This is a genomic window from Desulfitobacterium dichloroeliminans LMG P-21439 (assembly GCF_000243135.2).
GTDB classification, from domain to species: domain Bacteria; phylum Bacillota; class Desulfitobacteriia; order Desulfitobacteriales; family Desulfitobacteriaceae; genus Desulfitobacterium; species Desulfitobacterium dichloroeliminans.
This window is the reverse complement of the sequence record NC_019903.1, coordinates 1481716-1712401: the sequence shown is the minus strand read 5'-3', so window position 1 is coordinate 1712401 and position 230686 is coordinate 1481716. Positions and strand designations below refer to the sequence as shown.

The 230686-nt window shown below is 43.1% G+C and carries 206 protein-coding genes, 1 tRNA gene, 4 pseudogenes, 2 riboswitches and 1 other annotated feature (2 of these 214 running past the window's edge); of the genes and pseudogenes, 53 read left to right on the top strand and 158 right to left on the bottom strand.

The genetic code is table 11. The features are described 5' to 3' along the window. The 7 genes from DESDI_RS08040 to DESDI_RS08015 all read right to left on the bottom strand — a co-directional run. A protein-coding gene (locus DESDI_RS08040; RefSeq protein ID WP_242825472.1) for a molybdopterin-dependent oxidoreductase crosses the window boundary here: on the bottom strand, positions 1-1218 show its 5' portion. The gene continues 570 nt to the left of window position 1, outside the view; 1218 of the gene's 1788 nt are visible here — the first part of the coding sequence; the start codon lies at positions 1216-1218; the stop codon falls past the left edge of the window. Between the two features lie 22 nt (positions 1219-1240). Then, positions 1241-1492, bottom strand: coding sequence for a hypothetical protein (locus DESDI_RS18275; protein WP_242825454.1), 252 nt, complete (start codon positions 1490-1492; stop codon positions 1241-1243). A gap of 243 nt (positions 1493-1735) precedes the next feature. Further along, positions 1736-1945: a twin-arginine translocase TatA/TatE family subunit gene (gene tatA, locus DESDI_RS08035; protein ID WP_015262139.1), complete on the bottom strand. Its 210-nt coding sequence runs from the start codon at positions 1943-1945 to the stop codon at positions 1736-1738. 239 nt (positions 1946-2184) lie between these two features. Further along, a complete protein-coding gene (locus DESDI_RS08030; protein ID WP_015262138.1) occupies positions 2185-2520 on the bottom strand; it encodes a rubredoxin-like domain-containing protein in 336 nt (111 codons plus the stop codon). Positions 2521-2672: 152 nt separating this feature from the next. Continuing rightward, positions 2673-2999: a thioredoxin family protein gene (locus tag DESDI_RS08025; RefSeq protein ID WP_015262137.1), complete on the bottom strand. Its 327-nt coding sequence runs from the start codon at positions 2997-2999 to the stop codon at positions 2673-2675. 51 nt (positions 3000-3050) lie between these two features. Beyond that, the gene (locus tag DESDI_RS08020) at positions 3051-4925 is read right to left on the bottom strand and encodes a putative ABC transporter permease subunit (protein WP_015262136.1); all 1875 of its coding nucleotides are present in this window, start codon (positions 4923-4925) and stop codon (positions 3051-3053) included. Next, positions 4922-5701, bottom strand: coding sequence for an ABC transporter ATP-binding protein (locus tag DESDI_RS08015; RefSeq protein ID WP_015262135.1), 780 nt, complete (start codon positions 5699-5701; stop codon positions 4922-4924). The genes DESDI_RS08020 and DESDI_RS08015 overlap by 4 nt, the downstream gene beginning before the upstream one ends. 204 nt (positions 5702-5905) lie before the next feature. On the opposite strand from DESDI_RS08015, the gene DESDI_RS08010 reads away from it, so the two are divergent. Then, the gene (locus tag DESDI_RS08010; protein WP_015262134.1) at positions 5906-6520 is read left to right on the top strand and encodes a DUF2238 domain-containing protein; all 615 of its coding nucleotides are present in this window, start codon (positions 5906-5908) and stop codon (positions 6518-6520) included. Here DESDI_RS08010 and DESDI_RS08005 read toward each other — a convergent pair. The 7 genes from DESDI_RS08005 to DESDI_RS07975 form a co-directional block, all read right to left on the bottom strand. Then, entirely contained in the window at positions 6469-7272 is an 804-nt protein-coding gene (locus DESDI_RS08005) for a hypothetical protein (protein ID WP_015262133.1), read from the bottom strand. The genes DESDI_RS08010 and DESDI_RS08005 overlap by 52 nt on opposite strands. After that, a complete protein-coding gene (locus tag DESDI_RS08000; protein WP_015262132.1) occupies positions 7266-7964 on the bottom strand; it encodes an ABC transporter ATP-binding protein in 699 nt (232 codons plus the stop codon). Before DESDI_RS08000 ends, DESDI_RS08005 begins: the two co-directional genes overlap by 7 nt. Further along, entirely contained in the window at positions 7964-8332 is a 369-nt protein-coding gene (locus DESDI_RS07995) for a GntR family transcriptional regulator (protein ID WP_015262131.1), read from the bottom strand. Before DESDI_RS07995 ends, DESDI_RS08000 begins: the two co-directional genes overlap by 1 nt. A gap of 201 nt (positions 8333-8533) precedes the next feature. Further along, the gene (locus tag DESDI_RS07990) at positions 8534-9046 is read right to left on the bottom strand and encodes a flavin reductase family protein (RefSeq protein ID WP_015262130.1); all 513 of its coding nucleotides are present in this window, start codon (positions 9044-9046) and stop codon (positions 8534-8536) included. A 23-nt stretch (positions 9047-9069) separates the two neighbouring features. Continuing rightward, positions 9070-9708 carry an HDIG domain-containing metalloprotein gene (locus tag DESDI_RS07985; RefSeq protein WP_041219850.1) on the bottom strand — a complete coding sequence of 213 codons (639 nt, stop codon included), beginning with the start codon at positions 9706-9708 and terminating at the stop codon, positions 9070-9072. Between the two features lie 215 nt (positions 9709-9923). After that, complete coding sequence (locus tag DESDI_RS07980; protein WP_015262128.1) at positions 9924-11066, bottom strand: TolB family protein; 1143 nt, start codon at positions 11064-11066, stop codon at positions 9924-9926. 124 nt (positions 11067-11190) lie between these two features. Next, positions 11191-11832, bottom strand: coding sequence for a CYTH domain-containing protein (locus tag DESDI_RS07975; RefSeq protein WP_015262127.1), 642 nt, complete (start codon positions 11830-11832; stop codon positions 11191-11193). A 314-nt stretch (positions 11833-12146) separates the two neighbouring features. Between DESDI_RS07975 and DESDI_RS17885 the strand changes: the two genes are divergently transcribed. Continuing rightward, positions 12147-12347: a hypothetical protein gene (locus tag DESDI_RS17885; protein WP_156801128.1), complete on the top strand. Its 201-nt coding sequence runs from the start codon at positions 12147-12149 to the stop codon at positions 12345-12347. 11 nt (positions 12348-12358) lie between these two features. Here the strand turns inward: DESDI_RS17885 and DESDI_RS07970 are convergent, their stop codons facing one another. Next, the gene (locus DESDI_RS07970) at positions 12359-13660 is read right to left on the bottom strand and encodes an IS110 family RNA-guided transposase (RefSeq protein ID WP_015262126.1); all 1302 of its coding nucleotides are present in this window, start codon (positions 13658-13660) and stop codon (positions 12359-12361) included. Between the two features lie 345 nt (positions 13661-14005). Here DESDI_RS07970 and DESDI_RS07965 point away from each other — a divergent pair, with 345 nt between their 5' ends. Further along, positions 14006-14416 carry a rhodanese-like domain-containing protein gene (locus DESDI_RS07965; RefSeq protein ID WP_015262125.1) on the top strand — a complete coding sequence of 137 codons (411 nt, stop codon included), beginning with the start codon at positions 14006-14008 and terminating at the stop codon, positions 14414-14416. Positions 14417-14652: 236 nt separating this feature from the next. On the opposite strand, the gene DESDI_RS07960 is transcribed toward DESDI_RS07965, so the two are convergent. The 3 genes from DESDI_RS07960 to DESDI_RS07950 all read right to left on the bottom strand — a co-directional run bounded on the left by DESDI_RS07960 (position 14653) and on the right by DESDI_RS07950 (position 18105). Next, positions 14653-15216, bottom strand: coding sequence for a cytochrome c3 family protein (locus DESDI_RS07960; RefSeq protein WP_015262124.1), 564 nt, complete (start codon positions 15214-15216; stop codon positions 14653-14655). 100 nt (positions 15217-15316) lie between these two features. Beyond that, a complete protein-coding gene (locus DESDI_RS07955; protein WP_015262123.1) occupies positions 15317-16243 on the bottom strand; it encodes a hypothetical protein in 927 nt (308 codons plus the stop codon). A 71-nt stretch (positions 16244-16314) separates the two neighbouring features. Further along, a complete protein-coding gene (locus DESDI_RS07950; RefSeq protein WP_015262122.1) occupies positions 16315-18105 on the bottom strand; it encodes an FAD-dependent oxidoreductase in 1791 nt (596 codons plus the stop codon). Between the two features lie 446 nt (positions 18106-18551). On the opposite strand from DESDI_RS07950, the gene DESDI_RS07945 reads away from it, so the two are divergent. Next, positions 18552-19136: a TetR/AcrR family transcriptional regulator C-terminal domain-containing protein gene (locus DESDI_RS07945; RefSeq protein ID WP_015262121.1), complete on the top strand. Its 585-nt coding sequence runs from the start codon at positions 18552-18554 to the stop codon at positions 19134-19136. Between the two features lie 55 nt (positions 19137-19191). Here DESDI_RS07945 and DESDI_RS07940 read toward each other — a convergent pair whose 3' ends face one another. Beyond that, positions 19192-19527, bottom strand: a complete 336-nt coding sequence (locus DESDI_RS07940) for a GtrA family protein (RefSeq protein ID WP_242825453.1) — start codon at positions 19525-19527, stop codon at positions 19192-19194. 55 nt (positions 19528-19582) lie between these two features. Next, positions 19583-20530 (bottom strand): glycosyltransferase family 2 protein, encoded by a 948-nt coding sequence (locus tag DESDI_RS07935; RefSeq protein WP_015262119.1) that lies wholly within the window; start codon positions 20528-20530, stop codon positions 19583-19585. A 248-nt stretch (positions 20531-20778) separates the two neighbouring features. On the opposite strand from DESDI_RS07935, the gene DESDI_RS07930 reads away from it, so the two are divergent. Continuing rightward, positions 20779-22440, top strand: a complete 1662-nt coding sequence (locus DESDI_RS07930; protein ID WP_242825452.1) for a hypothetical protein — start codon at positions 20779-20781, stop codon at positions 22438-22440. 22 nt (positions 22441-22462) lie between these two features. On the opposite strand, the gene DESDI_RS07925 is transcribed toward DESDI_RS07930, so the two are convergent. The 8 genes from DESDI_RS07925 to DESDI_RS07890 all read right to left on the bottom strand — a co-directional run bounded on the left by DESDI_RS07925 (position 22463) and on the right by DESDI_RS07890 (position 35740). Then, entirely contained in the window at positions 22463-22936 is a 474-nt protein-coding gene (locus DESDI_RS07925) for a DUF456 domain-containing protein (protein ID WP_015262117.1), read from the bottom strand. An 88-nt stretch (positions 22937-23024) separates the two neighbouring features. Beyond that, the gene (locus DESDI_RS07920; protein ID WP_015262116.1) at positions 23025-24152 is read right to left on the bottom strand and encodes a 6-phosphofructokinase; all 1128 of its coding nucleotides are present in this window, start codon (positions 24150-24152) and stop codon (positions 23025-23027) included. Positions 24153-24180: 28 nt separating this feature from the next. After that, positions 24181-25920, bottom strand: a complete 1740-nt coding sequence (locus tag DESDI_RS07915) for an ABC transporter ATP-binding protein (RefSeq protein ID WP_015262115.1) — start codon at positions 25918-25920, stop codon at positions 24181-24183. Positions 25921-26099: 179 nt separating this feature from the next. Then, positions 26100-26894: an alpha/beta fold hydrolase gene (locus tag DESDI_RS07910; RefSeq protein WP_015262114.1), complete on the bottom strand. Its 795-nt coding sequence runs from the start codon at positions 26892-26894 to the stop codon at positions 26100-26102. Between the two features lie 129 nt (positions 26895-27023). Further along, positions 27024-28241: an MFS transporter gene (locus DESDI_RS07905; RefSeq protein ID WP_015262113.1), complete on the bottom strand. Its 1218-nt coding sequence runs from the start codon at positions 28239-28241 to the stop codon at positions 27024-27026. 429 nt (positions 28242-28670) lie between these two features. Next, complete coding sequence (gene amrB, locus DESDI_RS07900; RefSeq protein ID WP_242825451.1) at positions 28671-29429, bottom strand: AmmeMemoRadiSam system protein B; 759 nt, start codon at positions 29427-29429, stop codon at positions 28671-28673. Between the two features lie 172 nt (positions 29430-29601). Further along, positions 29602-34497, bottom strand: a complete 4896-nt coding sequence (locus DESDI_RS07895) for an Ig-like domain-containing protein (RefSeq protein ID WP_015262111.1) — start codon at positions 34495-34497, stop codon at positions 29602-29604. Positions 34498-34711: 214 nt separating this feature from the next. Beyond that, on the bottom strand, positions 34712-35740 hold the full coding sequence (locus DESDI_RS07890; protein WP_015262110.1) for a 3-deoxy-7-phosphoheptulonate synthase: 1029 nt from the start codon (positions 35738-35740) through the stop codon (positions 34712-34714). Positions 35741-36606: 866 nt separating this feature from the next. Here DESDI_RS07890 and DESDI_RS07885 point away from each other — a divergent pair. The 3 genes and pseudogenes from DESDI_RS07885 (at position 36607) to DESDI_RS18545 (ending at position 38176) form a co-directional block, all read left to right on the top strand. After that, positions 36607-37290 carry a helix-turn-helix domain-containing protein gene (locus tag DESDI_RS07885; protein ID WP_015262109.1) on the top strand — a complete coding sequence of 228 codons (684 nt, stop codon included), beginning with the start codon at positions 36607-36609 and terminating at the stop codon, positions 37288-37290. A 23-nt stretch (positions 37291-37313) separates the two neighbouring features. Continuing rightward, positions 37314-38069 (top strand): annotated as a pseudogene (locus DESDI_RS07880) (IS3 family transposase); the annotation flags it as partial. Further along, the gene (locus DESDI_RS18545) at positions 38027-38176 is read left to right on the top strand and encodes an IS3 family transposase (RefSeq protein ID WP_083879856.1); all 150 of its coding nucleotides are present in this window, start codon (positions 38027-38029) and stop codon (positions 38174-38176) included. The pseudogene DESDI_RS07880 and the gene DESDI_RS18545, both read left to right, overlap by 43 nt. Positions 38177-38275: 99 nt before the next feature. Here DESDI_RS18545 and DESDI_RS18060 read toward each other — a convergent pair whose 3' ends face one another. The 4 genes from DESDI_RS18060 to proC all read right to left on the bottom strand — a co-directional run bounded on the left by DESDI_RS18060 (position 38276) and on the right by proC (position 41742). Next, entirely contained in the window at positions 38276-38413 is a 138-nt protein-coding gene (locus tag DESDI_RS18060; RefSeq protein ID WP_015262108.1) for a hypothetical protein, read from the bottom strand. Positions 38414-38557: 144 nt separating this feature from the next. After that, entirely contained in the window at positions 38558-39811 is a 1254-nt protein-coding gene (locus DESDI_RS07875; RefSeq protein WP_015262107.1) for a glutamate-5-semialdehyde dehydrogenase, read from the bottom strand. Between the two features lie 18 nt (positions 39812-39829). After that, positions 39830-40942, bottom strand: a complete 1113-nt coding sequence (proB, locus tag DESDI_RS07870; RefSeq protein ID WP_015262106.1) for a glutamate 5-kinase — start codon at positions 40940-40942, stop codon at positions 39830-39832. Beyond that, positions 40939-41742 (bottom strand): pyrroline-5-carboxylate reductase, encoded by an 804-nt coding sequence (gene proC / locus DESDI_RS07865; protein ID WP_015262105.1) that lies wholly within the window; start codon positions 41740-41742, stop codon positions 40939-40941. Before proC ends, proB begins: the two co-directional genes overlap by 4 nt. 140 nt (positions 41743-41882) lie before the next feature. Next, positions 41883-42075: a binding site (T-box leader), on the bottom strand. A gap of 265 nt (positions 42076-42340) precedes the next feature. Between proC and DESDI_RS07860 the strand changes: the two are divergent. From DESDI_RS07860 to DESDI_RS18270, 3 genes and pseudogenes are all read left to right on the top strand, one after another. After that, a pseudogene (locus DESDI_RS07860) lies at positions 42341-45679 on the top strand (DEAD/DEAH box helicase). Between the two features lie 20 nt (positions 45680-45699). Next, on the top strand, positions 45700-45996 hold the full coding sequence (locus DESDI_RS07855) for a hypothetical protein (protein ID WP_015262104.1): 297 nt from the start codon (positions 45700-45702) through the stop codon (positions 45994-45996). A gap of 129 nt (positions 45997-46125) precedes the next feature. Beyond that, positions 46126-46416: a DUF4317 family protein gene (locus DESDI_RS18270; RefSeq protein ID WP_015262103.1), complete on the top strand. Its 291-nt coding sequence runs from the start codon at positions 46126-46128 to the stop codon at positions 46414-46416. A gap of 446 nt (positions 46417-46862) precedes the next feature. On the opposite strand, the gene DESDI_RS07845 is transcribed toward DESDI_RS18270, so the two are convergent. The 9 genes from DESDI_RS07845 to ilvE form a co-directional block, all read right to left on the bottom strand. Continuing rightward, entirely contained in the window at positions 46863-47813 is a 951-nt protein-coding gene (locus tag DESDI_RS07845) for a zinc-binding dehydrogenase (RefSeq protein ID WP_015262102.1), read from the bottom strand. A 930-nt stretch (positions 47814-48743) separates the two neighbouring features. After that, positions 48744-49802, bottom strand: coding sequence for a 3-isopropylmalate dehydrogenase (leuB, locus tag DESDI_RS07840; protein WP_015262100.1), 1059 nt, complete (start codon positions 49800-49802; stop codon positions 48744-48746). Further along, positions 49795-50283, bottom strand: coding sequence for a 3-isopropylmalate dehydratase small subunit (locus tag DESDI_RS07835; RefSeq protein ID WP_015262099.1), 489 nt, complete (start codon positions 50281-50283; stop codon positions 49795-49797). Before DESDI_RS07835 ends, leuB begins: the two co-directional genes overlap by 8 nt. Further along, positions 50283-51548 (bottom strand): 3-isopropylmalate dehydratase large subunit, encoded by a 1266-nt coding sequence (gene leuC / locus DESDI_RS07830; RefSeq protein WP_015262098.1) that lies wholly within the window; start codon positions 51546-51548, stop codon positions 50283-50285. Before leuC ends, DESDI_RS07835 begins: the two co-directional genes overlap by 1 nt. 180 nt (positions 51549-51728) lie before the next feature. Then, on the bottom strand, positions 51729-52730 hold the full coding sequence (gene ilvC / locus DESDI_RS07825; protein WP_015262097.1) for a ketol-acid reductoisomerase: 1002 nt from the start codon (positions 52728-52730) through the stop codon (positions 51729-51731). Between the two features lie 167 nt (positions 52731-52897). Further along, positions 52898-53377: an acetolactate synthase small subunit gene (gene ilvN, locus DESDI_RS07820; protein ID WP_015262096.1), complete on the bottom strand. Its 480-nt coding sequence runs from the start codon at positions 53375-53377 to the stop codon at positions 52898-52900. Positions 53378-53381: 4 nt separating this feature from the next. Then, the gene (gene ilvB / locus DESDI_RS07815) at positions 53382-55070 is read right to left on the bottom strand and encodes a biosynthetic-type acetolactate synthase large subunit (RefSeq protein ID WP_015262095.1); all 1689 of its coding nucleotides are present in this window, start codon (positions 55068-55070) and stop codon (positions 53382-53384) included. Between the two features lie 3 nt (positions 55071-55073). After that, positions 55074-56768, bottom strand: coding sequence for a dihydroxy-acid dehydratase (ilvD, locus tag DESDI_RS07810; protein WP_015262094.1), 1695 nt, complete (start codon positions 56766-56768; stop codon positions 55074-55076). 190 nt (positions 56769-56958) lie between these two features. Continuing rightward, complete coding sequence (gene ilvE / locus DESDI_RS07805) at positions 56959-57837, bottom strand: branched-chain-amino-acid transaminase (protein ID WP_015262093.1); 879 nt, start codon at positions 57835-57837, stop codon at positions 56959-56961. 446 nt (positions 57838-58283) lie between these two features. Between ilvE and DESDI_RS07800 the strand changes: the two genes are divergently transcribed. Both DESDI_RS07800 and thrB read left to right on the top strand, forming a co-directional pair. Next, positions 58284-59582, top strand: coding sequence for a homoserine dehydrogenase (locus DESDI_RS07800; protein ID WP_015262092.1), 1299 nt, complete (start codon positions 58284-58286; stop codon positions 59580-59582). Between the two features lie 11 nt (positions 59583-59593). Next, positions 59594-60487, top strand: a complete 894-nt coding sequence (thrB, locus tag DESDI_RS07795) for a homoserine kinase (protein WP_015262091.1) — start codon at positions 59594-59596, stop codon at positions 60485-60487. Between the two features lie 119 nt (positions 60488-60606). Here the strand turns inward: thrB and DESDI_RS07790 are convergent, their stop codons facing one another. The 22 genes from DESDI_RS07790 to DESDI_RS07685 all read right to left on the bottom strand — a co-directional run bounded on the left by DESDI_RS07790 (position 60607) and on the right by DESDI_RS07685 (position 82868). Beyond that, complete coding sequence (locus DESDI_RS07790) at positions 60607-61488, bottom strand: NAD(P)/FAD-dependent oxidoreductase (protein ID WP_015262090.1); 882 nt, start codon at positions 61486-61488, stop codon at positions 60607-60609. 168 nt (positions 61489-61656) lie between these two features. Beyond that, positions 61657-62250 (bottom strand): lytic transglycosylase domain-containing protein, encoded by a 594-nt coding sequence (locus DESDI_RS07785; RefSeq protein WP_015262089.1) that lies wholly within the window; start codon positions 62248-62250, stop codon positions 61657-61659. Between the two features lie 79 nt (positions 62251-62329). Continuing rightward, positions 62330-62932: a dephospho-CoA kinase gene (gene coaE, locus DESDI_RS07780; protein ID WP_015262088.1), complete on the bottom strand. Its 603-nt coding sequence runs from the start codon at positions 62930-62932 to the stop codon at positions 62330-62332. Between the two features lie 19 nt (positions 62933-62951). Further along, positions 62952-63608, bottom strand: a complete 657-nt coding sequence (locus DESDI_RS07775; protein ID WP_015262087.1) for an MntP/YtaF family protein — start codon at positions 63606-63608, stop codon at positions 62952-62954. A 67-nt stretch (positions 63609-63675) separates the two neighbouring features. Beyond that, positions 63676-65553, bottom strand: a complete 1878-nt coding sequence (locus DESDI_RS07770) for an ABC-F family ATP-binding cassette domain-containing protein (protein WP_015262086.1) — start codon at positions 65551-65553, stop codon at positions 63676-63678. 79 nt (positions 65554-65632) lie between these two features. Next, entirely contained in the window at positions 65633-66454 is an 822-nt protein-coding gene (gene mutM, locus DESDI_RS07765) for a bifunctional DNA-formamidopyrimidine glycosylase/DNA-(apurinic or apyrimidinic site) lyase (RefSeq protein WP_015262085.1), read from the bottom strand. A 98-nt stretch (positions 66455-66552) separates the two neighbouring features. Next, positions 66553-69189: a DNA polymerase I gene (gene polA, locus DESDI_RS07760; RefSeq protein ID WP_015262084.1), complete on the bottom strand. Its 2637-nt coding sequence runs from the start codon at positions 69187-69189 to the stop codon at positions 66553-66555. Between the two features lie 67 nt (positions 69190-69256). Beyond that, positions 69257-69571, bottom strand: coding sequence for a DMT family transporter (locus DESDI_RS07755; RefSeq protein ID WP_015262083.1), 315 nt, complete (start codon positions 69569-69571; stop codon positions 69257-69259). After that, the gene (locus tag DESDI_RS07750) at positions 69571-69912 is read right to left on the bottom strand and encodes a DMT family transporter (RefSeq protein WP_015262082.1); all 342 of its coding nucleotides are present in this window, start codon (positions 69910-69912) and stop codon (positions 69571-69573) included. The genes DESDI_RS07755 and DESDI_RS07750 overlap by 1 nt, the downstream gene beginning before the upstream one ends. Positions 69913-69982: 70 nt before the next feature. Next, positions 69983-70084, bottom strand: a riboswitch (guanidine-I (ykkC/yxkD leader). A gap of 89 nt (positions 70085-70173) precedes the next feature. Further along, positions 70174-70647: an HD domain-containing protein gene (locus tag DESDI_RS07745; RefSeq protein ID WP_015262081.1), complete on the bottom strand. Its 474-nt coding sequence runs from the start codon at positions 70645-70647 to the stop codon at positions 70174-70176. A gap of 55 nt (positions 70648-70702) precedes the next feature. Continuing rightward, the gene (locus DESDI_RS07740) at positions 70703-71671 is read right to left on the bottom strand and encodes a DMT family transporter (protein ID WP_015262080.1); all 969 of its coding nucleotides are present in this window, start codon (positions 71669-71671) and stop codon (positions 70703-70705) included. A gap of 137 nt (positions 71672-71808) precedes the next feature. Next, positions 71809-71895 (bottom strand) — tRNA-Leu (locus tag DESDI_RS07735). Positions 71896-72020: 125 nt separating this feature from the next. Beyond that, positions 72021-73124, bottom strand: coding sequence for an acetyl-CoA carboxylase carboxyltransferase subunit alpha (locus tag DESDI_RS07730; RefSeq protein WP_015262079.1), 1104 nt, complete (start codon positions 73122-73124; stop codon positions 72021-72023). Continuing rightward, entirely contained in the window at positions 73108-74037 is a 930-nt protein-coding gene (accD, locus tag DESDI_RS07725; protein WP_015262078.1) for an acetyl-CoA carboxylase, carboxyltransferase subunit beta, read from the bottom strand. Before accD ends, DESDI_RS07730 begins: the two co-directional genes overlap by 17 nt. A gap of 2 nt (positions 74038-74039) precedes the next feature. Then, on the bottom strand, positions 74040-74240 hold the full coding sequence (locus DESDI_RS07720) for a putative signal transducing protein (RefSeq protein WP_015262077.1): 201 nt from the start codon (positions 74238-74240) through the stop codon (positions 74040-74042). A gap of 188 nt (positions 74241-74428) precedes the next feature. Then, entirely contained in the window at positions 74429-74917 is a 489-nt protein-coding gene (coaD, locus tag DESDI_RS07715; protein WP_015262076.1) for a pantetheine-phosphate adenylyltransferase, read from the bottom strand. Between the two features lie 26 nt (positions 74918-74943). Further along, positions 74944-78474, bottom strand: a complete 3531-nt coding sequence (locus DESDI_RS07710) for a DNA polymerase III subunit alpha (protein ID WP_015262075.1) — start codon at positions 78472-78474, stop codon at positions 74944-74946. 209 nt (positions 78475-78683) lie between these two features. Beyond that, complete coding sequence (locus DESDI_RS07705; protein ID WP_015262074.1) at positions 78684-79997, bottom strand: DRTGG domain-containing protein; 1314 nt, start codon at positions 79995-79997, stop codon at positions 78684-78686. 132 nt (positions 79998-80129) lie between these two features. Next, a complete protein-coding gene (locus DESDI_RS07700) occupies positions 80130-80339 on the bottom strand; it encodes an alpha/beta-type small acid-soluble spore protein (RefSeq protein ID WP_015262073.1) in 210 nt (69 codons plus the stop codon). Positions 80340-80567: 228 nt separating this feature from the next. Continuing rightward, the gene (locus DESDI_RS07695) at positions 80568-81269 is read right to left on the bottom strand and encodes a metal-dependent hydrolase (RefSeq protein WP_015262072.1); all 702 of its coding nucleotides are present in this window, start codon (positions 81267-81269) and stop codon (positions 80568-80570) included. A 44-nt stretch (positions 81270-81313) separates the two neighbouring features. Beyond that, complete coding sequence (locus DESDI_RS07690) at positions 81314-82360, bottom strand: glycosyltransferase family 4 protein (protein ID WP_015262071.1); 1047 nt, start codon at positions 82358-82360, stop codon at positions 81314-81316. A gap of 46 nt (positions 82361-82406) precedes the next feature. After that, complete coding sequence (locus tag DESDI_RS07685) at positions 82407-82868, bottom strand: tRNA (cytidine(34)-2'-O)-methyltransferase (protein WP_015262070.1); 462 nt, start codon at positions 82866-82868, stop codon at positions 82407-82409. Positions 82869-83175: 307 nt separating this feature from the next. Between DESDI_RS07685 and DESDI_RS07680 the strand changes: the two genes are divergently transcribed. Together DESDI_RS07680 and DESDI_RS07675 are read left to right on the top strand one after the other, a co-directional pair. Continuing rightward, on the top strand, positions 83176-83673 hold the full coding sequence (locus DESDI_RS07680; RefSeq protein ID WP_015262069.1) for an Lrp/AsnC family transcriptional regulator: 498 nt from the start codon (positions 83176-83178) through the stop codon (positions 83671-83673). Beyond that, a complete protein-coding gene (locus tag DESDI_RS07675) occupies positions 83670-84833 on the top strand; it encodes an aminotransferase class I/II-fold pyridoxal phosphate-dependent enzyme (protein ID WP_015262068.1) in 1164 nt (387 codons plus the stop codon). Before DESDI_RS07680 ends, DESDI_RS07675 begins: the two co-directional genes overlap by 4 nt. A gap of 124 nt (positions 84834-84957) precedes the next feature. Here the strand turns inward: DESDI_RS07675 and queG are convergent, their stop codons facing one another. The 5 genes from queG to DESDI_RS07650 all read right to left on the bottom strand — a co-directional run bounded on the left by queG (position 84958) and on the right by DESDI_RS07650 (position 90532). Continuing rightward, complete coding sequence (queG, locus tag DESDI_RS07670; RefSeq protein ID WP_015262067.1) at positions 84958-85908, bottom strand: tRNA epoxyqueuosine(34) reductase QueG; 951 nt, start codon at positions 85906-85908, stop codon at positions 84958-84960. 194 nt (positions 85909-86102) lie between these two features. After that, entirely contained in the window at positions 86103-86759 is a 657-nt protein-coding gene (locus DESDI_RS07665) for a flavin reductase (protein ID WP_015262066.1), read from the bottom strand. Between the two features lie 56 nt (positions 86760-86815). After that, positions 86816-88393: a tRNA nucleotidyltransferase/poly(A) polymerase-related protein gene (locus tag DESDI_RS07660; protein ID WP_015262065.1), complete on the bottom strand. Its 1578-nt coding sequence runs from the start codon at positions 88391-88393 to the stop codon at positions 86816-86818. A gap of 51 nt (positions 88394-88444) precedes the next feature. Next, entirely contained in the window at positions 88445-89326 is an 882-nt protein-coding gene (locus DESDI_RS07655) for a diacylglycerol/lipid kinase family protein (protein WP_041219362.1), read from the bottom strand. Positions 89327-89419: 93 nt separating this feature from the next. Continuing rightward, complete coding sequence (locus tag DESDI_RS07650; protein WP_015262063.1) at positions 89420-90532, bottom strand: aminopeptidase; 1113 nt, start codon at positions 90530-90532, stop codon at positions 89420-89422. A 150-nt stretch (positions 90533-90682) separates the two neighbouring features. Between DESDI_RS07650 and DESDI_RS07645 the strand changes: the two genes are divergently transcribed. Then, on the top strand, positions 90683-91591 hold the full coding sequence (locus DESDI_RS07645) for an RluA family pseudouridine synthase (RefSeq protein ID WP_015262062.1): 909 nt from the start codon (positions 90683-90685) through the stop codon (positions 91589-91591). A 33-nt stretch (positions 91592-91624) separates the two neighbouring features. Here the strand turns inward: DESDI_RS07645 and mscL are convergent, their stop codons facing one another. Then, positions 91625-92077, bottom strand: coding sequence for a large conductance mechanosensitive channel protein MscL (gene mscL, locus DESDI_RS07640; protein WP_015262061.1), 453 nt, complete (start codon positions 92075-92077; stop codon positions 91625-91627). Positions 92078-92268: 191 nt separating this feature from the next. Between mscL and DESDI_RS07635 the strand changes: the two genes are divergently transcribed. Further along, positions 92269-93207, top strand: a complete 939-nt coding sequence (locus DESDI_RS07635; protein WP_015262060.1) for a class I SAM-dependent methyltransferase — start codon at positions 92269-92271, stop codon at positions 93205-93207. 17 nt (positions 93208-93224) lie between these two features. On the opposite strand, the gene DESDI_RS07630 is transcribed toward DESDI_RS07635, so the two are convergent. From DESDI_RS07630 to DESDI_RS07620, 3 genes are all read right to left on the bottom strand, one after another. Continuing rightward, positions 93225-94082, bottom strand: coding sequence for a DegV family protein (locus DESDI_RS07630; protein WP_015262059.1), 858 nt, complete (start codon positions 94080-94082; stop codon positions 93225-93227). Positions 94083-94174: 92 nt separating this feature from the next. Then, complete coding sequence (locus tag DESDI_RS07625; RefSeq protein ID WP_015262058.1) at positions 94175-95050, bottom strand: GNAT family N-acetyltransferase; 876 nt, start codon at positions 95048-95050, stop codon at positions 94175-94177. Between the two features lie 28 nt (positions 95051-95078). Continuing rightward, entirely contained in the window at positions 95079-95981 is a 903-nt protein-coding gene (locus DESDI_RS07620) for a DUF2156 domain-containing protein (protein WP_015262057.1), read from the bottom strand. Between the two features lie 214 nt (positions 95982-96195). Between DESDI_RS07620 and DESDI_RS07615 the strand changes: the two genes are divergently transcribed. Together DESDI_RS07615 and DESDI_RS07610 are read left to right on the top strand one after the other, a co-directional pair. Then, entirely contained in the window at positions 96196-97362 is a 1167-nt protein-coding gene (locus DESDI_RS07615) for a cation diffusion facilitator family transporter (protein ID WP_041219837.1), read from the top strand. 54 nt (positions 97363-97416) lie between these two features. Further along, positions 97417-100068: a cation-translocating P-type ATPase gene (locus DESDI_RS07610; RefSeq protein ID WP_015262055.1), complete on the top strand. Its 2652-nt coding sequence runs from the start codon at positions 97417-97419 to the stop codon at positions 100066-100068. Positions 100069-100158: 90 nt separating this feature from the next. Here DESDI_RS07610 and DESDI_RS07605 read toward each other — a convergent pair whose 3' ends face one another. From DESDI_RS07605 to DESDI_RS07595, 3 genes are all read right to left on the bottom strand, one after another. Beyond that, on the bottom strand, positions 100159-103113 hold the full coding sequence (locus tag DESDI_RS07605) for an ABC transporter substrate binding protein (RefSeq protein ID WP_015262054.1): 2955 nt from the start codon (positions 103111-103113) through the stop codon (positions 100159-100161). Positions 103114-103262: 149 nt separating this feature from the next. Beyond that, the gene (locus DESDI_RS07600) at positions 103263-104201 is read right to left on the bottom strand and encodes a DegV family protein (protein WP_015262053.1); all 939 of its coding nucleotides are present in this window, start codon (positions 104199-104201) and stop codon (positions 103263-103265) included. A 194-nt stretch (positions 104202-104395) separates the two neighbouring features. After that, positions 104396-106714, bottom strand: coding sequence for a cell wall-binding repeat-containing protein (locus DESDI_RS07595; protein WP_015262052.1), 2319 nt, complete (start codon positions 106712-106714; stop codon positions 104396-104398). 203 nt (positions 106715-106917) lie between these two features. Between DESDI_RS07595 and tnpA the strand changes: the two genes are divergently transcribed. The 3 genes from tnpA to tnpC all read left to right on the top strand — a co-directional run bounded on the left by tnpA (position 106918) and on the right by tnpC (position 109262). After that, positions 106918-107283 carry an IS66 family insertion sequence element accessory protein TnpA gene (gene tnpA, locus DESDI_RS07590; protein ID WP_015261246.1) on the top strand — a complete coding sequence of 122 codons (366 nt, stop codon included), beginning with the start codon at positions 106918-106920 and terminating at the stop codon, positions 107281-107283. Next, a complete protein-coding gene (gene tnpB, locus DESDI_RS07585; protein ID WP_015261245.1) occupies positions 107273-107635 on the top strand; it encodes an IS66 family insertion sequence element accessory protein TnpB in 363 nt (120 codons plus the stop codon). Before tnpA ends, tnpB begins: the two co-directional genes overlap by 11 nt. 91 nt (positions 107636-107726) lie before the next feature. Continuing rightward, positions 107727-109262: an IS66 family transposase gene (gene tnpC / locus DESDI_RS07580; RefSeq protein WP_015262051.1), complete on the top strand. Its 1536-nt coding sequence runs from the start codon at positions 107727-107729 to the stop codon at positions 109260-109262. 248 nt (positions 109263-109510) lie between these two features. On the opposite strand, the gene DESDI_RS07575 is transcribed toward tnpC, so the two are convergent. The 3 genes from DESDI_RS07575 to DESDI_RS07565 form a co-directional block, all read right to left on the bottom strand. Continuing rightward, on the bottom strand, positions 109511-110716 hold the full coding sequence (locus DESDI_RS07575; protein ID WP_015262050.1) for a pyridoxal phosphate-dependent aminotransferase: 1206 nt from the start codon (positions 110714-110716) through the stop codon (positions 109511-109513). Positions 110717-110867: 151 nt separating this feature from the next. After that, positions 110868-111353 (bottom strand): ferritin-like domain-containing protein, encoded by a 486-nt coding sequence (locus tag DESDI_RS07570; RefSeq protein ID WP_015262049.1) that lies wholly within the window; start codon positions 111351-111353, stop codon positions 110868-110870. Between the two features lie 132 nt (positions 111354-111485). After that, positions 111486-112046, bottom strand: a complete 561-nt coding sequence (locus DESDI_RS07565; protein ID WP_015262048.1) for a manganese efflux pump MntP — start codon at positions 112044-112046, stop codon at positions 111486-111488. Positions 112047-112396: 350 nt separating this feature from the next. Here DESDI_RS07565 and DESDI_RS07560 point away from each other — a divergent pair, with 350 nt between their 5' ends. Next, positions 112397-114241, top strand: a complete 1845-nt coding sequence (locus DESDI_RS07560; RefSeq protein ID WP_015262047.1) for an ABC transporter ATP-binding protein — start codon at positions 112397-112399, stop codon at positions 114239-114241. Positions 114242-114339: 98 nt separating this feature from the next. Here DESDI_RS07560 and DESDI_RS07555 read toward each other — a convergent pair whose 3' ends face one another. Continuing rightward, a complete protein-coding gene (locus tag DESDI_RS07555) occupies positions 114340-115083 on the bottom strand; it encodes an amino acid ABC transporter ATP-binding protein (protein ID WP_015262046.1) in 744 nt (247 codons plus the stop codon). 22 nt (positions 115084-115105) lie between these two features. Continuing rightward, entirely contained in the window at positions 115106-115864 is a 759-nt protein-coding gene (locus tag DESDI_RS07550; RefSeq protein WP_015262045.1) for an amino acid ABC transporter permease, read from the bottom strand. A gap of 341 nt (positions 115865-116205) precedes the next feature. On the opposite strand from DESDI_RS07550, the gene DESDI_RS07545 reads away from it, so the two are divergent. Continuing rightward, positions 116206-117507 (top strand): IS110 family RNA-guided transposase, encoded by a 1302-nt coding sequence (locus DESDI_RS07545; RefSeq protein ID WP_015261055.1) that lies wholly within the window; start codon positions 116206-116208, stop codon positions 117505-117507. Positions 117508-117518: 11 nt separating this feature from the next. Here the strand turns inward: DESDI_RS07545 and DESDI_RS17875 are convergent, their stop codons facing one another. From DESDI_RS17875 to DESDI_RS07525, 5 genes are all read right to left on the bottom strand, one after another. Continuing rightward, on the bottom strand, positions 117519-117719 hold the full coding sequence (locus tag DESDI_RS17875; protein ID WP_156801096.1) for a hypothetical protein: 201 nt from the start codon (positions 117717-117719) through the stop codon (positions 117519-117521). 251 nt (positions 117720-117970) lie between these two features. Then, a complete protein-coding gene (locus tag DESDI_RS07540) occupies positions 117971-118825 on the bottom strand; it encodes a transporter substrate-binding domain-containing protein (protein ID WP_015262044.1) in 855 nt (284 codons plus the stop codon). A gap of 117 nt (positions 118826-118942) precedes the next feature. Further along, a riboswitch (Lysine riboswitch) is annotated at positions 118943-119124 on the bottom strand. A gap of 73 nt (positions 119125-119197) precedes the next feature. Further along, entirely contained in the window at positions 119198-119578 is a 381-nt protein-coding gene (locus DESDI_RS07535) for a (deoxy)nucleoside triphosphate pyrophosphohydrolase (protein ID WP_015262043.1), read from the bottom strand. A 15-nt stretch (positions 119579-119593) separates the two neighbouring features. Continuing rightward, the gene (locus tag DESDI_RS07530) at positions 119594-120022 is read right to left on the bottom strand and encodes a hypothetical protein (RefSeq protein WP_015262042.1); all 429 of its coding nucleotides are present in this window, start codon (positions 120020-120022) and stop codon (positions 119594-119596) included. Between the two features lie 62 nt (positions 120023-120084). Continuing rightward, positions 120085-122994, bottom strand: coding sequence for an ABC transporter substrate binding protein (locus DESDI_RS07525; RefSeq protein WP_015262041.1), 2910 nt, complete (start codon positions 122992-122994; stop codon positions 120085-120087). A gap of 127 nt (positions 122995-123121) precedes the next feature. Here DESDI_RS07525 and DESDI_RS07520 point away from each other — a divergent pair, with 127 nt between their 5' ends. Then, positions 123122-123796, top strand: coding sequence for a uracil-DNA glycosylase (locus DESDI_RS07520; protein ID WP_041219361.1), 675 nt, complete (start codon positions 123122-123124; stop codon positions 123794-123796). Between the two features lie 132 nt (positions 123797-123928). Here DESDI_RS07520 and DESDI_RS18265 read toward each other — a convergent pair whose 3' ends face one another. Then, positions 123929-124390, bottom strand: a complete 462-nt coding sequence (locus tag DESDI_RS18265; protein WP_015262039.1) for a DUF2680 domain-containing protein — start codon at positions 124388-124390, stop codon at positions 123929-123931. 235 nt (positions 124391-124625) lie between these two features. Between DESDI_RS18265 and DESDI_RS07510 the strand changes: the two genes are divergently transcribed. From DESDI_RS07510 to DESDI_RS07495, 4 genes are read left to right on the top strand one after another with little or no spacing between them, the layout of a single operon-like run. After that, positions 124626-125321 carry a response regulator transcription factor gene (locus DESDI_RS07510; protein WP_015262038.1) on the top strand — a complete coding sequence of 232 codons (696 nt, stop codon included), beginning with the start codon at positions 124626-124628 and terminating at the stop codon, positions 125319-125321. Then, positions 125311-126837 carry a sensor histidine kinase gene (locus DESDI_RS07505; RefSeq protein WP_015262037.1) on the top strand — a complete coding sequence of 509 codons (1527 nt, stop codon included), beginning with the start codon at positions 125311-125313 and terminating at the stop codon, positions 126835-126837. The genes DESDI_RS07510 and DESDI_RS07505 overlap by 11 nt, the downstream gene beginning before the upstream one ends. Before the next feature lie 19 nt (positions 126838-126856). Continuing rightward, positions 126857-127525: a cytochrome c biogenesis CcdA family protein gene (locus DESDI_RS07500; protein ID WP_015262036.1), complete on the top strand. Its 669-nt coding sequence runs from the start codon at positions 126857-126859 to the stop codon at positions 127523-127525. Positions 127526-127580: 55 nt separating this feature from the next. Then, positions 127581-128180 (top strand): TlpA family protein disulfide reductase, encoded by a 600-nt coding sequence (locus DESDI_RS07495; protein WP_015262035.1) that lies wholly within the window; start codon positions 127581-127583, stop codon positions 128178-128180. Positions 128181-128376: 196 nt separating this feature from the next. Here DESDI_RS07495 and DESDI_RS07490 read toward each other — a convergent pair whose 3' ends face one another. From DESDI_RS07490 to DESDI_RS07460, 7 genes are all read right to left on the bottom strand, one after another. Next, positions 128377-128685 (bottom strand): hypothetical protein, encoded by a 309-nt coding sequence (locus DESDI_RS07490; RefSeq protein ID WP_015262034.1) that lies wholly within the window; start codon positions 128683-128685, stop codon positions 128377-128379. Between the two features lie 65 nt (positions 128686-128750). Further along, entirely contained in the window at positions 128751-129866 is a 1116-nt protein-coding gene (locus DESDI_RS17300) for a GGDEF domain-containing protein (RefSeq protein WP_015262033.1), read from the bottom strand. A 179-nt stretch (positions 129867-130045) separates the two neighbouring features. Further along, on the bottom strand, positions 130046-131359 hold the full coding sequence (brnQ, locus tag DESDI_RS07480) for a branched-chain amino acid transport system II carrier protein (protein ID WP_015262032.1): 1314 nt from the start codon (positions 131357-131359) through the stop codon (positions 130046-130048). A 222-nt stretch (positions 131360-131581) separates the two neighbouring features. Next, on the bottom strand, positions 131582-132427 hold the full coding sequence (locus DESDI_RS07475; protein WP_051015714.1) for a YitT family protein: 846 nt from the start codon (positions 132425-132427) through the stop codon (positions 131582-131584). A gap of 181 nt (positions 132428-132608) precedes the next feature. Then, positions 132609-133421, bottom strand: coding sequence for a TVP38/TMEM64 family protein (locus DESDI_RS07470; protein WP_015262030.1), 813 nt, complete (start codon positions 133419-133421; stop codon positions 132609-132611). A 170-nt stretch (positions 133422-133591) separates the two neighbouring features. After that, complete coding sequence (locus DESDI_RS07465) at positions 133592-135274, bottom strand: glycosyltransferase family 2 protein (protein WP_051015674.1); 1683 nt, start codon at positions 135272-135274, stop codon at positions 133592-133594. Then, positions 135274-136188 (bottom strand): NAD-dependent epimerase/dehydratase family protein, encoded by a 915-nt coding sequence (locus DESDI_RS07460; protein ID WP_015262028.1) that lies wholly within the window; start codon positions 136186-136188, stop codon positions 135274-135276. The genes DESDI_RS07465 and DESDI_RS07460 overlap by 1 nt, the downstream gene beginning before the upstream one ends. A gap of 215 nt (positions 136189-136403) precedes the next feature. Here DESDI_RS07460 and DESDI_RS07455 point away from each other — a divergent pair, with 215 nt between their 5' ends. The 6 genes from DESDI_RS07455 to DESDI_RS07430 all read left to right on the top strand — a co-directional run bounded on the left by DESDI_RS07455 (position 136404) and on the right by DESDI_RS07430 (position 143259). After that, positions 136404-137585 (top strand): BMP family lipoprotein, encoded by a 1182-nt coding sequence (locus DESDI_RS07455; RefSeq protein ID WP_015262027.1) that lies wholly within the window; start codon positions 136404-136406, stop codon positions 137583-137585. A gap of 110 nt (positions 137586-137695) precedes the next feature. After that, entirely contained in the window at positions 137696-139252 is a 1557-nt protein-coding gene (locus DESDI_RS07450; RefSeq protein ID WP_015262026.1) for an ABC transporter ATP-binding protein, read from the top strand. After that, entirely contained in the window at positions 139233-140417 is a 1185-nt protein-coding gene (locus DESDI_RS07445) for an ABC transporter permease (RefSeq protein ID WP_015262025.1), read from the top strand. The genes DESDI_RS07450 and DESDI_RS07445 overlap by 20 nt, the downstream gene beginning before the upstream one ends. Position 140418: 1 nt before the next feature. Then, positions 140419-141384: an ABC transporter permease gene (locus DESDI_RS07440; protein ID WP_015262024.1), complete on the top strand. Its 966-nt coding sequence runs from the start codon at positions 140419-140421 to the stop codon at positions 141382-141384. A gap of 130 nt (positions 141385-141514) precedes the next feature. Next, positions 141515-141916: a c-type cytochrome gene (locus tag DESDI_RS07435; RefSeq protein WP_015262023.1), complete on the top strand. Its 402-nt coding sequence runs from the start codon at positions 141515-141517 to the stop codon at positions 141914-141916. Beyond that, positions 141913-143259, top strand: a complete 1347-nt coding sequence (locus tag DESDI_RS07430; RefSeq protein WP_015262022.1) for a cbb3-type cytochrome c oxidase subunit I — start codon at positions 141913-141915, stop codon at positions 143257-143259. Before DESDI_RS07435 ends, DESDI_RS07430 begins: the two co-directional genes overlap by 4 nt. Positions 143260-143263: 4 nt before the next feature. Here the strand turns inward: DESDI_RS07430 and DESDI_RS07425 are convergent, their stop codons facing one another. The 8 genes from DESDI_RS07425 to DESDI_RS07390 all read right to left on the bottom strand — a co-directional run bounded on the left by DESDI_RS07425 (position 143264) and on the right by DESDI_RS07390 (position 153392). Further along, positions 143264-143983 (bottom strand): DUF169 domain-containing protein, encoded by a 720-nt coding sequence (locus DESDI_RS07425; protein WP_015262021.1) that lies wholly within the window; start codon positions 143981-143983, stop codon positions 143264-143266. Between the two features lie 264 nt (positions 143984-144247). Then, a complete protein-coding gene (locus DESDI_RS07420; RefSeq protein WP_015262020.1) occupies positions 144248-146191 on the bottom strand; it encodes an ABC transporter ATP-binding protein in 1944 nt (647 codons plus the stop codon). Next, entirely contained in the window at positions 146178-147935 is a 1758-nt protein-coding gene (locus DESDI_RS07415; RefSeq protein WP_015262019.1) for an ABC transporter ATP-binding protein, read from the bottom strand. The genes DESDI_RS07420 and DESDI_RS07415 overlap by 14 nt, the downstream gene beginning before the upstream one ends. Then, complete coding sequence (locus DESDI_RS07410) at positions 147928-148377, bottom strand: MarR family winged helix-turn-helix transcriptional regulator (RefSeq protein WP_015262018.1); 450 nt, start codon at positions 148375-148377, stop codon at positions 147928-147930. The genes DESDI_RS07415 and DESDI_RS07410 overlap by 8 nt, the downstream gene beginning before the upstream one ends. A gap of 109 nt (positions 148378-148486) precedes the next feature. Then, positions 148487-149188, bottom strand: coding sequence for a tRNA (N6-threonylcarbamoyladenosine(37)-N6)-methyltransferase TrmO (gene tsaA / locus DESDI_RS07405; protein WP_015262017.1), 702 nt, complete (start codon positions 149186-149188; stop codon positions 148487-148489). Between the two features lie 181 nt (positions 149189-149369). Beyond that, positions 149370-149864: a rubrerythrin family protein gene (locus DESDI_RS07400; protein WP_015262016.1), complete on the bottom strand. Its 495-nt coding sequence runs from the start codon at positions 149862-149864 to the stop codon at positions 149370-149372. Positions 149865-149949: 85 nt separating this feature from the next. After that, entirely contained in the window at positions 149950-152592 is a 2643-nt protein-coding gene (locus tag DESDI_RS07395) for a translation factor GTPase family protein (protein ID WP_041219825.1), read from the bottom strand. A gap of 197 nt (positions 152593-152789) precedes the next feature. Further along, positions 152790-153392: a hypothetical protein gene (locus tag DESDI_RS07390; RefSeq protein ID WP_015262014.1), complete on the bottom strand. Its 603-nt coding sequence runs from the start codon at positions 153390-153392 to the stop codon at positions 152790-152792. 285 nt (positions 153393-153677) lie between these two features. Between DESDI_RS07390 and DESDI_RS07385 the strand changes: the two genes are divergently transcribed. Genes DESDI_RS07385 through DESDI_RS07370 form a run of 4 tightly spaced genes read left to right on the top strand, consistent with a single transcriptional unit; the run spans position 153678 to position 157761 of the window. Further along, positions 153678-154367: a class I SAM-dependent methyltransferase gene (locus tag DESDI_RS07385; RefSeq protein ID WP_015262013.1), complete on the top strand. Its 690-nt coding sequence runs from the start codon at positions 153678-153680 to the stop codon at positions 154365-154367. Beyond that, positions 154367-155170: a hypothetical protein gene (locus DESDI_RS07380; protein ID WP_041219356.1), complete on the top strand. Its 804-nt coding sequence runs from the start codon at positions 154367-154369 to the stop codon at positions 155168-155170. Before DESDI_RS07385 ends, DESDI_RS07380 begins: the two co-directional genes overlap by 1 nt. 14 nt (positions 155171-155184) lie before the next feature. Further along, complete coding sequence (locus tag DESDI_RS07375) at positions 155185-156309, top strand: ATP-binding protein (RefSeq protein ID WP_015262011.1); 1125 nt, start codon at positions 155185-155187, stop codon at positions 156307-156309. 6 nt (positions 156310-156315) lie between these two features. Continuing rightward, positions 156316-157761: a vWA domain-containing protein gene (locus DESDI_RS07370; RefSeq protein WP_015262010.1), complete on the top strand. Its 1446-nt coding sequence runs from the start codon at positions 156316-156318 to the stop codon at positions 157759-157761. 122 nt (positions 157762-157883) lie between these two features. Here DESDI_RS07370 and DESDI_RS07365 read toward each other — a convergent pair whose 3' ends face one another. The 12 genes from DESDI_RS07365 to DESDI_RS17865 all read right to left on the bottom strand — a co-directional run bounded on the left by DESDI_RS07365 (position 157884) and on the right by DESDI_RS17865 (position 167130). After that, a complete protein-coding gene (locus tag DESDI_RS07365; RefSeq protein ID WP_015262009.1) occupies positions 157884-158603 on the bottom strand; it encodes a hypothetical protein in 720 nt (239 codons plus the stop codon). A 241-nt stretch (positions 158604-158844) separates the two neighbouring features. Beyond that, a complete protein-coding gene (locus DESDI_RS07360) occupies positions 158845-159924 on the bottom strand; it encodes a PrpR N-terminal domain-containing protein (RefSeq protein WP_015262008.1) in 1080 nt (359 codons plus the stop codon). A 155-nt stretch (positions 159925-160079) separates the two neighbouring features. After that, complete coding sequence (locus DESDI_RS07355; RefSeq protein ID WP_015262007.1) at positions 160080-160634, bottom strand: NADPH-dependent FMN reductase; 555 nt, start codon at positions 160632-160634, stop codon at positions 160080-160082. A gap of 187 nt (positions 160635-160821) precedes the next feature. Beyond that, positions 160822-162594: an FAD-dependent oxidoreductase gene (locus DESDI_RS07350; protein WP_015262006.1), complete on the bottom strand. Its 1773-nt coding sequence runs from the start codon at positions 162592-162594 to the stop codon at positions 160822-160824. Between the two features lie 54 nt (positions 162595-162648). After that, a complete protein-coding gene (locus DESDI_RS07345; protein ID WP_015262005.1) occupies positions 162649-163914 on the bottom strand; it encodes an ammonia-forming cytochrome c nitrite reductase subunit c552 in 1266 nt (421 codons plus the stop codon). 15 nt (positions 163915-163929) lie between these two features. After that, positions 163930-164355, bottom strand: a complete 426-nt coding sequence (locus DESDI_RS07340) for a NapC/NirT family cytochrome c (RefSeq protein WP_015262004.1) — start codon at positions 164353-164355, stop codon at positions 163930-163932. Between the two features lie 229 nt (positions 164356-164584). Continuing rightward, positions 164585-164767 (bottom strand): hypothetical protein, encoded by a 183-nt coding sequence (locus DESDI_RS17870; RefSeq protein ID WP_156801126.1) that lies wholly within the window; start codon positions 164765-164767, stop codon positions 164585-164587. Between the two features lie 169 nt (positions 164768-164936). Then, a complete protein-coding gene (locus tag DESDI_RS18055) occupies positions 164937-165107 on the bottom strand; it encodes a hypothetical protein (protein ID WP_015262002.1) in 171 nt (56 codons plus the stop codon). After that, positions 165100-165303, bottom strand: coding sequence for a DUF362 domain-containing protein (locus DESDI_RS18050; protein ID WP_015262001.1), 204 nt, complete (start codon positions 165301-165303; stop codon positions 165100-165102). Before DESDI_RS18050 ends, DESDI_RS18055 begins: the two co-directional genes overlap by 8 nt. 185 nt (positions 165304-165488) lie before the next feature. After that, complete coding sequence (locus DESDI_RS07325; protein ID WP_015262000.1) at positions 165489-166331, bottom strand: pirin family protein; 843 nt, start codon at positions 166329-166331, stop codon at positions 165489-165491. 86 nt (positions 166332-166417) lie between these two features. Beyond that, positions 166418-166843, bottom strand: a complete 426-nt coding sequence (locus tag DESDI_RS07320; protein ID WP_015261999.1) for a MarR family winged helix-turn-helix transcriptional regulator — start codon at positions 166841-166843, stop codon at positions 166418-166420. Between the two features lie 137 nt (positions 166844-166980). Further along, a complete protein-coding gene (locus tag DESDI_RS17865) occupies positions 166981-167130 on the bottom strand; it encodes a hypothetical protein (RefSeq protein ID WP_015261998.1) in 150 nt (49 codons plus the stop codon). A 225-nt stretch (positions 167131-167355) separates the two neighbouring features. Here DESDI_RS17865 and DESDI_RS07315 point away from each other — a divergent pair, with 225 nt between their 5' ends. The 3 genes from DESDI_RS07315 (at position 167356) to DESDI_RS07305 (ending at position 169653) form a co-directional block, all read left to right on the top strand. Further along, a complete protein-coding gene (locus tag DESDI_RS07315) occupies positions 167356-168117 on the top strand; it encodes an SDR family NAD(P)-dependent oxidoreductase (protein WP_015261997.1) in 762 nt (253 codons plus the stop codon). A 327-nt stretch (positions 168118-168444) separates the two neighbouring features. Next, positions 168445-168996, top strand: a complete 552-nt coding sequence (locus DESDI_RS07310) for a hemerythrin domain-containing protein (RefSeq protein WP_015261996.1) — start codon at positions 168445-168447, stop codon at positions 168994-168996. Between the two features lie 285 nt (positions 168997-169281). Continuing rightward, positions 169282-169653 carry a YegP family protein gene (locus DESDI_RS07305; RefSeq protein WP_015261995.1) on the top strand — a complete coding sequence of 124 codons (372 nt, stop codon included), beginning with the start codon at positions 169282-169284 and terminating at the stop codon, positions 169651-169653. Positions 169654-169749: 96 nt separating this feature from the next. Here the strand turns inward: DESDI_RS07305 and DESDI_RS07300 are convergent, their stop codons facing one another. Beyond that, entirely contained in the window at positions 169750-172836 is a 3087-nt protein-coding gene (locus tag DESDI_RS07300; protein ID WP_015261994.1) for an EAL domain-containing protein, read from the bottom strand. 688 nt (positions 172837-173524) lie between these two features. Between DESDI_RS07300 and DESDI_RS07295 the strand changes: the two genes are divergently transcribed. Genes DESDI_RS07295 through DESDI_RS07285 form a run of 3 tightly spaced genes read left to right on the top strand, consistent with a single transcriptional unit; the run spans position 173525 to position 176233 of the window. Then, a complete protein-coding gene (locus DESDI_RS07295) occupies positions 173525-174508 on the top strand; it encodes an ABC transporter substrate-binding protein (RefSeq protein WP_015261993.1) in 984 nt (327 codons plus the stop codon). A gap of 35 nt (positions 174509-174543) precedes the next feature. Further along, entirely contained in the window at positions 174544-175443 is a 900-nt protein-coding gene (locus DESDI_RS07290; RefSeq protein ID WP_015261992.1) for an ABC transporter permease, read from the top strand. Further along, entirely contained in the window at positions 175436-176233 is a 798-nt protein-coding gene (locus tag DESDI_RS07285; RefSeq protein WP_015261991.1) for an ABC transporter ATP-binding protein, read from the top strand. The genes DESDI_RS07290 and DESDI_RS07285 overlap by 8 nt, the downstream gene beginning before the upstream one ends. Before the next feature lie 295 nt (positions 176234-176528). Here DESDI_RS07285 and DESDI_RS07280 read toward each other — a convergent pair whose 3' ends face one another. The 10 genes from DESDI_RS07280 to DESDI_RS07240 form a co-directional block, all read right to left on the bottom strand. Further along, positions 176529-177266 carry a Crp/Fnr family transcriptional regulator gene (locus tag DESDI_RS07280; RefSeq protein ID WP_015261990.1) on the bottom strand — a complete coding sequence of 246 codons (738 nt, stop codon included), beginning with the start codon at positions 177264-177266 and terminating at the stop codon, positions 176529-176531. 208 nt (positions 177267-177474) lie between these two features. Then, positions 177475-177771, bottom strand: a complete 297-nt coding sequence (locus DESDI_RS07275) for an AMP-binding protein (protein WP_083879891.1) — start codon at positions 177769-177771, stop codon at positions 177475-177477. 92 nt (positions 177772-177863) lie between these two features. Continuing rightward, on the bottom strand, positions 177864-179537 hold the full coding sequence (locus tag DESDI_RS07270) for an FAD-dependent oxidoreductase (RefSeq protein ID WP_015261989.1): 1674 nt from the start codon (positions 179535-179537) through the stop codon (positions 177864-177866). Positions 179538-179556: 19 nt separating this feature from the next. Continuing rightward, the gene (locus DESDI_RS17605) at positions 179557-179781 is read right to left on the bottom strand and encodes a 4Fe-4S dicluster domain-containing protein (protein ID WP_015261988.1); all 225 of its coding nucleotides are present in this window, start codon (positions 179779-179781) and stop codon (positions 179557-179559) included. A gap of 121 nt (positions 179782-179902) precedes the next feature. Beyond that, positions 179903-181123, bottom strand: coding sequence for an MFS transporter (locus tag DESDI_RS07265; RefSeq protein ID WP_015261987.1), 1221 nt, complete (start codon positions 181121-181123; stop codon positions 179903-179905). Positions 181124-181144: 21 nt separating this feature from the next. Beyond that, positions 181145-182692 (bottom strand): SLC13 family permease, encoded by a 1548-nt coding sequence (locus DESDI_RS07260; RefSeq protein WP_083879853.1) that lies wholly within the window; start codon positions 182690-182692, stop codon positions 181145-181147. 110 nt (positions 182693-182802) lie between these two features. Next, positions 182803-184479: an FAD-dependent oxidoreductase gene (locus DESDI_RS07255; RefSeq protein WP_015261985.1), complete on the bottom strand. Its 1677-nt coding sequence runs from the start codon at positions 184477-184479 to the stop codon at positions 182803-182805. 13 nt (positions 184480-184492) lie between these two features. Further along, positions 184493-184726, bottom strand: a complete 234-nt coding sequence (locus DESDI_RS07250; protein WP_015261984.1) for a 4Fe-4S dicluster domain-containing protein — start codon at positions 184724-184726, stop codon at positions 184493-184495. Between the two features lie 211 nt (positions 184727-184937). Continuing rightward, positions 184938-185153, bottom strand: a complete 216-nt coding sequence (locus DESDI_RS07245; protein WP_015261983.1) for a 4Fe-4S dicluster domain-containing protein — start codon at positions 185151-185153, stop codon at positions 184938-184940. Between the two features lie 32 nt (positions 185154-185185). Continuing rightward, entirely contained in the window at positions 185186-186826 is a 1641-nt protein-coding gene (locus DESDI_RS07240; protein WP_015261982.1) for an FAD-dependent oxidoreductase, read from the bottom strand. Between the two features lie 299 nt (positions 186827-187125). On the opposite strand from DESDI_RS07240, the gene DESDI_RS17295 reads away from it, so the two are divergent. Then, on the top strand, positions 187126-187839 hold the full coding sequence (locus DESDI_RS17295; protein ID WP_015261981.1) for a Crp/Fnr family transcriptional regulator: 714 nt from the start codon (positions 187126-187128) through the stop codon (positions 187837-187839). A 421-nt stretch (positions 187840-188260) separates the two neighbouring features. Here the strand turns inward: DESDI_RS17295 and larAH10 are convergent, their stop codons facing one another. The 17 genes from larAH10 to DESDI_RS17290 form a co-directional block, all read right to left on the bottom strand. Beyond that, positions 188261-189565: an NPN-dependent 2-hydroxyacid racemase, LarAH10 family gene (larAH10, locus tag DESDI_RS07230; RefSeq protein ID WP_015261980.1), complete on the bottom strand. Its 1305-nt coding sequence runs from the start codon at positions 189563-189565 to the stop codon at positions 188261-188263. A gap of 88 nt (positions 189566-189653) precedes the next feature. After that, entirely contained in the window at positions 189654-193358 is a 3705-nt protein-coding gene (locus tag DESDI_RS17600; protein WP_172635889.1) for a glycosyltransferase, read from the bottom strand. A 65-nt stretch (positions 193359-193423) separates the two neighbouring features. Next, entirely contained in the window at positions 193424-194623 is a 1200-nt protein-coding gene (locus tag DESDI_RS07220; RefSeq protein ID WP_015261978.1) for an ABC transporter ATP-binding protein, read from the bottom strand. Beyond that, positions 194613-195467 carry an ABC transporter permease gene (locus DESDI_RS07215; protein ID WP_015261977.1) on the bottom strand — a complete coding sequence of 285 codons (855 nt, stop codon included), beginning with the start codon at positions 195465-195467 and terminating at the stop codon, positions 194613-194615. Before DESDI_RS07215 ends, DESDI_RS07220 begins: the two co-directional genes overlap by 11 nt. 209 nt (positions 195468-195676) lie before the next feature. Beyond that, entirely contained in the window at positions 195677-197656 is a 1980-nt protein-coding gene (locus DESDI_RS07210; protein ID WP_015261976.1) for a hypothetical protein, read from the bottom strand. Between the two features lie 178 nt (positions 197657-197834). Continuing rightward, positions 197835-198260 (bottom strand): GtrA family protein, encoded by a 426-nt coding sequence (locus DESDI_RS07205; RefSeq protein WP_041219350.1) that lies wholly within the window; start codon positions 198258-198260, stop codon positions 197835-197837. Continuing rightward, positions 198253-199440 carry a glycosyltransferase family 2 protein gene (locus tag DESDI_RS07200; protein WP_015261975.1) on the bottom strand — a complete coding sequence of 396 codons (1188 nt, stop codon included), beginning with the start codon at positions 199438-199440 and terminating at the stop codon, positions 198253-198255. The genes DESDI_RS07205 and DESDI_RS07200 overlap by 8 nt, the downstream gene beginning before the upstream one ends. A 57-nt stretch (positions 199441-199497) precedes the next feature. Then, the gene (locus DESDI_RS07195) at positions 199498-199959 is read right to left on the bottom strand and encodes a dTDP-4-dehydrorhamnose 3,5-epimerase family protein (RefSeq protein WP_015261974.1); all 462 of its coding nucleotides are present in this window, start codon (positions 199957-199959) and stop codon (positions 199498-199500) included. 13 nt (positions 199960-199972) lie between these two features. Beyond that, positions 199973-200983, bottom strand: a complete 1011-nt coding sequence (gene rfbB / locus DESDI_RS07190; RefSeq protein WP_015261973.1) for a dTDP-glucose 4,6-dehydratase — start codon at positions 200981-200983, stop codon at positions 199973-199975. Between the two features lie 58 nt (positions 200984-201041). Then, a complete protein-coding gene (locus DESDI_RS07185) occupies positions 201042-201791 on the bottom strand; it encodes a sugar phosphate nucleotidyltransferase (RefSeq protein WP_015261972.1) in 750 nt (249 codons plus the stop codon). Position 201792: 1 nt separating this feature from the next. Next, positions 201793-202656, bottom strand: coding sequence for a dTDP-4-dehydrorhamnose reductase (rfbD, locus tag DESDI_RS07180; RefSeq protein WP_015261971.1), 864 nt, complete (start codon positions 202654-202656; stop codon positions 201793-201795). 153 nt (positions 202657-202809) lie between these two features. Further along, entirely contained in the window at positions 202810-203751 is a 942-nt protein-coding gene (locus DESDI_RS07175) for a glycosyltransferase (protein ID WP_015261970.1), read from the bottom strand. Between the two features lie 356 nt (positions 203752-204107). Next, positions 204108-205004 (bottom strand): glycine betaine ABC transporter substrate-binding protein, encoded by an 897-nt coding sequence (locus DESDI_RS07170; RefSeq protein ID WP_015261969.1) that lies wholly within the window; start codon positions 205002-205004, stop codon positions 204108-204110. A gap of 23 nt (positions 205005-205027) precedes the next feature. Next, positions 205028-205684: an ABC transporter permease gene (locus DESDI_RS07165; protein WP_015261968.1), complete on the bottom strand. Its 657-nt coding sequence runs from the start codon at positions 205682-205684 to the stop codon at positions 205028-205030. After that, positions 205674-206813: an ABC transporter ATP-binding protein gene (locus DESDI_RS07160; RefSeq protein ID WP_015261967.1), complete on the bottom strand. Its 1140-nt coding sequence runs from the start codon at positions 206811-206813 to the stop codon at positions 205674-205676. Before DESDI_RS07160 ends, DESDI_RS07165 begins: the two co-directional genes overlap by 11 nt. Positions 206814-207166: 353 nt before the next feature. Further along, positions 207167-207655 (bottom strand): (4Fe-4S)-binding protein, encoded by a 489-nt coding sequence (locus DESDI_RS07155; protein ID WP_015261966.1) that lies wholly within the window; start codon positions 207653-207655, stop codon positions 207167-207169. A 96-nt stretch (positions 207656-207751) separates the two neighbouring features. Further along, positions 207752-208846, bottom strand: a complete 1095-nt coding sequence (locus tag DESDI_RS17290; RefSeq protein ID WP_015261965.1) for a GGDEF domain-containing protein — start codon at positions 208844-208846, stop codon at positions 207752-207754. Between the two features lie 291 nt (positions 208847-209137). Between DESDI_RS17290 and DESDI_RS07145 the strand changes: the two genes are divergently transcribed. Further along, complete coding sequence (locus DESDI_RS07145) at positions 209138-209455, top strand: helix-turn-helix domain-containing protein (protein ID WP_015261964.1); 318 nt, start codon at positions 209138-209140, stop codon at positions 209453-209455. A gap of 64 nt (positions 209456-209519) precedes the next feature. Here DESDI_RS07145 and DESDI_RS07140 read toward each other — a convergent pair whose 3' ends face one another. The 6 genes and pseudogenes from DESDI_RS07140 to DESDI_RS07115 form a co-directional block, all read right to left on the bottom strand. After that, entirely contained in the window at positions 209520-210710 is a 1191-nt protein-coding gene (locus DESDI_RS07140; protein ID WP_015261963.1) for an MFS transporter, read from the bottom strand. Between the two features lie 80 nt (positions 210711-210790). Further along, on the bottom strand, positions 210791-211399 hold the full coding sequence (gene vanX / locus DESDI_RS07135) for a D-Ala-D-Ala dipeptidase VanX (protein ID WP_015261962.1): 609 nt from the start codon (positions 211397-211399) through the stop codon (positions 210791-210793). Further along, positions 211396-212436 (bottom strand): D-alanine--(R)-lactate ligase VanI, encoded by a 1041-nt coding sequence (gene vanI, locus DESDI_RS07130; RefSeq protein WP_041219811.1) that lies wholly within the window; start codon positions 212434-212436, stop codon positions 211396-211398. The genes vanX and vanI overlap by 4 nt, the downstream gene beginning before the upstream one ends. Positions 212437-212464: 28 nt before the next feature. Continuing rightward, entirely contained in the window at positions 212465-213304 is an 840-nt protein-coding gene (gene vanW, locus DESDI_RS07125) for a glycopeptide resistance accessory protein VanW (RefSeq protein WP_015261960.1), read from the bottom strand. Between the two features lie 200 nt (positions 213305-213504). After that, a pseudogene (locus DESDI_RS17595) lies at positions 213505-213879 on the bottom strand (GGDEF domain-containing protein); the annotation flags it as partial. 15 nt (positions 213880-213894) lie between these two features. Beyond that, on the bottom strand, positions 213895-214608 hold the full coding sequence (locus DESDI_RS07115; RefSeq protein ID WP_041219348.1) for a hypothetical protein: 714 nt from the start codon (positions 214606-214608) through the stop codon (positions 213895-213897). A gap of 339 nt (positions 214609-214947) precedes the next feature. Here DESDI_RS07115 and DESDI_RS07110 point away from each other — a divergent pair, with 339 nt between their 5' ends. Next, entirely contained in the window at positions 214948-215274 is a 327-nt protein-coding gene (locus tag DESDI_RS07110) for a PadR family transcriptional regulator (RefSeq protein WP_015261959.1), read from the top strand. Positions 215275-215291: 17 nt separating this feature from the next. Next, a complete protein-coding gene (locus DESDI_RS07105; RefSeq protein ID WP_015261958.1) occupies positions 215292-215627 on the top strand; it encodes a DUF1048 domain-containing protein in 336 nt (111 codons plus the stop codon). A 323-nt stretch (positions 215628-215950) separates the two neighbouring features. Here the strand turns inward: DESDI_RS07105 and rsgA are convergent, their stop codons facing one another. The 5 genes and pseudogenes from rsgA to DESDI_RS07085 form a co-directional block, all read right to left on the bottom strand. After that, entirely contained in the window at positions 215951-217030 is a 1080-nt protein-coding gene (rsgA, locus tag DESDI_RS07100) for a ribosome small subunit-dependent GTPase A (protein WP_015261957.1), read from the bottom strand. Positions 217031-217354: 324 nt separating this feature from the next. Further along, positions 217355-218080: a type II toxin-antitoxin system Phd/YefM family antitoxin gene (locus DESDI_RS07095; protein WP_041219346.1), complete on the bottom strand. Its 726-nt coding sequence runs from the start codon at positions 218078-218080 to the stop codon at positions 217355-217357. Positions 218081-218265: 185 nt separating this feature from the next. Continuing rightward, a pseudogene (locus DESDI_RS18490) lies at positions 218266-218352 on the bottom strand (VanW family protein); the annotation flags it as partial. 95 nt (positions 218353-218447) lie between these two features. Continuing rightward, entirely contained in the window at positions 218448-219728 is a 1281-nt protein-coding gene (locus tag DESDI_RS07090) for a 4Fe-4S dicluster domain-containing protein (RefSeq protein ID WP_015261955.1), read from the bottom strand. A 119-nt stretch (positions 219729-219847) separates the two neighbouring features. After that, complete coding sequence (locus tag DESDI_RS07085) at positions 219848-220885, bottom strand: D-alanyl-D-alanine carboxypeptidase family protein (RefSeq protein ID WP_015261954.1); 1038 nt, start codon at positions 220883-220885, stop codon at positions 219848-219850. 221 nt (positions 220886-221106) lie between these two features. Here DESDI_RS07085 and DESDI_RS07080 point away from each other — a divergent pair, with 221 nt between their 5' ends. Next, positions 221107-221826, top strand: coding sequence for a VanZ family protein (locus tag DESDI_RS07080; protein ID WP_041219809.1), 720 nt, complete (start codon positions 221107-221109; stop codon positions 221824-221826). 164 nt (positions 221827-221990) lie between these two features. Here the strand turns inward: DESDI_RS07080 and vanS are convergent, their stop codons facing one another. Both vanS and vanR read right to left on the bottom strand, forming a co-directional pair. Continuing rightward, positions 221991-223133: a vancomycin resistance histidine kinase VanS gene (gene vanS / locus DESDI_RS07075; RefSeq protein ID WP_427846161.1), complete on the bottom strand. Its 1143-nt coding sequence runs from the start codon at positions 223131-223133 to the stop codon at positions 221991-221993. After that, positions 223111-223809 (bottom strand): VanR-ABDEGLN family response regulator transcription factor, encoded by a 699-nt coding sequence (gene vanR / locus DESDI_RS07070; protein ID WP_015261951.1) that lies wholly within the window; start codon positions 223807-223809, stop codon positions 223111-223113. The genes vanS and vanR overlap by 23 nt, the downstream gene beginning before the upstream one ends. Before the next feature lie 261 nt (positions 223810-224070). Between vanR and DESDI_RS07065 the strand changes: the two genes are divergently transcribed. Then, entirely contained in the window at positions 224071-225141 is a 1071-nt protein-coding gene (locus DESDI_RS07065) for an HD-GYP domain-containing protein (protein WP_015261950.1), read from the top strand. Between the two features lie 155 nt (positions 225142-225296). On the opposite strand, the gene DESDI_RS07060 is transcribed toward DESDI_RS07065, so the two are convergent. The 3 genes from DESDI_RS07060 to DESDI_RS07050 form a co-directional block, all read right to left on the bottom strand. Continuing rightward, positions 225297-225536, bottom strand: coding sequence for a DUF2922 domain-containing protein (locus tag DESDI_RS07060; RefSeq protein ID WP_015261949.1), 240 nt, complete (start codon positions 225534-225536; stop codon positions 225297-225299). 36 nt (positions 225537-225572) lie between these two features. Further along, complete coding sequence (locus DESDI_RS07055; RefSeq protein WP_015261948.1) at positions 225573-225800, bottom strand: DUF1659 domain-containing protein; 228 nt, start codon at positions 225798-225800, stop codon at positions 225573-225575. A gap of 82 nt (positions 225801-225882) precedes the next feature. Next, the gene (locus DESDI_RS07050; protein ID WP_015261947.1) at positions 225883-226617 is read right to left on the bottom strand and encodes a DUF3102 domain-containing protein; all 735 of its coding nucleotides are present in this window, start codon (positions 226615-226617) and stop codon (positions 225883-225885) included. Between the two features lie 306 nt (positions 226618-226923). Here DESDI_RS07050 and DESDI_RS07045 point away from each other — a divergent pair, with 306 nt between their 5' ends. Next, a complete protein-coding gene (locus DESDI_RS07045; RefSeq protein ID WP_015261946.1) occupies positions 226924-227286 on the top strand; it encodes a BlaI/MecI/CopY family transcriptional regulator in 363 nt (120 codons plus the stop codon). A 2-nt stretch (positions 227287-227288) separates the two neighbouring features. Continuing rightward, positions 227289-229115 (top strand): M56 family metallopeptidase, encoded by a 1827-nt coding sequence (locus DESDI_RS07040; RefSeq protein WP_015261945.1) that lies wholly within the window; start codon positions 227289-227291, stop codon positions 229113-229115. Between the two features lie 63 nt (positions 229116-229178). Here DESDI_RS07040 and DESDI_RS07035 read toward each other — a convergent pair whose 3' ends face one another. Further along, positions 229179-230686 carry the 3' portion of a type I restriction-modification system subunit M gene (locus DESDI_RS07035; RefSeq protein WP_015261944.1) on the bottom strand. Its footprint extends 103 nt past the window's final position, so 1508 of the gene's 1611 nt are visible here — the last part of the coding sequence; its start codon lies off the right edge, out of view; its stop codon occupies positions 229179-229181.

The window sequence follows — 230686 nt, the reverse complement described above, 5'->3', positions numbered from 1 at the left end:
CTTCATCTCCATATCAAGCCATTCTACAGCCTCCCGTTCCACGGGAAAGGTACTGAATCCCGGCGCAAGCTTGTTTAATACAATCGCTAGTTCACGCATAATCTCGAAGTCAGATTTACTTTCACCCAAGGGAGCAATCGCTCTTTGATTAATGGCAGCACCATAATGCCAGTATGATATAACAACATCCTCGTATTCATAATGGGATGCCACCGGTAAGAAGTAATCAGCGTATTGAGCCGTAGGGGTAAGAAACTTGTCAGCAACGACAACAGTCTGTATGGACTTTAATGCTCTCTTAACGGCTCCTGAATCGGGAGCTTGGGCAACCGGATTGTGAGAAGCCACCCAAAGCAGGTCGATTGGGGGATCCATTGACATAAGTTCTGCAAATCTTCCTGTTCCTACATAGCGATGTTGATGCTGCCCTTGAGCATCTGGAATACCACATCTATCTTCAGGGGGCTTAAGCGACGTAAATTCCCCAGCGAAATCCCAGGAATCAAAAGTAGCATAATGAATATTTCCACCGGGTATACCAATATTTCCAGTCATAGCTACTAAAGCAGAAATTACTCGGAAACTTTGTCCCCCCATAGCGGTATGCTGTACTCCGGCTCCTAACCAAATGGTCATTGGCTTAGTGTTACCAATCAAGTGGGCTAGATTCCTAATCTCATGTACGGGGATTTCTGTCGCTACAGCAACATCTGCTAAATTTACCTTTTCTAATGTGGCTTGAAATTCAGGCCAACCCTTCGTATAATGACTCAGAAAATCTGCATCCACTAAATTTTCTTCATATAAAACCTTGGCGATACCTAGAGCCAGGTCCAAATTGGTCCCTGGTTTGATTTGAACGTATAGATCACTCCTTGCCGCCGTAGCCGATAAAATCGGATCAATGACCACTAAAATAGCGCCTTTTTCCCTAGCCTCAAAAACTAGGCGCATCTGATGATGGGTTGTCCAGGCTGGATTCCCCCCCCAGACAAGAATTAAGCGAGCCTCAATCATATCTTCAGGAACTGGCTTTTTACATGATCCGAAGCTCAAATCCAACGCATCTATCCCAGTAGCTACGCAGGGAGAACCCGTCATCAAGGTAATATAACCGATACTGTTAAAAAAGCCTTCGATGCTTCTGGAGAGCAAGCCCATAGTCCCTAGGTATTTATTAAGGCAAACAGGAAGCATAGAGTTATACTTGTTCTGAATGTCAATTAGCTTCTCGGCTATTTCATGCAGTGCTTGATCCCAGGAAATTCGCGTTTCCGGTACCTTTACCCACTTGTTTCATCGGGTAAGTGATTCTGTCCGGGGTATAGATCCGTTGTAAATGAGCGTACCCTTTAGCACATAAAGAGCCTAAGGTATATTCATCAATAGGATCTCCCTGAATGCTAACAATTCGGCCATTTTGGACCTTAGTCTTGATCCGACATGAAGCTCGGCAATCCGATGAACAGACGTTATTGTATATAGACTCCATACGCACCCCCATGGACTTCCATTACTTAATGAGATTTCCGTCAAATATTCAAAATTATTTTCTTATAACGATAATACATAGGTCTATAGAAATCAACTCTTTAAACTCCTGCAACTCATCAAGTCAAGAATTGGACAACGAATGATCAGTTAACAAGCCAAAAAGGCTTACGAATCCACTTATAAATTCGCAAGCCTTTACTTTCTCATGACATACCCCCTGCAGGAGCCTCCACCTTCAGGTCTAATCTTCTTTCTTTTCTTCCTTCGGGTTTACATTCTTTTCCTCACTGATAATCTCGGCATCAACAGTATTCATTTCCCTTTTAAAATTCTTAACACCCTTACTCAACGACTTTCCGACTTCGGGAAGCTTTCCTGGGCCAAAAATAAGGAGAGCAATAATCAGAACAATAACCGCTACCACTGGGGTAATCATTCCAAAGGTTATCATTATCCTTCACCTCTATTTCTTTAGTCTATCAAGAACGTTCAAGCAATTCTATCTTTCCCAAATTTCAAATAATCTTGTCTTCATTATATAGCAGTCACCCATTAAATGCTAGAATCTAATGAACACACTCAGACTGACAGAGATTATATTATCTGATCATAATAAAACTAAACATAATAAAAGGCTTAGCCGTGAGTTTATAGCTTCACGTCTAAGCCCTGTAGCTTTAATTCAACAGATTACCATTTACCCACTTTCATATGTCCAGCTAACTCGGCTTTACATCTTTGTTTCATAGTCCAAGCTTCATCGATAGCTTTCTCGAAGGTTATGACACAGTTAGGATCCAAGTCATCCTCGATTCCTTCTAGGCTAAGCTTAATAATCTTATCAGCTAACGCGATAACTTCCATGTGGATCACGTTAGTCTTGTCAGAACGGTAAACCTTCGCAGCTGCTTCGCTAGAAAGTTCTTCAAACTTCTCAGCGGGAGCACCGCATTTAGGACATTTCTCTGGTGCTGATTCACCTTCGCCGATAAAACCGCAGACTGTACACTTAAATAATTTTTTCATTAGTGACCCTCCTTCAAATTTATTCAATTATATTTTTGATAGGATGACCTAGTTTATATTATTTACTATTCTATATTACTTTTAAAAACCCTTCATTTTTAGTCAAAATACTTTGCCTCCATTTCCTCTCAATCTATACTCAAGGATTTCCATTACGCTATGACTTGTTCAATCAAGCGGGCGACATTTTGGAGGTCGATAAAACGACTCTCTCTGAGCACTTCCTTTCCCTCGTGCATAACCAGGAGAGTAGGCACAGTAAAGACCAAGGTTTGTCCGGCCACTTCCCTATGTTTCTGAATATCGATTTCTACCACAGGTATATTATATTCCTTAGCTAATTTCAACACCTTAGATATAAAGACATGGCATACGTTGCAACTAGAAGAGCTGAAGTAGAGAAGGTTAAGTTTCTCTAGCTTCAGTAATTGCTCCAGATGTTCTTGATTCTGAAGAATGTGATGGGGTTCATAGGTCACTCTTATCTCCTACCCTTCAATCTGAAAAAGAGATGCCTTAACGCAACGCCTCTACTTTTTCTTTTTCTTCTTACTTGTAATAATCTCTACTCGGAAGCCTTTGCGGCTTTGTCCCACGGTTGCAGCCATAAATCCAAAAAATACGGTTGCCCATACTATTAAGGTAACCGGAGCCCCTATGAGCACCCGAGCCCAAGTGTCCCAAAGCAAGGGGCGACTGAGAAGGTAAAGGCCGTAAAGGAGGGCTGACCAGAATCCCCCTTCATAGGTAAATGGAGGAAGTCCTTGGAGGATCACCACCAGCTCATCAGGACGGAACAAATAGAGAAGTCCTATGGACAATAAGAGAACAAACAAAGTGTTCACCAGATACATAAACAACGAACCACCGGGTGAAATCCGCTGCTGCGGACTATCCGGATTAAATCGGCAGTTATTGATGGAGTAAAACAGCCCGATGGAGCTGGAACCAAAGGAGAGGAAGATTGCCCCGATAGCCAAGGCTAGAATCATAGTGGTACTTAGATTGATAGCCACTGCTGTTCCGACCAATAAGGCTTCCATCAGAACTAACGTGGGCAGAACTGCCGCCAGCAATTTCCCCCAAACCACAGGCCACCCCCCCAAAGGGACGCTGTTCAAAAGCCAATCGGATTCCCCTTCTCGGCCAAAGGATTGGAGGGCCATGTTTCCGCTAAACATAATGGTATACATGATGAAGATTGTAATCAGAGAGCCCTCCGAGCCAGGAGTGGCTGCAAAGAGGTACTGTCCGATGAAGAAGGCCATAATAATCAAAGGGGTCAGATAACCAAACCACTCTCGAGTATCCCGTTTTAAGTAAAGCAAGTCTTTCTTGGCGACAGACCAAGCCCCGTTCCATAAGGAGGCCTTCCTCGTCGTTACTTCATCACGAGTCAAAAAGCTTTCAAGAGGGGAATGCTTTGATTCAGATGAGTCTGAGGCCGTGGTAATCGAGCTCATTTTTCGACGCTTAGTCCTTCGTCGTCCTCCCTCTCCTTGACTGAGGGAGATGAATCCTCTACGGAAACCCCGTTCCACAAAGTTAAAGGCTAGCATGTAGAGGAAGACTCCCACAAAGAAAATCAAAAAACTCCACCCTAAACCACTTAAAAATTCTCCGGAAATCCCTGCCACTAAAGCTTGGGCCCCCCAACCCCAAGGAAAGAAATTCATAACCTCCAAGAGCTCTTGATTGCCTGTAATCCAAACCGACATATCGACTTTTTCATCCTGATTCATGAGCATATTAGGAATCTGAAAAAATAGAGCAATGACAATTCCCGCTAGAGCACCAATGAAGCCAACGGCTTCCCTACTGCGATGGGGCGGGACAAGGCGCATGACCAGCATATTGAGAAGCTGAGCAATAGCTGTTCCCAATGCTAATAGTCCCAGAGTCACCAGTAGAACTAGGACATAAAAGGCAATCCCAGCCTGAAAAAAAAGACCATAAAACACTCCCGGTAAAAACACGAAGAAAGCAGCCGCAACAAAATTGCTACCGATGACGGTCAGAGACTTTACCGCAAAAACAGCTTTGAGGGAAACGGGTGCCATAAAAAGCAGTTCGAGATCCTCCGACATATAGAGTGCCGCAAAGGCTGCTGTAATCCCAAAGAAGATCTGGGTTACTAATCCTCCCATAAAGAGCAAGGAAAGAAAACCCTGAAGGGAATCATAAGACATTGAGTCCAAAGCCCCGTAAGCAAGGTAACCTAAAGAAGAAATAAAGATAACTATACCCAGACCAATCAACAGTCCCACAAGGAGGGTGGTCTTGGCACGGTGCCGAAATTTGTTCCAGGACACGCGAAGCTGGTTTTTTAAGAGGAGCATAAAATCTTGACCGAAGGATTGCTCAGCAGGCTGTGTTTCTAAGGGCGGGGGTAAAATAATTCTCACTGGCGATCCCCCTCCAAGCTTTTGAGTAGTTCGTCATTTTCTTGGCCACCTGTGAGTTCCAGGAAAATATCTTCGAGGCTCTCGCCACCGTGGCCGACCTTTTGGCGCAATTCCTCAGGGCTTCCTTGGGCAATAAGTTGTCCCGCTTTAAGAATACCTACCCGATGGCACATTCGTTCTGCGATTTCCAGGATATGTGTGGAGATAAAGATTGCTACTCCTTGCTTGGCGAGTTCTTGTAAGACATCCTTTAGAAGTCTTGCGCTCGCTGGATCAAGCCCCACCGTCGGTTCATCCATGAGTATTACCTTAGGTTGGTGAATAAGGGCCGAAGCCAGTACGACTTTCTGGCGCATACCATGTGAGTATCCTTCTAAGAGTTCGTCCGCTCGTTGATACAGGCCAAACATCTCCATGAGTTGTTCAGCTCTTTTCCGAGTAACGTCTTTTGGTATTCGATAAAGGGCGCCCATCAATTGTAGAAATTCCCACGCGGAGAGCTTGCCATAGAGTTTAGGTTGATCTGGGACATAGGCCATCATGGCTTTTGCTTGAGTTGACTGCTTGCTGAGATCATAACCACAGATAAAGGCTTCTCCCGCACTGGGCTCCATCAGACCGGTCAGCATTTTGATAGTCGTGGTTTTTCCTGCGCCGTTCGGGCCAAGAAAGCCAAATATTTCTCCTCCCTTAACCTCGAGATTAAGGCTGTTAACCACGGGGACATCCCCATAGCGCTTAGTTAATTGATGGGTCTTGATTAAAACCTGATCCATAGATTAGCTCCCTTCTGCGGATTCTCCTATAACATTAGTTTGAACTCAAAAAGATATTCTAATCACCAAAATAAGCTGTACTCATAAAAAGCAAAAGCAGGAATTCATACTCCTGCTTCTAGTTTAGAATTAAAATCCTCTTCTAAGGAAATTATAGACAACATAGGGTGTATTATCAAGAACTTCAAACTTGAGGAGTATAAAATGAACAGAAAAACCTCTTTCATCTTTCGCCTTTATATCCTACTATGCATCTCAATTATCCCCTTGTTCATTATCCATCTTATGAGTTCTAACTGGTTATCTACAGGGATGTGCCTACTCACCATCTTTTTCATGTCTATTCCTTTTCTTTTGGAGAGAAAATACAAGCTGGTCATTCCCCAGGGGTTTCTTACGGTCCTGATACTCTTTTTCTATGCTTCGATGTTTCTCGGTACTGCCAACCACTTCTATATCTGGTTTTGGTGGTGGGATAAAATGCTCCACGGGTCTTCTGGATTTATCTTTGCTCATATGGGTTTTTTATTAATGATATACCTCTGTCCTAACCTCAAGGAAGACACTCAACACAGCCGTATCCTTGCCGCTTTATTTGCTTTTTCATTCTCAGTAGCTGCCGGTGGAGTGTGGGAAATCTATGAATACACAATGGATAGTATCTTTGGCACCTTCTACCAAGGGGTAGAAATCGATGATACAATGCTAGATATTATCTTGGACGCTCTGGGTTCATTGGTTTTCGCCTTTGTTCTATACTTTGTTCCCTATTCTAAATTCAACCGCTTGCTTAATATTCTCTCAGTAATGAAAAAGTAAGCTGTAGCTTCTAGAGCAGCTATCATAAGGGTAAGGACGATGATGGTGTGCAGTTCAGTCTGCATAGAGTGAAAATTGGCTAAGTTAATCTCAATATGCTGATCTAAGTTGAAGCCAAGGATTTTTGTGATTGCCATGGTGATAATTTGGGTTAAGACATTGAGGCCGATAAAGGCTGCAAAGGACGCAAGGACGCGATATTGGTTGAACAAGTGTCCGATGGCAATAGAAGCATAAAGAATCAAAATCGCCGAGGCTAGAGTAAAGATGACTCCGAGGATACCCTCGAAGGAATACAGATATAGGGAAGAACCCAGAAAATCAGATATTTCTTGCCAGACCGGTCCTGCTTCTCCCATGAAACGTCCCCAGTCTCCCGCTTTATAGGCAATCATCAGTATGGAACACAGGGCAATAAGAAAGCTGAGCACAACCCAAAACATAGAAACTAACATCTTACATACGATGTGCTGCCAGGGCTTAACAGGTAAGGTAAACATAAGATAGCCTTCTTCGGAGAGAAGATTCTTATAGAAGCGTTGAATGGTCATAATCAAGGTCATAACAAACATACCGACCATAACCGATATATACATGATCGTACTTATAATTACTGGGGTTTCCCACTGTTGCCCCGCGCTGAAAGCGCCCGTAAAGCGTGCAATTAGGGCAAAGGCTAAGGCAGCTAGAAATAGGGGCAGGAACACACGCCCTGTGGCTTTAAGTTCGTATTTCATGAGTTTACTTAACATTTGAACACCTCCCGGAATAAGGCATCTACTGATTTACCCTTCTCACTACGAATTTCATCCACTGTTGAGGTCAAGGCAACTTTCCCTTGATTGATGAATACTACAAAGTCAAGGATATTTTCGATTTCTGAAATAAGGTGCGTGGAGATAAGAACGGTTGCCTTTTCGTTATAATTGCTTAAAATAGTTTTCAAAATATAGTCACGAGCTGCCGGGTCCACTCCCCCAATGGGCTCATCCAAAAGATAAAGATCCGCTTCACGGCTCATGACCAGGATCAATTGGACTTTCTCCTTGGTTCCCTTAGACATAGTTTTTAGTCGATCATTAGGATTTATATTGAGGCTGTTCAGCATATCATAAGCCTTTTCCGGTTTAAAATCCTTGTAAAAATCCTGAAACAACTCAATGATTTGATGAACCTTCATCCAATCGTTAAGATAGGTTTTTTCTGGGAGATAGGAGATAAGCTTCTTGGATTCGATCCCAGGTTTCTTACCCCCAATAAGGATCTCACCACTCGTAGGAGTTAATAGCTCATTGGCTAGCTTGATAAGGGTACTTTTGCCACTACCATTTGGCCCTAATAGGCCCACGATCTGACCCTGCTCTAATGTTAAATTGAAATCGTTCAGAGCGACCTTGGTGCCATACTTTTTTGTCAACCCCTTGCATTCTAGGATCGGACTCATCACTTCATCTCCTCCGCTAACTTATTTATGATGGTTAAAACCTCTTTCCGTTCAAATCCCATCATGTTCATTTTCTCAAGAAATTCAAGAATCTGCTCTCGGGCAACTTTAGTTTTTATCATCTCTACCATTCGTGCATCCTCCGTTACCGACCGACCGCTCGTGCGGTAGGTGATAATCAATCCATCTTCTTCTAATTTGGCTAAAGCTCTCTGCATGGTGTTGGGATTAACGGCCGCTTCTTGGGCCATATCCCGTACTGATGGGAGCTTCGATCCTAAGGGGTACACTCCAGAGAAAATGTTTAACTGAATCTGTTCAATGAGCTGGGTGTATATGGGTCTGTCATTTTTTAGTTCCCATGACATGATCTCACCTCTTATATCAATGTATTATTGTATTAAGTCCTTAATACAATAATACATCATTCGTTAGAGAAGTCAAGATGGAAATAAACTATTTTCTTAGCAAAAAAAGGCCATGACTGGAGACTAAATCTACTCTCCCTGTCATGGCTTGTCTTTAGATGGCTTATCTTCATTTAAGCTGATGCAAACGCAATTTTCCTATTATTTCTCTACGAGAATTTGTTCAATTTCTACCACATACATTGTGTGGTAATCCTTCAGAGGATAATTCTTTTCATCGATTCCCGCTTCAGTAAAGCACTCGGGTTTTAGTTCTTGAGCATAGAGCTTTTTACAAAAAAGGGTAATTTTCGCTTCTTCAAAATAGGGTGTCCCATCTTCAGCCTTCAAAACAGTTAAACCGGATTCTTTAATCTTATCTACATCTCTGCCTGATACTCGGCCTAGATAGCCCATTTGCTTTTTGTGTGCGGAGTCAAAGAATGATAGCGATAGGGTAGCCGAAGCATCGACAAACTCCTTCGTGTAGCGCGTGGGGCGAATAAAAACATAGGCGACATTCTTATTCCATAGTACACCTAAGCCCCCCCAGGAGGCTGTCATAGTGTTGACTTTGACCTCATTGCCTGCGGTGATTAGCATCCACTCTTTATCTAAGAGTTGGAAAGGACTATGTATAAATTGTTCCGGGGTAATTTCCTTGAATGTACGCATAACTGATTCTCCTTTAAATAAATTTAACGAACTGAGTTTCCCTTAAGAATCTCCATGCACTTCATCAGGAACTTCTCTATAGTCCGCTCTTCTTCCTGCTTTTTCTCTTGGGTCATTTCCCCTCTACCTAATCGGTCACAAAAACCTAACAGGGCGATTTCTTCAACGGATACTTCTGCAGCCATTTTCTTGACATTGGCGAAGGGCAATCCCTTGACCACAAAGAGGATTTGCATATGCCAGCGAACCATTTTAGCTACTTGCTGAATGAATACTTCGTCCTGGGTCAATTCTCTAAGGAATTGGATAGTCAACTTCTCGCCTTCTGAATCATGGTCATAGGAAGTGATTCGTCCTTTGCGCATGCGGGTCGTAGGAGCTTTGCCCAGGTCGTGGAGCAAGGCCGCCCACATGAATATCTGGGGATTTTTGCTGATGTGCTTTCTTTCAGCAGCATGGTCAAGAACCATGAGGGTATGATTCCAGACACTCCCTTCAGGATGGTGCTTCGGCGATTGGGGTGTATTCTTCAACGCTCCGAGCAGGGTAAAGGGGTATTCGGACTCAAATATTCCTGTCTTGCTTAATTCTATTATGTAGTCTGAGGGTTTATTATCATTTATAAGGTGATTGTCCATTTCTTGAAAAGTAAGGCTTGGCATGACATTATTTCTCCTCACAGAGTTTAATCTATTCATAACTGATTTATAGTGTACCCAAAGTAGGAAGGTTATGCCACAATCTGCAACGAAGTTATATTTTCTGCCCTCAGTGGTTCCGTAAAACAGCATGGCAGTCTGCTCGTAAAAAAGTGATCCTGCACTCTTATCAACCTGCAGGATCACTTTACCTAAAAACACTACCGACCTCATCTACTTTAAAAGGAATCATCCATAATCTCGGGATAGGTCAACGTCATTCCTGTGACCTTATTGTTTGGTTTGATCTCTCTCGGATATTGAGCTGGATCGGTATCAAAGTTAAAGGCCAGGGCAGCAGCACCTTCAACCTTGAAGATTCCGTACAGTGTTCCACCATGAATGCTTTCCGGTTCAATATAATTCGAGCGATAGGCTGCGAACAATTTATCTGCACTATCCCCCATCTTCACCCCTAGATTCGTGATCGCTTCTGGGGAGGATGCAGTGATCTCCAATACTTCACCTGACTTTTCCCCGATAAACACTTTATAGCCATCATAATCCCAACGATAGACTTGTTCAGGGAAGTGACCTGTTTCTCCGCTCGGTGCAGTCTCTTTATAATTTTTCCCTAAGGCTGCAATCACTTGTTCACGAGTATCTCCGAGATGCACTCCGGAGATACTCGGCCGAATAGTTTGGGTGCTCTTCTTCTTGGTTTCTTTTCCGAGGATATCCTCTTCAGTGTAATTGATGTTTCCCTCTTGATCCCATGACTCTACTTTGTAGTAGGTGTCTTGAGCCCTCCAGAAATATTCACTCTCTTCTTCACCGAGGGTATAAATCTCTAAGGAGCCCCAAATATCGCCATACCCATGGAACTCACTGCCGTAAGCGATAGCTTTGCTATCGGAACTCCAAACTGGTGTCTGCATACTTTTAGGCTTAAAAGCACCTTCATTTAAGGTTTCAGCATTTATGATGCTATTGATGGAGCCATCTCCTAGCTTCTCACTGATAATAAAGTAATTACTATCGGGTGACCAGGATAAGCTACGTGTCGTGGGTTGAACATCCCTGACAAATTGAGCTTTTTCTTCCCCTACCTGCCATAGATAGGCTTCGTCAAGACCTTTCTTCTCGGCATTGCCGGTTTGAATATATAGAACTTGTGTATTGTCCGGTGACCATGTGATTTTAAAGATATCTTTATTGGCCACTAAGGCTGAATCGATCTTATCTTTGGTTGCTTCCTGCAAATTGTTCGTTGATTCGGGTGGTTTCGGTTCATTATTCGAACCCGGCAGAGTAGAACAGCCTGTAACCATTAAAGCCATGCTAAGCAGTAGTGCTCCTAGTGTTATTGATAATTTCCTCATAATGCCCTCCCTAGAAATAACTAATTCAGTATAATCCTTGAACAAATGGCTCCTATTACGATTATCCTGATTTTCATATAGTTAGACGTATGTATCATGAGAAATCTGTTTCTGGAAGAAATCTCTAAATAGACTTTATTAGCCCAGTAAGTATCAGCCCGCGTTGATATTTACTCTGTTCTTCAGGTATCAGTAAATACCTTTCCCTAAGCACATCTCCCAATTTTAGCACATTCTCCATTTGACCACTTTTTAGTTCAAGCTCAAGCTCTGAGATAGGGTCCTTCTTTCCTTCTGCTTCAATCTCTCCAAAATCAAGGGCCAATTCAATGATACTGCCATCTTCACAAATGAGATCAAGGGAAGTGCGTTTAAAACGAGTCGTAAAAATCGGTAATAAATCGCTGTCTCCTATTCTACTTTTCAGTACTTGCCCAATGTCCAAATCCATGAAAGAATCCAAGGTTGCATTATTATCGCTCAATTTGCGATTCCATTCCTTGCGAATAGATAATCCCCCTTGAGAAGAACCAAAGCCCTTAATGGTTGCGGTGTACTCCCCTGCCGAATTTCGGATTCTATAGCATACTTGATTGTGAAGCAAACGATAATCGGATGTGTCATAGTAGGTCGTCACATTTTCTTTGACTAAGGTCATGGAATCTTGGCTTAACTTTAGAATTAGGGAGTCTTTCAAAATGCTCTCCATAAGTTGGGGGTCGTGAAGTTTAAGCTTTAACTCTATTTCTTGAAATTCCATGTTCATTTTGAATTCTCCTTTGCGCTTCATAGCGATTTCCAATAGCGGGGTATTCTATGGATAGTTTATCATCCCGACTGGAATAAATCACTTTCTTGTGATTATTTACGTTGTTTGAAGGAGTTATTTATGAGTATCTCGAAGTACTATCTTTATTAAAATATTAGTTACAGCCCTTGCCTAAGGCACCCGAGTCATAATTAAAGACCAGCTAATTAAAGTCAAGGTGTAATGTAAAAAAGATTAGTTTCAAGGTCCAAGAAAAAATGGGTACAGGAAACCAAGCCATTGAAAAATCCGAACAATGACCAAATCGATGTATGAGGGAACGAAACGCTCGGCGCTTGCCAGGCAAACTCTCTTTAATATGGGGTAATACTTTGGGGCTTAAGAGACTTTGCCGTCTTCAAGCTTCTGGTGTTGTTCCGTGTCAATGGGATGATGTCGAGCATATCCTCGGCCCGAGGGCCTCCGGTATCCCTCGCATCACCCTTGACACGGGCAAACTTACAATCATGTAACAAAGAGATGTTTAAGCCGCAGGTGCTTGTCCGAGCTTAGTATTTCTCCAGGATTGATGATCCTTAGGTTGCCTGATCTCAAAGGGTTTCTGGTCACGAAGAACTGCAAAGATGTAGTGGAGAAGTTTATGCATTACGGCTACGAGAGCTACCTTTTTCTTCTTGTTAACGCATTTTGCCGCGTAGAATTCTCGCAGAACCGGATTAATCTCATCACCTTTGCGCGTTGTACGAATGGAAGCCATAGCGATGGTAAACAGAATTCTTCTCCCTATCCGTGTGCCGCGCTTAGAGATTTTGTTTCTGTCACCTTGGAATTTTCCAGACTGATTGACAGATGGATCAATCCCAAAGAAGGCTGTAAAGGCCTTAGCAGACTTGAAAAGACTGAAGTCTCCAATCTCCGCAATGAGCGTAGCTGCTGTTAGAAAGCCAATACCGGGTATACCATCAAGAAGCTCAATATTCCGCTTGGCATCAGCAGGAAAGAGTTCAGAGTCTATCATCGCATGAATTTGCTTTACAATTCCGTCTAAACTGGCCTGCATGCTTTCGATCCCATCGATATGGACTTTGATCTTAGCATCCAGCAAAGAGAACTCATGAGGCATGGATGAGGCAAGCTGCGCGCAGTCCTTGAGTAAGTTCACCTTCTTTTCGGCCCAATCCGTACCCTTACGACTGATTTTCGAAATAAGCGAAGTTAGCGATTCTGTATCAGCCGCCTGAATGGCTCGCGGTGAAGGGAACTTTTTCAGAACGGTTAAAGCTGTTTTGCCAAAGATATTAGAGAACACATCAAGGAATCCTGGGAAAAGAAGATAGAGATCGGTGCATAGCCTATTCTTCATCTCAGTGAGGGTATCCGACAAAGCATAATATTCTCGGGTCATCATGCGTAGAGCCAGAATTTGAGGCTCAGGAACCAGAGAAAACTTAACATCTTGGTATTTAGCAAGCCTAGCAATCGCTTCAGCATCTTTTTGATCATTTTTCACTTTTCTTAAGTCAAAGTTTTTGATAGAATGAACACTCAAGGGGTTGAGCACAAAACCTTGGAGGTCATTCGACCTCAAGAAGAAGAAGAGTGGTAAATGAAAGATACCCGTAGATTCTACGAAGTAGATGGGCTTTCGTTCTAACCGCTCTTCTTCTTTTTTTAGGATATCGAGCAGTTTATGAAAGCCAGCAGGATTATGATCAATCCGAAAAGGTTTGCGGATTAGTTCCCCGGAGGGAGCGAGCATTGCAACGATTGAGAATTCAGAAGAAACATCGATTCCAACAACAAAATCATGAAGAAACTGGGACAAATTAACACAACCTTTCAACAGATGAATCAGAGCATCCACTAAAAAAGAATGTCAACAACCTTGCATTTGAAACGGGTAACACGAGAACGTGACCCAACCAGCTAAACATCGAACCATTCTTGTGGAGTGACACGCTTTTTCACGGATAAGCCTCAAAAGAGGGATCCAGGAGGAACGCACATCTATCTCTCTGACCAAAAATGATTATACCAGAGGTTTAGCGATATTGGTTACGTAGAGTGTCAGCTCATTCATCTGAACAATAAGGATTATGGTTTCAAAGAACGTTCGGGTAGGTTTTATAACCTTAACCCAATATCTATCTTACAAGGAGGAGTAAATATTTTGGACTTATTTAGCAACAATCTTTTTTCATATGTATTGATTTTCATCCCCGCTGTATTTGTAGGATACCTATTTAACACTTACTACTGCCTATTTAACAAGAAGGTTAAAAATATCGGTGCCGATGAAGCCTATGAGTTAATAAAAAATAATCGCGATAGTGTGGTCATCGATGTTCGCTATAAAGAAGAATATTTGAACGGTCATATTGGAAAAGCAAAAAATATTCCACTTGATGCATTGGAGTTCAGAATCAGTGAACTAGGAAAGTATAAAGAGCGGCCCTTGATCGTCTACTGTGCCACTGGTGCCAGAAGTGTTAGAGCCGTGAAAATTTTACTGAAGCGAAATTTCACTCAAATTTATCATCTTAGACGCGGTCTTAGGGGATGGAATTATCCCTTAAGATAAATTGCGCCGGGATGCTAGACATTATTGTAGTTTATTGAGTCAAGATAATTAGTAAAGGGCGCTGTATCATGAATTGGTTGTTCATGATACAGCGCCCTGATTTTTGTCAGGCCCTCTTTTACCTCATTAAGTACATTCCAAGGGACATGGCGGTCTCTTTTACCCACTGTTCCTGATTAATGAAAAGGATGAGAAGCACCACGACGAAATCATGTTTAGGGATAATTCGCGTGATATTAGTGGCATGTATAACAGGTTAGTTCCCCTGTGTGGTGGCAACTTAAGCAATTTGCTTTGTTATTATAATCCATATGCATTTTATGACATTCATAGCATTCTACATTATCCTCATGATTTTCATTAGGACGAACATGGGGATTGACATAGCCGCCTTCTTTTTTCTCTAACACTGTGCTATCTGCTGTACGGGTTGCTATCTCTTCATAAGATCCATGGCACTCAAAGCACATTTCCTTAGGCATTCTGACATTGATTACCCCTGGGACTTTAGAACCACCTTTGTGTGCTTCTTGAAGGGTTTCTAGTCCATGGCAGTCCACACATTTTTGACCTGCTTGGGCATGTTGCGAGATAGTTAGTGTGCTGTTACCCATAGATTCCACATTCTTAGAATGGCATACACTGCAATCCATGTCCGGTGACCACCAAGCCTCTGCCACTGAACTCGGTGGAGTGGTCTCCCCTGTTGCCGGTGGAGTTGACACTTTTGCTGTGCCTGAGCAACCGACAATAGCTCCCACCATCACGAGTGATAAGAATAAAAGGAATACTAGTCGCATTACATTCTGTCTCTTCAGGTTGATCACTCCTTGGATTAAACATTTTCTTGCGTCATATATACCGATTCATTATTTCCTCTTCAACTTTTCAATTTACACTCTAAAATACAGGATAATACTCCAATTCAACCCTTCTTTTGGTTTTCTCTATAATCTCAACAGTCGCCTGAGATGATAGAAAATTATCTTTGGTAACATACAACTCCTGCATTCCTCCTGCCACTTCGAGACTGGCAATACCGTATTCATCCGTTGTTGCTTTGTATAAACCCAACATGACGTATGCACCTTCTATAGGTGTATTGTTGTACTTGTCTATCACTTCAATCGTTACCGTATATTCCGGTGGCTTTACAGTACGGAACAAAAAGGTCTCTGCATTGATTTGGTGCTGTTGTTTTAGGTCTAGAGTATGACATTGGACAGCCCAACTGTGGATGATTTCGTCTTCTGGTGCGTCGATTTCTTGCTCTGTCCAGTAAGTTCCATTAGTCTGGGGTAATACTTCTTCTCCTAATTGACTAACAGTTACCTGCTGATGGTTGTCATCCTCGATAATTATAGGAAGACCAGCAAGAGAACAGCCAGCTGAACACTTGGCTCCGATATTAAGCTTAAATTTTTCTCCTTGGCTCACAGGATATGGCACACCCCAAACACTAAGCGAAATTACATGGGGCTTAATCACAAATGGAATCGGCAGCGAACTTTCCTCGAAAAAGAGCCCTTCCTTTTGCTGAGCGGGGAAAAGTACTGTCCAAAGGTATTCATCAGGTCTATCTGGAGCTTTGACCCATAATTCATGGGTCTCATTGCTTTCTCCGTCAAGTAGTGCCAGCTCAGCTTCTTTTACTACTTCATTTAGAGCATCCATAATTATTATCTTACAACCCAAAAGGTCGCTACCCCATAAACTTTTGACCCTGAATCGGAGCAATAAGTCTCTACCTGCATCGACTTCCATTGGAACAGGATTTAACAGCTCGATTGTGGTTTTATGCTCTGGTTCATGTATTAATTTCTCCATAGCAGTCTTCTCCTTGGTGATATTTATTGAGTTAGTAAGAGGGCCTAGACATTTCTTGGCCCTCTTTATCTTTATGACCAGGAAGTTAGAGCTGCAACGTTCTTACCTGCAACACGTCCGCATACGATACATTCGGTAAGGTTACCTCCCGCTTGATAGGTGAATTTATATACTGAGGATATTTCACCGGCGGTATAAAGTCTTGGTATCGGATTGGCGTTCCAGTCAAGAGCTTCTCTCTTGGCATTGGCATCAATTCCACCCTTGGTATTAGGTCCTCCTGGATAAAGCTTCATAGCATAGAAAGGAGGTTTCTCAACAGGACCCATTGTAGCAGGAGTTCTGCCAAAATCTTTATCTTCGCCAGTAGCACATAATTCGTTAAACCTCTTTACGTTATCTACTAGAGTTTTAGTATCAATAAGCTCACGATTCTCAGGATCAGCCTTGATCTTCTCTGCTAATTCTTCAATAGTATCTGCCTTGAGAATCCACCCTCTTTGAATGGCATCCATATTATCTTTGGTCCATGGCAAGTATCCATATCCCACTGTGGAGATCTTCATATTAACAACAGAACTTGAGGTTCTTCGAGTTTCATCAAAAATAATCCAACTTGGAATGCGAGGATAATTCATGGTTAGAAGATCGTAGTGTACAGCTTCCTTGTAGAATTGATAACGGTAAGGCCGCTTGGAATCTGTGATAATGTGTTCATCGGTATATCTCTTGCCGTAGTTATCGACAATAACGCTATTTTTAGAAGAGGTTACACTGGTGTTAGATCCCATCTTTAGACCACTTTTCTCAAAGTGCTCACCATGGGGGAAAGCGGACTCAATACGGGAGGCTGCTTTTGCAACTTTGACTAGCCCAGCACCAACAAGGATTGCCATCTCGATACCATCACCCGTATTAGATGTCGTACCATAGAATCCCCAACCCGTTACTCCAGGCCCTTCCAGGAAAGCTTTGCGCATGGGCATATTATATTCATACCCACCGCTTGTAAGCACAACACCCTTTTTGGCTTTAATTTTAATTTCTTTACCCTCTTGTATAGCGATAACACCCTGGATTTCTCCGTTCTCACCTTGAATCAGCTTTTTGGCAGGAGTGCTGAACAAAAGTTTAATTTCTGGACGTTTTGTTTTGATCCCTTCTTCCACAAGTGCCCAATAAAAAGCTTCCCCAGAAGACTTTTGCTCTTTGGGTTGTTCATAGGACGGAACTTCACTGTTTGCATTTTGAAAATCTTTATATCGAGTACTAATGGTCTTACCATATTTAGCTTCCTTAAATTTAGGGAACATTGGGAAAGACGCCTCTCCGCCAGGGGCCATACCAGCTGGATCTAAATCAGGAGCTTGAGTCATTAAGAATTTCTCAACTTCCATGATTCCATCAGCAAACATTTCTGCCATATCGGCGGATACGTGTTCTTGCTCGCCTTCGTTTTTCCAAGGAATATTCTCGCCGCTCATCATCGCTTTGATATATTCTACTCGAGCTGCTCGATCACCGGTGGGATCAGGATTGTGCCATACGCCGCCACTCATTCTTGTATTGGGGTAATGCGTCTTCTCATCTTGTTTTTCAACAACAAGTACTTTAGCTCCGGCGTCATGAGCTTCAATGGCAGCTGAAGCACCCGCGCCACCTAAACCAATGATAACGACATCTGCTTCATGGTCCCACACCTCAGCCGAAGCTGGTGCAGGAGTTTCCTTTGCTGCGCCAGTTGAACAACCAGCCATGAGACCCGTACCAAGTACTGCACCTCCAGCTAAGATACCGGTATTCCTCAAAAAGTCTCTCCGAGATAGTTGCTTTCTTTCAGAGTCTGTCTTTTTTTCTGACATTGTTTACCTCTCCTTTTTCCTTAAATTTTTTTCTTTCATACCCTGAACTTAACCCTTCTAAGCTTTCACCTCCACTCTTACTCTTGCATACGGGTTGTGAAAACAGTCACGTATTCTTAAACAATTGGACACAAAAGTTATTTAATGTATGTATACTCCAAATAATGCAATCCATGTTATAATTGTAACAAACATATAAATCTTATTACAGTTACAGATTGAGTTAAGTGTAAACTTGCAAGCTAGTTATTTTACATTTAATTCATATCATCGGCTTAAATTGTTTCTAAGTGACAATATAGGTATATATTCATGTAATTACGTAATATTTATTATTTGCCATTCGTGAGGATAATCTTCGCAGCTCTTGTGCATAATCGAGAGTTTAGTTCAACTTAATGTAAGAGGTTCTGTAAACAGGAATTCTATATTAAGGAGTCAGCAAAATGAAAGAATATCATGAAGTGCAATGGCGTATATTTCACACCCTAGGTTACCTATTAGAAAAAAGTAATCTTGAACATATTAGTATCAAACAACTTTGCGAAGCGAGCCACGTTTCGCGTCAGACTTTCTATCGATATTTTTCGGATAAATATGCGGTTGTCACTTGGCATTTTGATTTTTTGGCTAAGGATACTCTCCATGAAGTCGGGCGCACACTTACCTGGTTAGAAGCACATATCAAATTATTTACTGAACTTTATAAAGAAAGAGCGATCTATGCTCATGTTTCCGATTCTGAGGATTACAACGCTGTTCGGAGATATGCATATCGTCATTCAATAGACATCTATACCAAAACACTGATTGACTATAAAAAGATTCAACCCACTACCACCTTACTCTTTCAGATTGATGCTGCAGCATTAATTGCCTCTGAACTTACTTTCCGATGGGGGCAAAGAGGTATGGAAGAGTCCCCAAAGGAGCTTGCAATATTAGTTGATAGTGTGCTTCCTGAGGAATTGAAGGATGTTTTCGAACGAGGTATTTGCTTTCATAAGCAAGCCGACCCATTATCCCTTTGAAGGCTAAATAGAAAAAATCATCGGAGAGTCAATGATTCTCCGATGATTTTTTCTATCACACAAAAATAACTTTCCTATACAGCAGAAAATTCCACACAGTTGCTGCCCCCATCATGTAAAATTTAGCCCAAAAATCCATTACTCCCCAGCCTACAAGGAGTGTAATCATCCAGGTCGTAAAGACCATGTTGAACAGAATGAGCGAAAGATATAAGCATAAACTGCGACTAACCCTTGCACTACTGCTAAAGGACCAATTGCGATTCATTAAAAAGTTAACTCCTGTGGCAATTCCAATGGCAATAACATTAGCTGAGACCACATCAAATCCCATTTCCCTCCGCAATCCGAGGAAGATAAGAAGTTCCAGAAGTGCCGTGGATCCACCCACAATAAGGTATTTGAAAAAGATACAATCCCCTCCCCTTGGGACGATTGAATAATCATTACTGGATTCTTCGACGGATACTTTTGACCTCGCTTTTTCTCTGTTCAGTGATGATATAGCGAGGTCTTCCTTTGACTTCGTCATAAATTTTCGAGATGTAGATGCCAATAATCCCTAGACTAATCATGATACAGCTACCGATCCCCAGGGTTAAGATGATGACTGTCGTAAAACCTGTAAAGGCTTGACCGCTAAACTTCATATAAAGAGTCTGACCAACTAAGACCACATCAAAAAGCAGAAGTCCAATCCCTAGGCCTGTAATGATATGTAGGGGCATGGTGCTAAAGGATGTAATAGAATCGATAGCCAACTTGACTAAGCTCTGTACAGACCACTTGGATATCCCTTCCCTTCGCTCTTGCACCTCGAAAGGAATCTGAATGCGTTTGTACCCTAGCCAAGCCGACATTCCTCGGAAAAAGGTGTCTGCTTCTTTTAGACTCTTCCATGCTTCTACGACTTTACGGTCCAAGAGTTTAAAATCCGATGCATTGGTTAGATTAATCCCAGTGGCTTTATTGAACAATCGATAATAAGTCATTGCTGCGATTTTCCCTCCAAGGGTTTCATTACCCCTGGTGGCTTTGACCCCCTCGACCACTTCATATCCTTCTTCACGCCAGAGACGAACCATCTCGGGAATGAGTTCAGGTGGATGCTGAAGATCCGCATCAAGGATTAAGCATGCATCACCATCTGCGGCTTCCAGTCCTGCACACAAAGCCGCCTCCTTACCTAAATTTCTGCTTAATTTGAGAAGGAATACATTATTAAAGTCTCCAGTCAGTCGCTGCATCTCTGACCATGATTCATCCGTTGATCCATCGTCTATCAGGATAATCTGGTTCTTAAGCTTTTCACTCAATAGAATAGTTCTTATTTTCTGTACACTAGCGTATATTTGATTTTCTTCGTTATATACAGGCAAAATGATTGAAATCAAAGGACTTCCCCCAACTATAGAATCTAGAGCTTAGATTATCAAACCCTTTAATGACTCGATCTTTCTAAATTATTGACGCAATCCCCCTACTTTTAAACAAAACTTGGCAGGTGACGGAGGAAGCTGCCTTAGTTGCGTTATACTATCTGCCGATAAATTTGGTTCCTAGATAGTGCAAACAAAACCAATGGAGTGATCTCTTGCTTAAAAATACCTTTGCTAAGATGCGGCATACCTCCAAATTAACTATGAGAGAAGGATTAATCCTAGTCCTCTTTCTCTTGGCTATGCTCTGGATTCATCGTTACATTTTCCTTTATGCGGATGATTTATACTACAATCGTGATGCCCAATATGGGCTAAGCTACCTGCCGGAAGCCATACTCGATGAACTGAACATGAATGGACGAGCTTGGATTGGTGGAGCTATGATCCTAATACTTAAACCACAAATCGAGCTTTTCCGCCTTCTCAATCCCCTTATACTAATGCTAGTCGTCTATATTCTAGCCAAGATGGCGACACTCTCAGAATACTCATGGGATGTTAAAAAGGGCAATCCTTCTCTCTGGATTGCCCTACTTTGCAGTTCTTTATTCTTCTTATTTTTGCCTCTAAGAATTGCCCATACTACAATTTACTATGCTGCCTGTGCCTTTAATTATCTTTATCCCATGGCCCTTGCTCTTCTTTATGCTTACCTACTCTATACCCGCATCAGTTCCTATAGTAAACGCAAAAAGGGATGGCTCGCACTCCTAGGCTTTTTTGTCGGCTCTTCTACTCAGCAGGTAGGGATGATAGGGATCGGCTATACTGTTATGATCTCCATCTATCTATCCTTGTTTCGCAAAAAAACATCTTTGAGATTGTTTCTCCCCTTTTATGGAACTATCTTCTTGGGCTATGGAATCGTTACCTATGGTTCCTTGAGGCGTCTCTTTTGGGAAAGGACCGCTGGTAATGATGTTGTTCTTTTAGAAGTAATTACTGAACTTCTCAAGACAAATCTATATTCTTCACCTGCAGCACCCTTTGTTTTATTTATCGGCTTAAGTTGTATCTTTTGGCTAGTAACTTTTTCAACTCAAACGACCTATAGAAAACCTATTCACAATTTCAAACTTGTCTTTCATGGCTTTCTGAGCATTGGTTTAAGCCTAGCCTTAATGGGGTATATCTACTTTCTTCTTTATAAAGAGGTTCCTATAGAGCTAACCCAAGAAAATCTGTTCTCTTTTTACGGGCTAAGTATCCTTGGTTTTGCTTTCCTTTATCTTTTCTCCTTAGTCTACACATCGGCTATCCTGCTTGTAAAAAAGAACTATCCCTTTCTGCTGTTCAATAGCATCAACGCTATCGGTGCTCAGATTATGTTGGTTGTGGTGGACTCACGCTTTGCGGCAGCTTATAAGATCATGTTTCCTTCGCTGCTTTTATTAAGCATTTTTATCATCTATTCAGTTTTTGCTTTCCGGAAAAACACCCTATACTTGTCCTTAGCTTTCTTCATGGTTATCCTAAGCCTACAAGAAAGGTCTCTTGCCTTGGCAGCGGGTGTAATCCTTTTACTGACCCTTGGGCATTATCTCTTTACCTGGTCCCAAATCGGAGAATCTGAAAGAAAAGGCAAGTTCCTGCGGTACAGCTTAGTCGCACTTTTTTGCCTTATCCCTCTTATGGTCTTCGCAGTTACGTTGCATGGCTATTACCTGGCATCTATTCCCCAAAACTATAATCTACGAGCTATTAAGCAATACCATAATCTAGGAAAAGAAGGAGATCTGCTCCTGAAGAAAGTGCCTCCAAGCTACTATGGCTACAATCTAGGGAATTGGAATAGCATGCCCTACTTTATGAAACAGTGCTATGGAATCAAGGAAAATACACCGATAAAATACATTAATTAAAGCTCAATACTTGAAAAAAACGTTATATTCTTACAAAGAAATATATGATCATTAGAATTTCCACTCCGAGCTTGATGATAGTCCCCCCAAGGAGTCCTACCAAGGTGCCAAAGCCCACGCGGATGGCCTGACTGAGATCCGCCTTCCGTAGCAATTCTGCGACCACCGCTCCTATGAAAGGGCCTACGACGATTCCTAGGGGTACAAAGAATAGACCCACAATCAAGCCGATTGCTGCACCCCAGCCAGCCTGCTTGCTTCCGCCAAAGCGACGTGTTCCCTCTACAGTAGCCCAGTAATCGACTAGAAGGATAAAAGCGAAAACAAGGCCTTGAATGAGATAGAAGGTAAAGTCCAAGGTTGTAAAGCCTGTCATTAGACCATAAATTAGCATCCCAACATATATGAGAATGGCCCCCGGTAAAATAGGGAGTACCGTGCCCAGCAGGCCCACGATAAAGAGGATAATAGCGATAATTAATGCCCCAGTAGCCAAGCTTATCCCTCCAAACTATGTCTGTCGTCAATCCTTGCTTCGCAGACCCTTTGATTTTATTCTTCTAGGTCCTCATCTCTTAATGCTCTTAGTCTCCGAACTCAATTCCCATACTGCGTGCAGCAAGTAAAACGGGATCATCAGATTTTATCTTTTTCAATTGATGAACAGCCTCTTTTATAGGCACTCTGACTATATCTTGCCCCTGCAAAGCGACCATCATGCCGTAATCCTTATCTAACACAGCTTCTACTGCGGCAACTCCATACCGAGTAGAGAGCACCCGATCCACGGCGATAGGTGAACCTCCCCGTTGCAAATGCCCCAGCACTGTGACCCGGCTCTCTATAGCTGTTAACTTCTCCAAATCTGCTGCCAGCTTGGCCCCGATTCCACCTAACTTAATAGGATCTGTTCTCCCTGGCACTGTTCTCTCCACAACCATTTCCCCACCTAAAGGTTTAGCTCCTTCAGCCACCACAATGATGCTGAAGTGCTTTCCTTGATCTGCTCTTCTTTTGACTGCTTTCGCAATACTTTCGAGTTGATAAGGAACCTCAGGAATCAAAATTACATCGGCTCCACCTGCAACCCCTGCATAAAGGGCAATCCATCCGGCATAACGCCCCATAACTTCCAAAATCATAATGCGGTGATGAGACTCGGCTGTGGTGTGAAGTCTATCCAAGGCATCTTGAGCCGTAGCCACAGCGGTCTGGAAACCAAAGGTTAGATCCGTGGCCATGAGATCATTGTCTATAGTTTTGGGGACACCTACAACGTTAAGCCCCTTTTTGGCGAACTCCTGGGCAATACTTAAGCTTCCATCTCCACCGATGGTGATGAGTGCGTCAATTCCTTCTGCTTTAAACCTGTCCATAACTTCATCGGAGCGGTCTTGAATCTGCCGCGTTCCCTCAACTTGAACCGAATACGCAAAAGGATTATCTCTATTGGTCGTTCCCAGAATGGTTCCTCCTCGAGGAAGAATGCCCGAGACATCCTTAAACCCCAAGGTGCGAAAATCTCCCTCCACCGCTCCACGGAAGCCATCCTGAATTCCAACAACTTCAATTCCACGGTAGCAGGCTGTTTTTACAGCAGCACGAATCACCGCATTCAGTCCGGGGCAATCCCCGCCTCCTGTCAAAATAGCCAGCTTTTTTATAGCACTGCTCTTTCTCTTTTTCTGTTGTTCCCCACTCAGGTTCTCCATGGTATATTCCTCACTCTCGTTTTAAGTTTCAATCCAGTCCCTCGAATTGCATCGTATAATAATGAGCATATATCCCATCTAATAAGAGGAGTTCCTGGTGATTTCCTCTTTCTTTAATTCCCTCATCCGTAATCACAATAATTTCGTCGGCATTGCGTATCGTACTTAGTCGATGAGCAATGACAATGGTCGTCCGGTTCTGGGCCAGCTCCTCTAAAGACTTTTGAATATAACGCTCACTCTCGTTATCTAGAGCTGAGGTGGCTTCATCCAATATCAATATGGGCGGATTCTTTAAAAAGACTCGGGCAATAGACAAACGCTGTTTTTGCCCGCCGGAAAGTCTTACCCCTCGCTCACCGACATAGGTGTCATACCCTTCTTCCAGAGATGTAATAAAATCATGAATATTGGCCTTTTTCGCTGCCTCTATGATTTCTTCATCGGTGGCTCCCGCTTTACCATAGGCGATATTTTGCTTGATGGTTCCATCAAACAGATAGACATCCTGCTGCACTACCCCGATGGCATTGCGTAGTGAATCAAGGGTCACCTTGCGAATATCCTGACCGTCAATGGTTATGGTTCCCGAAGTCACTTCGTAGAATCTTGGCAACAAGGAACATAGAGTGGTTTTCCCGCCGCCGGAAGGACCGACCAAGGCAATGGTTTCGCCAGCTTTGATCTTCAAACTGACCTGATTGAGAACATGGGATTCCTCCTCATCGTAGCCGAAGGTGACATTCTGATACTCAATATCCCCTTTGACCTGGGTTAAGGGTCTGGCATTAGGCTCATCTTTAATATCCGGGTGAGTCTCCAGCACTTCGACGAAGCGCTTAAAGCCCGCATAACCCTTTTGGAATTGCTCGGTAAAGTTAATCAAAACGTCAATCGGATTAATGAAAATATTGATATAAAGGATATACACCGCTAAGTCAGTTGCCCTTAAGTTCCCATTAGCAATATTAATCCCACCTGTAACGACCACCACAATGTAAAGTAGCCCTTCAAAGAAAGAGTTCCAAGCATGGAAACCTCCCATGATCTTATAGGCTCCTGTTTTCGATTTTAGGAAAGCTCCATTGCTTTGAGCAAATTTCTTTTTCTCGATGGTCTCATTGGCAAAGGATTGCACTACCCGAATTCCCGCCAGACTATCTTGAACACTGGAATTCACCTTAGCTATTTTGACACGATTATCACTGAAAATGGGCTGCATTACTTTATTTTTATAAAGGCTGAATAGAATGATTATAAGAGTAACAATCGAGAGTGAGAGGGTCATCTGAACATTTAGAGTCAGTAAGATAACAAAAGAACCGACGATCTTCAAAATAGATATGAAAAGGTTCTCTGGTCCGTGATGAGCTAACTCCGAGATATCGAATAAGTCAGCAACCAACCGGGACATGAGCTCACCCGTATTGCGTTTGTCGTAATATGAAAAGGATAGTTTCTGTAAATGGCTGAACAGATCCCGCCGCATATCCGTTTCCATGCGCGCGCCCATGATATGTCCGTAGGAAACAATGAAATATTGGCAAAAATATTTGATGATGTACATTGCCAAGAGGCCTATTCCTACCACAAGGATAGTGTCCAGAATGGCTTCCCTACCTTTAGTAAATACACTGTTGATTAAGTAACTGAGAATCATCGGAAAGGATAGATCAATGATAGACACGATAATCGCACACAGCATATCCGTGTAAAAAAGCAATCGATAGGGCTTATAATAACTGATAAAGCGCTTAAAAATACTCACTTGGTATCTCCACTCTTTCTACTAATAGTCGTCGTATCTTGAAAAATGTTGGCATAATTATCCTAGCACAAAAATGTCCAATAACCAACGAGACAAGTTTTCATTTATTATTTCTCCTATCAGCTCACAAAAAAAATACTCTATCCTTCCAAGGGGAAAACCAAAGAACTTTCCCTCACTTATATGTGGTCCAGTTTTTCCAAGAATTCCTTCACCAGGTGGTTGTATTGTTTGGGCTGACACAGATTCGTCGGATCAAAGGAATGAGAAACGATTTCTAAAGAGGACTGTGGAATCTCCTTCATAGCACTTTTCATCCAGCGTACCCCCACTTTATTCTGATCTCCTACAATCCCTAAGACAGGGCAGTTCACTTGCTTAAGATAGGGAGTAAAATTAATCCGATTCATAGCCAAAAGCTGGAGTAAGAATTCCGTTCGACGCATACCTTGGACGAAATCGACCATATGTCTTTGAGTCAAGGGCCATTGTTTATATTCTCGTTTAATCAGGAAGGTCAGTAAGGGCTTGGGGAGATAGAGACCCCAAAGCCCACAATAGTGTAGTAACACCAAAAAGGCTTCCCGAGCACTGCTGATCTTAGTATCTCCAAGGGTATCTGCAACAACTAACCCTGACACCTTTTCAGGATAACGAAGGACAAAGTTAAAACAAAAGGCACCACCATAGGATGTCCCCGCCAAAACCACTTGATCAATTCCCAGCTTCTCTATTAAGGCCGCAACATCGCTGCACTGGGTGTCCAGAATTTTAGAAATAGGAACGTTAAGTTTGCTAGACCGAGCATTTCCCCGTAATTCGGGGCAAATAACCCGATGAGTCTTGCTAAAAAAGTTAATCTGAGGGTCATAGAAACTCAAGTTAGCCCCTAGTCCATGAATAAAGACCAAGGGCTTACCAGTTCCACGATCCAAGAAATGTAGTTTTCCATTGGCGAGGGTTGCAAAAGGCATTGGCTTACCTCACTGTCTTGATAGGGTCAGCTATAGTAAGGATTAAGCTGCCTTATCTTTTTGTACTGGATGTACGGTTTAAAGCAACAAGTGCGAAAACAGTGCTTTCGTGGCGAAGTAGGGTTTTCTTCATCGATCTAAGTTTCGCAGGGTAGGGATTATGCCAGGAAGCACAGCGATTCCCATGATCAGTATTCCCGAAATAAGAAACCAACGATTCACTCCTATTGTATCCGCAAACAAAGCGGATAACACCAAACCAAGAGGCATCGCCACAGAAACAACGCTACCTAATAAGGCAAAGACACGACCTAGATATTCTGGGGTAATCTTTTCTTGGAATAAAGCCGTCTGCACTCCGCTATAAAAGGGCGCAGAAAAGCCCATAAGGGTTGAGCATAGAACAAAAAATCCATACCCCTTCACCGGCAATAACCCTGATACGGCGAGACTAGCACCCATGAGCACGATGGAAGCCGTAAGACTCATCACACGGTTTTTGAAGCCTCCCCAGACTCCTAGGACAAGTCCTCCCACCAGCATTCCTACGGCGAAGCTGATCTCAACGATGGATGCTTGGAAGGTGGTTCCACCAAAGTATTTTATACTCATTAGTGGGAATAAGGCATTGATGGGCATAAAGAAGAGCATATATAGTGCCCCCACCCAGAGAAGGCCAAACAAGCCCTTATTCGATCTGAGCGCTAAATAGCCCTCTTTCATCTCTAGGATAAAATCCCCCTGAACTGTGGTTTGGCTAGCCTCCAACTTGGGAATATACACAAAAGCCGTAAGAATACTGGCAAAAATTGCTCCTCCTACATCCAAAAGGATGATGGCATTAAGATCCCAGATAACATAGAGTAGAGCAGCCACAGCAGGGCCAAGAATATAGCTAGCAGACTGAATGGACTGAGTATATCCTGCACATTTTGTCAGTTGATCCTCTGGCACCAATAGCGGTGTGGCTGCATTCAAAGCCGGAGAATGGAATGCTGTACCCACACTGCGCAGGAATAAAACAATCATAATTAGCCAAACAGGCAGTTCCATGGTCAAGGAGGCCAAGGCTAGAATCAACCCTACAGCCGCAATCAAAAGATCAGCACCGATCATGACGTATTTACGATGATAACGGTCCACCAATACTCCAATAACAGGTCCTAAAATCGCCTGAGGTAAAAAACCTACCAAAGTCGCTATGGACAGAACCATAGCTGAACCGGTCTTTTCGGTAAGATACCAAATGATTGCCATTTGCAAGACTGCGCTGGTGATGAGGGAAACGGCCTGACCCGCCCATAGGGTATAGAAGCTACGCTTCCAATGTTCAGTTTTTATAGTCATAGTATTTCTCCTTTGAATAACATAGCTTGTATTGTATTTCTTCTTGAAATTAGTTCAGTTTTATTTTATTCAGCTCAATTGACTTATCGATTTTAGTTACCAATACCAACAAAAAACAGGCTAAAGTCCAAAATTTGACTTTAGCCTGTAGGCTTCAACGTGATATAAAGACACCAACAGAAATTGGGAAAACTCCCTTGAGCTTCCCTTTCCTTACCATGTCTTCATCCGCCGATAAGCACAACAAAAAAGCCCCACTTCGGAATGGGATAATGCCTTTTGCTGGTTACTTACCGAATACGAACGGAATGCAACATGGTTTAGATGTCCTCCTTTAATGAAAATTATTTAAATTATACCATTAGGAAAAGTACATATCAATATCTAAATAGAGCAGTCAATTGCCTGTTTGTTCTACAGCAGCGCTTCCTACAGATTTTCCGTAAACACCAATGTAAAATAACTGGTGGTTTCGATGAAATCATTGCGCAGGATGATGCCGGAATTGGTATTGTCGAGCACCTTGAACGCCCTGATACCTTTTTGTTCTGCCAAGCGAATAGCTGCTACCAAGGAGGCGGGCGAATCTAAGTAATCATTACCCAAACCAAATAAGGCCGGATAATCGAAATCTTTCATATATTCTAGTGTCTCTTGATCTTTGAACTGGGCCTCACTTCTGGTTAGATAATGCGAAAAATCCACTGATGCGATTAATATCGCCTTATCATCCACAAAAACTTCCAGTCCCTCTAATAGCGCATCGACTTCCTTAAGACTAATATCATGATGCAAGATAAGGGGGACAATATCCGCTTCCGGCAGAAAATGCTTCAGCATTGGCGCGAGAGCTCCGATAGAGTGCTCTTTGGCGAGGACTTCTTCGTCCGTTACAACCAGACCTTTCGCCAAAAGATGATCGACGACCTCAGCATCAACCTCCATAACTCCTTCCGGAGTCTGCCAACCGGAAAACCCGCTAATTATTCTTCCTCCATGATTAAAATGGTTAGGTCCTACTAAAATCACCAAATTAGGTTCCTGTAGGGCCAAAGCTTCGATAGCATCCACTAACAGACGACCCGCCAGCAAATGATGAGGAAGGACAGCACTTACTGCCCTTCTTTCGGTAATTTTAGGTTTTCCTGAACCACTTGCCAAAATCGTGGTTAATTCCTGTTGCGTCACAAAGCTTGGGTGAATAGCGACTGTCGGGGCATTTTGGGCTCTTGGGCTACATCCTGTTAGCAAAAGCAGGAGAAAACAACATAAAATCAAGCTGTTCCTAAGCAATGAAGGCTTAGTTATTAAAATAATAAAATATTTCATGATATTACAATCCTCGTTTGTAAGGCATGGATTATTGATCCGTGTTAATAGTAAGCTTTGCTGCGGCTCCGCTGGTAAAAATCTCGCTGTTCGTAATATTACTTAGAACCGGAGCTTCACAGATAAACTCACCGGGAGAGGTCACACGGGCTAGATACTTAATTTGCTCTTGGCCTTTGCCTAATTGGAAGACAAGTCGTTGACCATTCACTTCAACCGGGTAATTCCATGGCCTATTATTATCCTGATAATTATTGGGGCGGGAAATAGGGGCCAGTCCGGCAGGCAGAATGTCGATAACCTCATAGTGCCCATCAGGTGCTTTATCACCAATGTTGACATCAATAACAATCTGAACCAAATCAGAGCTGTTTAGCGAAGTGCGTTCACTACCATTGACGAGATAGCTGCGACCGATGCTTAGATCTGTACCATCGCCTGTTTCTCCGGCTTTAATCGGTTGGTTATAAGTGCTCACGATTCCAACTTGACCATTCACTTGACCAAACTTTATTTGTTGCAAGTTTTTCGGCAGTAGAGTCAATTTGGCGATTTCCCTGCCTTGCAGACTTTTGGTAATCCTTTCACCGCCCAGCTCGTAACTGAAGCTCACTGGTGAAGCCTCCATGTATTTGAGATTGTACTTGAGAATTTGGATTTGTTCGACCAGATTAAGAACGTCCTTCCCTTGGTTTTCCAAGAGATATTGATACAGTTTATTCTTTTCCGGTTGATTCAAACGAGCGGCCAGCAAAGTCATCTGGGTTGTAGCCTGGATCATCTCATCCTGATCACGTCCCACATTAATCCTTATTGAGCTACCCAAATCTTGACTAAATAAGCCTAGTAATTCCTGAACTACTTTTTCGGCGAAAGCCCCATCCCCTAATTCCAGCAAAGCAAGTGCAAGGTGAATTTTAACCTCCGGTGCCAGATTCCCTTGCTGAAGATAATCTTCAATTTGGAGCAGCACCGGTTCTTTAAGGGCGGCTAATCCTAATAAAACCAAGCTTTGATCGACTTCTTGTTCTCCCTCCATCATCCGATAGAAGTATCCTTTTAAAGCTCTTTCGTCAACTATTCCTGATGTACTGGAAGCAACCATGGCCGATAGTGCTAAATCACTTTCTGCATAAGGCAGAATGCTGATACCACCATCCGCTTGTTGATAGTTTAGTAGAGGATCTTCGTCTTCCTCTTCTTCCTCAAATAGCTTTTCTTCAGGAAAATACTCGTTCAATAGTTTTCTAGCTTCTAACCCCGCCAGCTTTTGCTCTAGGCGACTGCCGTTATTCCAAGCCAGTTGGTACAAACCATGTAAATATTGGCTTTTTTCATAATCACTGAAAACCACGGTTGTAGGCTCCTGCTGAGAGCCTTTAACCACCATACCTTCCGTCAGAAGCTCCTGACTGGTAATCGTTCTGGCTTGGTAAGACTCGACTACTTGGAATTCTTTTGTGAGCACGTCTTGTAAGCCACCGCTTTCTGCCGCAACTGTAAGGGTATACTTGCCTTTATTCAGATCCGGCAGCTTCCAATCCAGCGCTGTATAGGAATCAGCGGTCACATGCCAAGTTTGCTCTTCGCCTTCCTTATTCACTAGTCTCATATCATAGGCTACTTCTTGATTGTCCTTTAATTGATCTCCATAGGCACGGAGGATAACTACCGGAGAATCACCTTCGTGATAGGTTTTATTCAAATTCATCTCCACGAAGAAGGGTAACCGAACAGGAATCTGAGCCGTACCACTGCCGGCTTGCAGGTCTTGAGCAAACGCGTGATAAGTCACTCGCCAAGAAGTTAAATTATCCGGCAATTCAAATTCAACCTTTGCTCGACCATTATTGTCAGTTTGTAAAGTAGTAAATAGTACCGTATCCCGGAAATCCTTTCTTTCCGAACCGCCTTCACCACCCTGCTCAGCCCCTCCAACCATCTCAGGGTGATAGTGGGTCTTCCTAGTGAGGAGATTCAGGTTAATCCGATCACCATAAAGAGTAGTTAAAAAGCTGGCATTTTGTTGACGCAAACTAAATACCGCCTCATCGACCAGATTAAGGTTCACTTGAGCTCCTGGCACGGGTTGCTCATTCGAATTTGTGACCTGAAGATTCAATTCCACCTTACCACCCGGCCGATACTCAGCTTGATCCGTCTCTATTCTTACCTGAAGGGCCTTGGTCTGGTGAGCAAACGGAATACTTAGGATATCAGTTTCGCGATAATTGTAGCCATCAAAATAGACGCCTGCCACATTTATATTGGGAATATGCTCCTGTTTAAATAGAAAGCTATGATGTGGCTCTTTGCTAACCTGATACTGCTCAATCTGTTTTTGACCACCAAAGTAGAGAATTTTCCCTTCTGTCGCAGTCAACTCCCCGTCGTTAGCCATAAAAGTCACTTGAACCTGCTCCTCAGGCTCATAGCCTTCCTTCTTTGTTTCATTTAAAAGATAATAATATTGGTACTGCTGATTGCCGTTATCCTGACCAATATGGAGGCGCTTCTTAAACGGACGACCTTCTTTATCTTCGACAACTAAATCGAGATAATAAGAATTCTGGCGTTCCAAGGAACCGCCTGTATAATTAATCTGCCCCGTGGCATCCGTCACTAAATCTAGATCACCTAAGTGCTTCGTTGAGTATTCATAATAGTAGGTATTGACTACTTCTTTGCTAATGAAGTCGTAGCGTTTGCCTGATTCTACCGGTGTCCAAATCTCTTGATAGAGACTCGCCCTAACGGGGCTATTTGCCACAGGTTCTTTTAGGAAATTCTCTTCGGCTACATATTCTCCATTATTAATACCCGTTAGATCCACTGTAGAAAGCTTGGCGTTCAGGGTATAGCCACCATTTTGGCGCTTAGCTTCTCCAGTCAAGTAAACTTTGCTTTTAAATACATATAACTCTGCTGAGTTGTAGATTTCACCGATTTCCGGCAATAAAGCATTCACCCCTAAGGATACATAATCATAGGAATGATAAGCTTCCTTATCCACCGTGGCAGTATAAGTAATCTGCGCTTCTCCTTGTTCATCGGTGATTACAGAATTGCTTTTACCATGAACATAATAATTTAAGGATAAACCTGGCACAGGTGTCCCTTCAAAGAAGGTCGCGCTCGCAGCAAAATTCATGGTCTCTCCGGCATATATGGCCTTTTTATCTTGAGATACAGTCAATTGGTAAGCAGGTTTTCGGTAAGTCTCTACTTCAAGACCTCGGGAAAGCAGGATCGTATCATCCAACTTCAGTTGCAATGTATAGTATCCAGGTTTCAACACCGGCAGTTTTAATTTCCCATGATAGGTTTTGTCTTCGATTGAGATGGTCTGCTTAAGGATTGGGCTGACCTCAGTTTCATAATAAAAAGGATAGTCTCCCCCCATAAGCTCTAAGGTTATTTCCTTGACTTGATCGACGCTCTTGCCTTGAATATCTGTCTTGCCCCGAGGAGCCAATACTCCCCAAAAATGAACGGTATCTTCAGGCTGGTACAACTCTCGATCGAGATAGAGGTACTTCCAGTAATCCATCGCCTTACTATCTTGGCTGTACCACTGGGGCCAAGACTCTAGCAGAACTAATATTTCTTTGTTTTCACTTTTCACGAGAGCGTAGTCTCGGTCATTTCCCGTTAGATTTTGATCGATTAAAGCCGTTCCCGAATCATCTGCTGTTACAGATAATTGCTTACTCTCAATATAGATTTCAGCATTGGCTGCCGGAGCTCTGCTTTGCAAATCATTAGCCCAGAAAAGGGTACTCCCCTCCCCTTGAGCAAGATATACTGCTAAATCAGTGACCTGAAACCATACTTGTCTTGTTGTATCTCCCGCTTTAAATTCTGCAGCATAGTAACCGGCTTCTAATTTCTCTGGAAAAACGATGTAATTCACATAATCATTGACTTGCAAAAACTCAGTATCGTATTTTGCCACTACTAATTGGGGATCCAGCTCCTCCCTATAGCCATTCCAAGTATAATAAGACCAACGGGGAATTTGATCTCGTTGAGCAAGGGAAGTCTGAAAAGTCTGGTGATCAGAATAGCGGTAGAGATCAATATGAAGAGGTGGAATAGTCGTCGCCGTTCCGTTTTGGCGTAATGCTTGATTATTGAAGTATGCTGTAAAGGCAGGGATATCACTGGTGCTAAATTCTGTTAACTCTGCATCTAAATCATAACGAAAAGAAGGGCTAGTTTGCTTCGCCGGCTCTGTTTCAAAACTAAAGACATAATCCTCTGACAAAGTTTGTGTGGTTTCGGGTAAAGTGAACCCCTTCTTTATCGTAATTGTATAAACTGTGGACGGTTGTAATGTATCGGGAACAAAAACCAAAGTCTTTTTATGTCGTTCAAATGACCCCTCTATAACAGGCGATATGCTAAAATACTGCTTTATCTGATCGATATCAAAATTTTCGTAAGAAAAAGCAATCTCAATTCCCGTATTAATAGGAATATGGGTACTCTCATTGCGTGGCAAAGAACTTAGAACTCGAAATTGTCCTTTTGTTTGGAAAGCCCAGCTTAGATTTTCACGACCCAACCCTTGGGGGTCAAAAGACAGAGTGTAGATGGTATTTGCCTGGAGCGGTTCCTTGGGGATAATCTTATAGGTCAAGCCCCCGGCCTGCTCAGCCAAGGTGTAGGGAAATTCCGGATTTGTCCTTAAGGCTTTTTCGATAGTCTTTGTGTTCAAGGGTTCCTTGCTTGTCAACAAAAAAGCGCTCTCTGGATCAACTCCTAATTTATCAGAACTCAGAGCCTCGAAGGTAACTTCAGAAGCACTGACTTTCTCAGGGGTAATCTCCAGCTGGCTCACGCCCCAAAAGATGCCGGCTAATAACAAGATGACGAATCCCAATCCTATGGAAAACTTCCTGTCTTTAAAAGTCCCTTTATTCATAGCGCCTCATCCTTTCGCCTACCATGGTTCAAAGAAGAATTGTATTAATTTAGAAATTCTATAAACAATTACGATATCCTTTTTTAGTATCCTATGAATAAGAACGTTTTAATTTGCTATTTCCCATATCAGATGTTCATCGCTTTTGAAATAATAAGTCCACTATTCTCTTCGATTATGAGAATAGTGGACTCTTCTATCGCTTTTTATTCGATTAGACATTCTCAGCAATAAAGCAAATCAATTTTTCCGTGCTTTCCCAACCTAAGCAGGCATCCGTAATCGATTTGCCATAGATGTTCTCCCCGATGCCCTGTCTACCCTCTTCTATATAGCTCTCGATCATGAGCCCTTTGATCATCTTCTTAAGCACGGAATCGTACTTCCTGCTGTGCAAAACTTCCCCGGCAATACGGGGTTGTTCATAATAGCGCTTCATGGAGTTAGCATGGTTCACATCGACTACGATAGCAGGATTGGCCAACTCAAGCTTTTCATATTCCTGAGCTGTCTGGATAAGATTTTCGAAATGGTAATTAGGGATATTTTCGCCATTGGCATTGACCGCTCCCCTTAAAACGGCATGAGCATAAGGATTACCGGTGGTTTCAACTTCCCAACCATTATAAATGAAGGAATGGTCACTTTGAGCGGCAATCAAGGAGTTAAGCATGACTGTAATGTCGCCACTGGTCGGGTTCTTCATACCCACGGGCAAATCAATTCCACTGACTGTCAAGCGGTGCTGTTGGTTTTCTACCGAACGGGCTCCGATGGCAATATACCCTAGGACATCTGCTAGATAACTATAGTTTTCCGGATAGAGCATCTCATCAGCTGCGGGCATGCCAAATTCGGAAATAGCGCGAATGTGCAGACGACGAATGGCTTTAATCCCCTCTACCATATCAGGAGCCTTTTCTGGGTCCGGCTGGTGAACCATTCCTTTATATCCCTCTCCTGTGGTTCGGGGTTTATTGGTATAGATTCTCGGGACGATTAGCAGCGTTTCTTTGACTTTCTCCTGAACCTTGGCCAGTCGTTCAATATATTCACAGACAGGGTCTTCATGATCAGCTGAGCACGGGCCGACAATCAATAAGAAACGTCGGTCCTCATTAGCTAAAATCTTTTTAATCTCATCAACCCGTCGATCGCGAATTTCTCTAACTTCTTTACTCAAAGATAAGTTTTCAATAATCTCTTCGGCAGGGGGTATTCTCTTTACAAATTTCATACTCATCTATACATACACTCCTAATCTCTTGGTGGAAACCATTGAAAGATATTTATTATTACAAGTATAGATATATTATATAAAATTCGCAAGAAGAAAGTCTATCTTTTATATAACAATTCTTTAATCTTCAAATCTTTTTTAGAATACCCTTTAGGCGCAGGTAAAAAATTAAGACTAGATGACCTTCTCTAAAAGAAAAAGGATATCTAGTCTTTATGACGGCCAGGTGCCGCCAAAACCCTTTGTTACTTCGAAATATCATAAAGAAGAGCACGTAATGATCTATCTTACACCAAGTGAGATAACTTATTACCTAGTAATAATCTTTCGACTACAACCAAGCATAATCGCCACCTCAAATGATGGTTCGGTCGACCATACTAGATATCTACCCGACCTAATTTAACCTTGCGGCTAAACAAGACCGAAAAATTTATATATAGCTACGCACCTTTGGGGTGTATGTCTATATACAAAAGATGTTCCAAAACCCAGTATGATCTTAGCTCGACCCTTGTAGATAAGTTGGAACCCTCAGATAATCAAGGTTAGTCGACTATCTAAAAGCTTTTCCTTACCCAAAAGAATCTTCTCTCCGACAACTTATAAACGAACGCCTATAAATCATCTTTGACCGACTTATCTATACCTCTTTGACAAAGCATATATAAATCTTGGCTCAACCATTACGTACCCTTCTACATTATAATGTGTATATAGCGAGTAAATATTCATCCAATAAGCGGCAGTTCACTTATCAATTTAACTAGAAAATTATTCAGCAAAAGACCTCCTCGAGTGATATGCTCCCTTTTGGGTAGACACCTGAAATAACAAAAATTCAGGACTACACGAAGGGGAGTTTTTTTATGGGAAGAAGAGGCATCTGTTATGAAAAGAAATTGGAAGCAGTAGAAAGATACAAGCGCGGAGAAGGAAGCCAAGACAGTATAGCGCATGAATACGGAGTAGATAGAACCAGCTTTCAGCAATGGATTGCGAATTACGAGGCTATGGGTGCATCAGGGCTAGCAGTTTTAAATAAGAATAGTAAATACAGCGAGGAACTAAAAACCGCAGCAGTAGAGGCGTACCTTCGAGGCGAAGGAAGCTTTATGGAGATATGTAAGATATATAACATCCGCAGTAAGACGCAACTCTTAGATTGGGTAGCGTTGTATAATGGTCATAAGGAACTTCGGGCGACCGGGGCCCAAAGGAGAGGAATCTATATGACCAGAGGACGGACAACCACATTAGACGAACGGATTGAAATTGTCAGTTACTGCATAGCCAAAGGTAAGGATTATAGTGCAACAATCGAGAAGTATGGCGTATCCTACCAACAGCTATTTAGTTGGGTACGCAAATATGAGTTAAAAGGCATAGACGGACTCATAGACAAGCGCGGGAAACGTAAGCTGTTAGATGAGATGACTGAAGTCGAGCGCCTTCGAGCAGAGAATAAAATACTAAAAGCCGAGAACAAACAAAAAGAAATGGAGATTTCTGTGTTAAAAAAAGTTCAAGAAATTGAAAGGAGGCGGGGCTAAGCGGCGTCCGTCAAGAAAGGCTTTATATAGCTGTTAAGGAGCTCCATGAAAATGAAGGATACCCAGTAAAGAACATCTGTAGAATATTAAAGCTAAACAGGTCATCCTATTACAAGTGGCTACACCGCGACAAGAGTACCCACGAACATGAAAACGAAGATATTGTTCACAAGCTCGGTTATCTCTACGCTGAATTTAATGGGATATATGGATATAGGCGATTGACAGACGAACTAAACGAAAGATACAAAACTGGTTACAATTACAAACGAATATACCGGCTTACCCATCTGGTGGGCTTAAGAGCCGTTATTCGCAGAAAGCGTCCGCAATACCAGCGGTCTACCCCGGAAATTACAGCGGAGAACATTTTAAACCGTGATTTCACGGCTGAGAATCTTAACGAGAAGTGGCTTACTGATGTCACAGAGTTCAAGTATGGAGATAATTCAAAGCTCTATTTGAGCGCAATCCTCGATCTCAAGGATAAAAGTATTGTCTCTTTCGCCCTCAGCCGCAACAACAATAATCCGCTTGTATTTGACACTTTTGATTTGGCAGTTTCCAAATACCCTGATGCACACCCACTGTTTCATAGTGATAGAGGCTATCAATACACAAATAAGCAATTTAAGACCAGATTGGACAAAGCAGAAATGACACAAAGTATGTCGCGGGTCGGTCGCTGCATCGATAACGGCCCTATGGAAGCTTTTGGGGCATTCTTAAATGCGAAATGTACTACCTTAGAAAATTTAAAGATTACGACAGCCTGGTAGCAGCTATTGAGAGATACATATACTTCTATAACTACGAACGCCGACAAAAGAGGCTTAACAAAATGCCTCCGATGACATATCGCCAATTACTTGAGAAAGCGTCATAAAAAACTGGACCCCCATTATTAGGAGTCCAGTTCCACAATTTTTCTTTTTTACCTGTCTACTTGACGGGGAGCAGTTCAGAGTTTGAGGAGGTCTTTGCCTTAGATTTCATAATAATTAGGCTTGCGCTCTTGATCATCGTCTGAGTTACCTTGGTAGGAAAACAGGTCCGAGGCAAATTCTTGATTTTTAACGTTTCGATAAAATTCCTTGACGCTTTCCAGTATTCTCTTATCCATTATTTATTCCTCCTCGTACAACGACAAGCTATACATCGAACTTGAATTTAGTATGCTTGAGTCGGAATCTAATTATAATGGCAATTGGAACCATGGAAATATTCGCTTATTTATAATTGTATTTCAAATCCCATGCTATTCATATCAGGTTACAATATGATCTTCTCCATAAATCATATACTTCATAGTTGTAAGCTCTCTTAGTCCCATAGGTCCACGAGCGTGAAGCTTTTGGGTGCTGATACCGATCTCTGCACCGAAGCCGAATCGACCTCCATCTGTGAAGCGTGTGGAAGCATTGACATAAACAGCCGCTGCGTCTACTTCATTTAAGAAGCGTTGAGCTGTCGTGTAATTCTCAGTAATAATCGTCTCCGAATGCTTAGTTCCGTACTGGTAGATATGATCCATGGCCTCATCCACATCCTTCACAACTTTGGCGCTGATGATGAGATCCAGATACTCAGTTCCCCAATCCTCTGACCTAGCTTTAGATGCATAGGGCAAAATGGCGCAGGTTTTTTCACATCCGCGAATTTCCACCCCGTAATCCCAGAGCTTTTCTCCCAGCAAGGGCAAGAATTCGGAAGCAACCGCTTCATGAATAAGCACAGTTTCTAAGGCGTTGCACACTCCCGGTCTATGGGTTTTCGAGTTAAAAACGATGCTGACACCTTTGTCAAAATTCCCCTCCTGATCCACGAAAGCATGGCAGACCCCGGTACCTGTCTCGATAACTGGGACTGTGGATTCCTTGACAACCGTTTGAATGAGTCCTGCTCCCCCACGAGGAATAATGACATCTACATAACCATTCATCTTCATCAATTGTTGGACCCATTGCCGGTCGGTATTTTCAAGTAGTTGAATAGAGGCTGTTGGCATTCCTTGCCTTTCAGAAGCTTCCGAGATCACCCTGCTTAAGACTTTATTACTTTCTATTGCTTCTGAGCCTCCCCGCAAAATCACGGCATTTCCGGATTTAAGACAGAGGGCTGCTGCGTCCACGGTCACGTTGGGACGAGCTTCATAGACCATGGCTACGACTCCTAAGGGAACACGGGTACGCTGAATGCGCAGTCCATTGGGACGAGTCCAAAACTCCCCTTCTCCCACCGGATCGGCTAAATTTACGACTTCCCTTAAGGAATCACTCATCTGATGAATGCCTTCTGAAGTCAAGGTCAGGCGATTAACCAAGGATTTTTTAATTCCTTTTTGAATAGCAGCCTCTACATCCTTTTGATTAGCGACTAGGATCTCCTGCTCATGGGCAAGAAGCGCATCGGCCATGGCCAAAAGAGCTTTATTCTTATTCGCTGTGCTTGAGTAAGCCAATTTACGGGCAGCATCCTTAGCTTTTTGGCCTATAGCTATTAGTTCCGGTGAAAAATCCATCCTAATAATCTCTCCTTTCTAACATTCCAGCATCATCGTCATATTGTCACGATGCACGACCTCTTTACCCTCCAAATTCGGGATTAAGTCTAACATCACATCTGAATGTTTCCCCCGTACTTTTTCTAGTTCATCACTGTTTAGCTCCACGAGTCCTCGGGCGACTTCAATCCCCTCTGGACTATTGATACGAACTAGCTCCTTGCGCTCCCAGGTTCCTTCTAGTCCCGTGATACCGGAAGCTAGTAAACTCTTTCCTGTAAGCAAAGCATTGACTGCCCCTTGGTCAATAAAAATGCTTCCTTCTGAAAGCCCTCCATAGGCAATCCAACGTTTTCTTCCCATAATGCGATGCTCAGCTGGTAGAAAATAAGTACCAAGGGGACGTTCTCCCTGAATAAGCTTAGTAATATCCTCCATATGTCTGGAGTGAAGAAGGAACATACCGATACCAAAACGGGTAGCGATCTCCGCAGCTTTAATCTTCGTAAGCATTCCACCGGTTCCTAAGGAGCTACCCGGTCCACCAGCCACCCCCACAACTTCGGAAAGATCTTTAACTTCCGTAATGAGCTTGGCCTCAGGATCCAGTTTAGGGTTGGCAGAATAAAGACCCTCCACATCCGTGAGTATTACCAGCAAATCTCCGTGAACCAGCCCTGCCACAAGTGCCGAAAGGCGGTCATTATCCCCAAAACAAAGTTCCTCAACAGCAACCGTATCATTTTCATTGATAATCGGAACGACGTGAAAGCGGAGCAATTGTTCCAAGGTATTCTGTGCATTCCGATAGCGTGAAGCTTCAGCCAGGTCGATTCGTGAAAGTAAAACCTGAGCACAGACTAGACCATGGGCTTCTAGAGCAAGAGCGTATTTCTCGATGAGAACCCCTTGACCAACAGCAGCCACAGCCTGTTTACCTGCTACGTTCTTAGGTCTAGACTTTAAATTCAGTTTCCCGACACCGGCAGCCACTGCACCCGAGCTGACTAGGACGCATTCCACTCCGAACTTACGAATCTCAGCAACCAATTGAGCAATTCTATCAATTGCTTGATCATCAAGGCCACCTTCAGGGTGGTTTAAGCTACTACTTCCAATTTTTATGACAATCCGCCGAAAATCACTCACTCTAGATACACCCTTTCCATCTCTTCAGCACGTGCTTTGCACGCTTTGGCTGCCCGCGCCACCAACTCCTCCAACCCGTTTTCCCAAAACACGTTCAAGGCTTCCTGGGTTGTTCCTTTGGGAGAAGTAACCGCCACTCGCAGCTCGCTCGGTGATTTGTCGCTCGTGTCCAACATTTTCGCAGCCCCTATGATGGTTTCTTTGGCAAGTATCTCTGCTACCTCCAGACTAACGCCCATCTCCACCCCAGCTTTAACCAAAGCCTCTGTAAAGAGATAAAAATAGGCCGGCCCGCTTCCGCTCATAGCAATCAGTGGATTCATCTGTTCCTCGGCAACCCAGACAAACCTCCCTACCGCTCCAAATATATTTTCCGCATCTTTTGTATCTTTTTCACCGACCCCTTGCCCCTTTACTAACCCCGTCATGGAATGCATAACTGCACTAGAGGTATTGGGCATAGCTCTAACAAGGGGATTCCGGGGCAAATGTCTTTCCAGTAATGCCAAAGGAATTCCTGCCGCCACACTAATAAACAACTGATTATCCGATATGACCTCGCTGATTTTTGACATAACCTCATTAACATCCTTAGGCTTCACCGCTAATAGGATAATTTCGGAATCCTTAATCGTTTCCGTAAAGGAAGCCGGGATTACCCCATACTGTTCCCTCATCTTCTCTAACTTAACCTGATTGGAACGATTGGTCACTCGAATCTCATATCGACCTGTAGTGGCTAGTCCCTTAATAATGGCTTCAGCCATATTTCCTGCCCCGATAAAACCAATCTTTTGCATGATAGCTTCCTCTTCTCTCTTGATTAAGTATTATTAAAAACCCATTAAGTGATTCTTAGCTTCAGGTGGAGTTTGCCGTCTTACGGCTGGTAGTCATCGGATAAATGGATGATATGCAAAAAAGGCCCTTACATTCCTTAAACAAGGACGAAAGAAGCCTTCCGCGGTACCACCTTAATTGCAATACGCCACTTAAGCCCGATAACGGCAGGAACCGTTTGATTCATCATCAAAGCCTCACGATTGGGTTCAGTCACTCATCTTCAGGAAGTTGCACCAACCCTTCCCTCTCTTATAGAACGAGTTACTTACTAGATCGTTCCTCGGCGATATATTCAATACACAACTAAGCCTCTAAGGTCTAGTGAATGTTTTATACATTTTACCATAATACCTCTATGATTTACTAGGGATTTTCCTAGGTTCATCCAAAAATCTTTTTTATAAGGTGAAGGTAAATTATTCAATGGCTCAACCAAAAATTCGCAGACTTTATTGACTTTTGGCGCTCAGGAGGATAGATTGAATTGACTCGAGGAAGAATGCTGGAGTATGCTATGCTAGTAGCACTTTGTTCGTTTTTGGAGGAATCTGTTCAATGTCATTTATTCATATCACTGAGCAAGAAATTCGCACTCTTGCTTCTAATAGAAGGGTCTATGATCATGGCGTAGCCTACGCACTTGATGACAGGGTAAGTCATTTATCCCTGAATCCTGAAAAGCAATTGATTTCAGCCGTCGTCACTGGCAATTGGCTTTATGATGTTTATATCAAGATGCGCAACAACGGTTCCGTCTATTCTTATAATTGTACTTGCCCGGCATTTGATGAATACTCCGGTGCTTGTAAGCATGTAATTGCTACCCTTAAAGCGGTTCAGAAGCAGATTGCTTCGCCATTAGAAGATGCTGGTTTGCGTCAGTCAGTATCTGATTTTGTCGCCTTATTTGCGAAACCAGAGCAAAAAAGTACTCAAGATCAATTAAACCTTGAGCTCGAAGTGGAAATCGTTTGTAATCGCCAGATTTATGGTTATCTACAACTGAAAGTAGGGCTAAAGCGTCTTTATGTGGTTAAGAATTTAACAGAATTCTTATCGGCAATCCACGACCGTCGCCCACTGGAATTCGGAATGAAATTTACTTATGATCCTCATCAGCACTTTTTTAGTGAAGAAGATCAACAAATTATCGATATGCTTCAGGAAATGCTCAAGCAATATGAGGCGGTCAATGATCTTCGCAGTATTTACCCTTCATCTTATACCTCCCCCTTCAGCCAAAAACCTTTTATCTTAAGCAAGTATTACTTAGGTGTATTTCTTGATGCCTTGGGTGATAGGGCTTTTACCTTAACACTGACATCTTCCCACGAAAATATTAATTGCCATCCCCATTCTGGCTATATCGTCCGCTAAGACATCCCCTTGGATTTTGCTGTCTTGTCAAAAGAGGACGATCTTGCTCTGGCTTTAAAAAGTAAACTCCCTCTGTAACTTACAAATGATGGACGTTATTATATTTATGATCAGATGATTTACCAGGTATCTCCGGAACAGAAGGCGTTCCTCCCTAACCTGATTAAAACCCTGTCAGGTAAATCCCACCAAATCCTCACCTTTCCCGCGAATCAGAAAGATCACTTTGCTTCGGAAGCCATCCCTCTCATGGAAAAACTAGGATCGGTTTCTATCGAACCTGAGCTCGCAGAGCAGTTTGTACGGGAAAAGCTTCATCCTCAGATTTTCTTCGATAGGATTGGCGAAAACGGTATCCGCGCTCGTCTGGAATTCCATTACGGAGAACATATGGTCAATCCCTTTGCTTCGCAAAAAAAATCAAAACAGGCCGACACAGCCCATTCGCAAATTCTCATCCGCGACATTGAGCAAGAAAGAAAAATCTTAGGGATCTTTGAGCATGCTGAATTCACCGTTTCCCAAGGCACCATCAGTTTGGAAGATGATGAGAAGATCTTCGCCTTTATCGTGGAGTGGCTACCTCAATTACAAGAACTGGTTGAGGCCTTCTATTCTGACGACTTCAAGCTCAGAATTAGAACCTCCACCAGCTTTTCAGGCCGGGTACGTTTAGATGAATCCTTAGATCTACTAGAAATATCCTTTCAATATAGCGATATTGATCAGGGTGAACTGGCTCAGATCTTTCAGTCCTTGCATTTGAAGAGAAAATACTACCGCCTGCGGGACGGATCCTTTCTCGATCTGAAGCAACCTGAGCTAGAATCTATGGCCCAGCTTCTCGATTATCTAAACCTCAAGGAAGGCGATCTCAATGGTGAGACCCTCCAGTTACCTAAATTCAGAGCCATGTATATCGATAGTTTTCTTCGTCAAGCTAACTTACCTGGGATTCAACGCAATAGAGCCTTTAAGCAGCTCGTCCAAAGCATCCTCGAGCCACAGGACGGAGAATATGAACCCCCTACCTCACTTAAAGATGTGCTACGGGACTATCAGAAGACGGGGTTCCGCTGGCTTAAGACCCTGACTTCTTATGGCCTCGGCGGTATCCTAGCGGATGATATGGGGCTAGGCAAGACCTTACAGGTTCTCGCCTTTATCTTAGCAGAGAAGGAAAAGACCTCTGCCAATGCTACTTCTATTAAAGATAATGCAACTGTCTCTCCCGCTCTTGTCATCGCCCCAACCTCTCTGACCTATAACTGGCAGGCGGAAGCAGAGAAATTTACTCCCGACTTGAAAATACTGGTCCTCGATGGTACACCGCAAGAACGTCAGGAACAGTTAAAGACCATAGACCAAGCGGATTTGGTAATTACCTCATATGCTTTATTAAGACGAGATATCGAGTTTTTTTCCGAATTTAATTTCTCTTATTGCTTCCTCGATGAAGCCCAAAACATCAAGAATCCTCAGACCCTTAATGCAAAGTCTGTCCAAAGAATTAAAGCCAAGAGCTACTTTGCCTTAACCGGAACACCCATTGAAAATTCACTTGCGGAGCTTTGGTCCTTATTTAACTTTATTATGCCTGGCTATTTGCTCTCCAGCCAAGAGTTTCAGCGCAAATATACCCTGCCCATTATTAAAGGGGAAGACCCTCAGGCTCTATATGAATTGAGTCGGCACATTAGGCCCTTTATTTTGCGCAGACTTAAAAAGGATGTCTTAAAAGAACTTCCACCCAAAATTGAGACAGAAATCAAAGCGTCCTTAACCGACGAGCAGCGGAAAATCTATCTTGCCTACCTACAGCAAACCAAACGTCAGATCGCCCAAGATCTCGCTACCTCCGGATTTGCGAAGAGCCAGATTAAGATTTTGGCTGCGCTGACTCGACTTCGCCAGATCTGTTCCCACCCAGCTATGTTTATCGACAACTATAGCGGCGGAAGCGGAAAAATGCTCCTCTTCCAGGAGATTCTTGCCGATACCTTAAGCAGTGGCCACCGAGTTCTGGTCTTTTCGCAGTTCACTACCATGCTAGATATTATTCGTGACTATTTAAGCTCTGAAAACATAGAGTACTTTTACCTCAAGGGTTCCACAGAAGCCTTCGCTCGCTCCCAAATGGCAGCTTCCTTCAATAATGGCCAAGGCCAAGTCTTTCTAATTTCTTTAAAAGCCGGAGGGACAGGTCTAAACCTGATCGGTGCCGATACGGTGATTCATTTTGACCCTTGGTGGAATCCGGCTGTTGAGGATCAAGCTACAGACCGAGCTCATCGCATCGGCCAGAACAGTTCTGTCCAAGTGATTAAGCTTCTTACCCAAGGGACCATTGAAGAAAAGGTCAATGCCATGCAAGCCAAAAAGAAAAAACTTATCGATGCCGTTATCCAACCTGGTGAGACCATGTTATCGAAGTTAACTGAGCAGGAGTTGAGGGAACTTTTTGATTTGACCCAAGGACAGATCGACGATTCTTGGGATAGTACCTCCTCAAATTAGACAACGGAAGAAGAATCTCCATGCTCAAAAGACCGGTAATTGAAAGTAAATACGTCGATAAAACTCGCGAAATAGTCTATTGCGGAAGTCGTGACGACATGACAGAGGAACAAGCCTCTGCCTTCCTTTCAAAGGGACACGATAAGCTAAAGAATGCTAACCTAGAGAATGATAACCTAGACGATTATGTAATTAATAACGGGCCACTTTTCGCTATCCAAAACGAAAAGCCCACCTGCTCGCGAACAAGAATGGGTTCGGATTGGAACTGTCGGTTATGTGTAAAGTATTTTGGTACCACTTGCAAGGCCTGGTAGACTTACTTTTTTGAGATCTCATTACCTAATGTAATCTGATCTCTTTTCTTGTATGGACATTTTTTTATTGACTATGCTCCTCCTGCCTTGTTACCTTTATTAAGGCAACAAGGCAGGAGGAGATACATAATGAATAAAAACGATGTAGCAAGTATTCGTAAGGAATTTAAGCTGGATAATTCGCGATTGAAGCTTGCTGATGTGGTAAGTATTTATGTCAAAGGTGATAACAAGCAAATCATCGGCACCGAAAAAGAGAATTTCGGCAGAATGGCAAAATCGGACAAGAATCAGAATTTGCATGGACAACTTCAAAAAAAGGGCCTACCGCCTACGTTTATTTTCAAACGTTTGGCGGCAAGCCCTTTTGATCATCTAACGATTTCGGCATTATCTTTTTCCTTTACAATTGCATTCTAAATACGCTTTGAATTGACCATCTGTTGCTTTTGCCCTTTCAACGGGATCATTCCATTGTAGCGATTCATTATTCTTTTCTCTAGTAGCAGGGATGGTTGACGGTAATCCTTTGAAGCAACACCATCTTCCTTTTAACATGATTATCACTTCTTTCTAAAAAATAGATTAATCGCCTTGTGAAATATAGTCCTAGTTTAGGCATGTTTCCCATGTGAATGTCCCCACAATTACATTATAAAGTAGTTTATGTCTTAAGCCAAACCAGAAAACTGAGCGTATGCACTTGTTTTCTCAAATTAGATTCCAAAATGTTGCTTTAGCTTCTGCTTTAGGAATATTTCAATTAATAACATAAACCTCCCGGGCTTAATCATAAGGCCTGGGAGGTTTATGTAAAAATATGCTATCTCCATACAACGACGTTTTAAAATATAGCTAACACTCTTTTAGAGCACAGCAACTAACCGACCTTTAACTTCACCACGCTTGAGACGATCAAGACCATCTTTGATTTCATCAAATGGGATTGTAGAAAGCTGTAGATTGAGCATACCCGTGGCAAAGAAATCATAGACTTCCTTGATATCCTCAGTGTCGCCACCATTGCTACCTAATACTTGGGCTTGCTTAAGAATCAACGTGTAGGTACTAATTGTCGCTTCAAGCTTACCCATACCGACGACGACAACCCGTCCAAATTTAGCGACAGCTTCAAGTGCCTGAGCAGTGGTACTGCCGAATCCGGCATAATCAACGATGAGCTCACAGCCAACTTCAGCTAGATCCGAGACATTCTCATAAACTTCCTTAATGCCAAGTTCTTTACCGAGTTCGCGCGCTTGGGGATTTATTTCAGCTGCGTAAACCTCACAGCCTCTTAGAACAGCCATCCGTGCCGCAAATTGACCTAGTCCTCCGATCCCGATAACGCCGACCTTCATACCTTTCTTGGCACCGCCTATCCTAAACATGGCGTGATATGCAGTCATTCCGGCATCAGTAGCCGCGGCCCCTTGCTCAAAACTAACATTATCCGGAATAGGAACCAAGCATTCAGCTGGAACTAAGCATTTAGTAGCGTAGCCGCCATCCCTTTGATAGCCAATCGCTTCCCCTGTGCTTTTCGCAATCGGGCAAACGCCAACTCTGTCACCTACTTTAAATCCGGTCACACCTTCGCCGACCTCGGTGATGACACCGGCACACTCATGACCCATATACAGCGGGGCCGCAGTAATCAGATTCATCCAGCCCGGATCTTCTAGCGCAGCCACATCTGAGTGACATAATCCGGTTGCTTTAACATCGATGATGACTTCTCCGGGTACAACTACCGGGTCTTGTTTTTCAACCATTTTTAATGGAACGTGCGTTTCCGTGAATACCCAACCTCTCATGTAAAGCACCCCTTTCTCTGCTTCTCTCACGTTAATAATAGAGAGAATTTTCTATAATTTTAATATTTATAATAATGGTAGCATTGAATCTTTTTTGTGTCAATGAAACTTGACAATTGGGATAATGTTTACTTTCATTAACAAATGACACCAACCATTAGTAAATGATTGGTGTCAAGTTCTGTGGCTACTCCCCCAGATTATTCTCCTGAATTGTTCTGCTTTTCCGATTGCTTAGCATTCTTTTTAGTTTTCTTACTTTTTTCAGTCATACTTGATCCCCTCCATTTGAGTTTACAATCAGTATTCCTAAATAAGTATTCATTCATTCAATGATTATTGAGTTGGCGACTAAATTATATTTTAAAACTCATAATTTCTGCTTCTAACCTATTAGCACTTTCTCTGGTCTTCAGAGTCTGTTCTCTAACCTCATTGGCCTTGAAATTAACCTCTGTTGCTCGATTTGCGATATCTGATGTTCCACTTGCACCTTGGCCGGTACCATTCCTCTAGTTTCAATGAGGCCTAATGCCTCTTCTCCAAAGTACTCCATGAAGGTCATTCCTCTTTCCTACCATAATGAAAAATCGCACATGCGGTGTCCTATTTAATCTCTTATTCCTTTTAACTATCTTTCCTTTAGCTTATATGTCTTAATTTCTCTTATCCAAAACATGTATCTATCCTGTTGTCATCATTATAATTGCATTTGTTAAATATGTAACATACCGTTTGCTTATACGGGATATAGAATTAATAATAGGTGCTCCATGAGTACTCATAAGATACTCCGTTGATGCTCCAGTCAAATACTAACGCTCTATTTGACCAATTAAGAAGCTAACAAACTAAAAACAGGGAGGTTTATTCACTACTCATAGTAGCGAATAAACCTCCCTGTTATGTTCTAGTTTCAATCCAATGTTCTTACAATACCGCCAACACTGCGTCAGTCATTTCCACTGTTCCTAGAACTTTATCGCCAGGTCGTGCTAGATCTCCGGTCCGATATCCTTGTTCCAGTACTTTTTCCACTGCAGCCTCGATGCGAGCAGCTTCCTCATCCATTGCGAAGGTGTAGCGCAGCATCAGGGCAGCCGAGAGAATAGTAGCTAAAGGATTTGCCAAGTTCTTACCCGCAATATCCGGGGCAGAACCGTGGGCAGGTTCATACATCCCTTTCGTCCCATTAAGGCTTGCGGAAGACAGCATACCGATGGAGCCGCCCAACATAGAAGCTAAGTCCGTGAGAATATCCCCGAACATATTCTCCGTAACGATAACATCAAATTGTTTGGGGTTGCGCACCAATTGCATAGCTGCATTATCCACTAAAAGATGGGTGAGCTCCACTTCCGGATAGTCTTTCGCGAGCTCAATTGCAATCTCCCGCCAGAGACGTGAGGTTTCTAAAACATTAGCCTTATCTACTGAGCAGAGTTTTTTGCCACGGATCTGTGCCGTTTCAAAGCCTTTTATGAGAATGCGCCGAATCTCCTCTTCCGAATAGGACATCGTATCATAGGCGGCGCGAGGGTTATCCGAGCGACCCTTTTCCCCGAAATAAACGCCTCCGGTTAATTCCCGAATGACCACCATATCGACCCCATCCAAGACCTCTTCCTTGAGAGTAGAGGTGGAAATCAAGCTGGGAAGCATGCGCACCGGGCGAATATTGGCATAGAAGTTAAGACCTTTGCGCAGACCCAGAAGGGCTGCAGTTTCTGGTCGTTCAGGGGATGGCAGATGATCCCATTTGGGTCCTCCAACTGCTCCTAAGAGGACGGCATCAGCTTCTTGACAGGCCCTCAAGGTCTCATCCGGCAAAGCTTTTCCCACCGATTCGATGGCTACTCCACCGACAAGATACTCCTTGAATTCAAATTCTGCTTCTTTAGTTCCTAAGACGGCTTTGATCACCCTCACCGCTTGAGGAATAATCTCTTGACCGATCCCATCCCCAGGCAACACAGCAATTTTAGGCATTTTCACGTCTCCCCTTCACATATGGAATGAGTCCCCCAGTTTTAATCAAGTCCTGCATAAAAGGAGGGAAAGGTCGTGCTTCGAATTCGGTGTTCTTTGTTAGATTAATGATCTTACCCGACTCTAAATCCACGCTGACTTCATCCCCTGTTTCAATGCCTTGGACAGCCTCAGGGCTCTCTAAAATAGGCATACCAATATTTAATGAGTTACGATAAAAAATTCGAGCATAGGATTCTGCGATAACGGCCTTCACCCCTGCGGCCTTAATGGCTACCGGGGCATGTTCGCGCGAGGATCCACAGCCAAAGTTTTTACCGCCGACGATGACATCACCAATCCTCACTTCCTTGGCAAAATTAACATCCGCATCTTCCATACAGTGGGCTGCTAAATGCTCAGGACTGAATTGATTCATATGGCGTGCCGGTATAATAGCATCTGTATCGATATCATCCCCAAATTTCCATGCTCTTGCCATTATAACACCTCCTCTGGATGAGAGATTTCTCCGGCGATTGCAGTAGCTGCCGCCACTGCCGGTCCTGCCAAATAAACCTCACTTTCCGGATGCCCCATACGCCCTACAAAATTACGGTTCGTTGTTGAAAGGGCTCTTTCCCCTTTGGCGAGAATTCCCATAAAGCCACCTAAACAAGGTCCACAGGTCGGAGTGCTGACCACAGCCCCCGCATCGATAAAGATATCCAGCAATCCTTCTTTCATAGCTTGCTTATAAATATCCTGAGTGCCGGGAATCACGATTAAGCGCACATCGGAATAAACCTTTTTACCCCTCATGATTTGAGCGGCTACCCGAAGGTCCTCTAAACGTCCATTCGTACAGGAACCGATCACCACTTGATCAATTTTGATGCCTTTTCCTTCACTAACAGGCTTAGCGTTCTCCGGTAGGTGCGGGAATGCCACCTGTAGAGGGATATCCGCAACATCCCATTCGTAAACCTTCACATATTCGGCATCAGGATCACTATGATAGACTTTATATGGACGTTTAGCTCTTGCTTGGAGATAGTCCAAGGTCTTTTGGTCTGGTGCGATAATGCCATTTTTAGCGCCAGCCTCCACTGCCATATTGCACATGGTGAAACGACTATCCATGGATAAGGCAGCAATGCCCTCTCCGGTAAATTCCATAGCCTGATAGCGAGCGCCATCCACCCCGATTTTACCAATAGTATAGAGAATCAGGTCTTTACCGCTCACCCAAGGTTGAAAGTTTGTGCCCTTGAAAACAAATTTAATGGACTCGGGAATTCTGAACCAGGCTTCTCCCGTTGCCATTCCAGCGGCTAGGTCCGTACTTCCGACACCCGTTGCAAAAGCTCCTAAGGCACCATAAGTACAGGTATGGGAATCAGCACCGATGATTACGTCACCGGGTAAGGTGACCCCTTGTTCGGGAAGGAGACAGTGCTCTACTCCGACTCGTCCTTGTTCCCAGTAATGAACGATTTCTTGCTTTTTAGCAAATTCACGCATGACTTTGCTTAACTCAGCGGAAGCAATATCCTTATTAGGGGTAAAGTGGTCCGGAACTAGGGCCACCTTATTCTTGTCCCAAACGTTTTCCACCCCGAATTTCTCGAATTCCCGGATGGCGACAGGACCGGTGATATCGTTAGCTAAGGTCAAATCAAGCTTCGCTGTGATCAGCTGACCGGGCACAACCCGATCCAGCCCTGCATGCTCGGCAAGAATCTTCTCAGTGATCGTCATTGCCATACTATCTCAATTCCTTTCCTCTCAATAGAACGGTGCGCTTTGTTTATCTCGAACAAAGCGCACACATGTGTAATTATAAACGACTTTATTAACGATCTCTTGGTGGGATGAACCATCATTCCATCGAGACAAATGACAAGGTAACTGGTGCGGGAGACTCTATATCCTATGGGGGATAAACTAGATGCCGCGTTTTTTGATAAAGGGCATCATACCACGAAGTTCAGCTCCGACTTTTTCAATTTGATGATCGGCGTCTTTACGTTCGGTGGCATTAAAGAAAGGACGATTGGTTTGGTTTTCTAAGAGCCAGTTCTTAGCAAAGGTACCGTCTTGGATTTCCGCAAGAACCTTTTTCATTTCTTTACGGGTTTCATCGGTGATGATCCGCTTTCCTACGACCATATCGCCATACTCTGCGGTATCAGAGATTGAGTAACGCATCCAGCTCATACCGCCTTCATAGATCAGATCAACGATGAGCTTCATTTCATGCAAGCACTCGAAATAAGCGCTCTCCGGTTGATAACCTGCTTCAACTAATGTATCAAATCCAGCTTTGATCAATTCGGATACCCCACCGCAAAGAACGGCTTGTTCTCCGAAGAGGTCGGTTTCAGTTTCTTCCTTGAAGGTGGTCTCTAGAACTCCTGCACGAGTACAACCGATACCCTTTGCATAAGCCAGAGCGAGATCATGGGCACGACCGCTAGCATCTTGATGAACTGCGATTAAGCCAGGGACCCCTGCCCCTTCTTCATAGGTTCTGCGTACCAAGTGGCCGGGGCTCTTCGGAGCAACCATGAATACATCCACATCAGCAGGAGGTACGATTTGTCCATAGTGGATGTTAAAGCCATGGGAGAAGATCAAGCATTTGCCTGCTGTTAGGTTCGGTTTGATATCCTTTTCATAGACAGCCGCTTGGCGCTCATCAGGCAGAAGGATTTGGATAACATCTGCTTGAGCAGCCGCATCGGCTACAGTAGCTACTTTCAATCCAGCCGCTTCAGCTTGTTTCCAGCGACGGGAATCAGTGCGTAGACCCACGACGACGTCAAGACCGGAATCTTTTAAGTTCTGGGCTTGAGCATGACCTTGGCTCCCGTAACCCATTACTGCAATTTTTTTACCTTGAAGTAACTCTAAACTTGCATCGGAATCATAATACATCTTTGCCATTGATAAAACGCTCCTTCTTGAATCCTAGTGGATTATCTTAGTTTTTTTATGATAAGCAACTTATTTTATAGTTCTAATAATAACATATTATTCACTGTTCTACAACAGGAAGAGAACTAATAAAGTGTTTTTATAACAATATGATTCTTACCCTTGTGGGATACATCTTAACTATCTAAGCGGGTAATGGCGATTTTACCTGTTCGAACCAATTCCATTAATCCAAAAGGACGAATGGTCCGCACGAAGGCGTCAATCTTTTCTTCATCTCCGGTGAGTTCTACGGTAAGATTGCTGCGACCCATGTCCACTACTCTACCCCGGAAGACATCCACTATCTGTAGAATTTCCAAACGAGTATCCGCTTTTACCTTAATGCGAACTAAGGCCAGTTCCCGATCTACGACAGTTTCTTTGGTCAAATCCACTACCTTATGAACCACCACCAGCTTATGAAGCTGCTTGGAGACCTGTTCTATGACTGTTTCATCCCCATCAACGACAATGGTCATCCGAGAAATACCGGGATTCTCTGTTTGGCAGACGGAAAGGCTATTGATATTGTATGCCCGGCGGGCGAATAAACCGGCCACCCGGGTTAGTACTCCTGGGTTATTTTCCACAAGAACAGCTAAAGTATGCAACATATCTTTACCTCCCCAGCATTTCTGTGAGTGCCTTCCCCGGGGGAACCATGGGGTACACCACTTCATCTTCGGAAATTACAAAGTCCATCAGAACTGGGCCGGGATGATGGATGGCTTCTAATAGGGCATCCCGTACTTGCGAAACCTCAGTGACGCGGATTCCGTGAATACCATAAGCATCGGCAATCTTAATGAAGTCTGGATTGGCGGAAAGTTGGATTTGATTATAGCGTTCATCACAGAAGACTTTTTGTAACTGGCGAACCATTCCCAAAACTCCATTATTCATCAGAATGATTTTCACGGGGAGCTTATATTGAACGGCAGTGGCAAGCTCCTGGATACTCATTTGGAAAGAACCGTCCCCGGTCACCAGAAAAACTGTTGCATTGGGGGCTGCTACTTGTGATCCGATCGCTGCCGGCAAGCCAAAGCCCATAGTTCCCAGTCCACCACTGGTAATAAACTGGCGAGCTCCCGGGACAGGAAAACTTTGCGCTGCCCACATTTGATGCTGTCCTACATCCGTGGCCACGATGTCATCTTTCCCAGCCACTTCCCCAAGGGTCTCGATAATAACCTGAGGATTTAACACAGTGGGATCAGTGACTTTAGGTTTTTCTTCTTGCCAGAGGTGGATTTGATCCCACCAAGTTGAGATAGTAGGTGGAGTTAAGCGTGGCAGAAGTTCTTCTAAAACTAATTTAGCATTTCCGACGATGGGGACATTGGTCCGCACGACTTTGCTTATCTCAGCGGGATCGATGTCAATATGAATGATTTTGGCTTTTGTAGCAAATCGATGACCCAAGCCACTGGTGACGCGATCATCAAACCGTACCCCTACAGCGATAAGAAGATCACAATCATCCACCGCGTAATTTGCGGTTATCGTTCCGTGCATGCCTACCATGCCAAGGACGTTAGGATGGCTTGTGGGCATGCTACCAATTCCCATCAAGGTGGTGACCACCGGAAGATTGGCACCTTCAGCCACTTCTTGGAGAATTTCACTGGCTCCAGCTGTAACGACTCCACCCCCCGCATAAAGAACAGGGCGTTGGGATTGGGCAATGACACGAGCCGCTTCCTCGATCTGTCCAGCGTTTCCTTTGCTAAAGTACTTATAACTCTTCAAATGCAGTTCTGACGAGTCAGGAACCACATCCGTTGCTGATAGAACGTCTTTCGGCAAATCAATTAAGACGGGGCCGGGTCGTCCTGTGCTGGCAATATGAAAGGCTTCCTTGACTATCCGTGGAATCTGCCGTGGATCTTTGACAATATAGGAGTGTTTTGTGATTGGAAGAGTGATCCCGGCGATATCTACCTCTTGGAAAGAATCCGTTCCCAAGAGGTTGGTGGGCACTTGGCCCGTTAATACCACAATGGGTATAGAATCCATATAAGCATTGGCAATACCTGTAACCAGATTGGTCGCCCCTGGACCGGAAGTGGCGAGACAGACCCCCACTTTTCCGCTGACACGGGCAAAGGCATCAGCCGCATGGACTGCTGTTTGCTCATGACGTGGCAATATATGCTTAATGGAGCAGTTGATTAGGGCATCATAAATGGGTAAAACTGCACCGCCGGGATACCCAAAAAGGACTTCTACCCCTTCTTGAACTAAAGAATCCAGCAAGAGTGCTGCCCCTGTCGCATATGTGGTACACTCCTTATCTTTCCCCATACTTTATTCCCCCTTCAATCGTCGTAAGGCCGCTCCTTTTGAAGCAGATTGCACAAAGTAGGCATACCGTCCCAGGTAGCCCTTGCTTAATTCGGGCTTGAGATGGTCGCTTTGCATTGCTTTTGCATCAAATTCTTTTCTGCGTTGACTTCTTTCTTCCTCTGAAACAACCCATTCCAGCTGGCCTTTGCCGATATCGATACGAATAGTATCTCCATCCTCTAAAAGAGCAATATCGCCTCCGATGGCTGCTTCCGGTGATACATGGCCGATAGAGAGCCCACGGCTGGCACCGGAGAAACGCCCATCGGTGATTAACGCCACCTCAGCGTCAAGACCCATGCCTGCCAGAGTAGCTGTAGGCCCTAGCATTTCTCTCATGCCCGGTCCGCCCTTAGGCCCTTCATAACGAATAACAACTACATCACCGGCTTTAATCTCTAGGTTGCGAATAGCTTCAGCTGCAGGATCTTCACCATTGAACACCTTGGCCTTACCCTCGAAGACAAAATCCTGGCTCTTTAGTGCCCCCTGCTTAATCACCGCACCTTCAGGAGCTAAGTTTCCATAGAGGATACGCAATCCCCCTCTTTGAGAGAAGGGTTCGGATTGCGGGCGAATAATATCCCTATCCACAACTCTAGCCTGCTTTAGTCGTTCAGCCATAGTTACCCCGGAGGCAGTCAGAGTCGATCCGTCGATTAAACCAGCATCAAGCAATTGTTTGAGTACGGCACTGACGCCGCCCGCTTCATGAAGTGCTGCTAAGGGTGTCTCTGAGGCGGGTGCTAATTTGCAGATTTGGGGAGTTTTTTCACTGACTTCATTCACTTTGCTCAACTCCCAGACTATGTCCCCTTCATTGGCAATAGCCGGTAGATGCAAAATGGTATTGGTGGAGCAACCTAGGGCCATATCGAGAGCCACCCCGTTTTTCAAGGTAGTTTGGGTAACGATGTCCCGAGGTCTAATATTTTGGCGATACAGCTCCATAACTTGATAACCGGTTTCCTTGGCAAGAATTAACCGCTCCGAATAGACTGCGGGAATCGTGCCATTACCAGGTAAAGCCAAACCGAGGGCTTCAGTTAAACAATTCATAGAGTTGGCAGTAAACATCCCCGCGCATGAACCGCAAGTGGGGCAAGCCTTGGACTCTAACTCATGGAGCCAAGCTTCATCTTTTTTACCGGCGTGTACCTGACCGACCCCTTCAAATACGGTGCTCAGGGTGACGGGAGCACCCTCAAATCGTCCCGGTAACATGGGACCGCCACTGACCACAATGGCAGGTATATTTAAGCGCATGGCCGCCATCAACATTCCTGGAACGACTTTGTCACAACTTGGGATTAAAACCAAAGCATCCAATTGGTGACCCTTAGCCACAACTTCAATTGCATCAGCTACTATTTCACGACTCGCTAGGGAATAATGCATACCTTCATGACCCATAGCAAGCCCGTCACAGACAGCTATCGTGGAGAACTCAAAAGGTGTTCCACCGTTTTCACGAATGCCAGCTTTCACTGCTTCGGCAACTTGACGAAGATGCATATGACCTGGAACTAGCTCTGTAAAAGAATTTACGACCCCAATAAAAGGTTTTTCAATCTCACGATCGGTAAGTCCTAATGCTTTCAGAAGAGAACGATGGGGCGCTCGGTCAATACCTGCTTTTACTGTATTGCTGTTCATTCTTCCTCTCCACTCCTTTAACATAGATATAAAAAATCTATTGATTATTTTGCAAACTGTCTTTTCAAATGCCTTTAAAATTATATATTACTTTTCCTGCAGCTTTCCTTGGTACATTTTGGACTGCAGGTCCTAAGCATATTGTAACATTACTTCCGAACTTACCCAATGCGTCATTCCTAATTATTACCTACTTATTAATAAGAACCCCGTCGACCAGAGTCAAAGCACGGAAATCCTGCAAGAGATCTTTAAACACGTTTCCCGGTTTTCCATCGCCGATGACCCGACCATCTGCTTGAACTACGGGGATCAATTCAGCAGCGGTTCCGGTCAAGAAACACTCCTCAGCATTGTAAACATCATGGCGGTTAAACAGCTCTTCTCGAACTTCAAGACCTGCCTTCTTAGCTAAGGCAATGACAGCATTACGGGTGACCCCTTCAAGACATCCAGCGGATAAAGGCGGTGTCAGCAAGGCGCCCCGGCGCATGATGAAAATATTATCCGCAGTTCCTTCCACCACATAACCTTCTTGGGTCAACATGATGGCTTCGACCACACCTGCTTGAGTGGATTCGATCTTGGCCATAATATTATTCAAGTAGTTTAAGGATTTTACTCGTGGGCTAAGGGAATCCGGATTTGTCCGACGGACGGCAACTGTTTTGACTTCGAGCCCATTCTCGTACATGTGTTGAGGATATATTTTAATTTGGTCTGCAATACAGATAATACTTGCCGCTTTGCAGTTGTTAGGATCCAAACCTAAGTCTCCCACTCCACGGGTAACTACTAAACGAATATAGGCATTGTCCAAGTTGTTTTTTCTCAAGGTACCGCAAAGAACCTCTTCCATCTCAGACTTAGAGATGCCGATATTTAACATAATCGTTTTAGCTGATTCGTAGAGGCGATCTAGATGCTCCTGACATTTGAATACTCTGCCATGATAAGCCCGAATGCCTTCAAAGATTCCATCCCCATAGAGAAAACCATGATCAAAAACTGATATCTTGGCCTCTTCTGTTGTTAGATACTCCCCATTAAGATAAATAAGCTTTTCCATAAAAATCTCCCCTTCTATTCATAAGTTAAGAAAGCAAATGGTTCTTCTCTACACCCCACTATGAAATTATAGAACTTGGCTTACGTCAAGATTCTCAATAAGATATCACTCAATAAAACGAAAATAATACTGATGGTAGCTATCTAAATAGAAAACCGAGCGGTGTTCCTTGCACTTTGGAGGAACTTTCCGCTCGGGTTTTTTCTGCCCACGGTGTAAATCCATACTCTGGATCTTGTACCGCTCGGACCAGTCGGAGAATTTCCCGGAACCCTAGGTACACTTCCTTCTGTTATAATACATTCATTCATTTATAAATAAGTTTATAATACACAACTAACAGTGTCAACCTATTTTGAAAAACTCTTGTCAAAGAAAAAAAACCATATTATAATGTCCACAATGCGAATACATTTGTTTTCTGGAAACGGATTGGAGGAAGTTCAATGCAGGAAGTTTCAATCGGACTTTTGGGTCTCGGAACCGTCGGTAGTGGCGTAATTCAGATACTCCAGCAGAATGCTAGTGATATACAGAACCGTTGCCAAACTCGAATTAAGGTTTCCAAAGTGCTGGTGCGGAACCTGAATGCCCCTCGCAATATACAAGGGGATTTTACACTTACAGATCAAGTCGAGGATATTCTCGCCGACCCCCAAATCCATGTGGTGGTCGAAGCCATGGGTGGGATAGAACCGGCTCGAACCTATATCTTAGAAGCCTTTAAAAACGGCAAAAACGTCGTTACCGCAAATAAGGATCTACTAGCCATCCATGGCCATGAACTCTTAGATGCCGCCAAAGAAGCCGGTAAAGACCTTTTATTTGAAGCCAGTGTGGCCGGCGGGATTCCCATTATCGCTGCTCTAAAGCAGTCCCTAGCCGGCAACAAAATCACAGAGGTTTTGGGGATTATCAATGGCACCACCAACTACATCTTGACTGCTATGACCGAACAGGGCCGAGACTATCAAGAGGTGTTAGAAGAAGCTCAAATGCTGGGCTATGCCGAAGCCGATCCTTCGGCGGACGTGGATGGCTTAGATGCGGCGCGCAAACTAGCCATACTTTCTTCCATCGCCTTCAACTCTCGAGTTACAGTCAATGATGTTTATGTAGAAGGAATCTCCAAAATCACTGCCGAGGATATTGCCTATGCTCGAGAATTAGATTCAACAATTAAGCTTTTGGCTGTGGCCAAATCTCAAGCAGATGGTATAGAAGTTCGTGTCCATCCAGCAATCTTACCTAATACTCACCCTTTAGCTTCAGTCAATGGGGTCTTTAATGCCATCTATTTGGTGGGAGATGCGGTGGGCGAAACCATGTTCTATGGTCGCGGTGCCGGTTCACTTCCCACCGGAAGCGCTGTTGTATCCGATATCATTCAGGTGGTTCGCAACCTCAATACTCATTCTACTGCTAACATCAATTGTACTTGCTATAACGAATTACCCATCAAGAGCGAGCAAGATTTCAAAAGTGCTTTCTATATTCGCTTGCGAGTCAAGGATGAACCTAGAGTTTTAGCTACTTTGGCCTTACTCTTTGCTGAAGCTAGTGTTAGCTTTGCCTCGATTATTCAAAAGCAGAAGAAACGCCATGAAGCTGAAATTGTTCTTGTGACCCATCCTAGCCAAGAATCCCAGCTTCGCGAGGCTTTGGATTCCGTCAGAGCTTATGGCAAAGTCCTTAGCATTCAAAATGTCATTCGCTTTGAATCGGGGGAACTCAACGACGAATAAGGAGGCTCATCATGGTTTTTGTCAGAATACCCGCAACTTCAGCCAACTTGGGGCCAGGTTTTGATTGCCTCGGCATGGCCCTTTCTTTATATAATTTTGTCCAGATTAATAATAGTGATTCTTTTCAGATTACCTTAACAGGAGACTACTCCGCAGGCATTGCTACAGATGATACCAATCTCGTCTGGCGAAGCATGTGCACCTTGTGGACTGAAATCGGGTTTAAAATTCCCACCGTATCTCTGATTTTGGAGAACAATGTCCCTCCCACACGTGGTTTAGGCAGTAGCTCAGCGGCCATCGTGGGGGGACTTGTAGCGGCTAATGAATATGCCGGAGACGTCTTAAGCAAGCAGGAAATCCTTCAGTTAGCCAATCGTATCGAGGGGCACCCCGATAATGTGGCGCCTGCCCTTCTAGGGGGAATCACTCTGGCCGTATCCACAGAGACCTCGGTAATCGCCAGAGTCTTGCAAGCCAATCCTCTATTTACTGCCTTAGCCATTGTACCCGACTTCCACCTGTCCACTGAAAAAAGTCGCAAGGTGCTGCCCACATCAATATCTCGCTCCGATGCGGTCTTTAATCTTTCCCGGACAGCTCTATTGGTAGAAGCCCTCATCCACGGGAACTATGAGTTTCTCATGGAGGGCATGCAGGATCGGCTGCACCAAAACCAGCGAGCAGCCCTCGTACCCGGTCTTGGGGAAACTTTGCAAGTGGCACTGGATTTTGGGGCCTACGGTTCTGCTCTTAGCGGCTCTGGGCCGACCATCCTTGCTCTGGTCTCTTCTGATAGGGCTGAAAAAGTGTCCCAAGCCATGTTGGACAACTTAGCAAGTCATGGCTTGACAGCCAAGGCCTACCTCCTCTCCGTTGACTCAGAGGGAGCGACGGTTATTTAAGAGGTTATAATTTAAAAAGGCCATTGCTCAAAGAACTGTAAGGTTCCTTAAGCCATGGCCTTTTCTTATAGGGCAAATCCCCAAAGGTTGGGAATTTGAAGAAGATGTGTAAGATTAGTCTAGCCTTTTTTCATCTCATCCAAATACTTGATGGCACTCAGGGCGGCAGTGCCCCCTTCCCCAACAGCTTTGTTCAGCTGATAGGGTTGCCCAGAGCAATCTCCTGCAGCGAAGAGTCCCGGCACATTGGTCCCCAAATCCCGGTTAACCTTAATCGCTCCTTTGTCCATTTCTAGCCCCGGAACAATCTGCTCTGCCGGCAAGCTTTCTCGGAGGACAAAGACTCCATCTACGATGATTTCCTCACTATCCAAGACCAGCTTCTCCACTTGCTGAGTCCCGTAAATCTCTTTGATCTTGGCCTTCTTTTGGATGATTCTTGAATCGAGTTGACCCACTTCTTTATAGAAAGGTATGTAATATACTTCCGAACAAAGCTCAGCCATGAAATTAGCTTCCGCTTCACCCTCATGACTGTAGGAAATAATGGCGACTTTTTTTCCTTTGTACAAAGGACCATCGCAGGTCGCACAATAGCCTACCCCACGACCCAGAAGCTCTGTCTCTCCAGGAAGAAGCTTGGTCGGTGATACCCCTGTGGCCAGAATCACAGCATCAGCTTCAAAGGATTCATTATTACCCACTAAGGTAAAAGGCGGTCCGGGATAAATATTGAGGACCTTCCAGGTCGTGACTTCAATTCCCATGGATTTTAAGTGATTCAGATAGTGTTGCCGTAACTCTTCCCCTTTAATTTCCGGAAAGCCCAAGTAGTTATCAATCTGTGGTGCCTTAGCTAATTTTGGGCTGCAAAAATCACTCCCTAAAAGAATAAAGTCTTTATTTCTAATCTTGGCATTCAAAGCAGCCGACATCCCAGCTGGCCCACACCCAACAATAGCAAGCTGATAATGGGATTTTAGTTTCAACTCTTCACTCATACAACTCAACCTCCTTAGTTCAATATTCTTCATATTCTCCAAAAGATCTTGGAATCCCTCTCTTACAAATCAAATAGTGCGTAGTAGTAGATGTGTTACCTTCAGATAGTCTTAGTATCGACAAAGAACAGCGAAATAAAGCACTCAATATAGAAACACGCTCAATTTTCAGCGTGTTTTCTTTAACCCATAGAGTTCCTGATAATTAGAATAGTTCTCTAAGACCCGTTGCACATATTCCCTGGTTTCTCCAAAAGGGATATCCTCAATTTTTAAATCATCTACCTTAAGCTGTTCTGTTTTTAGCCACTCGTTGACATGCCCACGCCCACCATTGTAAGCCGCCAAGACGAGCTCAGTATCTTGGAATTCCTTTTGCAAATCGGCTATGTACCAGGTTCCATACTGTATATTCTTTCCCGGCTTTTTTAATTGGCTTTGGCTGAAGCTTTGATCGCCAAGGGTTTCAGCAATCCATTTAGCAGTATCCGGCATAAGCTGCATCAGGCCCATGGCCCCTTTGTGAGACTCGGAATAGGGGAGAAATGTGCTCTCGGCGCGAATTACGGAAATGACAAGCAAAGGATCAACCTCATATTGCACTGCATATTCCTCAATTAGAGTTCGATAGGGATAGGGGTAAAGCACCTTTTTCAGGGTTGGGGTCTGAGATAAGGCAATTGCAGCCACCAAGAGAATCAGGATAAAGGAAAATCCTGATCGTCTTCTCTTACGTTTTACTTTGAACCCTTTTTTCTTCATAGGGACTCCTTGAATTTCATCAGTATTTACGCATTCTTTAAGTGTAATACGCGTCTTATTTTAAAGTTATTATTTAATTCTATAGACCATGGTCTATAATTATTCTTTCCATTTCCTTCCTCAATTGTAATTCAGTTTGCTGCCAATTTCCAGAATTATCGATGACAACATCTGCTTTTTTTCTTTTCTCGTCTAATGAAAATTGGGCTTGCATACGTAGCTCAACTTCGCCAAGAGTGAACGCATCTCGTCTCATCACACGTTCCTTCTGGGTATCTGCTGGAACCCAAACGACCCAAATCTCATCCATATGTTCATGAAAACCTGCCTCAAAAAGCAAAGGAACGTCCCAAATGCATACTTTTTGTCCTGCTAATGCGATGGTTTCTTGTTGTTTAAGCATGTCTCGTCTGACTAAAGGATGAAGAATCTGCTCAAGCTGCCTAAGCGCAAAATCATCAGCAAAAACAATACTACCTAAGGCCCGGCGATTGATCCGTCCTTCGTCGGTCACAATACCATGACCAAATGCAGCCGCGATGGCTGCAATGGTTTCAGGTGCATCATATAATTCATGGACCGTTTGATCCGCGTCAATAATCGGTATACCGTGTTCGGAGAGCCAGCGGGAGACCGTGGATTTTCCGCTTCCAATCCCTCCCGTCAAACCTATGACGAACATAAACGCCACCTCGACTCGCTTAAATCATCTTTCTTAGAGCTATGAGAATCAGCATCGTCCCGGGCAGAAGCCCCAACTTTGCTAGGTGTTCTTCAGGAAGCTTTCCTGCTAAGGCCTGACCGAATTTGATCATGACGATTTGCATAAAGGCTACCCAACCGATCATCGATAGAGATTCTAGAACTCCCATGGCAAGGCCTAAAACCAGTCCGGAGGCAAAGGCATCCAAAGACAAGGCTGTTCCCAGTAGCACACTTTCCTTGGCACTAATCACCCCAGAACCATCGAGGTCCGCCTGCTCCGGCGTTCTTAGAACTTGCACTACGATGCCAAGAATTTCAAATTCCAATTTTAGAACGGGTTCACGCAAAGCCGCGGTTTGTACCGGAACGGCTTTGGGGAGGTCTCCTTTTATTAAGCTGAGAACCGCTTTTGTCAGTTGGAAGCCACCTAGGGTAAGCAAGATAGCTGCTGCTAGTAGATTGGGCGGGATAAAGGTGATGATGTCCATGAACACATCCCCTAAAAATACCGCAGCTCCCATGGCTACTACTGTACAAAGAGTCATGACCAGCATAGAGAGTAGGGGTATACGTATTTTCCTAATTCCATAAGATAACCCGACGCCAAATCCATCAAAACTTAGGGCTAAAGCGAAGAGCAGTGCTACTCCCATATCTATCCTCCTGTATGTTCCATTTCCTTGCAGGATAATATATGGGTAAACTCTCCCTATTGTGACCCTAGTCTTCTGTTATTTCCAGCCACTCCAGCATAGTACTGTCCAGTAAAGCTTTTTTCTCCTCATAAACATGATGGAGCTCCATGGCTTTTTCGTAATTTGAAGTAACTTCCTCCATCTGACTTTCTAAGGATTTTAGTTCCTTCTCTAACTCAGCAACCTGTGTCTCCAGCTGCAGTACCTTTTTCTGGCGTCGCTTGATATCGCGATCCGTAGCTCCTTTAGAGTTACCCTTAAGACGTGAAGTCACGTCGCTAGAGCTATTTTGATTAGATATATTACGAGCCTGAGCAGTCACAGCTGTCTCTTCCTGTACCTGAGTTTTATAGGTGCTATAATCCCCTACATAAAGCCGAATCCCCTTAGGGGTTAAGCGAGCTATTTTATTGACCACCCGATCTAAAAAGTAGCGATCATGGGAAACGACTAAGAGTGTACCATCAAAGTCCTGGAGAGCTTCTTCTAAGACATCTCTCATTCGAGTATCTAAATGGTTAGTCGGTTCGTCCAAGAGCAACAAATTACCTTGAGTAAGAAAAAGCTTGGCCAAGGCTAGACGACTCTTTTCCCCTCCGCTCAAAACGGCAACAGGCTTAAAGACTTCCTCTGACACAAAACCGAAACGTGCCAGCAGGCTACGGATCTCGGGGTCCAGTAGATCAGAATCCTCTCGTATTTCATCGAGGATGCTACCCTTCCCTCTCAATTCCTCATGCTCCTGAGAATAGTACCCCAGCTTCACGTTGGCACCTAGACGAATCTCACCCTTATAGTTCAATCCACCTTTAATAGCTTTCAGCAAACTTGTTTTGCCGACCCCATTTTCACCAAGCAGGGCTACACGATCACCCCGGCGCAGCTCCACATTGGCTCCCTGAAAAAGCTTCCGTCCAGGAAACTCTATAGAGACTTCTTCGAGCATAAGGGTCCGATCCCCGCTGCGGCGCCCCGTTGATAGAGAAATTTGCATAGCTTTCGGGGTTTTGCTCACATCAATGGGCTTAATCTTATTCAGATGAGTTTCTCTACCCCGGGCTTGCTTGGAATTCTGACCAGCCTTATTACGGCGGATGTAATCCTCTATTCGTGCAATTTTTTTATTTAATTTATCTGCTTCCCTAGCCAAGGTCATCTCTTCAAGAGCTCTTTGCAGCTCATACTCTGAATAATTTCCCGAATAGCTCTGAAGGCTCCCGTTTTCTAAGTGAAGGACTTTCTGGACTACATTATCAAGGAAGTAGCGATCGTGGGAAACTACCAAGATTGCCCCTGCATACCCTTTCAAAAACCCTTCCAGCCACTCCAAAGCATCCATATCGAGATGATTTGTAGGCTCATCTAATACTAAAAAGTCTGGAGAACGCAGCAGGAGCTTACTGAGAGCGAGCCGAGTTTTTTGCCCACCGCTTAAGTGTTGAATAGCGCGGTTAACCTCGTTTGATAGCCCCAACCCAGAGAGTATTTTCCGAATCTGAGCCTCTAAGGCATATCCGCCCATGGTCTCGAAACGTTCTGTCAGGGCACTATACTGTTCAAAAATCTTCTCATCAGCAGACTGGGCCATACGCTCTTCGAGAATATGGAGCTGGGCCCTCATATCGATTAAATCAGCCCGTTCCTCCAGCATGCTGGACCAGACCGTTCCGTTCTCATCAATGAGTGGATTCTGAGGAAGATAACCCAAGGTTCCCGTAAGAAAGACATCCCCGCTTTCCAGACGAAGCTCTCCTAAGCAAGCCCTTAACAGGGTCGTCTTACCCGCCCCATTGGGCCCTACCAGGCCTACCTTTTCTCCTTTCTCTACTGCAAAAGTTACTTGCCGAAAAAGGGCTTCACCGGAAACGTCCACCCCACAATTCCGACAGTAAAGAATACTCATATCTAAATAACTCCTTTTATGGGTGAATCATGAGGACAGGTCCCTTTATTCACCTTTATTTGGGTCGAATAGCTTACTTCTACTTCTGACAGCTTGAACAAAATACTGTGGAACGGCCTCCAAGTCGAATCCTTTCTAACGGTTGCCCGCAACATCGACAGGCTTCCCCTCCGCGGCCATAGACCTTTAGCTCCTTTTGAAAGTTTCCCTTATTACCATTGGCATCCTGATAATCACGAAAGGAGGTACCCTTGGCGTCAATTCCTTCTTGAAGGACTTCACGGATTGCCCTATAGAGACTCTCCACTTCTTCATTAGTCAGGGTGTTGGCACAGCGTTCAGGGGCAATCCCGGCCCTAAACAACGACTCATCAGCGTAGATATTCCCAATTCCCGCCACTAAGGATTGATCCAATAAAGCTGCCTTGATCGCTAGTTTTCGCGCGGCGATTCGTTTTCCGAGCTCATCGGGTGTAAAATCTTCCTCTAATGGCTCCGGCCCCAAACGAGCTAAGGAGGATTGGTTGAGCCGTTCCTCTGTTCTTACTAGCTGTAACCGGCCAAACTTTCGCGTATCGGTGAAATGAATTTCCCCTTGGTCAAGCTTTAAGACGACGTGGGTATGTTTCTCTGGTTCATGGTTTTGTGTATGGTATACCAGGCGTCCGGTCATCCGCATATGGGCAATGAAGGACCATCCTTCATCCAAAGTAAACAATAGATATTTCCCACGTCGTTCGATACTTTGAATCCTCAGCCCTTTGACTGTTTCAGCAAAGGTTCTTCCCTCATAATCCTCCACAGCGCCCGGCCAGCGAACCTCAATCTCATTGATACACTGGTTGAAAACATGCAGACTTAAGCTGCGGCGAATCGTCTCTACTTCCGGTAATTCCGGCATAATTTACACCTTCATGTTAAAAGATTAATCATTTGCATCTATAAATTCTTTAACCCATTAAATATCTCTCTACTTGAATATCCTACTACGTGTATAACCTACTCCTGCTGATCCTCTGCAAAGAAATAATTCTCCATATCATACCAATTAGGACCACTCTTACATTCCACAGTCAACGGCACTGACAGAGGAAAAGCGTTTTCCATCTCTTCACGAACAATTTTGGCTACAACTTCTAACTCTTCCGGGGCCACTTCAATGACTAATTCATCGTGAACCTGCAACAAAAGGTGAGCTCGATAAGGCTCGATGGCTTGAGCTACCCCTAGCATAGCTAACTTCATAATATCTGCAGCTGTTCCTTGAATGGGGGTATTCATAGCGATCCGCTCACCGAATTGACGCTGCACTCGGTTGGGGTGCCGTAATTCAGGAATCCGACGTAAGCGATTGAGCAAGGTGCGAACCTGCGCTTCTTCTTTAGCTTTGACAACAATCTCTTCGAGGTAGCGTTTAACTCCTTCATAACGATGGAAGTATTTCTCGATGTAGTCCTTTGCTTCCTTGCGAGGTACCCCTAAATCTCTGCCCAAGCCGAATTCCGTCAACCCATAAACCAAACCAAAATTAACGGCCTTGGCTTTACGACGCATATCCTTAGTCACTTCTTCCATAGGAACCCCAAACACTTCAGAAGCTGTCCGAGTATGAACATCTTGATTCAAAAAGAAGGATTCACTCATTACTTCATCCTGGGAATAATGGGCAAGGATTCTCAGCTCGATTTGGGAATAGTCCGCCGACAAAAGCACCCAACCCTCTTGAGTAGGCTTGAATACTTTCCGTAATAACCGCCCAAGCTCCAGACGGATCGGGATATTTTGCAGATTAGGCTCAGTACTGGATAAACGTCCTGTGGCGGCAACAGTCTGTTGGAAAGTGGTGTGAACTCTTCCCTCACGAATCTGTGCCAGTAATCCATTGACATAGGTCGACATGAGTTTACTCAACTGTCGGTAATCTAAAATTTTCTCAACCATCGGATGAGAAGTCCGTAATTCTTCTAGGGTATCGGCATCGGTTGAATACCCGGTTTTGGTCTTTTTCATGGGAGGAAGTCCTAGCTTCTCAAAGAGAATATGGCCCAACTGTTGCGGAGAGTTAATATTGAAGGTTTCCCCAGCATCCTTGTATATCTCTTCTTCCAAGCGTTTAAGCTCCCCGGACAAGTTCTGTCCAAATTCCTCGAGCATAGGAACATCCACCGCAATCCCCTGTTTTTCCATCTGAGCGAGGATAGGGCTTAGGGGTTCCTCCATTTCATGAAGGAGGGCATTCAAACCAAGCTCCTCTAAGGTTTCTTTGTAAGAGCCCACTACTTGTGCTAAAGCCGATGCCTCTTCGCCTAGATTTTCGAATCCAGTAACTCCGGGAATGTACTCTTTCACCAACTCTAAGGATTTAAATTTCGAACGTGTAGGGTTGATTAAATAAGCCGCCAGGCTGATATCCATGGCAACTCCCTGCATCGTAATCTCTTCATTAAGAAGCAGGGTGTAAAGGAGCTTACTGTCTTCTACAAGCTTCGGCACATCAGGGTCTTCAAGCAAATTGATGAAGGCTCTACGCACTTCCAGATCCACTTCAGTCCATGCCAAAGTAAATGACTCCCCAGCTACCGCGATCCCCCAACCCGTGATATTAGCCCAGTGGGAGTTTCCTTCAGTATTAGCATAAGCCAAGGTAAGTGGTGTCTTTTCGTTGTTCCACTTCTGAAGATGGAGCACCCACTCTTCTGTTGTCAGTTCCTGGAGCGGCCAAGGCTCAAACGTTGATTCCTGGGCGGTGCTGTTGTTCTCTACCCCTACTCCATGATGCTCCTGCCAGATGCGAGTCACACTTTTAAGTACATACTTGTCCAATGCCGCTGCAAAAATCTTTTCATCGGGTCGACGATAGGCAAATTTATCCAAATCAATCTCTAGAGGAACATCATAAATCATAGTAGCCAACTTCTTACTTAAGATGGCTTTGTCCGTGTTATTGCGCAGATTCTCTTGAAGCTTCTTCCCTGAGATCTTTTCGATGTTCTCTAAGACATTTTCCACACTAGCATATTCCCATAAGAGCTTCAGAGCTGTTTTTTCTCCGACTCCGGGCACACCGGGGATATTATCGGAGGCATCCCCCATCAGTCCCTTAAGATCGATGATTTGGGCTGGACTGAGTTGATATTTTTCATAGAGGGCAGCTTCTGTGTAAGCATCCACCTCGCTGATTCCTTTACGGGTCAGATAGACGGTGGTATAAGGAGAAACCAACTGTAGAGCATCTCGATCCCCTGTATAAATCTGCACTTCCCATTCCCGTTTCTCAGCCATGGATGTAACCGTAGCGATGATATCATCGGCTTCATAATCTGCACATTCCAAAATAGGCATCGAAAAGTCAGTTAAAAGCTCTTTTAAAAAATCAAATTGTGGCTTAAGGGCCTCTGGCGTTTCTTTCCGCTGGGCCTTGTATTCCGCATATTGCTCGATTCTTACGGTAGCTTTGGTTTTATCAAAAGCCACTACCCAATAATCCGGCTTTTGTTCCAAAAGCAACCGCAAGAGCATGGTCATAAAGCCATGGAGCACATTGGTGGGCTTTCCATCGGCTGTGGTCATTACAGGTAAAGCATAAAAGGCTCGGTTAGCCAGACTATTTCCATCAAGTATAAGGATTTTCGACATATAAAAACCCCTTTCTATCCGAATATAATATACCATACCTAGCGATGCCCTGCCAAACCTAATAAACTCAAGCAACGAGCTTAAGTCCAATTGCAGAAGACAATATCATGGCTATAAAAGCCAACCTTTTCCAGTCTCTTGATTCACCGTAGAATATCATTCCGATTAAGGTTCCCCCTACGACACCAATTCCTGTCCAAATCGCATAACCCGTCCCCATCGGGATAGACTTTAAGGAATATCCTAATAAAGTAAAACTCAACCCAAAACCCAAAACTAACAAAACAATTGTTTGCCAATTTCTCTTTTTATGCAATTCATTCATCATAGTAACACCAAACGCCTCAAATAAACCTGCTAAGACCAATGAGAACCAAGCCATCACGATTCAGCTCCTTCCTCTTCTTTGCAGTCTGTGACTGATTTTAGACCGATTACCCCCATTAGCAAAAGTATAATTATAATAATTTTCTCCCATTTAAAAGGTTCTCCAAAGAAGAGAATTTCCGAAATGACAGTTCCTGCCGTTCCTAAGCCCACAAAGGCTGCATAGGCGGTGCCGGCTGGTAGAACTTGTGCTGCAGTAATCAATAAGTAGTTGCTGATAAGAAGTGCCATAATTGTTCCTGTCCAAGTCCAAAAGTTATAGGAGTGTGCTAAGCCAATCACCCAAAATATTTCCAAAAAGGCTGCAACGAACAATCTAACCCAATATTTATTCACTACAAAGCACCCCCTTTGAAAATTCTACCTCAGAAAAACGAAAAGCCTAAGAGAAACTGTACTACAGCTTTTCTCCCAGGCTTTTATCCCTCCGTGACACAGTAGATTACTGTGAGCTTTCTCTCGGACCAGGCCAACGTCTATGGTTTGCGGAACCCTAGAAAGCATTTAGTCTATGGAATTAGTATAAATTATACTGAGATCTGATCATTAATTCAAGTCTCAAGCATCGAGCCACCTTCGTCTATCAATTACGCCTAATTAAAGTCCCAGTTCCTCCATGACCTTCTTCAGACGAGCCACATGATGAGGTTTCGAGACTTCATCCCCGTGAAAATAGCAATCTAGAATATCTGCGTCCTTGACAATTTCTTCTAAGGCTGAGCCCACCTTATCCTTCTCCGAATGATGGATGACAGCACGGATGACTTCCTCTTTGCTTGTTTCCGCTATAGAATAACTCTCTAAAAAACGTCTCACAGGTTCTTCACCATGAATTGCATGATCCTTTTGTCGTCCCGTATACCACCGACCGATATCATGAAGGGAGCAGACCAAGGCAGCCAGTTCCAAATCCGCTCCACGTTTTCGAGCTAGCAACCTACCCACTTGAGCGCAACTTGTGGCATGGACCCGCTCCCAGGCAAAGGGATAATCTCGATCACTTTTTTCCTGCTCCAACTCCTGCAGAAGATTATAAATTTTCTCCATATGGTTGATGAATTCCCACTTCATAATAATCCCCCTTATAGTTTTGAATTAATATCAATCCATGTAGCTCATCCTAATTCTAGCCTAATAACGTATCTGTCTTTTGGCGGGTTCGCCAATTTAGGACGAGCACGGATAAAAAGATGAGAAAGATACCTAGGGTATTTTGCAGGGTAAGTTGTTCCTTAAATATCAAAATTCCTACCAAGGTAGCCACCATGGGTTCAACAAAAGCCATCACAGAGGCTTTTCCTGCCTCCATATGCTCCAGCCCTTTGGTGTAAAGCAAAAAGGGGATAAGGGTAGAAACCACCCCTAAGAGCAGTCCATTGATAAGGACATTTCTATTCTGTAAGGCAATCGCTGCGATGTCCATGCTATTGCTAAAGGGCAATAGACTGAGAGACGCCACAATAAAAGTATAGGCCGTGACCGTATAGGGGTGATATTTTTTTAAGGCGATGCTCCCAAAAATGCTATACAGAGCATAGCCAATCCCCGCCCCCAGACCAACTAGTATTGCCAGCCCTGATAGATTGGACGATCCGTTCCCCACTATACCGGCAATCAGTACACACCCACCAAAAGCTAAAATCAATGCTCCTATTTTGCGCTTGGTGATGGGTTCACGAAACAAAACAGCCGACATAATCATCACAAAACAGGGTGCTGTGTACAATAAAATAGAAGCTATCGACAAGGTAGCCAGTTTTATCGCTGTGAAGTAGCAAATATTAAAGAACACAATGCTACAGATTCCTGTGCCCAGAAATAGCCAAAGATCTTTAAGATTGATCTTTAACTTATCCCTATCCTTAATTAACAGAAAAGCCGATAAGCAAACAGCCGTCACAATACACCGTGATGCCGTAATCTGAACTGAGCTTAAGCCACCCCACGCTAAATTTCTGGAGAATAAACCGATAATTCCCCAGCATACTCCGGCCATGATTATCAATGCCGGCGCGATGCGTTTTTCCCAGGTAAGAGGAGCTACTTCTGTTGAAGGAGAATGTGTTTCCTTCGCTTTGGCGATGTTAGCTGGCATGCAAATAACTTCCTCCGATATTTTCGTTATCTAAGCCGAACCCCTGCAGCTCAATGCTATCTGCCCTAGAGTACCTGAACAGTGCGGATATCCGATATACCAAAAAAGAGCCTTGCGGCTCTTTTTTAATTCTTTGTTGGTGCGAGTGGTCGGAATCGAACCGACACATCCGTAAAGATAACGGTTTTTGAGACCGTCGCGTCTGCCTGTTCCGCCACACTCGCGTACTGCATCTGCAGGTCACCACGGCAACAGGTGACTTAAATATAATAGCATAAGCATGGAAAACATGTCAAGGCTTTACCTATGAAACTGTTTCTAATAAACCTAATAAACCTAACGATTGCTCTTAGAGCTTATCATCATCTGGAGTACCGGAAGGGTAAACATCAGGGGAACCTTGACCATCAGGATAAGGTTGAGATTCTGATAGAACAACTTGATCGTCCTGAGCATCTTGGGCATCTTGAGTATCCGGTGTCAGTTGTTCCTCCCAAGCCTGCTCTGCAAATCTACCATAATTCATCAGCTTCTCATAACGCATAGCCTGGAGCTCCTCCGGTGAAGCTTTGCGAAGCTCGTCAAACGCCTGGGTGATGACCTTCTTCATTTCCTCAGCAGTGCGCTCTGCGCTCCGATGGGCACCTCCCAAGGGTTCCTTGATAATACCATCAGCAATACCCAGTTCCAAGAGGTCTTGGGCTGTAAATTTTAAAGCAGAAGCCGCTTCTTGGGCTTTGCCTGGATCTTTCCATAGAATCGATGCACAACTCTCGGGGGCGATTACCGAGTAAAAAGAGTTTTCCAGCATCAAGATGGTATTCCCAACCCCTAAAGCCAGAGCTCCGCCGCTACCCCCTTCGCCGATAACCGTACAGATAATAGGAACCGTATAGTGGGCCATAGCCTGTAAACAACGGGCAATAGCTTCCCCTTGTCCTCTTTCTTCGGCCTCGAGATCACAGGCGGCACCGGGAGTATCGATAAAGGTTAGGATGGGTCGGTGGAACTTCTCCGCTTGATCCATAAGGCGAAGGGCTTTACGATAGCCTTCGGGATGAGGCATACCAAAGTTTCTCTGAATATTCTCCTTGGTATCTTTACCCTTGATATGGGCAACCACCGTCACCGGAATTCCTTGAAATGTAGCAATCCCGCCCACGATGGCGCGATCATCAGCATAAAGTCGATCCCCTTTGAATTCGATAAAGTCCTCAAAAAGCAAAGGGATATAATCATAGATATTTGGACGTTCCATATAGCGAGCAATCTGGACCTTCTGCCAAGGTTCCAGGTTACCGTAGATTTCCTTCCTTAAGCGAACAAGTCTGCGCATGAGTTTGGAAACTTCCGGCGAAAGATTAATATCCTTCTCTTTGGAAAAATCCTGCAACTCCGCGATTTTTTTCTCCAACTCAAGAATTGGCTTTTCAAAATCAAAGTGTTGAGCCATAACCTGCCCCTTCCTGATGATAGCGTAATAAACGTCCTAGCGTCGCACGCATCTCGGCACGCTCTACCACGCAATCAATCTGTCCATGGTCTTGATTGAATTCGGCAGTTTGAGCCCCTTCTGGAAGTTCCTTGCGCATAGTTTGTTTTATGACTCGAGGACCGGTAAAGCCAATCAAAGCACCCGGTTCAGCAATATGTATATCTCCTAAAGAAGCATAACTAGCTGTAACTCCGCCAAAGGTAGGGTCAGTCAATACAGAAATATAGAGCAATCGTTCTTTTGCCAAACGGCCCAAAGCTGCACTGGTCTTAGCCATTTGATACAAAGATAGGATACCCTCTTGCATGCGTGCACCACCGGAAGTAGAAAAAATAATTACTGGACAGCGTAATTCAATAGCTCGTTCAATGGCTCGGGTAATTTTTTCACCGGTCACCGAACCCATGCTACCCATCATAAAATTCCCTTCATTGAAAGCCAGAACCACGGGTAATCCTTCGATACTAGCCTTTCCCGTTAAGACGGATTCTGAAACATCGGACTTTTTATGGGCTTCCTCCAGCTTTTGCTCATATTCAGGAAACCCTAGAGGATTGATGGTTAATAGTTCACTATCCCATTCCTCGAAGGTCCCTGGGTCAATGAGATGATTAAGTCTTTCCCGAGCCGGAATCCGAAAATGATACTTACATTGGGCGCAAACCCGCTGATTTTCAACAAGATCTTTATTAAACAGCACTTCTCCACATTTAGGGCATTTTGCCCAAAGTCCATCAGGCAATTCCTTACGTGAAGACCCTTGCTCGACAGGCACAGATGAATAAGCCCGCTCCCCTTCAGCTACAGGTTTAGGAGGGAGTGAACTAAGTGTTGCGTATTTGCGTTTTTTGCGGAATATATCTTTTAACATGTCTAGCTCCCCATATAGCTAGTGATAATTTCATGGGCTTCTTCCGCTTCTGACTCAGGTACTAAAATTTCGACCGAAGCGTGATCCCCTAAGTGAGAAGAACCAATGGGACGAAGTTGTACTAGCATTCCTTCGTCACTAAGAGACTTTTTATACTTTTCAGCAATTACCTTATTAGGCGCAATATAGATAACGGTCCACATGGCGAATCCTCCTTGTTCAAAAAGAGAAACATACCCGTTAATCTATGGATATGTTAAATACCGTTAGGAGCAAATCAAGTGTAGATTTAGAGACCAGCTAATATTTTTCATAATAACACAGGGCTAAATATCTTGCAACCGAGCCTGTCTATTGTCACTCATTCAGGATATATGCTATGAGATATGCCTTATTCTTCATCCTGATGATATTTCGCATAAATAGCTTCTTCCACATTCGAGGGAACAAATTCGCTGATACTTCCATCTAAACTTGCAACCCATTTAATGGAGCTCGAGCTAATGAAAGAATATTCGCTTTGAGTCATCAGAAAAATTGTTTCAATATCCTTGGCCAGCTTTTTATTCATCAGAGCTAATTGGAATTCATACTCAAAATCCTGCATAGCTCTCAGACCACGTATGATAGCACTAGCTCCCCATTCTCTGGCAAATTCAACCGTAAGTCCCTCGAAACCTTTTACCTTCACATGGGGCATATCTTCAGTGGATGTTTCTAAAAGCTTAATGCGCTCTTCCAAGGAAAAGAGGGTGGCTTTATTGCTGTCCACAGCCACCGCAACGATGACCTCATCGAAAAATGCTGTAACTCGTTTAAGAATATCGAGATGTCCATTGGTCACTGGGTCAAATGTTCCGGGATATATTGCAATACGCACTAGTCCTGCTCCTTTTCCTATCGCATTTACATGGAATTAGCCTTCCATGCAACATTTCCTTCTCCTAGTATGTTTGACAAGTCTTGAACTAATTCCTCTATATCCTTCACCCAAAATTCGCGTTTTCCTTGTACCAGTTTTTTATCCTCTTCGAAAAAGAAAAGGACGGGATTGGGGCCGGAGTATTGACGAAGTACAGGTAAAATCTCCTCGAGTAGTGGGGTCTCGGCACAGGGAAAGCGCAGATAAAGTTTCCGGGATGGATGAGGTGAAATGGGATGTGGATTTCCAGGTTCAATGGACTGCCTTAAACTAAGGGAGGTCTTTCTGCCTGAGAATTCCTTATTACCTAGGGGTTTAGTACGTTCGGCAGCATTCTCAAGATCCGTGATTCGTTCTGCGAAGATCTTTCGTTCCTCATCCCGGATATTATATCTTCCTTCAATCACCACAAGCTGATCATTTGTCAGCCGCGCACTTTGGGCAAAAATTCTTGGAAAGACAAGGACATCGATTGTTCCGGTTAAATCCTCCAACACAAAGCTGGCCATCATTTCACCGCGTTTAGTCACTGTAGTACGGTAGCCGGTAACAATTCCCCCCAGGATAACCTTCTTTTCTTCATCCCCTTCGAGACAAGTCAAAATATCCCCAGAAGTAGCATTCTTCAACTTCGGAAGCACACTTTCCAGAGGGTGACCACTGAGATAAAGGCCAAGGTACTCCTTTTCCATAGCCAGGAGCTCTTGGGGTGCATACTCTTCCACATCAGGGAGGGCAACCCCTTCATCGAGCGAATCACCAAAATCAAATAATGAAAACTGCCCGCTTTCCTTGTCCTTCTGTCGCTGTTGAGCCATTTCTAGAACGGAATCCAGAGCCACTATTCCTTGAGCCCTTTGACATATTGAGCTAAAGGCCCCAGCTCTTAACAAACTTTCCAAGACGCGTTTATTTAAGACCTTAGCATCCACTCGAATGCAGAAATCATAGAGTGATGTAAAGGGCCCCTCTTCACGAGCTTCAATAATCTTTTCTACCACATTCACACCCACGTTACGAATGGCCCCTAAGCCAAAGCGGATCCCTTGACCCTCGATACTGAAGCCTACTTGACTGCATTGGACATCCGGCGGTAGAATCTCAATCCCGCTTTGCCGTGCATCATGAATATAAAAGGAAACCTTGTCTGCTGAATTCATGACAGTACTAATTAATGCTGCGTTGAACTCCAAAGGATAATTTGCTTTCAGATAAGCCGTCTGATAAGAGATGAAGGCATAGGCTGTCGCATGGCCCTTGTTAAAGCCATACTCAGCGAATTTTGCCATTAAGTCGAAGATTTCCCCAGCCTCGTGTTCTGTCAGCCCGTACTTTAAGGCGCCGGGTATAACCTCTTCTCCCGTGGAGCTTTTCAAACCATAGATAAAGCTTTGTCGCTCTTCTTCCATGATCTCCATCTTCTTTTTTCCCATAGCTCGACGCAGTAAATCCGCTCGTCCCAAAGAATAGCCGGCAAGATCGCGAGCAATCTGCATGACCTGCTCTTGATAGACGATAATCCCATAGGTGCTTTTGAGGATTGGCTCTAGCTTAGGGTGAATATACGAGATGGCGCCACCATGTTTACGGCGAATAAATTCCGGAATCTGTTCCATCGGACCCGGCCGAAACAAGGAAATCACAGCAATTATATCTTCAAAACAGGAAGGTCTTAGATCTTTAAGGACATTGCGCATGCCCCCACTTTCCAATTGAAACACCCCGGTGCTGTTCCCCATAGAAAGCATCTCGTAGGTTGACTGATCATCGAGGGGCAACTCTTGTAAATCTATAGTCTCGTGGCAGTTTTCCTGAATTTGATGCAAGGCCTCTTGAATGATGGTCAAGTTGCGCAACCCCAAAAAGTCCATTTTGAGAAGGCCAACCTCTTCTACCGTCTTCATGGGAAACTGGGTCATAGTAAAGCCCCCGTCAGAGGTTCTCTGCAAAGGGATATAGGTATCTAAGGCGTCCTTGGCAATCACCACCCCTGCGGCATGGGTTGAAAAGTGACGCGGCATTCCTTCAAGGGCCCGAGCTATATCATAGAGCTTTTTGATCTCCCCATCCTCTTCCACAAGCTTGCCCAAATCCGGGGATACGGCAAGGGCCTTTTCCAGAGTCATCCCTAAATCAGAGGGGATAGCTTTGGCTACCTTGTCCACTCTAGCCAGGGGAATGCCCAGAACTCGACCGACATCGCGAATAGCTGCTTTGGCTCCCATCGTTCCAAAGGTGATGATTTGGCAGACCTTATCCGCACCATACTTTTCCATCACGTAGTGGATGACTCGTTCTCGCCCTTCTGGGTCAAAGTCTATATCTATATCCGGCATGCTCACTCGCTCCGGATTCAAAAAGCGCTCAAAAAGCAAATCATGCTGCATAGGTTCTACCGTGGTAATCCGCATAAGGTAAGCCACCATGCTAGCAGCAGCCGAACCGCGTCCCGGGCCTACGGCAATATCATTTTGGCGAGCATACTGGCAAAAGTCAGCCACAATCAGAAAATAACCGGAGAATCCTGTTTGGGCTATAACTCCCAGCTCATATTCCAGACGCTCCGTCTCCTCGGTAGTCTGATTCGGGTAGAAGCGTGGGAAAGCCTCATAGCATTTTTGTCGCAAATAAGTATCTAGGGTATAGCCCTCAGGCACCTCGAAATCCGGAAGATAATGGTCCCCAAACTTAAAATCCACCTGACAGCGCTCAGCAATCTCAGCGGTGTTCGCCAAAATCTCCGGATGTTCCCCAAAGAGAAGATTCATTTCCTCTTCGGATTTCAAGAAAAATTCCTCACTGGAAAAACTCATACGGGAGGAATCAGTGAGATTTTTACCCGTCTGAATACAAATCAGCACATCTTGAATAAAGGCGTCCTCTCGGTTAACATAGTGGACGTCATTGGTAGCTACCATGGGGATACCCGTTCTTTTATGTACCTGGAACATTCCCGCATTTACACGTTGCTGTTCCTCAAGTCCGTGGTCTTGAACCTCTAGGAAGAAGTTCCCTTTTCCGAAAATATCTTCATATTCCAGAGCGCTCTTAATGGCAGTCTCTAATTGATTATTTAAAATATACTCCGATACTTCTCCGGCTAAACAGGCTCCCAAAGCAATGAGTCCTTGACTATGCTTTCTTAAAATATCCTTATCCACCCGGGGCTTATAATAAAAGCCGTCCACATGAGCCATTGAAACTAATTTGATGAGATTTTTGTAGCCCTCCTCATTTTCAGCCAACAGCACCAGATGGCGATTGTTGTCATCGCGACCAGGCACCCGCTCGGTTCGCCGATGAGGTGCCACATATACTTCACAGCCAATGATAGGCTTTATTCCTGCTTTCTTACATGCCTTGTAAAAGTCGATGACCCCATACATCACGCCGTGATCCGTGATGGCCACGGCCGGCATGCCAAGCTCAGCCGCCTTTTTCACCAATTTCTCGACCCGAGCTGCCCCATCAAGCAGACTATATTCTGTATGAACATGAAGATGAGCAAATGCCACTTAGCGATGCCTCCTTCCGAATGTCATCAACTTAATGTCTAACGCATTAAAAGTCTGATTATAACTTTATTTTAAGTCTTTTCCAGTGTGTAGTCCATTAGTTTTCAATAACAAGTATAGCAAATCTTAGCGGTCTCTGGTGACTCATAAATTATGACAATGAAAATGTGCTAATCACTGCTGATTAGCACATTTTGCATTGGATAAGTTTAAGAAGCTTTTTTATCGCCCATTCTTGCTGTCATTAGAGCTTTAGCTAAGAGCTGATTATTGGCATACACATCGATTTCAATGTTGCAATGCTTCTTAGCAACGAGCAGTAATTTAACAGTTATGCGTATTTCAGTCCCTACCGGAATCGGCTGGAGTTGATAAAAGGTGAAGTTCTCAGTAATAGCATCCAATCGATACTTCTTACGCAATGCAATATAACCGGCCATATTCATCAGAGTCACTAAGACACCCGCGCTTGCCGAGCCGAACTCATTGATCATGAACCGGGTAATCTCACCCTCAATCGTCAGAAACTCGGGATCCTCAACATAGCGAAACCCGCTTAGAATCAAATTGTCTACAGTTTCACCGAACTGAGGTTGCTTCTGAATCTGTTGATAAGCTTCCAGTACATCCTGCAGGCTAATTATGCCGATCAGAGCTCCCTGATCCACGACTGCAGCAATCTCCCAACCTTCCCAAAGCATGATCCGAGAGATATGTGTCACTGAGTCTTCGCGGCCTACCACGTAAGGGCTGGGGTTCATTACATCGACTACGGAAGTACTCGTATCCGCACTTGCCACATCAATAGCCGTAATCATCCCAACCACTATCTTGTTTTCATCAACGACAGGAAAACGACTATGGCTGGTTTTTTGCGATAGCTCATGCCAGTCTCCCACGGTACCATCGGTAGTTAGGTAGTTGACATCCTTGACCATGATATCCTCAACCAGAATCAGTTCTTTCTCAATCAAGCGATCATAAAGTGCCCGGTTGATCATTGTGGTCACAGCAAAGGTGTCATAAGGGGACTGAATTATGGCTAAGTGCTTTTCCTTAGCTTGCTGGATGATATCATCTTGAGGCTCAAATCCTCCGGTAATGAGAAGAGGAGAACCCATCTGTAAGGCCATCATCTGCGCATCGTGACGATTACCCACGATACATAAGGCATCTTCTTCCAAGTAGCGTTCCATGGCATCCAATTCCATGGCTGCAATCAAGAACTTATTGGGTGAATTATCAAGACTTTCAAAACCACAAAGAACAATTCCTTCGACAATTTGGGAGACTTCACGCAAGGTTAGATCTTCAATGCGTCGCTCTTTTGCTCCTTCAATACGTATGGTTCCTACTTTGGGGATGGAACGCACATAACCTTTATTTTCTGCCTCTTTGATTGCCCGGTAAGCAGTGCCTTCACTCACGTCCAGCTCTTTCGCAATAAAGCGAACAGATACCTTGCTACCTACAGCAAGGCCTTCAATAAAGCTTAAAATTTGTTGATGTTTCGTCTGACTCAATCGTAACGCTCCCTACTCTTTCAAGCGATTTCAGACTTAATTATATCACAGTTGACGGTCTGAAAGTCATATTGCCATCCCATTTTGAAAAATTAATTGTCGAAATTGAATCTGTTATATAATGCATGCTATTTACTCTTCGGATTGATTTGACAAATGGTTGGAACTTTTATTTTTCATCCGCTGTGTCATGATCCCGCCTATTTTTCCGGCATCCTTCGCAGAGAGGGAATGCCACCCCTTTACCCTTACTTGGTCAAGCAAACCTAACTCAGCAGCAATCTCCATCTTCAAATCCTCTAGGAGATCCGTTCTTTTTAACTTTATCTTTTTCTCCTTCATCAAATCATCCCCCTACTCATACTATGGGCATCAAAATAAGGGCAGAAATGTTTTCTTTCAATGGGCTGTTGTTTTAAGCGACAGCGACCCTCAAGGTAATATGAGCAATTTGCGGCACAAGGTCTACGTGTCATGTGAATCAACTCCTTTAGTAGAGTTTTTCCTAAACCACAAAAAAAATACCTGCTCAATATGAACAGGCATCTCAATGCGAATATTTTAAAGTCCTCAAATCATAAGCGACTGACCGGGAATAAGTATTTTTCCTTTGCTGGCCGGAAATTTACGATCCAAGAGATCGACAAACTCCGCTGGGTCCTGTTGGATCAAGGGAAAGGTGCTATAGTGCATAGGGATGACAACCTTCGGTCGCAAAAGGTTAGTAGCATAGACAGCTTCCTCTTGTCCCATGGTATAGTTATCTCCAATTGGTAGGATAGCCACTTCCAGAGGATGTCGGCGTCCGATCAACTCCATATCACCGAATAACCCTGTATCCCCTGCATGATAAAGCCACTTTCCCTCCATCTGAATTAAGAATCCGCAGGCTAGGCCTGCATAAGTATAGGATTCCTCTTCCTCTCGCGGCTCAAATACAGACCCGTGGAGTGCTTGCGTCAAACGGACCGTGCCAAAGTTGAAGGTATGCTTACCGCCAATATGCATAGCATGAGTGTTTGCTCCATACTTCGCACACAAGCGTGCCAGTTCAAACACCCCAATGATAGGAGCTCCGGTTTTCCGGGAAATCTCGATAGCATCACCTAAGTGATCCGCGTGGCCATGGGAAACTAAAATACCATCCAAATGGGTAAATTCTTCAGGTCCGATATCTGCAGTAGGGTTGTCCCTAAGAAAAGGGTCAATAAGAATTCTTCCTTGTTCACCTATGATTTCAAAACAAGCGTGACCATGAAAACGAATTTCCATTTTATCAGCTCCTTAAGGCATAGTATTCTCTAGCGGCGAACCCTTCACTTGCTGTGTCTTCGGCTCATGGCTGAGAGCAGGGTAGCACGGCGCATTAAAATAATTAGGAGTAAACCAAAATCAGCAATTAAGAGGGCCGCAGCTAAAACCCAAGAACCCAAAGCACCTAAAACTGCCGCAATGCCAAAGCACCCGCTCATGCCATAAAGCAATAGCACCGCTTGACGTTGACTCAGACCCGCATCCAATAACCGATGGTGGAGATGCCCTCGATCAGCTTTAGCTATCGAGAGGCCCCTCACCTTTCTGCGAATGATAGCGAAGGTCATATCCGTAAGGGGCATTCCCAAGACAAGCAAGGGAAAGACCAAGCCTAAAATAGTCGCAGTTTTTAATAAACCCATGATTGAGATTCCACCAATAATATACCCTAAAAACATACTCCCTGAATCACCCATGAATACGCGTGCCGGATGAAAATTAAAAAATAAAAATCCTAAAGCAGCACCCGCTAAGGCTAGAGTAAGATGCGCTTCCGTGAACTCATTGATGCGAAACGCTGACCAACAGAGTAATAGGGCCGCTTCGAAACAAATCCCCGCTGCTAGACCATCTAGGCCATCGGAGATATTCACGGTATTGACCAACCCGACGATCCAAATCACAACGAGAACTAGGCCAAGCCAGCCCAAACCTATGGCTGCGAAATTTAAGGGTTCGCCCACAAAGGGGAGAGAAATCTGATTCATGGAAAAACCGAAGAAAAGTAGCAAACCAGCAGCCACAATCTGCCAAAGCAGTTTTATTATGGGGCGCAAGTCAAAAATATCATCAAATACTCCGACCAGCATAATGATGGTACTGCCAAAAAACAAGCCCCAAATTTCTCGTTCCCAATTCCCCATAAAAATAACGGCAACCCAAAAAGCCACATAGATGGCAATTCCTCCGATGCGTGGAACCGGTGTTTTATGTACACGTCGACCGCCTGGATAGTCGATCGCACCCCACAGTCGTCCTAGCTTCATCGAGAGTGGAGTAGCAAAAATAGCAACGAATAAGGCAATGGCAAATGTCAAAATAAAAGTCATTTCTTTTCCTCCAGCACATCAATAGGGGTATTCTCATCCGTCGTATTTAAACAAGTCCAGGGTTACCCCACTGACGTAATGCTTCATAAACCACAACCGCCACGGAATTAGAAAGATTTAAGGACCTTGCCTCCTCACGCATGGGCAAACGAATTGCTCCATCCGGATAGCGCTCCAGAATCTCTGGAGCTAATCCCTTTGTTTCCTTACCAAAAAGGAAGTAGCCACCTTGCTCGTATTGAATTTCTGTATGTAAGCATTTAGCCTTCGTCGTCGCTAAGTAACGAGGACCATCCGGATTCTTCTCCTCAAATTCTGCAAAGTTTTCATACAAGCAAATATCTAACAAGTGCCAATAATCCAAGCCCGCTCGTTTTAACTGCTTATCGGATATCTCAAAACCTAAAGGCTTAACCAAATGCAAGGTCGCTCCTGTCGCAGCACAAAGTCTTGCTACATTTCCAGTGTTGGGCGGAATTTCTGGCTCTACGAGAACAATATTAAGCATTAATCTACATATCCTTTCACGATGCGAGTAAATCATCATTCTATTATACCCTAAATCTTGATAATGCCCAAGATTGTCTCACCGATTTATTCAGAAAAACTGAGCCACTTTCGTCTTTAACCGATTTTATCTTTCGAAGAAGATTAACTTAGCTAAGCTTCCATGATATGATATTTCGGTAAGTGCTTAACCTAGTCAAATGCTTTTCTCTGTTAATCTCATATAGACCAATTCACACAAATTCCATCTTGTTGTATTACAGAATATTGTGATATGATGGGTAAAAATTGTAGAAAGGAGTTTGTACATGCTCACAAACGATGAACGAAAACTTCTCGAACTGATCTCAACAGATTTTCGCATGAGCTCTGATGAACTATCTATTCAAACAGGCTTGTCTAAGGAATTTATCGAAGAGCGAATCAAGCAGTGGGAAGAAGAGAAAATTATTGCCCAATACTGCCCTCTTGTCAATTGGGAACGAACCGGGGAACCGATGGTTACTGCCTTGATCGATGTCAAAGTCCTTCCCCAGCGTGGTTATGGATTTGATAAAGTGGCTCGACGTCTTCAAAAATTTCCTGAGATCAAAGCGGTCTACTTAATGTCGGGTGGCTATGATCTTTCCTTATTGATTGAAGGTAAAACCATGCAGGAAGTCGCTTTATTTGTAGCAGAAAAACTTGCTCCACTAGAGCATGTTACCGATACAACCACTCATTTTATCCTGAGGCGCTATAAGCAGAATGGGGTAGAACTGCTTGGTGAGGAGGATGTTCCTGAGAGGTTGGTGATATCTCCGTGAATCACTATCTTTCACCAATTGCTGCGAGTTTACCACCCTCAGGAATCCGCAGATTCTTTGATCTAGCTTCAACAATGAAAAATGTTATTTCCCTTGGAGTAGGGGAACCGGATTTTGTCACTCCTTGGACCGTGCGCGAAAGCGGCATTTTTTCCTTAGAGCAAGGACAAACCATGTACACAAGCAATTCAGGACTTATCGAGTTGCGTCAAGCCCTTTCTTGGAATATGGAAAAAAAGCTGGGACTTGAGTACAATCCTCAGAATGAAATTCTCGTTACTGTAGGTGCCAGCGAAGCTGTGGATTTAGCCATGCGGGCTCTTCTCGGTCCTGGCGATGCCGTTTTAGTTCCTGACCCCTCCTATGTTTCCTATGGACCTTGTGCCACCTTGGCTGGCGCTGAGGTTCATTTCGTTCCTACTCGAGCTGAAGAAGATTTCCGTCTGCGGGTTGAGGATTTGGAACGAGCTTATACTCCCAATACTAAGGTCCTGGTGCTTTCTTATCCGAATAATCCTACTGGAGCAATCATGACTTGGGAAGATTATCAACCCATTGCTAAATTTGTCCAAGATCATGATCTCATTGTCTTAGCCGATGAGATATATTCTGATTTGACCTATATCGGTAATCATACAGCTTTCGCCAGTTTACCCAATATGCGTAACCGCACGTTGCATGTCAGTGGTTTCTCCAAATCCTATGCGATGACTGGTTGGCGAATCGGCTATGTGGCCGGACATCATGACTTTATCCAAGCCATGACCCGAATCCACCAGTACACCATGTTATGTGCTCCCATCACTGCCCAAGTGGCAGCCTTAGAGGCGCTTCGTTCGGCTGAACAATCCATGCAAGATATGGTAGCAACCTATGACCGTCGTCGCCGCTTAATGGTCCATGGCTTCCGCAAAATAGGCCTATCCTGCTTCGAGCCCCTTGGTGCCTTCTATACCTTCCCCAGCATCAAGTCCACTGGATTGACTTCTGAGGAATTTGCTGAGGAACTCCTACGGGAAGAAAAAGTAGCCGTGGTTCCCGGTAATGCCTTTGGTCCTTCAGGAGAAGGCCACATCCGCTGTTCCTACGCATACTCCACAGAACAAATTCAGGAAGCGTTAAACCGGATGGGACGATTTCTAAGCAAGCGAATCAAGTAATGTCAAATGCAAATGCTAAATGCAAACTGAATCTAATGCGAATCTAGCTTAATTCAGCTACCTGAAAACACTCCTAACAAAAAAAACGCTGAGGTGCCCTTGAATAGATTTGTTCTTGGTTGCCTCAGCGTTTTATCATATTAAGATTCTGTAGGACCAGCTGGGCATTACGCTGTAGAATTCCTTTCCCTCTCCATCCAGCCGCACTATTCTTCCACTTTCGGATGAACTGGCTTTTCGTTAGATTTAGAGTTTCCCAGAGATCAACACCCCTCGTTCCCTCTAAACCTTCCCCTTCCTTTTCCAACTCATCTTCCTTGTCCAGCCGATTCCGATTATAAGGGCAAGCCTCTTGGCAAGTATCGCAACCGAAAATGCGATTACCAAGGTAATTCTGTTGCGGCTCAGTTAGACACTCCTTGCTTTGGGTTAGATAGGAAATACACTGGTTGGCTTGAAAATGCACCTGCCCCAAAATCTGGGCAGGGCAAGCTTGGACACAGCGAGTGCACTCTCCACATTGGCTCTGGATAGGGTTATCGGGAGGAAGTGCCTGATCCAAAAATAATAAAGCTAAGGCAACAAAGGAACCGACCCCAGGAACAATCAATTGCTGATTCTTGCCGACCCAGCCGAGCCCAGCCCTTTTTGCGAAAGCCCGTTCATTTACGGGTCCTGTATCCACTTGGGTCAATGGTCGTTGCCCTTGCCAACCCGCTGCGGTAATGGAGATGACGAGTGAGTCTAAACCCTTTCGCACAAGTCTATGATAATCCTCCCCCACCGCTGATCGAGCAAGCACACCTTCTCCTTCTCGAGGCTTCGCTGATAAGGGCAAAGGATAAGCCAAGGCCACTACAGTTTCACAAACAGGCCAAAGAGCTTTGGGATCAACTCTTTTTTGGAGATCCTTATCCTCAAAGGAGATTTGATACCCTAATTCACTTCGCTCTTCTAGGTATTCCTTTAAGCCTTCAAGGGGGTCACCACTTGTAAAGCCAACCGCAGAAAAGCCGGACTGGTGCGCCAATTCCCGTATGCACTGCTTCCAGTTGTAACCCTCAGTAAGCTCCATCTCTGTGCCCCCTTTCTATTACTCACTGCTGACTTCGAAGTCTAGCCCTGGAGCGCCTGAGCACGTGATTCTCCGATAAAGAAACCAGAATGGTTTCAGGAGATCACGCCCGAAGGTCGCGGATGTATGCTAGGCTACTCGACCCAGATAAGTTTTTCATTCATCAGGGATGCACTCTGAGCTGCCCGGAAGTTCTATTTCGTTGCCCTATAGTAGGCATACGTCATAGGCTCTGCCTTTTGCAGAACTTCACCAGCCTTAACTTCCCCAAGGAATAATGTATGGGTCCCGGCATCCAACTCACCGATAACTTCCGCTTCCATAGTCGCAACGACATCATTCAGAAGGAGGATTCCCGATTCGCCACGGTGTACGTTCGGTAAATCAGCAAACTTTTCAAAATCCCGCCCCGAGCGGAAGCCGAAATGTCTTACATAATCATGACCCTGTTGATTTAAGACAGATACTCCGAATTTGCGACTTTTCGCAATCAGTTCATGGGTATAGTTGTTTTTATTGATGCCAATGGCAATCCGTGATGGCTTATCTGTGATTTGAAAACAAGTATTCGCACACTGGCCATTATCCACTCCCTCATGATGAGCCGTAATAATATACAATCCATAAGAGAGATTATAGAGAGATTGAATTATAGCTGTTGCTCGATCCATTTGTTCAACAACTGCTGTGGTGTCCTTCGATTCTTGGACAACAGCTTCATTTACTAGCTCAGGTACATCCTGAAGCTTCTCAAACTGTTCTGGGCCAACTCCACAAATTGGGCATACCTCAGGAGGGTTATCGCCCTCATGAATGTATCCGCAAACTAAGCATTTCCATTTTGTACTCATCCCTTGCACCTCTTTCTCATCTTTTGAGTTAAGCATAGAATATTACCATTAATAGGTCAATAATTTTTGTCCCTACCGCGAAAGTGCTTGTACTCCTTTGCCAGATATTCTTCATCTAACAGAATCGTTTCCTCACTTAGCACAAGTAACCTTCTCAGGGTTTCCTTAAAGTCCCCCCATTCCCTACCCTCGATAGTATGGTCTCTGGCAAACTTCACCAGTTGATCCCAATCCAGCTCCTCATTCCTTCTTTGGACAGCTAGGTTAACAATCCGAAGCTTTTCGATAAGCTTATCAAAGATTTCTTCCTCCTGAGGTTCTCGTCTTTTCCCCCCATAAAAATCAGCCCGCCATAGAGATAAGAGTTGATCAACTCTTTTCAAGTTGTAAGTTCTCCCATCCCATCCTTTATCCCAGACAAAGCGTCTCATCTTGTGGTGCAGATGTGCCCCACTCCCTTCACCCCGGAGTTCAGAAAAAAAGCTTTGGGTGCCACTCATATGATTTTCCACGAGCCAGATTAAATCCTTTTCCCCGCCCGCTCCTTCCTTGCCCAATACCATCGAAAAACGAAAACGGGATAAGATTTGCTGACTCAGTTGACCACTTTCTTTCTCGTGACCAAGAAAATGACGTTTTCCACCCTGAACCCATTCAAAATCACTACGACGAGAAAGATCCTTGCCCATCCTTTTCACTTGGATTTTTCGGGGGTAATTGTCCAAACGGGCTCCGTGAACCTCAACGAACTCGCCGTTATAGCGATGCAAATGCCGCCCGAGAATTTGATAATCGCCAATAAAATATCCCTTATCTTCAGCCCTGCACTTTCCCCAGACATAACATTCTCGACTGGCTACCTCCCATTTTCCCAGATCGTGAAAAAGTCCGGCTAAGCGTAAAATCAGCTGTGCGGGGGTGTTACTAATCACATGTAAAGTATGCTCCCAAGCATCCTTGAGATGGTAGCGATTCTGGGCTAAACCCTTCAGCCGAGTCAGTTCCGGTAAAAACAAATCTAAATAACCGATCTCATCCAACAAACGTATGCCCGTTATAGGATCATCTATGGTAAGGATTCGACTAAGCTCCTCGGAGATCCGCTCAGGAGCTACCTCCAATAGATTACTCAAAAGTTCTCGAGCCGCAGCAAAGGTTTCTCCCTCAACTTCCATGCCATATTTCACCCTGAAACGAACCATCCGAAGAATACGCATCGGATCCTCCTTGAAGCGTTCTTGTGGATTACCACAAGCTCTAAGGACCTTTTTTTCGAGATCTAATCTTCCATTCAGGGGATCAATGATTTCTCCTGTTCGGGCATCGAGGAAAATAGCATTGATGGTAAAGTCTCTGCGTAGGGCATCAGCTACCAAGTCCCCCTCATAAGGGTTAAAATCAACCCGCTCTCCTTGCTGAAATACACTGAGTGTCTGATGTTTAGCACCAATCCTTATAGGATGGTACCCCCATTCCCGCAAGTGCTCTTCCAATTCTTCTAAAGATATCTGAACAATACCATCTACATCCTTGTTAGGGCGATTCAGTAGCTGATCTCGTACAATTCCTCCCACCAAATAAAGGGGGGATATGGTGCAAACCTTTTTAATTAGCTCTTCTATGAACTTGTCCATTCCTCTCCCCCTTTTCTATACCGGAAGTGAAAAAAGGACCTTAGCGGTCCTTTAGCAAAGCACGGTGAGTTTTGGACCCATTTTAATCTCCCATGGACTATCCGGTCCCCACTCCCCATCCAAATCTGAAAAAACTGACCGCTCTGTAATAACTTTTAGACTAGACGTTTGAAACTGAATGATTTGATCACTGCCTACTTTTCCTCCGCCAACTAGATGCAGGAGCATGCGCATTGTATCCGGCCAACCGCTATCGCGAACGATAATAACATCCAATTTTCCATCGATTAGAGATGCCTTCGGAACCAATTGTTTGAATCCACCTACGGATATCCCATTGACAGCCAGCAGTAGCATTGCCTCGACACTCGAAGACTCGCCATCTAATTCATACTCAACCATGAAGGGGCGATAGGTGGGTAGAGTCTCAATTCCCTTGAGATAATAGGCCAGTTGACCCAATCGATTCTTGATACGAACATCAACCTTAGGCGATACATCCGTTAGCAAACCGGCACTAAACACATTGATAAAATATCGATCATTCGCTTGCCCAAGGTCTATATCAAGAGTCGAGCCTTGAACGATGACTTCACAGGCATTCGATATTCTTTTGGGCAGACGCAGTCCACAAGCTAAATCGTTGGCCGTTCCCACCGGTAGAATACCCACTATAGGACGTTGTTGGGGGGGGATTTTCATCAAACCATTAACAGCTTGATGAATACTACCATCTCCTCCGGCAACAACCAAACATTCTACATCCATGCTTTGGGAGGCTACATATTCAATGTCCATTGGCGATTTCGTCCGATGAACAGAGACTTCATATCCCCCTTCCTGAAAAATGCGAATAGCCGTATCCAGCTCGTTAACAAGACGGCGTCGACCTGCATAAGGATTGTAGATTAATCGAAGTTTCTTGCCGTTCACTTCACATATCTCCTTTGGACTCTCAGAAGCCAATCAGCTCAGCCCTTCTTATTCCAACTAAGAGCACGCCCACCAAATACGTGACGCTATATTTTACTTCAGATTTTCTGGGTTGAGACCTTGTAATTCAGCAACCATAAAGCGTCCATCTTTACGAACGAGGACATCGTCAAAATACATTTCTCCGCCACCATATTCCGGACGCTGAATGCATACCAAATCCCAATGAATCGCAGACTTATTGCCATTATTACAATCATCATAGCAATTTCCGGGGGTGAAGTGGAAGCTTCCGTCAATCTTCTCATCAAAGAGAGTATCCTTCATGGGATGTAGGATATAGGGGTTGACTCCGATGGCAAACTCGCCAATGTAACGAGCCCCCTCATCCGTATTAAAAATCTTTTCAATCCGCTCCGTATCATTGGCCGTCGCTTTGACGACTTTACCCTCCTTGAACTCTAAGACTATATTCTCATAGGTAAAGCCTTGATACAAAGCAGCCGTATTATAGGAAATAACACCATGGACTGAGCTCTTAAGGGGCGCGGTATATACTTCCCCATCGGGGATATTCAGATGCCCATCACATTTAATAGCTTTCATCCCTTTAATCGAGAAGGTCAGATCCGTACCCGGTCCGGTAATCCGCACTTTATCGGTACGTTCCATAAGCTCAACTAGGGGTTCCATGGCCGCGGACATCTTTGCATAATCCAGATTGCAGACCTTGAAATAGAAATCCTCAAAGGCTTCAATGCTCGTGTTGGCCAGCTGAGCCATGGAAGCATTCGGATAACGCATAACCACCCATTTCGTGTGGGATACACGTTGGTCAGTCACCGTTCTAAGATATTCTTTTTGATAAATACTCATTTTTTCTCCCGCCACGTCAGCAAGCTCATTGGCATTTTCCGTGGCACGAAGACCAACAAAGGCATCCATTTCCTTCATACGAGCGAGATCCCATTTTGCCCAAGCCCGAGCCTGTTCCTCTGTCATTCCTTTTAAAAGTTCGCGCAATAAGGTATGATTATTAACAGATACAAAGGGAATCCCGCCGGCCTCATAGGCATAGCGAACTAAAGCTTGAGCTAAAGGAATCTCTAAACCATTAACTTCAATCAGGATTTTTTCGCCTGGCTTTAACTCTACTGCATAATTGATAATCGAATCAGCTAATTTTTCAATCCGTGGATCTTTCATACTCAAATCCTTCTTTCTCTGTAGATCTTCTATAAGTCATCATTCTTTTTTTATAGGTATCCCTTACTTAAACACCGTTATACCCGCTATGTAAACATGCTAACAAATTTAGTATAAGCAAATCTCATATTTAGTTAAGGAGCAGCATTTATGAAAGAACAAACTGACTTGTGGACATACATCCTTCAGCCTCAAGATGAGGGATTAAAATATCAGGAAATACTTTACCGCCGCTTTCACTTTTCCCGAAGGCTCCTCCAAAAACTCAAGCACTCAGAACGAGTCTGGGTCGATGGAGTATTTACTTTTCTAACCGCTCGAGGCAAAGCTGGCGAGACCTTAGCGGTTCAATTACAGACCCCTGAGAGCAATAGCTTTCCTGGTGAAGATCTACCCTTGGAGATTCTCTTTGAAGATGATTACTTTCTAGCTGTCAATAAGCCTGCCGGGCGGGTTGTTCATCCTAATCCTCGTTACCCTACGGGAACCATCGGCAATGCCGTAATCGGCTATTGGTTGGCTAAAGGAGAATCTCGACCCTTTCGGCCTATTCACCGTATAGACCGAAATACATCCGGAGTCGTTGTCGTAGCAAAAAATCAGTTTGCCCACCAGCAGATGTTCTGGCAGCATAATCATCAGCGCATTCACAAACGCTACCTGGGTGTCGTCGAAGGACAGGTTCTGGAAGATCAAGGTACGATAAATGCTCCCATCGGACATACACCGGGTAGTTATCTGGTCAGACAGATTTCCCCTGATGGAGCACCTGCTGTCACTCACTACCGAGTCCTCAAACGATATGCAGACGCTACCCTCTTAGAATTTGTTCTTGAGACGGGCCGGACCCATCAGATCCGTGTCCATTGTCAACACCTTGGCCATCCTCTCTTTGGTGACGATTTTTATGGGGGCAATATAGCACGCTTTGACCGACAGGCACTGCACGCCTTTATCTATGAGTTCAATCACCCCGTAACAGGAGAACTCCTGACCATTCGTGCTCCCTTACCTGAGGACCTACGTTTGCTTCTGCGCAGCCTCATAGCGAAGTCATAGCTCTTAAATCCATGGTGCGTCAAGCACCATGGATTATTTTTTCTCTAAGACCGAAGTACAATGGGGGCAACGTGTGGCGTCTTTATGGATTTCCACAAAACAATAATCGCAGAGCTTAGTAGTCACTTCTTGTACAGCTTCTTCTTTCATTTCCTTCTTCTTCTTAATACGGTTGATCTGTTTGATGACGATAAAGATCGTGAAAGCCACAATCAGAAAATCAAGGATATTGTTGATAAATAACCCATAATTGAGAGTGGGCACTTGAGCAGCTTGAGCATCGGCAATGGTTACAAATTCTCCTTCGCCTAGAGTAATAAATCGATTAGAAAAATCCACTTGACCTAAGAGCAATCCAACCATCGGCATAATAACGTCATTAACTAACGATGTAATGATTTTTCCAAAAGCACCGCCGATAATAACACCTATTGCTAAATCAATAACATTTCCCTTCATGGCAAACTCTTTAAATTCTTTCCACATAATTCTCAGTCTCCATTTCTATTAACTTTCATGGGGTACTATTTCTTCGGATAGATTCCTATCCCTAAGCTTTTTCGCTACCTTCTTATATAAGCTTCCTAAAAGAACTCCTTTGAATATACTACCATAAATGTGGTATATTTTCCCACCTTATCAGTTGTTCCCTTTGCAAAGGAGAAAGGAAGAGTTCTATGGAAGAAATCAACGAACTTATGGACCAGACTAAAACTGTCGAGCAAATGAATTACTTTGAACTGTTAGCCTGGTTAGGTATTGGGAGCTCTCACCCTGGAGGATTTCCCGCCACCATCAGAAATATAGAAGTTATGGAAGTAAAACCCGAAGATTTTGTCCTCGATGCCGGATGTGGTAGCGGCTTGACTGCTTGCCACTTAGCTAAACAGCGAGGTTGCAAAATTATCGGAATCGATCTCAACCCCCAAATGATTGAAAAAGCTCGCCAGAGAGCTATTCACGAAAATGTCACGGATTTAGTGGAATTTCAGGTCGCCGACGTCTACCAATTACCCTATCCCGACAACCATTTTGATTGGGTCATGTGCGAATCCATTTCCGTATTCTTAGATAAAGAAAAAACCTATCGGGAGTTCTTTCGAATTTTGAAGCCGGAAGGGCGAATTGCCGACCTGGAAATGTCCTTGCTGCATGAGCTACCGGCCCAACTCCATTCTCAGCTAGAATTATGTTATGGAAAAGGTACGAATCCCCTCTCCTATGACGATTGGTGCAAGGTAGCATCTGAAGCAGGCTTTGTCGACGTCGAAATCAAGAATCCTCAGACGTTGCTCAATACCAATAGCAATTTGATTTTCAATGAACTGAAAAAGGATTTCATGCTCATCAAGGATCTTGTGCAGAAGGTCTCGAATCATCCAGGATTGTATACTCGCCTCCAGCAAAATGCCAACTTTATGAAGCACTATAAGGGCTACTTTGGTTTCGGTATGGTCTACGGACGTAAGCCTACCCAACCGCTACCGCTCAAAAAACCCACTTTACTTGAAACCCTGGCCACTTCAGTGCAAAGTGTCCTCGGAAACACTGTGCGCAATCTAGGGAATATTAGCAGAAAACTCCTTCTTCCGCTATCTAAGTATCATCGTCAATAAAACTCAGAACCGGTCTTTTAACGCAGATCTTTTTCCGTGTAATAAACTATCCCAACAGCCCCCGGGCCCACGTGAAGGCCAATGACCGGACCAATCGGAATCACCTTCACCTGGGCCGCTACCTTTTCCTTGATCTTCTTCACGAGTGATTGAGCCTCATCAAGACAATTAATATGATGCACGGCAATTTCCCCCAACCCATACTTGCCAATATCCTCAAACATCTTATCCATCATGGCCAGAATAGCCTTTTCCTTATGTCGCACTTTTGCCAACACTACAACCTTCCCCTCTTCTACCGTGAGGATGGGAATAATCTTGAACAGGTTGCCGATTAAGGCACTGGCCCCGCCGATCCGGCCGCCCTTTTTAAGATAATCCAGATTGTCAGGAACAAACACAAATCGGCTACGCTTTATATTCTCAAGTACGATTCCCTTCACTTCAGCAAGGGATTTTTTGGCTTGAGCTGCACGTGCTCCTTGTAACACAGCAAATCCTAGCTGCATGGAGTTGGAATGAGCATCCATAATTTCGATTTGAGCATCAGCGTATTTTTCCAAGACCATCTCTTTTGCCAAGAGCGCCGTGGAATACGTACCACTCATATCTGATGATATGAAGATTCCGCACAAAGAATCTCCTTGGGCAACCACCTTCTCCATCTCTAGATAAAACTCCCCAATCGAAGGTTGAGAAGAGGTAGGGATCCCCTCCTTCTCCATCATCTGATAGAAGTCTTCGTTGGTCACATCGATTTCCCGCATCGAATGCTCCCCAAAGGAGATATTCAATGACACCTGTCTGATATCCAACTCTTTTCTGAGATCATTATCAATGTAGCTTGTACTATCAGTTAAGATTCGGACCGCCATTTGCTCATCTCCACTTCTTTTATTTCTGTTTCTTTCATTTTACTATAGAACGGAGGAATAATTAATAACCCGTCAAAAAGACGGGTGTCAAACTAATCAAAGGCTAAACCGAGATACCCATTTTTTCCGAGCAGTTCGGTATTGCTTGTGGTTAACATGCCAAAGGGACGGGTCTGACCTCCCAACGTTTTGCACCCAACCGGAGTTCGTATGATAAATTCTTCAGCATCAACCTTTTGCGCTAAAGCAGCCAATCCTCCGGGGATAAGTTTTTCCGGAAGTAAAAGCTCCTTAACCAGAACTCTCTCCTTTTCCATTCGCTCGACAGCGGCACAGCCCTGGGCCCCATTCAGATTGAACTCATAGATATCCTCACCTGAGAGCTGGGAGACTCTTTTCTGATAAGCAATCTCCTCTTCCCCATAGGCGATATATAGACTTCCTCGGAGAAGCTGGTTGCGGATTTCGTTATAGCCCTGAGGGGTCGACCGCCGGACAGAACAAGACAATCCCGAATCGGCCATAGCTCTCATTTCTTCACAACTCAGTACAGTCTCCTGAACAATAAATCCCTCTTGGTATCCTTGCCGAGCATAGAATTTATACAGATGAGCCTCCGCCGGGACGAGAACACATAGTTCCACTTGCTGGTCCCGCAAGTAATTCTTAGCCCAATCCATGAGTTCTGTAGCGATGCCTTGGTGCTGGAAATCAGGATGGGTAGCTATGGCATATAGCATAGCCCCATCGATCCTTATTGCTTCAGGTAAGTCATCGACCCACTGAATAGGAATCATGGTCAGCATAGCAGCGATTGAATTATCCTGCAGATACACTGCAGTTTGCTCTGCTTTAAAGCGATACGTATAGTAGAAGTCAATAAAGGAATCAGTGTCCCCAAAACAACGCTGCCATATTTCTTTGAGCCGGACTATGTCCTCAGAGTGAGCCAGTCGCATTTTTTTCATAGATATTCTCCGTTGCTTGTACTAATCCTTAATCAAAATACTTGGCTAAGTATTTTTCCTCCATTTTATCGGGATAGTAGGACAACTTGGCTTTGCGCAGGCCCTCATATCCCATATCCTCTTCCCGATTCACATAGATAATATCCGGATAGGTCTCAACAATCCACCTTACAAACTCACGATTGATGATTTGATAGGCACCTTGTATTTCACTAAAAGCCTTCTCCACGTGGATGATATAGGTATCGGAATTCAAGCGTTCGCCCATGGTAAAAGCAACAATTTTACCTTCGACACGGATGACTCCACCTTCAAGCTCCAAGACCTTAAAGTAATCAAAATCCTTCTTTACCGCACAATATTCAGCCTTGAGCTGCTCGTCATCCTTGCAATTGTTCCTGCGGCACCATTCTAGGTTCATTTTCCAGCACTCAGCTAAATTGTCTGGAGTAAGCAATTCAAAAGACCAATCATTGTTAGCCTGAAAACGATTAATATGGTTTCGCTTAGCTTGTAGCTTTCGCCCTGCCAAAGTCGCCAACCTCTCAGCCAGATAGACATAATCAAAGCTATCCCGCATATCTTGATATTCGAAGTGGTCAGGGTACAATGCTTTCAGAGTCGTCATATTCTCCACAGAAATCCCTAACACAATGAACTCATGGTGATTTTCCTCAGCATCTATTTTCATTTTGTTTAGAACCGGTTGCACATCTCCTGTTCCTGCGGGATAAAAATAGTAAGTAGGTTCGCCGTCGATTTGTCCTTTAATAACAAGATATTCATTGACCTTGGCCACTTGGTAATTGTACATATCTGACCAAGAAAAGATATTTGTGTAATTCTGATGTCCACCACTTAAATTCGAAGCTTTGAGCAATGGTTTCATCCACTCTTGATCACTAATTTCTACTCTTTTAAATTCAATCATGTTCTATCCACCTTATGTACTGCGTTTTTAAAATCATCGTAAGCATGATATTATTATTTTAAAGGAACAACTTGGTAATGTCTATAAACTAAACACCATTTAGCAAGCATACTTTACTATCATACCCCAAATTCACTTCGAATCAAATAGATAAAACTTGGGATGCTATACAATGAATTATAGCGTAAGCTATTGTTTTGAGAGAGGTATTACTTTGATTAGATTCATTATTCGACGTTCCATCCCCCGCTATGAAAATACCACAGATAAACAAGTTCGTGAGTCTTATGGGGTCTTAGCCGGGGTACTGGGCATCGTCTGCAACCTTATCTTATTTACACTCAAGCTGATTATAGGGCTTCTTATGAACAGTATTGCTGTTATTTCTGATGCTTTCAATAACCTTTCCGACTGTGGTTCCTCAATCATCTCAATCATTGCCGCCAAGATGAGCAATCAACCACCGGATTTGGAACATCCCTTTGGCCACGGTAGAATTGAATACATTTCTTCACTCATCGTCTCCTTTATTATCATCATGGTAGGCTTTGAACTACTCAAAAGTTCATTCAGCAAAATTCTTCACCCCGAAGTCGTTATTTTCAGCTCTTTCTCACTGATTATTTTAGTGCTTTCCGTAGTCCTCAAGCTCTGGATGGTCTCCTATAACCGCTATATCGGTCGAGTCATTAATTCCAGCATCATCAACGCCACAGCCACGGACAGTCTCAATGATGCCATAGCCACCAGTGCTGTCATCCTTTCGACATTGATCGGACATTATTTACACATTGCTATTGATGGGTACGTGGGTTTGCTCATCTCATTTTTTATCCTCTATACTGGGTATACTATTGCTAAAGATACGGTCAATATTTTGCTGGGGGCATCTCCGAATACTGAGCTAGCTAATCAGATTTCAGGCATGGTTAATAAAGGAATGCATATTATTGGCACTCACGATCTAAAAGTCCATGATTATGGTCCAGGTAGAACCATCGCCTCCATCCATGCTGAAATTCTCGATACTGTCAACATCGTTGAATCTCATGCAATTATTGATGACCTAGAAAAACGCATCTCAGAGGAGCTCAACATCAATATTGTCATCCATATCGATCCTTTGACTACAGATGAACTGAAGATCCATTCTATGAAGCATCTCGTGAAAGACTCGGTAAAGGAAGTAAATGAAGTCTTTGTAGCGCATCATATTCGTATGACAAAAAGCTATCGCAGTATGAACGTCATCTTCGAATTAACCGTTCCCTCTACTCAGCTTCCTGAATCCGCTAACATCCGTGAGCAAATTACTAAGAGACTCAAAGATAAAGACCCTCAACTTAACGTTATTATCAACTCAATCACAGCCCAATCCTAAACTCGCCCCTATTGACAATTGCTTTATCCAAAAATGAAGGAGCGTGACCCTCATATGTGGTTTAGTAAACCTCAGGAAGATGTTCTGAAAGAGCTCAAGGTTAATCCCCGCACAGGACTATCCTCTCAAGAAGTCCAAGCACGATTAGAACAATACGGTGCGAATAAGCTGAAGGGAAAACCTAAAAAAAGCCTCATCTCTCTATTCTTTGCTCAAATGAAGGATATGCTAATTTATGTGCTCCTTGGAGCTGCTATAATCACCTTGTTTATCGGCGAATATGTCGATGCTATTATCATTCTCCTTGTGGTTCTCCTGAATGCAGCAATTGGCGTTTTTCAAGAGTTTAAAGCTGAAAAGGCCATCGAAGCTTTGCAACAGTTGACCACCCCTAAAACTCTAGTTCGCCGGGATGAGGAAGTTAAGGAAATCAACTCTGTAGATCTTGTTCCTGGGGACATTGTCATCCTTGATGCGGGACGATTTATCCCTGCGGATTTGCGCCTGATCGAAAGTGCCAACCTCCAGATTGAAGAATCCGCTCTTACCGGTGAATCCGTTCCCACCGAAAAAGAGGCCCAAAGAATCCTCGACGAGCCCAAGACACCTCTTGGTGATCAAGCCAATATGGCCTTCATGTCGACCTTGGTCACCTATGGACGCGGCGAAGGGGTCGTTGTCGGCACAGCTATGGAAACAGAGATTGGCAAAATCGCTAAAATACTCGATGAAGAAATCGATGAAATGACACCCCTGCAAAAAAGAATGGAAGAGCTGGGGAAAATACTGGGTTATCTCGCCATTGGTATTTGTCTACTGATCTTTGTCATCGCCTTTTTCCAAAAACGTGATCTCTTCGAAATGTTCTTGACCGCCATCAGCTTGGCCGTAGCTGCCATTCCCGAAGGACTGCCTGCCATCGTAGCCATTGTCCTAGCTCTTGGGGTAACTCGGATGTCCAAAATCAATGCCATCGTAAAAAAACTTCCTGCCGTAGAGACTCTGGGGTCTGTAAACATCATCTGTTCCGATAAAACAGGAACCCTCACCCAAAACCAGATGACCGTGGTCAAGTATTATACCCTTGATAATATGAAGGAACTTCCCCGCGAAGGCTCAAGTTTGGACGCAGCCAGCCAGGAAAAAGAGTTAATGAAAACCTTTGTTCTCTGCTCCGATGCTACCTATGAGCATGGTCAGGGGACAGGGGATCCTACGGAAATTGCTCTTATCGTCTTAGGGGATCGTTTTAACCTAACCAAAAAATCCCTTAATGCAAACCATAAACGAGTGGGCGAAAATCCCTTTGATTCCGATCGAAAGCTTATGTCCACCCTCAATGAAGAAGATGGTAGTTATCGCGTTCATACGAAAGGAGCCATTGACAATATCCTCAACATCGCCACCTCAGCTTTGGTGAATAATCAGGTGGTTCCCCTCACCGAAGCAATGAAAAATGAGTATCTAAAGATTGCCGAAGAGATGTCCGATGACGCCCTGCGCGTCCTCGGTGCTGCTTATAAAGATGTGGATCATCTCATCACATCCGAGGAAATGGAGCACAATCTCACCGTCCTCGGTATGGTGGGAATGATTGACCCTCCCCGCTTGGAAGTTAAAGACTCTATCCGCGATGCCAAATTAGCAGGCATCACTCCGGTGATGATTACCGGTGACCACAAAAACACTGCTGTTGCGATTGCCAAGGAATTAGGCATTGCCGATTCCTTGGCGCAAAGCATGACTGGTGCTGAGATCGACGAAATATCCGATGAACAGTTTGCTCAACGCGTAGGTGAACTGAGGGTCTTTGCTCGAGTGTCTCCTGAACATAAGGTAAAAATCGTCAAAGCCTACAAATCCCAAGGTAATATCGTTTCCATGACCGGAGACGGTGTCAATGATGCACCTTCCCTTAAGAATGCTGACATCGGAGTCGCTATGGGGATTACGGGAACTGATGTATCAAAAGGCGCCGCTGATATGATCTTAACCGATGATAACTTCACGACCATCGTCCACGCTATCGAAGAAGGCCGCAATATCTATAACAACATTAAAAAGTCTGTTATATTCCTACTCTCTTGCAATCTCGGAGAAATTGTGGCCATCTTCTTTTCGGTTCTCTTCTTCTGGCCTATCCCCCTCATGCCCACCCAACTCTTATGGATTAACTTAATTACCGACACCCTCCCGGCTATCGCCTTAGGGGTAGACCCCGGCGATAAAGATGTCATGAAACAAAAACCTCGTGACCCCAGAGAGAGCTTCTTTGCCCATGGGGCCGCACTGAGGGCTGTCATTGGCGGTGTTCTCATCGGTACCTTGACTCTTGTAGCCTTCTATGTGGGACTCCGTGAATATGGTTATACTTTAGGCTCGGCTACTATCCCAGATGATGTCCTCACCTATTCCCGCACCATGGCCTTCGTCGTTCTAGCAGCCTCACAACTTTTCTATTCCTTATCTATGAGAAGTGCTACCAAGTCGATCTTTACAGTAGGCTTCTTCTCCAACAAATACCTTATCCTAGCGATAATAGTTGGCTTACTGCTACAGCTGATGGTTATTTCCGTCCCCTTCCTCTCCAGCGCATTTAAACTGCAAATGCTCTCCCTCAGAGACTGGGGTATTGTTCTTAGCTTAGCCATCATCCCCCTCATCGTTAGGGAACTATTTAAGATCTTTCAGAGAAAAAGCTCCTAAGAAATCGGTATGGGGGCATCGCAAAACTACTTTTTAGAGTAGTTAGCGATGCCCCCATACCGATTTTCTCTATGATTTTCTCTATTATGGTTAGGATTGAAGATGACCTTTTAATAAATCAATCACTTGCTCTTCGGGCAAGGGCTTACTCATTAAATATCCCTGTATGGCATCGCATTTATATCTCATTAAGTATTCTTTTTGTTCCGGTCTTTCGACACCCTCGGCAACAACCTTCAAACCCAGTTGGTGTGCTAAGGTCACAATCATTCCGGTCAAATTTTTGCAATCTTGAGCATCATGGATGTCATCAATAAATGATTTATCCACTTTTAAGGTTGATATAGGCAGTTGCTTGATGTAATTGAGCGAGGAATATCCTAGGCCAAAATCATCCAAAGATATTTTAATACGATTTTCTTTAAGACTATTTAAAACATTGTGGATTTTTTTATCTAAAAATTCGATGAGCATTGTCTCGGTAATCTCCAGTTCTAAGCGGTTGGGTTCAAGGCCATTTTCCTGTAATACCTGGAGAACGTTTTCCACAAATTCCTCCTCTTGCAATTGCAGTGCAGAAATATTGACCGCCATCGTTAATTCATGATGGCCCATGTCATGCATTCTTTTAAGAAAAGCACATGCTCGCTTAAGCACCCAGTCCCCAATCGGCACAATCAACCCTGTTTCTTCAGCGATACCGATGAACTTATTGGGAGGAATGAGGGTATCATCCTTTTGCCAGCGAATTAACGCTTCTAAGCCAAGGACTCTACCTGTATAAGGATCAACCTGAGGCTGATAATGGAGTATGAACTCTTCATTAACAATTGCTTTGCGTAGATTGTTCTGGATCTCGGCCTTCTCAGCCACAGCCTTCTTCATTTCCTGATCAAACACCACAATTTGGCGCTTGCCTATTTCCTTTGCTCTATGCATGGCTGTATCCGCATTGATTAATAATTCTTCATAATCATCCCCATCATCAGGGTAATATGAAATGCCGATGCTGGCCGAAACATAACACAATTGGTTTTCAACACTAATGGCCTTTTCGAATTTTGCCATAATCATATCCGCAAATCGTACCGCATCCTGTTTCTCGGAAATATTGCCAATCAAAATAAGAAATTCGTCTCCAGCTAACCTGCTCACCACATTGTTCTCGACAATTTGAGACAAACAATGACTAATCGCGACCAAAAGCCGATCCCCCATGGGATGTCCAAAGGAATCATTAATCATTTTAAAATTATCAACATCCAGAAACAAAATCGCCAACATCGTCCCATTCTTACTGGCAATTTCTATCTCGCGCTCAATAATCTCTTGTATCTTAGCCCGATTGGGTAGCCCTGTGAGAGAATCATGGTAAGCTAAATGCCCTATTTTCAGCTCTTGCTCTTTAAGAATTGAAATATCCCGATGGGAGCCCACCATTCGATAGGGTGTTCCACTTTCGTCAAACATCACTTTGCCAAAGGAACGGATCCACTTATAAGCCCCGCTTTTATCCTTTATGCGATAATCGCTAAAATATCTTGAGGTTTTCATCGTAAGATGCTCTGCTAAATTGTGTTGAAAAGACGACAGATCCTCTGGGTGAATGAGGGACATCCAGTCCTCTATCCTTTGAATTTCCTCTCCATAATATCCAAGAGCATCCAGGGTTTTAGTAGAGAAGACTCGTGTATTAGCGATCATATCCCAATCCCAAATAGTATCGATTGCTGCATCTAGCACCAATTGATAGAGCTCTTGAGTCTTTTTCAATTGGTGCTGATGATCAATTAATTCGTCGAACTGACTTCGAAGTTCTTCCTCGGTAGCCGTAAGCTCTTCATGCATTGCGGAAATTTCTTCGTTTGAAGTGCGCAAGCTTCTTTCCACCCTTTTACGTCTACGAACATTAGCCAAAAGCACCCCAATCAAGAAAACGAGCACCAAAAAGACCGCACTTGTGGTATAAACCAAAGTTCTATAGGTATCCATAAACGAGAAGGGTTTATTAATCACGATGCTATTTTCAGGTATCAAATCCTTAGGAATAGCAAAACGTTCTAATTCGTTGTAATTAAGCCCCGTTACAAAGGTTTCTTTTTCTAAAATCGGCAATTCAGTGATATTTTGACCAGCTAAAACCCTTAAGGCCTGCTCACCAGCATATTCTCCTTGGAGAAGACCACTTACAAGATTGCCCCCTATTACTCCGCTATCCAGGAGAAACTCATAGAGGGAATACACCGGAACACTGCTGCTTTCACTGATTTGCCTTGCAGCGGTTTCCGGAGAATAGATGATGCCATCTCCATCCATATTGTAGGAGCCAATTATAACGATGCTGTCTTTTTCGAGGGTCGTTACCTTTTGCATAATTTCTTCGATGCCTAATACACTTAAACTATAAGCTACAAGATTTGTTCCTTGGTTAGAATTCAGAGCTTGGATGCTCTTCGTCACATCTTCGCCGCTAGACCTCCCGCTTTCCGACAGGTCGTGGACTATATAAACATTCCTCAATTGCGGATTAAGCTGTAAGGCCAGTTTAAGGGTGCCTTCCGAATCAAGGCTTTCATAGACTCCTGTCACTCTGTCATGACCTTGCAATAATACATCAGCGCTACTCTTTAGAATACCACTGAAAACAATCGGGGCATTCGAAAAAATTTCTTCCCGATGTTTTAGGGCAAATTCCAAAGCAATATCGTCGGTGGTTAAAAGCATATCAATCTTCTTATCTGTGTATTTTGCCGCTAAATTGGTAAATAGGTGATCCAGATGGTCAGCTGTAGGGTACCTCTTCCAGTCGATATATTCGATATAAACAAGCTGTTCACTTAGATTATGGAATTTTTTCAAAATCCCTTCTGTTTGATCATCCGTCCACTTTAATCCTTGATGATAAGAGTTCAAGATAAGTATGTTCACTGGTTCTTGGACAGCAAAGCCTGAGGCCGGTACAACGCCCCCTAGGAGAGTGATGATGACAAAGATAATAGCAATGCTTCTTCCCTCTTTTTTATACCAGTCGAACACCTTACTCATAGGGCCCCTCCTCACTCAATGTATTCGCTTTAAAATTTCTGAATATTCTTTCTATATTCTTCATAAAATTGGATATTCCTTCATAATAATTCTTATTAATAAAAAAGGGTTATTAAAGCCCAGAAGCTTTTTTGCATCTGGACTTAATGTCATTTCCGCAATATATGATTCTTCAATTCAGCCAGCCCATGAACTTCATTAATCAAGATATTATCCCTATGATGTCCTTTTTCCATAAAGAACATAGAAAGCGCCCCCAGTCCTACATGGGTCCCTACGGCAACTCCCATCTGCATGATATAAATTTCACCTTGAAACTCCGTATCCTTCTCAAGCTTAAGCTTAAGATTTTCTGCAAAGGTCAGATCTGAAGTATAGCCGATAATAATAAAGTCAGTGTATTCCGGATCGTTTCTCCTTATAAACTCTGTAACATAATGCTCGAGGACTCTTTTCCGTCCACGTTCTTTGGCCACGATGGAACCTTTCCCCTTTTTCATGGTCATAATTGGCTTAAGCTTCAACAGCTTACCTACGAATGCGCTGGCATTGCTCAATCTGCCACTCCGGATTAAATGATCAAGATCATCCACGGATAGATAATGCTTCACATTGGTTTTTTTGTTTTCAACAAATTCTACGATTTCTTCAAAGCTGGCGCCAGCTGCCCTCATTTTGGCACTCTTGAGAATAAGCCAGCCACTGCCGTGACTCATACACTTAGAATCTACAACATGGAGGACACCAGCTAAATCCGGGTGTTCTTCAACAAAGTAAGCTTGGGCTAAAACAGCGGACTGATAAGCTCCACTCGTCCCGCTGGACATACAGATGCAGAGGATTGATGTATGACCGTCTTGAAGAGCTTGGTTAAAAATCCTTAAATATTCGGTCGGACTTGGCATTGCGGTTTTGGGTTCAGCGTCTAGACCTTCAATCATGCCATAGAATTCATCGGGAAAAATATCAATTCGATCCCGATAATCCTTATCACCAATATTAATGGTGAGAGGAGCAATATCGATATTATACATTTCAAGCACTTCATCAGATAAATCACAGGTCGAGTCCGCAACAATTTTAATCATTTTTACCCCCAGTTTTTTTGGTTGTGAGTATTCTAACGAGCTTTTACTGAATTCGTCAAATTATTCTCATTTCCTTCAAAATTAAAAAATATAATACAAAAATCCCCCAAAAAGGACCAAAATGGTCGAACTCGGGGGATTTCACTTAGCACTATTATTTCATACTATTTACTTCACGCTACTTACTTCGTCTTCTATTTCCTGATCACATGATCCGAAACAACTCCTATCCCACCAAAGACAAAAGCTTTATCAAGAGAAAGAGTATTGAGGTACTCAACGACCGTATCCTTAGCACCATTCACTCTGACAAGGATAAGGGGGGTATTATTCTTCGCTGCCCAGACAGCACCCGTTAAAGCATCAGGGTAGTTTTCACCGGTAGCAACGGAAATGGCGTTGTATGGACTTCTTGTTTGAAAATGCTTGGCGATTTCGAGCGCTGTGTCGTAGCGGTCATCACCACCTAACCGATTAATTGTAACCCCCAGAGCATCCAGTTCCAGATCCACCGCCATGGAAACTACCCCAAGACCTCCGGAAATAATGACATTTTCTATTCCCCAATCCTTAATCGCTTGCTTAGTATCATCTCTTAAGCTGTCCCTATGGGTAAAGAGAATGGGGATACCCTCCTTTGCTGCATAAGGGGCGATAGCTAGGGTATCAGGGAAATTATCCTGTGTTGCAATGATTACAGTGTCAAAGGAGGATAGCTTTCTGAGCTCTTCTCCAACTTTTACCGCAGTATCAAAAACTTCAGGACCACTGATGCGAATCACCTGATAAGATTGCTTAAGTTGCTCTTCAATCGCCCTGGATACGGAAGTGTAATTACCTAAGATAGTAATAGTTTGAGCACCAAGACGTTGAATTTCCGCGCTTGTGCTTAGGTCTAGCCGCTCTGAAGGAGTGATCAAGATGGGGGCGTTTTTCTGGTAGGCCAAGCTCGACCCTACCAAGGCATCAGGAAAGTTATTACCATTAACGAGGAATACTTGTTCAGCTTTTTCCCATCCCCGTTTGCTGATGGCTACAGCCGTCTCATAGCGATTATCCCCTCCGAGGCGTTCTACGTCCTTGACCTGGATTTGTGTTGCATTTTCTGTGGTGCTATCCGTGCTTGTATTAGGGGCCATGATTAACTTTCCATTGGCTTCCTCAAAATTACCAATGTATAATAGACCCTCGTCACTCCTGCCTTGAATATATTTGGAGCCAACGGCTACATAGCGATCTCCAAGTGCGAGAAGATTCATCAAATAACGATTACGACTTCCCACATCTTCTTTATCCCAAAGCCTCACCCCCTGGGCATCATAGCGAAGAGCAATAATCTTTTTCGCCTCAGGCATATAGCTGTCTCCTACCACCGTATAAGTCCCATCTTGACCCTGGGCCACCCCAGAAAAGCGTGTATAGGCCTGATTTTTATAGGTATCATACCACTCCACTTGTCCCGCTGAATCAAATTTTCCTATCCAACCCTCTTCATTTACATTACTACTACCATCGGTTTTGCGTTCAACATAAGTCCCTTTTCCGACAACGATGAAACCTTGATCCGCTGTAGCCTTAATATCTTGAAATCCATTGCTTGAAGAGTAGATTAAGCGTTGATACTCGGGGTCAGTTAAGTCCACCGAGGTCTTCCAAGTCAAACGGAGATCAGCACCGATTTTCACGATGATACCCTTGAGCAGGCTCGTTCCCGTTCCCTGCATATCTCCATCTTGGCTGCCACTATGCCCTACCGCGACTTGGCTTCCATCCGCAAGCAAGACAAGGTCATTAAAGCCATCATCGGAGGATCCACCGAAGCTATAAGCACCCATAAATTTGCCGGAACGATCATAGGAAGCATAGATAGCGTCACTATTCCCTTGGGAAATTTTAGCTAGATCACCATCGATCGACCCAGATTCTCCAACCACAAGGAAACTTCCGGCCTCTGTCTCGACAACTGCATTGAAAACATCCAGCTGTCCTCCGCCAAAATCCCTCGACCACTCCACCTCACCGGTAGGACTAAACTTGACGATAATGGCATCCCCATTCAGGTTGTCCTGCCCTTCCTCGCGAATCATTTTACGCGAATTAAGCATATCCATATCGACGGAGTAACTAGACCCCGCAGCAATATAACCTCCATCCTTGGTCTGCCTTACGCTTTGAAAACTATCGATTGAACTACCGCCGAAGGTTTTCACCCACTGGACCTCAGCTTGATTAGAAAACTTCACGATGATTGCATCTGAGTGTTTTTTATTAAGCCCTTCCAGGTGGCCATTATTTGAGCTACTATGCCCCACCACCACGTAACCTCCATCTCGAGTCTGATCCACTGCGTTAAACACTTCCCAATTGGAACCGCCAATGTATTCAACTGTGGGGGATGAAGCCGCTAAAGCAGTCGAAGGAATCAACAGCAAAAAGAAAACTGCTAAAAGGGTTAATTCTCTTACTCGTTTTTGGATATTTTGATACAATCCGATCTCTTTTATCACACTCATAGTTACTGTCCTCCCTTTCATTTGCTCTAAACCTGGAAGTGATACATACAAACTTTATACATACAAACATAATTCATAGACATACCGTAAGCGCCTAATAAGGTAGTGTATAGCCCCATCTCGGAAACTATGAGACAATCCTCGTAAATTGAAGTTTTTAGAGTTTTTCAAGTAGACTTGAAAAACTTCAAAGGAGGATTAAAGTGGATACTCAGAAAGTCACACAAAACTATCGATTGAAGAAATGGACTCGACTTATTAGTGAATGTCGCAGCAGTGGGCAAACAGTCTCCGCATGGTGTGCTGAACATAATATTCATCCAAGTAGTTACTTCTATTGGTTGAGACGAGTCCGCACTGCCGCCTGTGAGGCTCTTCCGGCACTTCAAAACGAAAACAATTCTATCGTACCCGTATCCTTTTCACTTCCCCAGGTCAGTTCTCCGGCGACAGATTCCTTGTCACCAGCGATCGTGGTTCGCTTAGATTCCGCAAGTCTAGAAATTCATAACACTGCCTCGTTGAACTTAATCGAGAATACTCTTAGAGCACTTCAACATGTTCGGTGACATCTCTAAGGCCGAGAAAATCTACCTCGCCTGCGGGTATACCGACATGCGTAAGTCCATAGACGGACTGGCAGCCCTAGTTCAGCAAAACTTTCAGCTCAACCCCTTTCAAAATAGTTTGTTTCTCTTTTGTGGCCGTCGGCATGATCGACTGAAGGCACTCTATTGGGAAGGGGATGGCTTTGTTCTTCTGTATAAGCGACTTGAAAAGAGCAAATTCCAATGGCCCAAGAATGCTGAAGCAGTTCGCGGGATTACCCGCCAGGAATTCCGCTGGCTTATGGAAGGGCTGTCTATTGATCAGCCTAAGGCCGTGAAAAAGTGGGATTCCACAGGCTGCTTTTCGGTATAAAGAAATGGCCCAAACCTGCATGGTTACTGGACTTTATGGCGTTTTCATGCTATACTAAATGCAGTGAGAAACGCAAAGGATTTTAGGGCTGATGAGTGAAGTAAAATCGGTAAAAACTCTTGAAAACCGCATCACCGAACTAGAGAAGGAAAACAAACTTCTTCATGAAACCGTTCATCATCTGACCCGTAAACTCTTTGGTCGAAGCTCTGAGAAGACATCCGTCCTTTCTGTGGGACAGATGTCTCTTTTTGATGAAGCAGAAACGGAATCTAATCCTAAGGCTGTGGAACCGGACCTTAAGCAAATCGAGGGGTACCAGAGAAAGAAATTCGACGGTCAGCGCAAGGAACTTTTGAAAGACCTTCCCCATGAAAAGCGGTTCTGTACTCTCTTAGAAAATGACCGGTCCTGCGAAGAGTGTCAGACGACACTGGTCTCTGTGGGAGAAGAGTTCGTGAGAACCGAAATTGAATTCATCCCTGCAAAAGTAAGAGTAATCGATATTTACCGCGAAACCTTCGAGTGCCGTAGCTGCCGTAAGAATAACTTGCCCTATATGGAGAAAGCACCTGTACCTTCTCCAGTCATTCAGCACTCCATGGCATCTCCCTCCACAGTAGCTTGGGTAATGCATCAGAAGTTTGTCAACGCGCTTCCTCTGTACCGTCAGGAAAAGGAGTGGAAGACGCTGGGCGTTGAATTAAGCCGTGCAACCATGGCCAATTGGATCATGGTCGCAGCCCGAGATTGGCTGACCCCGCTTTTGCAACGGATGCATCAGAAGCTCTTGGAGGAAAACTTCCTGCATGCTGACGAGACTCCCGTTCAAGTCCTCAACGAAGAGGGCCGAAAGAATACCACGGATTCCTACATGTGGGTTTACAGTACGGGCAAACACTGTAAGCATCCCATCCGGATCTTCGAGTACCAACCGGGTAGAAGTGGTAAATATCCTCAGAAATTCCTAAAAGGATTTAAAGGATACCTCCACTCGGATGCCTACTCAGGCTACCAAAAGGTGGAGGGAATCACGCGATGCCTGTGCTGGGCTCATGTTCGAAGGAATTTCGTTGAGGCCCTGCCAAAGGATATCCATAGCCCGGAAGCCACTTTGGCAAGCGATGGGGTTCGATTTTGTAATGAACTCTTTGAGATAGAGAAAACTCTTGAAGGGTGTTCAAGAGAAGAGCGACAATCCGAGCGTCTGAAGCAGGAACAACCTGTTTTGGAGGCCTTTTGGGTATGGGTGGATTACACTAAGAACAAGGTTCTCCCTAAATCTAAACTTGGGCAAGCTCTTAATTACGCCATAAACCATAAACAGGAATTGATGAATTATCTGTTGGATGGAAACTGCGCCATCTCGAACAACTTAGCCGAAAACAGCATCCGCCCCTTTACGATCGGACGAAAAAACTGGCTGTTTAGTGGAAGCCCGAAAGGAGCAACTGCTAGCGCTGCCGTTTACAGCATGATTGAAACGGCTAAGGCCAATGGCCTGAATCCCTATAAATATCTTTGCTTCATCTTTAAAGAGTTACCCGGGGTGCAGTTCGGTCAATACCCAGAATTTCTTGAAGATTATCTGCCGTGGAGTCCAGATGTACAGGCTGTCTGCAAATAGGGTAAAAACTTAGTTTATACTGGTTTTTACCCTTTTTCTATACACCGACTTGTTTGACGCTTACGACATACCAATCTAAATCTTTATATAAACTTACCACAGTTTTCAGAAAACAGTTATTAAATAATAATAAACAAAAACTTACTAGAATCTTAAGAATCTTAGTAAGTTTTTGTTTATTTATGACGTATTCATTTATATATATCTGACTGTCAATAAAATATTATATCGAATACTACACTATGCAATTACGAGTTACTTGAGCCCTGTTCCTTCACTTCATGAATTAAAGCCTTAAAGCCGGGCAATGCCCTTTCAATAGTCGCGTAATTTACGCAATAAGCAATTCGAGCATACCCCGGGCAGGAAAACGCGCTACCTGGGACAATCAGGATATTCTTTTCCTTGGCTAGATTGCAAAATTCAACATCATTCTCCAAAGGTGTCTTAATAAATAGATAGAAAGCTCCTTCTGGCTTGATACATTCATAGCCGAAAGATACTAATCCATTATAAAGAAGTTCCCGATTCCGATTGTAGCTTTCTAGGTCCACTTGAGCATCGAGGCACTTGGCAATGACCCGTTGAAAGAGAGATGGTGCGTTGACAAACCCGAGGATCCGATTGGCGATATTAGCCGCACTGATCAAGTTGTCGAAATCGGTTGCTTGGTTTGGAATCACTAGATAACCAACCCGCTCACCAGGCAAAGAAAGGGACTTGCTAAAGGAGTAACCGACGATAGTGTTCTCATAATACTTAGTCAGATAGGGCACTTCCACCTGATCATAGGCAAGCTCCCGATAAGGTTCATCGGCGATCAGGTAAATCTCTGACCCATATTCCTTTTGCTTTTCGCGAAGAATATCTGCGAGGAGCATGATCGTCTCTTCCGAATACACAACACCGGTCGGGTTGTTAGGAGAATTAATGAGGACTGCTTTGGTCTTCATGTTAATCTTCCTCTTAAGCTCTTCGAGATTGGGCTGAAAATCCGCAGTATTTGGTGAGACAACAACGAGCTGGCCCTGATGGTTTCGCACATAATTGCGGTATTCTCCAAAAAAGGGTGCAAAGGTAATGACCTCATCCTCAGGGTTGAGGAGGGTTTTAAATACAACATTTAAACCACCTGCAGCTCCCACGGTCATCAAAATGTTTTCTGCAGTAAAATGTGTAGCGAAGCGTCGATTCAAAGAATCTGCAATAGCCGCTCTTACATCCTCGAACCCCGAATTATTCATATAGCCATGAACAGCCATGGAGTTCTCTTCATTAATAATCTCTAAAATTGCCTTTTTCACTTCATTGGGTGGTTCCACGCTAGGGTTACCCAGACTAAAATCATAAACATTTTCAGCACCATGGATCGCCGCTAAGCGTTTTCCTTCTTCAAACATAGCACGAATAATGGAGTTGCTTTTGACTTGTTCCCTCATTGCTTGAGAAATCATAGAGATCCCCTCTTCTCTTCATATCGCTGAATCTCTATTATCATAGCACCAAAATCCAGATTACCGCAATTATTAGTTCAATCGTACAAAACAGAGAAACCGCGTATTTGCCACAACAGCAAATTCGCGGCTTCTCTTATATCAACTCTTTCTAATAATCTTTTCTTACTCCAAACTCCGCATTTTCCACCCACTCCTCCGAATGGCTAAGTAAGGTGACTAATTCATCAATGATGGAATAATGCTCTTTTTCCTGTTGGATTAGGTAGTTGAAAAGTATACGAGCTTCGTCATCAGTTGCTTCAGATGCGTACTTTTCATAGAGATTTATGCTCTCTCTCTCATTTTCCAAGGCTGCCCGATACACATCAATCTGACCGGGAATCACTTTGATTTCACTTTTAACACTATCCTTATTGCTAAAGACATGTTTAGCTGTCGCCAGAGTCTCATTAGGTTCTAAGGTATAATCTAGTTTCTTCGCTTTCTGCTCTAATATTTTTGCGTGCATTCTTTCATCATCAGCCAACATTTGAAAGACTGTGTGCAAACTAGTATCTTTATTAATTTCTGCTTGTTCCCTGTAGTATTGTTCTCCTTCAAGTTCCATTTTAACAGCAAATTCTAAAGCGTTCATTGATAATCCCTCCACTTTTATTGAATTTCACGTAGCAGACCACCCAAGTAGCGTAGGACACCATGAAATCGGTTAATTTTTCTAATTATAACATAAAACTTAATATTCTCAAATTATAATACTTTTAGGTATTCAGCCCATAAAGCCCAAATGTTCCAAAAGGATTTTTACACCCATCAGAATAAGAATGACGCCACCAAAGAATTCCGCCTTGGATTTATAGCACTCCCCAAAGACATTGCCAATCTTGACCCCAAGAAAGGAAAAAATGAAGGTGATCACCCCAATCATAGAGACAGCAGGAAGAATGTCCACTCGCAAAAAGGCAAAGGTTACACCGATGGCCAAGGCATCAATGCTTGTAGCAAGAGATAATACCAACATATCCTTCAAATTAAACCGATCCTCGATTACTTCACAAGGGCCACGGGATTCCTTGATCATATTAAAACCAATAATGGAAAGGAGAATAAATGCGATCCAATGATCAATGGAGGTAATATAAGACTCAAACCGAGTTCCCAGTATGAATCCAATCAAGGGCATTAAAGCCTGAAACCCTCCAAAAAAGGCCCCCGTGATTAACGCTGTCTTATAGCTCATCCGTCGCATGGACAATCCCTTGCTGATAGCCACTGCAAAAGCATCCATTGAAAGCCCGATGGCAATTATGAACAATTCAATATTTCCCATTGATGATACTCCTAACTGCTTTATATTGGTTTAGTCAAAAGCAAGACTCACGGGCAGCTTTTATTAAAACTACCCATGAGTCTTGCTTTTTAAGACAAGCCAGACCCGAAAGTCATGATGTTGACTTGCCACACAGCACAGCTATGCTAACTACTCCCCCATGGAAACGCCATATTGACAATTATTATATCATTTACCCATAGCTTTTCAACATTTTTCTGGTTAACCTTACATACCGCACTGCTTTTGTTATCCCTCTTCTACAATGTGACATCCAGTGAGGAATCCACTATAATGACAATAGAACGATGATCTATACCCCTTAAATATAACCTAGAGAGGAGGATACTATGCGGACTGGCAAATCACTGGGGCGAAGCTTACATACTCCCCTTACTGATGAAGAAAAACGCGACCGCCCTAAAGTAACTAAAGCCTTTCTTAAGCGGGTCTTTAGCTACCTTCTTCCCTACTGGCCAAGACTTGCCTTAGTATTCTTCGCCATTATCGTATCATCTATCCTCGGCCTCTTGCCGCCCTTATTATCTGGGCGAATTATAGATGACGGATTGATAGGGAAAGACTTCAATCTACTTACCCAATTAATTCTTCTTTCCTTTATCGTTTTGATCGCTGCTAATTTGATCAATGTCTTTGAAAGCTACCTTACTACCTGGGTCGCCCAGCATATCATCTATGATATGAAAAATCAGATGTATGAACATCTGCAAAAAATGTCCCACCGTTTCTATACCAACAACAATCAAGGCGACATTATCACCCGCATGACCACAGACATCAACGGCATTCAGAACGTGATTGTCGGGACTTTAACCCAGATTGTCAGCAACTCGATTATCCTCATCACGACCTTAGTCGCCCTATTTCAGAAAAACTGGATCCTCGCCCTAGTTAGTGTCATTATTGTTCCACTCTTCATCTACCCCACCCATCAAGTGGGTAATCGCCGTTGGTCCATTACCATGGCCAAGCAAGAGCACAGCGATACTTCCAACCAGCTATTTAACGAGACCTTAAGTGTCAGCGGACAACTGTTAGTCAAGTTGTTTACACGGGAAAACAAAGAGTTTAAAAAATTCGAAAAGATCAACCAGGCCATCACCCGTCTCAGTATTCGCGAGTTTCTCGTCGGCAAGTCGTTTCGGGTCATCTTTGATACCTTCATCAATATGGGGCCCATGATTATCTATCTGACCGGAGGCTTTCTAATGATTAAGATGGGATCTGGCCTAACGGTTGGGGATGTCACTGTCGTTGTAGCCCTCTTGGGTCGGCTATATCGTCCGGTGGGTGTACTCCAGACAATTCAGGTCGATGTTATCCGCTCCCTGGCCCTATTTTCACGTATTTTTGAGTATTTTGATATCCCTGTCGAGATTCAAAACAGCCCCAATGCTATTATCCCGAAGAGCTGTGCAGGAAAAATTATCTTTGATCATGTCTCCTTTCATTATGACGGCAAACCTATCTTAAAAGATGTGAATCTAACCATAGAAAAGGGCAAATCTGTGGCCATCGTAGGGCCTTCCGGGACGGGGAAATCCACCTTAGTCAATTTAATTCCTCGTTTATATGATGTAAGAGCAGGTAGGGTGCTCCTCGATGGACTGGATATACGAGATCTAGATTTGACCTTCCTTCGTCAAAATATCGGCATGGTTTCCCAGGACACCTATCTCTTTAATGGGACCATTCGCGAGAATCTTCTCTATGCCGACGAATTGGCTAAAGAAGAGGATTTAATCAGGGTATGCCAAGAAGCCAATATCTATGATTTTATCCAAACCCTTCCCGAGGGCTTCGACACTTTGGTCGGCAACCGTGGCTTAAAGTTATCCGGTGGTGAAAAACAGCGGCTCTCGATTGCCAGAGTTCTCCTCAAGAATCCAAAGATACTCATTATGGATGAAGCGACTTCCTCCTTGGATTCCATCAGCGAGTCCTATATTCAGGAAGCCATCGAGCCTATCCTCAAAGGGAGAACCAGTGTCATTATCGCCCATCGCCTCTCTACCATTATGGCCGTGGATGAGATTATTGTGCTCCAAGACGGGGAAATCGTCCAACAAGGAACCCATGGGGATTTAGTCGTACAAGAAGGTATCTATAAAGAGTTGTACGACACCCAATTTAAAGCAGCTTTAGAGGATATTAAAAATGACCTAGGAAGGTAATATCAACCATCCAAAGGTCATTTTTCTTTTTAAGTCATGCACTTCCTAAATCGTGGCCATTTTGAATTAAGTGAAGGATCTTTTGCGAATAAAGCGCTTTAACCTTGAGGATTTAAGGTGCGCTTCAGAAACTCTCGCGTCCGCTCTTGATTCGGTCGATTAAAGATTTGCTCAGGAGATCCTTCTTCAGCAATGACCCCTTTATCCATGAAGACGACTCGGTCAGAGACTTCTTTAGCAAAGCCCATTTCATGGGTAACTACCAACATGGTCAATCCCGAATCAGCCAGTTCCTTCATAACCTTCAATACCTCTCCAACCATCTCGGGGTCCAAGGCAGAAGTAGGTTCATCGAACAACATGACGTCCGGTTCCATGGAGAGGGCACGAGCAATGGCGACCCTTTGCTTTTGGCCTCCGGACAATTGTCTGGGCTTAGCATTGATATACTGATCCATGCCCACAACTCTGAGATATTTCATGGCCACTTCCTCGGCCTCGGCTTTAGAGCGCTTCAATAATTTGATTTGACCAACCATGCAATTACTCAACACATTGTGGTTATTAAACAGATTAAATTGCTGGAAGACCATCCCTAATTTCTGACGATACTTATATACATCATGCTGATCATCCAGAATGTTTTCCCCTTTGTAGATAATTTGGCCACCGCTGGGTTTCTCGAGAAGGTTAATGCAACGCAGCAGGGTTGATTTACCCGAGCCGGAGGAGCCAATAATGCAAACCACTTCTCCCTTGTCTACTGAAAAATCGATGTCCTTCAAAACTTCGTTGGCACCAAAGGATTTGCTTAGATGTTGAATCTCAATGATCTTTTCCATGGTTTCACCTCCTTCTTACTGATTAATTTTGAGTACGCCGGAGCATATCTTCCGGTGTTTCCACCTGCATTTGATTCATAATGTAGCTTTCCGGTCCATCCATTTTCCTTTCAATGTAACGAAGAATGCGGGTTACAGTGAAGGTCATGATAAAGTAGATAATGCAGGCGACGAAGAAGGATTCAAAGTATCTAAAGTTGTTGCCGGCAATGGACTTCGTTTGGAAATAGAGCTCCGTTACGGCGATTACGTTAAGAACTGAGGTATCTTTAATGTTGATTACAAATTCATTCCCGGTAGCCGGAAGAATATTGCGAATCACCTGAGGTAAGACCACGTTGATCATCGTCTGAAAGTGATTCATACCGATGGCATGTGCTGCCTCAAATTGTCCTTTATCTATAGATATAATTCCGCCCCGTACAATCTCTGACATATAGGCCCCGGTATTAATCGAAACGATGAAGATTGCCGCAAATAACTTATTCATATGAATATCAAACGCCAAAGCAGACCCATAATAGATAACCATCGCTTGCACGATCATTGGAGTGCCTCGGAAAAATTCAATATAAAACCCTAAAATTCCGTTGACTATTTTAAGAAGTATCCTATTAAGTCCTCGTTCCGGATTAGGTATCGTTCGAATAACACCGATAATCAGGCCGATGGCCGAACCAATTAATGTTCCTGTAATGGAGATCAAGAGAGTAATACCCGCTCCACGAAGGAACATCGGCCAATTCTCGGATAATATTCGGATAATCCACTCTACGCTCATTATTCTCCTCCTTGTAAGATAGATATTGGGTTAAGGTTATAAAACCTACCCGAACGTTCTTTGAAACCATAATCCTTATTGTTCAGATGAATGAGCTGACACTCTACGTAACCAATATCGCTAAACCTCTGGTATAATCATTTTTGGTCAGAGAGATAGATGTGCGTTCCTCCTGGATCCCTCTTTTGAGGCTTATCCGTGAAAAAGCGTGTCACTCCACAAGAATGGTTCGATGTTTAGCTGGTTGGGTCACGTTCTCGTGTTACCCGTTTCAAATGCAAGGTTGTTGACATTCTTTTTTAGTGGATGCTCTGATTCATCTGTTGAAAGGTTGTGTTAATTTGTCCCAGTTTCTTCATGATTTTGTTGTTGGAATCGATGTTTCTTCTGAATTCTCAATCGTTGCAATGCTCGCTCCCTCCGGGGAACTAATCCGCAAACCTTTTCGGATTGATCATAATCCTGCTGGCTTTCATAAACTGCTCGATATCCTAAAAAAAGAAGAAGAGCGGTTAGAACGAAAGCCCATCTACTTCGTAGAATCTACGGGTATCTTTCATTTACCACTCTTCTTCTTCTTGAGGTCGAATGACCTCCAAGGTTTTGTGCTCAACCCCTTGAGTGTTCATTCTATCAAAAACTTTGACTTAAGAAAAGTGAAAAATGATCAAAAAGATGCTGAAGCGATTGCTAGGCTTGCTAAATACCAAGATGTTAAGTTTTCTCTGGTTCCTGAGCCTCAAATTCTGGCTCTACGCATGATGACCCGAGAATATTATGCTTTGTCGGATACCCTCACTGAGATGAAGAATAGGCTATGCACCGATCTCTATCTTCTTTTCCCAGGATTCCTTGATGTGTTCTCTAATATCTTTGGCAAAACAGCTTTAACCGTTCTGAAAAAGTTCCCTTCACCGCGAGCCATTCAGGCGGCTGATACAGAATCGCTAACTTCGCTTATTTCGAAAATCAGTCGTAAGGGTACGGCTTGGGCCGAAAAGAAGGTGAACTTACTCAAGGACTGCGCGCAGCTTGCCTCATCCATGCCTCATGAGTTCTCTTTGCTGGATGCTAAGATCAAAGTCCATATCGATGGGATCAAAAGCATGCAGGCCAGTTTAGACGGGATTGTAAAGCAAATTCATGCGATGATAGACTCTGAGCTCTTTCCTGCTGATGCCAAGCGGAATATTGAGCTTCTTGATGGCATACCCGGTATTGGCTTTCTAACGGCTGCTACGCTCATTGCGGAGATGGGAGACTTCAGTCTTTTCAAGTCTGCTAAGGCCTTTACAGCCTTCTTTGGGATTGATCCATCTGTCAATCAGTCTGGAAAATTCCAAGGTGACAGAAACAAAATCTCTAAGCGTGGCACACGGATAGGGAGAAGAATTCTGTTTACCATCGCTATGGCTTCCATTCGTACAACGCGCAAAGGTGATGAGATTAATCCGGTTCTGCGAGAATTCTACGCGGCAAAATGCGTTAACAAGAAGAAAAAGGTAGCTCTCGTAGCCGTAATGCATAAACTTCTCCACTACATCTTTGCTGTTCTTCGTGACCAGAAACCCTTTGAGATCAGGCAACCTAAGGATCATCAATCCTGGAGAAATACAAAGCTCAGTCAAGCACCTGCGGCTTAAACATCTCTTTGTTACATGGTTGTAAGTTTGCCCGTGTCAAGGGTGATGCGAGGAATACCGGAGGCCCTTAGGCCGAGGATATGCTCGCCATCATCCCATTGACACGGAACAACACCAGAAGCTTGAAGACGGCAAAGTCTCTTAAGCCCCAAAGTATTACCCCATATTAAAGAGAGTTTGCCTGGCAAGCGCCGAGCGTTTCGTTCCCTCATACATCGATTTGGTCATTGTTCGGATTTTTCAATGGCTTGGTTTCCTGTACCCATTTTTTCTTGGACCTTGAAACTAATCTTTTTTACATTACACCTTGACTTTAATTAGCTGGTCTTAATTACTATGAACCTCAAAAAATGGGGTATCCAGATCTTAATCGCGATTTGCAAAGTATAAAACCGACTGCATGAAATGTAGCCGGTTTTATACAATAATTATTCGCAGTAGCACAAATGTTCCGAAACTATACTTAGTTGGCTGCAGGCTGATTCTTAATAGCCTCATCCATGATCTTGACCCGATCTTCCTCAGAGATACCCTTCAAGATTTCATTGATTTTGGCTGTGAGCTCGCTTCCTTTAGCAACTCCTACAGCAATAGCTGTATCTTCAGCCGAGGTTTGGAACCCTTCTGTGAATTCTACCATTTTATAAGCACTATTGGCTGCTTGAGCACTAACCCCTTCGGGACGCTCTGAAACATATCCATCAATCATGCCTGATTCTAAAGCTACCCGCATGGCTGGGAAGTTATCCATAGCTGTCTCTTTAACGACCCCATTGATTTGGTCAATAACGCTGTAATGGAAGGTATTGAGCTGGGCAGTGATTCTAGCACCTTTAAAATCTTGAATTGACTTAGCGTTTTCATAGGCGCTACCGCTCTTAACGACCATAATGAGATCTGATTGATAATAGATATCGGAGAAGTCAATGGTCTCTTTGCGATCTGCAGTAGGAGACATCCCCGCAATAATAGCGTCAATCTTGTTCGAGGTTAATGATGGCACAAGCCCATCCCATTCGGTTTTAACGATGACTAGCTCTTTGTCTAAGCCTTCGGCAATTCTTTTGGCGATTTCCACATCGTAGCCACCGGCATATTCGGCACCACCATCAATTTTCACCCCACCCTTGGCCGCATCCATTTGCGTCCAGTTAAAAGGAGCATAACCTGCTTCAAGACCTACTCTGAAGACTCCCTTTTCCGAACCTGCAGGGGCCTTAGTGTCCCCTGCCTTTTGACCGCCGCTCGAGCCACAACCTGTGACAAGTAGCATAGCCGATAAGACCACTGCACCCAATAATGATAATTTTCTCTTCATTGATGAACCCTCTCCTTCTTACATCCTTCTTATTTAAATTGTTTACAAAAATAAATGAGACCTGAGACGGAGCTCAGGTCGCAAAAATCATGTTGCCTAAATACCCCTCTTTTCCCCCGCCGAGATAGCACAACTCAATAAACTGGGACGTTCATTGAGACAGTTCTACAGTTATTCACTGCAGACCCAGCAGACAATACTGAGCGTATTATTAGCTTCGGCGATATTTCCTTCTCCTTAGTATCATCACTGCTCCTGTTCCAAAAAGGACTAATAAATACCGCGCCTCTACCCCACCCAAAAAGTGAGGTGTGTATGAAATTATGTTAAGTCTACAATACTAAAACTTATCTGTCAACCGCCCTACTTGGTTTAAAACTTGGTTAACTTAAGAGCAATGGGCACATCAGCCGGAAGCAAGTTATAGTCCAGAAGCTCATCTGTATTCACCCATTCATAGCAATCATGAACCCTAAGCTGAGGCTCCCCTCTAAGGATATTTACCTGGTAAGCTAACAAGCGAATTGACCCTTGAGGGTAAGTGTAGACACTTTCCATTACAAATTCTTTAACTTCAACCTCTACCCCAAACTCCTCGAAGAGCTCACGCCTTAAGCATTCTTCAGGAGATTCCCCCACTTCCACTTTGCCCCCGGGGAATTCCCAACCCCCGGCATGTTTTTCGCCGGGAGCTCTACGGGCAATTAAAACTTGGCCATCTATGATGATAATGGCCGCAGTAACATCTTTCATGTTTAAAACCTCATATTAGAGATAGACTTTCAATTCCTGCACACTATTTTCTTCAAAACGCAAGAGACGTTCCATAAGCTTGAGGATATGGGCTTCTGCGTCCTGATACTTTTTGATATTCTTCACTGCATTGATTATACCCATATTGCTGCCGACAATCAGCATCTCCGCGATATGAGAAGGGCTTTTATCCGTTAGGGTGTCAAAGCTAATCATTAGATAGGTACGTATTTTCTCTAAAGCGCTGATTCCCTTTTCATCAAAGCCGTTCTCTTTCAACATGTCTTCAGCTGCCTTATGGAATTCTTGATATTCTTGGTATTGAGATTTTAGATGATTCTTGAACTTATTGTCTTCGATGATTTCAATCAACTGATTAAGGGTTGCCACACCCATCTGGGAGTTCTGATAGACAAAATTCAAAAGCTCAGCATTGCCGTTCATGATGGTCACACTCCTTTTCGCTAGTATTGCCGAAAAAGATTTGTATATGCTAGCATGGCGTCTTAGTCAACTTGCAAAAAGTTTTTGTCATAGATTTCCTCTGCCGAATCCGCCTCTAGAGGCTTGCTGAAGAGATAGCCTTGGATTGTATCACAACCGCTAGCCTTCAACTGTGCGTACTGCCATGGTTCTTCAATACCCTCGGCAGTAATCACCAAATTAAGACCATGAGCCAAAGCGATAATACTATCGATAACTCTCGTATTATCCGAGTTTAAGAACTTGTCACACAAGCTCTTATCCAGTTTCACCTTATCCACCGGAATATAGGTGAGGTAATTGATTGAAGAGAATCCTGTGCCAAAGTCATCCAAAGCTATGCTTATCCCCAAGCTTTTCACTTGCTCCAAGAACTCTAAAGTGAGGGCTGTTTCCTCCAGTAAAATACTTTCAGTAATCTCGATCTCGAGATACCGACCATCCAGATTGTACTCTTTCAGGGTCTGAACCAGGAACACAAGATAATCTTTATCGCGCATCTGTTTACTGGAAAAGTTAATCGAGATCGGTTTTCTCGGATAGCCCTTATCTCGCCAGCTTGCTAACTGCTGGATGGCTTTTATGGTCACAGCTCTACCAATCTGACAGATCAAGTCCGATTCCTCAGCAATCTGAATAAAGACATTGGGAGGAATCGCGTGATCCTTCAAACGAGCCAAAGCCTCAAAGCCCTCCACTTCACCCGTCTTTACATTAACCTGAGGTTGATAGAGGAGATAGATGCTATCATCTTGGAGGGATTTACGAAGAATTCCTTCGATCTCAGCCTTATTGCGAAGCTCTTTCTGCATCTCTTGATTATAGAACATATAATTGTTTTTCCCGTTTCTCTTCACGTGATATAAAGCCGTATCAGCATTCATAATCAACTGATGAATATCCGTACTATCTTCTGGGAAACGGGTAATTCCCATACTAAATTTAATACTAAATTCAGTATTATCGATGAGGATGGGTTCGGCAAAAACTTCGCGAATTTGCTTTATACATCCCTCAATGATACCACTTCCATTGGTCGCAAGCACTAAAAACTCATCGCCGCCAAACCGCGAGACAAACATACCTTGGCAAGCATTACCTGACAGGATTTGTGCTACTGCGCGCAATACCTTATCGCCCCAAACATGACCAAGTGTATCATTGATTTCCTTGAAATTATCAATATCCATGAAGATGATGATTAAAGGATTCCCCTTTTGGGTTTCTTCCATCAATTTATTCATAAAGGACATGCGATTTGGCAAACCGGTTAGATAATCATTGTGAGCAAGTTGATCGATATATTCTTCCTGTAGCTTCGTCTGGGTCACATCAGTTAAAATACCGTAAAGTAGGACCTCTTCTTGATCTCCACTTTTGGCTTTCCCTTGAATCTTTAACCATTTGGTTTGATTATCCCCTGCATCAAGCGGAATCTGAATGTTGATTTCGCTCTTCTTTTTGCTGAGATAAGCTTGAGTTTCCTCTTCTAATTCTCGAATAATCTCTTCATCAAAAAAGCTTCTCAAAACTTGATCGATATTTCCTATCGAATGCAGAGGTAAAGACAATAGACTATTGATATTTTCAGAAAAGTATACTTTCCGAGTTTGTAGACTCACTTCCCAAACAACGCTATTCGTACTATTGATAGCATGCTCGTATTTTTGTTTTAACAGCTCACTTCTTTGGGCATTTTCTTCAGTGACCTTATATTGAAAGCGCAGTTCTTCTTCCGTTGCCGCTAATTCTTCATAGGTAGCAGAAAGTTCCTCATTGCTTTCCTTCAACTTCCTTTGCATGGTTCGATGCCTTAGATTATCCAGCCCCAGCAAAGTGCTAATAATCAGCATAACAATTAGTACAGCAAAGACGCCTAAGATAAAGTAAAGATGTTCCTCAAAGTAGCTAACTTCTTTATTTATGAGTACCGAATCCGGAGGAACCATGCCTTTATCTATATTAAATTTCTGCAGTACTTTATAATCAAAAATCGGATAATAGGGGCTTTTATCAATCATCGAAATTGTTTCAATAGGAGTTCCTTCTAAAACCTGCAAAACCATATCTCCAGCGATCTTCCCCGACTCTTGGTAGGAGATCTGGATTCCTCCCACTATGCCCTCGCCGACTCCACCGATGGAAGGCCGATACACCGGGACATGGGTATTCTCACCAATAAAAGCCGCAGCTTCTTCGATGGTCTTAAATTCTCCTGCTTTATCATGATGCATATCTAAATACAAGATGATTGAGTCGTCTTGTATTCCTCGGAGGATTTCCGCCAATTCTTCGAAGGTATATTCAGATGTATTAATATCCTCAAAGCGAAGACTTGGGTAATAGCCCACTGCACCATAGAATTGGTCCTTATGACCGGCTCCTGTAATGCTGTTGTCCAAAATTCCGATTACCCGTTTGACATTCGAATTAAACTTCAAAGCCAGTTCAATATTTTCTTTATAAGGAGTAATCTCGATGACTCCTGTTATATACTTATTCTGAGCTGCCTTTTCGGCACGATTTACATCGTTAATCCCTAAAAAAATGATGGGAAGTCCAGCAAAAAGATCTTTTTGATATGTCGTGGCAAATTCAAGAGCTTGATCATCACCCACGATGATGGCATCATAGGGATCCAGAGCCTTCAGTTTATATTGCAACGAGGAATAAAAGTTATCGATATGTTCTGGGGTGTCGAACCGTTTGGTATCCATATATTCAATGTCTAACTGGATGTGATAGGGATCAAGTGCCTCATGAATCCCTTCTATCTGATCGGGAACAGAATTATAGCTCTGGGAATAAGAGCTAATGAATAAGACCCGTGGATCATCCTGAGCATAAATGCTGGAACCGGTCCCCATGGTAAAACAAACCAAGGCGAGGATGATTGTTATTTTTGTCATTAAGTTTCTTCTGCTAATTCTCATCCACATGCCTCCCTCTATTATTTATACTATATTTCCTAGTTAGACACAATTAATTTTATAATATATTCTAGAAAATTCGAAAATAAAAGCGAATCTTCCTATGTTATAATGATTAATGGTGATGAAAATGCAAATATTGAAGAACGATTGGCACGAATTGCTTGAAGATGAGTTTAACCTCGACTATTATCTATCCTTAAGACGATTTTTAGTTGACGAATACCGAACAAAAACTGTTTATCCGAATATGTATGATATTTTTAACGCTTTACACTTCACACCTTATCATGAGGTGAAGGTCGTTATCTTAGGGCAAGATCCTTATCATGGCCCTAACCAGGCCCATGGCTTGAGTTTTTCCGTCAAACCCGGTGTTCCCGCTCCACCATCCCTGCAAAATATTTATAAAGAGTTACACAGTGATCTTGGCTGCAGAATCCCTAACAACGGTTATCTCAAAAAATGGGCTGACCAAGGTGTCCTCCTTCTTAACACTTCTCTGACGGCGCGTGCCAGTCAAGCTAATTCCCACAGTCAGATCGGCTGGCATCAGTTTACCGACAAAGTAATCTCCCTCTTGAATCTGCGCGAGGACCCTGTTGTGTTTATTCTTTGGGGTAAAAATGCCCAAGGCAAGCAAGCTCTTATCAGCAATCCTCAACATTACATAGTGAAATCAGTGCACCCCAGTCCATTATCGGCCTATGCCGGCTTCTTCGGCAGCAAGCCCTTCTCAAAAACTAATGACTTTTTATTGTCGATAGGAAAGGAACCGATTGACTGGCAAATTGAGGATATCTAATGATAATCACAAAAACTGACTTTAAAGCAAAAACCAGACTGAAAGGAAATTTTCCTTAACAGTCTGGTTTTTTTACCTGCTTTATTTTGTGTTTAAGATAGTTTACTCATTCTAATAACACTACCCTATAGCTTATCTGGCTTGATTGTAGCCAAATCCTCCCCAGGCGCCACAGCCGCCACCTTGGCCACGACCCATCATACCACCATAACCATTGCCCATCATTCCCCCACGGCCTCTACCAAAACCATCGCCGTTGCAATATCCTTGGTTCTCTTCAACGGATGTAATAATCCGATCCGCTTCTTCCTGGGTCAAATCTCCGGCTTCAACTCTTTGAGTCACTACATCCTTCTTTATCTCTAGCAGCTCTTTTTGGTACTCATCAAGCTTACCCGCTTCATCGGCAATGGCCCCAAAGCTCTTGCCTGTTTCATATTGCTCCACAAGTACCCCTTCTACTGTTTTTCCGGTGATACCAGCTAAGGCCTCCGCCGGATTGTTGTAGATAGAAGCTGCTAAGACTGTGGATGAGGTTGCCCCCACTCCAAGCACGATGGCTCCTATCAGTAAAGCCTTTTTAAACTTTGTCATATTCATACCTCCTAATTATTTTCCCCCTAGGGCTTCCCCTCAGGGAGATTCAAGAGCTCTTCCTGAATCTTTGATTATAGAGTAACCTAAAATTATGGCATAACTATGACTTTTTCAAGAAAAATTATTATATTTAAAACTTTATTTCATTAACCAAATGACGTACTTTTGTCACAATTTTTCTCACAATTTTATGGTAGAATATGATGATATAGCAAACTTAGGAGAGATCATTATGTTAACACTATTGATTGCGGATGATAATAAACAAATTACATCAATATTAGAAGAATACGCAAAAAAAGAGGGCTACCAGCCTCATCTAGCTTGGGATGGCCTTGAGGCTCTGGATCTTTTTCATAAGCTTCAGCCCGACTTGGTCTTATTAGATGTGATGATGCCCAAAATCGATGGTTTTGAGGTTTGCCGGGAAATTCGCAAAAGCTCTAATGTCCCGATCATCATGATTACCGCCCGGGGCGAAGATTTTGAAAGAATCATGGGTCTGGATATTGGGGCCGATGATTATATTGTCAAGCCCTTCTCCCCGGGCGAGGTCATGGCAAGAGTTAGAGCCATTTTGCGCAGGATCAGTCAAACCGACGAGCAGAGAAAGCAAGTCTTATCCTTTGCAAATCTAATGATCAATCTGGACGACTATCTAGTGACCATCGACCAACACCCTGTATCCTTAACTAAAAAAGAAATCGAAATTCTTTGGACTCTGGCTTCAAGCCGCAACAAGGTATTCTCTCGAGATAATCTCCTCAATAGCGTTTGGGGTTACGACTACTTTGGTGACATCCGAACTGTAGATTCCCATATTAAACGTTTACGTTCCAAACTGGATTCCTTCACTCATGAAGATTGGGAGATTAAAACCATTTGGGGTGTGGGCTATAAATTCGAGGAAAAAAACAATGAAGAATAAAATCGCCCTTAAACTCACTCTGTATTTCTCCATGAGCCTGCTCCTGTTCTCCCTGATCATCGGCAGTGTGTTTATGTCGTTGTTCAAGGACCAGACTGTTCAACTTCACCAAGTTGAAATGGAAAAACGCGCAACCTCTATGGCCGGAACCCTTTCAACCTTGTTAAGCGACTCTAATACCTCCACCGAAAGCCCTAGCAACGATCCCGGAAGAAGGGGCATGGGCAACATGGGTGGGGGTATGATGAACGGTTATGGCATGGGCGGCATGATGTACGGTATGGGCGGATATAGCTCTTACCTCCAATTCCTAGATGAGATTGCCATGGCCGATGTCTGGATTGTGGATGAATACCTCCAGCTGATGACCATCGGTCATATGACCAACCGACAGATTAACTATGCTGATTTACCGGCGGATGCCGATCAGGTTGTGAAAGAAGTCTTTCTGGGAAGAACCACCTTCAGCGAAGGCTTTAGCTCCCTTCTCACTACCCCTACCTTGACTGTCGGTGCCCCTATCAAAGCCGGTGATAAAGTCGTCGGTGCTTTGCTTCTTCATTCTCCCATTGAGGGTACCAAGGAAGCTCTTCGGCAGGGGGCTAGGATTTTGACCCTGAGCATCGGGGTAGCACTCCTCCTCTCCCTTCTCCTTTCCACACTCTTAGCCTACACCTTCACCAAACCCTTGAACCGTATGAAAAAATCTACTCTTCAACTGGCTAACGGGGACTATCAGGTCAAAACCGGCGTTCAACAAAAGGATGAAATCGGCGAATTGGCGTCAGCCATCGATAGTCTCAGTGAGCGTTTGGAGTTAGCTAGTCACGAAAGCGAACACTTAGAACAACTGCGTCGTGACTTTATCACTAATATCTCGCATGAACTAAGAACCCCCGTCACCGTCATCCGCGGCTCTTTGGAAGCCCTTTGTGATGAAGTCATTACTGATCCGGATCAGGTCAAATCCTATCACCAGCAAATGCTTAATGAAAGCATCTCACTTCAGCGCTTAGTCAATGATCTGTTAGATTTAACTCGTCTGCAAAATCCTGACTTTAAAATTGAGATGTCAGAGCTGAACCTTTGCGATTTGCTTAAAGATGTGGTTCGCAGCGCCCAGAATATCGCCCGTAGCAAGGACATAGTAATAAAGACTGAGAACGAACAAGACCCCTTCTTATGCACCCTCCAAGGAGATTATGTACGTCTTCGTCAGATGTTCTTAATCATCTTGGATAATGCCGTCAAATTCTCTCCACCGCAAAGCGAAGTCCTTGTTACTTTTACTAACCAAGTATTATCTATTAAAGATAAGGGAGTAGGCATCTCTTCTACAGATTTACCCTATATCTTCGACCGTTTCTACAAATCAAAAGACGAGCAAAATAAGACCGGTACAGGCCTCGGCCTGGCCATCGCCAAACATATCGCTCAACAGCATAACATTAAATTAACAGTAGCAAGTAAGCTTGGCGAAGGTACAGAATTTAAGTTTAGTTTTCCTAATCTCTAATTGACGAAAGGGTGATTATATGGAGTATTTGCTTTTATTTCTCGAAGGGATTATCACCTTTATCTCCCCCTGCCTATTGCCCATGTTGCCCATCTATATTTCCTATTTTGCCGGGCAGGGATCCGAAGATAAGAAACAGAAAGCCCTGACCAATGCACTCGCTTTTGTCCTTGGCTTTACACTGGTTTTTATCACCCTAGGAGCTTTTGCTGGAACAGTGGGCAATGTTTTACGACAATATAGCACAGGAGTGAATATCGCCTCGGGGCTAATAGTCATCTTATTCGGACTCAACTTCCTAGGAGTCCTGCGGATTCCCTTTCTCAATCGGTATCGACAGCTCGAGGCCAACGTAGTTAAGCTAGGCTTTTTCTCATCCCTACTCTTTGGTATTATCTTTTCCATTGGTTGGACGCCATGTGTAGGGGCCTTTTTAGGATCTGCCTTGATGTTTGCTGCCTCCGAGGGTGGAACCCTCAAAGGTGTTATAATGCTTTTATGTTTCTCCTTGGGTTTGGGAATACCTTTTATCGCAAGCGCTGTACTCATTGACCGTTTAAAATCAACCCTTGACTTCATTAAGCGAAACTATCGCCTCATCAATCTTTTCTCAGGAGGGCTTTTAGTCATCGTTGGTATTTTAATGGCGACGGGGCTGATGGGGTATTTTCTAGGCCTACTTTCCTAATTAGGGTGTTCCATGATCTTAGCAGACACTAACACGAGCAAGTGAGGAGGATATTATGAACAGTAAAGTAAAAATGTATCTAGGTATAGTGGCCTTTATCTTATTCCTCGGAGGGGCTTATGCCGCCTACTCTTCTTTATCTGAAAAGGTCGATCCCAGCCAAGGGGCCCCAATAAATCAGGAAGTTTCTATTTCCCAAGACGCGGAAAAAGACTCCTCAGCGAATAAAAGCAAGCTATTAGCAGCTGATTTCACCGTCTATGGAACCGATGGTACCCCATACAAGCTTTCTGATTTTCAAGGTAAGCCGGTCGTTCTAAATTTCTGGGCTTCATGGTGCCCACCCTGCCGTGAAGAAATGCCCCATTTCAACGATGTTTATCAAGATCATAAGCAGGATGTGGTCTTCCTCATGGTTGATTTGGTGGATGGTCAACGGGAAACTGAGGAGTCAGGGATAAACTTCGTTCAGGAACAAGGCTATGACTTTCCCATTTATATCGACAAAAACCTGCAAGCCGCTACAATTTATGGCGTTACGACCATTCCCACAACCTTGTTTATTGATGCGGAGGGCTATGTCTTCACCGGGTATAAAGGTCCTTTGAAGAAAAGCACTTTAGAAACAGTAGTAAATAGTATGCTTAAGAAATAATTCCTGGTTGGACTTTATCTCCTTCGACTCTATCAATGGGGTACATTTACCCTCGGCGATGTACACATTACCAGAAACTTAATAGCTAAAATCTAAAATGCTCCTCCTTTTAATTGACAGTTTTAGTAATAAACTATCCATCATAAGAGAGGAGCATCGCATTTGCCCATCTTTCGCGGTTCTTTTATCCGTGGAATTACTTCACTAACCTAATCCTCGTTCTCACCAATCCGGCAAATTCTCCATTCACAGTATAACTGCTATAGGTGATTAACATGCCCACTGCAGTTTTGGTAAACTCCTTCATCTCCCCTGCTTGAAACTTAGTGAGAAAATCGCGGATTTTTTCGCGGTTCTCTGGTCTATGGCAGTCTAAAACATCTAAACCAATAACGGTCTTCTTATAGAACTCCTCTTCAAATCGATTTGCCCAGATTACTTTGAAGTTTGCATCGGTAACTAAAAGTCCTGCTGAGCTTTCGTAAAAAGCCTTCTTAAAATTCAATTTAAATACCCCCTCTATTATCTAGTATTTATTTAGCACCTACTTGACATACTATTGTCTAAAAATCACAAGCTTCGATCAAAATGTTTGACTTTTTTTTGCAGGTACATATTATGGTCCGCAGTTTTCAGCAGACTATTTAAATCCTCTCCATCTTTAGGAAAAGAAGCATATCCTAAACTCAATCCTTTAAAACGAATTTTGTTCTTGTAGGCTGGGATTATTCTAGTCTCCAATTGGCTACAGAACTCCACAATCGAACGACCTAGATATAAGAAGACAAATTCGTCTCCCGAAAGTCGATAAAGGGTACCTTGGTCGTTATAAAACTGCCGTAAAACATCGGCAAATTGGACTAGATAGCGATCTCCTTCGGCGTGACCATAACGATCATTGACCTGTTTAAATTGGTCTAAATCAATGAAAACAATAGAAAATGGTTTTCTGCTTTCCAATCGTTTCTGGGCATCCCGAAAAAATGCATCGCGATTTTTCAAACCCGTTAGAATGTCGGTCTTGGTCCTTTTCGTAAGCTCTTTCGCTGTATTGCTAATTACAATTAATGAATAAAATACCTTATAGGAAAGAATAGTGCAAAGGGCCAACACTAAAGTAATCACAAATTCAAACCAATCACTATCATATCTGTCAAATTGAGTATTAAGCAGGATATAGGACAGAAACCAGAGGCTTCCTAAGACAATAAAATTAGTCAACATCTCATCGTCAATTTTGCCCAAAGCATAAGTAGTCCTTTTTAATGAGGAGATAAAGAAAGGTAAAGTGAGGATATACAACAGGGTTAGGGTCAGCAGCATCACCCCGTCCGACCATGCTTCATTAAGCAATGGAGCTACTCTTATAGCTAAAGATAATAAGAAGAGTGTATGAAGCCAAGATGTGCAGGTGATAGCTAAGGAATACTTTAGAGGCTGGTCATACAATATCTTTGAGGGTAATAAATACAAAAAACCGAATAGAAGAAAGACCCCATTATGATTTCCAGCGGGGAAAACCTTTGTAACGAAGAGATACGTCATCCCGATCAGTCCTATTGTATAGACCGTTAATATCAGGAGCGTCTTCAACGGGGTAGTTTGACCCTTTGATGAGATGGTCATCACATACAGGTTAACCAAGAACATCTCAAGAATCAACAATACTTGCAAGTCGATATCCATTAACTTTCTCCTAAACTTAAATCTATGGATCTCATTCTCATACAATGTTCATTATACTACAGAATCTTGTCATTTTTTTGAATTCTATAGAATCGAAACGTAATTTTACAAAGATAAATGTATAAAGCAGAACCCTTTAGAAGAGTTCTGCTTTATAACCGGAATTTATTTAAGCCCTATTATACTTCAACTGATTTTCTAGAAGTCAAGACTATGGTTATGATTAACGTAAACAAAGCAGGTATGACCCAACCCAGTCCCAACTGATAAAAAGGCAATGCACTCAACATCTTCGCTATGATGCTTAGATTTACACCTAAGCTTAAGCCAATATCATAGATGGTGTCGAGGATAACGAAGAGAATAATTATTCCCACCGTATAAACATAGACCGCTCTTTTACCCTTAAAGAAATTATGAAACAGTGGAAGCATGATCAAGACAATGATAATGGGATACACAAATTCCAACAAAGGCACCGAAAACTTTAAGATGTTAGTTAACCCCATATTCGCTAAAACAAAGCTAACCATGGTTGTGATGAGAGCAATCGTGTTATAGCCTACTCGATAATGGGTTAAGCGACTAAAGTATTCACCGCAGCTGGCAACCAAACCGATGGATGTCGTAAGGCAGGCAAGGGCCATAACAACACCTATAATTGTTCTTCCGGCAATGCCCAATAAAGATTCACTGATAAAGAGGAGCATCTGACCATGATTTTCTCCGGTAAATAAGGTTCCTGTCGTGGAACCGATATAAGCCAAGCCGATGTAGATTACACCAAGACCTATCGCCGCAATCATTCCCGAAATAATTGCTATCTTAGCAATTTGATTATTATCGGTTATCCCCTTCTCTCTGATGCCTTTGACAATAATCATCCCAAAAATAACGGAAGCAATGGCGTCCATGGTATTATAGCCTTCTAAGAAACCTTGGGAAAATGGGTTCGCATAGCTATTCACACCTGCAGTGCCGAGTGGATGCGTAACACCGACATAAATAACGAGAGCTAGGAAAATGAGCATCAGAGGAGTCAGGATTTTACCCACACTGTCCAAAATTTGAGTTGGTCTCAAAACAAAGAATAAAGTTAAGGAAAAAAAGATAACGGATGATAAAAATAAGGCCAATTGCGAATTAAGCCCTTGGGTCACCGGGGCAACAGCGACTTCATAGGTTGTGGCAGCTGTTCTGGGAATGGCCAACAGGGGTCCAATACATAGGACGGATATAGTGGTAATGATTTTACTAAAAGCGGGGTGAACCCGATTAGCAAGCAGTTCCAGGTCCCCACCTGCTTTGGCCACCGCCGTAACCCCTAAAAAGGGAAGTCCTACTCCGGTAATGATAAAGCCTAATAAAGCCCAAGAAAGCTGGTCTCCGCTTTGTAAGCCTAACATAGGAGGAAAAATCAAATTCCCCGCTCCGAAAAACATTGCTAAGAGTGCAAATCCAGTGATCAAAATGTCCTTGTATGATAGCTTCATCTCTTCGACCCCTTCTCTAGAGTTTCTTCTTATTACTATATAATTTTACTTTTTTCAGCAAACTATTCTAAGATACCATCTAGCCTCAAGTCATGTCAATTGAATCAAAGTCATGCAAATCTTCCCAAAATTCTCAGTAATTTTTAAAACAAAAGACTTAGCACACAGGATTCCATCCCTGTATGCTAAGTCTTTTCATCTCAATGGTATATGTTCTTTGCTTCAATGAATATCCTTCTTCTTAAAGCGTCCGCCTTTGACCTCACCCACATCGCCAATGATCACAAAAGCTGAAGTATCGATTTCCCGAATAATATCCTTCATCTTTGCTTCTTCCAAACGAGTAAACACACAAAATACGACGCGCTTTACATCTCCTGTGAAAGACCCCTCGCCTTGTAAAAAGGTTACACCACGTCCCAGGCGTGATGAAATTGCCTCAGCAATCTCCGTATTTTGATCACTTATAATATAGACCGATTTCATATCATCAAAGCCCTTAACCACAATATCGATCGTTTTAAAGGCTATATAATACGTTAACATAGAGTATAAAGCATTATCTAACCCATAGACAAAAGCAGCAACAGCAAAAATAATAACATTGATAATCATGATAATTTCCCCCACAGAAAAGGGGGCTTTTTTTTCGATAAGTATGGCTAAAGTCTCTGTTCCATCGAGTACTCCACCTGAACGAATAACTAATCCCACCCCAAATCCCAGCAATAACCCACCAAAGACTACTGCAAGCAGGACATCTTGGACAAAGGGAGTAATATGATGAAGATATGAAGTTGCAACAGATAAAATGATGATTCCATAAAGCATACTCAGAGCAAAGGTCTTTCCTATTTGCTTATATCCTAAAAAGAAGAAGGGTAGATTGAGGAAGAATATATATACTCCTAAATTTATTGAGGTTAAATGGGACAACATCATCGATACCCCTGTAATCCCACCATCAATTATCTGATTGGGAATGAGGATACCTTCTAATCCCATGGCCATGCTCGTCGCACCCATGGTAATAAAAACGCCCCTTCTGATTAGGCTTCTGATCCTCATCTTCTGATGACTCTTCACTTCTCTTTGTTGTAGCCCTATGGCTGCAGCTTGATCATCACTCAATACGCATCATCTCTCTTCCCTAGCTTATTCAAAATACTGTTATTATCGCAATCATAAATTAATTTTATCTCGATACTGTTGATTAAACAATGTAATATTATGGTAAACGACATGTCCACTACCTTTGGATCGGTATCACCGTCGCGGCTTGGTAAGCTATCACCAGTAGGACAACGATTATGATTACCCAGAGTATGATCTTATGCCAATACAAATTCCATTGATCCGTGATAAATTGGGTGCGATTCTTATGTTCGACGAACTCATGTAGCCACCTTTTCTTGAACCAAGCTAAGGCTAAGAAGAAAAGCAGCAGAACTAGGGACACGACAACAGGATTAAGGTTCTCATAGGTCAAGCCGTTTCCCATAAACACTAATACTGCATACCCAGGCAATCGACCTGCTACAGAAATCAAGATTAAGGTGCGGATAGGAATAGCAGTTAATCCAGCAATAAAAGCGATCAGATCATCGGGGAAAGCCGGTAAAAGGAAAATAAAAAAGAAAACCCAAGCGCCTTTTTCCTTAGTAAGATGGTCAAAACGGTCCACATTTTTCTTGTCCACGACTCGTTCTACAAAGGGTCGCCCCAGCTTTCGGGTGAGCATAAATACCAGAGTAAATCCAATCGTAGCTCCGATAATCGAGTAGAGCAAACCCAAGAAGGGGCCAAATAAAAATCCCCCAATCAAGCCAATGACCTGACCAGGTATGGGCGCAACTAAAATTTGCACGACCTGCATGCTGATAAAGACCAGTGGCCCCCACGTCCCGGAGCGAATAATAAGATCTCTGATTCTATCAGGGTCACTCAAAAGGCTAAGGTAGGGCCAACCCCAATAGACAAGAGCTGCAATGACGATTAATATACCTACTCCTATGATAAGTAAAGAAGAATTACTCTTTCTTGAATTCGAATATCGATTCATTATCCTTCGTCCTTTATATAGTAGTCTAATTCATTCGATAACCGCTCTTCGTGGACTTGCTTAAGGCATAATTTTATCACTCTATTATACCATTATGTCCGCTAAACGAATGAAAAAACTCCCGACTTTCTAAAAGAAAAATTGGGAGTTTTTTCATTCGTTTGTACAGTCTAATTTGCTTTAATGTGTATATGCTTACTGATGAATTTAGACCAGTTTTCGTCATTCTTATTAATCTTATTGTAATCTTTAAGCAAATTTTGAATTTCTCGTTCATAAATCCGGTAATGGGGATTCTTCATAATATGCTCATAGATCTTCCTATATGCGATTCGTTGCTTCTCGATATTAAAGGCTGAGGTTTGACGTCCAACTCTAACCAGAGTCAGGGGTTCATCTATACCGCCAACCGGAATAGTGTAGGCAATATCGATCCACAGACACACATCTTCACCGAAATCAATGGACTCATCAAATGTTCGATTGATCAGTATTTCTCGTTTTATCATGACAGTTGGAGTTGCAATGCCACAGCTAGCTAGGATTCTAGGAAAGACCTTGCCAGTAAATCGTCCGGTAGGAACGACCTCCCTAGGAATGCCAAGCATGCTCATTCTTTGGTAAGATGTATGTGAAAAAGCTAGGCCGTGCCCCTCCATATAATGAAGTTGCTTTTCAAGCTTGTTTATAAGAAAGAGATCATCAGAATCTAAGAAAGCAATGTACTCTCCTGAAGACAAGCTTATACCCAGATTTCTTGCGATAGAAACCCCTTGATGCTTTTGGTACACATAATGGATCCGAGGGTCCTTTAACATTCTGATTGGGCTGATATCGTCTGTTGATCCATCATCAATGAGGATTATTTCAAAATTTGTATAGGTCTGGGCCAGTACACTGCGGATGGTTTCAATCAACAAAGGAATTCTGTTGTAAAAAGGAATGATCACACTAATCTTCCCTTTTGCTTTTCTGGCAAGTGCTTCTGCGTAGTTTTGGGCTTCGGTATAATTAGTAAATTTCCGTAAAAATTCCGCAGTGTTTTGATAAAACGTATAGGGAGAACCGTCAATCTCGCACATTTCCTTAATCGTTATCTTGTTAATCAAGGAAGTCCAAAGCCCATTACATTCTTTTAGAGTCAGTTCTTCTTTTCTATGGGTTTGTTGTTCATCATGAATCCGTGTCCTAACATAACTACCGGGAAGAAAATGAACCTGAGCCTGCCTAAACATTTTGAACCAAAGGTCATAGTCTTGGGTTAATGGTAAATTTTCATCAAATAATCCAACTTTCTCAAAATGACTTTTGGGTATAAGCAGGGTACATCCGTTGATTAGACCCCTGAAAACTGATAAGAGAGGAATATTTAATTGTTCTTTAGTGTAAAGACTGTCCGGCTTGACTTGGGAGACAGTTTGGGAAAGCTTATTGATAAGCTCATAGCCACCATAGATGATAGTATCTTTTAACTGCTGTTCTAATAGATACTTAAGTTGAACTTCAATTTTCTGAGGATAATACACATCATCATGACTTAACCATGAAAAATACTCACCATTCATCTTTTCAATGGCTAAATTAAGCGCAGTAGAGACTCCGCCATTCTCCTTAACCAAATATCTGATTCGATTACCGTAAGAAAGAGCAATTTGATTCGTAGCGCCCCCATCCTTAGACCCATCGTTGACAACGATAACCTCAATGCTTGGATAAGTTTGACCTAAAGCGCTATCAATGGCTTCACGCATATACTTCGAGCCATTATAAACAGGAATGATAACGGATACCTTTGGAAGCATATTTCCTCCCATTCTTAATCCTTCCTTATTGCGCATATCTTGAGTCTTCATTACTTTAACCCGTATACACTCCTCATCCATTCTAGGGTCCTAGGAATACCTACTTCTAAAAAAAACTGAGGTTCATAAAATAAATCTCTCTGGGCTTTGCTAATATCCGGTTGTTTAATTTTTGTGGTGAAGAGCTCTTCTTTTTTATAGGTAACTTTGCTGTCATCCTTACCTAAATAATTCAGAATCTGATCAGAGACGGATTTCATATCATGCATTTCTATGCCGGCAATATTGTATACTTCCCCAGCTTTAAAATTCAGGGTGATATTAGCTAAGGCTATTGCACAATCTTCAATGTAGAGCGCATTCCGTTGATGCCCTAAGTAAACGGTATAGGGTAGATCATGGAGCGCTTTATATGAAAAGGTGCAAATGGCGCTACGAAATGGTGTAAAATGTTCTCCAGGGCCATAGGTATTGAAAATCCTGATTCGAACCACTTGATTACCATGCATGGCTGCTTCATTAAGGATCTGCATTTCATTGACCCATTTCGTAATAGCATAGTCATTCATCTGCTTGATTTCCAGAAGGTCCATTATATCCTCAACCATCACGCCATCATAGTCGCCATAGACTTCCGAGCTACTGGTGAACACCATTTTATATCCATATTCAGTTTGTAAGCGCAACAAGTTTTTCGTACCCACAGCATTTGTCAGCCATAAATCCTCGTAATAGTCTTCTCCATTCCAGCGGCCAAATTCAGCAGCAAGATGATAAACATAATCAAAAGTATGATGTTGAAAAATAGTTTGCAATTGCCTGATTTTACTTACATCACAGCGATAATAATTGTTCTCATGACTATGCTTAAGATCACATACCCATACTTCATGCCCCATTCTCTTTAATTTATCTACTAAATGAGTTCCAACGACTCCTTTTCCGCCAGTCACTAAAATTTTCATTTAAACCTCCCGTATCTAAATATTCAACAAAGTCATCATGCGATGATGTATCATATGAAACACACTCTTTGGTTGAGACACATTAAGCGATCCGGCAGTAGTAATTATTTTTAAAATTCAATAGTTGAAAATTTTGGTATCAATGGTACAATAAATTTGGGATACATAATACATAAATTTGCCAAAAAAGAAGGAGACAAAAGGAGAAGAGGAAAATGAAAAAAATCACATCGGTGCTCTTGGTTGTCCTATTAGTAGCCCTTATGGTTACGGGATGCGGCAGTTCGGCCACCAATAACCCGCCTAGTGCCGGAACGAACACTGAAACTCCAAAGGACGGTTTTGAGATTGCTCTCATCACCGACAAAGGCAATATCGATGACAAATCCTTCAACCAAGGTTCTTGGGAAGGCGTCGTTGAATTTGCTGAAGCCAACACCATCACCCACAAATACTATAAACCCGAAGAAGCATCCGATACAGGCTACCTAGCTGCTATCGATTTAGCTGTCGCTGGCGGCGCTAAGGTTATCGTCACACCGGGATTCTTATTTGAAGTTCCTATCTTTGAAGCACAAACTAGATACCCAGAAGTGAAATTCATCCTGTTAGATGGAACTCCGCATACTGCTGATTACAAAACATTTGAAACCAAAGAAAACGTGGCAAGTGTCCTCTACGCTGAAGAAGAATCTGGCTACTTGGCCGGTTATGCTGCAGTTATGGACGGCATGACTAAGCTTGGCTTTATGGGCGGAATGGCTGTTCCTGCAGTTCAAGCATTTGGTTATGGCTATTTACAAGGTGCTGAAGCGGCGGCTGCAGAATTAGGTCTTGCTGATGGCGCTATTTCGGCAATTTATCATTACACTGGTGATTTTGCAGAAACTGATACCAATAAAGCTACCGCAAAAACCATGTACCAAGGTGGTACGGAATTAATCTTTGCCTGTGGCGGTTCGGTGGGTAAAAGTGTTATGTCCGCAGCTGCTGAAGCCGACAAAAAAGTCATCGGCGTCGATGTGGATCAACGATATGACAGTGAAACCGTTATTACTTCAGCAACTAAAGGCCTGCGCGCTTCGGTTGTTCAAGTTCTCGAGTCTATCTACAAGACTGACAGCTGGAGTACTTTTTCCGGAAAGACAACCTACTTCGATGCTAAGAATGACGGAATTGGTCTCCCCACTGTCGTCCTCGACCAACCCGACGGCAATCCTTTTGACCGTTTCCAAAAATTCACCAAAGAACAATACGCCAAAGCTTATGCAACGCTTGTTGATGGCGCTGTAGATCCTATCCGTACCATCACTGTAGCCGATCCTAACGGTTATGCTACGGCCGATGAGCTTGTTTCCGGTCTTAAGCTTGCTATAGTTAAAGTTGAAGTTAGATAATATCAATAACTAGCCTCATTTTTGGCAACCTGGTATAGGGGAAAGGGACTACCCTTTCCCCTTTTCCTTGTTTTTGTGTAGTTGATTTATAACGAAGAAGAGAGGTTAGCATGGACGATAATATTATTGAAATGCTCAATATAACTAAGGAGTTTCCCGGTATTAAAGCCAATGATAATATCACCCTGCGCTTAAAAAAGGGTGAAATACACGCTTTGCTGGGAGAAAACGGGGCCGGGAAGTCTACTCTAATGAGCGTTCTTTTTGGTTTATACCAGCCGGAGCACGGTGAGGTCCGCAAGAACGGACAAGTCGTAAAAATCAATAACCCCAATGATGCTAACGCTCTAGGAATTGGCATGGTCCATCAGCACTTTAAGCTAGTAGAGATTTTCACTGTTCTTGATAATATCATTCTCGGGGTAGAGCCCCATAGTTTCGGATTTTTGCAGAAGACAAAGGCTAAAGAAAAAGTCTTAGCGTTAAGTAAACAATATGGTCTGGAAGTGGATCCCGATGCTGTCATTGAAAAAATTTCGGTAGGAATGCAACAACGGGTTGAAATTCTTAAAATGCTCTATCGAGATAATGAAATCTTGATTTTTGATGAACCCACAGCCGTTTTAACCCCTCAGGAAATTGATGAGCTGATGGGAATCATGCGCCGTTTTGCTCAAGAAGGTAAATCGATCTTATTCATAACTCATAAATTGAACGAGATTATGGCGGTTGCCGATCGTTGCACCGTATTGCGTAAAGGTCAATGTGTAGGCACTGTTGAAATAAAGGAAACAACTAAAGAAGAGCTCTCGCGCATGATGGTCGGCCGGGACGTGAGCTTTCGGGTCAAAAAAGAAGGAAGCCAACCAGAAAAAGTGGTTTTATCCGTAAAAAATATCTCTGTGCCTTCAAAAACCAGTAAGAAGGACGCTGTAAACAACGTGTCTTTCCAAGTTCGTGCAGGAGAAATAGTTTGTCTCGCCGGCATTGACGGTAATGGGCAAACTGAATTTGTCGCAGCACTGACCGGTTTGGAAAACCACACCAGCGGATCCATCACCCTTTGTGACAAAGATATTTCTAAAGCTTCGATTCGCACCCGTTCAAAATCCGGTATGAGTCATATACCGGAGGATCGACACAAGTACGGGCTCGTTCTGGATTATACTTTAGAAGATAATTTGGTGATTCAGCGCTACTGGCAGCCAGAATTTCAACGTTTTGGGTTCCTTAAACGCCAAGCGGTACGCTCCTATGCGGAACGATTGATTGAACAATACGATGTAAGAAGTGGGCAAGGCCCGTTAACTGTCGTACGTAGCATGTCCGGTGGGAATCAGCAAAAAGCGATTATTGCTCGCGAAATCGACAAAGAGCATGAGCTTTTGGTAGCTGTTCAACCCACACGAGGACTGGATGTTGGGGCCATCGAATATATCCATCAACAGCTTGTGGCCGGACGAAATGCCGGTAAGGCTGTTCTGTTGGTCTCTTTAGAGCTTGAAGAAGTCATGAACGTCAGCGACCGAATTTTGGTCATGTATGAGGGTGAAATCGTCGGCGAATTAGATCCGCAGACCACTACCGTTCAGGAGCTGGGCCTCTACATGTCAGGAGCAAAACGCGATCAACTAAAGGAGAATGAGCATGAAACGATTTATCTATAGTAAAAGCTTTTCTGCTTTGACCGCCGCCCTCATGTCCATCATTCTCGGCTTTGTTTTTGCCTTTATTATTATGGCCTTCGCCAATCCTGCCAACGCATTTTCCGGTTTGCAAATGTTACTCATCGGTGGCGTTAAGCGTTTTGCCGATGTTATCTATTTTGCAACCCCGATCCTTATGACCGGATTAGCTGTGGGCTTTGCCTTTAAGATGGGGCTTTTCAATATCGGGGCTTCCGGGCAATACACGATGGGCATGTTTTTTGCTTTATATGTAGGCTTTATGTGGGACCTTCCCGTTGGTATCCATTGGGTCGTCTGTGTCCTCGCCGGCATGGTTGGTGGACTACTATGGGGCTTGATCCCAGGAATTTTCAAAGCTATTCTAAACGTCCATGAAGTAATTACCTCGATCATGTTCAACTATATTGGCATGTACTTAGTGGATATGCTCATTCAGGGCAATGCTACGATGTATATTTCCTCCAAAACTCGAACAGCCTATCTTCCCGCCTCCGCTCAATTGCCCTCCTTGGGCATAGAACGATCCAATGCCAATATTTCCATCTTTATTGCCATACTTATTGCTGTGGCACTCTGGGTTATCTTGAACAAGACCACTTTTGGTTTCGAACTGAAAGCCACCGGTTTTAACAAGTATGCTAGTACCTATGCCGGAATGAACGGTAAGCGCAATATTATCCTTACCATGGGCATTGCCGGAGCTATGGCTGGACTTGGTGGAGCCTTTGCAATTCTTGCACCCTCGACGATTGCTGGCAGTAGCATGACCTATGAACCCATCAACGTTATCGCTGCCAATGGCTTTAACGGAATTGCCGTCGCCCTCCTCGGTAGCAACAATCCTCTGGGAATTATCTTTGCGGCAGTATTTATCTCCCATATCCAGAGAGGCGGCACCTTAGCAAGCCTTTACGGGTATAAACCGGAGATTATCGATATTGTAATTGCGGTCATTATTTATTTCTCAGCCTTTGCCATGCTGATGAATACAACAGTAGCCTCTTTCTTTAAGAAAATCTTTAAGAAAAATAGTAAGGAATTCGTGAATGAGCATTCTGCTCAACATGCGTCTGCGGACATAAACGCTGAAGAAATATATTCTAATCATCATGATAGCTCTAGTGCTTCAAAAGAGGAGGAGTAGTATGGATACAATCTATTATTTGGTACAAAACACGCTTCCCGTAGCCATCCCCTTGCTCCTCGTGGCACTGGGTGGGATGTTTAGCGAGCGCAGTGGGGTCATCAATATCGCCTTAGAGGGGATTATGCTCTTCGGAGCCTTCTTTGGTTGCCTCTTTGTCTACTTTACTCAGGGCTCGACGATGAACACCCAGTATATATTACTCCTGGGCATGATTGTTTCTGCTTTGGCCGGAATACTCTTTTCTTTACTCCTTTCCCTAGCTGCCGTAACCATGAAAGCTGACCAAACCATTTCCGGAACGGCCTTGAACATGCTGGTTCCTGGTATGATCCTCCTTTATTCCAAAATTTCTTTTAATAGTGATGGAATCACCACCAACGTGAATTTTTATATTCGAGAAGTTCCGATCTTAAGTGATTTGCCCGTGCTCGGAAGATTGTTTTTCCAAAACACCTACATCACCGTCTATCTTGGTTTCCTTTTCCTAGTTATGGCAGCCATCATCTTCTATAAGACACGTTTTGGGCTGCGCCTGCGGGCCTGCGGCGAGCATCCTCATGCTGCTGATTCCGTAGGGATTAATGTTCACCTGATGCGCTATGCCGGTGTCAGCCTCTCCGGTTTTCTGGGAGGAATCGGCGGTTTCTTCTACGCAGTAGGGGTAATGAACAGCAACATCAATGGTCACACCGGGGTAGCCGGTTTTGGCTTCTTGGCTTTGGCTGTAATGATCTTCGGTCAATGGAAGCCCTTCCAGATCTTGCTCGCAGCTCTTTTCTTCGCCTTTCTGCGCACCTTGGCCTATTCCATTGCTCTCATTCCCTTCCTGCATGCTTTGGACATCAACCAAACCTTTTATAAAATGTTGCCTTACCTTGCCACCATGGTGGTACTCGCCTTTACCTCGCAGAAATCAAGAGCACCGAAAGCAGAAGGCATACCCTATGATAAGAGCCAGCGTTGATAGCTTGAGTAAAGCAATAGGGAACCGTCCTTGGTTAGGGCGGTTCCCTATTGTATTTATCTGGTAAAATTGTCCATACTAAATACAAGTATGCAAGTCATTAGGATCTTGTTAGAGAATGGATGATTGAATGAGACTCAGAACCTTTATTCTCATTTCCTCAGCTTCATTAGCAATCTTTGTGTTAAGCGTTAGATTTTCTTGGAAAATTGACATACCAATCAGCCAAGAGGCAAGCGCTGGCAAGGACGTTTGGCAGAGCCATAATTGTGTGAGTTGCCACACTTTGCTTGGGCAGGGGGGGTACGTGGGAGAAGATCTTACCCACATCATGGCTAAACGAAGTCCTGATGAAATCAATGCTTTCTTCCGTCACCCGCCCGTTATCCCTCCCCATCAAGAAGAGAAACATCCCTCATTAACCCCTTTGGAAACCCAAGATATTATTGCTTATTTCGAATATATGAGGACCATTCCCACCTTAGGGTGGCCACCCACACCGATAAAGTTGGAAAGCGGGGATATTCTTTGAAGGCGCTCTCCGGAAAACAAGTTGCCCGTAGATATACGCTCTATGCCGTATTCCTTTTTGGAGTTCAAGGAATCGTTGCTTTGCTTGGAGCAACCTCGCTGGTTATCCCCGATTTACCCTCACCGGTTTCTGGTGAATATGGTCGTGCAGTTCACCTTGCTTTGGCCACATTTTGGCCGGTTATCGGAATGCTGGGGATGGTCTATTATTTCACCGCAGAGCAGCTTAAGACCGATATCCACTCCCCAAAGCTGGCCCGTTGGCAATTTGCAATTTTGCTTGTGACCTCCTTAGGATTGTTGGGAAGCTTAGCTTTAGGAATCGGCAATGGGCGCGAATATCTCGATGGCCTGCCCATTTTTTATGCGGGAATTTCCCTGGGGATCCTAATCGGAGCCTACAATTTAGTAAGAACCCTTTGGGAAAATAGACAAAGATTAACGCCAGCAACGGGAATAATGACCGTCGGTGTCGTCTTACTTTGTGTATTGCTTATTCCCAATATACTACACTATAGCAATCCGGTTGCTGATGAAGCCGTGAAATTTTGGGTAGTTCACCTTTGGGAAGAGATGGCCTTTGAATTAACTACCAGTGGCTTTATCGCATCTTTCTTCGTGTCCACAGGCATTGCCGACAAAAAGGATATAGAAAAGTGGCTTTATCTCGAAGCCACTTTATCGGTCACGGGCGGATTATTCGGTACGGGGCACCACTATTTTTGGATTGGCTTTCCCTCGATTTGGCTCTTCTTAGGATCGTTCTTTAGCGTCATACAAGCTATCCCCGTACTTCTCCTTGCCTATATGATTTATAAAGGATTTAAAAACCACAAGGTGCTGAGCCTCAAAGAAAAACTTGCCATGTGGCTTATTTTAAGCAGTATATTTCACCATCTGACCGGAGCTACTTTACTGGGATTGCTGATGACTATTCCCTGGGTCAATCTTTATACCCATGGTACCTACATAACTTCCGGTCATGCTCACTTGGCTCTGTTTGGTACCATCGGTTTTCTGATACTTGCCGGTGCCTATACAATTTTAAGCGACCGCGATAACCCGACCCCCAAGACCTACCGCTATGGAGTTATGGGAATAATCCTGCTCAACTTTGGACTCATTGGCATGAGCTCCTGTCTGCTTATAGCCGGTTTTCTCCAGACTTATCTCTGGCGAGTTCTCGGTCTTGACTTTATGGCAGTCAGCTCCATCCTTAGTCCCTACCTAATTCTCCGGGCTCTAAGCGGTTCTCTGTTCACCTTAGGAGCCATGATCTTATGCACAATCATCATCAGAACCTGGTGGAAGACACGACCTGTACGGCGTAAAACAGCCAACTAATACCTTACTCAATACGTTCGGAAATCTTCAGCCAAGTCTCCTTGGTTAGGAAGCTCTCTTCCACCTGTGCCTCAAGCTCCAAGTAGCGTTGATAGGGCATACTGAAGGATAACAGGTCTTTGTCAATATATTTACGCGCTGAAAGATCAGTGAGACCGATATAGCATTTGGGATGCTCCGCATCCACTTGATTGAGAGCATAGAGCACGGTCTGATGACAGCCCGCCCCAAAGTTCGCCTCCACATTATTCTGTGTAGGTTGATCAAAATTAGCTAACACGGTTAAGGCAGAGATTTGGTCCGCGTTGACTAAAAAGACTACGCCCTCCGGCTTTTCGTCCTCATTTACTTCGGCCAGAGGCTTAAAGACAACGAATTCTTTATGAGGAATCTCGGGTAAATTTTCAATGAATGCCCCTGCTAATTCAGGGTTTTTCTTGTAATACTCACCTTCTCTACCGCCTACACCACCTGTAGATAAAAAATATTCAATAAAGCCCAGCTCATAGCGTTGAAATCCTAAACCGGACTTCCCTCCCCTACAAGTAGTCGTGGGGAGACTAAACACAGCTGTACGACCTTTGGTAGCCATATTCAGCAAGGAGATAGTACAACCCCATGTTCCTTCCACAAACTCCATGGCCCCTTCCGGCTTGGAATCGGATCGGAATACGGCTACGGGATGACTTTTTAATTTGATAGCCTCAGCAATTTTACTTTTCATGAGATTAACCTTCCTTCTTAAAGTATTATGCCTTCATAAGCCACTTGTTTTTTTCTGCAAACATTTTTTCTTATTATAACTATTATCGCTCAAGGTAATTGGCTTTTCCCAATAACTGTACTTCATGAGCACTTCTATACTATTTCTTACATAGTTCTCTACTTCTTTAGGCAATTCCTTCCATAATCTGCGTACCCGGTGGAAATATCTGAGGTCCAGCGTGACATCAGTGGACATCAACGGGCATCAGCGTTGATTATGTTATCATTCTAGTTCAAATGCACCCATATACAACTGATAATACTTACCCTTTTGAGAAATCAGCTTCTCATGGTTGCCTCTTTCGATGACTTGCCCCTCTTCAAGAACCATGATCACATCCGAGTTTCGCACCGTGGAAAGTCGATGAGCAATTACGAATACCGTTCTCCCCTCCATCAGTGAATCCATTCCTCGCTGGATGATGGCTTCCGTGCGGGTATCGATTGAGGATGTAGCTTCATCCAGGATCATGACAGGTGGGTCCGCTACCGCCGCACGGGCAATAGAAATCAATTGCCTTTGACCTTGGGATAACCCACTTCCATCCCCGGATAACTCTGTTTGATACCCTGCGGGCAACATACGGATGAATCCATCGGCATTAGCTAGCTTGGCAGCCGCGATACATTCCTCATCGGTGGCATCCAAGCGACCATAGCGAATATTATCCATTACTGTTCCGGTAAACAGATTGACCTCCTGTAACACGATCCCCAAGGAGCGGCGTAGGTCGTTCTTTCTGATTCTATTGATGTTGATTCCGTCATAGCGGATTTTACCATCCGCAATATCATAAAAACGATTGATGAGATTGGTAATGGTGGTCTTTCCTGCACCGGTAGCTCCGACAAAGGCCACCTTTTGCCCAGGCTCTGCGTATAAAGTGATATTATGCAAGACCATTTTCGTTTCATCGTAGCCAAAATCCACATCAAAGAAACGAACTTCGCCTTGAAGCTCCTTGTAGGCGAAGGTTCCATCCTCACAGGGAACCTTCCAAGCCCACAGGTCGGTATGCTCAGTCGTTTCCACGAGAGTTTCATTCTCATTTTTAACATTGACCAAACTCACAGAACCTTCATCTACCTCCGGCTTTTCGTCCAAAAGCTTAAAGATCCGCTCGGCTCCGGCAAAGGCCATGATAATCGCATTCAACTGTTGGGATACCTGCGCTATGGGCATGATGAAGCTGCGGGAAAGCTGCAAAAAGGAAGCGATGGTCCCTAAGGTGAGCACATTAATCCCTGTAATGGTGAAATTGGTTACCCCACCAATGGCCATGAGACCGCCGACGATGGCCAAAAGCACATAGAGCAGATAGCCAAAATTGTTCATCATGGGCATCACGATATTGACATACGAATTTGCCGCGGTGGCCTGAGCACAAAGTTCTTGGTTTTTGAGATCAAAAATATCTTTAGTCCTTTTCTCATGGGTAAAGACCTTCACAACCTTCTGCCCATTGATCATCTCTTCAATATAGCCATTCAAGTCACCTAATGACTGCTGTTGCTTAACAAAGTACATGCCACTCTTGCCGACAATGCTGCCTACTACCTTCAACATGAAAAAGATACAGAGGACAACGAATACAGTAAGCCATACACTGAGGTAGAGCATCGCGAAAAATACCGCGACAAGAGTAATCAAAGAGGAAAAGGTCTGAGGTATACTCTGGGATATCATCTGTCGCAAAGTATCCGTATCATTTGTATAATGGCTCATGACATCCCCATGGGTATGGGAATCAAAATATTTAATGGGCAATTTTTGCATATGCGCGAACATATCATCCCGAATCTTTTTCAAGGTTCCTTGGGTGATGGAAGCCATAATCCGGCTATAAAAGAAGGTGGCTAAGACTCCCGTTAGATAAATCCCGGCCATCACTAAGATTATCCGCAACAATCCCGCGAAGTTCGGCACGGCTTCCAGTAAGAGTGGGGAAATATAGTCATCAATTAAGGTTTGTAAAAACAAGGCCAACATAACACTAGCTATGGAGCTAATGATGATGCTGAACATAACTAACAAAAGATGCAGCTTATAATTCTTCATATAGGAAAGGAGCCGCTTCACTGTCAAAGGATTTAACTTGGCCTTTGGCGGCTTACCTCCAGGCATCCTGCCCTGGGAAGAACGAGAGAACCCTTTACTCATCCCCATTATTCTTCCCTCCCTTGGCTTGTGATTCAAACACTTCAAGATAGATTGGGCAAGAATCCAGCAGTCCCTCATGCTTTCCGATAGCAACGATTTTTCCATCGTCCATGACCACGATTTTATCGGCATCTTGAACAGAGGATACCCGTTGGGCAATGATAATCTTCGTTGTCCCTGGGATTTCGACACGCAGAGCTCTGCGAATCTGGGCATCGGTTTTCGTATCCACTGCACTTGTCGAGTCATCAAGAATAAGAATCTTTGGCTTCTTTAATAAAGCACGAGCGATGCAAAGCCGTTGCTTTTGTCCTCCCGATACATTCGTGCCACCCTGTTCAATGAGGGTATCATATTTTTCCGGGAAGCTTTCAATAAAATCATGGGCCTGAGCGAGTTTACAGGCATGAATCATTTCTTCTTCAGTAGCAAGCTCATTACCCCAACGCAGATTGTCCTTAATGGTCCCTGAAAAAAGTTCATTCTTTTGCAGAACCATGGCCACTCCGTTGCGTAAGGTTTCAATATCATAGTCTCGGACATCCACTCCGCCCACGGTAACCTTGCCTTGTGTCACATCATAAAGTCTGGGAATCAGCGAAACTAAGGTTGATTTAGAGGACCCCGTTCCACCGAGAACACCAATGGTTTCACCGGATTTAATGGTCAGGTTGATCTGATCCAAAACCAGCTTATCCCCTTGCTTTCCATAGCTAAAGTTAACATTTTCAAAGCGAATTTCCCCATCCTTAAGGTTAAAGATGGGCTGTAGACCGTTCCGGAGATTGCTTTCTTCATCAAGAATTTCGACGATTCTCTCAGCAGAGGCACGGGAAATAGTCAGCATCACAAAAACCATGGAAAGCATCATGAGGCTGATTAGAATCTGTGTTGCATAGGTTATGAGGCTTAAAAGCTCCCCTGTGGAAAGCCCATTCACAGGGTTCCCTCCGGAAGCGACAATGGCTCTCGCACCAAACCAAGAAACTAAGAGGATACAGGCATACATGCAAAACTGCATCAGGGGCATGACCATGGCAACCAATCTTTCGGCTTTAGTGAAGTCCTTAAAGATCCGGTTGGAGATGTCCATGAATTTATCATTCTCATAATCTTCACGAACAAAGGACTTGACTACCCGCATGCCACGCAAGTTTTCCTGAACCACATTATTCAGCTTATCATAGGTCTTAAACACCCTTTCAAAAACAGGATGCGCATTGCTCATGATAAGCCAAAGCCCCACACCGAGGATAGGAATACTGACGAGGAAAATCAGAGACAACTGCGGATCAATACTAAAGGATACAATCAAAGAAAAAACCAGCATCACCGGACTCCGCATCGCCATGCGGGTCAGCATCTGGAAAGAATTCTGTACATTGGTCACATCTGTGGTGAGACGGGTAATAATGCTTGCCGTAGAGAACTTGTCAATATTTGAAAAGGAAAAGTGCTGGACATTATAAAATATATCCCTCCGGAGATTTTGGGCGAAGCCCGCCGAGGCTACAGCGGAGGTCCGTCCGGCTAGGATACCAAAGAGCAAGCTAATCAAAGCAGCGATAAAAAGTGCTGCTCCCATTTTAAGTACGTAATTCATGTCTCCGGCATCAATGCCATAATCAATGAGCTTAGCCATTAATATGGGAATGATGACCTCCACAATCACCTCTAGAGTGACAAAAAGAGGGATCAATAGAGTTGCTTTTTTATATTGCCTGATACTACGGGCAAGCTTTTTAATCATTGGTTAATCCTTCTTGTAGATTTGCCTTCATTCTACCAATATAGGAGGAAAGCTGTCTTATTTCCTCATCTCTAAAACCACGTACCATTTGTTTTTCGAGCTTAGTTATATCCTCAATGAGCATTTTGTGTATTCCAAGTGCTTTGGGGGTAAGTAACAGTTTTTTTAGTCGTGCGTCATTCGGCACGGCCTGTCGCTCAATCAATCCTTTCTGCTCCATGAGTTTAATCACTTTGGAGGTTGTTGATCGGTTGACTGTGAACATAGTCTCCAAGTCTTTTTGATAAATATCTTCATCCATATGCTCGATTAAATAATCAATAATCCAAATGTTAGTGGCTGTAATGCTTTTTTCGAATTGGAAATGGTCGGAATTCACTGCGTAACGCTTACAAAGATGTGTTAGCGAACGTATTTTAAAAGCGATTCCCTCTCTGCTCATCACAATTCCTCCTTATAAGCAAAAAATGTTGCATTGCAGATAATTAGCCCATACAACATTTTAATATCTTTTTTAGATAAACACAACCAGAAATACCAATCACGACTTCCTAGGATTGGTCGGTTCTGCACACCACTTCACAAACGGAAAGCAAATTGTCCTGCACTGTGAAACGGATGTCAAATCCAGCAAATTCAAGCCCATAGATACGCTTCGGGTCCTTTTGATAAGACGGCCTTGGGTCATGAGCCAGCACCCTCAAAATCGCCTCGCGTCGGTCCTCAGATACAAGTCGGAGCCATTGCTCGGGAAACTCTACTTCAAGCACCTTTGCCTGAAGGGGCTCAATGAAGCCTCCCACGGCTTCCGGGTGACAATCGGTGTACGCTAGGTAAGGTTTAATATCGTAAATAGGGGTCTTGTCCATCAGATCAGCACCGGAAACATGCAGTACAGGCCCGAGATCCGGATGTGTTTCGATACCCTCAAGCTTAACTGAGGAAAGACCAATTGCGTTTGGCCGAAAAGGAGATCGGGTCGCAAAAACTCCCATCCGAGTATTACCGCCCAGACGTGGAGGGCGCACTGTGGGCGACCATGTGTCACGCAGGGCTTCGGAAAATTCCCAGATCAACCAGATGTGTGAGAATCCCTCTAACCCACGCAAGGCATCGGGATTGCGGTACTCAGGTTCGAAGACAACCACTGCCTTCAAATTGTCGATCAGGCCACTTTGACGGGGAATTCCGAATTTGGTAGGGAAATCCGTGCGAATGCGCGCAATGATTTTTGTTTCTCGTGAAGTAGTCATATGTTATTACTCCTATTGCCTGTGCAACTATTCTTACTTGCGTATGGTTAGCAACTAAACTAATGTAATCATACCAGAAAGTAATCTTGCCACAAAGTTTAAAATTATGCCGCATTTGCTTCCAAAACAAGGAGCGTTTAGAAATTTTTCTAAACGCTCCTTGTTTTTTTCCTAATTGTTCTTAGTATTTAATGAATTTCTCGCCAGAAATTCCACAAATACTACACTTTTCAGGTACCACTTTTTCGATATTTCCACAGACCGGACATAAGTAATAAAATACTTCCTCTGCTTCATCCATATTTTCTAACGCTTCTTGATAGAGCTTAGCATGAACTTCTTCAGCCTTCATCGCAAAAGTAAAGACAGCTACGGCAGCTTTATTTCCCTCTTCTTTAGCTGTTTCGATAAATCCAGGATACATACTCTGATACTCATAGGTCTCCCCAGCAACCCCATCCTTTAAGTTTTCACTGGTCGAACCAATTTTTCCGGCAATCTCAAACTCTTTGAGGGCATGAAGGGTTTCGGCATCAGATGCCGCTCTAAAGAGCTTGGCTGCGTTAAGCTTTCCTTCTTGCTCAGCCTTCTTTGCGTAGGCAAGATATTTTCTGTTCGCTTGTGATTCTCCGGCAAAGGCTTCCATCAAGTTTTGATGTGTTTTATTGTCGCTCATATTCATAACCTCCACTACATATTAAAACTATTTTCATATCATTTTAGCATTAATTACTAAATCTATCCAATCATTCTGCTGGGGCTTAGGGGCTTTTCTTAACTTGCTCGAGCTGTTCTTTTACCTCAGGCGATAAGGCATCGCTTAGATAATTACGCTCGCCACGCTTTGCTTCTTGGAAGTCCTGCATCATTCTTTCCTTGGCACCCTCGATCTCCAATTTCAGCTCTCTGGCGGATAACAGGGAACATCCTGCTCCCCTAATAATTATCTGCTCCAGACCGTCAGAAGTGGCAACTGTTATCTGATATCTTTTCCGATTGTCATGAGCAAATCTTTCGATATATTGATCTGCCGTTTGGGCCTCTTTGGTAAATACCAGATGGATATTCTGGTAGTCGATGGCTTCCTCCCTATGCCCCTGCACAAGGTGAGCATCAAACACAACGATAATCTGGCACTTGCGAATCCCCTGATAATTACTGAGACTATCCAGCAGCTTTATTCTGGCACCTTCCATATGGTCTTCAACTAACTCTTTCAGCTCGGGCCAGGCATGGATGATATTATAGCCATCGACCAGAAGATATTCTTCCTTGCTTTCCATCTCTCTGAAAACGGGGGTCGTTGATTCATAATGACTATCGCGGGCTGTTCTGCGTTTTCTCCAAGCAGATTTCTTCCCTTGATTCGCATAAAAGGTGCTGTTGATAATTTTATCAATCTCGTCTAAGCTGATCCATTTCTCTTCTGTGTAGCTAGTGTAGTTTTGAACAGTTTCTCCTTCTGAATCAGCTCTTTTCTGCAGATAGCTTTCGAGATGCATATGGCTCTTCACTTCATCCCAAGCTACTAAATAGCCCGTACCATGAGCACAAAATACTGATCCTGTCGGGTTTCCGAAATCTTTTTCCGGATCATAGCCGATGCTTGTGATGACCTCTGACTCATTGTGGCAGGGTTCATACCCTTTCAGACTACAAAACAGTCGGCCCAGACCCTTCGTATAGGCAACTACCTCTTTCTGATAATTCTTCATGGTAATCACCGGGGCGCTGCCCACAAGAACCGTCATCTCGTCATTGGTTTGAGCTATTGCGCAAGTACCCCGCATCTTCTCAATATCGGTCATCGCTCTGCCGACCATTTTCACAGGCAATTCCAGCTGAAAGGCATAATAAGGTTCCAACAGAATGGATTCTGCCTCCATCAATCCCTGACGTACTGCTCGGTAGGTGGCCTCTCTGAAATCCCCACCCTCTGTATGCTTCGTATGCGCTCGACCCGCCACGAGGGTAATTTTCATATCGGTAATCTCTGAGCCGGTGAGAACTCCTATATGTTCCTTTTCAGCCAGATGGGTTAGGACAAGTCTTTGCCAGCTCTTACTCAAGTTATCCTCACTGCATTCTGCCCCCAACTGTAGACCACTGCCTGGTTCACCCGGTTCCAACACCAGATGGACTTCCGCATAATGACGTAAGGGTTCAAAATGCCCTACTCCCTCTACTCTATTGGCAATCGTCTCTTTATAGAGAATTCTCCCCTCATCAAAGGCCACCTCAACCCCGAAACGGTCTTGGATAAGGCTCTGCAGAATCTCAATCTGCACCTCGCCCATGATTTGAACCTGTATTTCCTGTAACTGTTCATCCCAGACCACATGGAGTTCCGGCTCTTCCTCTTCGATCTGACGTAATTTAGGAATCATGACCCTGGGGTCACAGTCTAATGGTAGAATAATCCGATAAGACAGCACCGGTGTCAAGACCGGTGTATCTGAAGCCTCCTCTATCCCTAAGCCCTCTCCAGGTCTCGCTTGGCTGAGTCCGGTTACCGCGCATACATTACCCGCCCCGATTTCGTTCACCGACTCAAATTTCTGTCCGGAATAAACCCGAATTTGATTCACTTTCTCTTGCCAATCACCATTCATTAGAATATCTTTCACCTTTAGTTTGCCACCGGTAATCTTCAGGTGAGTAAGTCGATTTCCTTGCTCGTCTCGGGTAATTTTAAATATTTTTGCCCCGAATTCCTTGGGATAGTCAGGTACGATACTGTAGTGAATAATGCCCTGCAGCAATTGTTCAACGCCCTCTAATTTTAAGGCAGAGCCGAAAAAACACGGAAAAACCTTGCGCTCCTGAATTGCTTTCTGGATCTGGGCACTGGCGACATGCCCTGTTTCCAAATATTCTTCCAGCAGGGCTTCATCGCACATGGCCAGCTGATCATAAAACTCGTCCGTCCCGATTTCTCCAAATTCAATACAGCCTTCAGCCAGTTGCTTTTTTAATTCTTCCCTTACCTTCTCCGGATTGGTACCCATCTGATCCATCTTATTGACAAAGATAAACACAGGTATGCGATACTTATGAAGCAACCTCCATAAGGTTTGGGTATGTCCTTGTACCCCATCTGAGCCGCTTACCACTAAAATAGCATAGTCTAAAGCCTGGAGGGTCCTCTCCATTTCAGCAGAAAAATCCACATGTCCTGGAGTATCCAATAGGGTAAACTGAGTTTCTCCCATTTCAAAGATGGCTTGCTTCGCAAAAATGGTGATTCCTCTTGCTCGTTCTAGTTCATATGTATCTAAATAAGCATCCTTCGTGTCAACTCTGCCCAATTTACCTATTTTACCGCTTAGATAAAGCATGCTCTCTGATAATGTTGTCTTGCCCGCATCCACATGTGCTAAGATGCCAATCACTAGGTTTTTCATCATCTATCTCAAATCCTTCGTTTTGTCTACCTTAATACAGCACACTAAGGGCTGTAGGTCTATACTAATGATACCAGTTGGCTTGGCATTAAACAATTTATCAGAAAGCAACAACAATAAAAAGCGACTGATCTAGAAATTCTCTACTTCTAAATCAACCGCTCACTTTGCTTTGCCTTAACCACAATAATTCACTATTATTCTTTCTCGTTACTACCGATCCACTCATCAAATTTTTTGAGGGTTTCTTCATAGGTTTTTTGGCTAATCTCGGGAAGCTCCCCGCCCCACATCTCCTGTGCTTGGGCGAAGCCTTTCTTCACCGCTTCCTTCATGGCTTGCGCTTTACTGGGGTCTCCTCCAGTTAAAGCAATTGCAAAATCAAATATTCTCTGAGAAGTTTGTTTAACTCCCCAATATCCCTCTTCTGAAATTTCCGCCTGGGCTTTGGCTACCGTCTCCGGATCTACCTGCACTTTCCCTTCCCTGAGGAGTGCGTAGATATTCGTTGCATCATTCAGCTTATGTCCTTGCTGTAATAACAGTCTCTCCACCAGACTTCTTAGTTGTTCAGTGCGCATCTCCACATCGGCTTTTAATCTAGAAATAGTCTCGGTATCCGGAGAATACATCTTCCCTAATGAATCGTCAGCTTTGGAACGACTCGGTTCGTAGGTCGCTGCCACATCATCGACAGGAGGCCTATTAGCTTCCGAACCTTTGTTGGTTGTCTTTTCGGACTTCAGGCGATTGTCGGTATTTGGGTGAGGGTTTACCGGTGTAATTTTAGACATATCCATTTGATATCCTCCCTTTCATGTCATACAATTAAACATACCGTACAATAACTGATCTCTATGTTATCTATATCGACAAGAACTGCCTTTGACTTAAGCATTTGTAAAATATAGTTGATGCGACCTACAGGGGGAAGTTGTCTACTAAAGAGGAAATCCTCGGGAGGAAATCGTCTGCAGAAGAGGGAAGAACAAGAAGTTGTTATCAAGCAGGAATTGTCAAGCAAAAGTAGAAATTCTAACACCATGCTTGAAATACTCAAAAAAATGACATGAGGGTGATTGCTAATGAACGAAGCACTTTTTGACCCCATTGCCGCACACTATGATTCCTGGTATTCTACTGAGCTTGGCTCAGTATCTGATCAAGTGGAACGTCACTTGGCACAATCTATGTTTAAGTCACCTGGTCCGCAAGTCCTGGAAATCGGATGTGGTACCGGCCACTATACAAGCTGGCTTGTGCAAGAGGGATATGAAGTTACTGCAGTGGATATTTCCGGCGAAATGATGGCTCGGGCACAACAAAAAATTGCAGCACTGACAAGTAACGTTATGAACACTAAACCTGTTCGCTGGTGGCATGGGGATATTACTGAAATTCTGGATCAGCTTGCAACCTATGATGGGATTTTTTCAATGACTGCTTTTGAATTCGTACCAGAACCAGAAAAGGTTTTGCAAGAGCTTTTCAAACATCTAAAGCCTGGGGGCTGTCTGATGATTGGGCTCATCGCCGGTGAGAGTTCCTGGAGCGAATACTATGCCGAGGTCGTGCGCAACAAACCCACTTCGGTCTTCGCCCGTGCCGCTCTTTATACTAAGGATGAGATAGCCTCCTGGCAAATCGGTGTACCCGCCGAGATTGGCGAATGTCTTTTCTTTCCGCCAAACGTCCAGTCAGCCGAGGCCCTAGCCATTGAGGAGAAAAGACAAGGTAATCCTGGGTTTGTGGTGGCTAAGTGGGTGAAGGGTTAATGGAACATTCCAAGCTTATCGAAATGATCAAGACGAATCCCAATGCTATCGCCTACCTAACCAATCCCACTGATGAGTTAAAGCTATTAGCTGTCCAAAAAAATGGCCTGACCTTAAAATATATTGTTCAGCCAACTCAAGAGATGCAGGAGTTAGCCATATCCAATAACGGTCAAGCTATTCAATTTATTGATAACCCTACGGATGAGATGATGGTTAAAGCCATCCATGATGGATGGCTTAACTTAGAGTATATTAAGAATCCCAGTGATCAGTTGGTCAAATTAGCCCTCGACCAAGCTGGCTGGGCTATTAAATATGTCAAAAATCCCAGTGAAGAATTACAATTATTAGCGATACGCAAAAATTACGATTCCCTTAAGTTTATTCAGGCTCCTTACCCTCGCGTCCAAGAAGAAGCCGTTAAAATCTGCTATGATGCCTTAAGATATATCAAGTCACCTACTTACCAAGCGGAGCTTCTGGCCATCAAGGAACATGAAAGCGCGATTATCTTTGTCCATGATTTAACCAAGGATAAAATCTTAGAGTTTTTAAAAGTCAATATTCTGGTCATAAAATACGTCATTAATGAAATATCTCAAGCCGAATTAGAACTGGTTTTGCGGGAAGCATTAGCCCGTGAGGATGTTGAAGAAAAATATATCCGGGATTTTGTAAATTGCAATTATATCCATAAAAACAGCACCCATATGCCCATCGACAAAATTATGTTTATCGATCAATATGGAAGTAAAAAAGCCAAAAAAATCACTGTCGATGAAAAGCTGAAGATGTTATAGGAGATGGAGCTATCATGAATTTTACCGACACCTTAAAAAGTGTTGAATTGGTCCTAGCCACCGAAGAGGTCCCATTAATCGTGGGCGAAAGTGGCATCGGCAAAACAGCCTTAGCTAAGGAAATTGCTAGGGAAAATCAATGGAGTCTCGTCGTCATCAATGGGAACCTTCTTAAAGAAGGAGAAATCGGTGGTTTACCCACAGTAGAAGCTTATGTTGTCCAAAATCAAGGAGATCCGGTTGAAAAGAAAACCACGATCTATGCCGTCCATCATAAGCTTCGCGAAATCGATGAGGAAGTAGGAAAAGGAAGAACGGTGCTCCTATTTATCGATGAGATCAATCGCTGTGAACATACCGTTCAGCAGGAACTGATGAATTTAATCTTAAATCGAGAAATCAACGGCTATAGGTTGCCTAAAAACGTTAAAATCTTAGCTGCCATGAATCCTTCCAGCAAATACGGTGCTGATTTCGATTACCAGGTTGTGGACATGGATGCAGCTCAAGAAAATCGCTTTGTGTGGTTACCCATGGAGCCCGATTATAATCAATGGATCGATTGGGCCATGGAGGCCGGAATTGAACAGAAGGTTATCGAGTTTATCTCCACCTTCCCCGAATATCTGCACAAAATCAATGATGATGATCTAAGGGCTACCCCCAGAAGCTATGAACGAATATCCAACAGCTATCGGATATATTTGGAAAACCAAGCTTCCATACCTCGCTCGGTCTTTCTCAATGTCCTCAAGGGAAATGTAGGACGCTTGATTGCCGAAGAGTTCATGAGCTTTGCCGAAGCCGACCATCAGGCTCTCATCTCTTATACCGATGTTTTTTCAGGACCTTCTCTTCCTGAATCTCTTAAAGAAACTGTAAAAATGGAAAGCCACACCCGGCTCTATCTTGCCGCTAAGAATATTCTCAAAACCCTCGCATCCACAATCACCAACGAGGGTGATGATTTAAGCTATTCCATGGACAGGCTGATCGAGTTTCTGAAGCTCTATCCTGTGGATTTGAAAATCGGTATTATGAAGGATATTAAAAACAGTTATCCGGAAGTCTACAGACATGCCATCGAGAATGAGGGGTTTGTCGACTCTTATTTTGAAGCTTATCGTTTAATTAGGTGATGCTCTATGGAAACATCCTTTACTAATCAGGTTCAAGAACTTTACGCAAAAGCCGATTTAATCATCAACGACTTTGTCCAAGCTAAACGCAAATATGGTGATCAAGCCAAACTAAGCATCCCCCCCAAGTTTGAAGCTGAGTTTTTCAGCCTTGTGGATCAAGTGAATTTAAGTCTGATGGAGGACGGGGATCACTTTTTCGGCTACTTTTTGCTGCAGATGTCCAAAGAAATACGCTTTGATATCAGCAGTCCTACAGCTGTGAATTTCAAAGGGGCAAAATATGTCATCTATTTTAACCCCATCATTTTTTTAAATCTTACTCTCCTACAGATGGAGAGCACCATCAAACATGAAATACTCCATATCGTATCCCTACATCTTATTAGAGCCAAAGAGTTCAAGAGTACCCACAGCAAAACAGCCATTAACATGGCTATGAATATCGTCGTTAATACTTTCTTGGAGGATCTTCCCCCTTATTCGGTGACCTTGAAATGGGTTAATCTGAATTATTCGTTACAGCTTCTGCCCTTTAAAACCTTTGAGTATTATGTTGAAGAGTTGCAAACGGCTCTGGACTTATGGGAAGCGGATGAGGAGGCGAGCGACGAAAGTGATAGGGATGAAGACGATGATCGTCATAACCCTGAAGCCTCGGATCCCCAACAGGACGGAACTCTAGCTACCGTCTATGATCCCGCAAAAGCCCATGACCTTTGGGAAGATTCCAATGAGCTCGACCCTAAAACCCTCCAAGAATTTACTGAGCACTATATTGCTCAGGCCCAAAAAGGGAGCGTTCCCCATTATTTAGAAAGTCTCATCTCCTCCTTTCAAAGTAACAAGGGGGAATTGCCTTGGAACCTCTATCTCAAACGCTTGATGGGATCTGTGGAAAGCAATAATAAGAAAACTGTAACCCGTCGAAACAGACGACAACCCCATCGCTTGGATCTGCGAGGTCAGCTCCGGAGTCATAAAGCCAACATCATTGTGGCCCTGGATATCAGCGGTAGCATCAGCGATCAGGAATTCAATCAAGCTGTGCAGGAAGTCCTTGCTATTGTTAAGAACTATAATCACGAAATTACAATCGTCGAATGCGATAGTGAGATCAGACGCGTCTATACTATTAAATCCACAAAGGATATTAGGGAGCGAATTAATACCCGAGGTGGTACTCGATTTACCCCAGTTTTTGAATATGCCAATGAGCATAAGGTGAATTTGTTAATCTATTTTACTGATGGTCGTGGTGAAGAGAAGCTGCAAACCTTACCTAAGGGGTTTAGAACCTTATGGGTTATTACCGGGAGAGGGGATGCCCTTTCCTTAGAAGAACCTTATGGGGTAGTCAAACGGCTTAAGAAGGTCGAAGCAAAAGATGATTCAGTAAGTATGAGTGATGTTAAGCGAGATGGCTATTCGATGCAAGATCAGGAGCGTTAGTTGCTCAATACTATTTTAGGGTAGGCTGAATCCAATCAGCCTACCCTAAATTTTACTTATATCCAGCTGCCCTACTAAAGCAGCCGGTTCTTATTCATTTTCTTATTTAATTTTTCTGGCTTTTAGCATTTATTATTTTGCGGCTGGAAATAAAGATCACAACCATTGCAAGGAGCGTAATAGTATCCTTTTTCGCCCTCGACCTTGATTTCGGCTAATTTCGCCTGAAGACTGTCGCATTTCATACCTACGGTATCTTTTATTTCATTGATCCAAGACGGAGAGATCGGATCCAACAACACGAGATTGATGCTGGCAAAGATTGATTTAGCCTGATCGCTTAGTTTCTTAAGACTTCCCAGCGCGGCCCAAATCTCAATCGAAGGGTTTTCATCCTGACCGGAAGCAATGAAATGCAGTCTGTTGACTTGTTCAGTGAACTCTGGGAGAGCCCAGGTTTTTGAGGATACGTCGATAATAACGCGTACTTTGGGTTCAATGTTTTTTTCATTTTGAATAGCCCAGGTAGCTAAACACTCTAGAAAAGTAATAATTCTTGGAACATACCCACAAGCACAATAATACACACCAGGCTTGCTCGGATTGGTAGCCCAAGAAATATCAGAATGATACGGATTTACAATTGTAACGGGATTTTGACGCGACCCTTCCCACATCCTCTTCTCAGAGTCTGTAAGAACAATGTTGATTGAATTCTCTTTGACATAATCTTTGTCCTGAAGGATAGACCATATTAACTTTGTTTTTCCAGAACCTGCCTCGCCCAGAATCAAATGATTACCGGAAAAAAACTTGTCAAAAGGTTTTACGTTCTGCTCCATTGGCATTACTTCCTTTCAGAATAATATTGTGAACATCTCCCTAATTGAATTCTATTTAGTTCTTGCCTATATAATTCTGCATCGACTTCCATTCCCCTCTTACATTTCTGAAATAAACAAAATATTTTACAAATTTCGTGGTTATACGGCGCAAGCACCGAAGAAGTCTCTGCATTCGTTGAAGAGAAAAAGGCTTAATAATGCCCTGAATTGCATTGCTAAGCCTTTTTCTTCTTAATTTTCAGTTTGATCCCACCATGGAAGTGAGCTTTTCACCCACCAGTCTAAGCTCATCCAGCTTCTGAGCCAATACTTGGGTGGCCTTTGCCTGTTCCTGAGTAATAACATTGCTCTCCTCAACATTTTTCTGCACCATGTTGACCGACTCGCGAAAACGATGAAGCATTTCATCAATATTTCTAGCCGACTTATTGCTCTCATCGGCCAACTTGCGAACTTCCTCTGCCACTACCGAGAAGCCTCTCCCATGTTCACCAGCTCGTGCAGCCTCAATAGCGGCGTTAAGTCCCAATAAATTAGTCTGTTGCGCCACCCGCCGAATCACATCCAATATTTCCGAGATATTATTCACTTCTCTAGCGGCTGTTAGGGCAATATCAGACGATTCCTGACTTGACGCGGCGAGTTCTTCTGAGGAAGCTGTTAATTCTTCAATAAAGGACGCCGACTGCTCCAACTCAGAATAAAGCACATTCAATACTTGTTCAAAACGGCGTGACTTCTCCCGTTCCTTGTCTCGCTCTCGCTCTTGAGCCTTAGCAATTTTCGAGGCTTCATTGATGGACCTTCTCATGGCATTTAATCCTGATTCAAGGGTAACTACAACAAACCCCCGTTCCTTCGCCGCTGTAGAGCCACCTTTATCACCCGCAATAGCGTCAACTCCGATTTTACTCAAATGTTCGAGAATTTTCGGAATATCCTCCAGGGTATTCCAAGGACGGATATGTATCGTCATGTCCCCTAAGGCAAAGTCCGAATTCCCCATTTCTATATACCCTTGATGTGCCACAACACCCACTTTGGTTGCGCCACCAATGATGAGTTGGTTTACTGCTTCGAAGATCTCGTCGATCGACATCGTCAGTCCTACCACTGGCTTATCCGTGTATTTTTTCATTAGGTCTACCATAAGACCTCTACTTATCATGACATCCACATCAGAATTCGCTTTGACTACCTCTGGACCTTCATCAAAGCTTACTACTTTGATGGGAAAAGATAAACCCAGCTCTTGCATTACCTGCTTTGTGGCTTGAGCCATTTCTTGAGTTAATGCTGCAAAAAAAATTGAATCCATTCCTTCAATTACCCCCGCTTTTTCTCTTTATAGATCTTGCGTAAAAACTTCCCGATTGATCTGATAAATTATGCTAACATTTTTTATTAATATTCTCGATATTTATCAGAATTCCTCTATAATTCCAACAATTGGGGACTAATTATTTTTTGCCTCTATTTCTTCAACTGCAAGGTTTTGATTACCAACCCTTGTAATAGCTTCGAGATGGCGTTACGAGTAAATTCATCGTTAAGAGCCCCGCTTTTGTCAAATTTTGTATGGGCATTCATAATAAAGACCTCTGGCTTATTTAGCGGCTGAAGATTAAGCCCTACACAAACCTGGCGAAGGTGATATTGGACACGTGCCCCACCAAACATTCCCGTAGAAGCACTTATAATCCCCAAGGGTTTCCCGTCCAAGGGTTTACCTGCCCGTGAAGCCCAATCGAGGGCGTTTTTTAAAACCGGTGGTATCGAGTAATTATATTCCGGTGTTGCAATCAATAAGGCGTCGGCCTCCGCAATGTTCTTTTTAAATTCTTCAACGACCAGGGGAACCCCTTCTGCTTCTAAGTCCTCATTAAAAAAGGGTATCTGCGAAATGTCAGCGATTTCAATAATTACACCTTCCGGTTGCAATTCTTGAGCCGCTTTTAAAGCCGCACTGTTATATGAATTCCGGCGTAAACTTCCGCTGATCCCCAAAATCTTGATGACCTCACTCATATTATCCATCTCCCTTTATTTTCAATACACGTCTTTGAAGTTATTATCCCTATATTTGTCTAGAAAAAACTACAATCTAAAACCAATAAATTAACTAAGAAACCACATCAATCAAGAAAATGCTAATTAAAAGAGGGGCACAGTTACCTGCACCCCTATACTCCCTTTGTAGGAGATGGGCTTCAGACTACGATTTTGCCACTTGAAGTCCGGCAATATAACCGAAGGTCAAGGCTGGTCCGATTGTACTGCCACCGCCCCAATAAGCATTCCCTGTCGGAGAGGCAATACAGTTGCCCGCTCCATACAAGCCGGGAATTACCTTGCCTTCATAATCCAAGACCTGAGAGTGCTGATTAATCATCGGGCCACCATTGGTGTCCAGGGTGCTCGAAGCTAGGATAATCGCATAATAAGGACCCTCTTCACTCAGGGGCGCCATGGTGTAATTCTTACTCATGTCTGTCGGCCACTGGACGCCGCCGGGTTGAGTGGGCGGGTAAGTTGTCCATTCTCTGTCATAAGCAAAGTCACCGCGACGGAAATCGGAATCGACTCCGGTCCTAGCATAACCATTGAAGGTCTGGACCGTTTCCGCAAAGGTCTCGTTGAAATGTTCATCTAAGGCAAAGCCGCCGGTCTTATTCCGCAATTTTTCTAATCTTGCTGAAATAGCTATACCCAATTCCTTAAGGGTGTTACTGGTAATCATGTAAGGTGGTATGCTGCCTGCCATCGGATACGGAGGATCACCCTGCCAAAGCTCAGCTGTTCGTTGGTCGAAAACCATGAAAAGTAGCATGTTCGTCCACTCGGCACGATTGGGATCCCAGACGAAATGCACCATTCCACGATCCGTATAGTTCCTCTTCTCATCCATGACCCGCTTACCATAGCGGTTGACTTCTATCACACCGTCACCGGGGATAAAGAACAAATTATTCGAGCCATCAGGGTTCTCCAAGACACTTTCAAACACACTTTGGGCACGAAAAGCTCCACTCATATTACCTAGCTTAGCACCAATTGCTCCGCCCAGGCGAACAAAGTCACCCGTATTGGTAGGTGCAGAACAGCCTCCGAAGATTGGACCCCGCTGAAAATGCAACATCAACTCTGGATTATGCGAGTAACCGCCGGAACCAAATATAATGCCTTTTTTTGCTGAAAAGCTAACCAATTTCCCCTTGTTCCTAGCTTCAAGGCCGATGGCCCGTCCCGATTCGTCCCGGAGGATTTTCGTGACCCGATGATCCACAAGGATAGGTATATCATTTTTCTCAGCCCAGGCTTTGAAACTATTGATCAGGGCATAACCATAAGTTAATTCTCCCTTTTCATCTTGGGTAAATAATACCCGACCACGAATCGAACGATTTTCCGGCAGGTGATCCTGGTAATCCACCTGGAGCTTTCCCGTCCAGTTAATCTGCTCAATCAGCTTAAAGGCTTCGATATTCTCGAGATATTCAGTCATCTCAGCCCCATGATCCACCATGGCCTCGATTAGGGCAAATTCGTTCTGGGGAGCACCGTAGCGCTCTGCCTCTGGCTGATACAGATGGGGGTAAGAATAGCGAACCATGTACTTGAGGGCTTCCTCCCGATTGTCGATGATTCCATGCTTACGTTGAAAGCGATTGTTCGGTATCCAGAACCCACCACCAGATCGTCTGGTTGTGCCCCCAATCTCACTGGCTTTTTCCAGCATGATAACCGAGCACCCCTCATTTTTAGCCGTAATGGCGGCAGAGAAGGCAGCTGCACCAGAACCTACAACCAAAACATCAACTTCTTGCCTAAACTCCGCAGGTTGGTCCGATTGAATTTGATCGACAGCACTTTCATTTTCTTCAAGAAGTCTAAACTCTTCTTTCGGTGCACCACATTGGGGGCAACGCTCAGGGGGTTCATTCCCAGTATGAATGTAGCCACAAACCTTACAAATCCAACGTTTCATCAGACTTTCCCTCCTCTTTTAGACTCCTCAACACCTAGTGATTCTTGTCTGTAATTATTGGGATTTAATTGCCGCATCCTTCGCTAACTGAATAGCTTGATGGGCAAAATCAATCGCTTTGCCGAGATTATTCATGGACTCCATCGGATTATGGAAGCCATAGCCGTTCGTTACCATGACATAATCCAGATACCACTGACCATCACGGTGCATTTGCTGGGCCTGGGCAAGCAAATCCGCGTTGACACCCGGTGTCTGGCGAGCAAGGGCAATCTCTTCGACCGCTTGCACCATGGTTTCGCCGGCAATATCCTGAATTTCCTTGGTCTTAGCTTGGATATCATCGACCCGACTCTCTAACCACTCAGCACCTTCGCGATGACAGACGCCGCAGCTTTCTTCAATATTTTTCAAAGGACTTGTCCAATAGTGTGAGCTGACCTTGGTGTTGCCCATCTTCATATAAGGCATATGACAATCTGCGCAAGCAAGCCCGGCCGATTCATGGGTACTTCCCTGAAAAACTTCATACTCAGCATGTCTGGCTTTTACCAATCCTGTATCAGCATCAGGATGTTTCCATTCGCTAAATTTCTTTTCATCATAATAGTCGAGGATCTGATCAGCTTTTACTCCCTTGTCCCAGGGGAACATCACTTTTTTGGTGTCAGGCTCAAAATAATAGGTAACGTGGCACTGAGCACACACTAACGACCTCATTTCTTGTCTCGTTGCTTGGGTGATGTCCTTTCCTTGCCTTTCAAAGGCCTCGATCAATGCGGGACGGGAAATCCTGAGTTCCATAGTTTCGGGGTTATGACAATCCAAGCAGCCGATAGGATATTCTAGCTGTGAATTGATCTCTTCAAAAGAAGATGTATAATAATCTGCCCCATACTTTTCAATGAGTCCTGGTATTTGGGTTGATTTACAGGTATTACAGGAGGCTCCGACTTTATATCTGGAGGAATCAACCGCCCGAATATCCTCTAGGGTGTAGACATGACCCCTTGGTTCATTGAATTCGTTGGAGTAACCTAAGCCTGCATATAAAAGCTTCATATAGGGTTTAGTCTCAAAATGAGAAGGCATATCCGTATTTTCACCATTTTGCAGATAGGTCTGATAGTGCACAGGATAATATTGACCCCACACGGCAGGATCTACTTCATCTGCGGCAATTTGGCCTACTTGCTCCGTCTTCAGCTTTTGGTTATTAGAGTCAAAGATATAGATGACGGTGGCAATGCTCCCTACCAAAACCACGATCAAAAAAATGATCACCCCTAAAGCCTTTCCGGATAAAGATCTCTTTTCCATACCTTTTACCTCCTTTTAATTTAGATGGGGAGTATCGCGATGACAGTCAAAACAGAACCTTCCTCCATCCCTTTTGGTATCGCCTACCATATGAAGAAGATCACCGTGACACCGTAAACAATTTTCTTGAATAATGTCTTGACCAAGTGGACTTACCTCAATTGTGTAGGGATCTTTATCCCTAAGCACCCCAATAAAGTCCTTCGTCCCTGTGTAGGCCTTGTTTATCGCTCCGGGAACCAAGCTGTGAGGCACGTGGCAATCGCCACACTTCGTTCCTAGGCGATGAGCTGAATGCAAATAGGTTTCAACTTGTTCTTCCATGACATGGCAACTGCCACAGAAGACCGGTCCATCCAGGCCTAAAGCTGGGTGCTTTGTAAGTAACAGCAAACCAAAACTTAAAGAAAGAATCGCGACAATAAGTACAAGCTTTTTCATTGCATACTCACATCCCTCCACACCATACTATTTTTGTTAAGGCTAAAGGCTATATGAAATTGTCGAAATATTGATATTTATTATTGTAGATTCTCCAAATAGTTCATATTTCCTCTTATTATTTCTAATAATGATTACTTCTTTTAAAAATTCTCTTATAATAATAAAAAAATAAAAACCCTCGTAAATAAGGGTTTTTATTACATAAAACATTTAAGTTATTCACAATTTAGCGGTAATTGTAAACTAAGCCATCCTCACTAACAAGAGGATTGTCCCGACCCTCTAACATAAAAGCCTCGGCCGAAGAAGTCGTCCACGTAATCGATAACCGAATCAGATAGATATTCTTCAAATGTGGACGTATAAACAACCCTAATTCCTTGGGATTCAACCATGATATCGTTTTCATTCTTTAGCTCATCCAGAGCTAATTTAAAATTGGGGCCGCCTCAGCCATAGCCACCCATGGAAATCCTCAGGTACTTCATTCCCAAGTCGTCTTGTCCTGTCATCAAACTTTCAAGCATCTCTGCTGCTCTTTCAGTTACTTTTATCATCATTTTCACCTCTTCGTTTTATTATTCTTTCAATCGCTTCCTCAGGTCCGCTATTTCTTCTTCTAATTCTTCTCGTTGATTGACCATTTCGGGTTTGACAGAATGAGCCGGCCAACGGGAGCGAAGATCGTCTAACTCCTTCTGTAGCCTCAGGAGGTTATGCTCATGCATTCTTCGCTGATTATCATCCATAGCCAATATCTCTTCTCTCATCCTCTCGGAAAGTGATTGCCCCCTGCATACATACTTCCACACATTCCTCACATTCTATACATTGTTCAGGATTGACATTTGCCATATGCGCGACCATTTGAATTGCGTCTTGTGGACAGGCGCGAACACAGCGTTGACAGCCAAGGCATAGCTTTTCTAAGATATACGCCGACATCCAAACTCCGCCTCCTCTTACACTTTTCCGCCATTTATCTTATCGTTTGTAGCTTGGATTTTACCCCCCTGGGGTATAGGGAATTTATCTCTAATATACTGCTAACTAAATACAACGTCAAGATGTATTAAAAAAAAATCCCTCAGAACCTTGGTTCTAAGGGATTCCTAGTCGTATTCTAGTCTTTATTTGATAAATGTTTTTTCTTCTAGCTCTTTAAAGGCCAGATTGAGTTCTTCTTTTGTGTTCATGACGATGGGGCCACCCCAGGCAATCGGTTCGCGGAGGTGTTTAGCTGTGAGAAGCAAGAAGCGGATTCCGCTATCCCCTGCCTTAACCCAGAATCTGCGCCCTTCGCTGAACAAGACAGCCTGCTTTTCGAGTATGTTTGTCTCACTGTCTGGTTCAAACTTACCTGCACCTTGAACGATGTAGATAAAAAGTGTCCAATCCTCTTCACTATCCAAATACCATTCACTATTTGGCAGGACCTCTACATCAAGATAGGTTGCTTGCACATGCTTCCCTGCAAAGGCGCCAGGGGTTCCCTGATAATCTCCGGCGATGACATGGACTTTATTGCCGTTTTTCTCGAGGACAGGGATATCTTTGCTTTTTATATCCCCATATTGCGGTGGAGTCATTTTATCTTTGGCGGGCAGATTTAGCCAGAGTTGTGCTCCCAGCATCCGTTCTGCCGGCTTAGGCATTTCTTGATGAATGATCCCGGATCCCGCAGTCATCCATTGACAATCTCCATCTCTGATGACTCCCTTATTGCCAAGGCTGTCACTGTGCTCCATTTCACCTTGAATCAGGTAGGTTATGGTTTCAATCCCTCGATGGGGGTGCCAGGGGAATCCTTTAATGTAATCGTCTGAGTTACTTGAGTCGAAAGCATCTAACATCAGAAACGGATCATAATCTTTCGTGTCACGATTTCCAATCACACGAACGAGCTTCACCCCAGCTCCATCTACAGCCTGTACACCTTTAGTAATCTTTTGCACTGTTCTTAATTCACTCATTCTGTCCATCCCTTTCTTTTTCTAATTCATCTTATAGATGCCTGTTTCATCATCGCATATTAATCCCCGTCTTATGGTTATTCTTATTACTTGATTTTTCTAAGCAACCGAATAAGTTGTTCCTTCTCATTCTCGGTATAAACTGAGAAGCATTTCTTCAGATCCTGTAGATGCTTTGGAAAGGTTGTTGCTATTTTTTCTCTTCCCTTTTCAGTGATTGCAATCAAAAATGACCGCTTATCCGAGGGATTCGCATGGCGTTGGACCAGGTTCTCTTTTTCAAGATTGTTGATGATCACAGTCATGTTTCCACTTGTCGAAAGTACGCTCTCAATGATTTGATGAATCGTCATATCTCCTTTGTGGTACAAGGCTTCCAACACGGCGAACTGAGCTAAAGTCATATCGCTTTCCTTGAAAATAACCGCTGATCGCCTGTGCACTGCCTGTGTCGACCTGCTTAAAGCAATAAGAAGAGCTAAATCCGGTTTATCCTCTGTTTTATATAGCATGATCCATCCTCCTGGGAAAATTATATCACTAATTAGTGATATACACAAGGGTGAGATCTCTTCACAATAAAAAACGGGTAATTCTAAGACGTCTGTTGTCGAAGAATTACCCTTCTTATTTAAATTCAATGGCCGGTTTAATAATTTTCGCACACTTCCTTATAAAGCTCTTGGAGGTTTGAAATTTCTTTTCTGAGGTTTTCTTCTTCATACGCATTCCCTGAAGATAACTCGCTCATCTTTTCTTGTTTGCATTTTAAAACATATGCTACTGCTAACGATTCCATATCCATTCCTCCCTGATTATAAAGTTTATTCAGTCAATTCTTAAAATTATCATAACATAGTTTTTAAATATATTGAAGATATAATTTGTTAATTCAGACTAATTTTAATAGTTCTTTTTATTACAAAGTCGTTGTCTTTTGCACTGTTTTAGGGCATACTATAAATAAAGAGATTAGAAATGAAACGACGTTTCACAATTATTATATTTAGGAGGAGCAATATATATGTTTAATTTAAAAGGTCGCGTCGCTGTCATTACCGGAGCATCAAGCGGATTAGGTACCCAAATGGCCCATGGTTTGGCTGAACAAGGTGCTAATCTTGTCTTACTTGCTCGCCGTGAAGATAAATTGCTTAAAGTCGCCACAGAAATCGAAAGCAAATATGGGGTTACAGTCCATCCTGTTGTTTGCGATGTAACTCAATTAGATTCTGTTAAAGGTGCTGTTCAAGCTACTTTAGACAAGTTTGGTAAAGTCGATATTCTTGTTAATAATGCAGGAGTCGGAACGATGGTCCCTGCTGAAAAAATGGAAGATGAAGAATGGGAATACAACCTCTCCATCGACCTCACCGGTGTCTTCCGCACCGCTCGGGAATTTGGTAAAGTGATGCTCGAAGCAGGCTATGGACGCATTATCAACATATCGTCTATGTATGGAATGGTCGGTAATTCCGCTGCCCCAGCTTCTGCATACCATGCAGCTAAGGGCGGTGTTGTTAATCTTACCCGTGCTTTAGCAGCTGAATGGGCTACTCGCGGTGTGACAGTTAATTGTATTTGCCCAGGTTATTTTGCAACTGAACTAACCACCGATACTCTGAAAACAGCAGAATTCACTACTTATATGGAGCGAACTGTCCCACTTCAACGTTATGGAAACGTCGGTGAATTGAATTCAGCCGCCTGTTTCTTAGCGGCCGATGAATCCTCATATGTAACGGGGGTAATCTTACCCATTGATGGCGGCTATACCTGCGTTTAACACTGAGGCTTTCCCAAATGTTGCTAGTTCCTAAATGAATATATCCAAACAAGTAAGCCAAGCCTCACATCGGATTAGTTATCCGTGTGAGGCTTCTGCTTTTCTCCTAATTCAGTGGGTCGTTCTCCTTTATACGAGATGGCCTGCACTTTCTGGGAACAGGAACTGGTTGATTGAATAATTGTCTGACACCAACAACGGAAATTGATGTTAGAATAATAGATAGCCTGTATGGTATAATTATGTATCGACCGACTATTGTGAAATAACATTTAAGGAAGCCTAGCGAGCGATGAAACCAAACCAAATAACAAGGAGGCTAAACAAATGATGTATGCCAGTGAAGATTTAAGGGACGAACACAAAGGTATTCTCTTCGGACTTGAAATTCTGGAGCAAATGGTCAACACGTTCAAGCTGTCAGGCACGGTAGACACCAAGGATATTGATGAAATGGTTCATTTCCTACGTTTGTTTGCCGACAAGTGTCACCATGGAAAAGAAGAAGGTCTGATGTTCCCGGCCATGGAGAAGGTCGGCATACCTAACGAAAGAGGACCGATCGGACAGATGCTAGTAGAGCACAATCAAGGCAGACAGTATATTGCCGAAATGGGAAAATCCACCGAAAACAGCTCATCCCTTGGGAACTTATTTACAGAAGCAGCGACAGGCTACATCAATTTGATGCGCGCGCACATCGAAAAGGAAAACTCCGTGCTATTTCCCATGGGGGATCAGAAAATACCGATGGACGTGCAAACGCAACTACTTGTTCAGTTTGAAGAGTTTGAAGAAGAGGTCATGGGCGAAGGAACCCATGAGAAATTACATGAAACTCTTCATAAGTTCGAAGAAAAATATCTAAAGTTAAAATAAGTGATTATAGGAAATCGCATTTTAATAATAAAATCTAAAAAGAGCGGCGTTTTTGCATGATGCAAAAACGCCGCTCTCTTTCTCAAATTTACCCTTCGGCCTCTTCATCCTTGTAATCAATCCTCAAACCGACCACACTATCGTTATAGCTCACTCCGCCCTCATGAATATGATTATACTACAAAAAGACAGAAAATTTTCTCCTTTCCGATGAATATAATATACCCTTTTGTAATTCTGTGTTAAAATAGTGAAGAAACCAGAATTTTAGAAGGGGGTTTACCTATGGCTAAATTTGTTGTTAAGAAGACATCTACTGGATTTAAGTTCGACTTAAAAGCAGGTAATGGAGAGACAATTGCAACTTCCGAGGTATATTCCACCGAAAAATCCTGTTTAAATGGTGTTGAAAGTGTAAAAGTTAACGCACCCATTGCTAATTATGAGGACTTAACTGAGGAACCTGTCAAACCCGCTGTGAACCCTAAGTTTGAAATGTATGAAGATAAGGCAGGCGAGTTTCGTTTTCGTCTCAAGGCAAGAAACGGTGAAATTATTGCTACATCCGAAGGATATAAAGCGAAAGCTAGTTGCCTAAATGGAATTGAGAGCGTCCGTAAAAATGCACCTGTTGCAACCATGGAATCTGTTTTATAAGGTAATTCTAATAATACCCATCTGAAATACATAGCAAGATAACAAAAGCACTCTGACGAATCAGGGTGCTTTTGTGGCATTCTCTTGAGAAGTCCTTCATTCAGAATCGACAAGGCTTTTCGAGACTAAAATTTCTTCAATCTCTTCAGCCGGCATCGGCCTGTAGTAATAATAGCCTTGCACCTCGTCACACAACAATTGACTTAGGAAATCAAGCTGGATCTTTGTTTCGACACCCTCGGCGATAACCTTGACCTTCATACTCTTGGCAAGGTTTATGATCACCTTGACGATGGCTTGGTCCTTTTCACTTCCCTCAATACCATGCACAAATTGCATATCCATTTTTATACGGTCGATAGGCAAAACCTTCAAACGACTTAAGGAGGAATATTCCGTACCAAAATCATCGATGGACAAAGTGAGTCCAAGTGCCTTCAAGCTCGCTAGTATAGAAACAATATTATCGACATTATTGCTCGCAGCGCTTTCGGTAATTTCCAGTTCTAAATCTTTTGGGGCTAAGCCCGTCTTCTTCAAAATTGCTTCGACCTGCTGCACAAAATTTGGGTTACCCAACTGAACTACGGATACATTAACAGCCATCCGCAGTCCGGAAAATCCTTTTTCCTGCCAAAGCTTATTTTGCCGACAGGCCGTTTCCAAAACCCATTCACCGATTGGATTAATCAGCCTCGTTTGTTCTGCTATTGGAATAAATAGACCAGGGCTTATGATCCCTCGCTCGGGAAGCGACCATCTAAGCAGCGCTTCAAAGCCCACAATAGATTTTGTTGTCATGTCAACTAGAGGCTGGTAATAAACTACAAGCTGTTCTCTTTCGAGGGCTCGGTGCAGATGATTCGTCAGCACTAATTGTTCTTCAACCTGATCTTTTATAGCTTGGGTACACATTAAATATTGGTTTTTGCCTAGCCCTTTGGCATGGTGCATAGCGGTATCAGCGTTCTTAATCAGTGTCTCAGAATCCTCTCCATCCTCTGGATACAGAGCACAGCCTACACTGATAGTCACATAAAATTCTTGACCCCGTATATTGAGCGGCTTGCTAATTGCAGTCATAAGCCCATCCATGATTTTTTCCACATCATCTTGACCGGATATCTCATTGAGGATAATCACAAATTCATCTCCACCGAAACGAGAAACTGCATCACAATAACGGATGCTATCCGATATTGTTTGGGCGACTTCATAAAGAACCGTATCGCCAAGATCATGGCCCATGGTATCATTGATTGCTTTAAACGAGTCAATATCTAGGAAAACAACAGCTAGGGTTTTCCTAGTTATACTTGCTTGTTTGATTACCTCATCTAAGTGTTCCTTAAATGAAATGCGGTTGGGTAGCCGAGTAAGTTGATCATGATAGGCAAGAAATTTATTTCTATTCTCAACCTTAATCTTCAGCAGCATATCTGAAACAACATTGGCAACAATCTCCATAAAATCACTGGAATCCAAATTCCATTCCCTTAAGGGCCTTGAGGAATTAAAGCCCATGATTCCTATGATCTTTCCCTTTTCTCTTACGGGTAAATTGACCATACCTCGAATATTTTGCTCCGCAAGCAGCTTTTTAAACTTTCCGGCTATGGGTGGTAATAGATTCGCATCAGGAAGCTTCATTACCCCTTCTGATTCGAACTGCTCAAACAACTTCCGATGTATATCTGAACTTAAATTTTCAAAATCCTTCAGAAACGATCTTGTTCCATCTGCCAACCACTCACAAGAATAGTGTAATTTCCCCTTATCTTGTTCAAATACAATGATATAGGCCCGCTCAGACTTAATAAAAATACTGCATTTTTCTAATAGATTATGGAGTATTTCATCCTTATTCCACTCTTCGGCAGAGATAAAATCTCGCGAAATCTCCGCTAACAGGGTCTGTTTTTCGTCATAAGTAAAATTCTCTTTAAGCTTCGCAACATAGATGGAGTTTACAAAAACAGTCAGAATAGCCGAAAGCCCTATTAAACCAAGCCTTACACTATAATCCGCAACATTCACTTCCACCAATACACGGGGAGATATCGCCCAAACCAGTACTTGGGTCATCAAAGATGACATGGTAATCGTGATCAACAGGATTCGCCTATTATAGATTAAGCAAAGAATAAATAACAAAAATACAAAAGCCCATATGGTAATACTTCCATACTGGACAAATCTTAAAGTCATATAAGGAATAATAATCGAATAGACAATGGCCATTGACATTTCTTTCAGTAAACTGTTGATTCTGAGCTCGTTAATCAAAAGGATTATAATCGCTACAAAGATCAAAAATACACTAAACTTATCAATGTCAGGCAAACCCGTTTCTTGGTATAGCAACTTTTGACTGATGATATTCAGAATACTCCCGATCGCAAAGCCAAAGCTCATAACCCGGTACACATTGCTATGGGCATGATCAGTGCGAAATGCCGCACTTTGGGTGGCAGGTTTGCGACTCAATGGTCCGTATTTCATGACAGAATAAGCGATCGCTCCGATAGGTATGAGAGAAAAAATAGTTGAAAGACGAGGAATTGTAATATCCAAATACCCGAAGACAACATCTGACAGCGTTCCAAGTGTATAGGCAATAATATAGCAGATTGCCAACCAAGTCACTTGAGTCCGTTTGCTTTTATCTGGGGAGGTTATTCTCGTTGAAAGCAACAGAATCAGATTTGTAATTGTGAAGCTTATGTAATAGGCATAAAAAAGATAATCCCATACATCATAATTGACCACCGGAACCCATCCGTATAAGGTATGAATGAAATCGTCGGGGTAAAGACCCATGGCCGGAAGTATCGTAAAGGCATAAATCATCACCAGCCCCGGCAAATAGAGTGCTGGATAGATCCACCATTTCTTTAAGAGCTTTTCTTGCTCAGTTAGCAAGAGGGTAAAATGCAAGAGCAGGCCCGACATGGGCCCCCAGCCAAAAGGAGCAACCAAATAGCCGATCATACAAATCTCTTTATTATTCGCTGCCGCAGTAATTGCTAGGCCTAAAGACCAAACTAATAGAGCACAGCACATAATCATCAATAACCTATTGATCGCCGTTTTAAAGATTCCATTTGTGGCGTATAAGCCATAAACAAATGATATTCCGCCAATTGCAATGAGGAGCATTCCCCAAAATGTTGAATAATCCATATTTAACCTCGTCAAAATATCCATAGTTTCACGAATATAAAACATCCCTTGCATATGTTTTATATTTTTTGCCTATATTTTCAAGGCTCTGAAAAATATCTATGCTTACTAATTTAGCCTCTTTATCTATATGTCGACATTTTCCCCAAAATACTTAGCGCTTTCGCATCTGATTACTCTTTCTCATAACCGATATTGGTCAATCCAGGGCAACAAGCTCTAAAAAAAATCTTGACAAGAATTTTCCACCGTGCTAATGTAGTGAAAACTGTTGAAGTAGAAATTAAACCGTTAAGCGCACTTACAGAGAGCTGAGAGGGCTGGGAACTCAGCAGAAAGCGGTACGGCAAATGGACTACTGAGGGCGCAGGGAACGAAAGCCTTTGCTTTCTAGTATAGTGCGACGCAGGCCAGCGTTATCAGGCAGGGGTGTGTTGGCACTCTGGAAGAGTGGGGTAATATTTTTATATTACCAAGCAAGGTGGCACCGCAGGCTTAAGCCTGTCCTTGATTCGGATTATCCTTTTTAGGATGATCCCGATCAAGGACAGGCTTTTATTATTTTTTAAGCCTTTGCTTCTCATAAAAACCAACATATAGGAAACTAGCTTTTGGCGGAGTTTTAACTCCATAAGAAGGGTAGTTGACTTATCCACTCCGTGGCGAAAAGTGAAAGGAAGGGAAAGAAATGAAAAAAACACTTATCGGGTTCCTAATCTCTATTCTTCTCCTCGCAGCTGTAGGTTGCAGTTCGGAAACAACTCCCCAAAGCAAGGCTTCATCAGATGCTATCCAGGTTGGCTTAGTTCAGCTCGCCGACAACGGAGCTTTTACGGACATGCGCGAAGGTTTTACCAATAAGATGCGCGAGCTCGGTTATTCAGAAGAGGGAATGGTGATTGACTACAAAAACGCTAACGGGGACACCGCTACCCTTAATTCCATCATGCAAACGATGGTCGAGGAAAAGAAGGACATGATTGTGACCATCGGCACACCGGCAACCCAAGCCATCGTCAATATGGACAGCGGTATCCCTGTCTTCTACATCTCGGTTTCCAACCCGGTAGGCGCCAAGATCATTACCGATATGAACACTCCGGATAAAAATGCCACCGGCACCTCCAACGCCATCCCCGTCAGTGAAATGTTCAAACTTGCGGACCAGCTGACTCCCAACCGCCAGACCTATGGCTTGATCTATAATACCGGCGAAATCAATGCGGTGACAACGATTGAAAACGCCAAAAACTACCTGGATTCAGTGGGATTAAACTATAAAGAGGTCATCATTACCTCCTCTTCGGAAGTACAGCAGGCTGCGGAATCCTTAGTTAATCAAGTCGATGCCTTTTTCATTCCCAATGATAGTATGGTTCAAAGCGCCATGCCTCAGGTAGCTGAAATCGCCAAAAATGCTAAAATTCCAGTCTATGGCAGCTCAGCCGTAATGGTTCAATCCGGTGCCTTCGCTACGGTCAGTATCGACGACATTACGATTGGCGCCATCACCGCCGAAATGGCGGAAAAGCACTTGAAGGGTACCCCTATCGACCAGATTCCATCCCTAGTCGTCACAGATTTTACCACCGTCATTAACAAGTCCACCGCGCATGCCCTTGGGCTTACTCTTCCCCAAAACGTACTAGATAGCGCTAAAATAATCGACTAACCCCCCCACCTTTCAATCGCGCAGGAGGTAAGAATATGACTTTACTGATCGGTTCCCTTCAGCTCGGCTTCATCTACGGCATGCTGGCACTGGGCATCTATATTTCCTTCCGCATCCTGAATATCCCCGATCTAACTGCTGATGGGAGTTTTACTCTCGGCCTCGCTGTCTCGGCTGTCCTGACCTTGGCCGGGCATCCTTTTCTCGGTATCTTACTAGCTATCGTGGCCGGAGCCGCGGCGGGAACTGTGACGGGACTCCTGCAAACCAAGTTGGAGATCCACCCCATCCTCGCCGGCATTATCACCATGAGCTGCCTTTACAGTATCAACCTTTATATTCTCGGCAGCCGTTCCAATCTATCCTTAATCGGCAGCGACAGCTTGTTTACGCAAATAGCTTGGTTGCCGGTCAGCAAAGAAATCCTCAAGACCCTTGTCCCCCTTATTTTTTGTGTTCTCTGTGCCTTGATTCTTATCTGGTTTTTTAAGACCCACCTGGGCCTCTGCATCCGTGCCACCGGCAATAACGAGGATATGGTCAGGGCTTCCTCAATCAATGTGGATGCTATGAAAATTCTTGCTGTGGCTATTTCCAACGCCTGTATCGGCTTAGCCGGTGCGGTGCTCGCCCAGTATCAGGGCTATGCCGACATCAGCTCCGGGATTGGCATTATGGTGGTCGGTCTGGCTTCGGCCATCATCGGGGAGGCGATTTTTGGCCGTCGTTCATTGGCTATTGGGCTAATCTCCGCTATATTCGGTTCCCTTATTTACCGTTTCATCATCGCGGCCGCTCTGAAGTCGAGCATCTTTCCTGCCTACATGCTCAGGGTCGTTTCGGCGGTGATTGTCATCATTGCCCTAGCCCTACCTGTGCTCAAAAAGCATCTTGATCTCCACAACATGAGAAAGAAGGTGGAACTGGATGCTTGAAATTAGCAATGCCACCAAAATCTTCTTAGCAGGCACACCCAATGAGCATGTGGCCTTAGACAGAGTCAGCCTCTCTCTGGCAAAAGGTGAATTCATCACTCTCATCGGTTCTAACGGGGCCGGTAAATCCACCCTGTTTAATGCCATCGGCGGTACATTTTGGCTCAATCGCGGTAAAATTCTTCTCCAAGGGGACAACATCACCTATCTGGCTGAACACAAGCGTGCCGCCAGGATTGGGCGGCTCTTTCAAGATCCTCTGAAAGGTTCGGCACCGGATATGACCATTGAGGAAAACCTAGCCCTTGCCTATAACCGCCGCAGCAGAAACGGCCTGCGTCTGGGTGTTCATCCCAAGGATGTGAAGGTTTTCCGTGAAAAAATCGCCCAACTGGACATGGGACTTGAGGATCGCCTTAAGACCAAGGTCGGACTGCTTTCGGGCGGTCAAAGACAGGCCCTCTCCCTGCTCATGTCCACCATTGCCAAACCATCGCTGTTACTCCTTGATGAACATACCGCGGCCTTAGATCCTGCCGCTGCTCAAAAGATTATGGAGATTACCAAAGACATCGTCAGTCAGGATCAGATCACCACCATGATGATCACTCACAATATTCAAACCGCCCTCAAAACCGGAACCCGCACAATCATGTTGGATCAGGGAAAAATCCTTCTGGATATCTCGGGCAAGGAGCGGGAAGATATGACGGTTCCCCGCTTATTGGAGCTCTTTTCTCAACAAAGCCAAAACGCTTTGGATGATGATCGCATGCTTTTGAGTACCTAAAAGATGTTTTCCCCAATGTGTATAAAATTTTCTCTTACAAGGCATACTAGAGGTAATTCTGGACTACACCAGTTCAATAATGCCTAGGAGGTATGCAAAATGGGAGAAAAAAGTCCGAAGAATGTTGAAAAGCAGAAGAAACAAAGTCCGCAAATCACAATCAATCCTATCCCTTAATTATCACGTCCACTATTGATATACCAAAGGAGCACGCAAATATATTATTTAACGTGCTCCTTTGGTATTTTTATTATTTCTATCTTTCCCAGTAGATAATCTATAGAATCGCCTGTCACTATACTAGGAGCAGTTTATCTAAATCAAGAACTTCTATCTTCCGATGGGGCTTCTGTCTGATATATCCTGCGTCTTCAAATTCCGTTAATTTCCTACTGATTGTTTCCGGCGTTGTGCCTAGGAAGGAAGCCAAGTCCCTTTTACTCATCGGTAGCACAAACTCCATGGACGAATCCTCCTTATGGATACACTCGGCCAAGAAAAGGGCAAGTCTAGTTTCCACCTTCTCAGTCGAAACCCTTGTGGTTTGCTTCTCCGACTTTTCCAGCCTGCTAGAGAACTCAGCTAGCATTTTCAAAGAAATTGAAGGGTAGTTCATAAGGAATTGCTGCAAATTCGTGCGAGTTATCAAGCAGACCTCTGTGTTTTCCACTGCTTCAGCATAGGACTCATGAATAGACTCACTGAACAATGCCAGTTCACCTGTAAAATCCCCTGGGCCCAGAAAACGCACCAATTGTTCCTTTCCTGATTCAGATAAACGATAGATTCTGATTCTTCCAGTTCTGACAATATAGAGTGAATCCGATTGATCCCCGGCTCGATAAACAATCTCGCCCTTTTTGTAGGAAGCTGAATGAACCGCTTCCGTGATTTCAGCCATCTGCTCATCCTCAAGATGATTAAATATCGGTACTAGGGAGACACAGGATGTGTGTCCCTCACATTGACACCCATGATTACCTCCATGATTACCTCCATGATCACACCCATGACCGCATTCACGTTCGCTCATTTGAACTTTCCTTTCCCTGCGTTATGCCAATTTTCGTTCATCTCATTAGAATCACGATCTATATTGATATTTCTCCTTCAAGGCTCAAAGTCCTCTTATTCGCTTCCTTGACAATGGCTTACCCTTCGCTTAATCAAACCTAACACCGACCGAGACCTTGGCTTCTACTATTGACTGACTAATCTCTGATGAGTTCTCAGAAAGATTCTTAAAAGCAGTTTGTACCTTTCCAATTACGGATTGAATTCCTATTACAGTGCCCCACTTCACGATAAGCGACATCCATAGATAAGCACATCCATAGATAACCAACTACATCATTCACATCGACATCTCCAGTTAAAAGCCAGCCGTCACGGAGGGTTTCATGGGTTGCCTTCGGGTTCTTATAATACCCCAGCATCATACTTGGTGACTTTAATGCAATTTCGCCAGCCTCGCTGATATCCGCTGAACAAAGCGGTTCTTTATGTTCAATCCAAAAAAAAGCGCCCTTCAGCTTCATAAGAAACCAAATAGCGCTATTTGCAAATTTGAAATTAGCTGCCAGATTTACGTCCACACTTAATGTTTAATCTTACAAATGAAAAGTTCTTTTTAGTAGCTTTTTCTCCATTCTAATTTTGAGCTTCCATTTTCATTTTGAATCGTAATAAACATCCCGTTAAGCAATGGATTGGTAAAGGTATAGTCTGATCTTTTGTGCATACCCCTAGTTTCTTTTCTTTCCATTGCAGTTTTCATAACCAATTTACCCACTAGTAACAAATCGAAGGACTCCAGTGCTCTCATCAATTCATGAGAATCTTTGCATGTCATGGAGTTCTTAGCATTACTTTCTAACTGTCTTAAATACTCCAGACCAGATGACAATAGTGTTTCCGAACGAACGAACGTAACACCGGCATAATCATCCATAATTTGTTGCACCGCCATGTTTAGTTCTTTCCACGGAGAGCCCTCTTCACGAGTCATCAATTTAGTATAGAACTCTTGTGCTTTTTTGACTGTTGGATGGTTTTCAATATCATAAGAAACAATTTGCCCTTTCGAACGGGCAGAAGCATGTTCACCGGCGATTCTTCCCATTACCGCAGCACCGGCAATATCACATCTAAAATTACCTACTTCATCTCCAGCAGCGTAGAGGCCATCGACATTGGTTGAACCATTTTCATCGATTTGAATACCTCTGCCAATCAGGAACGGTTTGTATTTAGTAAACTCCACCATACTCTTGCCGAGATCAATACCTTGTTTTTCCATGGCATCTATTAAGGAAGTATCTCCTTCACACTTGAGACCCCACATCATATATTCCATATCTTTAGGTGCTGTTTCAGAACAATCCATAAACACAGGACCAGTTCCATTTTGGTTCTTTTCGGTGAATACAGAATGCCAGACATCAGCTGTTATATCCCCATACTCTTTAGTGGGCTTTGTAACAAATGGGCCAACCGGCTTACCAGAAGAATCTTTTAATACACCTATCCACGTCGCTTTACCCGCACGCTCAAAATATTTAGGGCCTGCATGGGTATTTGGTATTTCCAAGTTGACTAATTTTGCTCCAACTCTATACGCTGCAGCACGACCTGTCCCGGCGTTGGCCGGACTAAAAGCAGTATTACACATCATACCCCCTGTAATAGAAGGATATAATCTAACAGCTTGCCCTGTTGCCGAAATTACACTGTCTGCTTTAAACAATTTGATTTCAGGCTCGAGCTTTGATATATCAACACCTATTGCTCCTATGATCTTGCCATTTTCATTAGTTAAAAACTCGGTTATGGGTGTTTTATTCTCAATTATAACACCACGCTTAAGAGCCTGCTCCGTTAAAACGCCTTTTTGATTTTCGCCATTATATTTCAGAAAGATTCTCATTCTGCCCGGGAATGCATGCCCATTAAATTCCCATTCATCATGGGGTCTCATGTCAATACCCCATTTATGCCAATCCTTAACACACTCAAAAGTCCGTTTGATAAACTTCATTTGAATAGAAACATCAGCATTTCCGCCAACCATACTCTGTTGATATTCAGCCAGGAAACCTTCCGGGGCTCCATGAACTTCTGGAATATAGCAAACAAAATGGTCATTACCAGTGGCACCGGAGCCACTACGTCTTGAGTCTGCTTTATCAGCCAAAATTACTTTTGCTCCATTATCAGCTGCAGCGATGGCCGCCATCAGACCTGCTATACCACCACCCACTACCAATACTTCACATTCTCTAATTTGTTTATTAGTTTCCACCATTTTAGCACCCCCTAAATTTTCACTTGACTGAATTCACTGACAGCAGCATCAACGGTAATGGGTATCTTAATGTGATAGCATCTACCGGACAATCCAATGCACATGCATTACAATGCCAGCACTCATCAGGATAACGAACTTCGGGAACTTCATCAGGTACTGTCGGACCAAACACATCCATAGTACAGATCTGTGCGCATTCTTCACACAAAATACACTTATTCTTGTCGATTACTGGAGGCATAGGTATCACTCTCCCTTAATAATTTTTATATTTCCCTTATATATAAAGGGAAGGGAAACCATTGTTTTGATTATCAGTCATCTATTGCTCCCTATTAGCAGACATTTCGAGATCAATTCCACTAGTTTATCTTGATAGGCTTAATGAAATAAGACATTATTCCGCCTAACACAGATAGCACTATACCCAAAACAAACATTATGTCATAGCTACCTACTAGATCAAAAACATACCCCGCAAAAAACGACCCAAACGCGGCCCCACTAGCCTCCGTAAGACCCAAGACCCCTGTAATAACACCTAAAGCGACTAAACCGAACATTTCTGCAGAAAACGTAAACCTTAAAACAGCCTGACCTCCCCACGAAATTCCGAATAATGTAGCAAAAAGGAATAACCCCCACAACTGTCGAGTATACCCACCCCAAATTAAAGCAACTCCCATAGTACAGAAACTAATAAAATAGGCATTCCTACAACCAATTTTGTCAGCCAAAAAACCAACTCCTACCCTGCCAATGATACTTGAAAAAGTGAGAACTGCCATTACATTGGCTCCCTCGGTTAAAGAATAACCCAAATCCTGGACATGGGTAGCTGTATGCGCTAAAAAGGTACATCTACAAAATCCAAAGCTCAAAAACATTACGGCAATCATCCAAAATTGTCCGGTACTTATCGCTCTTCTTAATGATAAACCTACTTCCAGCGGTTTTTTAGCATCTTGGTTTATTGTTGATTTCTCTCTATTTTCACCTTGAGAGTTAGACAATCTCCCCGGATCCCTGCGCAAGAGTAACCCAGATATTACTATCAACGGCAGAGAAATATAACTCAGGATAAGATAGGCGGTTCGCCAATCATAATTTACGATTAACCAGCCGACAAGTGGAGAAAATATTAAACCGCCTATCCCCATTCCGGATTGGACAATACCTGAGACGGTCCCCCGATTCTTAACAAACCATCTTGCGATGGTTGTCATAATAGGAACTGTGGCAGTACTAAGCCCGATTGAACCCACAAAAATATACACAAATTGATATTGCCATAAAACCGTGACCCTTGATAACAATAAGTATGCTAAGGCTAAGAATGATCCGAATACTGTAACAACTAGACGTGGGCCTAATTTATCAGTTAACTTACCCATTCCCAAAGCACAGATTGCCTGCACTATAGTCGATAGGGAATAGGCTAGGGCAATATCCGCCCGCTCCCACTCGAATTGGTCAATTATCGGTTTGACAAAAACACCAAATGTGGAATACGTTCCCCAAGCGGTAAGCCAAACAATAAACCCACCAACTATTATCGCGTATCCATAGTCATTTTTTTTCATTAGCAACACGTCAATTCTTCATTAAAACTTAATAATCATCGAAGCGAGTGGGTACATAATAAAAGCAAGCGCAAAAACCCAAGCAATTGTGAAAGGTAAGCCAGCTTTAACAAAGTCATTCATAGGAATCCGGCCTGTGGAAAATGGAACCATGTGGACAGGCGTACTAATTGGAATTAAGTAGGTACCTCCAACCGCTGCCATACCCACAGCAAGAACTGCCGCCAATGGATTTCCTCCGATAGCACCGATTAAACTTGCCGTAATCGGTACGGATAGAGCAATCAAGGGCATTTGCAAGCCTAATTGGCTTAAGAGACTTACGATGGTCACCAGTATAAAAACCACCATAATTGTGGGCAAATCACCAACTGCTCCTTGTAGAATGCCTGTAATGTACTTCAACAGACCAGTCTCGGTAAAAGCAGCTGGTAAGGTAAAGGTTACGGCAATAAAAATCAATAATCCAAAATCGACAGCCTTTGAGGCATCTTTCCAACCAATCGTATATTCGCGTTTTTTCCAGTCGAGTGGAACGATTAACAATAGCAACGCGACCAGCAAAGCAACTTTTTCCATACTCAAATATTTATTAAGTATTAAAGTCGTGGGATTTTGAGCTCCCAGAGTCATCGTTGCCATACCGGGTATCACCCATAAAATCAAGGCTAAAACAATGGCAATACCAGCGTACAATTCTCTTCTAGTGACTTTACCTAGATTCTTATAGTCCTGGACAATGTTTACCCTTGCTGCATCAATGTCCATCGCATTAGACGCTTCTTTTTTAAAGAAGACTGCGAAAAGTGCCAACATAACTACAAACATCAAAAGGGCAACGGGTAGACAAGTAATAAACCAAAGCCCAAAGGGAATACTTGTACCCAACACATTTTGAGTAACGCCAATCAAGAGAAAGTTAGGCGCAGTCGCACCAATCGGAGTTATAATTCCACCGATAACTGATGGAAAGGCAGTACTTAGCAAAAGTAAAGTGGTTAATTTGCCTCTAAACGGAGCACCCAAATTATCAAGCAAGGGTATGGTTAGACTAATCATGAGAATAGTTACTGGTATATTGGGCATCACAGAGCTTAATATCATTGTTACAAGTGAAACTGCTATCGCCATACGCCAGACGCTATTAACCGATGGCCTAGTGACAGTCCATAGGGCTATCCTTTTTCCTAACCCAGACGCCCCTAGAGATTCTACCAAAATGAATGCACCGATTACCATGAAAATAGCCGTGTGTCCTAAATTCGGATAAACCTTTTCCGGGGGAAGAATATTCAAAATAGGAAGTAACAGAATAACTAACAGAGATGTAGTTGGTACGGCAAAAGGCTCACAAACCCACCATACAATAGCCCATAAGGTAACTCCCAAACAACGCCAAGCGATATCTGTTAACCCAGACGGTGGAGCGATAACAAACTCAAGTAGAAGGAATAAAATGGGACCCAGAAAGAAGCCGATAGTTCTTTTCGTTTTCTCGTTCTTAAACTCTTTTTCACTAAGTGAATTCTTTAGTTCATTTAATTCACTCCATAGTGCCATCTTAATCATCTCCCTTCATCCATTGATCTTAAATCTTAATATTAAGATGTGGTGAGATAAATGGGGCAAGAAGATGCGTATGTTAATACGTTTAACAACAATCTTGCCCTTACTAAATACTATCGCTTCTTATTTCTGAATTCAGTTTTAAAACCGTCTTTAGTTAATTCAATAGTTTGGAATTTATTATTCAGCAGTGGATTTGTGTAAGTGAAGTCTGTGCGTTTGTGAGTGCCTCTGGTCTCTTTACGATTTTCAGAACAAATAGCTACTGCCTCGCCCACTTCAATTAAATCAAATACTTCTAGAGCCCTCATCAGCTCATGAGCATTCTCAGCCATTAACTGTTCATGAGCGTATCGTTTTAAATCGCGTACATAGCTTAATCCAGCTTTCATAAGTGATTCTGAGCGAACCTTCATGCCAACATAGTCATTCATTATTTGCTGTAGCATTGAGTTTGCTTCTTTCCAGTGAGCACCTACTTCTCTGCCCAAGACCTTATTACATAGTTCGATTTTTTCCGTAACGAGAGGATGGTTACTAACATCATAGTCCCCCACCGTCTTGGCATATTCACTGGCACTTTCTCCGGAAATTTGACCGAATACAGCAGCACTTGTGATATCCCCACGAACGTTTCCTGTCATATTACCTGCCGCATAAAGACCGGGAACTGTTGTACTGCTATCTAAGCCAATGTCGGGGCCACGGGCAGTAAGGGTATATTCATAAGTAGTGAATTCAAACATATCTTTGTGCAAATCCAGATTATATTGATCAAAATAATCGACAAGTGAAGTATCGCCTTCCGAAGCAAATGCTTTCATCATGTAATCCAGATCATCATCACTTGTTCCGGAACAATTCATATACACGGGACCTGTTCCATCATCCATTTTCTCCTTGAAAACACCCGGCCAGATGTCCGCCATAACATCGCCTAATTCGCGAGTTGGCTGGGAAACAAACGGACCAATCGGCTTACCCTTGATATCTGACAGCACACCTATCCAGGTAGCTTTGCCACAACGAGCAAAATATTTAGGGCCCGCATGATTATAAGGAAGATCCAAATTGACAAGACGTGCTCCTGCTCTTAAAGCCATCGCCTGACCACTACCACTGGATGCGGGACAGAAAGCAGTATTGAACGGATATGCGGGGTTAGGACCCGGATATAGCCTTGGCGAGTCACCTGTGCCTAATATTACTGATTTTGCCTGGAATACAACAACTTCAGGCTCTTCATCAGCAATATTAATACCGATAGCACCAACAATACGCCCCTCGTCATTTTTTAATAATTCACATATAGGTGTTTTATTCATTATTTTGGCGCCTTGTCTCAGGGCTTCCTTTGTCAAACATGGTTTTTGATCATGTCCGTCATATTTTAAATGATATCTTCTTCGTCCGGGCATAGCATGACCCATGAAGGACCATTTACCTGTAGGTCGCATACTAATGCCATAGGATTCCCATTTTTGCACCAGCTCGAAGGAACGCTCCATCATGAGCCTGAATAAATCAAAATCCTGAATGGGGCCGACTAAAGTTTCCGAACACTCAAGTATAATTTCATTGAAATCATTGCCATGGTACTCCGGAATATAACACATGAAATGATCGTTGCCGGTAGAGCCACTTCCTGAACGGCGAGTATCTGCTTTCTCAGTAATGATAACTTTCGCACCTTTTTCAGCAGCCGCAATTGCTGCTTGCAGTCCGGCAATACCGCCGCCTATGATCAGCACATCTGATTTAATAACATCTTTTCTAACCTTGACTTGCATTATTTATCACCTCCTAAGCATTTGGTACTTCCATATGCAACATCATATGGGACAATGGATATCTAATTTTAATGGCTTCTTTTGGGCAATCAATTACGCACGCTCTGCAGTACCAGCATTCATCAGGATACTTGACAACCATTTCCTTTTCCTGATTCTTCATTTCGACCCTGATTACATCCAGTGGACAAATTTGCGCACATATGCCACACTTATTGCATTTATTCTGGTCGATTACGGGCGGCATAAAACCTCACCTCACCTTTCAAAGGTATTAGTTATCCCTATTTAAATTATAAATTTGTTCTATGGCAAAAACTGTATCTATGGATACACATAATTAAAGTTTTTCCATGTGTTTTTCAACTTAAAGACTCTCTGAATATACCCAAACAAAAAAGCTCTCCAAATCCAAGACTTAGAGAGCTTGACAACTATACTATAACCATAATTCGCTATTACTCCATATAGCTTATCATCATTTGCAATGGTGTCCTTAACTTAATAGCCCCCACCGGGCACTCAGCAACACATGCTGCTTCATGCCAACATTCCTCAGGGTAAGATACTACCGGCACCTCTCCTTCAACTGAATTATAAAACACATCATGTGGGCAAACATCGTAACACTTTCCGCAAGAAATACACATCTCTTTATTAATGATCGGTGGCATACGACCATCTCCTTTCAATAATAGCCTCCAATTTATTTCCAGACAAACATTGGGCTACCGTCATAATTTTTTCTAGCCAAATGGGCTTTACCCGTTAAAATAGGGTTCGTAATTGGATAATCCGGCCTAATATGATTGGCACCTCTTGTTTCCTTGCGATCCAAAGCACCGGTAAATATTAGTTGGCCAATATCAATTAGATTAAATACTTCTAAACAGTGCATCAGTTCATGTGAATTCTCGGCTACGAGGCGCTCATGGGCTTTTGTTTTCAATCGATATAAGTTCACAAGACCGGCTTGCAGTCCATCCTCACACCGAACACTTTCTGCATAATCTCGCATAATTTGTTGTAAGGCTTGGCTAGTCTCTTGCCATTTAGGGCCTTCTTTACGTTTTCTTAACTCTTCGATTTCAGTTTTCGCCATACTCGTTGATTTTTCCAAGGCATTTGATTTACTTGCTGTTCTGCGTCCAGCATATACGGATGCATTTTTACCCGCCGATCTACCGAATACAGCAGCACACGATATTCCACCCATGGACTCATCTCCAGCTGCATATAAACCTTCTACCGAAGTCTCACCATTCTTATTGTAAGGAATTCCCGACCAGCAACACATATCAAAGGTCATAAATTCTACTGGATGCTTTCTTAGATCTATGCCTTCTTCTTCCAGATGATTTAGTAAACCTCCATTGCCTTCTTGCAGAAGCCAATGGTTCACATAAGCAAGGTCATCATTAGACATGCCTCGACCATCCATATAAATAGGGCCCTTACCTTGTTTTATATAATCAGCAAAAATACTCTTATTTACCTCGGTTGTCATATCACTATAGTATCGATCTGGTTCAGTCATAAACGGTCCTACCGGTTTGCCTTGTCTATTCCTTAAGACGCCTATCCACGTGGCTTGACCGGCTCGATTATAATATTTGGGACCAGCGTGACGAGAAGTCAGTTCAATGTTCATTAGATCCGCACCTGCTCTATAAGCCATTGCTCTTCCGTCACAAGTATTTGTTGCAGGGAAAGGTCTATTAAAATCATGTAGTGTAGCACTTGGATACATTCTGGTGCCTAACCCGGTTGCTAAAATAACAGCTTTTGCATCGAATTCATATAACTTATCTTCCCGAGTACTTATACCCAGAGCTCCGACAACTCCATTTTCGTCTTTAATCAGATCATAAATCATTACCCTATTGATTATTGTGACGCCCCGCTCTCTAGCCTGTTTAGTTAAGACGGGTTTCTGATTTTCACCGGAATACTTCAGATGGTTAAGAATTTGTCCCTTAAAACTATGTCCGGCAAACTCATATCTGCCTTCATACTTCATGGGAATACCCCATTTGTCCCAGAGTTTAATAATATCGAAAGTATTCTGAAACCAAAAGTCAGCAGCCTCCTTGCCAATTTCCGAAATTTTTCCCGCCATTTGACCGTAATATAGGTCTTTGGCAAATTCACTATAATCGCCATGAACTTCTGGAATATAACAATGAAAATGGTCATTGCCCATGCCACCAGCGCCACTTCGTTCGGTATAAGCTTTCTCAGCTACTACTACTTTCGCCCCATTATCTGCGGCTTCAATCGCGGCCATCAAGCCTGCTATACCACCCCCTACACATAAAACATCGCAAGTTATTTTTTCGACTTCCATATGATTTCCCTCCCTTATTTGATATAACACTATTGAATAGCAAAATTTATTATTGCGTGTCCATATAAATTACAAGCATGTCATATTTTTTATGTTATGATGATTATAGTTTTTTAATATACAGAATACTGTATCTGTAGATACATGTTGTGAACTTTAGTTTGCTAATCTTCCTGTTCCTAGAGAGGAGGAGATGATACAACCGATTAAGTTATTGAACTCACTTTCACATTTTGGTATCCTATTGCTTCTTAGATACGCCTGAACTAATTATATTGCTTATAGGGGAGGCTTATTTCATGTTAACTGAATCTACATCCATTTCGCATATTATTAGTTTTTTCGATCAGCCACAAACACAAGCATCAGAAATTGAATTGAGCCGATTGAAAGATACAGGTTGTAAAATCATTTGCCCTAATAACAAAATTTTCATCCATTTTGGCGAATTTGCTAACGGCATGTATCTACTATATAAAGGTAAAGCAAACGCTCGAGTAATGTCACTGCAAGGTAATAAATTAATAATTTTTACTATGAAACCTTTATGTACTTTTGGTGAAGCTCCCTTTCTGAACAATCATAAATCAAATTTAGAGATAGAAGTACACTCTGGATCAGTATTATACTATTTTGATAATAACTGTATTAAATATTTAACTGAAGAAAGTAGTCTATTTAAAGATTTAATTATTAAATCAATCATGTTGAAAGCCCAAATTTCTGTAGATCACCTTTTGGATATCTACAATCTTTCTCCCGAGCAACGAGTTTCAAAATCTTTATACCATCTATGTATTGATCACGGGATTAAAACCTCTGATAATAAATATATTTTGAATATCTCTCAAGAGGACATAGCTACCTTTTCGGGTCTATCACGAGTTACTGTTGCGAGAATCTATAGTAAATTACGGGACAATGATATCTTATCTAAATCTTATAAATCAAAAAGGAACTTGACTGTTAGTCTGGAAAAGCTATCGAAATATATTGATTCCTTTCCCTTATAACTAATATTGAATGGTTTCTCACCCCACCCAAAAAGCCGGTTAGAGTGGAATTAGTTCCACACCCTAACCGGCTTTTACATCATGTTTTATGATACCTGATTTCCCCATCGAATCGGTTGTTTATCAATCATAGGTATCAAAAAGAAGGTAATCGCACCAACGATCCACACTAGATAGATTACGTGCGTGAGGTCGTCAACTGACGACCCTCAGTATGAACCCCTCCGTTCCTTTGACCAGCTTTGAAGCATAAAAGCTAATTCCAAATAACACGATAATATATAGAATTGCAATCAACAGAGGAAAATTGAACATCTGCACCTTACATATATTAAGCTTAAACTAAAAACGGGTATGATGGGATTTATTAGGGAATACTACTATTTTTCTATCCTGCAACCCCTTTGTAATAAACAAAACTTTACCCTTTTTGATATAGAGGAATTGTCGCTCCCCCATAGGGCATGATGATAATCTCTTGATTTTCTCTGTCCACTTGCGCTAATTCTAAAGCTTCGACAAGGGAGTTAACTCCGGTCATCCCCATAGGCTTCACCTGCTCAGGTTCAATCATCGAATATAAAATGACTTTCGCCTTGCGCGCTGATTCTACAGCAGCATAGAAAATATAGCCGGGAATCGTAAAGTTCTTACGGAGCTCAGGATCAAGCTTTTGCTCCTTAAGTGGCTCACTCCAGCCAAAAAACTCATCCGCTCCGGCACCCTCACGACATCCCGCCAGAACGAGAATCGTCCCTCCGGGCTTGACCGCTAAGGCAGCATTAAATAAGGTCTTCGTGCTTTGATAAAGAGAGATATCTTTGGGGAAACCTCCGCAGCTGGCAATCACCAGATCGGCTTTTTTGCCAATCGGTACCCCATAATTTTCATCAGCCCATACACAGCCCTCTTCCCAAGCCTTCAGCCAATGACCCGCGAAGAGCTTGGCAACTCGTCCATCCGTATGGATCACAGCATTGACGAGAAAGTCCGGATTCACAAATTGGGTCGCATCGACCATATCCTCATGTAAAGGATTATCGATGAGTGCTCCTACCCCGATCAAGGGGTTAGACCGTTCCGCATTGGGATCTAAAGAGTGCAGATGGTTTTGCGCAATGGTTTCTCTGCTGGCTACACCCGGAAGAATTGACTTGCGCCCCCCACCGAAACCTGCCATTAAGTGGTGTACGATTCCACCAGTAAGGATAACCTTGCGCTCGACCACCAAACGATTAACGACAACTTCCGTTCCTCGTGGAGTTGTTCCAACCGATACCATCTCCGAATGATCGCAGTCATGGTCGATTATCTCAAGACGAGAATACATCTCTGCGCCGACAACTCTTTTTTTCTCCTCAGCTGTCTGCCCGCGATGAGTGCCGGTAGCAGTCAAGATAAGTATATCCTTATCGGGTATGCCCAACGAATTCAAGCGATTCACAAGGGTCGGCAAATATTCATGTAGCTTAACCAGACGGGTGATATCGCTGACGACGATCGTCACCTGATCACCTGCCTTAAAAAGGGCGTTAAAAGGCGGCGAAGCAATCGGAGCATCGAGAACTTTGTTCACTTCCTTGGTTACATCCTCGATAGGCTGAATATCTTTCGCCTGGAGCTCCTGGATTATCTGATCCGGATTCAGCGCTAGGCTAAGATACTCTTCATCATATTTAAACTTATACTCTCGTCTCATCCCTATCACATCCCTTTCGTCGCTCATGGCTTTTCTCCCTATTGTAAGCTCTGACCCCTTTAAAAATCAATAGTAGCACTTAGGATGTTCCAAATTCAAACTTTTCCTGAGTGGATTATTCGCCGGGCATCGCTAAACTAAAATCCTCTCGATCCAAGGTGAGATTCGGGTTGTAGAAAGGGTCGCGTTCCAAGAAATTCTTCCAGTGTTGCTTCATATAATTTACTTCGCCGAGGAAACGCTGCATTTTTTCCGGGGTATCTTCATAGCCCCTGCTTTTTGATTCGAAGTGGTACAGCTTCACTTGAGGCAAGACCAAATTATAATAGCCCTTCTCCCACAGCTTCAGACAAAAATCCACATCGTTGAAGGCCACTGTTAATTTTTCCTCCAGTCCACCCACCTGGCAAAACAACTCCTTTTTTACCATGAGGCAAGCACCCGTAACCGCAGCGTAATTGGCCGCAATGATTAATCGACCAAAATATCCTGGCTCCTCTGAACCGCGTCCACGATGACTGTGACCTCCTACCCCTCCTATCCCCAGAGTTACTCCGGCGTGTTGAATGGTTTGGTCTGGGTACAAAAGCTTTGCGCCGACTGCACCGATACTGGGGCGCATGGCCTGTCCAGCCATCTCCTCCAACCAATTCGGGGTGATGATCTCCACATCGTTATTTAACAGCACAACTAACTCACCCTTAGCTTGCTGCACCGCCTGATTATTCAGTCGAGAGTAATTAAAGGGTATATCGAGGTGAATGACTCGGAATCTTTGCGGTTCAAGCTGTTGCCACTTGGCAAAGAGTTGCTGTGTTTCCGACTTGACACTACCATTATCTATTATCAGTACTTCATAATGGGGATACCTCGTTTTACTGAATATAGTTTCCAGGCATTTTCCTAACAGTCGAGCCATATCCCGCGTCGGAATGATGATTGAAATTAAAGGGTTCCCCTTGACCGGATAGTGTGCCCTATAGTAAGGATACCGCTCTAAAGCTTCTACCCAGCCCCCTTCTCCCCTCCGCTGCAGTGCTTCGCCTACTGCTTTTAAACCAGCAGTTGTGGCATAACTTTTAGCGCCGACATTTACCGCAGTGGACTCTGCTACAGTACGCCAATGATAAAGAACCTTGGCTATATGGTAGATTTCGTCGGTGGTTTCCGAAACCCGTAAGGCAAGATCATGATCTTGGCTTCCCTCAAACCCGAGACGGAAACCACCCAACTCCCGAACCACACTGGTCTTGTACACCCCAAAATGACAAGTATACATCTGAGCCAATAGGTTGTCTGGCGACCAATCCGGTTTGAAAAAGGGTGAATGTCTGACCCCATCCTCCCCAATCTTATCCTCATCACTGTAAATCATCACGGCCTCAGGATGTTGATTGATGAGCAGGGCATTCTCGCAAAGGGCATCGGCCGTCAAACAATCGTCATGGTCTAATAGCCCAATATACTCACCCGTTGCCAGTTCCAAGGCTGAATTAGAAGCCGCGGATATATGGCCATTCTTTTCTCTATAGATAACTTTAATCCTTGGATCCCTAGCTGCATATTCCTTAAGCATTTTTTGAACTTGGGGATCTGTTGAAGCATCATCGGCTATACATAATTCCCAATGGGGATAAACTTGCTCCCGCACTGAATCAAGGCAGCTGCGCAACCATCTTTCGTCTACATTATAGACCGGCACCAAAATAGAAAATACCGGCTTAAAGGCTAACTCCGCGCATTGGGTCTGGAGCATTTTCTTGCGCGCTTCGGTTAAACTATGATATTTGAGCCAAAGGTCATAATCTTCTTGGGGTGCAATCAAGTTCTTTGCCCATCTCCACAAACCCTTGGGCCCACCTCTTTTAATCGCGCTCCCAATTTGCCTTGTCCAGAGCTTCATGCTGTGCCAAGAGTAACCCTGACGTTGGAAAAACAGTCCAAATGCCCGCAATATAATCCCTATACGGGTAACTCTGGCAATTCTACAGGAATTAATGGCAAACTTTCCTTCCGTTTCACCTGGATCAAGCCTAACTTGTTTAATATCGTAACCTACTAACACAATAACGTGGTAATCCTGTATACTCTCCCCACAAACTACCTCAAGAGCCAAGCTTTCTGTCTCATTAAACCCTCTGCCTCGGTCAAAATAGATCCGCACTTTCAGGGGAAATGGGCTCGCAGCCTTAAAGCGAATCTCTGACCAACCGTGTGGAAAGGGACCCGATAACAAAAACTTAGGATCTTCACCCACTGCTTGCCAATAGCCGGGACCCTTAGCGGGTAAAGGAATAATATTATCCAGGGGGATTAGCCTTTGCTTATACCCACCCTGAAGCAGATCACGACCTAGTTTGAATTGCTCACGAGTCCAGCAGGTCATTCTCATCCATTTTGAAATGGCGCGCCAAACTGTCGAGCTCTTAATTTCCTTGAGTTGTTGCTCATAATCAGCAACCTCTGCCCGCCGTTGTTTTAACTCCTCTTGGTTGCTTTCTATAGTAGATTTCAGCTCATCGATAACAGTTACTTGGCTATCACGTTCCTCTTGACTTCTATTAAATGCAGCTTTCAACCCATCGATATCGGCTACCCGGCTCCCAAGCTCCTTTTGACTTCTTTCTAAAGTAGCCTTCAGCTCCTTGATGGCAGCTTGGCGATTTTCAAGGGATTGGCGCAAATCTATTATATTAGCCCGTTGGGCGGACACTTCCGCTAAGGCCGCTTGCTGTAGATCCCGTGACACCCGCATCTTCAAACACAGCAGACTTTGCTCTTTAATTGACGGCAGTGCAGTCAAGGTCACCTGCGGGTCATCATTGGGGCAAAGTAGCTTTAAGCTAGTCTCATCACTCATTCTAATCGTACCCTGGCTTATCTCTAAATTGGTGAAACCCGTTTCTGCCGACCATTGACTGACCAGTTGACCGGGCCCTTGCTTATCCCGAGTATTTAACTCAATCTCTTTAATTTCCACAAAAGCAGGGAAATTGGTAGGGTCTAAACGCAATACCCCGCTTTCCCCCACACTCTCAGGCAGTACAATTTCATACTTTGCAAATTCCTGTTGATCACGTAAGGGAACAGTCACCGATTTACTTTCCGAGAGACCCTTATCAGACCAGTACACCTGCAAAAAATCCTTACCCGTGGAACTGTTCTCAATGGTCAAAGGCTGCCGGTACTCATCAACCGCTACTTCCTCTTGTCTTTTGGCCACAACAACGTACTGATAGATGTGGGCATCCTCTCTCTCTTTCAGTAATCTTTGCAGCGGCACCGCTAAAGAACCATAGCTTTGCCCAAATTCTGTATCTTCCGGCTCTGTCGTCGTACCCATTAACTCAATCGGACACATACCCGCCCGTCCCAACAAATCTAACAGACTTTTGCGGGTAAAGAAGCGAATATGTGTATCATCGAGTAGCCCCGTAGGCCGATAGTCAAATCTGCCTTCGAGAAGTTCCATCAGTATCGAACTATGTCCAATATTGGGCACAGAAATCAATAAAGTACCTTGAGGACTCAACAGCTGAACTGCCGCCCGGACTACCTGCCAAGGATCCTTGAGGTGTTCTATGACATCAGCAAAGATAACATGGTCAAAGCCTTTTCCCCGTAATTGCTCATACCACTCCATCAAGTCCAAATCGGCGACAATCATTTTTGCACTGTATATACTCCCTTTAGCCGCCGCATTCGCGTCGATTTCCACACAGGTCACAGTGCACCCTAGCTCTTCTTTTAAATACCGCGTCATATACCCAGTAGCTGATCCCAATTCCAAAACCTGTGACCCCGGGATTATGCGCTTCAAAAGCAAAGAATGGGAGGTTTTCTTGGACAGATCAATTTGATAATCATATTTACAGCTCATCCTTATTACGTGCAACTCCAATCGTGTTTAAGCAGCGTTAACCCTTCACCGATATATTCACCTGAGATAATGCGAAAGGATTTCACCCTGCTTTTGTAATCCAACTGGACCACTGCAGAATCCTCAAAGAATCCTACGTCGACGTAATAGGTGCCTGGCAAGAGCGACATTTCTCGATAGGACAATTCCAACCGGTATTGACCTGGTTGATCAGGTAAAGACTGCTTATCAAGTTTTGTATTTAAACCACAAACATAGGTATTTTGCTTGTCATAAATCGCCACCCCACCCACAATACCTTCCTTAGGGGCGTGCAAGGTATAATCAACAAGCACTGTAACCGGTTCGGCAAAGTAGAAATCCCTTTGCGGATTTTGATTCTCGTTTAAAAACGTCACTCTATCAATGGTTAAAATACTACTCTTTTTAACTACGGCTACATCCTTCGCCTCTTCTTTTGTCGTGCCCGTATATTGCATAAAATCCAGATAACGCTCCGTAACGGTATTAACGTCATCATGCAGATGAATCTTTCCATCCATCATCCAGATGGCCGTATCGCAAAAATTGCGGACGGTGTAGACATCATGACTCACAAACACGATCGTTTTTCCCTGGCGTTTAAAGCTTTTCATTTTTTCAATACACTTAAGCTGAAACTGCAAATCACCAACCGCTAAGGCTTCATCGATAACTAAGATATCAGGATCCACATTAATCGCACAGGCAAAAGCTAGACGCACATACATCCCCGAAGAATAAAGCTTTACGGGTTGATCGATAAATTCTCCAATTTCTGCAAACTGCTCAATCAGCGGCATCCGCTGGAGAATCTCTTGTTTGGACAATCCTAGAATCGCCCCGCCCATGATGACGTTTTCCCGCCCGGTAAATTCCGGATTAAAGCCGCTGCCCAGCTCTAATAGGGCCGACACCCGACCCCTAGTAGCATGACTCCCATCAGTTGGGATAAGCGTTCCCGCAATAATCTGCAGGATAGTGCTCTTGCCGGAGCCATTGCGCCCAATAATACCGATGGTTTCACCCTTTCTCACATTAAAGGAGACCTCATTAAGCGCCCAAAATTCATGATAAAATCTCTTCTTGCCGCGCCAGAGTCCCTGCAACAGCCTGTCCTTGGGTCGATCATAAATATGGTAGCATTTACTCACATTTTTAAGTGATACGGCAAGATCAGAGAACATCTGCGAATCCACCTCGTGTTCTTTGGAACCAAACGTAGCCCAAAATTGCTATACAACTACTAAGCAAAATATTAAGGATCAGCCAATTCCAGCTAGGCAGCTGACCCCAGATAAATATACGACGCATATCATCCACCACATGGTAGATCGGACTTATTTCAAACATCCAGCGCAACTTTTCAGGCACAGCGGTAATGGGATAAAAGATGGGGGTCATAAACATCAATACTTGAACTATGATCATAATCACGTGACCAATATCCCGCAAAAAGATGCCTAAAGAGGCTAGAAACCAGCCAGCCCCTAAAACTAATAATAATTGCGGTAATAGCACCAGCGGAAGCAGAAGCATCGTCCAATGAAATATCCCCATGAAAACAACCAAGGCACTGACTAGCAGCACTAAGCTGATTGCAGCTTGTACTAAGGCAGAGCCTAAAACGACTATGGGTAAAATCTCCAGAGGAAAAACGACTTTTTTGACATAGTTTACATTGGAAACGATTAAATTCGGTGCACGCGAGATAACTTCGGCAAAAATATTGAAGGTAGTTAAACCACAAAAAAGCACTAAAGCAAATTCTATTTTACTTCCTGTTCCTATTCCCCACTTAGCCTCGAACACCACGCTAAACACGAAGGAATACACAGCAAGCATAAATAGTGGGTTGAGAAAGGACCAAAACAAACCCAAATAAGACCCCTTGTAGCGGCCTATCACTTCACGTTTAACAAATTGCTTAATTAGCTCACGGTTCTGCCATAGGCTTGCGACCATTGAACTGGGATTCCAAAGGCTCCGCTTTTTTTCGCCTAGAGTTATATCTGCTCTAATCTCGCTCATTCAGATGCTAAACTCCCCTATACTTTTATAGGAATCCACAAATCGTCCTGCCGTTCGTGATCATAAAAGGTACACCTTCAATTCTAACCATTTTCGAGTCCCCCTAACCCTTAGCATTTGAATATACCAACTGTGAAATAGAAAGCTCCTTTAGAACATCCGTCTATGGGAACATTAATACATATTATTAAATTTCCAAATGATCCTGTTTAAAGCCTACCAAGGCTGTTGGTAATTTTACTCATCATAACACTAACAAAGGCTAACATCAGGGGATAGGCTGGCGATAGATAAAGGGTGTTAACTCCGGGAAATGAACTAACATGGATAAAAGAAACTATAAAAATCCTGATAAAGATTGCCCCAAGAATAGCCGAAGAAATGACCCAAATCATAAAGTTATTAAGACTCCTAAACATTTTTAGGCTAAATATAAAATAATAGACTAAACTTAAGATCACGAAAGGAGGTAAAATTAAACCATAAATTCTACCTATACTTTCTAAATACCTGATCCCTAAATTTTGTGCTAGCGAATTATTGGTTACGGTGCTCACGGCTTCGATATTCCCTTGAGTCTTCGCGGATTGAAATCTCTTGATAGCTCCGTCTAAAGGAATCTTTTCCACGGAACCATGATTGTTTTTTAGAGATAGATAGAGGTTTTCACCCGTCAATTTTGTGGTGGTGATAGAAAATCGGGCTTCACTTGCCCAAGGTAAGCTTTGGAAATGTGGGTATACATCAGGACTCTGCTCACGTTGGATGCTTGAATCCAATATTTTGCCATCAGCCGTATGAATGGTTATATCAAGAGGCGATTCACTATTTACAGCCCATCCCGTTACACGCATTTTTGGACTTTGTGATAGCTTATCCCGAGTTATATCCCGAAATAAAGCCAGCTGACTATCATTGCCTATACTATAACTAGGCCTCGGGTCAAATTCCCTAAAATTAATCATAAAAACCGCTGACTTAGCCATGGCCTTGAGTAAAGGGCTTAAATATTCCTTATGCCAAAGGGGTGTCATCGTAGCCTTAACTCCCCTTGCTGCTTCTAGTTTTCCTTGGGCAATAGCCGTGTTAACCTCTGACGCTAACCTGCGATAATAAGTGGCTGCAGCTTCGCCGGAGGTATAATGCCCTGCTGCTGCTGCAGCATCGCGCAAGGCCCACATAAACCAGCCACCACTTATTTCAAGGTTCTGTTGATCCGCTACCCACTCTTCAGTAGCAGGGCGCCAGAACACACTATTGGAACTCCAAGCTTTCCCGATATCTCCTTCAAGATAGGGTTTCAGTTCAGCAAAAGCCGGACTGACCTTATATATTCGCATTCGGGTTTCTGCCGGTACAGGAATATCCGGCTGCCAAGAGTTATGTTTTACCCTAGTCAAGGCTCCGTAAGCCGAAAGAAAATCCTTCTGTTTATATTCGACTGGAGTGAAAATACCATAATGATAAAAATTAAGGGCTGAAATCAATGAAATACTTATGATCAGTAGACCAAACGGGAGGGCTAACAAAGCCAATCGCTTAAACCTATTTTCTAAGCGGTTCTTAAATATCCAAAATGCGGGTACGACCGTTAAGAAAAATACGGTGGGTAGAATCCAGATTCCTTCTTCTCTCGTTATCCATAATGCGGCTAAGGAAAACCCACTGATCATAGACCAACGGACAACGGATTTCATTTCCCAGTTCCACCTTAAAAACAAAGCCATAAAACCAGCAACGACAAGTAATGTTTCTGAAGCGTAAATACCCTCGCGTATGACCCGGGTTGATGGGCCATTGGCGTAGCTTATAGGATTAAAAAGCAGCAGGGCATAAACCAGCAGTAGGATCATCGGTTTTAGCTTTAATGGACGCAGGGCAAGTACAAACATAAGGCAGGAAAAAGCATACAGTAATTGTTGGGATGTCAATAGAGGCATGCCTAATAAAGAGTTCAAGGCAATCCATATGGGATAGAAGGATCCCTTAGCTAAGGTGAGATTGTTATAATCTCCTAACCATTGTCCATGGAGCAGACTGTCAGCCAAACTTAAAAAGAGCTTATCATCATGACTGTTCCATCCAATGGCAAAGACTGGTTGACTATTGGTTAAGGCAATTTTCCCTAAGGCCAAAACAAAGAAGCTGATCCATACCCACTGGGGTATCTCTTTATATTTTTTGGACAAAATACCCCCTCCATCAAGTGATTCTTAGCTTCAGGTGGAGTTTGCCTAAGATAAATACTTACTCCATCTGAAGCTTAGAAGAACTTATCCAGGGACGTAGCAGCCGTTATCTCCCACTTATAGAAGCTGGGAGTCTTACGGCTGGTAGTCATCGGAAAAATCTCCGGATAAGATTACCTTACATACGGAAGAAAACAAAACGAGAATTTAAACTATACGTTATAACCGATGAAGCAAAAGTGGCTAGGGCAAAAGCAAGAGTTGCACCGAATTCGCCAAAAATCCAGTCAAATTTCAAGCCATAGCGAACTGCAATAGAAAGGAGAGACGTTGAGACCGCACCTATTAATGCCACAATTATAAACGGAGGGAATTTTCGCCAGCTACCCTCTTTACCCGTTGACTTGAATGTAAACGTTCTATTCAGTAAAAAGCTTAATAGGATGCCACAAGCGTACGCAAGTGCTATGGAAAGCAAGTAGTCACTTGGCCTATCGAGTAGAAGTCTATTGATCCCATGGCGTAGGGCAACAGTAACAAGCCCTACAAAACCTCCGACAAGTAAATACCGTTTATAATTATGCAGCGAAGATTTATTACTCATCCTTTTGGGAGGCCAAAAAAGTAAGAAAGAAGCTATTAAAAAACACCTGTATTCCTACAACGATTAAGGTAACTGAGGGAATCGCGATCCGCATAGTTATGCTAGGAACCAAGGAGCTGAACGATGTTTTTCCCCAAGCCATAACAGCGTTGATAGAACCCATAAGGCTCATGAGGAATAATAATAAACCGAGCACAATCCCGCGTTCAAGAGTGATCTTGCTAAGAGCAGATTCAAGACGCTTATCGCTTGGGAATATCTTATTATTAATAGCGAAGACCTTAGAAAATATGGCGAAAGCTACACATTGAAAGCCGACTATTATGGCCATTGATGCATAGAGCATAGTATGAATATCAAAGGTTACTCCACCCAAGGTTTGGGGCCCGGGGATTAGAGCCAGCAGGCAAACTAAACCAACCAGTAGTAAAAGTAAACCTGGATAGAGGAATAACCATCTGGGGCTGAATATTAACAAAAAACGCAGATGACGCCACCCATCTCGCCAGCTCCGAAGATGAGGTGGCCGTGTACGGCCATCCGGGGATAAAGTGGTTGGCACCTCAGAGATACGAAGTTTATGTAACGTTGACTTAACCACCATTTCACTGGCAAATTCCATACCGGTGGTTTTTAAGTTCAGCTTGATCATCGCTTCCCTATTAAACCCCCTTAGACCGCAGTGAAAATCACCGATTGCGCTTGGGAAAAACAGACGACCAATCCCAGATAAAACTGGGTTACCAAGATAACGGTGAAGGGGAGGCATAGCTCCAGGCTTTATTCCACCTCTAAACCGGTTACCCATGACAAGGTCATAACCCTCTCTAAGTTTTTCTACAAAGGGTGTTAAGGCTGTAAAGTCATAGCTGTCATCGGCATCGCCCATTATTATATATTTACCGTAGGTAGCTTTAATACCATCAATGAGTGCACTGCCGTAGCCTCGTTCTTTTACGTGAATAACTCTGGCTCCGTTAGCTTCAGCAATTCTTTGTGAACCATCGGTGCTGCCATTGTCTGCTATAACTACTTCGCCAATTATTTTGTTCACTTTAAGAAAAGAATGTGCCTTTTCAATACAGACCGCAATTGTTTCTGCTTCATTAAGACAAGGCATTAAAATCGATAACTCAATTGAGTTGTTAAATTCTTGATTAGATAAGAAACTATTACTCAAATAGCATCTACTCCCGCCTTCTTAACTTTTCCCCATGATATCGTTTTACACGAAGCCTTAACGATTCTCGGTTATCCAATCAAAGTTAATACTCTCATCATTCCAAGCCAGTCTTCGTTCATCAGGGCTGGCTGGATTGTAAGACTCGGTGGTGAAGTAGGTAATGATTAGAGGATTAGATCCTAAAACCCGATAACCATGGGCAACTCCCTTAGGAATAACTAAAAGTAATGGATTGGTCTCCCCCATATAAAACACATTGGTTACACCCTTAGTTGGCGAGGTCTCTCGCAAGTCGTACAAAACAACCTGGGCGTTACCCACAGGGAAAAACCACAAATCGTCCTGCCGTTCGTGATAATGAAAGGCCTTAATAACGCCTGGATAAGACATGGAAAGGGATGCCTGACCAAAACGCGCTAAGAGTTCATCGTCGTCACGGAGAATTTCCGTAAAAAACCCACGGTCATCACAATGTTTGACTAATCGCTTTGTTACTACACCTTCAATTGTAATCATTTTCGAGTCCCCCCTAACCCTTGGCATACATTTTGGAATAATAATCTCGATATTGACCCGATCGGATTTTCTCCCACCAAACACGGTTATGGCAGTACCATTCTACCGTTTCTCTGATACCGGTCTCAAAGCAGTATTCGGGCTGCCACCCCAGTTCAGTCCTTATTTTGGAGGCATCAATGGCATAGCGTCTGTCGTGCCCAAGTCGATCCTTAACATTGTTAATCAAGGACTCGGGCTTAGCAAGTAGACTTAGAATGCTTTTAACAACCTCAATATTGGCTCTTTCGTTATTTCCACCGATATTATAAACCTCACCACTTTGCCCTTTCAAAAAGGCCAAAGCTATAGCCGAACAGTGGTCGATAACGTGTAACCAATCGCGGATATTTAAGCCATCGCCATACACCGGTAGCGACTTGTCATCTAAGGCATTAGAAATAATCAAGGGGATAAGCTTTTCCGGAAACTGATAGGGTCCATAGTTATTGGAGCAGCGTGTTATCACCACATCCATACCAAAGGTTTCATGGTAAGCGCGAACTAACAAATCTGCACTTGCCTTACTCGCTGCATAAGGACTGTTCGGCTTAAGTGGCGTTGCCTCCGTAAAAAATCCACTATCACCTAAACTGCCATAGACTTCATCTGTTGAAACTTGTAAAAACCTGCCCACCTTGTACTTACGGACTATCTCAAGCAATCTTTGCGTTCCCATAATATTGGTTTCCACAAATACCCCTGGATCTTTGATACTCCGATCCACATGAGATTCCGCTGCGAAATTGATTATCCCATCCAATCCTCGTTGGGCTATGGATTCTAGTAAGTCATAATCGGTGATACTGCCTTTGATAAACTTGTAATTAGGGTGCCGTTCAACAGATTTAAGATTTTCCAGATTACCGGCGTAGGTTAGTGCATCTAAATTGACGATGTGCCAATCATCATAGGTCTGTAATATAAATTGGATAAAGTTACTCCCAATGAAACCTGCTCCACCCGTGACTAAAATGCGCCGCACTGCCTCAACCCCTAACTTTAGTTCAAGTAGTATAAATTCACATCTCTTTTTCCAAAGTTTAAGCTTCTAATATCTTGAGAACTTGATCATCTAGCTTTCCAGCATACACAAGGTCGTGTGCAGTTTTTAATGAACCGAAGGTCCCTGCATCAATCCACCAACCCGAAATAATATCCGCAGACAGGCTGCCCGCTTGAATGTAGGCATTATTCACGTCAGTTATTTCCAACTCTCCACGCTTTGATGGCTTTAAGGTTTTCACAATGCTATACACCTCAGCATCGAACATATAGATTCCGGTGACACAAAAATTGCTTTTCGGTGTCGTCGGCTTTTCCTCAATGGCTAGGACCTTATTATTCTCATCTAATTCGGCCACCCCATATCTTCCAGGATCGTCCACCCTCTGCAGCAAAATCTTCGCGCCCTGTCCTTGTCCCTGAAATTCCGTTACATAATCCCGGAGGCTTTCCTCAAAAACGTTGTCGCCCAAGATCACGGTCACTGCTTCCTGACCTGCAAAATCTTCCGCCAAACTCAAAGCTTGGGCAATTCCCCCCGCTTGATCTTGTACTTTAAAAGTAAAGTTTAAGCCTAAATCATTGCCACTTCCCAGTAGATTGACGACTTCCCCCATATGTTCCCTACCGGTAACAATTAGAATTTCGGTTATCCCTGCCTCTTTCAGCTTAGCTATTGGATAATAAATCATGGGACATTTACCAACCGGCAACAAATGCTTATTCGTCACCTTCGTTAAGGGAAAGATTCTCGATCCCGTCCCCCCGGCCAAAACCACACCTTTCATATCAATCCCCCCTCCTACTCAAGCCTTCTTCCTCGAGATAGTCTAGCAATGCCTCCCGATAGGGACGCAAGGCTTGGTGACCATCGAGCCGCCACACGTAGTTGTCGAGCACTGAATAGCTTGGTCGTTCTGCCGGACGGCTTAACTGCTGGGTTGTGATAGGCTCTACTTTGACATTGTTCATCCCAGCCAATTCCATTATTTCTTGAGTATATGTATACCAAGTGCAATTACCGCTATTGGTAAGGTGGTACGTCCCATAAGTGGGCTTATCAACTAAATCAGCAATAGCTTTCGCCAAATCTCGTGTATAGGTAGGGCTACCTCTTTGGTCGTTGACCACCCTTAAATATTCTTGCTCCTTTGCCAAACGAAGCATTGTCCGTACAAAGTTATTACCGTAATAACCAAACAGCCAGGCAGTTCTCACGATATAATGACGTCTGCAGTGTTGGCGCACCATTAATTCCCCATCAAGCTTCGATTTACCATAAACACTTCGCGGATTAACCGGATCATATTCCCGATAGGGCTTGTTGCCCTGACCACCGAACACATAGTCAGTGCTGATATGGACCAGAGCAGCGTTTAACTCATTAGCAATAATCGCTAAGTTACGAATGCCAAGGCAATTCACCTGATAAGCAAGATCAGGTTTACTCTCACACTCATCCACATTGGTATAGGCTGCTGCATTGAATACCAAGTCAGGTTGTAGCGCCTTAAGCTTGGCCCTGACTGCTTCGAGCTTGGTTATATCTAAATCCTCGCTCCTTAAATTGGTTACTTGATGTCCCCTTTGACTAAAAATTGCACTAACATCGGTTGCCAACATACCACCTGCACCACACACAATGACCTTCACAGCATATCCTCCTTAGCTATCTAATCTAACAATAGCTAGGACCATCCTAGAAATTCTAATATGGTTAAATTTTATGCCCTTGACCCTATACCTAGTACACGGAAAATTACACAAAAAAAGTAGCCTATCTTTAAGGCTACTCATCAATCAACTTCAAAATTCACTTCTAAACTGGGCTAATAGGATTAACCACTGGGTTTTTATTTCCTTCGAACTTTGCTTCAAATCCCTGGGTATAATAGACCTAAACGCATAGATGATGATCCTGATAAGTGCACCCAGAGCAAAAACTACTCGAACAGCTGCCCCTAGTCCTCTACTCCGATGTTTATGGTAAAAATAGAGAATAGCTTTATGTACCTTAGCCTCTTTTCTAGCCTCTGACCACGCTTTACGCCAAGAACAACCGCCATAATGGATAACCGCAAAATCTGGGACATAGCATACTTCCAGTCCAATTTTTCTCACTTGGTAACAAAGCTCCATATCTTCCCCATACATAAAGATAGCGGGGTCAAACCCGCCCACTCTTCGAATGACTGTTGTGGGTAGCACCATAAATGCACCAAGTACCCAGTCCGGGCGCAGCGACTTGGTTTGGTCTGCGATACCATAGCTAAACATTCTTCGTCGAGTGACCGGTAAAAGCTTACTTAACAACAACGAGTTTGCTACGATCCTCCACAAGTGCGGGAAATGAAAACAAGATAATTGTACTGTATGATCACCCTTTAACAGCTTACAACTCACCAAGCCTATGCCATCTTCCTCAAAGGTCGTCAGCAGTTCCCTCATCCCGGTGCTGATAAAGCAAGTATCCGGATTCAAAAATAAGGTGTATTTTCCTGAGCAGCAATGTAGAATCTGGTTATTAGCCCGTCCGAACCCTATATTCGTCGTATTATAAGAAATATTAACCCTAGGAAACCGGGGTTGTATTTCATTCCTTAGCATGGCAATATCAGTTTCATTGGAACAATTATCTACAACAAATACTTCATAGGTTAAATCATCAAGCCACTTTTCCATCGAAATCAAACATTTCAACAACAGCTCAGCAGAGTTCCAGTTTACAATGACTATACTTAAGTCCATGATATATGTCCTCATTTCCTTGGCATATATCAATATTCTTTCCCGAAATTATCCTCCCTACTCCCAGAATCACCTCGATCATTGCTCGATATTGTCTATCCATGTGCTGATTGTTCCAAAGTCTTGCATTGTTCAAGGATCAAATACTGTATAATTTTTCCATCCGAATGGTATACTAGGGGTAATAACGCCTTGGAGGTATTTAAAATGGGAGATAAAAGTCCGAAGAATATTGCAAAGCAGAAAAAGAAAGCCGAAAAGAAAGTCACATCGAATCCTTGATGTTTGACCATTAATAGAGGACCCAGCAACTTATCTTAACGATAAGTTGCTGGGTCCTCTTAACTGAAAGAATATTATTTCTCGATTAGACCTGCCTTTACCAGAAAGTCATGGGCGACAACTTCCTCTTTCATTCCCTGATCATCTACCAGAGCATTTAATTCCTGCATAGTCTTCTCATCAATTTTACCTGCCAGCTTATTAAGAATTCCTTCGATTTCAGGATATTTGTCTAGAGTGTCCTGACGAACCAAAGGCAAAATATCGTAGGGCGGGAAGAATTCTTTATCATCCTGAAGTACTTTCAAATCGAATACTTTAATCTGCCCATCGGTGGTATAGGCATCAATCACATCAACCTCATCTTCATTCAAAGCGCGGAACATGATCCCGTGGTCCATACCTTTAACTTCCTTAAAGTTCAAATTGTAAACTTTTTGAAGCCCCGGATATCCATCCGGGCGATCAATAAATTCAAATTCGCAGCCCATAATTAAGTCGTTAGCTACTTTAGCCAAATCACTGTATGTGTTCAGATTATATTTCGCAGCTGTTTCTTGTGTCACTGCAAGGGTATAGGTGTTGTTGAAACCAATAGGTTCTAATGCTTTAAGTTTATCTCCGGCAGTTAATTCTTTAGTCTTAGCAAGGGTTTCCTCGCTTTTTCCTGTCTCTTCCTGATAATAGTTCGCCACGATGGTTCCGGTATAATCAGGGTACATCTGGATGTCATTGCTCTCTAGTGCAGTCCATGCAACATTAGAACCACCGAGGTTAACTTTTTTATCAACTTTAAGATCCGTATGGGCTTCAACAAGATCGGCCATCATATGGGCGATGATGATGTTCTCAGTAAAGTTTTTCGAGCCAACTGCGATAGTTCCACCGCTCTTAGCTTCATCCTTGGCACAGCCAAATAATGCAAGTGTCAACGCAGCTACCAAACCCAGTATTAGAATTTTCTTTTTCATGATAAACTCCTTCTCTATATTTATTAAACCTTTAATCCTCTGGGTGTTGTTGCTTTTTCCAGCTTACCCAGCAACCAATCAAGCAGCAGTGCCAGTAGCGCGGCCGGAAAAGCTCCAATTAACACCAGAGCATCTAAGTTTCTTGAGATGCCAAGGAATATGAAATCACCCAGACCGCCGGCGCCAATAAAAGCCGCTAGGGTAGCGGTACCGACGTTAATAACTGTGGCAGTCCGGATTCCCGCCATCATGACACTTAGGGCAAGGGGCAATTGAACTTTGAAGAGAATCTGGAAATCTGTCATCCCCATCCCTTTAGCCGCCTCGATGGTTGGTTTATCTACATCCTTGATACCTGTATAGGTATTGCGGATAATGGGTAACAATGAATAGAGGAACAAAGCCGCCACCGCGGTTTTAATGCCGATGCCAAACAATGGAATCATAAAACCCAGCAAGGCAAGACTAGGAATGGTCTGTAAGATTCCCGCTCCTCCCAGTACAGGTCCTTCCAAGGATTTGACACGGGTAATCAAAATTCCGAGTGGGATGCCGATGGCGATAGCGATCAGCATGGAAAAGAGGACCAGCTGAATATGCTGAACCAATGATTGTATTAAATCCGGCCAACGCATTTCCAGTTGAATAATAATTTGTGTCCATAACGACTCATTTCTCATCCGAATCCCCTCCTTCGCCGGACCACTGATTGGCAAAAACGCCTAACAGCGAGCCACGGGTAACAACACCGATAACTTTTCGCATCTCATTGACAACTGGAATAACCCCATAGGTCGCCTTGTTTATCATTTGCAAGGCATCCTTGGCTGTGGCTGTACTCTCGAGAATCGTTTCTATAGGCCGTACGATTTCCGCTAAAGTACGGATACTTTCCTTCTTAGCATGTAAATCATAACTAGGTATGATCCCCAATAATTTGCCTTTTTCGTCGCAAACAATCAAGGTGTCGGTTTTACGCTGACGCATAAAGGTAATAGCAACGGTAGGTGTCCTGGATGGTAGGACTATGGCTGGATTTTCCCGCATAATATCTGTAACAGAAATATAGTCTGGATTTTGATAAATCCGTTGTTTTCCAATAAACTCTTCCACAAAACCATGGGAAGGATTATTCAGCAATTGGTCAGGAGTATCCAGTTGCAACAGCTCGCCATCCCTCATAACTGCAATTCTGTCACCGAGTTTGAGAGCTTCATCCATGTCATGAGTAACGAAAACAATGGTTTTATGCATTTCCGACTGAATACGCACTAATTCATCCTGTAACTGTTCCCGGGTAATGGGATCCAGCGCTCCAAAAGGCTCATCCATTAAAATAATGTCTGGATTAGCTGCCAAGGCCCGGGCAACCCCTACCCGCTGCTGTTGCCCACCGGAAAGCTCCCTTGGATACCGTTTGGCAAATACAGCGGGATCCAACCCGACTACTTCCATTAAATAATCGACACGTTCTTTGATATCAGACTCATTCCATTTTTTAAGCTTCGGTATTAGCGCTATATTATCTTCGATGGTATAGTGAGGAAATAAGCCTGCTTGTTGAATAACATAGCCGATATTACGACGTAGAGGGACCGGGTCAATAGTATCGATGTCCTTACCGTCGATGGTAATTCTGCCTTCCGTATGCGAAATTAGGCGGTTAATCATTTTCATTGTTGTTGTCTTGCCGCACCCACTGGGACCGATTAGTACCAGCAATTCACCATCATTTATCTCAAAACTAAGCGACTTTACGGCTTCTGTGCCATCTACGTACTTCTTACTCACGTTTTCGAATTTAATCATATGAATCTATCCCCCCTAGGAAACTCTAATGTAACAACTTCGATAGTCCCATAAAGTTGTTACTCGACTAGTTTATCACTTTGAGTTTCTCTGGTCAAATAGGTATACTCGCGATCAGTGGTTATCTCATTTAATTGATAGAAGAAATACTGGCAAATGGTAACCTATCCTTTTATTTAATACCACACTCATCTTATTATGCTACCACACTCATCTTATTATGAAGTTTTCACCTAATTTGTAATCTTAAAAATAATGACTGGTGTAGAAATAACGAGCAAGCGTAAAAAGCAAATAAACCATGGGAAGGGTTTCTGCCCTTACCATGGTTTATTTTTTTAACATTTTCTCGATTACGGCTGACTGGCGTGGCTTCCGTCACAGAAGGGGCGATTGCCGCTCCTTCCGCAACCGCATAAGATAATACGGTGAGATTGCTTTATGAACTCTCCATCTGCGTCAAAGACCTGTACCGAACCTTCTACACGCAGCGGCCCGCTGTGTGTCGCTTTAATTTTAATCGAGGTTGTTTCATCTTTTTTATAAGCAATAGAGCCCATTCCTTGAGCAATCTCAGGATTTACTTTGGACCCTTCCGGCAATTCATATTTTAGGGCATCTGTAGGACACTTATCTACAGTAGCAATAACTTCTTCCGGAGTTGCCGATGTCAAACTGACCCAAGGCCTTTCCTTCGGTCTAAAGACTTGGGGAAGATTCTTCCAGCACTTACCGGCGTGTGAACACTGACGAGCATCCCAATAAACGATTAAATCATCAGTTCTATATACTCTATAGTTGTTTCCCCGATCTGCTCCGGGCATCACTTTATCCTTTTCCAACTTCCTTTTCCTCCCTAATCCTCTTTCTATACTATTATACAACATGTCTATCGCGAAAAAGAAAGAATTTTAGGGGATGCAAAATAACCTATACCGCTATTCTGGAGAACAAAGTACATATTGATTTTTGCCCTTCTCCTTTGCTTGGTACATGGCCAGATCCGCGCTTTTTATTAACTGATTGACTGTTTCCCCGTGTATCGGATAAACGGAAACCCCAAGACTTGCAGTAATAAAAACACTATGCTCCTCTAGGTTGAAGGGTCGTTCCATGCTTTCGATTATTCTTCGGGGGAGCTCTTCTATTGCTTCAGTCGAAATATTCTGTGCTAAAACAAGGAACTCATCCCCACCGTAGCGGGAAACTGTATCTTCCTCTCTTAGTGTCTCAGTCAATCTCCTGGCAACTTCCTTTAAGAGTACATCTCCCTGTTCATGTCCCATCGCGTCATTAACCCTTTTGAAATCATCTAAATCCAAAAATATTACGGCTAAATTCTGTTCCGTACGCTTGGCAGATAGGATTGCTTGGTAAAGACGATCATTAAATAAGAGCCGATTTGGCAAATCAGTTAAATAATCATGATAAGCCAGCTCTTGTATTCTTTTGGTATAATAGGCATTTTCCCTAAGCTTTTTGACAAATAGCCTGTTGATGTAATATGCAGCAACTAGCGCAATCATCAAAAAACCTATCCTGAGTATGTAATCAGAATCGTCAACGAGCACAACCGGAGCAGAGGGCGCAAATATCCATACAACTATTTGGGTCAAAAGTGCTGATAGACCTACCCAAAAAAGCATAGTAGGGGTTACGAAAACAAGAGAAATAATAATCAGGATAAAGGGAATTGCCCATACTGTTAAACTTCCTATTTCTATGTACTTTAAGGAAAAAAGCGGAATAATTAGGGTACTGATTACGATCAAAGAAGTTCCTGTTATCTTATCTCTTACCTTAAACCGGATTAGCATCTGCAAAAAACACCCTAGTAATAATAGGATGCCACTTAAAATCAGAACGCTTGCTAAAGTATCTTCCCAAAAGAAATACCCTACAAGATTGAGAACACTACCAAACATTAATCCGATGGAAATAATGTTGACAATCAATATGAAGCTATCTCTATTAAAGATAAAAAATAGATTTTGGTCGTCATTACTATTTTCAGGAAGTTTATTGCCAGCCATATCTCTACTCCTTATTAAATAATAACGATACCAATCATTCCCTACAGAATGACCGTTGAGTAAATACCGTAGGATTTCCGAATATTCGAGTTCTCTCATCATTATTAATCAATATACACCATATTTTTCAAATCCGACATAAGCTACAAGTAAGATTTTACTTAACAAACTAAAGCTAGTAGTTTATACTAAAATTAATTAACCATAATTTCCTTAATACCTGATAGCTTGATCCTGGAAGTGTTGTTTCTAAAAAACGAACTTGCAAAATTGTCAAAAGGAGATTATGCAATGGAGCAGATAGCGCGGGAAATAGGCAATAATTTAAAAAGATATCGACTTTTAAGAGGATATACACAGGAAAAACTTGCCGAAGAGATATTGGTCAGTGTCGGTTATATCAGCCAATTGGAAAACGGCTTAAAGACTCCCTCTGTGCAGATGATTGCTAAGATTTCCGAAGTTTTGGGTTTGACAGGCGCACTCATGCTCTCTGATAATAATGAAATTGACGGTGAATTGAAGGAACTCGTACAGATATTGATGAGCAAGGATCCGGAGGATGTCCGCTTTATCAAGAATTTTGCTCTTCTTTACTTTGCTCGATAAGGACTAATAATCCATCTTCATATCCCCTCCCACAATTTAATGGCGGCCTTTGGGCCGCCATTCGTTAGTTTTTCGCTGGACGTTTTAAGTTTTTGAATAACACTATTACCAAGAAAGCATCAAGTAATAAAATAATACCATTTAAATAGAACGGAATAGAATGTCCAAAATAATCATATAAGAAACCGCCAAGCAGAGGGCCAACCGATGCACCTAAACTTGCTATAAATAAATACCAACCATACGCAGAACCCCGAATATTTTCGCCTACAATATCTGCGACTAATGCTTCTTGCGCTGGAGAAGCCATAGTTATCCCTATGGCCTCCAAAACCCATAGTACAATTAATATTTTAAGACTAGAAAAATGTGTAAAGCCTAAAGAAACTATACCTGAACCTATTAACCCTATAGCCATAGGCGTTATTCTGCCAAATTTATCACTGATTGCGCCCAATTTAGACGGTAAAAACGAATATACGAGAGCTGCCGGAATAAATGCAAATGCTAATGTTTGAATATCAGTTGTAAACTTATCCTGGAGATAAATCATCAAGAGAGGGGTTAACATTGATATTGAAATTGAGCTGAAAAAGACTATGCTTAGTAGCTTGTAAAAGTTAGAATTGAATTTATTAATCGTTAGTGAAATATCTTCCTGCTTAACTATTTTTGTTTCTGGTAGATGCTTAAATGCGATATACCCTGCCACTATTGCCAAAACAGCATACACTTTAAATATGGTGCTCCACCCGCTAACAAAGCCAAGATAAGTCAAAAAAACAAATCCTATAATAGCTCCATACAATGCTCCTTTGGCACTAGCTCCATCTACCTGACCGATAGCATTCCCCCTTTTTTTATTATCAGCCATATCCATAGCTATAGTGTAAGCAGGAATCCACATGAGCGATGACCCTATTGCTTGAATTAACCTACTAATATATAGAAGAAAAATACTATTAGAGTAAGAAAAAAGCACCATTGAAATTGCATAAAATACAAACGCTAAAACTAAGAAATTTTTCCCCCCATAACGGTCTATTGCTTTCCCAATTATAGGCCTTAATAATAAGGTCACGAGACTAAATATTGAAAACAAACCTCCGATACTAATTGCATCACTACCGATACTTTTAGCATAGATAGGCAAAAGAAAAGACATTATACCGAAAGCAAAGGAGCCCAGCATAATGGTAGTTTTTAAATTCACTAACTTATTTTCCATGATATTATCCCCGATTTCTCCATCCATTCTATCATTACAGAATTGTTATCATTTTCCTTATTATAACAAAGAAATAACTTGATTAAAATGGCAAAGAGAAGAAACAACTAGGTGATGGGAAAGTCAAAATATGTGTTGGGATAAGGTTCGTGTTTCAGGGTGTAATGCCACCACTCGCAATCGTAGGGAACAAAACCACCTGTCTCCATGATCGAACACAGGAATTGACGGTTTCTCGTTTCGACTTCCGTAACTCCTTTTGCTCCATGATGTGAGACAGAATCCATCAAATCAAAGTCACCGCCCATTGGCACAAGTGAACCGTCAGCTAAGTGATAAAGCGTCAAATCTATTGTGCTACCCCGACTATGTCCCGACTTGGCGGCCACATATCCTTTTTCAACTATCTCGGCTCTGTGAATATTGGGATAGTGTTTTCGCTTCATCCGGCCATCTTCCGGCTGTTTTGACCAGCGCAGAAAACTATCTACGGCACATTGCGGGCGATAACCATCCCAAAGGAGCAGGCCAAAGCCCAAGGATGCGGCGTTTTTCCGTGCTATTTTCAGGGCCGCGCACAATGCTCTCGTACCGACAATTCGGTTAGCTTCATACCCGTCCACCGGCTTGCCGGTGAAGTTATCCCAAGTGGCGTATTTTGCATCCCAACGTATTCCGGATACAAACTCGTCGACATAGGCAAAACCATTGTTCATCGTCTTTTCCCTTCCAAGGTTAATGCAACGATTCGGTCGATCACTTCGGCAAAAGTTAGCCCTGCGGCTGCCATCATTCTCGGAAAACGGCTGTACGAGGTCATTCCAGGCAACGTATTTACCTCGTTTAGAATTACTTCCCCATCTTCCTTCAGAAACATATCCACTCGCGCCAGTCCCCTGCATCCCAAAGCACGATAGATGGCTTTAGCCGTCTCCTGGATATGCAAGCGCATCTCCGTCGAAATATCAGCGGGAACGATGATTGTTGAGTTTTCGGAACCGTTTTCAGGCTCACTCTCCTGATGGATTCTAAAAAAACCATGCGATAGTGAAATTTGATCTACTTCTCCTGCAGTCAAATCCGGATCGTCCCCAAATATCGCACATCCTACCTCACTACCGACGACAGCCTCTTCAATCAGCACCTTCGAATCATACTGTCTGGCGATTTCCACCGCACTTAGCAATTCTTCTTCTCGGCATACCTTAGTAACCCCAAAAGATGACCCCGAACGGGCCGGCTTAACAAAAACGGGGTAAATAAACCGGTCGGGGTCCATATCCTCGTTCTCCGTAAACGTCCAGAAATTCGGGGTCGCAATTCTCGCGTTTCCGGCGACGATATAAGCAAGGGATTTGTCCATAGACAGAGCAGAACTTTGGATATCGCAGCCTACATATGGGATGCAGGAAAGCTCCAACAAACCTTGTATGGCACCATCCTCGCCAAATTTGCCATGCAGAACAGGAAACACCATATCCAAAGGTATCATCTTGTATTTTCCCTGCTCCAAAACAATCAAGCCGTGTACCCCACTGTCCGGTGCCAGCATAGCCGGAAGACAACAACTATTTTCCCAATTTGCTTCAGGGAAGTGACAAAGCTTCCAGACACCATTTTGCGTAATTCCGATATAGTAGGGCTCATACTTTTCGAGATCAAGGTTTTTAGCGACCTCTTGGGCAGATTTAACGGAAACGGAATGTTCTTCAGAACAACCTCCGAAGATAATGGCGATTTTCAATCGATTCATACTGCTTTCTCCTTTCATGTTTGAGGAATTAATCATCGTATCCATCCTCTTCACCTTCTATAACAGTTCCTTCTGGAAGCGCATATCCGATTTCAAATATATCCGTATAAAGCAGGTTTTCGGAAATAACCTGTTGGGATTTGTTGTCTATCACCTGCCTGCAAACAGAAACCCGCTCAAAGGTCTTTCCACCCTTTTTAAAAAAACTCTTATCTCGGTTAATGACTTCGTAACTATACCCTTCGGCTTGATCCACAAAAATACGGCCATAAATGAAAGACTCATCGAAGGATATTTCAATCTGGAAGGTAAGACTGGTATTGTTTCTTACTTTCAAATCCAACCACCCTTCGTTAATCGTCGCGTCCACACTATCCGGTTCATCCTCATCAGGAGAAGGAAAATCCTTAATCCCATGAGGATGCCGTTCGACAATAGTGAGGGGAACATGCAGAAACACCCAGAACAGCAAATTGCTGAGATGACACAAACCGCCTCCCGGCACCGTGATCAATTCATCATTGACTACGCACAAACCATACTTATACCGCTCATTTCTCTCGGCATATCTCACAACCTGCCAAAATGAAAATGTTTCACCAGGGCGGATTATCAGACCATTGACGGGCTCCGCGGCAAGACGCAGATTAAACACCTTGTTTTCTTGGTATTTCATATCGAAGCCTGTGTTTTCATTAAGAAGTTTCGACTTGGTTTCATAGATGCTATAAGGTAAAAACTCTGGAGATTTTGCTTTTGCATAGTGGTTTCGATCAAAGTACATCTTGATATAAAAGAATAATTTTCTTTGTGTCTTGCGGACCGGTATTAAAAATGGAAACAACTGTGTAACCCTTTTTCTTTTCATGTTGGACCCCTTTCCGGAATAAAAAAGCCTGTCCGATTCGGCAATCTCATCTTACCGAAATCAGACAGGTGATGTTTGAACTTTCCCTTATGAAATTCTTATTAATTTCTTATGATGACCTTATTCCTATTCTAAAATTACTTAATAAATAATACTACGTTCTCTATACCTCAATCTCCATGTTAAACTTCCCACCTTACTTATTGAATCACAACTCTATTCTTCCCACTGGCTTTTGCTTGTAAAAGCAGACCATCTGCCCTATTCAGTAGTGATTGTGCCGTGTCTCCCTCATTTAGTATTGCTATACCAAAACTACAGCTGATAATCATGTCCGTTTCAATCAGATCATTTAGTATACATAGTCGCATTCGTTCAGCCATTTCTCCTGCGTGCCGCACTTCTGTATTCGGAAGTAGAATCACGAACTCCTCTCCTCCCCATCTAGCAAATACATCTGTATTGCGTAATGACCTTTTGATTATGGTGACAATCTTTTTAATAACGCTATCCCCCACCAGATGTCCATAGCTATCATTTACCTTTTTAAAATCATCTATATCAAGGATAGCTAAAGAAAGAGGGTTGCCCTATCTATGAGAGAAATTCATCCACCGATCGACTTCTTCATCAAACTTCGTCCTGTTATAAATACCTGTTAAGGGATCCGTTACAGATAAGGCTAGTAGCTCTTTACTTCCCGTAAATTGTTTTCTTTTATAGGAGTTGGTAAGACTGGAATTTATATTGCAGTAAGTCAACAAAATACTCTGATATGCCATAAGCTTATACAAATCATATTCAACGAGACCTTCAATTTTTTGCCCAGGGTAAAGAAAAAACAGTAGGCTCATAGCGATTGAGATAAGCTGACAAAACTTCATTTTATTAGGTAGGATATATATGGCTAAGGTAACTGCCATTAGACTTAAAACACTTAAGTAACTAAGGCTATCATATTGTCCTAATATTAGAAGAAATGTTAGAGCTGCAATGGACTCATACACAGTTATAAGATAAATGAAACCTGTAAATTTGGTTTCTTGCTTGGCGATAAAGAAAATGGCTATTGAAGCAATAAGGAAAAAGACCCTAAGCGCTGTAATAATTAAAAATGAAATGGGTCTTGCGACATCATAATAATCGGTAGATAGAAAGAGCATTGAGATAAGACCAAAAATCAGCGCCACAACGCCTATCGATTTTGAGTAGCTGTTCATACTATGTTCTAAGAATTCATTTTCCGTAGATTTATCGACAAATTCACCAAATAATGATATTGCATATTTCTTGTTCTCATCCATCTATGTACCCCCAGCATAAATAAGCCTAGAGTGTTAATTCATAACATTATAGCATTCTATTAACAATAAATTCTATTATTTCCCTAAATAAACCTCCTACTTTTTCTTTCCTCAATTGAAAAACTTATTTCACCCCTACAATACGACCACCACATTTTTGGCAGAAGTTCGGTTTCATGTCAAGTTTTTAAACAAGTCTTAGCCATCATCAATTCTTGACACCGAGTCTATTCCGTTATACTATATACCAGTAGTACGTAATACCAATTACCCATAACGCTAAATACCTGTGCTACAGAATACTGAATAGACCTATAGACAACAAAAGGGGGTGGCAAAATGGAAAAGATTACGGAAATGTTGAAAGGGGTGCTTGAGGGTTGTGTGCTTGAAATCATCGGCCGTGGCGAAACTTATGGCTATGAAATTACACAATTGCTACGAGAACTTGGCTTTACTGATGTCGTCGAAGGCACAGTTTATACGATTACTATGCGGCTTGAGAAAAACAATCTGGTGAACATCGAGAAAAAAGCATCCACTATGGGACCGCCGAGAAAATTTTATACACTCAACACGGCAGGTCAAGCACAACGAGAGATTTTTTGGGAAAAATGGGATTTCATCTCAAGCAAAATTAACGAACTTAAAGCAAATAAAATCTAATCAAAAGGAGAAATAATATGAATATTATTGAGAAAATCATTGGAAGTCTCGATGACAAGCGGGAATGGAAGGCTCTGGAAGCGCGTGCGAAGGCACTTCCGAGTGAGTACCGTAACGCTTACGACGCAATTAAGAAATACCTATATACCTCTGGTGGCCTCACCGACTGGAAGGATATAAGCCGTATCTTTGGAGGTATTCTCGACCTCTTAGAGGAATGTGCAGTAGAAGGAAAAAAAGTCACTGACTTCACGGGTGAGGACGTTGCCGCTTTTTGCGATGAACTAGTAAAGGACTCGAAAACTTGGCAAGAAAAATATCGTGCGAAGTTAAACAATACGATTGGTCGCTAATTCAATAGATAACTCTTACTGAATAGATGGTTACAAATGTTAATGAGCCGCCTAAACTATCACCTTCACTATTCAGTTATATTTTTAATCCGGTACTCTGTAGTACTGATTATCTGCGTCACGGATTAGCAACGCATTGGTACAAAGAATTCAAACGCCAGTTAAGGTAAGTAAAGCAGTTCATGGGCATCATCCATGCCCCTGAAGGAGACGAGCAACCAAATTATATTCTCCAAAAAAGCCCCGCTACCTATCGGCTCAAGCCGACAGGTAGCGGGGCAGTATTTGAATTATTCGTTAGCAATAATTTCTGCAACGCTAAATTACTTAAACTTCTTCTTCTCTTTTAAAAACTTGCGTGCATTCTTCATTCCACCCATTTCTTTAAACATTTCATTAAGCTTGACATTTTCGATCTCCCGGGAGTCCAAACCATCATACTTAATTTCTTTCTTGAGTTTTAAATAGCTTTCGAATCTGTCCTTTGCCAAGAAACCGGAATTTATGGCCTCTAGTACGGCACAGTTTGGCTCATTGGTATGGGTGCAATCGCTAAAGCGGCATTTTTGAGATAGCTCATGAACATCTGCAAAGGTTTTTGACAAATCGGCGCTTTCAATTCCGATTTCTCGCATTCCTGGGGTATCAATAACTACTCCGCCATCCTGAAAAATAAACATCTCCCGTCTGGTGGTGGTATGTCTTCCCTTGTCATCATTTCTAATTCCCTTGGTTTCAATAATCTCTTCACCAATGAGTCTATTGATCAGGGTAGATTTCCCAACACCTGATGAGCCAATGAAGGCAATAGTTTTTCCTCTGCCAATATAACCTTTGACCGAGAGATAACCGTCCTCACTCATACTGGAAGTGACAACAACATCTACTCCCATCGCCACAGAATCAAGCTCTGCCAATTTCTCAGGAAGATTAAGGCATAAATCGGCTTTGGTAAGCACGATAATCGGAATTGCCCCACTGTTCCAGGCAATCGCCAGGTAACGCTCAATTCTGCGAACATTGAAATCATTATTAAGGGACATACAGATGAATACTGTATCAATATTGGCGGCCACCACTTGTTCAGCATTGGATGTCCCCGCAGCTTTTCTGACAAAAACACTTTTTCTTGTCAGAACGTGGTGGATAATTGGCTTTCCTTCCCTATCTTGATTTCTGTCAACCATGACGAAATCGCCGACGGCAGGGTAATCTGATACTGTATTTGCATCAAAGCGTAACTTTCCTGAAACCTCTGCGGTTAACTCACCATTTTCGGTTATAACCTTATAGAGGCCTTTAGATTGAGAAGCTATTCTCCCAATATACAGCCCCTCATATAGTGTAGCCTCATTCACAAACCTTGAAATGAGCCCGATATTTCCCATGTCGATTTTACTCAATTTATATTTTCCTCCTAAAAGCTGCTTGCTACCATGCCTTTATGGGAGGTTTATACTCGATTATTCGTATACCCCTCCCTTAATTACAATATCCATTATTCTATTCAACATAAACAACAGCTCCTTCAGTTATTATTTATGATCCGATTCTCTTAGCCCTCCAGCCATAGATCACAAAAACATTATAAACTTAATTTCTTATTGGAACAATTCTTTTGCTCTTATTTTTGGATGATGGTAGCGTTCGACGCCCATCAACTGCCTGGGTTTTGCACAAAGGTCTGGATATACTGGGTAAGATTTTAGCGAATTTGTACGGAATTTCTATAAAAACAGATCCGTCAAGGCGACCTTCAAACCATTGAAACATACTGAATCTACATATTCATGGGCGCCTTTCTGAAAGGCTATGATGTCAGATATTTCATTCTGATCAAACACATAAACATTGACCAGCTTATTTTTCGGATCAACCATCCAATATTCCTTCACTCCGCATTGCCGGTAAAGCTCCAGCTTCTTCAGAAGATCCTTGCTTCTGGTGGACCTGGAAAGAACTTCAACCACCAAAGTTGGGACTCCTTTGTACTTCCCTTTTTTGTCCATGTTATCCTGGTCACAGATAATGATGATATCCGGCTGCACAACGCAGATGTTGTCCTGCGCTTTAAAAAGGGTAACATCAAAAGGCGAAGTGAGGGGGATACACTTTTTCTGTTTAAACCAGTTATAAAACGTACCAAATATCTCGCGAACGGCGTATTGGTGCTCGTATGAGGGGGACGCCAGATTGTAGATGACGCCGTCGATCAGCTCAAACCGCTGATCGGAAGCCTCCACCAGTTCCAGAAACTCTTCATAGGTCACCCTTCCCTCATGGGTTTCATAGTCCACGGCCTCTTCCGCCAAAAGGCTTTTATTCGGGTCATCACAGGGCAGGATTCTGGCAATATCCCTGCCGTTCTTGGTCACGATGATTTCTTCGTTGACCTCCACAAACTTTAAGTATTTGCCAAAATTGTTCTGGACCTCTGTCGAAGGAACTCTCAGAATAATCCCCCCCTATTAGCTATTTACATACTATTATTCATATTTTAGCTAATTTGTCAATAAATATCTATATAATTAGCTAATAGGGCTACTCTCCATCTTTGTCTACCGCCAAATAGCACTTTATCTCTTTGCTGCCTGCAAATACCCCTTCATATTCTTATCTCGGCAACTTTGCACAACTAGATTATCAGACCATTGACGGGCTCCGCGGCAAGACGCAGATTAAACACTTTGTTTTCTTGGTATTTCATATCGAAGCCTGTCCGATTCGGCAATCTCATCTTACCGAAATCAGACAGGTGATGTTTGAATTTTCCTTATGAAATTCTTATTAATTTCTTATGATGAGATGATTGAGTTCCTTTCAATTTTGCTTACTTTTACTAGATAGCATTTTATCTAAATAAATGGATTTAAACTGCTTGCTAGCCCCCATCTGCTTTAATGGCGGTAATTTAAGAATAACTCCAAGTACTGCAGCCATCGCACGATGGTTAGCAAAGGCCTGGTTATCAAAGATAAGATTTTGGAGAGTTCCTTTTTCAATGGCTTGCAGGACAAATCGGTGGGTACTATTCACTGGTGTAATGATTTGAACCTCTCTTCGCACTAATTCAATGGAATTTCTAGAACAGCTTCGCACACAAATACCACAGCCAAGGCATACTTCATGATCTACTTGAGCTACCTTCTTGCCTTCTGTGTTCTTTGACATGGAAATCGCTAATACTGGACATACCTTTTCACATTGTCCACAGCCTATGCATTCTTCCGAAATCTTCGGTATGTAATTGGTCGTAGCCACTGGCTGCATGGGGCTAAATTTTCTGGCCGCTTGCAAGGCTTCACAACAACAACCGCAGCAATTGCAAATAAACGCTGGGGTTTCACGAACATTTTCACCTATTTGCACAAGATTAGCTGCATAAGAACGTTCTAATACATCCATAGCTTCTTGCCTATCAATTAATCTCGCATGCTGCCCATGTTCGGCAAGGGAACGAGCAACATTGCCAAAGGTGAGGCAAACATCCCAAGGGGCATCTATTGCACAGGGTTGGTCCACATGTGACATCTTATGACGGCAATAACACATTCCAAGGCCTATATGAGTTGCATCCTCAATAATATGGCTTGCTCTTTCATAGTCCAAAATATGAATGGTGTTAGCATTCGTCAACATAGGCTCCTGCACATAAACTCGACCCAGACGCGTCTCAGTCGCGAAAAATAAGTCCTTTACAAAATCTTCTTCAACATTCATATATTGATAATACAGCTCACTTAAATATTTCTGATCAATATCGCCTCTTGTACGCATCAAGGCAAATTCGATAAACCCTGCCATGGGAGGTGGCATGACGAATTGACGTACCCCGTTATAAAAGGAGTCCACAAGTAGCGCCTTCTGGCAAAGACCCTCTAAGAAAGCTTCGGCTTTCCCTTCACTGATAGACCAAATCTTTGCTGCTTGTTTTGCAGTAAATGGTCGAACGGGCAATAGTGCTACCCTTCTGGCTTCAGTTTCTGTATAGAGAACCTGCAAAATAGCATACAAACTGGCCGAGGGCGGCGCCCCATGTGTAAACCAATTGATTCTTTCTTCTAAATTCTTATAGGCATCTTTACTTGTAATATGCCCCATGGACTCACCTTCCTAATTTTTATATTCTCCCCTTTTGATTATACCAAATTTTTACTCTTTTATCGCCTTTTGCTGTCAACACAGCTGATAAGATAGAAGAAAACAACACTTGTGTTGCTTTAATCAATAGCCGTCGAACTAATGCTGCCGTACACAGCTAAAGCATCGGTAAAATTATACTGCTCTGAATAGTGATCCCCTTGCGCACCGGCTGTAATCAGGATATATTCCTGTTTACCCACTTGGGCGAGACTCGCGAGACAGAGGCCGGCCTCTTGGGTATATCCCGTTTTTCCTCCTGATATTTCTCCACCCCTAATATCTTGATGGTTGAGTTCTTCAAATAGGGTACTGTATAAGGTTATCCCGTCAGGGTGCTTATTCGTCGGTGGTATGGAATGACGGGATGAAGTAAAGATTTCTCGGTAAGTATCATTTTGCAAGGCATAGCTGAGGAGAATAGCCAGATCGTTGACTGTTGTATAGTGGTTTTCATGGTGAAGCCCGGTGGCATTTTCAAAATGGGTACTTTTCATACCTATATCTGCCGCCTTCTGATTCATCAATTTAACAAAATCCTGCTCTGATCCCGCAATCTGATCAGCAAGTCCAATACAGCACTCCGCGCCACTCGGTAGCATTACCCCATATAACAGATCGATTGCCCTGACCTGCTCACCCGGTTGGAAACCAGCCATTGATGCATCTGCCTCGTCCATTCCCTGAAAGGCAGTATGGGTTAGTCTAATCTTTTCCTTCAGATTAGGTAAATTTTCTATCGCCACAAGGGCTGTCATCATTTTAGTTAAAGAAGCAGGATAGACTTTTTCTGAGCTTCTATTGTCTAGCTGAATGGTATGATCCTTTAATCGAACAAGAATCGCACAAGGACTTTTCAACTTATTGGGAGATATGAAAACAGCAGGATCGGTTTTTCTCTTTGACGGAGAAACCGGTCTTGTTCTATCTTCAGAAGAATCAGGACTTAACTTTATAGAAGAATATGACGAGGTTTTATCGTTATATTCCTCTTCAAAAATGGGTGGGGTTCCTGGAGTCAAGATAAATCCATAAACAATAGCAGCCATGATAACCAGCAAAGGAAGTGCCCTAGATAGGGGTATTCCTTGCTTTTTCTTTCTTACTTTTCGGACCATATTTAACAGCTCCTTATTCTTTGCTGATAGTATTCAACCACAGAACAAGAAGCGATGTTGGAATTTCAGCTTATGAACTTCTTAAGATTGTCTTATCAAGGTCTCGGGAGTTTCGAATTAAGGAGAAAATCACCCTATCTTAAGGTTTTGTTAAGGCATTACTTTTTTTAATATCCTATAATAGACAAGTCATTACAACGGAGGTGCCTTGCGTGATCAGTATGATTTTAATGTTTATTTTAAGGATTATTATATCGTCGCTTACTTGGTTTATTAGTACTTTGCCATTCTTGGTCCCCTACTATTTCCTACTAACCTCTCAGGGTAAAAAGATGGGCTATAAACTGTCAATTGAACATATGGGAATCGTTTGTATCTTTATGTATTACCTTGCTGGGGTGTTAAGCCTTACGGGTATTCCTTCCATAAAGGATCTTCTTCAGAACAGCTTTGGCATAATAACAGCTGGGGGATTTAGTTTCCCACCGACAGAGATTAATCTGATTCCATTTTTTTGGCTGTCGGAGGGTGTTCGCCCCTATATAGAGAATATGTTGCTTTTTGTTCCCCTTGGATTTCTTCTTCCCTGTATTTGGAAAAATTATGAGGTGTTATGGCAAACCGCATTATCCGGTCTGGCATTCTCCTTGATCATAGAATTAAGCCAATTGTTCAATAGTAGAATAACCGATATCGATGATTTACTGATGAATACTCTCGGAGCAGTACTCGGCTGGCTTATTTTCAGACTGATGCATGAGCATTTAGCAAAATTACAGGACAAGGTTGCTGTCCAAAGTACCCAGCTTGAAACAACCCCCTTGCTCCTTCGTGGAGAGGCATGGTTCTATCTGGCCTGCGCCTACGCCGGTATGTTTTTGGTGTTTTACCCATTTTTAAGACCTTTCCTCCATCCCTTTTTGAAGTACTTTATTTTTTAAGAAAGGTTCTGTCTCCAAACGATAGTGAGTAACTTTTGGCTACAGAACCCACTAAGAAATGGCCTATTGATGGAAATCGTATTAAAAAGATTCTCCTTCAAAAACCGAATCTAAAAAGGGCATCGCAAGCTACTTTAAAAAAGTAGTTTTGCGACACCCCTTGCTTACTTCTGCGGAAGCACGACTGTAAATACAGTCTTCTCGGAATTACTTTGTACGAAAATATTGCCGCCATGGGCGTTGACGATTTCTTGGGCAATAGCCAGTCCCAGCCCGGCACCGCCTGTAATGGTAGAACGAGAAGTGTCCAACCGGAAAAACTTCTCAAATATTGTTTGCAGTTTTTCTGGAGGGATAGGGTTACCTTGATTCGTAAACGTTATTACGATATCTTCATCCTGCTCCCTGGCGGAAATATCGATGACGCTGTCTTCATAGCTATAGGCTATCGCATTTTTCAGGATGTTATTGAACACACGGGCCAGCTTGTCAGCATCTCCCCACAGAGTGAGAGCGTCAGGCACCTTAACTGTCACCTGCTTTCCTTGGGGGGCCAGCATGGGATAGAATTCATCAGCCATCTGCTCGAGCATGAACAGCAATTTGATTTCTTCTTTGCTTAAAACAATAGTTTGCAGATTAAATCTGGTGATCTCAAAAAACTCATTGATAAGCTGCTCTAAGCGATAAGCTTTTTCCAAGGTAATACCGACGTATTTCGCCTTCTGTTCAGAAGGCATATCCGGAGCTTCATCCAGAAGACTTAGGTAGCCTATAACGGAGGTCAGCGGTGTCTTTATATCATGAGCCAAGTAAACGACTAAATCGTTTTTGCGCTGCTCGGCCTCAAGGGCGGCTTTCTGTTGTTTTTCCAAGTTGTCTTTTATCTGATTAAGCTTTTTCTCCATAAAATCCAATTCCGGTGCTAAGGTAATATCTGCAGCGGATCCCTCCGTGAGTTTATCCATGCCGGAGCTAATTTCATCAAAATATTTTGTGAACCAAGAAACGGAAAACCGAAAAAGGATAACTAAGAAGATGAGGATTACAAGAAAAAGAATCATATCTAAGTTATTACGAATCATCAACTGATAGACTGTATGTGCCTCCCAATCTCGAAAACGAAACGTGCTGATTAACATTTTAACGATAAGATTGCCGATCTCTCCCCACAGAAGAAAGCGCAAAAGAAATACAGACACGACAGCAACGATTGTAATCAGAAGCATTTGCCCAAATACTTTCCTTTTCAATCTCGAATAGTCATTCTTTCTTATATCGCTTTTACTTTTCAATTTTATAGCCAACCCCCCATACGGTTTTGATATATTTAGGATGTTCTGCATTATCGCCCATTTTTTCTCGCAAATGTCGGATATGAACCATTACCGTATTATTGCTATTGGTGAAATACTTGTCGCTCCATACTTCTTGGAATAATTCTTCTGATCGAACCACCCGTCCACGATTGGAACAAAGAAACCAAAGAATGGCAAACTCTGTAGGGGTGAGAGATAGCTTTTTCTCATTCAGGGTACATTCATGAGTATCCATGTCCAATACCAAGCCGGAAAAGGCAATCAAGTGTTCATCCTTGTTTTGCTCAGTAGAATTATATTTTGTAAATCGCCGTAGCTGTGCCTTCACACGGGCAATAAGCTCCAAAGGGCGAAACGGCTTAGTGATATAGTCGTCCGCCCCTAAGGTCAGCCCGGTAATCTTATCGATTTCTTCTTCTTTGGCGGTCAGCATGATAACGGGGAAATTATGCTTTTCTCGGATTTGTTGACAGATTGAAAAGCCATCAATATCCGGTAGCATGACATCCAAGATGGCAAGGTCTAGTTTTTCATTTTCTATACAGTTAAGGGCATCCCTGCCCTTATAAAATTTAAAGATTTTATAGTTCTCATTTTTTAAATAAACTTCAACCAAATCCGCAATAGCTTGTTCATCATCAACCACTAAAATATTGGCAGCCAAAACGTCATCTTCTTTCTTTTAAGCATTTACCCCCATACTTATTATACCGCAAAGCAGAAAATCCATTTTATAGTTTTTAGCTTAGGAAAATCTTAAGAAATACTTAATGTTCTGGTGCTCTTTGAGTAAATCTCCTTTTAAACAATAATTGCAATAGTTTACAAATTTCAAGAGGATTTGGGAAATTCTTGGCGAATTTCTATATACTATAAATTTATAACATTATAAGGAATTATTATAAACTGAACTGGGGTAATATAAATGCGTTTGGTGAATATTGCGTATGTAGTTGAAGGTTCTGTGCTTGCAAGACCTTTGATAGCACCTAATGGCAAAGTACTTTTACAGGCGGGAATAACACTATCAAGAAGTTATATCGATAAATTAGCTCGCCTGGGTTTAGATACGATGTTCATCGAGGATGCAACTTTTGAAGATGTTGAGATAACTTCAGCTGTGTCCTTAAAGACTCGTGAAGTTGCTTACGCAGCTATTCTTAACTTAAGTAAGAATATCGATGAGTCACGGCTTCGTTCAGGTAAGTTGGATGGGGTTAAGAATGCTGTTCGAAATATCATCGGCGACCTTCTTGATAACAAAGGATTACTAGGTAATATAATTGAGATTCAAGGGCATGACGATTATACCTTTCATCATTCTGTAAATACAACGATTATTGCTTTACTTATGGGGATTTCCATGGGTTGGTCAGATAATAAATTATTTGAGCTCGGAATGGGTGTACTCATGCATGATGTAGGAAAGATCAAGATTCCAGAAGAAATCTTCAATAAAGTGGGGCCTTTAACGCTGGAGGAGTTCGATGAGATCAAGAAGCATTCGGAATACGGGTTCCAGATTCTACGAAAAAACCGTGATATCAATATTGTCTCAGCTCATGTAGCCCTTCAACATCAGGAACGCTGGGATGGTAGCGGCTATCCGAGGGGGTTAAAAGGAACTCAAATCCATGAATATGCGAGAGTAACAGCTGTTGCGGATGTATATGAAGCACTTACCAGCAAAAGAATTTATCGCAACGCCCATCAGCCCTATGAGGCTTATGAATATTTAATTGCCAATTCTGATTGGCTCTTTGAACCATTATTAGTGCAGAAGGTCTTTCCTAAATGCATTACTCCCTATCCCACTGGGACAGGAGTCCGCTTAAGCAACGGACAACGGGGTAATGTGGTAAAACAAAATCCCAACTTCCCAACTCGTCCTTATGTGCGGATGACTCATGATTTTTATAGTCGCCTATTTTCGCCTATTGATTATAACCTAGTAGAACATCCTTCACTGATGATTGTTGGAATCGAGAATAGATAATCATGATTTCGTCAGAAAATATCCGAAGCTAATGGCTGGGGACAAGTTCCTTCACCCATCCATCAAGTAAGGCACTCTACGCTATTTATAGCATAGGGTGCCTTGCTTGTAAAAACTCTATCCCGCTCTTCACCCTTTAAGCAGACATTGCCCGCTTACCCTTGCGGAGGATCATAGAGATCACTGGTCGTTGTGTCGATGACCTTTATATCCCTTATCCCTGAAAGGGTGCCGTGTGCCGTTAAAAATATCTCGCCGGCAATTACCGAATTCATGACGTCCATGGCATCATTCAAAATAATATCCTCACGTGGTTGGGGAACCGTTATCGTGAACGTGTTCCCGTCGCTGGTTGTGAAGGATAGCCTTCCTGTTCTGGTCGTAGTCACAGCCAAATGAAGCACCTCCCTTCCCTTGTATTTTTCCCAAGCTTACACCTCGTCGATTAATTCCTGAGTTCTGCGGAAATAGACGTCCAAGAGGGTATACTCGGAAAGGCTGAAGATGGCGTTAGCCGCATCATAGACAGCTTGTTCAGAGGCATCATAGGCAATATTGTTCAGGGTCCGCTGCCTAGTGACCGGATCACCGGTGGGACTGAGGCCAGTCTGATAAACCAATACCAGAGCCGCCCCGGATGGTGTAGCAACAACAGGCAATATAATCTCTCCTTTCACCAAAGTGACAAGCTAAGTTGTCCTACAAACATACTATGGACTTGTCCTGCGAAAGGTTCCGAAATCAACGGATGAATTTTAGGGGTTTTGGGGCGGGCGGCCACTCCTTAATCGTCTCAGCAATGGATTCAAGCAGCTTCTGGGCCTCTTTTCTTTTTTCCTCTTTCAACCTCGCATCAAGATGCGTCAGATTGGTAAGTGCTGTCGTCAGCTCGAAGAAGGTGGTGCTGATGGTTTTACAACAGGCATCACAACGTTCCACATACTTAGCAGGAGCGTTAGGATCAATCTCCGTTGGGAGATTGTGAGTCGGCAAGGCGTTATTGCTTGCCGGAGGGGCATTACCTATTTTGTTTTCCTGAGGGATCTGCTCTTTCTCCTGCTTAGTGTGATCTCTATCCCTCAGAGCCTGTTGTAGCTCCTGTTTCGTCATGGTAGCCACATCGTTCTTAGCAATGAATTCCTCCCGCTCACCTTCTGGCAAACCCAATAGGAGAAGGGCTTGGGTGTATGTCAAATTTGGCACTGGTGCCAAATTTGACGTGCCCGACCCGTCCGGTAAACTTGCCCCATACTCCTCGCAGATCCTTATCAGTCTACAGGCAGTACTCTGGGAGTAGCTTACGGACTCTTCTAGCCACTTTCCCCATTCCCCATGCTCGACCAAGCTTTTCGCTTCTTTCAGACGGCGGCCAATTTCAATGGCGTTGGTCAGGAGGATCTTTTTGGTTTGGTGGACAATCATATTTATTTCAGTCGCAATCACCTGTGGTGTTCGTTCGACCGATAAATCATTCACTCCACATACCCGTCCTTTCTTTAATCCGTATAATGATAGAGTATGCGGACAAGGTATGGAGGGTGAAATTGACAATTACTCTTCAGCGAATCCTTGTACCTTGGGGTAGGTCATTAATTATCAAAATTGGAGGCTTCCTAGAAAAACCTAGGGAGCCTCCAATTCGTTAAGGTAAATGTGTCTCCTGATTGGTGTGATATCTGTCCTTCTTAATTCCGTCAAATTTCTTCCTATCTGTTCATTGACAGCTCTGTCTAAATGCATTAGACTATATTTGTCTAATATCATTCGACAGGAGGTCTTCCCTTGGAACAATACAAGCTCGGGGAAATGGAACAACAGTTCGCTGACTTGATTTGGGCAAACGAACCAATCAACTCCCGTGCTCTTACAGAGCTTTGTGCTGTTGCATTTTCCTGGAAACGCACCACAACATATACAATGCTCAAACGGCTGTGTGAGCGGAATATCTTTGAAAATCAGAGCGGAACAGTTGTCGCGCTAATGAGTAAAAATGAATTCAAAGCTGCACAAGGAGAGCAATTTATAAACGAAACCTTTGACGGTTCCCTGCCCCAGTTTTTCGCTGCCTTTACCCGTCGTAACAAGCTAAGTGACCGGGAAATCAATGAGCTTCAGCAATTAATCAATGAGCACAAGGAGGAATAATCTTGCTGGACAATTTATTTTTGCAAATACTCAATATGAGCTTCACAGCTAGCATTGTGATCCTATTTGTGCTTGTCGCTAAGCTTCCTCTCAAAAAAGCGCCTAAGATTTTTTCTTATGCCTTGTGGAGCGTCGTGCTGTTTCGGCTGGTTTTCCCCTTCTCCTTTGAAAGCTTGCTGAGCCTACTACCTAGTAATCCTACCCCTATTTCCCATAAAATTCTGTATGCACAGACCCCTCAAATCAAGACGGGAATCGCGGGAATTGATAATGCCGTAAACTCCTCGCTGCCTGCTCCTTCCCTCGGGGCCAGTGTGAACCCGATGCAAATATGGACGTTTATCGGAGAATTCGTGTGGCTTGCCGGTATTGCTGTGCTTTTGCTTTATAGTGTAGTTTCGCTGCTACGGCTTCAAAACCGACTGAAAAATGCCGTCCATGAAAAGGAAAATGTTTACCTTGCGGAGCATTTGAATACACCCTTTGTATTAGGGATCATTCGTCCGAAAATCTATCTACCTAAAGCCCTTTCCCTTGATGAAAAGCAGTATATCCTTTTGCATGAACAGATACATATTCGGCGCTTTGACCACGTAATCAGGATGCTCAGTTTCCTTGTGCTCTGCGTCCACTGGTTCAACCCTTTAGTTTGGGTTGCATTTATCCTAAGCGGGAAGGACATGGAGATGTCTTGCGACGAAGCGGTCATCAGACGCCTTGGCAATGATGTAAAAAAGGACTATTCTTCTTCGCTGTTAGCACTTGCCACCGGCAGACACATTATTAGCGGTATTCCCCTTGCTTTCGGCGAAGGGGACACCAAGAGCAGAATAAAAAACGTGCTCAATTACAGGAAGCCTACGTTTTGGGTTATAGCTATCGCCGTGTTCATAGTGGTTGCTCTCTATGTGGGACTGATGACAAACCCAAAGTCTTCAACGACCTTTAACGGTTCTTCCTATCGTGTTGAAGAAATACTATACCAAGCGCCAATGTACTCCTTTGGTTATACATTGGATACTGCACCTCAGTTTTCTATTTCATCTGACTATGTGCTTTACAGTAAACAAATCACAGATGAAGATTGGATCATGCACAAAGGATTAAACCCTTATAAAATCAGCAGACAGCAGTTATATACACTGTTCAATCCACTCAATAACAAGGCTCATGAAGCAATCGACCAAGCCAAATTAATTTATCGTGCCGACGCAAACGATGCTAATCACACCTTCTATTTGGTAATTCAACTCAAGAATGGCGATGTACTATGGGCATTAGGGTATGATACTGAGGACAACCGCCACATTCGTTGGCTCTTTAGATTAGAGGAGATAGGGGACCGAAATGGCTTTAGTCTGACAGATCAGGAGGTCGCCTCCATGTTAGGGCTTTCTTCCTTCTCCGCATACTGCTTCTCCACTTATGAGATGGATAACGGACTGTATATCATCGGCTTCCTTGCCGATGGAAAGACGGAACAATCGGACATCGGTGCCGGCCTGTTTCAATTTAAAGCCGGAGAATACCAGCTCCTCAGTCGAACCATCCATAAAGGGCAGGCTCTGGTTCAGGACCGTATCGTTCTAGGATTGCTCATCGCCCCCTCCAACAAATATTATGACGTTGTATTGAGCAACAACGAGAATCTGGCAGAAATCAGACACGCCTCCGGTGGCGAAGCCATCAGCGAAAAAGTCGACCGTGTAAATCCGAGCATGACTGTGATAAAGCTGCCTGAAACATTGAGGGATACAAGGTATACCTTCTATGATGTAACCGGACAGCAAATCGAAGGTTATATCCCTGCAGAATCTACAAAAAAATAGAATCCTTTGCAGGCTACCCTGAAAATTATTCTCCTGAGCAGGAAGCAAAGGACCTAGCAGATTTTAACCGATTCTTGGCACATCAATACCCAATAATTTCAACTGTTCATGGATTTTAGCTTCAAGAGCAGCTATTTCTTGTTTATCTTGTTCTAATAGTTTATTCACTTCATCAAGGTCAATCTCTTCTTCTTTTTCAAACGCATCCACGTAACGAGGAATATTTAAGTTAAACTCGTTTTCTTTGATTTCTTTAAGTAATGCCACGTGAGCGTATTTATCTACATCCACACGATTCCGGTAAGTTTCAATAATCTTATTGATGTTTTTATCCGTAAGTTTATTTTGATTCTTACCTTTTTCAAACTCGTTACTTGCATCGATAAACAAAATTTCTTTTGTTTTACGATTTTTCTTGAATACTAATATCGTCGTTGGGATGGATACACCGTAAAACAAGTTAGCAGGTAACCCTATCACTGTATCAAGGTAGTTTTTCTCAATGATGGTTTGACGGATTGTACCTTCTGCCGCACCACGGAACAAGACACCGTGCGGTAATACAATCGCCATTGTTCCGGCATCATTCAGATGATACAGGCTGTGTAAAATGAATGCATAATCCGCCTTAGTTCTCGGAGCAAGTTTACCATAGTCGCTAAAACGTGGATCTTTTAGTTTCGTTTCGCTATTGTCCCAATGAGCAGAATAAGGAGGATTGGCAACTACGGCATCAAAAGAGCGCGGCTGGTCAATTCCTTTGGCATCGGGTCCATCAGGCCAATCCCTTTCCAGGGTGTCAGCATTAGACAGAGTCATATTATTAAATGAAACCCCATGCATCATCAGGTTCATACGAGCTAAGTTGTAGGTGGTGGTATTCTTTTCTTGACCAAAAAATTTAATCGCCCCTGGTTTATCTCCACCAGGCAACTCTTCTTGAACTGTTAACAGCAATGACCCAGAGCCACAAGTCGGGTCATACACCGAAAATGTATGATCTGACTCTTCTACACCATCAGTTACGATTTTAGCTAAAATTATGGAGACTTCATGAGGTGTGTAGAATTCTCCACCTTTTTTACCTGCACTTGCGGCAAACTGACCGATTAGATATTCATAGATGGCGCCAAGAATATCTTGGCCATCTTCACCTTTGTAATTAATACCATCAACAAGCTTTACAATACGGTTAAGTGATTTCGCTCGTTCATTTGTAGAAGAGCCAAGACGAGAGTCACCGAGGTTGATGTCATTAAACACACCACGAAAATCTTTCACGGCTTCTCTGTTCAATTCAGCATTCTTATTAAAGTTATCGAAAATAGTTTGATAATCACTAGGAATCACCATGCTATTATCAATCTTTTGAACTAAAGACTCCCAAGTATCAAGAGGTGCAATAGCATAGCCTAAACTTGACGAAATATCTTCTAAGTAGTCATTCAAATCGTCACCGTTGGCTTGTTCTAAATAGACTTTATTGATCGATTCACCGGTGGCCATATCAATAACATTATTATCAATTAAATATCGTTCTTGATAATCGGACAGATACCGATAAAACATAA

Bases quoted from the DNA above. Each gene is read 5' to 3' on its own strand.
- DESDI_RS07570 (WP_015262049.1), bottom strand. From the start codon at position 111,353: ATGAACGCTTTAGAATTTGCTGTTAAAATGGAACTTGAAGGAGAACAA.
- DESDI_RS07090 (WP_015261955.1), bottom strand. From the start codon at position 219,728: ATGGGGCATATTACAAGTAAAGATGCCTATAAGAATTTAGAAGAAAGA.
- tnpB (WP_015261245.1), top strand. From the start codon at position 107,273: ATGTTCGGTGACATCTCTAAGGCCGAGAAAATCTACCTCGCCTGCGGG.
- leuC (WP_015262098.1), bottom strand. From the start codon at position 51,548: ATGGCAATGACGATCACTGAGAAGATTCTTGCCGAGCATGCAGGGCTG.
- DESDI_RS07215 (WP_015261977.1), bottom strand. From the start codon at position 195,467: ATGAGCGAGATTAGAGCAGATATAACTCTAGGCGAAAAAAAGCGGAGC.
- ilvN (WP_015262096.1), bottom strand. From the start codon at position 53,377: ATGTTGCATACTTTAGCTGTTCTTGTGGAAAATAACCCAGGAGTACTA.
- DESDI_RS07660 (WP_015262065.1), bottom strand. From the start codon at position 88,393: ATGGACAAGTTCATAGAAGAGCTAATTAAAAAGGTTTGCACCATATCC.
- DESDI_RS07105 (WP_015261958.1), top strand. From the start codon at position 215,292: ATGAATATTATTGAGAAAATCATTGGAAGTCTCGATGACAAGCGGGAA.
- DESDI_RS07115 (WP_041219348.1), bottom strand. From the start codon at position 214,608: ATGGATGAGAACAAGAAATATGCAATATCATTATTTGGTGAATTTGTC.
- proC (WP_015262105.1), bottom strand. From the start codon at position 41,742: ATGCAAAAGATTGGTTTTATCGGGGCAGGAAATATGGCTGAAGCCATT.
- DESDI_RS07265 (WP_015261987.1), bottom strand. From the start codon at position 181,123: ATGAAAAAAAATGACTATGGATACGCGATAATAGTTGGTGGGTTTATT.
- polA (WP_015262084.1), bottom strand. From the start codon at position 69,189: ATGTCGAAAATCCTTATACTTGATGGAAATAGTCTGGCTAACCGAGCC.
- larAH10 (WP_015261980.1), bottom strand. From the start codon at position 189,565: ATGAGCGACGAAAGGGATGTGATAGGGATGAGACGAGAGTATAAGTTT.
- DESDI_RS07170 (WP_015261969.1), bottom strand. From the start codon at position 205,004: ATGAAAAAGAAAATTCTAATACTGGGTTTGGTAGCTGCGTTGACACTT.
- DESDI_RS07920 (WP_015262116.1), bottom strand. From the start codon at position 24,152: ATGGAGAACCTGAGTGGGGAACAACAGAAAAAGAGAAAGAGCAGTGCT.
- DESDI_RS18275 (WP_242825454.1), bottom strand. From the start codon at position 1,492: ATGGAGTCTATATACAATAACGTCTGTTCATCGGATTGCCGAGCTTCA.
- DESDI_RS07375 (WP_015262011.1), top strand. From the start codon at position 155,185: ATGAATTTTACCGACACCTTAAAAAGTGTTGAATTGGTCCTAGCCACC.
- DESDI_RS08005 (WP_015262133.1), bottom strand. From the start codon at position 7,272: ATGTTAAGTAAACTCATGAAATACGAACTTAAAGCCACAGGGCGTGTG.
- DESDI_RS07285 (WP_015261991.1), top strand. From the start codon at position 175,436: ATGCTTGAAATTAGCAATGCCACCAAAATCTTCTTAGCAGGCACACCC.
- vanI (WP_041219811.1), bottom strand. From the start codon at position 212,436: ATGAATCGATTGAAAATCGCCATTATCTTCGGAGGTTGTTCTGAAGAA.
- accD (WP_015262078.1), bottom strand. From the start codon at position 74,037: ATGTTAAAAGATATATTCCGCAAAAAACGCAAATACGCAACACTTAGT.
- DESDI_RS07755 (WP_015262083.1), bottom strand. From the start codon at position 69,571: ATGGCTTGGTTCTCATTGGTCTTAGCAGGTTTATTTGAGGCGTTTGGT.
- DESDI_RS07500 (WP_015262036.1), top strand. From the start codon at position 126,857: ATGGAGTATTTGCTTTTATTTCTCGAAGGGATTATCACCTTTATCTCC.
- DESDI_RS07365 (WP_015262009.1), bottom strand. From the start codon at position 158,603: ATGGAGCAGAACGTAAAACCTTTTGACAAGTTTTTTTCCGGTAATCAT.
- DESDI_RS07510 (WP_015262038.1), top strand. From the start codon at position 124,626: ATGTTAACACTATTGATTGCGGATGATAATAAACAAATTACATCAATA.
- DESDI_RS07695 (WP_015262072.1), bottom strand. From the start codon at position 81,269: ATGGAAATTCGTTTTCATGGTCACGCTTGTTTTGAAATCATAGGTGAA.
- DESDI_RS07370 (WP_015262010.1), top strand. From the start codon at position 156,316: ATGGAAACATCCTTTACTAATCAGGTTCAAGAACTTTACGCAAAAGCC.
- DESDI_RS07440 (WP_015262024.1), top strand. From the start codon at position 140,419: ATGGATACAATCTATTATTTGGTACAAAACACGCTTCCCGTAGCCATC.
- DESDI_RS07160 (WP_015261967.1), bottom strand. From the start codon at position 206,813: ATGATTAAATTCGAAAACGTGAGTAAGAAGTACGTAGATGGCACAGAA.
- DESDI_RS07205 (WP_041219350.1), bottom strand. From the start codon at position 198,260: ATGAGTAATAAATCTTCGCTGCATAATTATAAACGGTATTTACTTGTC.
- DESDI_RS07535 (WP_015262043.1), bottom strand. From the start codon at position 119,578: ATGAAAGATGTTACTGCGGCCATTATCATCATAGATGGCCAAGTTTTA.
- ilvD (WP_015262094.1), bottom strand. From the start codon at position 56,768: ATGAACAGCAATACAGTAAAAGCAGGTATTGACCGAGCGCCCCATCGT.
- DESDI_RS07605 (WP_015262054.1), bottom strand. From the start codon at position 103,113: ATGAGTAAGGTGTTCGACTGGTATAAAAAAGAGGGAAGAAGCATTGCT.
- DESDI_RS07575 (WP_015262050.1), bottom strand. From the start codon at position 110,716: ATGATTTCTCAAGCAATGAGGGAACAAGTCAAAAGCAACTCCATTATT.
- DESDI_RS07475 (WP_051015714.1), bottom strand. From the start codon at position 132,427: ATGAGGATCAGAAGCCTAATCAGAAGGGGCGTTTTTATTACCATGGGT.
- ilvB (WP_015262095.1), bottom strand. From the start codon at position 55,070: ATGGGGAAAGATAAGGAGTGTACCACATATGCGACAGGGGCAGCACTC.
- DESDI_RS07785 (WP_015262089.1), bottom strand. From the start codon at position 62,250: ATGAAGAAAAAAGGGTTCAAAGTAAAACGTAAGAGAAGACGATCAGGA.
- DESDI_RS07740 (WP_015262080.1), bottom strand. From the start codon at position 71,671: ATGCCAGCTAACATCGCCAAAGCGAAGGAAACACATTCTCCTTCAACA.
- DESDI_RS07955 (WP_015262123.1), bottom strand. From the start codon at position 16,243: ATGGAGAAATTAATACATGAACCAGAGCATAAAACCACAATCGAGCTG.
- DESDI_RS17605 (WP_015261988.1), bottom strand. From the start codon at position 179,781: ATGCCTCCAGTAATCGACAAGAATAAGTGTATTTTGTGTGAAGAATGC.
- DESDI_RS07065 (WP_015261950.1), top strand. From the start codon at position 224,071: ATGCGTTTGGTGAATATTGCGTATGTAGTTGAAGGTTCTGTGCTTGCA.
- tnpC (WP_015262051.1), top strand. From the start codon at position 107,727: ATGAGTGAAGTAAAATCGGTAAAAACTCTTGAAAACCGCATCACCGAA.
- DESDI_RS18055 (WP_015262002.1), bottom strand. From the start codon at position 165,107: ATGGATGATAATCAGCGAAGAATGCATGAGCATAACCTCCTGAGGCTA.
- coaE (WP_015262088.1), bottom strand. From the start codon at position 62,932: ATGTTCGTCATAGGTTTGACGGGAGGGATTGGAAGCGGAAAATCCACG.
- ilvE (WP_015262093.1), bottom strand. From the start codon at position 57,837: ATGGAAAAGCTTATTTATCTTAATGGGGAGTATCTAACAACAGAAGAG.
- DESDI_RS07495 (WP_015262035.1), top strand. From the start codon at position 127,581: ATGAACAGTAAAGTAAAAATGTATCTAGGTATAGTGGCCTTTATCTTA.
- DESDI_RS18060 (WP_015262108.1), bottom strand. From the start codon at position 38,413: ATGGATAAGAGAATACTGGAAAGCGTCAAGGAATTTTATCGAAACGTT.
- DESDI_RS07455 (WP_015262027.1), top strand. From the start codon at position 136,404: ATGAAAAAAATCACATCGGTGCTCTTGGTTGTCCTATTAGTAGCCCTT.
- DESDI_RS07980 (WP_015262128.1), bottom strand. From the start codon at position 11,066: ATGAGGAAATTATCAATAACACTAGGAGCACTACTGCTTAGCATGGCT.
- ilvC (WP_015262097.1), bottom strand. From the start codon at position 52,730: ATGGCAAAGATGTATTATGATTCCGATGCAAGTTTAGAGTTACTTCAA.
- DESDI_RS07800 (WP_015262092.1), top strand. From the start codon at position 58,284: ATGCAGGAAGTTTCAATCGGACTTTTGGGTCTCGGAACCGTCGGTAGT.
- DESDI_RS07385 (WP_015262013.1), top strand. From the start codon at position 153,678: ATGAACGAAGCACTTTTTGACCCCATTGCCGCACACTATGATTCCTGG.
- DESDI_RS07635 (WP_015262060.1), top strand. From the start codon at position 92,269: ATGGAAGAAATCAACGAACTTATGGACCAGACTAAAACTGTCGAGCAA.
- DESDI_RS18265 (WP_015262039.1), bottom strand. From the start codon at position 124,390: ATGACAAAGTTTAAAAAGGCTTTACTGATAGGAGCCATCGTGCTTGGA.
- DESDI_RS07140 (WP_015261963.1), bottom strand. From the start codon at position 210,710: ATGGATGGAGAAATCGGGGATAATATCATGGAAAATAAGTTAGTGAAT.
- DESDI_RS07310 (WP_015261996.1), top strand. From the start codon at position 168,445: ATGATGTATGCCAGTGAAGATTTAAGGGACGAACACAAAGGTATTCTC.
- DESDI_RS17870 (WP_156801126.1), bottom strand. From the start codon at position 164,767: ATGAAAACGATATCATGGTTGAATCCCAAGGAATTAGGGTTGTTTATA.
- DESDI_RS07950 (WP_015262122.1), bottom strand. From the start codon at position 18,105: ATGTCAGAAAAAAAGACAGACTCTGAAAGAAAGCAACTATCTCGGAGA.
- DESDI_RS07680 (WP_015262069.1), top strand. From the start codon at position 83,176: ATGCTCACAAACGATGAACGAAAACTTCTCGAACTGATCTCAACAGAT.
- DESDI_RS07345 (WP_015262005.1), bottom strand. From the start codon at position 163,914: ATGGAAAAGAGATCTTTATCCGGAAAGGCTTTAGGGGTGATCATTTTT.
- DESDI_RS07395 (WP_041219825.1), bottom strand. From the start codon at position 152,592: ATGAAAAACCTAGTGATTGGCATCTTAGCACATGTGGATGCGGGCAAG.
- DESDI_RS07260 (WP_083879853.1), bottom strand. From the start codon at position 182,692: ATGATTAAGATGGCACTATGGAGTGAATTAAATGAACTAAAGAATTCA.
- DESDI_RS07145 (WP_015261964.1), top strand. From the start codon at position 209,138: ATGGAGCAGATAGCGCGGGAAATAGGCAATAATTTAAAAAGATATCGA.
- DESDI_RS07400 (WP_015262016.1), bottom strand. From the start codon at position 149,864: ATGAGCGACAATAAAACACATCAAAACTTGATGGAAGCCTTTGCCGGA.
- DESDI_RS07720 (WP_015262077.1), bottom strand. From the start codon at position 74,240: ATGTGGACCGTTATCTATATTGCGCCTAATAAGGTAATTGCTGAAAAG.
- DESDI_RS07910 (WP_015262114.1), bottom strand. From the start codon at position 26,894: ATGCCTTTTGCAACCCTCGCCAATGGAAAACTACATTTCTTGGATCGT.
- DESDI_RS07380 (WP_041219356.1), top strand. From the start codon at position 154,367: ATGGAACATTCCAAGCTTATCGAAATGATCAAGACGAATCCCAATGCT.
- DESDI_RS07530 (WP_015262042.1), bottom strand. From the start codon at position 120,022: ATGAACGGCAATGCTGAGCTTTTGAATTTTGTCTATCAGAACTCCCAG.
- brnQ (WP_015262032.1), bottom strand. From the start codon at position 131,359: ATGAAGCTATCATACAAGGACATTTTGATCACTGGATTTGCACTCTTA.
- DESDI_RS07665 (WP_015262066.1), bottom strand. From the start codon at position 86,759: ATGAGTACAAAATGGAAATGCTTAGTTTGCGGATACATTCATGAGGGC.
- DESDI_RS07595 (WP_015262052.1), bottom strand. From the start codon at position 106,714: ATGAGTGTGATAAAAGAGATCGGATTGTATCAAAATATCCAAAAACGA.
- DESDI_RS07250 (WP_015261984.1), bottom strand. From the start codon at position 184,726: ATGCCGCCCGTAATCGACCAGAATAAATGCAATAAGTGTGGCATATGT.
- DESDI_RS07770 (WP_015262086.1), bottom strand. From the start codon at position 65,553: ATGAGTATTCTTTACTGTCGGAATTGTGGGGTGGACGTTTCCGGTGAA.
- DESDI_RS07905 (WP_015262113.1), bottom strand. From the start codon at position 28,241: ATGACTATAAAAACTGAACATTGGAAGCGTAGCTTCTATACCCTATGG.
- DESDI_RS07700 (WP_015262073.1), bottom strand. From the start codon at position 80,339: ATGAAGGAGAAAAAGATAAAGTTAAAAAGAACGGATCTCCTAGAGGAT.
- DESDI_RS07835 (WP_015262099.1), bottom strand. From the start codon at position 50,283: ATGGCAAGAGCATGGAAATTTGGGGATGATATCGATACAGATGCTATT.
- DESDI_RS07195 (WP_015261974.1), bottom strand. From the start codon at position 199,959: ATGATTACAATTGAAGGTGTAGTAACAAAGCGATTAGTCAAACATTGT.
- DESDI_RS07270 (WP_015261989.1), bottom strand. From the start codon at position 179,537: ATGGTGGAAACTAATAAACAAATTAGAGAATGTGAAGTATTGGTAGTG.
- DESDI_RS07355 (WP_015262007.1), bottom strand. From the start codon at position 160,634: ATGAGTGAGGTCATCAAGATTTTGGGGATCAGCGGAAGTTTACGCCGG.
- DESDI_RS07790 (WP_015262090.1), bottom strand. From the start codon at position 61,488: ATGAGTGAAGAGTTGAAACTAAAATCCCATTATCAGCTTGCTATTGTT.
- DESDI_RS17885 (WP_156801128.1), top strand. From the start codon at position 12,147: ATGAGGGAACGAAACGCTCGGCGCTTGCCAGGCAAACTCTCTTTAATA.
- DESDI_RS07985 (WP_041219850.1), bottom strand. From the start codon at position 9,708: ATGCCAAGCCTTACTTTTCAAGAAATGGACAATCACCTTATAAATGAT.
- DESDI_RS07325 (WP_015262000.1), bottom strand. From the start codon at position 166,331: ATGAGTGAATTAAGAACAGTGCAAAAGATTACTAAAGGTGTACAGGCT.
- DESDI_RS07930 (WP_242825452.1), top strand. From the start codon at position 20,779: ATGAGAGAAGGATTAATCCTAGTCCTCTTTCTCTTGGCTATGCTCTGG.
- DESDI_RS07450 (WP_015262026.1), top strand. From the start codon at position 137,696: ATGGACGATAATATTATTGAAATGCTCAATATAACTAAGGAGTTTCCC.
- DESDI_RS07415 (WP_015262019.1), bottom strand. From the start codon at position 147,935: ATGATTAAAAAGCTTGCCCGTAGTATCAGGCAATATAAAAAAGCAACT.
- DESDI_RS07290 (WP_015261992.1), top strand. From the start codon at position 174,544: ATGACTTTACTGATCGGTTCCCTTCAGCTCGGCTTCATCTACGGCATG.
- leuB (WP_015262100.1), bottom strand. From the start codon at position 49,802: ATGCCTAAAATTGCTGTGTTGCCTGGGGATGGGATCGGTCAAGAGATT.
- tsaA (WP_015262017.1), bottom strand. From the start codon at position 149,188: ATGACTACTTCACGAGAAACAAAAATCATTGCGCGCATTCGCACGGAT.
- DESDI_RS07650 (WP_015262063.1), bottom strand. From the start codon at position 90,532: ATGAAAGATCCACGGATTGAAAAATTAGCTGATTCGATTATCAATTAT.
- DESDI_RS08030 (WP_015262138.1), bottom strand. From the start codon at position 2,520: ATGAAAAAATTATTTAAGTGTACAGTCTGCGGTTTTATCGGCGAAGGT.
- DESDI_RS07080 (WP_041219809.1), top strand. From the start codon at position 221,107: ATGATTTTAATGTTTATTTTAAGGATTATTATATCGTCGCTTACTTGG.
- DESDI_RS07410 (WP_015262018.1), bottom strand. From the start codon at position 148,377: ATGAGCAGAGAGGGAATCGCTTTTAAAATACGTTCGCTAACACATCTT.
- DESDI_RS07275 (WP_083879891.1), bottom strand. From the start codon at position 177,771: ATGAAGCTGAAGGGCGCTTTTTTTTGGATTGAACATAAAGAACCGCTT.
- DESDI_RS08015 (WP_015262135.1), bottom strand. From the start codon at position 5,701: ATGGATCAGGTTTTAATCAAGACCCATCAATTAACTAAGCGCTATGGG.
- DESDI_RS07995 (WP_015262131.1), bottom strand. From the start codon at position 8,332: ATGTCATGGGAACTAAAAAATGACAGACCCATATACACCCAGCTCATT.
- DESDI_RS07975 (WP_015262127.1), bottom strand. From the start codon at position 11,832: ATGAACATGGAATTTCAAGAAATAGAGTTAAAGCTTAAACTTCACGAC.
- DESDI_RS07625 (WP_015262058.1), bottom strand. From the start codon at position 95,050: ATGAAAAAAATGCGACTGGCTCACTCTGAGGACATAGTCCGGCTCAAA.
- DESDI_RS07960 (WP_015262124.1), bottom strand. From the start codon at position 15,216: ATGCGACTAGTATTCCTTTTATTCTTATCACTCGTGATGGTGGGAGCT.
- DESDI_RS07745 (WP_015262081.1), bottom strand. From the start codon at position 70,647: ATGAAGTGGGAATTCATCAACCATATGGAGAAAATTTATAATCTTCTG.
- tatA (WP_015262139.1), bottom strand. From the start codon at position 1,945: ATGATAACCTTTGGAATGATTACCCCAGTGGTAGCGGTTATTGTTCTG.
- DESDI_RS07890 (WP_015262110.1), bottom strand. From the start codon at position 35,740: ATGAGTATGAAATTTGTAAAGAGAATACCCCCTGCCGAAGAGATTATT.
- DESDI_RS07730 (WP_015262079.1), bottom strand. From the start codon at position 73,124: ATGGCTCAACACTTTGATTTTGAAAAGCCAATTCTTGAGTTGGAGAAA.
- DESDI_RS07425 (WP_015262021.1), bottom strand. From the start codon at position 143,983: ATGAAAAGTAAAATTGCTGAGGCTATCAAATTAAAAAGTCATCCCGTA.
- mscL (WP_015262061.1), bottom strand. From the start codon at position 92,077: ATGTGGAAAGAATTTAAAGAGTTTGCCATGAAGGGAAATGTTATTGAT.
- DESDI_RS07360 (WP_015262008.1), bottom strand. From the start codon at position 159,924: ATGGATTCAATTTTTTTTGCAGCATTAACTCAAGAAATGGCTCAAGCC.
- queG (WP_015262067.1), bottom strand. From the start codon at position 85,908: ATGGAGCTTACTGAGGGTTACAACTGGAAGCAGTGCATACGGGAATTG.
- DESDI_RS07110 (WP_015261959.1), top strand. From the start codon at position 214,948: ATGGAAAAGATTACGGAAATGTTGAAAGGGGTGCTTGAGGGTTGTGTG.
- DESDI_RS17290 (WP_015261965.1), bottom strand. From the start codon at position 208,846: ATGGCTGGCAATAAACTTCCTGAAAATAGTAATGACGACCAAAATCTA.
- thrB (WP_015262091.1), top strand. From the start codon at position 59,594: ATGGTTTTTGTCAGAATACCCGCAACTTCAGCCAACTTGGGGCCAGGT.
- DESDI_RS07085 (WP_015261954.1), bottom strand. From the start codon at position 220,885: ATGGTCCGAAAAGTAAGAAAGAAAAAGCAAGGAATACCCCTATCTAGG.
- DESDI_RS07845 (WP_015262102.1), bottom strand. From the start codon at position 47,813: ATGAGAGGTTGGGTATTCACGGAAACGCACGTTCCATTAAAAATGGTT.
- DESDI_RS18270 (WP_015262103.1), top strand. From the start codon at position 46,126: ATGAATAAAAACGATGTAGCAAGTATTCGTAAGGAATTTAAGCTGGAT.
- DESDI_RS07945 (WP_015262121.1), top strand. From the start codon at position 18,552: ATGAAAGAATATCATGAAGTGCAATGGCGTATATTTCACACCCTAGGT.
- DESDI_RS07620 (WP_015262057.1), bottom strand. From the start codon at position 95,981: ATGATTGAATTTAAAAGAGTAGAAATTAGTGATCAAGAGTGGATGAAA.
- DESDI_RS07550 (WP_015262045.1), bottom strand. From the start codon at position 115,864: ATGAGCGTAGAGTGGATTATCCGAATATTATCCGAGAATTGGCCGATG.
- mutM (WP_015262085.1), bottom strand. From the start codon at position 66,454: ATGCCGGAATTACCGGAAGTAGAGACGATTCGCCGCAGCTTAAGTCTG.
- DESDI_RS07295 (WP_015261993.1), top strand. From the start codon at position 173,525: ATGAAAAAAACACTTATCGGGTTCCTAATCTCTATTCTTCTCCTCGCA.
- DESDI_RS08000 (WP_015262132.1), bottom strand. From the start codon at position 7,964: ATGAGTCCGATCCTAGAATGCAAGGGGTTGACAAAAAAGTATGGCACC.
- DESDI_RS07460 (WP_015262028.1), bottom strand. From the start codon at position 136,188: ATGAAAATTTTAGTGACTGGCGGAAAAGGAGTCGTTGGAACTCATTTA.
- DESDI_RS07630 (WP_015262059.1), bottom strand. From the start codon at position 94,082: ATGGCGGTCCGAATCTTAACTGATAGTACAAGCTACATTGATAATGAT.
- DESDI_RS07520 (WP_041219361.1), top strand. From the start codon at position 123,122: ATGCAAATATTGAAGAACGATTGGCACGAATTGCTTGAAGATGAGTTT.
- DESDI_RS07505 (WP_015262037.1), top strand. From the start codon at position 125,311: ATGAAGAATAAAATCGCCCTTAAACTCACTCTGTATTTCTCCATGAGC.
- DESDI_RS07775 (WP_015262087.1), bottom strand. From the start codon at position 63,608: ATGGGAGTAGCACTGCTCTTCGCTTTAGCCCTAAGTTTTGATGGATTT.
- DESDI_RS07305 (WP_015261995.1), top strand. From the start codon at position 169,282: ATGGCTAAATTTGTTGTTAAGAAGACATCTACTGGATTTAAGTTCGAC.
- DESDI_RS07350 (WP_015262006.1), bottom strand. From the start codon at position 162,594: ATGAAACGTTGGATTTGTAAGGTTTGTGGCTACATTCATACTGGGAAT.
- DESDI_RS07165 (WP_015261968.1), bottom strand. From the start codon at position 205,684: ATGAGAAATGAGTCGTTATGGACACAAATTATTATTCAACTGGAAATG.
- DESDI_RS07420 (WP_015262020.1), bottom strand. From the start codon at position 146,191: ATGGGGATGAGTAAAGGGTTCTCTCGTTCTTCCCAGGGCAGGATGCCT.
- DESDI_RS07555 (WP_015262046.1), bottom strand. From the start codon at position 115,083: ATGGAAAAGATCATTGAGATTCAACATCTAAGCAAATCCTTTGGTGCC.
- DESDI_RS07185 (WP_015261972.1), bottom strand. From the start codon at position 201,791: ATGAAAGGTGTGGTTTTGGCCGGGGGGACGGGATCGAGAATCTTTCCC.
- DESDI_RS07300 (WP_015261994.1), bottom strand. From the start codon at position 172,836: ATGGATTATTCAACATTTTGGGGAATGCTCCTCATTGCAATTGGCGGA.
- DESDI_RS07875 (WP_015262107.1), bottom strand. From the start codon at position 39,811: ATGGATTTTTCACCGGAACTAATAGCTATAGGCCAAAAAGCTAAGGAT.
- DESDI_RS17300 (WP_015262033.1), bottom strand. From the start codon at position 129,866: ATGGATATCGACTTGCAAGTATTGTTGATTCTTGAGATGTTCTTGGTT.
- DESDI_RS07600 (WP_015262053.1), bottom strand. From the start codon at position 104,201: ATGATTAAAATTGTTGCGGACTCGACCTGTGATTTATCTGATGAAGTG.
- DESDI_RS07990 (WP_015262130.1), bottom strand. From the start codon at position 9,046: ATGCGTACATTCAAGGAAATTACCCCGGAACAATTTATACATAGTCCT.
- DESDI_RS07560 (WP_015262047.1), top strand. From the start codon at position 112,397: ATGCGGACTGGCAAATCACTGGGGCGAAGCTTACATACTCCCCTTACT.
- DESDI_RS07690 (WP_015262071.1), bottom strand. From the start codon at position 82,360: ATGACTTTTATTTTGACATTTGCCATTGCCTTATTCGTTGCTATTTTT.
- DESDI_RS07280 (WP_015261990.1), bottom strand. From the start codon at position 177,266: ATGAGCGAACGTGAATGCGGTCATGGGTGTGATCATGGAGGTAATCAT.
- DESDI_RS07565 (WP_015262048.1), bottom strand. From the start codon at position 112,046: ATGGGAAATATTGAATTGTTCATAATTGCCATCGGGCTTTCAATGGAT.
- DESDI_RS07465 (WP_051015674.1), bottom strand. From the start codon at position 135,274: ATGAAGACTCAAGATATGCGCAATAAGGAAGGATTAAGAATGGGAGGA.
- vanX (WP_015261962.1), bottom strand. From the start codon at position 211,399: ATGAACAATGGTTTTGCCTATGTCGACGAGTTTGTATCCGGAATACGT.
- DESDI_RS18050 (WP_015262001.1), bottom strand. From the start codon at position 165,303: ATGTCGGCGTATATCTTAGAAAAGCTATGCCTTGGCTGTCAACGCTGT.
- DESDI_RS07610 (WP_015262055.1), top strand. From the start codon at position 97,417: ATGTGGTTTAGTAAACCTCAGGAAGATGTTCTGAAAGAGCTCAAGGTT.
- DESDI_RS08010 (WP_015262134.1), top strand. From the start codon at position 5,906: ATGAACAGAAAAACCTCTTTCATCTTTCGCCTTTATATCCTACTATGC.
- DESDI_RS07645 (WP_015262062.1), top strand. From the start codon at position 90,683: ATGAAAGAACAAACTGACTTGTGGACATACATCCTTCAGCCTCAAGAT.
- DESDI_RS17295 (WP_015261981.1), top strand. From the start codon at position 187,126: ATGTTAACTGAATCTACATCCATTTCGCATATTATTAGTTTTTTCGAT.
- DESDI_RS07240 (WP_015261982.1), bottom strand. From the start codon at position 186,826: ATGGAAGTCGAAAAAATAACTTGCGATGTTTTATGTGTAGGGGGTGGT.
- DESDI_RS07445 (WP_015262025.1), top strand. From the start codon at position 139,233: ATGAAACGATTTATCTATAGTAAAAGCTTTTCTGCTTTGACCGCCGCC.
- DESDI_RS07885 (WP_015262109.1), top strand. From the start codon at position 36,607: ATGGGAAGAAGAGGCATCTGTTATGAAAAGAAATTGGAAGCAGTAGAA.
- DESDI_RS07320 (WP_015261999.1), bottom strand. From the start codon at position 166,843: ATGCTATATAAAACAGAGGATAAACCGGATTTAGCTCTTCTTATTGCT.
- DESDI_RS07895 (WP_015262111.1), bottom strand. From the start codon at position 34,497: ATGAATAAAGGGACTTTTAAAGACAGGAAGTTTTCCATAGGATTGGGA.
- vanW (WP_015261960.1), bottom strand. From the start codon at position 213,304: ATGAAAAGAAAAAGGGTTACACAGTTGTTTCCATTTTTAATACCGGTC.
- DESDI_RS07470 (WP_015262030.1), bottom strand. From the start codon at position 133,421: ATGAATCGATATTCGAATTCAAGAAAGAGTAATTCTTCTTTACTTATC.
- DESDI_RS07175 (WP_015261970.1), bottom strand. From the start codon at position 203,751: ATGGACTTAAGTATAGTCATTGTAAACTGGAACTCTGCTGAGCTGTTG.
- DESDI_RS07220 (WP_015261978.1), bottom strand. From the start codon at position 194,623: ATGTTCTCTGATCTTGCCGTATCACTTAAAAATGTGAGTAAATGCTAC.
- DESDI_RS07340 (WP_015262004.1), bottom strand. From the start codon at position 164,355: ATGAAAAAGCTTGTACTTATTGTCGCGATTCTTTCTTTAAGTTTTGGT.
- DESDI_RS17875 (WP_156801096.1), bottom strand. From the start codon at position 117,719: ATGAGGGAACGAAACGCTCGGCGCTTGCCAGGCAAACTCTCTTTAATA.
- DESDI_RS18545 (WP_083879856.1), top strand. From the start codon at position 38,027: ATGTACTACCTTAGAAAATTTAAAGATTACGACAGCCTGGTAGCAGCT.
- DESDI_RS07315 (WP_015261997.1), top strand. From the start codon at position 167,356: ATGTTTAATTTAAAAGGTCGCGTCGCTGTCATTACCGGAGCATCAAGC.
- DESDI_RS07245 (WP_015261983.1), bottom strand. From the start codon at position 185,153: ATGCCACCGATCATTAATAAAGAGATGTGTATTTCTTGCGGAAAGTGT.
- DESDI_RS17865 (WP_015261998.1), bottom strand. From the start codon at position 167,130: ATGGAATCGTTAGCAGTAGCATATGTTTTAAAATGCAAACAAGAAAAG.
- DESDI_RS07855 (WP_015262104.1), top strand. From the start codon at position 45,700: ATGCTCAAAAGACCGGTAATTGAAAGTAAATACGTCGATAAAACTCGC.
- DESDI_RS07435 (WP_015262023.1), top strand. From the start codon at position 141,515: ATGAGACTCAGAACCTTTATTCTCATTTCCTCAGCTTCATTAGCAATC.
- DESDI_RS07525 (WP_015262041.1), bottom strand. From the start codon at position 122,994: ATGAGAATTAGCAGAAGAAACTTAATGACAAAAATAACAATCATCCTC.
- DESDI_RS07390 (WP_015262014.1), bottom strand. From the start codon at position 153,392: ATGGATATGTCTAAAATTACACCGGTAAACCCTCACCCAAATACCGAC.
- DESDI_RS07685 (WP_015262070.1), bottom strand. From the start codon at position 82,868: ATGCTTAATATTGTTCTCGTAGAGCCAGAAATTCCGCCCAACACTGGA.
- DESDI_RS07255 (WP_015261985.1), bottom strand. From the start codon at position 184,479: ATGCAAGTCAAGGTTAGAAAAGATGTTATTAAATCAGATGTGCTGATC.
- DESDI_RS07540 (WP_015262044.1), bottom strand. From the start codon at position 118,825: ATGAAGAGAAAATTATCATTATTGGGTGCAGTGGTCTTATCGGCTATG.